This is a genomic window from Thermococcus sp. JCM 11816, assembly GCF_055396515.1.
The window spans coordinates 603,714-818,677 of record NZ_AP043741.1 but is presented as its reverse complement, the minus strand read 5'-3'; the positions used below and the strand labels follow the sequence as shown (position 1 = coordinate 818,677).

General features: G+C 52.2%; 246 protein-coding genes, 5 tRNA genes, 1 other RNA gene, 4 pseudogenes and 1 CRISPR repeat array (2 of these 257 cut by a window edge). Of the genes and pseudogenes, 117 read left to right on the top strand and 139 right to left on the bottom strand.

Annotated elements, in window-relative coordinates; translation table 11 throughout:
• The 7 genes in view from trpC to trpA are tightly spaced (at most 1 nt apart) and all read left to right on the top strand, a layout consistent with a single transcriptional unit that may run on beyond the window.
• Positions 1-337, top strand: partial view of an indole-3-glycerol phosphate synthase TrpC gene (trpC, locus tag ACZ5TN_RS04600; protein WP_464917287.1) — the 3' end only. Its footprint begins 350 nt before the window's first position; the window shows 337 of its 687 coding nt (coding positions 351-687); its start codon lies beyond the left edge, outside the window; the stop codon is at positions 335-337.
• Positions 334-1,311 (top strand): anthranilate phosphoribosyltransferase, encoded by a 978-nt coding sequence (gene trpD / locus ACZ5TN_RS04595; protein ID WP_464917286.1) that lies wholly within the window; start codon positions 334-336, stop codon positions 1,309-1,311. The genes trpC and trpD overlap by 4 nt, the downstream gene beginning before the upstream one ends.
• Positions 1,293-2,594 carry an anthranilate synthase component I gene (locus ACZ5TN_RS04590; RefSeq protein WP_464917285.1) on the top strand — a complete coding sequence of 434 codons (1,302 nt, stop codon included), beginning with the start codon at positions 1,293-1,295 and terminating at the stop codon, positions 2,592-2,594. The genes trpD and ACZ5TN_RS04590 overlap by 19 nt, the downstream gene beginning before the upstream one ends.
• On the top strand, positions 2,591-3,169 hold the full coding sequence (locus tag ACZ5TN_RS04585) for an aminodeoxychorismate/anthranilate synthase component II (RefSeq protein ID WP_464917284.1): 579 nt from the start codon (positions 2,591-2,593) through the stop codon (positions 3,167-3,169). The genes ACZ5TN_RS04590 and ACZ5TN_RS04585 overlap by 4 nt, the downstream gene beginning before the upstream one ends.
• On the top strand, positions 3,162-3,788 hold the full coding sequence (locus ACZ5TN_RS04580) for a phosphoribosylanthranilate isomerase (protein ID WP_464917283.1): 627 nt from the start codon (positions 3,162-3,164) through the stop codon (positions 3,786-3,788). Before ACZ5TN_RS04585 ends, ACZ5TN_RS04580 begins: the two co-directional genes overlap by 8 nt.
• Before the next feature lies 1 nt (position 3,789).
• Positions 3,790-4,950: a tryptophan synthase subunit beta gene (gene trpB, locus ACZ5TN_RS04575; protein WP_464917505.1), complete on the top strand. Its 1,161-nt coding sequence runs from the start codon at positions 3,790-3,792 to the stop codon at positions 4,948-4,950.
• Entirely contained in the window at positions 4,943-5,698 is a 756-nt protein-coding gene (trpA, locus tag ACZ5TN_RS04570; RefSeq protein WP_464917282.1) for a tryptophan synthase subunit alpha, read from the top strand. Before trpB ends, trpA begins: the two co-directional genes overlap by 8 nt.
• Here the strand turns inward: trpA and ACZ5TN_RS04565 are convergent.
• The 13 genes and pseudogenes from ACZ5TN_RS04565 to ACZ5TN_RS04505 all read right to left on the bottom strand — a co-directional run bounded on the left by ACZ5TN_RS04565 (position 5,680) and on the right by ACZ5TN_RS04505 (position 16,038).
• A complete protein-coding gene (locus tag ACZ5TN_RS04565; RefSeq protein ID WP_464917281.1) occupies positions 5,680-6,450 on the bottom strand; it encodes a prephenate dehydrogenase/arogenate dehydrogenase family protein in 771 nt (256 codons plus the stop codon). The genes trpA and ACZ5TN_RS04565 overlap by 19 nt on opposite strands.
• Entirely contained in the window at positions 6,375-7,469 is a 1,095-nt protein-coding gene (locus ACZ5TN_RS04560; protein ID WP_464917280.1) for a pyridoxal phosphate-dependent aminotransferase, read from the bottom strand. Before ACZ5TN_RS04560 ends, ACZ5TN_RS04565 begins: the two co-directional genes overlap by 76 nt.
• Positions 7,432-7,764: a chorismate mutase gene (locus ACZ5TN_RS04555; RefSeq protein ID WP_464917279.1), complete on the bottom strand. Its 333-nt coding sequence runs from the start codon at positions 7,762-7,764 to the stop codon at positions 7,432-7,434. Before ACZ5TN_RS04555 ends, ACZ5TN_RS04560 begins: the two co-directional genes overlap by 38 nt.
• On the bottom strand, positions 7,761-8,828 hold the full coding sequence (gene aroC, locus ACZ5TN_RS04550) for a chorismate synthase (protein ID WP_464917278.1): 1,068 nt from the start codon (positions 8,826-8,828) through the stop codon (positions 7,761-7,763). Before aroC ends, ACZ5TN_RS04555 begins: the two co-directional genes overlap by 4 nt.
• Entirely contained in the window at positions 8,825-10,024 is a 1,200-nt protein-coding gene (aroA, locus tag ACZ5TN_RS04545) for a 3-phosphoshikimate 1-carboxyvinyltransferase (protein WP_464917277.1), read from the bottom strand. The genes aroC and aroA overlap by 4 nt, the downstream gene beginning before the upstream one ends.
• 5 nt (positions 10,025-10,029) lie before the next feature.
• Positions 10,030-10,851 (bottom strand): shikimate kinase, encoded by an 822-nt coding sequence (locus ACZ5TN_RS04540; RefSeq protein ID WP_464917504.1) that lies wholly within the window; start codon positions 10,849-10,851, stop codon positions 10,030-10,032.
• A complete protein-coding gene (locus tag ACZ5TN_RS04535; protein WP_464917276.1) occupies positions 10,826-11,644 on the bottom strand; it encodes a shikimate dehydrogenase in 819 nt (272 codons plus the stop codon). The genes ACZ5TN_RS04540 and ACZ5TN_RS04535 overlap by 26 nt, the downstream gene beginning before the upstream one ends.
• On the bottom strand, positions 11,637-12,278 hold the full coding sequence (locus ACZ5TN_RS04530) for a 3-dehydroquinate dehydratase (protein WP_464917275.1): 642 nt from the start codon (positions 12,276-12,278) through the stop codon (positions 11,637-11,639). Before ACZ5TN_RS04530 ends, ACZ5TN_RS04535 begins: the two co-directional genes overlap by 8 nt.
• On the bottom strand, positions 12,232-13,257 hold the full coding sequence (gene aroB, locus ACZ5TN_RS04525; protein ID WP_464917274.1) for a 3-dehydroquinate synthase: 1,026 nt from the start codon (positions 13,255-13,257) through the stop codon (positions 12,232-12,234). The genes ACZ5TN_RS04530 and aroB overlap by 47 nt, the downstream gene beginning before the upstream one ends.
• 109 nt (positions 13,258-13,366) lie before the next feature.
• Positions 13,367-14,158, bottom strand: a pseudogene (gene aroF, locus ACZ5TN_RS04520) (3-deoxy-7-phosphoheptulonate synthase); the annotation flags it as partial.
• On the bottom strand, positions 14,155-15,075 hold the full coding sequence (locus ACZ5TN_RS04515; protein WP_464917273.1) for a transketolase family protein: 921 nt from the start codon (positions 15,073-15,075) through the stop codon (positions 14,155-14,157). The pseudogene aroF and the gene ACZ5TN_RS04515, both read right to left, overlap by 4 nt.
• A complete protein-coding gene (locus tag ACZ5TN_RS04510; protein WP_464917272.1) occupies positions 15,072-15,731 on the bottom strand; it encodes a thiamine pyrophosphate-dependent enzyme in 660 nt (219 codons plus the stop codon). Before ACZ5TN_RS04510 ends, ACZ5TN_RS04515 begins: the two co-directional genes overlap by 4 nt.
• Complete coding sequence (locus ACZ5TN_RS04505; RefSeq protein WP_464917503.1) at positions 15,724-16,038, bottom strand: hypothetical protein; 315 nt, start codon at positions 16,036-16,038, stop codon at positions 15,724-15,726. Before ACZ5TN_RS04505 ends, ACZ5TN_RS04510 begins: the two co-directional genes overlap by 8 nt.
• Before the next feature lie 246 nt (positions 16,039-16,284).
• Between ACZ5TN_RS04505 and proC the strand changes: the two genes are divergently transcribed.
• On the top strand, positions 16,285-17,073 hold the full coding sequence (gene proC, locus ACZ5TN_RS04500; RefSeq protein ID WP_464917271.1) for a pyrroline-5-carboxylate reductase: 789 nt from the start codon (positions 16,285-16,287) through the stop codon (positions 17,071-17,073).
• On the opposite strand, the gene ACZ5TN_RS04495 is transcribed toward proC, so the two are convergent.
• The 11 genes from ACZ5TN_RS04495 to ACZ5TN_RS04445 all read right to left on the bottom strand — a co-directional run bounded on the left by ACZ5TN_RS04495 (position 17,065) and on the right by ACZ5TN_RS04445 (position 26,570).
• Positions 17,065-18,099, bottom strand: coding sequence for a [LysW]-lysine hydrolase (locus ACZ5TN_RS04495; protein WP_011249229.1), 1,035 nt, complete (start codon positions 18,097-18,099; stop codon positions 17,065-17,067). The two genes, proC and ACZ5TN_RS04495, sit on opposite strands and share 9 nt — an antisense overlap.
• Positions 18,086-19,174 (bottom strand): acetylornithine/succinylornithine family transaminase, encoded by a 1,089-nt coding sequence (locus tag ACZ5TN_RS04490; RefSeq protein WP_464917502.1) that lies wholly within the window; start codon positions 19,172-19,174, stop codon positions 18,086-18,088. Before ACZ5TN_RS04490 ends, ACZ5TN_RS04495 begins: the two co-directional genes overlap by 14 nt.
• A gap of 5 nt (positions 19,175-19,179) precedes the next feature.
• Positions 19,180-19,935, bottom strand: coding sequence for a [LysW]-aminoadipate/[LysW]-glutamate kinase (locus ACZ5TN_RS04485; protein ID WP_464917270.1), 756 nt, complete (start codon positions 19,933-19,935; stop codon positions 19,180-19,182).
• A gap of 9 nt (positions 19,936-19,944) precedes the next feature.
• Entirely contained in the window at positions 19,945-20,937 is a 993-nt protein-coding gene (gene argC / locus ACZ5TN_RS04480; RefSeq protein WP_464917269.1) for an N-acetyl-gamma-glutamyl-phosphate reductase, read from the bottom strand.
• Complete coding sequence (gene lysX / locus ACZ5TN_RS04475) at positions 20,934-21,755, bottom strand: lysine biosynthesis protein LysX (protein ID WP_011249233.1); 822 nt, start codon at positions 21,753-21,755, stop codon at positions 20,934-20,936. Before lysX ends, argC begins: the two co-directional genes overlap by 4 nt.
• A gap of 26 nt (positions 21,756-21,781) precedes the next feature.
• The gene (gene lysW, locus ACZ5TN_RS04470) at positions 21,782-21,943 is read right to left on the bottom strand and encodes a lysine biosynthesis protein LysW (protein ID WP_011249234.1); all 162 of its coding nucleotides are present in this window, start codon (positions 21,941-21,943) and stop codon (positions 21,782-21,784) included.
• Between the two features lie 94 nt (positions 21,944-22,037).
• A complete protein-coding gene (locus tag ACZ5TN_RS04465; protein WP_011249235.1) occupies positions 22,038-23,081 on the bottom strand; it encodes an isocitrate/isopropylmalate family dehydrogenase in 1,044 nt (347 codons plus the stop codon).
• Positions 23,069-23,560, bottom strand: a complete 492-nt coding sequence (locus ACZ5TN_RS04460; protein WP_011249236.1) for a 3-isopropylmalate dehydratase small subunit — start codon at positions 23,558-23,560, stop codon at positions 23,069-23,071. Before ACZ5TN_RS04460 ends, ACZ5TN_RS04465 begins: the two co-directional genes overlap by 13 nt.
• Positions 23,557-24,699, bottom strand: coding sequence for a 3-isopropylmalate dehydratase large subunit (locus ACZ5TN_RS04455; RefSeq protein WP_011249237.1), 1,143 nt, complete (start codon positions 24,697-24,699; stop codon positions 23,557-23,559). The genes ACZ5TN_RS04460 and ACZ5TN_RS04455 overlap by 4 nt, the downstream gene beginning before the upstream one ends.
• Entirely contained in the window at positions 24,696-25,781 is a 1,086-nt protein-coding gene (gene lysS / locus ACZ5TN_RS04450; RefSeq protein WP_011249238.1) for a homocitrate synthase, read from the bottom strand. Before lysS ends, ACZ5TN_RS04455 begins: the two co-directional genes overlap by 4 nt.
• 225 nt (positions 25,782-26,006) lie before the next feature.
• Positions 26,007-26,570 (bottom strand): nitroreductase family protein, encoded by a 564-nt coding sequence (locus ACZ5TN_RS04445; RefSeq protein WP_011249239.1) that lies wholly within the window; start codon positions 26,568-26,570, stop codon positions 26,007-26,009.
• A gap of 100 nt (positions 26,571-26,670) precedes the next feature.
• On the opposite strand from ACZ5TN_RS04445, the gene ACZ5TN_RS04440 reads away from it, so the two are divergent.
• The 3 genes from ACZ5TN_RS04440 to ACZ5TN_RS04430 all read left to right on the top strand — a co-directional run bounded on the left by ACZ5TN_RS04440 (position 26,671) and on the right by ACZ5TN_RS04430 (position 28,040).
• Positions 26,671-26,787, top strand: coding sequence for an ATP-binding protein (locus ACZ5TN_RS04440; RefSeq protein ID WP_232500590.1), 117 nt, complete (start codon positions 26,671-26,673; stop codon positions 26,785-26,787).
• A gap of 75 nt (positions 26,788-26,862) precedes the next feature.
• Positions 26,863-27,882 (top strand): ATP-binding protein, encoded by a 1,020-nt coding sequence (locus tag ACZ5TN_RS04435; RefSeq protein WP_464917268.1) that lies wholly within the window; start codon positions 26,863-26,865, stop codon positions 27,880-27,882.
• Positions 27,843-28,040 (top strand): hypothetical protein, encoded by a 198-nt coding sequence (locus ACZ5TN_RS04430; protein WP_464917267.1) that lies wholly within the window; start codon positions 27,843-27,845, stop codon positions 28,038-28,040. The genes ACZ5TN_RS04435 and ACZ5TN_RS04430 overlap by 40 nt, the downstream gene beginning before the upstream one ends.
• Here ACZ5TN_RS04430 and ACZ5TN_RS04425 read toward each other — a convergent pair.
• The gene (locus tag ACZ5TN_RS04425; protein ID WP_011249243.1) at positions 28,031-28,780 is read right to left on the bottom strand and encodes an MBL fold metallo-hydrolase; all 750 of its coding nucleotides are present in this window, start codon (positions 28,778-28,780) and stop codon (positions 28,031-28,033) included. The two genes, ACZ5TN_RS04430 and ACZ5TN_RS04425, sit on opposite strands and share 10 nt — an antisense overlap.
• A 142-nt stretch (positions 28,781-28,922) precedes the next feature.
• Here ACZ5TN_RS04425 and hypD point away from each other — a divergent pair, with 142 nt between their 5' ends.
• The 5 genes from hypD to ACZ5TN_RS04400 all read left to right on the top strand — a co-directional run bounded on the left by hypD (position 28,923) and on the right by ACZ5TN_RS04400 (position 34,101).
• On the top strand, positions 28,923-31,382 hold the full coding sequence (hypD, locus tag ACZ5TN_RS04420; protein WP_464917266.1) for a trans-4-hydroxy-L-proline dehydratase: 2,460 nt from the start codon (positions 28,923-28,925) through the stop codon (positions 31,380-31,382).
• A gap of 35 nt (positions 31,383-31,417) precedes the next feature.
• Positions 31,418-32,338 carry a glycyl-radical enzyme activating protein gene (locus ACZ5TN_RS04415; protein WP_464917265.1) on the top strand — a complete coding sequence of 307 codons (921 nt, stop codon included), beginning with the start codon at positions 31,418-31,420 and terminating at the stop codon, positions 32,336-32,338.
• Positions 32,331-32,879 carry a DUF4125 family protein gene (locus ACZ5TN_RS04410; RefSeq protein WP_011249246.1) on the top strand — a complete coding sequence of 183 codons (549 nt, stop codon included), beginning with the start codon at positions 32,331-32,333 and terminating at the stop codon, positions 32,877-32,879. The genes ACZ5TN_RS04415 and ACZ5TN_RS04410 overlap by 8 nt, the downstream gene beginning before the upstream one ends.
• 65 nt (positions 32,880-32,944) lie before the next feature.
• On the top strand, positions 32,945-33,409 hold the full coding sequence (locus ACZ5TN_RS04405) for a Mut7-C RNAse domain-containing protein (protein WP_011249247.1): 465 nt from the start codon (positions 32,945-32,947) through the stop codon (positions 33,407-33,409).
• Positions 33,406-34,101, top strand: a complete 696-nt coding sequence (locus ACZ5TN_RS04400) for a 6-hydroxymethylpterin diphosphokinase MptE-like protein (protein ID WP_464917264.1) — start codon at positions 33,406-33,408, stop codon at positions 34,099-34,101. Before ACZ5TN_RS04405 ends, ACZ5TN_RS04400 begins: the two co-directional genes overlap by 4 nt.
• Here ACZ5TN_RS04400 and ACZ5TN_RS04395 read toward each other — a convergent pair.
• The 3 genes from ACZ5TN_RS04395 to ACZ5TN_RS04385 all read right to left on the bottom strand — a co-directional run bounded on the left by ACZ5TN_RS04395 (position 34,092) and on the right by ACZ5TN_RS04385 (position 37,949).
• The gene (locus ACZ5TN_RS04395) at positions 34,092-35,402 is read right to left on the bottom strand and encodes a sodium-dependent transporter (RefSeq protein ID WP_464917263.1); all 1,311 of its coding nucleotides are present in this window, start codon (positions 35,400-35,402) and stop codon (positions 34,092-34,094) included. The two genes, ACZ5TN_RS04400 and ACZ5TN_RS04395, sit on opposite strands and share 10 nt — an antisense overlap.
• A gap of 175 nt (positions 35,403-35,577) precedes the next feature.
• A complete protein-coding gene (gene nadA / locus ACZ5TN_RS04390) occupies positions 35,578-36,486 on the bottom strand; it encodes a quinolinate synthase NadA (RefSeq protein ID WP_054840060.1) in 909 nt (302 codons plus the stop codon).
• Between the two features lie 62 nt (positions 36,487-36,548).
• Entirely contained in the window at positions 36,549-37,949 is a 1,401-nt protein-coding gene (locus ACZ5TN_RS04385) for an L-aspartate oxidase (protein WP_464917501.1), read from the bottom strand.
• Between the two features lie 397 nt (positions 37,950-38,346).
• On the opposite strand from ACZ5TN_RS04385, the gene ACZ5TN_RS04380 reads away from it, so the two are divergent.
• Positions 38,347-38,661 carry a hypothetical protein gene (locus ACZ5TN_RS04380; protein ID WP_054840059.1) on the top strand — a complete coding sequence of 105 codons (315 nt, stop codon included), beginning with the start codon at positions 38,347-38,349 and terminating at the stop codon, positions 38,659-38,661.
• Positions 38,662-38,682: 21 nt separating this feature from the next.
• On the opposite strand, the gene ACZ5TN_RS04375 is transcribed toward ACZ5TN_RS04380, so the two are convergent.
• From ACZ5TN_RS04375 to pyrH, 9 genes are all read right to left on the bottom strand, one after another.
• Positions 38,683-40,011 (bottom strand): hypothetical protein, encoded by a 1,329-nt coding sequence (locus tag ACZ5TN_RS04375; RefSeq protein WP_464917262.1) that lies wholly within the window; start codon positions 40,009-40,011, stop codon positions 38,683-38,685.
• Between the two features lie 209 nt (positions 40,012-40,220).
• Positions 40,221-40,763: an RNA 2'-phosphotransferase gene (locus tag ACZ5TN_RS04370; RefSeq protein ID WP_464917261.1), complete on the bottom strand. Its 543-nt coding sequence runs from the start codon at positions 40,761-40,763 to the stop codon at positions 40,221-40,223.
• A 31-nt stretch (positions 40,764-40,794) separates the two neighbouring features.
• The gene (locus ACZ5TN_RS04365; protein ID WP_464917260.1) at positions 40,795-42,546 is read right to left on the bottom strand and encodes an endonuclease/exonuclease/phosphatase family protein; all 1,752 of its coding nucleotides are present in this window, start codon (positions 42,544-42,546) and stop codon (positions 40,795-40,797) included.
• Positions 42,547-42,691: 145 nt separating this feature from the next.
• Positions 42,692-44,011, bottom strand: coding sequence for an NAD(P)/FAD-dependent oxidoreductase (locus ACZ5TN_RS04360; protein ID WP_464917500.1), 1,320 nt, complete (start codon positions 44,009-44,011; stop codon positions 42,692-42,694).
• A 46-nt stretch (positions 44,012-44,057) separates the two neighbouring features.
• Positions 44,058-44,237 carry a type II toxin-antitoxin system RelE family toxin gene (locus ACZ5TN_RS04355; RefSeq protein ID WP_464917259.1) on the bottom strand — a complete coding sequence of 60 codons (180 nt, stop codon included), beginning with the start codon at positions 44,235-44,237 and terminating at the stop codon, positions 44,058-44,060.
• An 82-nt stretch (positions 44,238-44,319) separates the two neighbouring features.
• Positions 44,320-44,529: a hypothetical protein gene (locus tag ACZ5TN_RS04350; protein WP_464917258.1), complete on the bottom strand. Its 210-nt coding sequence runs from the start codon at positions 44,527-44,529 to the stop codon at positions 44,320-44,322.
• Between the two features lie 65 nt (positions 44,530-44,594).
• Positions 44,595-44,816 (bottom strand): pentapeptide repeat-containing protein, encoded by a 222-nt coding sequence (locus ACZ5TN_RS04345; RefSeq protein WP_367884982.1) that lies wholly within the window; start codon positions 44,814-44,816, stop codon positions 44,595-44,597.
• A complete protein-coding gene (locus ACZ5TN_RS04340; protein WP_464917257.1) occupies positions 44,785-44,955 on the bottom strand; it encodes a hypothetical protein in 171 nt (56 codons plus the stop codon). Before ACZ5TN_RS04340 ends, ACZ5TN_RS04345 begins: the two co-directional genes overlap by 32 nt.
• A gap of 84 nt (positions 44,956-45,039) precedes the next feature.
• Complete coding sequence (pyrH, locus tag ACZ5TN_RS04335) at positions 45,040-45,717, bottom strand: UMP kinase (protein ID WP_464917256.1); 678 nt, start codon at positions 45,715-45,717, stop codon at positions 45,040-45,042.
• Positions 45,718-45,839: 122 nt separating this feature from the next.
• On the opposite strand from pyrH, the gene ffs reads away from it, so the two are divergent.
• An RNA gene (gene ffs, locus ACZ5TN_RS04330) (signal recognition particle sRNA) lies at positions 45,840-46,153 on the top strand.
• 685 nt (positions 46,154-46,838) lie between these two features.
• Here ffs and ACZ5TN_RS04325 read toward each other — a convergent pair.
• Positions 46,839-46,926, bottom strand: a tRNA-Leu gene (locus ACZ5TN_RS04325).
• Positions 46,927-47,036: 110 nt separating this feature from the next.
• Between ACZ5TN_RS04325 and ACZ5TN_RS04320 the strand changes: the two genes are divergently transcribed.
• Together ACZ5TN_RS04320 and ACZ5TN_RS04315 are read left to right on the top strand one after the other, a co-directional pair.
• Positions 47,037-47,114 (top strand) — tRNA-Lys (locus tag ACZ5TN_RS04320).
• Positions 47,115-47,186: 72 nt separating this feature from the next.
• Positions 47,187-48,407 (top strand): DEAD/DEAH box helicase, encoded by a 1,221-nt coding sequence (locus tag ACZ5TN_RS04315; RefSeq protein WP_464917255.1) that lies wholly within the window; start codon positions 47,187-47,189, stop codon positions 48,405-48,407.
• A 141-nt stretch (positions 48,408-48,548) separates the two neighbouring features.
• On the opposite strand, the gene ACZ5TN_RS04310 is transcribed toward ACZ5TN_RS04315, so the two are convergent.
• The 8 genes from ACZ5TN_RS04310 to ACZ5TN_RS04275 form a co-directional block, all read right to left on the bottom strand.
• Positions 48,549-48,635 (bottom strand) — tRNA-Ser (locus ACZ5TN_RS04310).
• A 16-nt stretch (positions 48,636-48,651) separates the two neighbouring features.
• Entirely contained in the window at positions 48,652-48,960 is a 309-nt protein-coding gene (gene rpsJ / locus ACZ5TN_RS04305) for a 30S ribosomal protein S10 (protein WP_011249262.1), read from the bottom strand.
• A gap of 58 nt (positions 48,961-49,018) precedes the next feature.
• Positions 49,019-50,305: a translation elongation factor EF-1 subunit alpha gene (gene tuf, locus ACZ5TN_RS04300; RefSeq protein WP_011249263.1), complete on the bottom strand. Its 1,287-nt coding sequence runs from the start codon at positions 50,303-50,305 to the stop codon at positions 49,019-49,021.
• Positions 50,306-50,539: 234 nt separating this feature from the next.
• A complete protein-coding gene (locus ACZ5TN_RS04295) occupies positions 50,540-52,738 on the bottom strand; it encodes an elongation factor EF-2 (protein ID WP_464917254.1) in 2,199 nt (732 codons plus the stop codon).
• A gap of 108 nt (positions 52,739-52,846) precedes the next feature.
• Positions 52,847-53,197: a toxin-antitoxin system TumE family protein gene (locus ACZ5TN_RS04290; RefSeq protein WP_054840418.1), complete on the bottom strand. Its 351-nt coding sequence runs from the start codon at positions 53,195-53,197 to the stop codon at positions 52,847-52,849.
• Positions 53,172-53,444 carry a hypothetical protein gene (locus tag ACZ5TN_RS04285; RefSeq protein ID WP_054840419.1) on the bottom strand — a complete coding sequence of 91 codons (273 nt, stop codon included), beginning with the start codon at positions 53,442-53,444 and terminating at the stop codon, positions 53,172-53,174. The genes ACZ5TN_RS04290 and ACZ5TN_RS04285 overlap by 26 nt, the downstream gene beginning before the upstream one ends.
• 50 nt (positions 53,445-53,494) lie before the next feature.
• Positions 53,495-54,568, bottom strand: coding sequence for an HD domain-containing protein (locus ACZ5TN_RS04280; protein ID WP_464917253.1), 1,074 nt, complete (start codon positions 54,566-54,568; stop codon positions 53,495-53,497).
• 33 nt (positions 54,569-54,601) lie between these two features.
• The gene (locus tag ACZ5TN_RS04275; protein WP_464917252.1) at positions 54,602-55,681 is read right to left on the bottom strand and encodes a M20/M25/M40 family metallo-hydrolase; all 1,080 of its coding nucleotides are present in this window, start codon (positions 55,679-55,681) and stop codon (positions 54,602-54,604) included.
• 153 nt (positions 55,682-55,834) lie between these two features.
• Here ACZ5TN_RS04275 and ACZ5TN_RS04270 point away from each other — a divergent pair, with 153 nt between their 5' ends.
• Positions 55,835-56,557, top strand: a complete 723-nt coding sequence (locus ACZ5TN_RS04270) for an MBL fold metallo-hydrolase (RefSeq protein WP_464917251.1) — start codon at positions 55,835-55,837, stop codon at positions 56,555-56,557.
• Complete coding sequence (locus tag ACZ5TN_RS04265) at positions 56,554-56,799, top strand: DUF504 domain-containing protein (protein ID WP_011249270.1); 246 nt, start codon at positions 56,554-56,556, stop codon at positions 56,797-56,799. Before ACZ5TN_RS04270 ends, ACZ5TN_RS04265 begins: the two co-directional genes overlap by 4 nt.
• On the opposite strand, the gene ACZ5TN_RS04260 is transcribed toward ACZ5TN_RS04265, so the two are convergent.
• Positions 56,794-57,771: a DUF835 domain-containing protein gene (locus ACZ5TN_RS04260; RefSeq protein ID WP_011249271.1), complete on the bottom strand. Its 978-nt coding sequence runs from the start codon at positions 57,769-57,771 to the stop codon at positions 56,794-56,796. The genes ACZ5TN_RS04265 and ACZ5TN_RS04260 overlap by 6 nt on opposite strands.
• An 82-nt stretch (positions 57,772-57,853) precedes the next feature.
• Between ACZ5TN_RS04260 and ACZ5TN_RS04255 the strand changes: the two genes are divergently transcribed.
• Together ACZ5TN_RS04255 and ACZ5TN_RS04250 are read left to right on the top strand one after the other, a co-directional pair.
• A complete protein-coding gene (locus tag ACZ5TN_RS04255) occupies positions 57,854-58,612 on the top strand; it encodes a YchF/TatD family DNA exonuclease (RefSeq protein WP_011249272.1) in 759 nt (252 codons plus the stop codon).
• A 10-nt stretch (positions 58,613-58,622) separates the two neighbouring features.
• On the top strand, positions 58,623-58,922 hold the full coding sequence (locus tag ACZ5TN_RS04250; protein WP_464917250.1) for a DUF3216 domain-containing protein: 300 nt from the start codon (positions 58,623-58,625) through the stop codon (positions 58,920-58,922).
• A 95-nt stretch (positions 58,923-59,017) separates the two neighbouring features.
• Here the strand turns inward: ACZ5TN_RS04250 and ACZ5TN_RS04245 are convergent, their stop codons facing one another.
• Positions 59,018-60,550 carry a dihydropteroate synthase-like protein gene (locus ACZ5TN_RS04245; protein ID WP_464917249.1) on the bottom strand — a complete coding sequence of 511 codons (1,533 nt, stop codon included), beginning with the start codon at positions 60,548-60,550 and terminating at the stop codon, positions 59,018-59,020.
• Positions 60,551-60,737: 187 nt separating this feature from the next.
• Between ACZ5TN_RS04245 and ACZ5TN_RS04240 the strand changes: the two genes are divergently transcribed.
• The 9 genes from ACZ5TN_RS04240 (at position 60,738) to ACZ5TN_RS04200 (ending at position 68,184) form a co-directional block, all read left to right on the top strand.
• Positions 60,738-61,457: a DUF72 domain-containing protein gene (locus ACZ5TN_RS04240; RefSeq protein ID WP_464917248.1), complete on the top strand. Its 720-nt coding sequence runs from the start codon at positions 60,738-60,740 to the stop codon at positions 61,455-61,457.
• 330 nt (positions 61,458-61,787) lie between these two features.
• Positions 61,788-62,042 (top strand): hypothetical protein, encoded by a 255-nt coding sequence (locus tag ACZ5TN_RS04235; protein WP_464917247.1) that lies wholly within the window; start codon positions 61,788-61,790, stop codon positions 62,040-62,042.
• A 45-nt stretch (positions 62,043-62,087) separates the two neighbouring features.
• Entirely contained in the window at positions 62,088-63,119 is a 1,032-nt protein-coding gene (locus tag ACZ5TN_RS04230; protein ID WP_464917246.1) for a hypothetical protein, read from the top strand.
• Positions 63,116-64,069, top strand: coding sequence for a hypothetical protein (locus ACZ5TN_RS04225; protein WP_464917245.1), 954 nt, complete (start codon positions 63,116-63,118; stop codon positions 64,067-64,069). Before ACZ5TN_RS04230 ends, ACZ5TN_RS04225 begins: the two co-directional genes overlap by 4 nt.
• Positions 64,070-64,100: 31 nt before the next feature.
• Positions 64,101-65,138 (top strand): hypothetical protein, encoded by a 1,038-nt coding sequence (locus tag ACZ5TN_RS04220; RefSeq protein WP_464917244.1) that lies wholly within the window; start codon positions 64,101-64,103, stop codon positions 65,136-65,138.
• Complete coding sequence (locus ACZ5TN_RS04215; protein ID WP_464917243.1) at positions 65,135-66,202, top strand: hypothetical protein; 1,068 nt, start codon at positions 65,135-65,137, stop codon at positions 66,200-66,202. The genes ACZ5TN_RS04220 and ACZ5TN_RS04215 overlap by 4 nt, the downstream gene beginning before the upstream one ends.
• Positions 66,203-66,206: 4 nt before the next feature.
• Positions 66,207-66,974 carry a hypothetical protein gene (locus ACZ5TN_RS04210; protein ID WP_464917242.1) on the top strand — a complete coding sequence of 256 codons (768 nt, stop codon included), beginning with the start codon at positions 66,207-66,209 and terminating at the stop codon, positions 66,972-66,974.
• On the top strand, positions 66,971-67,429 hold the full coding sequence (locus tag ACZ5TN_RS04205; RefSeq protein WP_464917241.1) for a hypothetical protein: 459 nt from the start codon (positions 66,971-66,973) through the stop codon (positions 67,427-67,429). Before ACZ5TN_RS04210 ends, ACZ5TN_RS04205 begins: the two co-directional genes overlap by 4 nt.
• Positions 67,426-68,184 (top strand): ABC transporter ATP-binding protein, encoded by a 759-nt coding sequence (locus ACZ5TN_RS04200; RefSeq protein ID WP_011249281.1) that lies wholly within the window; start codon positions 67,426-67,428, stop codon positions 68,182-68,184. The genes ACZ5TN_RS04205 and ACZ5TN_RS04200 overlap by 4 nt, the downstream gene beginning before the upstream one ends.
• A 122-nt stretch (positions 68,185-68,306) precedes the next feature.
• Here ACZ5TN_RS04200 and ACZ5TN_RS04195 read toward each other — a convergent pair whose 3' ends face one another.
• Entirely contained in the window at positions 68,307-68,963 is a 657-nt protein-coding gene (locus tag ACZ5TN_RS04195; RefSeq protein WP_011249282.1) for a PHP domain-containing protein, read from the bottom strand.
• A gap of 122 nt (positions 68,964-69,085) precedes the next feature.
• Between ACZ5TN_RS04195 and ACZ5TN_RS04190 the strand changes: the two genes are divergently transcribed.
• Genes ACZ5TN_RS04190 through mce form a run of 3 tightly spaced genes read left to right on the top strand, consistent with a single transcriptional unit; the run spans position 69,086 to position 70,915 of the window.
• The gene (locus ACZ5TN_RS04190; RefSeq protein ID WP_011249283.1) at positions 69,086-69,520 is read left to right on the top strand and encodes a cobalamin B12-binding domain-containing protein; all 435 of its coding nucleotides are present in this window, start codon (positions 69,086-69,088) and stop codon (positions 69,518-69,520) included.
• A 40-nt stretch (positions 69,521-69,560) separates the two neighbouring features.
• Positions 69,561-70,520: a methylmalonyl Co-A mutase-associated GTPase MeaB gene (gene meaB, locus ACZ5TN_RS04185; RefSeq protein WP_011249284.1), complete on the top strand. Its 960-nt coding sequence runs from the start codon at positions 69,561-69,563 to the stop codon at positions 70,518-70,520.
• Positions 70,517-70,915 carry a methylmalonyl-CoA epimerase gene (mce, locus tag ACZ5TN_RS04180; protein ID WP_011249285.1) on the top strand — a complete coding sequence of 133 codons (399 nt, stop codon included), beginning with the start codon at positions 70,517-70,519 and terminating at the stop codon, positions 70,913-70,915. The genes meaB and mce overlap by 4 nt, the downstream gene beginning before the upstream one ends.
• 76 nt (positions 70,916-70,991) lie before the next feature.
• Here the strand turns inward: mce and ACZ5TN_RS04175 are convergent, their stop codons facing one another.
• Genes ACZ5TN_RS04175 through ACZ5TN_RS04150 form a run of 6 tightly spaced genes read right to left on the bottom strand, consistent with a single transcriptional unit; the run spans position 70,992 to position 74,931 of the window.
• Positions 70,992-71,843, bottom strand: coding sequence for a GNAT family N-acetyltransferase (locus tag ACZ5TN_RS04175; protein ID WP_011249286.1), 852 nt, complete (start codon positions 71,841-71,843; stop codon positions 70,992-70,994).
• 25 nt (positions 71,844-71,868) lie between these two features.
• On the bottom strand, positions 71,869-72,864 hold the full coding sequence (locus tag ACZ5TN_RS04170) for a 5-oxoprolinase subunit C family protein (protein ID WP_011249287.1): 996 nt from the start codon (positions 72,862-72,864) through the stop codon (positions 71,869-71,871).
• Positions 72,861-73,547: a 5-oxoprolinase subunit PxpB gene (gene pxpB, locus ACZ5TN_RS04165; protein WP_011249288.1), complete on the bottom strand. Its 687-nt coding sequence runs from the start codon at positions 73,545-73,547 to the stop codon at positions 72,861-72,863. The genes ACZ5TN_RS04170 and pxpB overlap by 4 nt, the downstream gene beginning before the upstream one ends.
• Before the next feature lie 4 nt (positions 73,548-73,551).
• Positions 73,552-73,941, bottom strand: a complete 390-nt coding sequence (locus ACZ5TN_RS04160) for a type II toxin-antitoxin system VapC family toxin (protein ID WP_011249289.1) — start codon at positions 73,939-73,941, stop codon at positions 73,552-73,554.
• Positions 73,922-74,125, bottom strand: a complete 204-nt coding sequence (locus ACZ5TN_RS04155; protein WP_011249290.1) for an antitoxin family protein — start codon at positions 74,123-74,125, stop codon at positions 73,922-73,924. The genes ACZ5TN_RS04160 and ACZ5TN_RS04155 overlap by 20 nt, the downstream gene beginning before the upstream one ends.
• Before the next feature lie 38 nt (positions 74,126-74,163).
• The gene (locus ACZ5TN_RS04150) at positions 74,164-74,931 is read right to left on the bottom strand and encodes a LamB/YcsF family protein (protein WP_464917499.1); all 768 of its coding nucleotides are present in this window, start codon (positions 74,929-74,931) and stop codon (positions 74,164-74,166) included.
• A 59-nt stretch (positions 74,932-74,990) separates the two neighbouring features.
• Between ACZ5TN_RS04150 and ACZ5TN_RS04145 the strand changes: the two genes are divergently transcribed.
• On the top strand, positions 74,991-75,527 hold the full coding sequence (locus ACZ5TN_RS04145; protein ID WP_464917240.1) for a type II toxin-antitoxin system VapC family toxin: 537 nt from the start codon (positions 74,991-74,993) through the stop codon (positions 75,525-75,527).
• Here ACZ5TN_RS04145 and ACZ5TN_RS04140 read toward each other — a convergent pair.
• The 9 genes from ACZ5TN_RS04140 to ACZ5TN_RS04100 form a co-directional block, all read right to left on the bottom strand.
• Positions 75,494-76,027, bottom strand: coding sequence for an adenylate kinase family protein (locus ACZ5TN_RS04140; protein WP_464917239.1), 534 nt, complete (start codon positions 76,025-76,027; stop codon positions 75,494-75,496). The two genes, ACZ5TN_RS04145 and ACZ5TN_RS04140, sit on opposite strands and share 34 nt — an antisense overlap.
• A 178-nt stretch (positions 76,028-76,205) precedes the next feature.
• Complete coding sequence (locus ACZ5TN_RS04135; protein ID WP_464917238.1) at positions 76,206-76,601, bottom strand: hypothetical protein; 396 nt, start codon at positions 76,599-76,601, stop codon at positions 76,206-76,208.
• A complete protein-coding gene (locus ACZ5TN_RS04130) occupies positions 76,598-76,966 on the bottom strand; it encodes a HEPN domain-containing protein (protein ID WP_011249295.1) in 369 nt (122 codons plus the stop codon). Before ACZ5TN_RS04130 ends, ACZ5TN_RS04135 begins: the two co-directional genes overlap by 4 nt.
• On the bottom strand, positions 76,953-77,561 hold the full coding sequence (locus ACZ5TN_RS04125) for a nucleotidyltransferase domain-containing protein (RefSeq protein WP_011249296.1): 609 nt from the start codon (positions 77,559-77,561) through the stop codon (positions 76,953-76,955). The genes ACZ5TN_RS04130 and ACZ5TN_RS04125 overlap by 14 nt, the downstream gene beginning before the upstream one ends.
• Positions 77,562-77,620: 59 nt before the next feature.
• Positions 77,621-77,941, bottom strand: coding sequence for a hypothetical protein (locus tag ACZ5TN_RS04120; protein WP_011249297.1), 321 nt, complete (start codon positions 77,939-77,941; stop codon positions 77,621-77,623).
• Entirely contained in the window at positions 77,938-78,396 is a 459-nt protein-coding gene (locus tag ACZ5TN_RS04115) for a type II toxin-antitoxin system VapC family toxin (protein ID WP_011249298.1), read from the bottom strand. The genes ACZ5TN_RS04120 and ACZ5TN_RS04115 overlap by 4 nt, the downstream gene beginning before the upstream one ends.
• Positions 78,389-78,553, bottom strand: a complete 165-nt coding sequence (locus ACZ5TN_RS04110) for a hypothetical protein (RefSeq protein WP_011249299.1) — start codon at positions 78,551-78,553, stop codon at positions 78,389-78,391. Before ACZ5TN_RS04110 ends, ACZ5TN_RS04115 begins: the two co-directional genes overlap by 8 nt.
• Before the next feature lie 30 nt (positions 78,554-78,583).
• A complete protein-coding gene (locus tag ACZ5TN_RS04105) occupies positions 78,584-79,426 on the bottom strand; it encodes a DNA-3-methyladenine glycosylase family protein (protein ID WP_011249300.1) in 843 nt (280 codons plus the stop codon).
• The gene (locus ACZ5TN_RS04100) at positions 79,387-79,704 is read right to left on the bottom strand and encodes a hypothetical protein (protein WP_011249301.1); all 318 of its coding nucleotides are present in this window, start codon (positions 79,702-79,704) and stop codon (positions 79,387-79,389) included. Before ACZ5TN_RS04100 ends, ACZ5TN_RS04105 begins: the two co-directional genes overlap by 40 nt.
• 96 nt (positions 79,705-79,800) lie before the next feature.
• Between ACZ5TN_RS04100 and ACZ5TN_RS04095 the strand changes: the two genes are divergently transcribed.
• From ACZ5TN_RS04095 to ACZ5TN_RS04070, 6 genes are all read left to right on the top strand, one after another.
• The gene (locus ACZ5TN_RS04095) at positions 79,801-81,144 is read left to right on the top strand and encodes an NfeD family protein (RefSeq protein WP_011249302.1); all 1,344 of its coding nucleotides are present in this window, start codon (positions 79,801-79,803) and stop codon (positions 81,142-81,144) included.
• Positions 81,145-81,150: 6 nt separating this feature from the next.
• Positions 81,151-81,957: a slipin family protein gene (locus ACZ5TN_RS04090; protein ID WP_011249303.1), complete on the top strand. Its 807-nt coding sequence runs from the start codon at positions 81,151-81,153 to the stop codon at positions 81,955-81,957.
• A 126-nt stretch (positions 81,958-82,083) separates the two neighbouring features.
• A complete protein-coding gene (gene minD, locus ACZ5TN_RS04085; RefSeq protein WP_011249304.1) occupies positions 82,084-82,863 on the top strand; it encodes a cell division ATPase MinD in 780 nt (259 codons plus the stop codon).
• A complete protein-coding gene (locus tag ACZ5TN_RS04080; protein WP_464917237.1) occupies positions 82,863-83,111 on the top strand; it encodes a hypothetical protein in 249 nt (82 codons plus the stop codon). Before minD ends, ACZ5TN_RS04080 begins: the two co-directional genes overlap by 1 nt.
• An 88-nt stretch (positions 83,112-83,199) precedes the next feature.
• Complete coding sequence (locus ACZ5TN_RS04075; protein WP_464917236.1) at positions 83,200-83,451, top strand: hypothetical protein; 252 nt, start codon at positions 83,200-83,202, stop codon at positions 83,449-83,451.
• Between the two features lie 112 nt (positions 83,452-83,563).
• Complete coding sequence (locus ACZ5TN_RS04070; protein WP_464917235.1) at positions 83,564-85,075, top strand: AMP phosphorylase; 1,512 nt, start codon at positions 83,564-83,566, stop codon at positions 85,073-85,075.
• Here ACZ5TN_RS04070 and ACZ5TN_RS04065 read toward each other — a convergent pair whose 3' ends face one another.
• Both ACZ5TN_RS04065 and moaC read right to left on the bottom strand, forming a co-directional pair.
• Positions 85,076-85,588, bottom strand: a complete 513-nt coding sequence (locus tag ACZ5TN_RS04065; RefSeq protein ID WP_464917498.1) for a hypothetical protein — start codon at positions 85,586-85,588, stop codon at positions 85,076-85,078. It abuts the gene before it with no gap.
• Between the two features lie 62 nt (positions 85,589-85,650).
• Positions 85,651-86,121: a cyclic pyranopterin monophosphate synthase MoaC gene (moaC, locus tag ACZ5TN_RS04060; RefSeq protein WP_464917497.1), complete on the bottom strand. Its 471-nt coding sequence runs from the start codon at positions 86,119-86,121 to the stop codon at positions 85,651-85,653.
• Positions 86,122-86,218: 97 nt separating this feature from the next.
• Here moaC and ACZ5TN_RS04055 point away from each other — a divergent pair, with 97 nt between their 5' ends.
• From ACZ5TN_RS04055 to ACZ5TN_RS04045, 3 genes are read left to right on the top strand one after another with little or no spacing between them, the layout of a single operon-like run.
• Entirely contained in the window at positions 86,219-87,148 is a 930-nt protein-coding gene (locus tag ACZ5TN_RS04055; protein WP_011249310.1) for an ABC transporter ATP-binding protein, read from the top strand.
• A complete protein-coding gene (locus ACZ5TN_RS04050) occupies positions 87,145-89,271 on the top strand; it encodes a COG1470 family protein (protein WP_464917234.1) in 2,127 nt (708 codons plus the stop codon). Before ACZ5TN_RS04055 ends, ACZ5TN_RS04050 begins: the two co-directional genes overlap by 4 nt.
• Positions 89,241-90,194, top strand: coding sequence for an ABC transporter permease (locus ACZ5TN_RS04045; protein ID WP_464917233.1), 954 nt, complete (start codon positions 89,241-89,243; stop codon positions 90,192-90,194). Before ACZ5TN_RS04050 ends, ACZ5TN_RS04045 begins: the two co-directional genes overlap by 31 nt.
• 54 nt (positions 90,195-90,248) lie before the next feature.
• On the opposite strand, the gene ACZ5TN_RS04040 is transcribed toward ACZ5TN_RS04045, so the two are convergent.
• From ACZ5TN_RS04040 to ACZ5TN_RS04020, 5 genes are all read right to left on the bottom strand, one after another.
• Positions 90,249-91,505 carry an RtcB family protein gene (locus ACZ5TN_RS04040; protein WP_464917496.1) on the bottom strand — a complete coding sequence of 419 codons (1,257 nt, stop codon included), beginning with the start codon at positions 91,503-91,505 and terminating at the stop codon, positions 90,249-90,251.
• A 244-nt stretch (positions 91,506-91,749) separates the two neighbouring features.
• On the bottom strand, positions 91,750-92,208 hold the full coding sequence (locus ACZ5TN_RS04035) for a methyltransferase RsmF C-terminal domain-like protein (protein WP_464917232.1): 459 nt from the start codon (positions 92,206-92,208) through the stop codon (positions 91,750-91,752).
• Positions 92,195-93,133 (bottom strand): tRNA (cytosine(49)-C(5))-methyltransferase, encoded by a 939-nt coding sequence (locus ACZ5TN_RS04030; protein WP_464917231.1) that lies wholly within the window; start codon positions 93,131-93,133, stop codon positions 92,195-92,197. The genes ACZ5TN_RS04035 and ACZ5TN_RS04030 overlap by 14 nt, the downstream gene beginning before the upstream one ends.
• Positions 93,134-93,142: 9 nt before the next feature.
• Positions 93,143-93,571 (bottom strand): archease, encoded by a 429-nt coding sequence (locus ACZ5TN_RS04025; protein ID WP_464917230.1) that lies wholly within the window; start codon positions 93,569-93,571, stop codon positions 93,143-93,145.
• On the bottom strand, positions 93,568-93,690 hold the full coding sequence (locus ACZ5TN_RS04020) for a hypothetical protein (protein WP_011249317.1): 123 nt from the start codon (positions 93,688-93,690) through the stop codon (positions 93,568-93,570). Before ACZ5TN_RS04020 ends, ACZ5TN_RS04025 begins: the two co-directional genes overlap by 4 nt.
• 93 nt (positions 93,691-93,783) lie before the next feature.
• Here ACZ5TN_RS04020 and panB point away from each other — a divergent pair, with 93 nt between their 5' ends.
• Both panB and ACZ5TN_RS04010 read left to right on the top strand, forming a co-directional pair.
• On the top strand, positions 93,784-94,638 hold the full coding sequence (panB, locus tag ACZ5TN_RS04015; RefSeq protein WP_464917229.1) for a 3-methyl-2-oxobutanoate hydroxymethyltransferase: 855 nt from the start codon (positions 93,784-93,786) through the stop codon (positions 94,636-94,638).
• On the top strand, positions 94,638-95,303 hold the full coding sequence (locus ACZ5TN_RS04010) for a glycosyltransferase family 2 protein (RefSeq protein ID WP_464917495.1): 666 nt from the start codon (positions 94,638-94,640) through the stop codon (positions 95,301-95,303). Before panB ends, ACZ5TN_RS04010 begins: the two co-directional genes overlap by 1 nt.
• 398 nt (positions 95,304-95,701) lie before the next feature.
• On the opposite strand, the gene ACZ5TN_RS04005 is transcribed toward ACZ5TN_RS04010, so the two are convergent.
• The 25 genes and pseudogenes from ACZ5TN_RS04005 to ACZ5TN_RS03885 all read right to left on the bottom strand — a co-directional run bounded on the left by ACZ5TN_RS04005 (position 95,702) and on the right by ACZ5TN_RS03885 (position 121,646).
• Positions 95,702-95,778: transfer RNA gene (locus ACZ5TN_RS04005), tRNA-Thr, on the bottom strand.
• Positions 95,779-95,819: 41 nt separating this feature from the next.
• Positions 95,820-96,551 (bottom strand): phosphatase PAP2 family protein, encoded by a 732-nt coding sequence (locus tag ACZ5TN_RS04000; RefSeq protein WP_464917228.1) that lies wholly within the window; start codon positions 96,549-96,551, stop codon positions 95,820-95,822.
• A 203-nt stretch (positions 96,552-96,754) separates the two neighbouring features.
• Positions 96,755-97,330: a 7-cyano-7-deazaguanine synthase gene (locus ACZ5TN_RS03995; protein WP_464917227.1), complete on the bottom strand. Its 576-nt coding sequence runs from the start codon at positions 97,328-97,330 to the stop codon at positions 96,755-96,757.
• Between the two features lie 43 nt (positions 97,331-97,373).
• Entirely contained in the window at positions 97,374-97,922 is a 549-nt protein-coding gene (locus tag ACZ5TN_RS03990; RefSeq protein ID WP_464917226.1) for a DUF998 domain-containing protein, read from the bottom strand.
• Positions 97,923-97,931: 9 nt separating this feature from the next.
• Positions 97,932-99,077 (bottom strand): tRNA uracil 4-sulfurtransferase ThiI, encoded by a 1,146-nt coding sequence (gene thiI, locus ACZ5TN_RS03985; protein ID WP_464917225.1) that lies wholly within the window; start codon positions 99,075-99,077, stop codon positions 97,932-97,934.
• 4 nt (positions 99,078-99,081) lie between these two features.
• Positions 99,082-99,402: a hypothetical protein gene (locus tag ACZ5TN_RS03980; RefSeq protein WP_048053654.1), complete on the bottom strand. Its 321-nt coding sequence runs from the start codon at positions 99,400-99,402 to the stop codon at positions 99,082-99,084.
• 94 nt (positions 99,403-99,496) lie between these two features.
• Complete coding sequence (locus tag ACZ5TN_RS03975) at positions 99,497-101,593, bottom strand: serine/threonine-protein kinase (protein WP_464917224.1); 2,097 nt, start codon at positions 101,591-101,593, stop codon at positions 99,497-99,499.
• A gap of 1 nt (position 101,594) precedes the next feature.
• The gene (locus ACZ5TN_RS03970) at positions 101,595-102,092 is read right to left on the bottom strand and encodes a hypothetical protein (protein ID WP_464917223.1); all 498 of its coding nucleotides are present in this window, start codon (positions 102,090-102,092) and stop codon (positions 101,595-101,597) included.
• 215 nt (positions 102,093-102,307) lie between these two features.
• Positions 102,308-103,447, bottom strand: a pseudogene (locus ACZ5TN_RS03965) (extracellular solute-binding protein); the annotation flags it as partial.
• A gap of 294 nt (positions 103,448-103,741) precedes the next feature.
• The gene (locus ACZ5TN_RS03960) at positions 103,742-104,899 is read right to left on the bottom strand and encodes an ATP-binding protein (RefSeq protein WP_464917222.1); all 1,158 of its coding nucleotides are present in this window, start codon (positions 104,897-104,899) and stop codon (positions 103,742-103,744) included.
• A gap of 2 nt (positions 104,900-104,901) precedes the next feature.
• Positions 104,902-105,468: a hypothetical protein gene (locus ACZ5TN_RS03955; protein ID WP_464917221.1), complete on the bottom strand. Its 567-nt coding sequence runs from the start codon at positions 105,466-105,468 to the stop codon at positions 104,902-104,904.
• Entirely contained in the window at positions 105,469-105,900 is a 432-nt protein-coding gene (locus ACZ5TN_RS03950) for a type II toxin-antitoxin system VapC family toxin (RefSeq protein WP_054839720.1), read from the bottom strand.
• Positions 105,887-106,102 (bottom strand): antitoxin family protein, encoded by a 216-nt coding sequence (locus tag ACZ5TN_RS03945; RefSeq protein ID WP_464917220.1) that lies wholly within the window; start codon positions 106,100-106,102, stop codon positions 105,887-105,889. The genes ACZ5TN_RS03950 and ACZ5TN_RS03945 overlap by 14 nt, the downstream gene beginning before the upstream one ends.
• 63 nt (positions 106,103-106,165) lie before the next feature.
• Positions 106,166-107,254 (bottom strand): annotated as a pseudogene (locus tag ACZ5TN_RS03940) (serine/threonine-protein kinase); the annotation flags it as partial.
• Positions 107,255-107,776: 522 nt separating this feature from the next.
• A pseudogene (locus tag ACZ5TN_RS03935) lies at positions 107,777-108,936 on the bottom strand (BMP family lipoprotein); the annotation flags it as partial.
• Between the two features lie 51 nt (positions 108,937-108,987).
• Entirely contained in the window at positions 108,988-109,722 is a 735-nt protein-coding gene (locus tag ACZ5TN_RS03930) for a PP2C family protein-serine/threonine phosphatase (protein ID WP_464917494.1), read from the bottom strand.
• An 83-nt stretch (positions 109,723-109,805) separates the two neighbouring features.
• Positions 109,806-113,129, bottom strand: a complete 3,324-nt coding sequence (locus ACZ5TN_RS03925; protein ID WP_464917219.1) for a PEGA domain-containing protein — start codon at positions 113,127-113,129, stop codon at positions 109,806-109,808.
• Positions 113,130-113,133: 4 nt separating this feature from the next.
• Positions 113,134-114,339, bottom strand: a complete 1,206-nt coding sequence (locus ACZ5TN_RS03920; protein ID WP_464917218.1) for an ATP-binding protein — start codon at positions 114,337-114,339, stop codon at positions 113,134-113,136.
• 13 nt (positions 114,340-114,352) lie between these two features.
• Positions 114,353-115,510, bottom strand: coding sequence for a pentapeptide repeat-containing protein (locus ACZ5TN_RS03915; protein ID WP_464917217.1), 1,158 nt, complete (start codon positions 115,508-115,510; stop codon positions 114,353-114,355).
• Positions 115,511-115,514: 4 nt separating this feature from the next.
• Positions 115,515-117,668 (bottom strand): serine/threonine-protein kinase, encoded by a 2,154-nt coding sequence (locus ACZ5TN_RS03910; protein ID WP_464917216.1) that lies wholly within the window; start codon positions 117,666-117,668, stop codon positions 115,515-115,517.
• A 49-nt stretch (positions 117,669-117,717) separates the two neighbouring features.
• Complete coding sequence (locus tag ACZ5TN_RS03905; protein WP_464917215.1) at positions 117,718-117,918, bottom strand: hypothetical protein; 201 nt, start codon at positions 117,916-117,918, stop codon at positions 117,718-117,720.
• A gap of 52 nt (positions 117,919-117,970) precedes the next feature.
• Positions 117,971-118,588: a hypothetical protein gene (locus tag ACZ5TN_RS03900; protein ID WP_054839714.1), complete on the bottom strand. Its 618-nt coding sequence runs from the start codon at positions 118,586-118,588 to the stop codon at positions 117,971-117,973.
• Complete coding sequence (locus tag ACZ5TN_RS03895) at positions 118,585-119,193, bottom strand: chromosome assembly protein (protein ID WP_464917214.1); 609 nt, start codon at positions 119,191-119,193, stop codon at positions 118,585-118,587. Before ACZ5TN_RS03895 ends, ACZ5TN_RS03900 begins: the two co-directional genes overlap by 4 nt.
• A gap of 49 nt (positions 119,194-119,242) precedes the next feature.
• A complete protein-coding gene (locus tag ACZ5TN_RS03890; protein WP_464917213.1) occupies positions 119,243-121,111 on the bottom strand; it encodes a hypothetical protein in 1,869 nt (622 codons plus the stop codon).
• 1 nt (position 121,112) lies between these two features.
• The gene (locus ACZ5TN_RS03885) at positions 121,113-121,646 is read right to left on the bottom strand and encodes a hypothetical protein (protein WP_464917212.1); all 534 of its coding nucleotides are present in this window, start codon (positions 121,644-121,646) and stop codon (positions 121,113-121,115) included.
• 423 nt (positions 121,647-122,069) lie between these two features.
• On the opposite strand from ACZ5TN_RS03885, the gene ACZ5TN_RS03880 reads away from it, so the two are divergent.
• Positions 122,070-124,184 (top strand): hypothetical protein, encoded by a 2,115-nt coding sequence (locus ACZ5TN_RS03880; protein WP_464917211.1) that lies wholly within the window; start codon positions 122,070-122,072, stop codon positions 124,182-124,184.
• 6 nt (positions 124,185-124,190) lie between these two features.
• Positions 124,191-125,372, top strand: a complete 1,182-nt coding sequence (locus ACZ5TN_RS03875) for a hypothetical protein (protein WP_464917210.1) — start codon at positions 124,191-124,193, stop codon at positions 125,370-125,372.
• A 101-nt stretch (positions 125,373-125,473) separates the two neighbouring features.
• Here the strand turns inward: ACZ5TN_RS03875 and ACZ5TN_RS03870 are convergent, their stop codons facing one another.
• From ACZ5TN_RS03870 to ACZ5TN_RS03860, 3 genes are all read right to left on the bottom strand, one after another.
• The gene (locus tag ACZ5TN_RS03870) at positions 125,474-126,082 is read right to left on the bottom strand and encodes a nitroreductase family protein (RefSeq protein ID WP_464917209.1); all 609 of its coding nucleotides are present in this window, start codon (positions 126,080-126,082) and stop codon (positions 125,474-125,476) included.
• 196 nt (positions 126,083-126,278) lie between these two features.
• A complete protein-coding gene (locus ACZ5TN_RS03865) occupies positions 126,279-126,560 on the bottom strand; it encodes a type II toxin-antitoxin system HicA family toxin (protein WP_011249326.1) in 282 nt (93 codons plus the stop codon).
• A 4-nt stretch (positions 126,561-126,564) separates the two neighbouring features.
• Positions 126,565-126,948 (bottom strand): hypothetical protein, encoded by a 384-nt coding sequence (locus ACZ5TN_RS03860; RefSeq protein ID WP_011249327.1) that lies wholly within the window; start codon positions 126,946-126,948, stop codon positions 126,565-126,567.
• A gap of 181 nt (positions 126,949-127,129) precedes the next feature.
• On the opposite strand from ACZ5TN_RS03860, the gene vapB reads away from it, so the two are divergent.
• From vapB to pfkC, 4 genes are all read left to right on the top strand, one after another.
• Positions 127,130-127,360 carry a type II toxin-antitoxin system VapB family antitoxin gene (vapB, locus tag ACZ5TN_RS03855; protein WP_011249328.1) on the top strand — a complete coding sequence of 77 codons (231 nt, stop codon included), beginning with the start codon at positions 127,130-127,132 and terminating at the stop codon, positions 127,358-127,360.
• Positions 127,347-127,763, top strand: a complete 417-nt coding sequence (locus ACZ5TN_RS03850; protein ID WP_011249329.1) for a type II toxin-antitoxin system VapC family toxin — start codon at positions 127,347-127,349, stop codon at positions 127,761-127,763. The genes vapB and ACZ5TN_RS03850 overlap by 14 nt, the downstream gene beginning before the upstream one ends.
• A gap of 100 nt (positions 127,764-127,863) precedes the next feature.
• Entirely contained in the window at positions 127,864-128,577 is a 714-nt protein-coding gene (locus ACZ5TN_RS03845; RefSeq protein WP_011249330.1) for a maleate cis-trans isomerase family protein, read from the top strand.
• An 84-nt stretch (positions 128,578-128,661) separates the two neighbouring features.
• The gene (pfkC, locus tag ACZ5TN_RS03840; protein ID WP_011249331.1) at positions 128,662-130,047 is read left to right on the top strand and encodes an ADP-specific phosphofructokinase; all 1,386 of its coding nucleotides are present in this window, start codon (positions 128,662-128,664) and stop codon (positions 130,045-130,047) included.
• Positions 130,048-130,075: 28 nt separating this feature from the next.
• Here the strand turns inward: pfkC and ACZ5TN_RS03835 are convergent, their stop codons facing one another.
• Positions 130,076-130,516, bottom strand: a complete 441-nt coding sequence (locus tag ACZ5TN_RS03835) for a DUF835 domain-containing protein (protein WP_464917208.1) — start codon at positions 130,514-130,516, stop codon at positions 130,076-130,078.
• Between the two features lie 186 nt (positions 130,517-130,702).
• Entirely contained in the window at positions 130,703-131,431 is a 729-nt protein-coding gene (gene serK, locus ACZ5TN_RS03830) for an L-serine kinase SerK (RefSeq protein WP_464917207.1), read from the bottom strand.
• A gap of 154 nt (positions 131,432-131,585) precedes the next feature.
• Between serK and ACZ5TN_RS03825 the strand changes: the two genes are divergently transcribed.
• Positions 131,586-132,731: a DUF763 domain-containing protein gene (locus ACZ5TN_RS03825; RefSeq protein ID WP_464917206.1), complete on the top strand. Its 1,146-nt coding sequence runs from the start codon at positions 131,586-131,588 to the stop codon at positions 132,729-132,731.
• Here ACZ5TN_RS03825 and ACZ5TN_RS03820 read toward each other — a convergent pair.
• A complete protein-coding gene (locus ACZ5TN_RS03820) occupies positions 132,724-133,575 on the bottom strand; it encodes a damage-control phosphatase (protein ID WP_464917205.1) in 852 nt (283 codons plus the stop codon). The two genes, ACZ5TN_RS03825 and ACZ5TN_RS03820, sit on opposite strands and share 8 nt — an antisense overlap.
• 1,121 nt (positions 133,576-134,696) lie before the next feature.
• Between ACZ5TN_RS03820 and ACZ5TN_RS03815 the strand changes: the two genes are divergently transcribed.
• The 17 genes from ACZ5TN_RS03815 (at position 134,697) to ACZ5TN_RS03735 (ending at position 147,144) form a co-directional block, all read left to right on the top strand.
• Positions 134,697-135,386, top strand: coding sequence for an integrase (locus tag ACZ5TN_RS03815; protein WP_464917204.1), 690 nt, complete (start codon positions 134,697-134,699; stop codon positions 135,384-135,386).
• 297 nt (positions 135,387-135,683) lie between these two features.
• Positions 135,684-135,872 (top strand): hypothetical protein, encoded by a 189-nt coding sequence (locus ACZ5TN_RS03810; protein ID WP_011249338.1) that lies wholly within the window; start codon positions 135,684-135,686, stop codon positions 135,870-135,872.
• Between the two features lie 137 nt (positions 135,873-136,009).
• Positions 136,010-136,189 carry a hypothetical protein gene (locus tag ACZ5TN_RS03805; RefSeq protein ID WP_464917203.1) on the top strand — a complete coding sequence of 60 codons (180 nt, stop codon included), beginning with the start codon at positions 136,010-136,012 and terminating at the stop codon, positions 136,187-136,189.
• On the top strand, positions 136,186-136,539 hold the full coding sequence (locus tag ACZ5TN_RS03800; RefSeq protein ID WP_464917202.1) for a hypothetical protein: 354 nt from the start codon (positions 136,186-136,188) through the stop codon (positions 136,537-136,539). The genes ACZ5TN_RS03805 and ACZ5TN_RS03800 overlap by 4 nt, the downstream gene beginning before the upstream one ends.
• The gene (locus tag ACZ5TN_RS03795; protein WP_464917201.1) at positions 136,536-138,611 is read left to right on the top strand and encodes a hypothetical protein; all 2,076 of its coding nucleotides are present in this window, start codon (positions 136,536-136,538) and stop codon (positions 138,609-138,611) included. The genes ACZ5TN_RS03800 and ACZ5TN_RS03795 overlap by 4 nt, the downstream gene beginning before the upstream one ends.
• 520 nt (positions 138,612-139,131) lie before the next feature.
• The gene (locus ACZ5TN_RS03790; RefSeq protein WP_464917200.1) at positions 139,132-140,754 is read left to right on the top strand and encodes a coiled-coil domain-containing protein; all 1,623 of its coding nucleotides are present in this window, start codon (positions 139,132-139,134) and stop codon (positions 140,752-140,754) included.
• A gap of 119 nt (positions 140,755-140,873) precedes the next feature.
• Positions 140,874-141,305 carry a hypothetical protein gene (locus ACZ5TN_RS03785; RefSeq protein WP_464917199.1) on the top strand — a complete coding sequence of 144 codons (432 nt, stop codon included), beginning with the start codon at positions 140,874-140,876 and terminating at the stop codon, positions 141,303-141,305.
• Complete coding sequence (locus tag ACZ5TN_RS03780; protein ID WP_464917198.1) at positions 141,298-141,825, top strand: hypothetical protein; 528 nt, start codon at positions 141,298-141,300, stop codon at positions 141,823-141,825. The genes ACZ5TN_RS03785 and ACZ5TN_RS03780 overlap by 8 nt, the downstream gene beginning before the upstream one ends.
• An 11-nt stretch (positions 141,826-141,836) precedes the next feature.
• A complete protein-coding gene (locus ACZ5TN_RS03775) occupies positions 141,837-142,172 on the top strand; it encodes a hypothetical protein (RefSeq protein WP_054839697.1) in 336 nt (111 codons plus the stop codon).
• Positions 142,172-142,402: a t26-9p gene (locus tag ACZ5TN_RS03770; RefSeq protein WP_464917197.1), complete on the top strand. Its 231-nt coding sequence runs from the start codon at positions 142,172-142,174 to the stop codon at positions 142,400-142,402. The genes ACZ5TN_RS03775 and ACZ5TN_RS03770 overlap by 1 nt, the downstream gene beginning before the upstream one ends.
• A gap of 3 nt (positions 142,403-142,405) precedes the next feature.
• On the top strand, positions 142,406-142,729 hold the full coding sequence (locus tag ACZ5TN_RS03765) for a hypothetical protein (RefSeq protein WP_054839696.1): 324 nt from the start codon (positions 142,406-142,408) through the stop codon (positions 142,727-142,729).
• Between the two features lie 50 nt (positions 142,730-142,779).
• Positions 142,780-143,223, top strand: coding sequence for a hypothetical protein (locus ACZ5TN_RS03760; protein WP_464917196.1), 444 nt, complete (start codon positions 142,780-142,782; stop codon positions 143,221-143,223).
• A gap of 5 nt (positions 143,224-143,228) precedes the next feature.
• Positions 143,229-143,696: a hypothetical protein gene (locus ACZ5TN_RS03755; RefSeq protein WP_464917195.1), complete on the top strand. Its 468-nt coding sequence runs from the start codon at positions 143,229-143,231 to the stop codon at positions 143,694-143,696.
• 1 nt (position 143,697) lies between these two features.
• Positions 143,698-144,498, top strand: coding sequence for an SH3 domain-containing protein (locus ACZ5TN_RS03750; RefSeq protein ID WP_464917194.1), 801 nt, complete (start codon positions 143,698-143,700; stop codon positions 144,496-144,498).
• 133 nt (positions 144,499-144,631) lie between these two features.
• Positions 144,632-146,095 (top strand): helicase HerA domain-containing protein, encoded by a 1,464-nt coding sequence (locus ACZ5TN_RS03745; protein ID WP_464917193.1) that lies wholly within the window; start codon positions 144,632-144,634, stop codon positions 146,093-146,095.
• Between the two features lie 6 nt (positions 146,096-146,101).
• Entirely contained in the window at positions 146,102-146,860 is a 759-nt protein-coding gene (locus ACZ5TN_RS03740) for a hypothetical protein (RefSeq protein WP_143598660.1), read from the top strand.
• On the top strand, positions 146,860-147,144 hold the full coding sequence (locus ACZ5TN_RS03735) for a hypothetical protein (RefSeq protein WP_011249351.1): 285 nt from the start codon (positions 146,860-146,862) through the stop codon (positions 147,142-147,144). Before ACZ5TN_RS03740 ends, ACZ5TN_RS03735 begins: the two co-directional genes overlap by 1 nt.
• An 8-nt stretch (positions 147,145-147,152) precedes the next feature.
• Here ACZ5TN_RS03735 and ACZ5TN_RS03730 read toward each other — a convergent pair whose 3' ends face one another.
• Positions 147,153-148,124: a hypothetical protein gene (locus ACZ5TN_RS03730; protein ID WP_011249352.1), complete on the bottom strand. Its 972-nt coding sequence runs from the start codon at positions 148,122-148,124 to the stop codon at positions 147,153-147,155.
• 86 nt (positions 148,125-148,210) lie between these two features.
• On the opposite strand from ACZ5TN_RS03730, the gene ACZ5TN_RS03725 reads away from it, so the two are divergent.
• From ACZ5TN_RS03725 to ACZ5TN_RS03635, 19 genes are all read left to right on the top strand, one after another.
• The gene (locus ACZ5TN_RS03725; RefSeq protein WP_464917192.1) at positions 148,211-149,353 is read left to right on the top strand and encodes a hypothetical protein; all 1,143 of its coding nucleotides are present in this window, start codon (positions 148,211-148,213) and stop codon (positions 149,351-149,353) included.
• Between the two features lie 134 nt (positions 149,354-149,487).
• On the top strand, positions 149,488-150,072 hold the full coding sequence (locus tag ACZ5TN_RS03720) for a hypothetical protein (RefSeq protein WP_048053657.1): 585 nt from the start codon (positions 149,488-149,490) through the stop codon (positions 150,070-150,072).
• Positions 150,041-150,520, top strand: coding sequence for a hypothetical protein (locus ACZ5TN_RS03715; protein WP_011249355.1), 480 nt, complete (start codon positions 150,041-150,043; stop codon positions 150,518-150,520). Before ACZ5TN_RS03720 ends, ACZ5TN_RS03715 begins: the two co-directional genes overlap by 32 nt.
• A gap of 21 nt (positions 150,521-150,541) precedes the next feature.
• Positions 150,542-151,120 carry a hypothetical protein gene (locus ACZ5TN_RS03710; RefSeq protein ID WP_011249356.1) on the top strand — a complete coding sequence of 193 codons (579 nt, stop codon included), beginning with the start codon at positions 150,542-150,544 and terminating at the stop codon, positions 151,118-151,120.
• A gap of 173 nt (positions 151,121-151,293) precedes the next feature.
• Positions 151,294-151,743 (top strand): AbrB family transcriptional regulator, encoded by a 450-nt coding sequence (locus ACZ5TN_RS03705; protein WP_464917191.1) that lies wholly within the window; start codon positions 151,294-151,296, stop codon positions 151,741-151,743.
• A gap of 392 nt (positions 151,744-152,135) precedes the next feature.
• Positions 152,136-152,306, top strand: coding sequence for a hypothetical protein (locus ACZ5TN_RS03700; RefSeq protein ID WP_367884199.1), 171 nt, complete (start codon positions 152,136-152,138; stop codon positions 152,304-152,306).
• Positions 152,307-152,322: 16 nt separating this feature from the next.
• Positions 152,323-152,901: an MbeD/MobD family mobilization/exclusion family protein gene (locus ACZ5TN_RS03695; protein ID WP_464917190.1), complete on the top strand. Its 579-nt coding sequence runs from the start codon at positions 152,323-152,325 to the stop codon at positions 152,899-152,901.
• Positions 152,894-153,196 carry a hypothetical protein gene (locus ACZ5TN_RS03690; protein WP_464917189.1) on the top strand — a complete coding sequence of 101 codons (303 nt, stop codon included), beginning with the start codon at positions 152,894-152,896 and terminating at the stop codon, positions 153,194-153,196. Before ACZ5TN_RS03695 ends, ACZ5TN_RS03690 begins: the two co-directional genes overlap by 8 nt.
• Positions 153,196-153,408, top strand: coding sequence for a hypothetical protein (locus ACZ5TN_RS03685; RefSeq protein WP_367884198.1), 213 nt, complete (start codon positions 153,196-153,198; stop codon positions 153,406-153,408). The genes ACZ5TN_RS03690 and ACZ5TN_RS03685 overlap by 1 nt, the downstream gene beginning before the upstream one ends.
• Positions 153,405-153,650, top strand: a complete 246-nt coding sequence (locus ACZ5TN_RS03680) for a hypothetical protein (protein WP_054839683.1) — start codon at positions 153,405-153,407, stop codon at positions 153,648-153,650. Before ACZ5TN_RS03685 ends, ACZ5TN_RS03680 begins: the two co-directional genes overlap by 4 nt.
• Positions 153,647-154,408 carry a DNA polymerase sliding clamp gene (locus ACZ5TN_RS03675; protein ID WP_464917188.1) on the top strand — a complete coding sequence of 254 codons (762 nt, stop codon included), beginning with the start codon at positions 153,647-153,649 and terminating at the stop codon, positions 154,406-154,408. The genes ACZ5TN_RS03680 and ACZ5TN_RS03675 overlap by 4 nt, the downstream gene beginning before the upstream one ends.
• Positions 154,409-154,446: 38 nt before the next feature.
• The gene (locus ACZ5TN_RS03670; RefSeq protein ID WP_464917187.1) at positions 154,447-154,596 is read left to right on the top strand and encodes a hypothetical protein; all 150 of its coding nucleotides are present in this window, start codon (positions 154,447-154,449) and stop codon (positions 154,594-154,596) included.
• Entirely contained in the window at positions 154,593-154,925 is a 333-nt protein-coding gene (locus ACZ5TN_RS03665; RefSeq protein WP_464917186.1) for a hypothetical protein, read from the top strand. The genes ACZ5TN_RS03670 and ACZ5TN_RS03665 overlap by 4 nt, the downstream gene beginning before the upstream one ends.
• Complete coding sequence (locus ACZ5TN_RS03660; protein ID WP_464917185.1) at positions 154,922-155,095, top strand: hypothetical protein; 174 nt, start codon at positions 154,922-154,924, stop codon at positions 155,093-155,095. Before ACZ5TN_RS03665 ends, ACZ5TN_RS03660 begins: the two co-directional genes overlap by 4 nt.
• Before the next feature lie 3 nt (positions 155,096-155,098).
• The gene (locus ACZ5TN_RS03655; protein ID WP_464917184.1) at positions 155,099-155,851 is read left to right on the top strand and encodes a deazapurine DNA modification protein DpdA family protein; all 753 of its coding nucleotides are present in this window, start codon (positions 155,099-155,101) and stop codon (positions 155,849-155,851) included.
• A complete protein-coding gene (locus ACZ5TN_RS03650; RefSeq protein WP_464917183.1) occupies positions 155,851-156,384 on the top strand; it encodes a hypothetical protein in 534 nt (177 codons plus the stop codon). Before ACZ5TN_RS03655 ends, ACZ5TN_RS03650 begins: the two co-directional genes overlap by 1 nt.
• Before the next feature lie 6 nt (positions 156,385-156,390).
• Positions 156,391-156,657, top strand: coding sequence for a hypothetical protein (locus tag ACZ5TN_RS03645; RefSeq protein ID WP_464917182.1), 267 nt, complete (start codon positions 156,391-156,393; stop codon positions 156,655-156,657).
• Entirely contained in the window at positions 156,657-156,992 is a 336-nt protein-coding gene (locus ACZ5TN_RS03640) for a hypothetical protein (RefSeq protein WP_464917181.1), read from the top strand. The genes ACZ5TN_RS03645 and ACZ5TN_RS03640 overlap by 1 nt, the downstream gene beginning before the upstream one ends.
• Before the next feature lie 202 nt (positions 156,993-157,194).
• Complete coding sequence (locus ACZ5TN_RS03635; protein WP_464917180.1) at positions 157,195-157,548, top strand: hypothetical protein; 354 nt, start codon at positions 157,195-157,197, stop codon at positions 157,546-157,548.
• Positions 157,549-157,812: 264 nt separating this feature from the next.
• Here ACZ5TN_RS03635 and ACZ5TN_RS03630 read toward each other — a convergent pair.
• From ACZ5TN_RS03630 to ACZ5TN_RS03600, 7 genes are all read right to left on the bottom strand, one after another.
• A tRNA-Arg gene (locus ACZ5TN_RS03630) sits at positions 157,813-157,889 on the bottom strand.
• A gap of 68 nt (positions 157,890-157,957) precedes the next feature.
• Positions 157,958-159,970 (bottom strand): CGP-CTERM sorting domain-containing protein, encoded by a 2,013-nt coding sequence (locus ACZ5TN_RS03625; RefSeq protein WP_011249529.1) that lies wholly within the window; start codon positions 159,968-159,970, stop codon positions 157,958-157,960.
• A 104-nt stretch (positions 159,971-160,074) separates the two neighbouring features.
• Positions 160,075-160,632: a DUF447 domain-containing protein gene (locus ACZ5TN_RS03620; protein WP_011249528.1), complete on the bottom strand. Its 558-nt coding sequence runs from the start codon at positions 160,630-160,632 to the stop codon at positions 160,075-160,077.
• A 31-nt stretch (positions 160,633-160,663) separates the two neighbouring features.
• Positions 160,664-161,725 (bottom strand): ABC transporter ATP-binding protein, encoded by a 1,062-nt coding sequence (locus ACZ5TN_RS03615; RefSeq protein ID WP_011249527.1) that lies wholly within the window; start codon positions 161,723-161,725, stop codon positions 160,664-160,666.
• 10 nt (positions 161,726-161,735) lie between these two features.
• Complete coding sequence (locus tag ACZ5TN_RS03610) at positions 161,736-163,583, bottom strand: ABC transporter permease (protein WP_011249526.1); 1,848 nt, start codon at positions 163,581-163,583, stop codon at positions 161,736-161,738.
• Positions 163,584-163,767: 184 nt separating this feature from the next.
• Positions 163,768-165,222: an ABC transporter substrate-binding protein gene (locus tag ACZ5TN_RS03605; RefSeq protein ID WP_464917179.1), complete on the bottom strand. Its 1,455-nt coding sequence runs from the start codon at positions 165,220-165,222 to the stop codon at positions 163,768-163,770.
• 77 nt (positions 165,223-165,299) lie between these two features.
• On the bottom strand, positions 165,300-166,376 hold the full coding sequence (locus ACZ5TN_RS03600; protein WP_011249524.1) for a CGP-CTERM sorting domain-containing protein: 1,077 nt from the start codon (positions 166,374-166,376) through the stop codon (positions 165,300-165,302).
• 123 nt (positions 166,377-166,499) lie between these two features.
• On the opposite strand from ACZ5TN_RS03600, the gene ACZ5TN_RS03595 reads away from it, so the two are divergent.
• From ACZ5TN_RS03595 to ACZ5TN_RS03585, 3 genes are read left to right on the top strand one after another with little or no spacing between them, the layout of a single operon-like run.
• The gene (locus ACZ5TN_RS03595) at positions 166,500-167,627 is read left to right on the top strand and encodes a tyrosine--tRNA ligase (protein WP_011249523.1); all 1,128 of its coding nucleotides are present in this window, start codon (positions 166,500-166,502) and stop codon (positions 167,625-167,627) included.
• A 33-nt stretch (positions 167,628-167,660) separates the two neighbouring features.
• A complete protein-coding gene (locus tag ACZ5TN_RS03590; protein WP_011249522.1) occupies positions 167,661-168,161 on the top strand; it encodes an Lrp/AsnC family transcriptional regulator in 501 nt (166 codons plus the stop codon).
• A 3-nt stretch (positions 168,162-168,164) separates the two neighbouring features.
• Positions 168,165-170,663 (top strand): DEAD/DEAH box helicase, encoded by a 2,499-nt coding sequence (locus ACZ5TN_RS03585; protein WP_464917178.1) that lies wholly within the window; start codon positions 168,165-168,167, stop codon positions 170,661-170,663.
• Here ACZ5TN_RS03585 and ACZ5TN_RS03580 read toward each other — a convergent pair.
• Positions 170,660-171,079: a PPC domain-containing DNA-binding protein gene (locus tag ACZ5TN_RS03580; RefSeq protein WP_464917177.1), complete on the bottom strand. Its 420-nt coding sequence runs from the start codon at positions 171,077-171,079 to the stop codon at positions 170,660-170,662. The two genes, ACZ5TN_RS03585 and ACZ5TN_RS03580, sit on opposite strands and share 4 nt — an antisense overlap.
• A 56-nt stretch (positions 171,080-171,135) precedes the next feature.
• Between ACZ5TN_RS03580 and ACZ5TN_RS03575 the strand changes: the two genes are divergently transcribed.
• A complete protein-coding gene (locus tag ACZ5TN_RS03575; RefSeq protein ID WP_464917176.1) occupies positions 171,136-171,702 on the top strand; it encodes a hypothetical protein in 567 nt (188 codons plus the stop codon).
• Here ACZ5TN_RS03575 and ACZ5TN_RS03570 read toward each other — a convergent pair.
• Entirely contained in the window at positions 171,699-172,163 is a 465-nt protein-coding gene (locus ACZ5TN_RS03570; protein WP_464917175.1) for a 6-carboxytetrahydropterin synthase, read from the bottom strand. The two genes, ACZ5TN_RS03575 and ACZ5TN_RS03570, sit on opposite strands and share 4 nt — an antisense overlap.
• Positions 172,164-172,233: 70 nt before the next feature.
• Here ACZ5TN_RS03570 and ACZ5TN_RS03565 point away from each other — a divergent pair, with 70 nt between their 5' ends.
• The 3 genes from ACZ5TN_RS03565 to ACZ5TN_RS03555 all read left to right on the top strand — a co-directional run bounded on the left by ACZ5TN_RS03565 (position 172,234) and on the right by ACZ5TN_RS03555 (position 174,683).
• A complete protein-coding gene (locus tag ACZ5TN_RS03565; RefSeq protein WP_011249517.1) occupies positions 172,234-172,575 on the top strand; it encodes a DUF134 domain-containing protein in 342 nt (113 codons plus the stop codon).
• A 1,026-nt stretch (positions 172,576-173,601) separates the two neighbouring features.
• Positions 173,602-174,327 (top strand): hypothetical protein, encoded by a 726-nt coding sequence (locus ACZ5TN_RS03560; RefSeq protein ID WP_464917174.1) that lies wholly within the window; start codon positions 173,602-173,604, stop codon positions 174,325-174,327.
• A complete protein-coding gene (locus ACZ5TN_RS03555; RefSeq protein ID WP_054839669.1) occupies positions 174,324-174,683 on the top strand; it encodes a hypothetical protein in 360 nt (119 codons plus the stop codon). The genes ACZ5TN_RS03560 and ACZ5TN_RS03555 overlap by 4 nt, the downstream gene beginning before the upstream one ends.
• A 424-nt stretch (positions 174,684-175,107) precedes the next feature.
• Here ACZ5TN_RS03555 and purB read toward each other — a convergent pair whose 3' ends face one another.
• Positions 175,108-176,472, bottom strand: a complete 1,365-nt coding sequence (purB, locus tag ACZ5TN_RS03550) for an adenylosuccinate lyase (RefSeq protein ID WP_464917173.1) — start codon at positions 176,470-176,472, stop codon at positions 175,108-175,110.
• A 196-nt stretch (positions 176,473-176,668) separates the two neighbouring features.
• Between purB and albA the strand changes: the two genes are divergently transcribed.
• The 3 genes from albA (at position 176,669) to ACZ5TN_RS03535 (ending at position 178,158) form a co-directional block, all read left to right on the top strand.
• The gene (gene albA / locus ACZ5TN_RS03545; RefSeq protein WP_011249515.1) at positions 176,669-176,944 is read left to right on the top strand and encodes a DNA-binding protein Alba; all 276 of its coding nucleotides are present in this window, start codon (positions 176,669-176,671) and stop codon (positions 176,942-176,944) included.
• Positions 176,945-177,031: 87 nt separating this feature from the next.
• Positions 177,032-177,589 (top strand): ArsR/SmtB family transcription factor, encoded by a 558-nt coding sequence (locus tag ACZ5TN_RS03540; RefSeq protein WP_332370037.1) that lies wholly within the window; start codon positions 177,032-177,034, stop codon positions 177,587-177,589.
• A 35-nt stretch (positions 177,590-177,624) separates the two neighbouring features.
• Complete coding sequence (locus tag ACZ5TN_RS03535; RefSeq protein WP_464917172.1) at positions 177,625-178,158, top strand: CBS domain-containing protein; 534 nt, start codon at positions 177,625-177,627, stop codon at positions 178,156-178,158.
• Here ACZ5TN_RS03535 and ACZ5TN_RS03530 read toward each other — a convergent pair.
• The gene (locus ACZ5TN_RS03530; RefSeq protein ID WP_464917493.1) at positions 178,148-178,690 is read right to left on the bottom strand and encodes an NTPase; all 543 of its coding nucleotides are present in this window, start codon (positions 178,688-178,690) and stop codon (positions 178,148-178,150) included. The genes ACZ5TN_RS03535 and ACZ5TN_RS03530 overlap by 11 nt on opposite strands.
• Positions 178,691-178,745: 55 nt before the next feature.
• Here ACZ5TN_RS03530 and mtnA point away from each other — a divergent pair, with 55 nt between their 5' ends.
• Entirely contained in the window at positions 178,746-179,816 is a 1,071-nt protein-coding gene (gene mtnA, locus ACZ5TN_RS03525) for an S-methyl-5-thioribose-1-phosphate isomerase (protein WP_464917171.1), read from the top strand.
• Here the strand turns inward: mtnA and ACZ5TN_RS03520 are convergent.
• The 5 genes from ACZ5TN_RS03520 to ACZ5TN_RS03500 form a co-directional block, all read right to left on the bottom strand.
• Positions 179,756-180,049 (bottom strand): hypothetical protein, encoded by a 294-nt coding sequence (locus ACZ5TN_RS03520; protein ID WP_011249510.1) that lies wholly within the window; start codon positions 180,047-180,049, stop codon positions 179,756-179,758. The two genes, mtnA and ACZ5TN_RS03520, sit on opposite strands and share 61 nt — an antisense overlap.
• A gap of 80 nt (positions 180,050-180,129) precedes the next feature.
• Complete coding sequence (gene trmY / locus ACZ5TN_RS03515) at positions 180,130-180,726, bottom strand: tRNA (pseudouridine(54)-N(1))-methyltransferase TrmY (protein ID WP_054839666.1); 597 nt, start codon at positions 180,724-180,726, stop codon at positions 180,130-180,132.
• An 18-nt stretch (positions 180,727-180,744) separates the two neighbouring features.
• Entirely contained in the window at positions 180,745-182,019 is a 1,275-nt protein-coding gene (tiaS, locus tag ACZ5TN_RS03510; protein WP_464917170.1) for a tRNA(Ile2) 2-agmatinylcytidine synthetase TiaS, read from the bottom strand.
• A 60-nt stretch (positions 182,020-182,079) separates the two neighbouring features.
• Complete coding sequence (locus ACZ5TN_RS03505) at positions 182,080-182,538, bottom strand: hypothetical protein (protein ID WP_464917169.1); 459 nt, start codon at positions 182,536-182,538, stop codon at positions 182,080-182,082.
• Positions 182,539-182,547: 9 nt separating this feature from the next.
• Complete coding sequence (locus tag ACZ5TN_RS03500) at positions 182,548-183,549, bottom strand: 2-hydroxyacid dehydrogenase (protein WP_464917168.1); 1,002 nt, start codon at positions 183,547-183,549, stop codon at positions 182,548-182,550.
• A gap of 100 nt (positions 183,550-183,649) precedes the next feature.
• On the opposite strand from ACZ5TN_RS03500, the gene proS reads away from it, so the two are divergent.
• From proS to ACZ5TN_RS03485, 3 genes are all read left to right on the top strand, one after another.
• Positions 183,650-185,095 carry a proline--tRNA ligase gene (gene proS, locus ACZ5TN_RS03495; protein ID WP_464917492.1) on the top strand — a complete coding sequence of 482 codons (1,446 nt, stop codon included), beginning with the start codon at positions 183,650-183,652 and terminating at the stop codon, positions 185,093-185,095.
• Positions 185,096-185,157: 62 nt separating this feature from the next.
• Positions 185,158-186,768 carry a carbamoyltransferase family protein gene (locus ACZ5TN_RS03490; RefSeq protein ID WP_464917167.1) on the top strand — a complete coding sequence of 537 codons (1,611 nt, stop codon included), beginning with the start codon at positions 185,158-185,160 and terminating at the stop codon, positions 186,766-186,768.
• A gap of 458 nt (positions 186,769-187,226) precedes the next feature.
• Positions 187,227-189,086: direct repeats of the CRISPR family, unit length 30 nt; unit sequence GTTGCAATAAGACTCTAAGAGAATTGAAAC.
• Positions 189,087-189,262: 176 nt separating this feature from the next.
• Positions 189,263-190,432 (top strand): pyridoxal phosphate-dependent aminotransferase, encoded by a 1,170-nt coding sequence (locus ACZ5TN_RS03485; protein ID WP_011249503.1) that lies wholly within the window; start codon positions 189,263-189,265, stop codon positions 190,430-190,432.
• On the opposite strand, the gene ACZ5TN_RS03480 is transcribed toward ACZ5TN_RS03485, so the two are convergent.
• Positions 190,429-191,085, bottom strand: coding sequence for a metallophosphoesterase (locus ACZ5TN_RS03480; protein ID WP_464917166.1), 657 nt, complete (start codon positions 191,083-191,085; stop codon positions 190,429-190,431). The two genes, ACZ5TN_RS03485 and ACZ5TN_RS03480, sit on opposite strands and share 4 nt — an antisense overlap.
• Positions 191,086-191,212: 127 nt before the next feature.
• Between ACZ5TN_RS03480 and ACZ5TN_RS03475 the strand changes: the two genes are divergently transcribed.
• Positions 191,213-191,428, top strand: coding sequence for a hypothetical protein (locus ACZ5TN_RS03475; protein ID WP_011249501.1), 216 nt, complete (start codon positions 191,213-191,215; stop codon positions 191,426-191,428).
• Between the two features lie 69 nt (positions 191,429-191,497).
• Here ACZ5TN_RS03475 and ACZ5TN_RS03470 read toward each other — a convergent pair whose 3' ends face one another.
• On the bottom strand, positions 191,498-192,715 hold the full coding sequence (locus ACZ5TN_RS03470; RefSeq protein WP_464917491.1) for a methionine adenosyltransferase: 1,218 nt from the start codon (positions 192,713-192,715) through the stop codon (positions 191,498-191,500).
• A 372-nt stretch (positions 192,716-193,087) separates the two neighbouring features.
• Here ACZ5TN_RS03470 and ACZ5TN_RS03465 point away from each other — a divergent pair, with 372 nt between their 5' ends.
• The 4 genes from ACZ5TN_RS03465 to ACZ5TN_RS03450 are packed head-to-tail and all read left to right on the top strand — an operon-like array spanning position 193,088 to position 195,442.
• Complete coding sequence (locus ACZ5TN_RS03465) at positions 193,088-193,600, top strand: MogA/MoaB family molybdenum cofactor biosynthesis protein (RefSeq protein WP_464917165.1); 513 nt, start codon at positions 193,088-193,090, stop codon at positions 193,598-193,600.
• Between the two features lie 38 nt (positions 193,601-193,638).
• Positions 193,639-193,794: a hypothetical protein gene (locus ACZ5TN_RS03460; RefSeq protein WP_158298050.1), complete on the top strand. Its 156-nt coding sequence runs from the start codon at positions 193,639-193,641 to the stop codon at positions 193,792-193,794.
• Positions 193,791-194,249, top strand: coding sequence for a PIN domain-containing protein (locus ACZ5TN_RS03455; protein WP_011249497.1), 459 nt, complete (start codon positions 193,791-193,793; stop codon positions 194,247-194,249). The genes ACZ5TN_RS03460 and ACZ5TN_RS03455 overlap by 4 nt, the downstream gene beginning before the upstream one ends.
• A gap of 2 nt (positions 194,250-194,251) precedes the next feature.
• Positions 194,252-195,442: a molybdopterin molybdotransferase MoeA gene (locus ACZ5TN_RS03450; RefSeq protein ID WP_464917164.1), complete on the top strand. Its 1,191-nt coding sequence runs from the start codon at positions 194,252-194,254 to the stop codon at positions 195,440-195,442.
• Positions 195,443-195,446: 4 nt separating this feature from the next.
• Here ACZ5TN_RS03450 and ACZ5TN_RS03445 read toward each other — a convergent pair whose 3' ends face one another.
• Positions 195,447-195,671, bottom strand: coding sequence for a hypothetical protein (locus tag ACZ5TN_RS03445; RefSeq protein ID WP_367884177.1), 225 nt, complete (start codon positions 195,669-195,671; stop codon positions 195,447-195,449).
• 467 nt (positions 195,672-196,138) lie between these two features.
• Between ACZ5TN_RS03445 and ACZ5TN_RS03440 the strand changes: the two genes are divergently transcribed.
• Positions 196,139-197,398: an HD domain-containing protein gene (locus tag ACZ5TN_RS03440; protein WP_464917490.1), complete on the top strand. Its 1,260-nt coding sequence runs from the start codon at positions 196,139-196,141 to the stop codon at positions 197,396-197,398.
• On the opposite strand, the gene ACZ5TN_RS03435 is transcribed toward ACZ5TN_RS03440, so the two are convergent.
• Positions 197,391-198,347, bottom strand: coding sequence for a transcriptional regulator (locus tag ACZ5TN_RS03435; protein ID WP_011249494.1), 957 nt, complete (start codon positions 198,345-198,347; stop codon positions 197,391-197,393). The two genes, ACZ5TN_RS03440 and ACZ5TN_RS03435, sit on opposite strands and share 8 nt — an antisense overlap.
• A 46-nt stretch (positions 198,348-198,393) precedes the next feature.
• On the opposite strand from ACZ5TN_RS03435, the gene ACZ5TN_RS03430 reads away from it, so the two are divergent.
• A complete protein-coding gene (locus tag ACZ5TN_RS03430) occupies positions 198,394-198,927 on the top strand; it encodes a GNAT family N-acetyltransferase (RefSeq protein WP_464917163.1) in 534 nt (177 codons plus the stop codon).
• Between the two features lie 11 nt (positions 198,928-198,938).
• Here ACZ5TN_RS03430 and ACZ5TN_RS03425 read toward each other — a convergent pair whose 3' ends face one another.
• The 10 genes from ACZ5TN_RS03425 to ACZ5TN_RS03380 all read right to left on the bottom strand — a co-directional run bounded on the left by ACZ5TN_RS03425 (position 198,939) and on the right by ACZ5TN_RS03380 (position 205,295).
• A complete protein-coding gene (locus ACZ5TN_RS03425; protein WP_464917162.1) occupies positions 198,939-199,589 on the bottom strand; it encodes a peroxiredoxin in 651 nt (216 codons plus the stop codon).
• 291 nt (positions 199,590-199,880) lie between these two features.
• Positions 199,881-200,447, bottom strand: a complete 567-nt coding sequence (locus ACZ5TN_RS03420) for a DNA replication complex subunit Gins51 (protein ID WP_464917161.1) — start codon at positions 200,445-200,447, stop codon at positions 199,881-199,883.
• A gap of 30 nt (positions 200,448-200,477) precedes the next feature.
• Entirely contained in the window at positions 200,478-201,227 is a 750-nt protein-coding gene (locus ACZ5TN_RS03415; RefSeq protein WP_464917160.1) for a DNA polymerase sliding clamp, read from the bottom strand.
• A gap of 2 nt (positions 201,228-201,229) precedes the next feature.
• On the bottom strand, positions 201,230-201,406 hold the full coding sequence (locus ACZ5TN_RS03410) for a hypothetical protein (RefSeq protein ID WP_464917159.1): 177 nt from the start codon (positions 201,404-201,406) through the stop codon (positions 201,230-201,232).
• Positions 201,403-201,735, bottom strand: coding sequence for a transcription factor S (locus ACZ5TN_RS03405; RefSeq protein WP_011249488.1), 333 nt, complete (start codon positions 201,733-201,735; stop codon positions 201,403-201,405). Before ACZ5TN_RS03405 ends, ACZ5TN_RS03410 begins: the two co-directional genes overlap by 4 nt.
• Positions 201,736-201,798: 63 nt before the next feature.
• Complete coding sequence (locus ACZ5TN_RS03400; RefSeq protein ID WP_464917158.1) at positions 201,799-202,227, bottom strand: immunoglobulin-like domain-containing protein; 429 nt, start codon at positions 202,225-202,227, stop codon at positions 201,799-201,801.
• 5 nt (positions 202,228-202,232) lie between these two features.
• Positions 202,233-202,718: an immunoglobulin-like domain-containing protein gene (locus tag ACZ5TN_RS03395; protein ID WP_464917157.1), complete on the bottom strand. Its 486-nt coding sequence runs from the start codon at positions 202,716-202,718 to the stop codon at positions 202,233-202,235.
• A 5-nt stretch (positions 202,719-202,723) separates the two neighbouring features.
• Positions 202,724-203,179, bottom strand: a complete 456-nt coding sequence (locus ACZ5TN_RS03390) for an immunoglobulin-like domain-containing protein (RefSeq protein WP_464917489.1) — start codon at positions 203,177-203,179, stop codon at positions 202,724-202,726.
• A gap of 284 nt (positions 203,180-203,463) precedes the next feature.
• Positions 203,464-204,759, bottom strand: a complete 1,296-nt coding sequence (gene glyA / locus ACZ5TN_RS03385) for a serine hydroxymethyltransferase (protein WP_464917156.1) — start codon at positions 204,757-204,759, stop codon at positions 203,464-203,466.
• A 182-nt stretch (positions 204,760-204,941) separates the two neighbouring features.
• Complete coding sequence (locus tag ACZ5TN_RS03380; RefSeq protein WP_011249482.1) at positions 204,942-205,295, bottom strand: iron-sulfur cluster assembly protein; 354 nt, start codon at positions 205,293-205,295, stop codon at positions 204,942-204,944.
• A gap of 158 nt (positions 205,296-205,453) precedes the next feature.
• On the opposite strand from ACZ5TN_RS03380, the gene ACZ5TN_RS03375 reads away from it, so the two are divergent.
• Positions 205,454-206,449 (top strand): hypothetical protein, encoded by a 996-nt coding sequence (locus tag ACZ5TN_RS03375; RefSeq protein ID WP_011249481.1) that lies wholly within the window; start codon positions 205,454-205,456, stop codon positions 206,447-206,449.
• A gap of 18 nt (positions 206,450-206,467) precedes the next feature.
• On the opposite strand, the gene ACZ5TN_RS03370 is transcribed toward ACZ5TN_RS03375, so the two are convergent.
• The 3 genes from ACZ5TN_RS03370 to ACZ5TN_RS03360 all read right to left on the bottom strand — a co-directional run bounded on the left by ACZ5TN_RS03370 (position 206,468) and on the right by ACZ5TN_RS03360 (position 207,584).
• Positions 206,468-206,815, bottom strand: a complete 348-nt coding sequence (locus tag ACZ5TN_RS03370) for a class II SORL domain-containing protein (RefSeq protein ID WP_011249480.1) — start codon at positions 206,813-206,815, stop codon at positions 206,468-206,470.
• Positions 206,816-206,826: 11 nt separating this feature from the next.
• A complete protein-coding gene (rd, locus tag ACZ5TN_RS03365) occupies positions 206,827-206,988 on the bottom strand; it encodes a rubredoxin (protein WP_011249479.1) in 162 nt (53 codons plus the stop codon).
• An 80-nt stretch (positions 206,989-207,068) separates the two neighbouring features.
• Positions 207,069-207,584 carry a rubrerythrin family protein gene (locus ACZ5TN_RS03360; RefSeq protein ID WP_464917155.1) on the bottom strand — a complete coding sequence of 172 codons (516 nt, stop codon included), beginning with the start codon at positions 207,582-207,584 and terminating at the stop codon, positions 207,069-207,071.
• A gap of 192 nt (positions 207,585-207,776) precedes the next feature.
• On the opposite strand from ACZ5TN_RS03360, the gene ACZ5TN_RS03355 reads away from it, so the two are divergent.
• The 4 genes from ACZ5TN_RS03355 (at position 207,777) to ACZ5TN_RS03340 (ending at position 212,766) form a co-directional block, all read left to right on the top strand.
• Positions 207,777-208,355, top strand: a complete 579-nt coding sequence (locus ACZ5TN_RS03355; RefSeq protein WP_464917154.1) for a CBM20 domain-containing protein — start codon at positions 207,777-207,779, stop codon at positions 208,353-208,355.
• 62 nt (positions 208,356-208,417) lie between these two features.
• The gene (locus ACZ5TN_RS03350) at positions 208,418-209,119 is read left to right on the top strand and encodes an alpha/beta hydrolase (RefSeq protein WP_464917153.1); all 702 of its coding nucleotides are present in this window, start codon (positions 208,418-208,420) and stop codon (positions 209,117-209,119) included.
• A gap of 45 nt (positions 209,120-209,164) precedes the next feature.
• Complete coding sequence (locus tag ACZ5TN_RS03345; RefSeq protein ID WP_464917152.1) at positions 209,165-211,867, top strand: DEAD/DEAH box helicase; 2,703 nt, start codon at positions 209,165-209,167, stop codon at positions 211,865-211,867.
• A gap of 188 nt (positions 211,868-212,055) precedes the next feature.
• Positions 212,056-212,766, top strand: coding sequence for a hypothetical protein (locus tag ACZ5TN_RS03340; RefSeq protein ID WP_464917151.1), 711 nt, complete (start codon positions 212,056-212,058; stop codon positions 212,764-212,766).
• Here the strand turns inward: ACZ5TN_RS03340 and ACZ5TN_RS03335 are convergent.
• The 3 genes from ACZ5TN_RS03335 to coaBC form a co-directional block, all read right to left on the bottom strand.
• Positions 212,750-213,367 carry a YigZ family protein gene (locus ACZ5TN_RS03335; RefSeq protein ID WP_464917150.1) on the bottom strand — a complete coding sequence of 206 codons (618 nt, stop codon included), beginning with the start codon at positions 213,365-213,367 and terminating at the stop codon, positions 212,750-212,752. The genes ACZ5TN_RS03340 and ACZ5TN_RS03335 overlap by 17 nt on opposite strands.
• 11 nt (positions 213,368-213,378) lie before the next feature.
• Positions 213,379-213,831, bottom strand: a complete 453-nt coding sequence (locus ACZ5TN_RS03330) for an HAD family hydrolase (RefSeq protein WP_464917149.1) — start codon at positions 213,829-213,831, stop codon at positions 213,379-213,381.
• An 87-nt stretch (positions 213,832-213,918) separates the two neighbouring features.
• Positions 213,919-214,964, bottom strand: the 3' portion of a protein-coding gene (coaBC, locus tag ACZ5TN_RS03325; RefSeq protein WP_464917488.1) for a bifunctional phosphopantothenoylcysteine decarboxylase/phosphopantothenate--cysteine ligase CoaBC. It continues 166 nt past the right edge of the window; 1,046 of the gene's 1,212 nt are visible here — the last part of the coding sequence; its start codon lies beyond the right edge, outside the window; its stop codon occupies positions 213,919-213,921.

The following is a 214,964-nucleotide window of genomic DNA, read 5'->3' as shown; positions in this document are numbered from 1 at the left end:
CGTGGACTTAGCGAAGGAGCACGGCTTGGACACCCTCGTGGAGGTGCACACCGAGGAGGAGCTGGCGATAGCACTCCAGACGGACTCAACGATGATAGGGATAAACAACCGCGACATAGGGAAGCTCGAGCTCGACGACGGCAACGTGAGCCTAACAGAAAAGCTAGCGCCGCTCATACCGAAAAGATACGTGAAGGTCAGCGAGAGCGGCATAGCGGGCACGGAAGACCTGAAGAGGGCTTTAAGACATGCGGATGCCGCTCTGATAGGCACCGCGCTCATGAAGGCCCCGGATCCTGAGGAGTTTCTCAGAAAGCTCGTGGAGGTGGAAGTATGAGCCTTCTTGCGAAGATCGTCGAGGGAAAGAACCTGAGCTTTGAGGAGGCCTACGAGCTCTTCAACGAGCTGAAGGAGAGCGGCGAGGCCCTGATAGGGGCCTACCTGGCTGCACTCCAGACCAAGGGCTACACCGGCGAAGAGCTCGCGGGCCTGGCGAGGGCAATGAGGGACAGCGCAGTCAAGCTCGACCTCGGGAGGGTGGCCGATACAGCCGGGACGGGGGGAGACGGCAGCTCGACCATAAACGTCAGCACGGCCTCGGCTTTGATACTCTCGGCCTTCACGAGGGTCGCTAAACACGGAAACGTTTCCATAACATCGAAGAGCGGTTCAGCCAACGTACTTGAGGCGCTTGGCGTAAACATACGGGTTCCCCCTGAGAGGGCCAGGGAGATGGTCGAAAGGACGAACTTCACGTTCATCTTCGCCCCCGCATATCACCCGGCACTCAAACCAATAATGCCCGTGAGAAAGGCCCTCGGAATAAAGACAGTCTTCAACGTCATCGGGCCGCTTGCGAATCCAGCGGATCCAGCATACCAGGTAGTCGGCGTTAACTCTCCAGAGCTTCTGGAGCCCGTGGCTGAGGCCCTGGAGTTCCTTGGGGTTGAAAGGGCCCTGGTCGTCCACGGTTCGGGCATGGATGAGGTGTCCCCACACAGAGAGACCCTCGTCCTGGAGGTAGGCAATGGAGTCGAGAGGTACGCGCTCTCGCCTGAAGACTTCGGAATCGAGCCTGTGAAGCCCCTGCCGTGCTCCTCCCCCAAGGAGAGCGCCGCGAGGATAAAGGCGGTTCTGGGGGGTTCTGGAAGGCGGGAGGACAGGGACTTCATCCTCGTCAACGCTTCAGCTGCTCTCTACGCCTCAGGGGTTGCGGGGGACTTCAGGGAGGGCCTTGAGATGGCCAGGGAAGCCCTTGGCCAAGGAATGCTTGAAAAACTGGAGGAGATAGCATGCCTCTCAAAAAGCTGAAGCCCGTTGATCCCATAAAGCTCTACAGCGCCATCAGAGACCTCAGAATGCCATTTATGCTCCGCTCTGCCGAGAAGGACTCCAGGAAGGCCAGATTCACCTACATATCGGCCGAGCCGGAGTTCGTCGTGGAGGTCGGCGAGGGGACTGAGATCGACGGGGAGCGAGTTTCCGACGAGAGGAACCCCCTCAGAGCTCTTAAAGGGCTCATGGGGGAGAGGGTCGAGGGCAGAAGGTTCATGGGTGGCTTCGTTGGCTACGTCTCCTACGATTCGGTACACTCCATCATCGGGGGGAAGATCGAAGAGCCCTCGGTCTTCGGCTACTACCCCTGGACCTTCATCTACGACCACTCTACCGGCGCTCTTTCCTTCTTTTACCTCAGAGAGGCTCCTTTCGACCCCGAGGCCTTAGTTGAAAGGGCCAGGAGGGAAGAGTCACGGCTTGAAGACGGCGGTTCGGAGGTCATATCCACCGACGCGGGCATGGAAGAGTTCGTTGAAATCGTCAGGGCTGGGAAGGAGTACATCTACTCGGGGGACGTCTTCCAGGTGGTTCTGTCGCGCGAGTACAGGGTTAGAACGGATCTCGATGCCCTCGAAATCTACAAGCGGCTCGTGGAGCTCAACCCCTCCCCGTACACCTTCATCCTGGAGTTCGAGAAGACCGTCGTAGGGGCCTCACCCGAAACCATGGGTTCCGTCGAGGGGAGAACCTTCAAGATAAACCCCATAGCAGGAACAGCGCCGAGGGGAAGGACGGAGGAGGAAGACCGGGAGCTGGAAAAGGCCCTACTCTCCGACGAGAAAGAGCGAGCTGAGCACGTCATGCTCGTTGACCTTGCTAGAAACGACGTCAGGAGGGTTTCAAAGCCCGGGAGCGTTAAGTTAACCCGCTTCTTCGACGTCCTGAAGTACAGCCACGTCCAGCACATAGAGAGCGAGGTGGTCGGTGAACTCGATAAGGGGAAAAACGCGTTCGACGCCATGGAGGCGGCTTTTCCGGCGGGAACACTAACCGGAGCCCCGAAGATAAGGGCGATGGAGATCATAGACGAGCTGGAGAGGAGCAGGAGAAAGGTCTACGGGGGAGCAGTGGGTTACTTCTCCCTCACCGGGGACGCCGACATGGCGATAGCGATAAGGATGGCCGAGATCGAGGGCAGGAAAGCGAGCGTTAGGGCCGGGGCAGGAATAGTGGCGGATTCAGTTCCAGAGAAGGAGTTCTTCGAGACCGAGAACAAAATGAGAGCAGTTCTGAAGGCGCTGGGGGTGAGGGAATGATAGTCCTCGTCAACAACAGGGACTCCTTCGTCTGGAATTTAGCCGAGTACGCCTCCCTCTTCGACAGAGTGAAGGTCGTTCCGAACACTATAACCGTTGGGGAGCTCAGAAAGCTTGATCCAGATGGAGTGATAATCTCCCCCGGCCCTGGGCACCCGCTCGAGAGGAGGGAAGTGGGAAACTCGCCGGAGATAGTCCTAGAGGCGGGGGTACCCATCCTCGGGGTCTGCCTCGGCCACCAGATAATAGCGACGGCCTTCGGCGGGAAGGTGGGGAGGGTAAAGCCGAGGCACGGGAGGGCCAGTCCCGTAAAGCACGACGGGAAGGGCGTTTTGAGGGGAATCAAGAACCCGCTGACCGCTGGAAGGTACCACTCCCTCGCCGTTCTGGAAGTCCCGAGGGAGTTCGAGGTGAGCGCCGTTTCCCTCGACGATAACGTGGTCATGGGGATAAGGCACAGGAAGCTCCCGATAGAGGGCCTTCAGTTCCACCCTGAAAGCGTTCTGACTGAATGGGAGAGAAAAGAAGGTTTGAGGATCATCAAAAACTTCGTGGAGATGAGCAGAAATGGTTGAGTTCGTTAAGATATGCGGCGTAAAAACAATGGATGAGCTCAGGCTTGTCGAGAGGTACGCCGATGCAACGGGAGTGGTGGTGAACTCAAGGTCGAAGAGGAAGGTGCCGCTGAAGACGGCCGCGGAGCTGATTGAGCTGGCTGAGATTCCAATATACCTGGTCTCGACCATGAAGACCTTCCCCGAGTGGGTCAACGCGGTAGAGAAGACCGGGGCCGAGTATATCCAGGTGCACTCGGACATGCACCCCAAGGCCGTCAACAGGCTGAAGGATGAGTACGGTGTGAGCGTTATGAAGGCCTTCATGGTCCCAAGGGAGAGCGACGACCCAGGAGAGGACGCGGAAAGGCTCCTCGAGCTCATAGGGCAGTACGAGGTTGACAGAATACTCCTCGACACAGGGGCGGGGAGCGGGAGGAGGCACGACTACAGGGTGAGCGCGATAATAGCCAAGGAGTACCCGATAGTCCTGGCCGGAGGTTTGACCCCGGAGAACGTTGGGGAAGCGATAAGGTGGGTTAAACCAGCTGGAGTCGACGTTTCGAGCGGCGTTGAGAGGGACGGCGTCAAAGACCGGGTTTTGATAGAGGCCTTCATGGCGGTGGTGAGGAATGGATGATATGTTCTTTGGAAGGTTTGGGGGCCAGTTCGTCCCCGAGACGCTTATAGAACCTTTGAAGAAGCTTGAAAGGGCTTACAAAAAGTTCAAGGACGACCCTGAGTTCAACGAAACCCTTGAATACTACCTGCGGAACTGGGCGGGAAGGCCGACACCCCTCTACTACGCGGAGAGGCTGAGCAAAAAGCTGGGAGGGGCGAAGATATACCTCAAGAGGGAAGACCTCCTCCACGGCGGGGCCCACAAGACGAACAACGGCATAGGCCAGGCCCTCCTCGCCAAGTTCATGGGCAAGGAGAGGCTCATAGCCGAGACCGGGGCGGGCCAGCACGGCGTCGCCACGGCCATGGCGGGGGCGCTCCTCGGGATGAAGGTAGACGTTTATATGGGCGCCGAAGACGTCGAGAGGCAGAAGATGAACGTCTTCCGCATGGGGCTGCTCGGCGCGAGGGTTATTCCCGTCGAAAGCGGCTCAAGAACCCTGAAGGATGCCATAAACGAGGCCCTCCGCGACTGGGTTGCCACCTTCGAGTACTCCCACTACCTAATAGGCTCGATTGTCGGGCCCTACCCCTACCCAGTCATCGTGAGGGACTTCCAGTCGGTAATAGGCAGGGAGGCCAGGGAGCAGATACTCGAAGCCGAGGGAACCCTACCTGATGCGGTAGTGGCATGTGTCGGAGGCGGGAGCAACGCAATGGGCATCTTCTACCCCTTCGTGAACGATAGGGTCAGGCTCATAGGCGTCGAAGCCGGGGGAAAGGGCCTCGAAACGGGCCTCCACGCGGCCTCGCTGAACGCCGGCGAGCTCGGCGTTTTCCACGGCATGCTCAGCTACTTCCTCCAGAACGAGGAGGGCCAGATAACTCCTACCCACAGCGTTTCGGCGGGGCTCGACTACCCGGGAGTTGGTCCCGAGCACGCCTACCTCAAGGATAGCAGAAGGGCCGAGTACGTCACGGTGACCGACGAGGAGGCTCTGAGAGCCTTCCACGAGCTTTCCAGGACGGAGGGAATATTGCCAGCGCTCGAATCGGCCCACGCGGTAGCCTACGCGATGAAAATAGCCCCCGAGATGGATAAAGACGAGATAATCATAGTCAACCTCTCTGGGAGGGGCGACAAGGACCTGGATATAGTCAGGAGGGTCGGGAATGTTTGAGAAGGGCTCGCTGATTCCCTACCTCACAGCCGGCGACCCGAGCGTCGAAAAGACCCTTGAGTTTCTGCTCGCTGTCGAAGAGTTCGCCGGTCTAATAGAGCTCGGAATCCCCTTCAGCGACCCGATGGCGGACGGGAAGACGATCCAGGAGTCCCACTACCGCGCCCTTAAAAATGGCTTCAAACTCGATGATACCTTCAGGATCCTCCGCGAGTTCAGGAGGCACTCCTCTACCCCAGTAATTCTGATGACCTACTACAACCTGGTTTTCAGGACGGGAGTTAAGAAGTTCCTCGGAGAGGCTAAGGCCAGCGGGGCCGACGGGATCCTCGTTGTTGACCTTCCGGTGAGCCACGCAGGTGAATTCCTCGATACGGCCAAGGAAGAGGGGATAAAGACCGTCTTTTTAGCGGCTCCGAACACTCCCGATGAAAGGCTCAGAGAGATAGATAAAGCCTCTACCGGCTTCGTGTACCTTATCTCCCTGTACGGAACCACTGGAGCCCGCGACAGACTTCCCGAGACGGCTTTCGACTTCGTGAGGCGCGCCAGAAAGATATGCAACAACAAGCTGGCAGTCGGCTTCGGTGTTTCGAGGAGGGAGCAGGTGGAGGAGCTTTTGAAGGCTGGAGCTGACGGGGTTGTCGTTGGAAGCGCGCTGATAGGGCTCATATCCCGCAGTGAGAACCCCGTGGAAGAGCTGAGGAAAAAAGTGAAGGAGCTAGCAGGCTACTCCAGAGCTTTGTAGAACCTCTCGTAGGCCTCTTCTATTTCTTCCCATTCCAGTTTTTCCCTGAGTCTCTCCGGGTCCGGCGGGTTTTTCCTCATGAAGTCTAGGAACTCCTCTATCTGCTCCCTGGACATGCTGAGGACCTCCCTTACGAAATCGGGAGAATCGTGGAGCACCGCCTTTCCGTAGGTCTCCATGAAGGCCCAGGAGGTTCCGCCGAACTCCTCCAGTCCGAGCTCCCTGGAGAGCGAGAGGTAGCTTAATCCGATGAAGTAGGGGACGCCTATGACGAAGCCCATGAGCCTGTCGTGGGTCTTCCAGTCGAGAAAAACCACCTTCCCCCCGATGGAGCGTATAAAGTCGGCGACTTCCTCTGCATCATCTTCCCTTCCAGGGATGGGAACCACTATGAACCTCTTCCCTTCGGTAGTCTTCGCTCCGGGCCCGAACATCGGGTGAACGCTCGCAACTCTTGTTTCCCCGTCAAAGCCCGCGTAGGTTCCAACAACGCGGGACTTGAAGGTGGCTATATCGAAGACGATCTTTTTTCCACCGTGCTCCCTTGATACCTCTGCGAGCTTTTTCAGCCTTTTCGGGACAGTGTCGAGGGATGAGGCTACCATTATCACGTCCAACTTCAGGTAGAGTTCCTCCAGCGATCCAACGTCGCTCCGCCCGTGTTCGGAGTAGAAGATCACCTCGAACCTTCCGCCGAGACACCTCTCGAAGAGCCTTCCCATCCTTCCGTAGCCCGCGATTCCAATGCGCATTCCAACTCCTCCCTAATGACCCTTAATCCCCTCTCAAGCCCCTTCCCTGAGAGGGATATCCTTATGAAGTTGGGGTAGTCGCCAAAGGCCATTCCTGGAAAAACGGCAACTCCCCTTGAGAGCAGCCTCTCGGCGAAGGCCATCCCGTCCTGGGGCGTTCTGAGGAAGATGTAGAAAGCTCCCTCCGGCTCAACGAAGTCGAAACCCCTGAGCATCTTTGAGGCCATCCTGACCCTCTCAAGGTATGCCCTCCTGACTTCTTTGATGAGTTCATCCCTGAGTTCGAGTGCCTTTACTCCAGCCCTCTGAACGAAGGGCGGGACACATGTTACCGTGCTCTCTATGAACCTCTGTATCCTCCTGATCTCGTTCCGCTCTCCTATTGCGTAGCCGAGCCTGAAGCCGGTCATGGAGTAGAGCTTTGAAAAGCCCTTAACTGTAACGACGTTTTCGTAGAGCTCTCTCGCCGGTGTAAAGCGGGTGAAGCTGAGCTCAGCGTAAACCTCGTCCGAGAGCACCTTAACACCGTTCTCCTCGGCGACATCGAGCAGTCCCCTGAGCTCCTTACCAGACAGAACCCTCCCCGTCGGGTTGTTGGGGTAGTTGATTATGATGAGGTCAGCTTTTATCTCCTCAACCCTCGGAATCCACCTCTCATCCAGGGTCGTTTTTATAACCTCTACCTCCCTCCCGAACTGGCGGGCTATCAGCGAATAGGCGTTCCAGTGGGGAGAAACGATGGCCACTTTTTTAGCAGACGCTATCTCCGCCGCTATGAGGATCTTCGCACCTGGGGCGACGATGACTTCATCGGCCGAAACCCCCTCGAACTCGGCTATCCTCTCCCTCAGCTCCCTTATTCCGCCGGTACTCGTGTAACCGGTTTCTCCCATCCTGAGCGACTCTACAGCCTCCTCGATTATCTCCCTCCTGACCGGTATGTCCGGCTGGCCGGCGTCGAGCCTCGACTCAGGCCTAACCTCATTTATCCTGTTGAAAAACTCGTAAACGTTGAACATCCCTGCTCACCTCAAGGATGGCTTCGAAAACCCTCCTAAATTCGCCTGCCCTGGATAGAACTTCTCTCTCCCTGTCCGGGTCGTAAACTGGCATTTCGAGCTTTAGCTTGGCTTCCCCTATGGCCCTTGCTACTTCCATCCTCCTCTGGAGAAGCTGGAGAATTTCCCAGTCAATCTCGTCTATCCTTCTCCTCAGAATGGCAAGTTCTACAAGATCAGGACTCGATATTGGCGGGACATCACCGTCACCGTTTTGGGCTTGAACCTCGGGATTTAACCTTTTGGACAGGTTCACCTAACCATCCCCTCCCAGGCCCTTCTCCTCAGGAGGTGGTCGGCTATTACGAAGGCAACAGAGCTTTCCACAACTGGGAGGGCCTTTGGGACTATGCAGGAATCGAAGCGCCCCCTCAGCCTGAGCGTGACTTCCTCCATCCTCCCCAGGTCAACCGTTCTCTGGGGGAGGTAGATGGATGGTGTCGGCTTGAAGGCAGCCCTCACCACGAGCGGCATTCCAGTCGTCATGCCCCCCAGAACACCGCCGTGGTTGTTGGTCTCGGTCACAACCTTTCCGTCCTTCAGGACGAAGGGGTCATTGGCCTGGCTCCCCCTGAGCTCCGCTAACCCGAAGCCCAGGCCGAACTCAACGCCTTTGACGGCCGGGATCCTGAAGAGGGCCGAGGCTATATCCGCCTCGATGTCCTCCTCCCAGGGCCCGCCTAGGCCCGGAGGAACGTTGAAGGCGACGGCCTCAACAATTCCTCCAACACTATCGCCGGCCTTTCTGGCTCTTTCCATCTCCTCAACCATGGCCTCGAAGGCCCCCTTGTCTGGACAGTAGGGGTTTTCAGAGCTCAACAGATCCTCGGGAGAAACATAAGCCTCCACGCGCCCTATCCGCTTGAGGTAAGCCCTCACCTTGATTCCTTCCCTTTCCAGGAGCTTCTTGGCGAAGTAGCCCGCTATAACGACCCCAACCGTCAGCCTCCCCGAGAAGTGGCCCCCGCCCCTGTAGTCGTTGTATCCGAAGTACTTTATCCCCGCTGGATAGTCCGCATGCCCCGGTCTCGGCGTGTTCCTTATCTCATTGTAGTACGAGGAATCCACGTCCCTGTTCTCCACGATGACGGCGACAGGTGTCCCAGTTGTCCTCCCCCTGAAGACTCCTGAGAGGATCTTCGGCTCGTCGGTTTCTTTCCTCTTGGTTGCAAACCTCTCTATGCCCTTCCTCCTCTCAAGCTCCCGCTTGAGCTCCTCAACGCTGACCTCTATTCCAGGGGGGAGCCCCTCTACAAGGACTCCAACAGCTTTTTCGTGGCTCTCGCCAAACAGGGAAAAGCTCAGCAGTTTCCCCCTCATTCCAGGAGCCTCCTCAGGTCGTCGAAAAACCCCGGGTGCGACTTGGAGACGCTCTCCGTGTCCTCGATGATGGATGGCCCAGTAGCGCCGAGAGCCGCTATGCTCATGGCCATGGCTATCCTGTGGTCGTTGAAGGTCTCTACCTTAGCTCCCCTCGGCCGTCCGCCCTCTATCTCAAGCCCGTCCTCAAGCTCCCTCACCTTAACCCCCATCCTCGACAGGTTGACCGCCATCGCCCTCACCCTGTCGCTCTCCTTGAACCTGAGCTGTCTCGCCCTTATCACGCTCCTGCCCTCTGCGTAGGCCGCAACAACGGCCAGTATGGGGAACGAATCCGGAAAATCGGAGCAGTCGAGTGCAACAGCTTTAAGCTCGCCCCCCTCGACCTCCACGTAGTCCCTTCCCCTCTTCACCCTCGCCCCGAACTCCTCAAGCGCATCCAGGAAGGCCATATCCGCCTGCACATCGTCCCTCAGGAGGTTGTTCACCCTAACTTTGCCGTACAGGGCCCCAGCTGCCAGGAAGAAGGAGGCAGTTGAGTAATCTCCCGGAACCTTATACCTTGTCCCCTTAACTCCAGGATATACCTCGAAGGAGAAGCCCTCCCTCTCAAATTCCACTCCAAAGGCCTCCATCGTCCTGAGCGTCATCTCGATGTAGGGCTTTGAAACGGGGTTCCTGGCCTCGACCTTCAGCCCGACCTCCGCCCCCAGGAGGAGCAGGCCGCTGACAAACTGGGAGGACTTGGATGCGTCGACCGAGACCCTCCCGGGCTTTATGGGGCCCTTCACGGTAAGCGGGAGGCTAAAACCATAAATCTCCGCCCCAAGGTCCTTCAGGGCTTTCACGAGCCCGTCCATCGGCCTCTCTCTCAACCTTCTCGCCCCGTCTATGAGGGTTCTCCCTCCAATACCTCCAGCGATAGCAATCGAAAACCTAGCCGTTGTCCCGGATTCCCTGGCGTAGACAAAGCCAGGAGAGGGCTCCTCTGGTGGCACAACGGTTTTTCCATCCACATCCGCACCGAAGGACCTGATGGCTTCTATAGTTGCGAGGGTGTCGTCGCAGACCAAGGGGTTCTCTATGGTGCTCCCCCCTTCAGCCAGCAGGGCCAGGAAGTAGGCCCTGTGGGTGTAGCTCTTCGAGGGAGGGGCATCGAGCTCTCCTCTGACTTCATCAACGGGCCTGATTATCAACGCGATCACCTCAGCTCTGTTGTCAGGACTTTCCCAAACTGCTCCCACTCCTCTGCAAGCTCCTCTGGCTCATTCGTGACGGCAAAAACCACCGGCCCTTTCCCGCTCAGCCCAACCACGGCCCCCTTCTCCAGGGCAATCCTGAAGGGCTCGATGGGGTGGCCGAGATACGTCGAGTAAACCAGACCGTTTATGAGGGCCGCTTTCCTCCACTCACCCTCAAGGGCCAGCCTCACGGCCTCCTCCACGTAAGGTCTGATTGGGAAGAAGTCCCTTCCGCCTAGGCTCTCTGTTAGGAGGGTTTTTCCGGGGAGTAAGAGCACAACGGGAAGGGACTCGACTTTGGAACTGTGGAGAACCCTCATCCCGAGGTTGTCGGTGACCCAGAGCGAACCGAAGTAGGAGGCGCAGGCGTCGTCAAAGGCCCCTGTTAGGGTAACGCCAGCCCTCTTAGCGGCCTCGACCCCGGCTTTAACCACTTCCATTTCGCTCATATCAAGCCCGAGGGCATTAGCCAGGGCCTTTGAGAGGGCGTTAGCCGCTGCGGAGCTGCTCTTGAGGCCCATCGCAATTGGTATCTCCGACTCTATCCTGAACTTGATCCCGAAGTCCTCGCCTGTTTTCTCCCTGAAAACATCAGCGACCGCTTTAACGAGTCTGAAATCCCTAACCTGCTCCCCTCTAACCCTGATCTCGCCCTCTATTCCATCACCCTTTAGCTTGACCTCAGCCCTCGTCCACAGCTTTATCCCGATCGCTGAACCCACTCCCGTTGCGAAGGCGTTGACAACGGTAACGGCGCTACTCGCTGATGCCCTCAAGCGCAGCCCCCCTCATAAGCCCTTCATCTGGCTTAAATCCCGTCCAAAGCCTGAAGCTCTCGATGCCCTGATAGACGAGCATCCAGAGGCCGTCAACTGTTTTACAACCCCTTAACTCGGCCTCGATGAGGAGGCGCGTCTTCAGGGGCTTGTAAACTATGTCCATGACGACGAGGTCTTTCCTCAGCAGCTCGGTGGGAACAGGAGTTTCCCAGGAGTTCATTCCGACGGAGGTGGCGTTTATCAAAACCTCGGCCCATTCAAGGTACTTCCCAAGGTTCTCTCTGTTCAGAGCGTCCCCCGTTATTCCAAAGCGCTCCAGGGCCTTCGCCTTTTCAGGGGTTCTATTGAGGACGACCACTTCGTTGTCCTTGGAAAGTTCGTAGGCTATTGCCTTCCCCGCACCGCCCGCACCTATGATGAGTATCCTCCTTCCCCCCAGTTCGATGGCCCTTTCGAGGGCCCTCCTCGCGCCCAAGCCGTCAGTTGTGTGGCCTTCCAGCTTCCCTTCCCTGTTAACGACCGTGTTGACGCTCCCGATTTCTCCCGAGTCCTCGGAGAGTAAGTCGAGGAAATTAATCACCGCCTCCTTATGAGGCATTGTTACGTTCAGGCCCGAGATTCCGAGGGCCCTGACGCCTTCCATGGCATCTCCGAGCCTCTCTGGAGGAACCTCAAAGGCAAGGTAGACGGCGTTAATCCCCAGGGTCTTGAAGGCCGCGTTGTGCATCGCCGGGCTGAGCGAGTGTCTCGCCGGAAAGCCGATCACACCGTAGAGCCTCGTTTCCGCGTCAGCCAAAGAGCATCACCCTCAGCCTTTCCAGTTCCTCCGCCGGGAGCTGTCCTGGAGCTACTTCCCCATCAACGGGGGCGTATGTGAACGGCGCCAGCTGGGCCGAAAAGACCCTGGAGATTCTCCCGAGGGGCCCCATGCAGAAGGCGATGAGGTTCTCAGCATGCTCGTAAAGCCTCAGAACCCTCAGGTTGTCGAGGGGGGAGTTTGCTGTGGTGACTATCTTTATTATCTCAGGCTCCAGCTCCTCCATCTCCTCAAGGAGCGTCAGGAGCTTCCCAAAATCCGGGGTTCCATTGAAGTTGTGGTGTGAGAGGACAACCCCGACACCGTTCTCTCTGGCGAGCTCAATGACTTCCTGGGCTATATCCGAGGCGAATTCCACGTCAACGTAGGCCGGTTTGAGCTCCATAACCCTTCTGTAGAGGCTCAGTCTTGTCCCGTCATCGAGGGGTTTAATACCTCCCTCCTCCTTCCGCCTCGGCGTGAAGATGAGCCTTCTGGCGTGCTCACCAAGCGCCTCCAGTCCCTCAAAGCCCTCGAAGGAGTCGAGCCTGATCTCGTAGAGGTCGAAATTTGAGGTTTTTATCTTCTCAAGCGCTTCCCCCGGGTTTCTGGCAGTCACCACTCCCGCTATCATCCCTCGTTGCCTCCAGGGCCCTTTTCAAAACCGCATCATCGACTTCCTCAACAACGACATCGCCTATTTCAACCGGGATGACGAAGGTTATCCTCCCGTACCAGGCCTTCTTGTCGAGCCTCATCTCCCCTAGTATCTCCTCCGCCCTAAAGGGGTGCCCCGTGGGGAGCCCGAGCTTCTTCAGGAGCTCCTCGGTCTTTCCAGAATCGAAGCCGTAGAGCTCTTCCCCGACCTTCGAGGCCACCATGAGTCCCATCGAAACCGCAAGCCCGTGCTTTATCCCGTAGTTAGACAGCTTCTCGATTGCGTGTCCGGCTGTATGCCCGAGGTTGAGTATCCTCCTCAACCCGCCCTCCCTCAGGTCCTTCTCAACTACCTCCACCTTGAAGAGGGCACACTGCTTGATGAGGGTCTCGTTTATCCCTTCAAAGTTCCTGGCGAGGGTGTAGACCTTCCTGTCGAGCAGGGCGTACTTTGCAACTTCCCCGAGCCCGTTCCTGATCTCTTCCTCTGGGAGCGTGGAGAGGGTTTCATGGGCTATCAGGACGAAGTTTGGAAGGTAAAACGTCCCGATCATGTTCTTCCCGTTGAAGTTCACCCCTGTCTTGCCCCCTATGGCCGCGTCCACCTGGGCCAAAAGCGTCGTTGGAACGAGGCCGAGGAGGGTCCCCCTCATGTATGTCGAGGCCACGAAGCCCGCTATGTCTGTCACGACTCCCCCGCCGAGGCCTATAAGGAGGGACTTCCTCGTGAAGCCCTCCTCCTGGAGTCTCTTCCAGATGGCTACGGCAGTTTCGAGGCTCTTGTACTCCTCGCCGTCCGGGATCACTATCCTTATCGGCTCCTCTATCCCTTCGGCGGCCTTTTCAAGCCAGAGCCTCTCCACCGTCGTGTTCGTCAGAAAGGCGACCCTGTGGGGGTTCAGCTCCTCCACGAGGGAGGGAAGGGCGGAGAGGGGGCCGAAGCTCAGGCCCTCCATCCGAGCCCCCCAGCTCCATGAGGAAGACCTCGGTGTACCAGTCGTTCTCCTCGACCCTCTCCGAGAGCACGTACCTCGGAACGCCCTCGGCAGCCTCTCTCGATGTTGTCCCTTTCCATCCGAGCCCTTCAAGCTCCCCCAAAAGCCTCTCGAAGTCCTCGAAGGCCAGCTGCTGGGCAGAGTCCGAGAGGGCCTTATCCGGCTCGGGGTGAACCTCGACCATTATCCCGTCGGCCCCGACTGCATAAGCCGCTTTTGCCAGGGGTATCACGAGCTCCCTCCTGCCCGCTGGATGCGAGGGGTCTACTATTATCGGCAGGTGGGAGAGCTCCTTGACGACGGGGACGGCCGAGATGTCCAGGGTGAACCTTGTGGAGGTTTCGAAGGTTCTTATGCCCCTCTCGCAGAGGATAACGTTCTCGTTGCCCTCGCTTAGTATGTACTCGGCCGAGTAGAGAAGCTCCTGGACGGTGTTTGCCATGCCCCTCTTCAGCACCACAGGGTTGTCGACCTTTCCCACTGCCTTAAGCAGCTCGAAGTTCTGGGAGTTCCTGGCGCCGATCTGGAGCATGTCGGAGTACTTCGCAACCAGCTCCACCTGCGAAACGTCCATGACCTCCGTAACGGTTACGAGGCCGTATTCATCAGCTGCTCTCCTCATCCACTTCAGGGCCTCCTCCCCGTGCCCCTGGAATGAGTATGGACTCGTCCTCGGCTTGAAGGCCCCTCCGCGGAGAACTTTAACGCCCTTCTCGGCCAGGAACTCCGCGACCTTCATTATTTGCCCCTGGCTCTCTACCGCGCAGGGACCTGCTATTACCGTGAATCCGTCGCCGATTTTAACCCCTCCGACCTTAACGACAGTTTTCGGCTTGGAGCCCTTCTCGAATTTGAACCTCATGTCAGCATCACCTCAACCTTCTTCACGACGCTTTCCGCAGTCAGACCATAGCGCTCCAGGAGTGAGAAGTAGTCCCTGCTCGACCTGCCGAACTCCGTCGTCCCGATCCTGATGAGCCTCTTCGGCATCTTTTCCGAGAGAACCTCCGCTACCGCTCCCCCGAGGCCGCCGTGAATGCTGTGCTCCTCAAGGGTAACGACCAGGTCTACCTTAGCGGCCAATCTCAGCAGCGTTTCCTCGTCGAGGGGCTTTATCGTGTGCATGTCAACGACCCCAGCGCTTATTCCCCTCTCCTCAAGCTTCCTCGCCGTTTCGAGGGCCACCGACACCATAACGCCAGCGGCCACAAGGAGAACGTCGCTTCCCTTTCTGAGGACACTTGCCTTTCCCAGCTTCAGCTTTGGACTATCATAGACCCTTGGAGCGTGGTCCCTGCCGAGGCGCATGTAGACGGGCCCCTCGAGCTCGATGACCTGTTTGAGGAGGACGGGAACTGAGGGGGCGTCCGCCGGAACAACTACCGTCATGTTCGGGAGGACGCGCATGAGGGCTATGTCCTCAAGGCACTGGTGTGATGAGCCGTCCATGTGGTCTGAAAAGCCAGAGTGCGTTGGAATGAGCTTGACGTTGAGGTTGTCCCTGGCTATCGTGTTCCTTATCTGCTCCCAGGCCCGCATCAGGAAAGCCGCAAAGGCCGAAACAACCGGGATTTTTCCTGCTATTGCCAGACCCCCAGCCATCGAGACCATGTCCTGCTCGCTTATACCCACCTGGATGAACCTCTCGGGAAAGGCCCTCTCGAAGTAGGCCGTTTTCGTCGAGCTCTTGACGTCCGCATCTAGGACGACGATGTTCGGGTTCTCCTCCCCTAGCTCGACTAAAGCTCTCCCGAAGGCTTCCCTGAAGCTTTCTATCACACTTCCCACCTCGCTATGATGACCTTCGGCCTTCCTCCGAGTTTTTTGGCAGTTTCGAGGGCCCTCTTGAGCTCCTCCTTCCTGTTGGGAACCCCCATAACCTCCCAGCCGAAGGCCCTCCACTTGTCTGCCAGCGGTTCCTTGCTCAGTATCTCCTCGGTTCCTCCCGTGAGCTGGAAGTAGTTCCTGTCGACTATCGCTATCACTCTATCGAGCCTGTGGTGCGATGCTGTCATAGCAGCTTCCCAGACCTGGCCCTCGTCCAGCTCGCCGTCGCCTAGGATGACGTAGACGTACCCATCTTCCCCGTCGATGCGCTTGGCCATCGCTATTCCGTTGCCCACCGAGAGTCCCTGGCCGAGGGAGCCGCTGGAGACCTCTATGAAGGGTAGCCCCCTGATTACGTGGCTCGGGAGGCCGTCTATGTCCGCGAAGCTGTAGAGCTCCTCGTCGCTGAGAAGACCCATCTCGTGGAGCATCACGTAGAAAGCTGGAGCCGAGTGGCCTTTGCTGAGTATTACGACGTCTTTCTCTCCTTTCTCCTCGAGCACTGCCGAGAGAATTTCGAGGCAGGTCTCCGAGGACTCGAGGTGGAAGTTGTTGACGGGCTGGAGCATGCTCTGGAGCTTTATCCTCGGATCGAGGGCCTCACTCATGGCCGTCCACCTCCAGAAGGCTGAGAATCATTCTCCCGTGCTCGGTAAGCCTAACGGGCCTGGGGTTTTCCTTAGTGCCGTAGTCTATGAGCCCGAGTTCCTTCAGAATTCTGGCGTTCAGCTTAAGGGTTGAGAGGGCTTTTCTTTCCTTTCTGCTGAGCTCCTCAAGGAGAGAATTCAGGGAGCGGTGTCTGCCGTTTATGCTCCTCAGTATCAGTCTCTGGTTCTCGTTCAAAGCCCTCAGAACGAGCTTCCTGATTACCTCTTCCCCGCCGGGGGTTACTAATATTGGCGGGACATCACCCATTGGCGGGACATCACCTGGTTTGAAGACTTCATAAACTGGCGGGACATCACCGATCACCGGAGACGGATGAATCAGCAACCCTATTTAAACTATTCGCCAGGTTTGCCTGTCCAACTCCCAAAAAAAGACCCCCATCTCATCAATCTGTTAAAAATCAGTGTGGAAACTGGTGTATTTTTGTCGATTTGACAAACAGGCGTCCAAAAATGTTATCATACGGTTCAAAAATTGGCACGCGGTGGTTAAATGAGGATAGCGGTCATTGGGGCGGGAATGATTGGGGGGGCCGTTGCGAAGGCCCTCGCCGAGAAGGGCCACGAGGTTATCGCCACGAGGAGGAACGTTGAGAAGGCAAAATGGCTTGGGGAATACGGGGTTAAGGTCATCAGGAACAACCTGGAGGCAGCGGATTGGGCCGAGGTTGTTTTTCTGGCGGTGAAGCCCAACAAGGTAGCGAAGGTGCTGGGAGAGATAAGAGAGGCACTTAACGGCAAGATACTCGTATCTTTGGCCGCTGGAGTTCCAATAAAGGTCCTAAAGGGGCTCGCCCCGGGGGCAAAGGTCGTTAGGGCGATGCCCAACATAGCCATACTCGTGGGGGAGGCTTTCACAGGCTACGCCACGATCGATCTTGAGCCCGATGAGAGGGAGAAGGTCGAATCCCTTCTCAGGGCCTTCGGCGAGTGTCTTCTCGTCGATGAGGAGCACATGGACGCGATAACCGGACTCAGCGGCTCGGGGCCGGCCTACGTTTCGGTGTTCGTTGAGTCGATGATATACGGGGGTTTAAGGGTCGGCCTTCCGAGGGAAGTGGCAAAAATAGCCGCCCTCCAGACCCTCCTCGGCACCGCAAAGCTCCTGTTGAACTACGAGGGCCATCCAGCTGAGATAAGGGACATGGTGACGACCCCGGGAGGGACTACGATAGACGGCATCTTCGAGCTCGAGGAGGGCAAGATAAGAACGGCGATAATGAAGGCCATAGATGCTGCAACTAAGAAGTCCAGGATCCTCTCAACGAGAACTTTACCCTGAGAGGGCCTTTCCCGCTTCCCTCTCCCCGCTTTCTTCAGCGGCCCTTTCCTTGGCTCCTTTGAGTTCCTCGATGACGTCCACCAGAACGTCTATTGCCAGGAGGTATTCGCTGAGGCTGATGCGCTCGTGGGGTGTGTGGTCCAGCCTGGAATCGCCCGGACCGTAGGCGACGGCATCAACGCCGAACCTCGGGCCCAGGATGTTCATGTCGGCCGTTCCCGTCTTTTTCTTCAGTCTCGGCCTCATGCCGTTCCTCCTTATGCCCCTGACGAAGGCCCTGACGAGTGGACTCCTCCTGTCGACCTGGTAGGCGGGAACGAAGTCGAGGATCTCCCAACCCTTGGGCGGATTGTAGCCTGGGGGAGTGCGGAGGTTTATCACCATCTCGCCGTAGAAGTCGAAGTCCCTCTCGTAGGCGTGGAGCTCCACTATCCTGCCGCTCAAGGCGTCGAAGCCCTCTCCAAAGGAGGACTTTATCTCGAGCCATCTGTTTATCAGCCTCTCAGCGGCGTCAACCCCTAAACTCCCGTGAACTTTCTCGACGCTCTCAACGAATTTTGCAGTCAAACTGCCCTTGTATCCTATCGTGACGCCGTCGACGCCGCTCGGCTCGCCGATGATGATGTAGTCAGGTCTGGGAACGTCGAGGTTCTTGGCGCCCTTGGAAAAGCCCTCCTCGTCTACCAAACCGGCGAAGATTATGTTTGCGTTGCTCTCCAGCGTGGCGAAGAAGAAAGTCGCAAGCGGGCCCTTGGCATCGACGCTCCCCCTGCCCCAGAGGACCCCGTCCTCTATCCTGACCGGGATTATCCCCGGGACGGTATCGACGTGGCCGGCGAGTAGTATCCTCGGACCCTTCCCTTCCCTTATCGCTATCGCGTTTCCCACCTCATCGACGTAAGCATCAACCCCAAAGCTCTCAAAGGACTCGACGATGAACTTTACTGCCTCACTCTCCCTTCCGGTGGGGGAGTAAATCTCCACGAGCTTCCTCAGGAATTCAACCTTCTCCTCAGAGGATATCATTCAGAACACCCTCTATCTCTTTCCTTGCTTCCTCCAGCGTGTCCCCCTCGATTATCAGCGGCGGGAGGAGTCTTATCACCCTGTTTCCTGCCGTGTTGACGAGGATTCCCCTCTCCTGGAGGGCCTTAACGTAGTTCCCCGCGGGCCTTCTGAGGACTATCCCGATCATGAGCCCCCTTCCCCTGGTCTTGACCACCCTCTCGCCCGAGAACTCCATGAACTTTTCACCGGCCTTCTCAACGAGCCTGTCTCTCCTTAGTATCCTCAGCGTTGTCGCCACGGCCCTGCAGGCGAGCGGGTTGCCTCCAAAGGTGGAGCCGTGCTTTCCCCTCGGTATCTCCAGGTCGGTTAGAGTAAGGCTCACGGGGAAGCCGTTGCCTATTCCCTTTCCCATCGTCACTATGTCCGGCCTCACCCCGTAGTGCTCTATTGCAAGGAACTTTCCCGTTCTGAGGCCGCTCTGGACTTCATCCGCTATCAAAAGGGCCCCAACATCCTCCGTGAGGTCCCTGAGCGTTTTGACGAACTCCTCCTCTGCAGGAACTATTCCCCCCTCACCCTGGATCGGCTCGAAGATAACGGCTGCAGTTTCCCTCGTTATGGCCTCTTTTGCCGCTTCGACGTTGTTGAAGGGGATATGTTTGAATCCCGGAACTAGGGGTTCGAAGCCCTCGCGGTACTTCTTCTTCCAGGTGGCGCTGAGGGAACCGAGTGTTCTTCCGTGGAAGGCGTTGGTCATGGCCACTATCTCCGAACGCCCAGTTGCGAGGCGGGCGAACTTTATGGCGGCTTCAACGGCTTCGGTTCCCGAGTTGCCCATGTAGACGTACTCGTAGTCTACCCAGTGGGAGAGCTCCTCGAGCATCTCCTCCCTCTCGTCGTGCTCGAACATTGGACCAGCAACGACTATCTTCTCCAGCTGGCGGCTCATATCGAGTACCCACTCCGGGTGGGCATGGCCAAGGACGTTCACGCCTATTCCGGCTATGAGATCCAGGTAGCGTCTTCCCTTCTCGTCCCAGACGTAGACACCTTCGCCCCTTACGAGCCTGAGCCTCTTCCTGTAGAGCGGCATCTCCCTCAAGTTATCACCGTCCTGCCGTTGAGTCCCTGGATGACCACCCTTTCAACGCCGCTCTCAACGGCCTTTGCGGCCATCATGAGCTTCTTCCTCATCCCCCCTTTAGCGTATCCGAGGAGCTCTGGGAGCTCGTTCAGGTTCACTCTTTCTACGACGCTCCCACCTGCCATAAAGGCCGAATCCGAGACGAAGACGAGCTCCCTCGCCTTGGTGACTAGGGCCATGTGGTAGGCCACTTTATCCCCGTCGACGTTCAGTGGGACGTTCTCAACGGGATCGTAGGCCACCGAGGCTATAACTGGCAGCCCGAGCTTCCTGAGCTCCATCAAAGCCCCAACGTTTATCCTCTCCACGGTTCCCGAGTAGTCGTCTCTTATTGCAACCGTTTTTCCGTTGATTACTGCCTTTACGAGCTTCTTCCTCCTCCCAATCACCAGCTCGTGCTCAATTCCCATAACGCCCACCGCGTTTATTCCCCTGACCTGAAGGAACTCCACGAGCTCCCTGTTCGCCCTCATCATAGCTGCCAGATAAACGTCGAGGACTTCCTTAGTTGTCCTCCTGAAGGTCACTCCGGAGGGGCTGGTGAGCCTTTTGATCTTCACCCCGAGCTTCCTTGAGAGCTCGTCGACGTGCCTCGAGCCACCGTGCACAACGACCGTGTCAGGGCTCCTCAGCGAGCTTGAGAGGCCGTCGCTTGCCCAGACCTCCTCAAACCTCACCAGTGCGGCCCCACCTATCTTAACGACCCTCATGGTACCACCTCACACGGGGTAGACCGGGTAGTAGTTCAGACCGGTCCTCTCGTTGAGTCCAAACATCAGGTTCATGTTCTGAACCGCCTGCCCGGAACCGCCTTTGATGAGGTTGTCTATGGCCGAGAATATTATCGCCCTGGAGTTCTCCTCGTCGTAGGCAAAGCCTATGTCCGCGAAGTTGCTCCCTATAACGTACTTCGGATCTGGGAAGCGCTGGAAGCCGCCTTTGTCGGTAACGAGCCTCACGAAGGGTTCATCCTTGTACACCAAAAGCTTCCTCAAGAGCTCCCTCGTGCTCCCCTCGAAGCGGAAGTAGATGGTGGCAAGAAGTCCCCTGATGATGTCAACGGAGTGGACGGTGAAGGCCGCCTTAACCCCGGTCTCCTGGATCACCTCGCCCTCGTGCCTGTGGTGGTAGGGCTTGTATACCCTGACGACGTGGCTCCTCTCCGGATGTATGCTCGCCACGTTCTCCCTCCTTCCCCCCGCAGATGAGCTAACCTTGAGATCGACTATCGCCTCATCCGTGAGCTCCCTGAAGGGGTAGAGCGCGAGGATCGTGGCGGTCGCGTTGCAGCCTGGGTTTGCGACCAGCTCGGCCTTCCTTATCTCCTTCCTGTGGAGCTCGGGGAGACCGTAGACGAACTCTTTTATGAGCTCCGGCCTCTTGTGCTCGCCGTAGTACTCCCTGTATAGATCTTCCCTCAGCCTGAAGTCCGCGCTCATGTCTATGATCTTCGCGCTCCCGAGGTAGTCGTCTATTATCTCCATCGAGGTCCCGTGGGGGACCGCTAAGAAGATAACGTCGGCATCGAACTCCTTGGTGTTGGTGAAGCGTAAGTCGAGTCCCCTGAGGTTGGGATGAACCTTGTGTACCTTCTGGCCGGCGAAGCGCCTCGATGTTATAGCCGTGATCTCGACCTCGGGGTGCATGGCCAAAAGCCTGACTAGTTCCCCACCAATGTAGCCGCTGGCACCGACAACCGCGGCCTTTATCATGTCTTAGCCACCTCCACAGCGTATTCCACCAGCTTTCCGGCCATGTCAGCGCCGGTGACCCTGGCGGCGTTCTTGAACTCCATGTTGGGGTTGACCTCGTTCACAAGGAGACCTTTTTCGCTCTCGAAGATGTCTATAGCCAAAGCTCCCTCGCCGAAGGCCTCCCAGGCCTTAACCGAGAGCTCCTCGACCTCGGGATCGCTGCAGGGCTCCGCTTTGCCGCCCCTCGCTGTGTTCGTTATCCAGTGGTTGGAATAGCGATAAATCGCCCCGACGAACTCCCCTCCTATGACGTAGCTCCTTATGTCCCTTCCGGGCTTCTCCACGAACTCCTGGAAGTAGTGGATTCCGTAGAGAGGGTTCTTCATCCACTTCCTGTGCTCCAGGACGGCCTCCAGCGAGTCCCTGTCGTTCACCTTCGCGAGGAGCCTTCCCCAGCTTCCAAAAACCGGCTTTGAAACGAGCGGATAGCCGAGGGAATCCGGAACTCTCAGGGCTCCTCCCTCGCTCAAAGCGGCCTTCCACTCGGGAACGGGAACCTTCCCGGCCAGCCTCAGAGTGGCGAACAGTTTATCACCTGCCTCGAAGATGAGCCTGGAGGAGTTAACTGTCGGAATCCCCTCGCTCTCGAAGAGCCTGGCTGTGTAGAGGGCCTTGAAGTGGCTTACGTTCCTTATTATGACGACGTCGAGGTCGTAGTTCCCGGGGAAGAGCAGGTCGTCCTCGTGGAGCATAACCACTTCCCCAAACTCGCCGGCCCTCTCCTTTATGGCCATTTCCTCCCTTCTGAGAACCGTGTAGGTGATCCCTATCCTCATCACCACCACCAAAAAAATTGAAGGGGTTACTCCCCCCAGTCCTCCTCGACCTCGGGGAGCTCCTCTAATGTTAGGGGCTCGAGGCTCACAACCTCAAGCTCCGCTCCGCAAACCGGGCATTCGACTATCTGGTGCAGTTCGACCTCTCCGATCTCTATTTCACTTCCGCATACAGGGCATTCCACCATTCTTCCCCACCTCCATTCTTCGCCGCATATCGGGAACTTAAAGGCTTCGTAACAAATGAAATCCGCTTTAAAGCTCAAGTTACGGATGCAACACTCACCCCGCCATTCGGCTTATGTCGCTCTCCAGTCTGCTCAGCCTGATCTCATCCCGCCAGACCTCATCCATAGACAGAAGGTCCTCTATCTCGCCGATTATTCCCCTGACGACGTCCTCAGTCCTCGCCCTTCCGCCCATGTCCGGCGTTAGCTCTCCGTTCACAACGTAGCCCCTCACAGCCGCCCTGATGAGCGAGCCGTCAAGTCCGAGGTAGTCGAGGAGCATCGCACCGCTCAGTATGGCCCCTATGGGGTTGGCTATCCCCTTTCCAGCTATGTCGGGGGCAGAACCGTGGACCGGCTCGAAGAGCGCTATTCCGTCCCCATAGTTCCCGCTGGGAACGATACCTATACTGCCCGCGTGAACTGTGGCGAGGTCGCTCAGTATGTCGCCAAAGAGGTTCTCGCTGAGAATTACTCCGTGCTCCCAGGGGTTCCTGACGAGCTTTATAGTGAAGGAGTCGATTATGGCATCCCTGACTTCAACGCCCTCCTCCCCCGCCACTTCCCTGACTATCCTCCTGAAGAACTTGTCGCCTGTGAGGACGTTGGCCTTGTGGACGAAGGTTATGAAGCTCCCCCTGGCCTTGGCCTGCTCCACGGCAAAGCGGGCTATTCTTTCGGCACCTTCCCTCGTGATGAGCCTGACGTCTACAGCTCTCCCGTTCACAACCGCGCCTATTCCGAAGTAGAGGCCCTCGCTGTTCTCCCTGACTATGACGATTTCCCTTCCCGTTCTAAGGTCGGGGATTATTCTCAGGTTGGCGTAGAGGCCGAGCTCCTTCCTGAGGGTGAGTATTAAACTCCTGTATCCAGGAAGGTCGAAGGGAGTCGTGGTAGCTCCAAATAGAACCGCGTCGCTCCTCCTTATCTCCTCAAGGTCCTCCTCCCTGATTGGGCTCCCGCACTCCTGGAAAACATCCACGCCGCCCTCGTAGTACTCGAACCTTACCCTGCCCGTTACGGCTTTCAAGACCCTCACCGCACCATCTATGACCTCTGGCCCTATTCCATCGCCGGGGATCACGGCTACTCTATACACAGGTCACCCCTCCTCGCTATGAAGCTCAGTATTCCTCCCTCCTCGACGATCCTGAGCAGGAAGCCGTCGAGCGGTTTGAAGTGGAAAACTCCGTTCTCGGTTCTCACCTCACCGGTCCGCCAGTTCACCTCGACTACCTCTCCGTCCCTGAGCCCGCTCGTGTCGCCGACGAGCAGGGGAAGGCCGAGGTTCACGGCGTTGCGGTAGAATATCCTTCCGAATGACTCCGCTATAACCCCCGCAACTCCCGCCGCTTTGAGCGAGAGGGCAGCGGATTCCCTGGAGGAGCCTATCCCGAAGTTCCTCCCGCCTACAACAACGTCCCCCGGCTTTACCTCCCTTGAAAACTCGGGGCGGGCCTCTATGAAGGCTATCCTTGCCAGCTCCTCCGGATCCTTCGTGAGGTTGTACCTCCCGGGGGTTATCGTGTCGGTCGAAACGTTGTCCCCGAAGCGCCACACTCTTCCCCTCGTTATCATGCCCCTCCCTCCGGGGTTGTTATCTCTCCATAGAGGGCGCTGAGGGCAGCGGTTACCGGACTGGCAAGATAGATCTCGGAGTTGGGCGAGCCCATCCTTCCCCTGAAGTTCCTGTTTGTAGTGCTCAGAATAACGTCGCCATCACCTGCAACACCCATGTGCCTTCCGAGGCACGGGCCGCAGCCCGGTGGGAGTATGACCGCCCCAGCATCTATCAGAACCTTTGCAATGCCTGTCTCGATCATCCTGCGGTAGACGTTGGCCGATGCTGGCCCTATTATCGTCCTGACCGCGACTTCCTCCCCGGCGAGTATCTCTGCTGCCCTCTCAATCTGCTCGAAGCGGCCGTTGGTGCACGAGCCGATGAAAACCTGGTCTATCTTCGTCCCCTCGACCTCTTCAACGGGAACGCCGTTCGAGGGATGGTGTGGTTTCGCCACCATCGGCGGGAGGGATGAGAGGTCTATCCCGAGCTCCAGGACGTAGCCGTCCCCGCTGTACTCCTCCCCGATGATTCCGGTCTTGGCGTTGGCCTCGACGCTGAAGTTGGTGAGAGTTAGTCTCTCGTCAAAGCTGAAGGGGACGTTGAAGAACTCGATAGCTTTGTAGTTCATCTCGAAGTCCCTCAAAGCGGTGATGATGTGTATCATCGCATCGGCCGCCATGACGTTTTTTCCGGGCCTTCCCTCGAAGACCACCGAAACGCTCTCGGGAACGCGGAACCAGGTTTTTCCGAGCCCCATGACGACGGCTGTATCCGTGGCCCCTATCCCAACGGCGAAAACCCCAAGGGCCCCCAATGTGGGCGTGTGGCTGTCAGCGCCTACAACTATCCTGGCGTTATCTGCCAGGCCCATCTCGACGGCAAGCTGGTGCGATATCCCCTGACCTTGAATCACCGGAATCCCCTGCTCCCCCGCGAACTCCAGGATTTCCTTCTGGAGGTTGGCTATCTTGACCGTTGGGGCTGGAAATACGTGGTCGAAGAAAACGTACGTTCTCGGCACAACCCTTGTGAAGTTCCTCCTGAAGGCCTCTATTATGAGGGGCATCGTGCCGTCGTGCGCGTAAACGAGGTCAACTTCCCTGACGACGACCTCACCGGTTTTGGCTCCGAGAAGTTCCTCAACGAGCGTCATGTCATCATCCTCCTCGCTTCTTCGGCCAGCATCTCGGGTGTGAAGGGCCTCCTTGAGGCCTTTACCCTCCTGAGGAGCTCTTCGATTATCTCCTCGTCGTGGATTCCGAATCTGGATAGATGGAAGCGTATCGTCTCCCTGCCTGCGAAGCGGTCGACGTAGATGGTCCTCTCCCTGCCGAATGTTTCAGCCGGAAGGAACTCGTAGAAAGACGGATCCCTGACGACCGCCGAAACGTGCAGGCCGGCCTTGTGTGTGAAGGCGTTCTGGCCGACTATGGGGTAGTTGACCTGGACCTGAAGGCCGGTTATCTCGCTCACGAGTCTGCTCAGCGAGTAGAGCTTCTCCAGCCTGTACTTTTTGACCCCGTAGTGGTAGTAGAGCGCCGCCAGAAGATGGGACAGGTCGACTATCCCTGCCCTCTCCCCAATTCCGTTAACGGTGGCATCCACCAGCGTAGCCCCGGCCTCGATTCCCATTATCGCGTTTGCCAGGGCCAATCCCAGGTCGTTGTGGCAGTGCACATTTACGGGAATCCCGAACTCGACGACGCGCTTGACGAGGTCGTAGAACTCGAGGGGATGAGCGGCTCCGGTTGTGTCCGCTATGCTCACCCTGTCGACCTTGAGCTCCCTGGCGAGGTTCAGAGCTGCTGTGAGGTTCTTCCACTCCGTCCTCGTGGTGTCCTCCGGTGTGAAGCGGATCTTCAGCCCGTGGTCCTTGGCGTATAGAATAGCATCCTCGACCCTGGTGAGGGCTCCGCTGAGATCCGTCCTGAACCTCCTTTCCAGGCACCTCTGAGAGAGGCACATGAAGATACCTATCCATTCTGCTTCGGCCTTCAGAACGAGGTCGATATCGCTCCTCAGGGCCCTTGAGTGCGCCAGAATGTTCGCGTTGAGGCCATGGGAAGCGAGAAGGCGTATCCCCTCAAGGATCTCCCCGCTTACTGCCGGATGGCCGGCCTCTATAAAATCGACTCCGACCTCATCGAGGGCGATTCCTATTCTAAGCCTGTCCTCCGGGCTGAAGTTTACCCCGGGTGTCTGCTCCCCTTCCCTGAGCGTTGAATCCAGCACCATTATTCCACCGCTTAATATGCATCACCCACTCAGCCGTGTGAGGGAGGGTATATAAATCTTTCGGCAATTTTGAAGTTTTGTCGAACAAATTTTTCAAAAATCGAAAAAATAGAAAAATTTTTCTCTAAAAACTTGTTTTAGTCGATTAAATTTCGGCAAAATTCAGAAATGTTGGCATTGTGCAAATTGCTAACTTTACAAATATCAAGGAGAAAAGAGAAAGACTCAGAACCCGTTGAAGCTCACTACATCTTCCAGCTTTTTCCTCTCGTACTTTGGCTTTGGATCGGCGGGATAACCTACCGGGAGTATAGTCTGGAGCTTGTAGTCCTTTGGGACATTTAGAAGCTCCTCCACCGGCTTGGGGTTCGGTGGTGTATAAGTCACCGTTCCCAGGCCGAGCTCCTCAAGCGCTAAAAGGAGGTATCCAATGGCTGTCCACGTCGACTGGAGCCAGTAGGGAGCTTTAGTGTGTCCGAAGACGAGTATCAGATACGGTGCCTCGCTCAGGAAAGGTTTTTCGGGAGTAAACCCTTTCTCTTTTAGCCACTCTCCCAGCTCACCGGAGACTTTCTCGTGGAACTTCTTCTCTACCTCCTCACAGACCTCGCGGATTTTAGCCTTCAGCCAGTGGTCGTCTATGATTACGAACTTCCAGGGCTGGGCGTTCATTCCCGAAGGGGCTTCCTTGGCAGCTTCTATGGCCTTGAGGATGTCTTCCTTTGGCGGTTTATCGGGTAGGAACTTTCTTACGGTTTTTCTATTTTTAGCCAGCTCGAGGACGCGCATTTGATCACCATACCATCTTAAGTGTTCTGCAAAAAAGCTTTGCGGGGTAGTGTGAGGGCTCTTAAAACCTTTAAATTTTATGCCAACAAAGATTATCCTGATGAGGATAATGTTTGTCAACCGCAGGGAAGAGCTGGCTTTTCTGGAGAGACTCCCTCGCTCCGGCAAAAAAGAAGTGCTGATAATTTACGGGCGCATGCGCGTTGGAAAGACCTAACTGATAAAGCGGTTTATTGCCGGGAAGAAGGCAGTCTATTTTTTAGCGGACAGGGGAGGGCTCGAAACTAACGCGATGCGATTCTACAGAGAGGCTGCCGAGATGCTCGGTCTCCCCGATGTTGAGGTGGGGGGCTTCAGAAGGGCCTTTGAGTTGATAAAGCTGAAGGCGCCCCGAAGGCTGGTGGTCGTCATAGACGAGTTTTCATACCTGCTACTGGCAGACAAAAACACTCCTGCCGTTTTTCAAGCGATAATAGATGAGAAACTCGATGACAGGTTCTTTCTGATACTGGGCGGCTCCCTCCTGGGTCTGATGGAGGGTCTGATGGGGTACACCAATCCGCTCTACGGGAGAAGAACGGCCCAGCTAAAGCTGAAACCCCTCGGCTTCTTCCACGTGGCAGAATACTTCAGGGATAAGCCCGTTGAGACAGTTGTTAAGATTTACTCCGTCACAGGCGGCGTTCCAATGTACTTCAGACTCTTCCGAGGCGATGACTTTGGGAGGGAGCTTTTAGAGACTGCGTTTTCGTCGACTTCCATCTTGTATGAAGAGCCTGAATTCATTCTCCGGGAGGAGCTTAGGGAAGTACACCGCTACTACATAATCCTTGAAGCAATGGCGAGCGGGAAGCACAGGTTGAGCGAGATCGCCCATTGGGCTGGGATAGAAGCAAAGGACATGCCCAAGTACCTGAGGACTCTCATTTCTCTTGACCTTGTGAGGCGGGAAGTTCCAGTAACTGAGAGCAAGAGGAGCAGAAAAGCGCGCTACTACCTCAAAGACCGCTTCTTTGAGTTCTGGTTCCGCTTTGTAAAACCAAACAGGGGAAGGGTAGAGATTGGAACTTTTGAAATGGACTGGGAGGCTTTCAACACCTACGTTGGGAAGGCCTTTGAAGAGATATCAAGGCAGTTTTTGCTCGAGCTGAACAAAACCAACGGGCTCCCGTTCAGATTCACCAAAATCGGCCGCTGGTGGCACAAGAAAGAGGAGATTGACCTCGTTGCCCTCAACGAAAGGGAGAAGAAGGCGCTTTTCATCGAGGTGAAGTGGAAGGAACTGGGAAAGGGAAGCGGAAGGGAATTCTGAAAGACCTTGTGAGAAAGTCAACACTGGTGGGTCTGGACGGCTGGGAGACGGACTACGGGCTTATCGCCAGGAAGGTAGCTGGAAAGGAGGAACTAAGGAAAGAGGGATATCCAACCTGGGATCTTGGAGATTTCAAAAACCTCCGCTCTCAGACGTAGAACACCATCCCGTCGTACGCTACCAGAACCTTGTTCCCCCACCTTTTTCTCACATATTCAACGAGCTCAAGGAAAGGCAGGTTCTTATGGGAGATGTGGCTCAGAACGGTTCTCTCCGCCAGCTGAAGGCCTATTTCTGCTGCTTCATCCACGTTGTTGTGGTAGGGGTCATTAAAGCCCGGCGGATAGGTGGCGTCCACAACTACTCCCCTCAAGGGGGCTTTCTTCCTCAAAACCTGCCAGGTCTCTTCCGGAAGGCCTTTAGTATCATAGAGCAGGGCAAAACTCTTTCCGTCCTCTTCTATTAGGTAACCGAGGGTTTCTACCTGGTGGTTGAGCTTCAAGGCGGTGATTTTTAGAGTGTCGATTTTTATCCTGTCCATGGGCTTCAGAGTCTTTGGTTTCAGGTTCTTTGGCTCGTTGAGAATCAGCGCGTCGGCCTGCCCCTCAGGCGCGTAGAGTTCGGTCTCCATCGCCATCCAGCGGAGCTTGTAGAGGCCGTAGATGTGATCGTGGTGCCAGTGGGTCAGGAAAATAGCCTCAAGGGGGACGTTGAGGAAGTCTCTTATGTCCGTCCCAACGTCGAAGAGAACTGTTTTTCGATTTTCAGTGACTACGGCGAGCGTTGAGGGCCTTCTCTGGGCGAAGCCGAACTTTCGAGCTTCGTTGCAGGAGGAGCAGGTGCAGAGATGGGCAGGAATTCCCTCGCTACCGCCGGTGCCGATGAAGTAGACTAGCATCTCCCATCACCCATATTTTATGGCTATAAAACTTTGCCCCTCCTTATAAACATTGCTTACATCTTTGTGCACTAAAGTACCACTTCAGGTGAATCACTACTTTTATTAACACTGAGCATCAGTTTTGTTCGAGGTGTTGTTAATGAGTGAGGCTATTGAGACATGTTGTACAAACAGCCATGGCAAAATAGAGAAGGAGCTCGAGAGGAGGCGCTCCTCCATAAGGCCCATAAACGAGAGGGTCGCTAAACTCAGAGAAGAAAGCGTGAACACTGAGGTGAGAATCTCTTCTGAGAGGGCGAGGCTGATAACCGAGTTCTACAAGAGCGACCTGGCGAAGGGAAAATCGATCCCAGTTCAGAGGGCGCTTGCCTTCAAGTACCTCCTCGAGCACTGTAGCCTACCTGTTGAAGACGGGCAGCTCATCGTCGGGATTAGGGGCACTGGCGTTAAAGAGGTTCCAACTTATCCTGAAATCACCGTTCACAGCATAGAGGACCTTGAAATTTTGAACTCAAGGGAGAACATGCCATACAGGGTTGATGAGGAGACTAAAGAACTCTACGAGAGGGAGATAATCCCCTTCTGGAAAGGAAGGGCGATGAGGGACATAATTTTCGAGAACCTGCCCCAGGAGTGGATTGATGCTTACGAAGCCGGCGTCTGGACGGAGTTCATGGAGCAGAGGGCTCCGGGACACACTGCGGGTGGCGAGAGAATTTTCAAGATGGGCGTTCTCGACATCAAAGAGGAGATCAGGAGGAAGATGGAGGAACTCGACCCGAGCGACCCTGAGTATTACGAGAAGATGGAAGAGCTTAAGGCAATGGACATCGTTGCAGATGCGATTTTAATCTACGCCCGGAGATACGCTGAAAAGCTGGAGAAAATGGCGGAGGAGGAGACCGACCCCAAGAGAAAAGAAGAGCTGAAGCAGATGGCCGAGATATGCAGGTGGGTGCCCGCTCATCCCCCCAGAACCTTCTGGGAGGCCTTACAGCACTACTGGTTCATACACGTGGGAGTCACCTATGAGACCAACCCGTGGGACTCATTCAACCCCGGCAGGATGGACCAGCACCTCTACCCCTTCTACAAGAAGGACATAGAGGAGGGAAGGCTTACGAGGGAGAAAGCGAAAGAGCTCCTCCAGTGCTTCTGGCTCAAGTTCAACAACCAGCCTGCCGTTCCGAAGGTTGGGGTGACTGCGGAGGAGAGCTTCACATACAACGACTTCTCAAAGCTCAACGTTGGCGGACTGAAGGAGGACGGCTCCGATGGAGTTAATGAGCTCTCCTATCTGATTCTTGAAGTCCTCGGCGAGATGAGGACTTTGCAGCCAAACACTGCCGTGCTGGTGAGCGAGAAGAACCCTGACCGCCTCCTCATTGAAGCCCTGAAGGTGGTTGGGCCGGGATTCGGCGAGCCGCCGTTCTTCAACTTCGACGGCGTCATAGTGAAGATGCTCAGGCAGGGTAAGAGCCTTGAGGATGCGAGGACTTCGGGAGTGAGCGGCTGCGTGGAGAGCGGAGCCTTCGGGAAGGAAGCCTACATACTCACCGGCTACTTCAACCTGCCAAAAATCCTCGAGATAACCCTCAACAACGGCGTTGATCCAAGAACTGGCAAGAAGATTGGCCTTGAAACCGGCGACCCGAGGGACTTCAAGAGCTTTGAGGAGCTCTGGGAGGCCTTCATGAAGCAGGTCAAGCACTTCCTCGACATAAAGATGAAGGGCAACGACATAATAGAGGCCCTCTATGCCAAGTACCTTCCGGTCCCGTTCCTATCTCTGTGGATAGAGGACTGCGTTGAGAAGGCTAAGGACTACAACTGTGGGGGAGCGAGGTACAACACCCAGTACATCCAGGTGGTTGGTCTGGGAACTATCGCGGACAGCCTCGCTGCAATAAAGTACCACGTATTTGACAAGAAGACTTTCACAATGGACGCGCTTCTCAAGGCGCTGAAGAACAACTGGAAGGGCTATGAGATTATGAGGGAAATACTCCGCAACCCCGATAAAACTCCCAAGTTTGGAAACGACGATGACTACGTCGACGAGATAGCCAAGAGAGTCGTGGATGAGGTTGTTGACCTCATCGAGAGCTATCCACCTTCTCCGGTTAGGAAAGCATCAAAGAGGGCTTACTTCCTCCCGACGACTGTTCACGTTTACTTTGGGAAGGTCACGGGAGCAACGCCCGATGGCAGGGAGGCGGGGTTCCCGGTTTCAGAGGGAGTCTCACCGGTCCAGGGGATGGACAGGAAGGGTATAGCTGCAGTGTTCAGGAGCGTTGCCAAGTGCGACTGGGACAAGACAGGGGGAGCGTTGCTCAACCAGAAGCTGACGCCCGACATCTTTGACAGTGAGGAGAACATCAAGAAGCTGGCGCAGCTGATAAGGACGTTCTTTAGGCTTGGTGGCCACCATGTGCAGTTCAACGTTGTGAGTGCTGAGCTCCTCAGGGAGGCCCAGAGGAAGCCTCAGGACTTCCAGGATTTGATGGTGAGGGTGGCGGGCTACAGTGATTACTTCGTCAACCTTCCGGAGGGGCTGCAGGAGGAGATAGTTCAGAGAACCGAGCAGGAGCTCCTTTGATCCTTTAACTTTTTGAGTGTAACAGCTCATTAGGGGTGTTCAAATTGGTAAAGGGGATTATATTCGACATAAAGCGTTATGCAATCCACGACGGCCCTGGAATCAGGACGACGGTTTTCATGAAGGGCTGTCCATTGAGGTGCTGGTGGTGCCATAACCCCGAGGGGATATCGCCGAGGCCCCAGCTTATGTACCTTGAGTACAAATGCATCCACTGCCACACTTGCGTTAACGTCTGCCCCCTCAAAGCCATCACCTTCGACGAGAACGAGGTTCAGCACATAGACCGGGAAAAATGCGACGTATGCGGTGTGTGTGCGGAGTTCTGTCCAACGAGTGCTTTGAAGCTCGTAGGAAGGACAATCACTGTCGATGAACTCATGAAGGAAGTTGAGAGGGATGTCAACCTCTACGACAGTTCTGGTGGGGGGGTTACATTCTCGGGAGGAGAGCCGCTTTTCCAGCCAAAGTTCCTGGTGGAGGCCTTGAAGGCATCTAAGGAGCGTCACATCAACACCGCACTGGATACTTCGGGATATGCACCTTTGGACGTTTTAAAGAAAGTTGAGCCACTTGTGGATGTGTTTCTCTACGACCTCAAGCTCTTTGATGAGGAAGAGCACATAAAGTATACTGGCGTAAGCAACAAAATCATCAAGAGGAACCTCGAATTTCTCGTTAAAATCGGGCGAGCCAAAGATGTGCTTCTGCGCTTCCCAGTGATTCCTGGAATCACTGACACGGAGAGGAACGTCAGCGGCTGGGCCCGTTTCGTCTCCTCCCTTGGCGGATTCGAGCGGATTCACCTTCTCCCATTCCATGATGTAAGTGAGAAATACAGACGACTGGGGATGGAATACAGGATGCCCACCCGTGAGAAGCCTTCGGAGGAGACCATGAAACGCATCGCCGAAGAGTTTGAGGAAATAGGCCTGGAGGTGGTGAGGGGTGGATGATAAAATGGAAGTTCTCAAGGAGATAGCGGAGAGGGAGTACCGGTTTTTTGAAAGGCTGCAGCCCACGAACCCCGAGTGCAAGAGGGAGAAGACGTTCAAGTTCATGCGCATATCCCGCTTTTACCCGTATTCCCTGGAGACCCTGCTTTCCTATCTGGACGATCTAATAGAGGCGGAAAAAGAGGGGAGGAATCCGCTATACGAGAAATACGCGTGCATGGAGGGCAGGATGGGAATCCCCGAGGATAAGAGGGGGTTGATAGAGAGGATAGTCCAGATAGAAAAGTCCTGGATTGAAGAGCTGCATGGGAAATATCCCCATGCTATAGAAAACAAGCCGGAGTTTCAGAGGTATCTCGCCTGTGAGCTCTCCACGTTTTCAGTTCAAACCCTGGAGCGATACCTTGAGGATGTGGAGAGGGCGAAGGAAGCTGGAAGAAACCTCGCTCTGGAGAGCTATCTTTACACCTTCTCAAGGCTGGGCTACTCCTCACTGGAGGAGGTTGAGGAGAAATTCAAAAAGCGCGCTCTTCAGAAGTGATTTTTAAAGGGGGTCCCGATCGAAAACTCCTTATTTTTCCTTTCTAACATTTCAGGGGAAGGTGAATGAAGTTCATCGCCGACATGATGCTCGGTCGCCTGGCGAGATGGCTCCGCCTCTACGGCTATGACACCCTCTACGGGATAGTTGAGGATGAGGTAATCATTAGGAAAGCGCTTGAAGATGACAGGATAATACTCACCCGCGACTCTGGCCTTGCCGAGAGGGCGAGGACTGCTGGGGCGAGGGTCTTTCTACTCTCCTCGAACTCTCTTGAGGGTCAGGTTGAGGAGCTGAAAAAGCTTGGAGTCGAGTTTAGAGAGCTCTTTCCAGCCAATGCTCGATGCCCCAAGTGTAACGGCCTGATAGTGAGGATTCCAAAGGAAGAGGTAAAGGGCAAAGTTCCGGAGAGCGTTTATGAGCGGTACGAGGAGTTCTACGTCTGCAAAAACTGCGGGCAGATTTACTGGCCCGGGAGGCAGTGGAGGGAGATGCTTAGAATTGACAGGAAGCTGAGGGGATTGAAATGAGGTGGGAAGACTGGAAGCCGTTCTATTTTCGGATTGTTCGCGAGATGGGCTACTCAATCGAGGAGGACAGAAAAGCCGCCCAAATACTCCGTGCTCTGCTCCTTGAAGGTGATGAATACATCCTTCGGGATGAGCTTGAAGCCGTCGTTGAAAAAAAGGCCTACGTCTTCGGGGCTGGCCCGAGCCTTGAAAAAGCTTTGAAAGAGTTCGATTTCTCGGATGGAACTCTGATAGCGGCCGACGGGGCTACCTCCGCACTCCTTGAAAACGACCTCGTGCCCGATATTATAGTTACCGACCTCGACGGCAGAATTCCGGACCTAAGAATAGCTAACGACAGGGGTTCCTTCATGGTCGTCCATGCCCATGGAGACAACGTTGATAAGATGACGTCATACGTTCCGCTCTTTTCCAGAGTGCTCGGCACGACCCAGACCGAGCCGCTCGACATAGTTTACAACTTTGGCGGCTTCACCGACGGGGACAGGGCCGCGTTTTTAGCTGAAGAACTTGGGGCTAGGGAGGTTGTGCTTGTTGGCTTTGACTTTGGGAACGTTGTCGGAAGATGGAGCAAGCCGCACCTCAAAGAGCACTCCCCAGTCTGGGAGAGCAAGAGGAAAAAGTTCGAGTTCGCGAAGGAACTCCTCGAGTGGCTGGAAAAAAATGGAAGAGCCAGGCTGGTTTATCTGTAGTTAAAATACTGCCGCCTCCTAGCTATTCTCATCCTGTTTTTGATGGGCTTATTGCTTGCTATGACCAGCAGGAATATGCCCAGAACAACAATGATAGAGACGTAGTTATGCTCCTTTATTGATACTGCAAGATAATAGACTCCAAACAATCCTACAATCCAAGAAACGATGTATCCACTGTATTTCCAGATCGGGGACACGTTGCTCTGCATAATTCCAAACGCTTCTATCACTGTCCCGAAGAACAGGAGTATTGCAATGGTTTTGTCAAGAATCCGAACAGCGTCTATGTTGTAGCTCAAGAGGAGTACGTTCAGGGTACCAAAGAATATCATCATGATAGAAACTGCTATCATCCCATCGATTCTGTGCAACCCGGTTATTTTTGCGTAAACCGTTCCCGCTACTTCTCCCAGGGGCACCATGCTGGTTATCGCCACCAAAAGCACCGTCAAATTGAACCCGATCTTCAGGAGGGGCATCTGGAGGTACTTGCTCAGGATTAAGGGAGTTAGTTCAAATATTATGCCCGTGCTTGTGATGAGGGCGGTTGGAAGAATGGCCGAAACCAGAAGAAACAGGGCAAGCCCCATAAAGGAGGCTAAGGTGTCAATAACAGCACCAGCAACCGCTATTAAGCCTGGAGATGCTTTTTTGGGTAGGAAAGACCCGAAAATGAGGTAAAAACCCAGGCCAACTCCCAGCGAGTAGGCGGCCTGAGCCATTATGTCCGTGATCATCTCAATTGTAAACCCTTTCCATGTGAACAGACTCTTAAGTGGGCCAAGGATTTCGCCCCCACTTCCGAGGTATGAGTACATCTCGAATATGACAAAACCCACAAGGGCAAGAAATACGAGGAGTGAAATCGCCATGATGTCGAATACCCTTTTCTTCCCGGCTATCAGGATGACAAAGACTATGAGGATAAATGCCAACGAGCTTAGAAGCTTCCACAGGATGTTTTCTGGAGCGCTGTTGGTGATGAGACCGGATAGTGCTAATCCTCCCACTGTGGAGTAGTAGCTCATAAACAGTACGTTGAGCACGAGGAAGAAAAGGGTAAACGCCGGGAAGTTGAGTCTCTCGTAGTGCTCCAGGATACCTCCGACTTCGACGTGGGCCACTTTCAATACTGATGCTATCAAGATCGTCAAGAGTGCCACGGAAATCAAATATGTGATGAGTCCGCTTCCACCGTATTTCATGAGAAGAGCTGGAAATCTCCATATATTCCCGAGGCCCACCATGTAGGCGCCAACGACTATGGCTAAGTAAGCTGTGGTTAGTCTTACCCCCATCGTTAATCCCCGATATGTTGTTATAAATTAACCTCTCTAAAAGGGTATTTTTAAAACAATCGGTTGCTCGTTGTTCGAGAATACTCCCCTCAGTCTCCCGATTATTAAAACATTGTGGTTTAATTACATGGATACTGTTCCACTTTGGTAAATGTAGAATCAAAAAGAAGTGAGATTAGCTCATCTCCAGCATCCTCTCTATTGCCTTTCTCGCCTTCTCTGCGATCTCCGCCGGGACTTCTACCCTGTATTTCATGTCTCTCAGTGATTCGTAAATGTGGTTGAGGGTTATCGCCTTCATCCCAATGCATGTGGCGTCTTCCCTTGCGGGATAGAACTTCTTGCTCGGATAGAGCTTCTGGAGACGGTAAACCATCTCCCTCTCCGTGAAGACAACCCACTCGTCGTGCTCGCAGGCCCTCTTTATCATCCCGCCGGTTGAGACGATTATATCCGCCTGTTCTTGCACTTCCGGCTCACACTCCGGGTGAACCATGAGCTTGGCGTTTGGGTAAAGTTTTCTCGCACGTTCAACGTCCTCCAGCGTGAACTTCCTGTGAACGTAGCAGTGGCCGTTGGGAGGGACGGGGATGACTTTCTTTCCAGTGACCTTAGCGACGTAGTGGGCGAGGTTCTTGTCCGGGCCGAAGATTATGACATCCGAATCAAGCTTTTCGATCACCTTCACGGCGTTTGCGGAGGTAACGGTAACGTCGGCGTAGGCCTTCGCCTCCGCTGAACTGTTCACGTAGAGGACGACGGGAGCATCTGGATACTTTTTCTTGGCCTCAATGATGTGTTTTATGGTGAGCATGTTGGCCATCGCGCAGGTCGCCCTTGGGGTGGGCAGGAGAACCGTCTTTTCGGGGTTGAGTATCTTCGCGGTTTCAGCCATGAAGTCAACGCCCGCGAAGACTATCACGTCAGCGTCAATGTTTACCGCCTTCCTCGCGAGCTCAAGGCTGTCTCCGAGGAAGTCCGCTATGTCCTGTATCTCCGGCAGCTGGTAGTTGTGGGCCATAATTATCGCGTTCCGTTCCTCCTTCAGCCGGTTTATCTCCTCGATGAGCTTTTCCTTCTCCATTTTCTCACCCCTACAGTGGGGGCATGGAAAAGGACATTAAAAGGGTTTTTGGACACCCTTGGTTATAGCCTGCACTTGCCGTCGAAGAAGCTCGGCCTCTCGAACTCCTTTCTCATAGCCGGAAAGTCCTCACGGTAGTGGGCACCACGGCTCTCTTCTCTGGCCAGAGCGCACTCAAGGACACCCCTAACCAGGAGCTTGAGCCTCGGGTCGGCTTCAACATCTCTCAGTTTTTTCAAGCCCTCCTTGAGTGTCCTCTCGTTCCTAACTATGCCCGCGTGCTCCCAGAGGATTTCCCTCAGTGATTCAATGTCTCCAGTCTCGTATCCGTGATAAGGGGGTTCTTTCACTTCTCTGCCCTTCGGTTTGTCCCTCACTATCGTCCTGGCTACTTCAAGGCCTGAAACAATGCACTCAAGCAGGGAGTTGCTCGCGAGCCTGTTGGCCCCGTGAAAACCGTTACTTGCCGCTTCACCGATTGCATAGAGATTTTTGATTCCAGTTCTGTACCATGTGTCAACTGCTATCCCGCCTATCGTGTAGTGGGCTATCGGCGCAATGGGTATCAAATCCCTTGAAGGGTCGATTCCTTCCTTTCTGAGAAAGGCATAAATCTGGGGAAACTTCTTTTTGAAGTCCGCTATTCCAGTAGCATCGAGGAATACTCTCTCTCCTTCCTGCATTTTCAGGTAGATCGCCCTCGCCACGATGTCCCTCGTGGAAAGCTCGTTTACGAAGCGCTTCCCATCTTCGGTTACGAGCCGGGCACCCGCTCCCCTAACAGCCTCGCTGATAAGCTTAACTCCATTTTCTCCAATGAACCCAGTTGGATGGAACTGGATGAACTCAAGGTCTCTTGCAAAAGCGCCTTTCATTACGGCGTCTCCGATGAGCGTTCCGAGGTTCGTCGGCGAACCTGCTGTGTACTTAAAAAGCCCTGTGAACCCGCCAGAGGCAATAATCGTCGCGTCAAACTTTAGGAACTCTCCGTTCACGAAGACCCCGTAGGCTTTTCCGTGCTTAACTGCCAGCTCTTCGGCTTCGCCTTTGATGAAGTTAACTCCCCCCTCCTTTGCGTGGAGGTAGAGTATCTTGGTGAGGTGCTTTCCGGTCTCGTTTTTTATCGTGAAAACCCTCGGAAAAGAGTGTCCGCCTTCCGTCTCGTTGGTCTCGAACTTCACGCCCAGGGAGAGGAGGAAGTCGTAAGCCTCGCTGGCTTTTGATATCACGTTCCAGACTGTCTCCTTATCGTTGATGTATTTTCCTCCTCTCATTGTGTCTATCACGTGAGCAGTTATTGAATCCCCTTCGAGGAGGGGGAAGGCAATACCTGCCTGAGCCAGGTAGGAATTGGTCGTGTTTATACCCGTGTGGATGAGCGTTACCTCGTAACCCAGTTTCGCCAAGGAAAGCGCGGCCGTAAGCCCCGCGATACCGCCGCCGATGATTCCAACCGAGGTCATTGATCCCACCTGAATCGAGTTTGAGTGTTAGCTTAAAAACATCTTGGAAGGGCAGAAATCAAACCATCTGGCTTGAGGTCATTGGGTTTACAAACGTAAAGCTTTCAAACAGATGCATACATCCGTGCACGGTGATACTATGAAGAAGAAGCTCCTGATAGCCCTCTCCTACGCCGCCCCAATCCTGGCGGTGATGGGCATCCTGCTGATCGCATGATAGAGTGTCAGGATTTAGGCTTACATCGGGCATATGTTCAAAAAGTCTGCCCATTTTTTACCCAATTTTGCCATATCCTCAGGTTTTCTTCCGAAAAAGTCAAATACTCCAAGGCTTATTTTGGCGCGGTGATATCCATGGCTGGTGCAGGCGAAGTCGTAAGGAACGTCCCCAGAAAGCTTGGAAGGGGGGAGGGAGAAACCGTCCGTTAGGGCAGGTTCCGAGGAACTCCTGTTCGAGGTTCTTAAGGAAGGTCTCTTCTGGGCCGCACTCGGCCGTCCGTCGGAAGTCATGCCGTTTCTGAGGGGCAAGCTTTTGGGCAACGGCTTCAGTCCAAAGGCGAAGGAAGAGCTCCAGTGGCTCCTCGACCAGCTTGAGAAGTACTACAGCCACGTTGCCGCGTCGGGCAGAGTTGAAGAGAGGCACCTCCGGGCAATAAAGTCCTTCTACCGCGACATCGTCGTTGTCCTGTCGGTGGATAGGGCTGAATTTTGATTCTTTTCATTTAGTTTTGGCTTAATCTCTAGCCCATTTTGCGGCAAGTACAATCAGCATGGCCGCGAAAACCAGTCCGAAGACCACAATAAAGCCCGTTCCAATGGTGTTCTTTTTGGGAAATTCAACGAGTTGAACGCCGCTGCCATTAAAATACACCAGTTCTCTCCCGTCCGAGAAAAGGCAGCCGTTGCCACAATCACCCATTTTCGGGCTGAAAGGAAGCTCAAAGCTCCTCCCCTGGTATGTCAGGATGCTCTCGTTTATGTTGACTTCACGGCCGTTTAGGAGTGGGGTGTTATCAACGGGATTCCTTCCCCTGAAGACCAGGAGAGGCCAGTTCTGCTCGCAGATGGGAGTCACGTTGAGTGATTTGCTTACCTCAATACCACCGCTAGGCGAGACGATTAAATAGCCAAGCGTTTCCTCTCCACTGTTTCTTCCCGTGGTGGAGTTCCACGAGTACCAGTATCTATACTTTCGAACGATCCATCTTCCATCGTAGCTCCCTAGGAGGGACAGGGAGATGTTCTTCCCTTTTGGTACTGAATCTAGGGGGATCAGGGTGTAGTTCCCAGTGGTGTTGATGATTCCCAGGTAGAATCTCCAGACGGTTTCGTTATGAAAGGCAATATCTGCGTAGTTGTCAACCAAAACGCCAAAATGGGTTCCGTTGAAACAGCTTCCACCCCATTCCGCGGACAGGTTTCCGAAGGTTATGTTCTCAATCTTAATTCCCGAAGGAGTGAAAACAACGGCGCGGAGATTCGTTATTTCGGTGTAGAAATTGGTGTAGCCAACGAGATAACCGTTGGGGATCATCTGGATGTTCCCGACGTAGCATTTTGAGCCCGTGCAAACTGTGGAGCGACCCCTGTCGTCATCCAGAAGGGGATAAACGGTTGTGTTCACGAGGGCGTACCAGTTGTATCCTGTCATCTGGCAGGCTTCCCAGGGCTGGAATATCATGTAGAACTTCCCGTTCCAGTACATCGAGAGCTCATCCCAGCAGTCGGTCACCCCATTGAAACCTCCCGCGAAATGAAGCGCGCCGTCATAGACGTAGAACTGGATGTCCGGAGCTGAGTAAACATCGGATACGTTCCGGTATAGGAGCACTCTCTCCCCGCTTGAATGGACGAAGGTGAGGTTTGGAAAGGTTTCGTTCAGGAGCTTGAAACCTTTTCCTGGCCAGTAGAGCCAGAGCTGGGTAGTGTTGCTTGAGGAACCAGCTGTTAAAACGAGAAAACCGTCTCGATAGTGCGCTATTCCCCTGACCTGAAGGGGGCTTGCCAGGAGGTACGGAGAGAAGAGGAGTGAAAGAACGAGAAGCCCCACGAGCCTCTTCATTGAGTCACCATCCTGAGGATTAATTAACACTCATAGTTGTTGCTAAGTTATATAAAACTTTCGTTTTTGAAAAAATCTTAATACTAGTAAAACGGTGCTCTGATTAGCGCACCCTATCTCAGGGCTACCTTTTTAACCCTGTTCTCACACTCACCCCGGGATGATGAGGGAAGTTTCGTCCGAGTGATGAGGAAACTCGCATGGGCTGACTAGACCGCCAGGGTTATACAATCCGGCGGCACCCTCTCAACTATTCTTACGTTCTTCCCGGCCTTGTATATCTTGAGATCTCTTTTCCTCAGGCATTCGGCGTCTATCACCAGGAGGACTACTTCTCTTCCGTGCCGCCTTCCCGTTTCCAGGGCCTCGATCTTGTCGGTGCTTACGTGAACGTACTGGCGTTTCATTGGCTTCAGGCCTTCTTTTAGAATCGAGGGCAGGTTCCTCCGGGGAGTACCGTGGTACAGAAAGCGGCTCTCGGTGTCCTCTTCGTGGTCGAGACTGACTGGAAAGCTGTGGCCGTAGCGGGCCCTTATTCTATCTCCCCGGATTTCGTAGCGGCCCTTCGGATCATTCTCGACGATTTCCCTAACGAATTCCTCTGTGACCTCGGGATAAACCGTCTTTAGTGCATTGACGAGCTCGTTGAGAGAAACGAACCCTTCAACGTCCGGCCGGAGGCCGAACTCCTCTGGCGAGTGTCGCAGGATGTACGCCATAAGCTTGCTTACTCGCTTCCGCTCTGGCTTCATGTGGAAAAATTATGAAGAAAAGCTAAAAACCTCACGGGAGCTCTATCAGCGCCCACACCGGTCTGTGGTCGGAAACCTCAACCTCGCAGAGACATCCGTAGTCTTTTACCTTCGCTGGCAAGTCCTTCTTCAGGAGGATGTAGTCTATGTTCTCGATGTCGATGTCGCCCCAGTTGAAGGTGTAGGGCGGCCTCTCTTCAAAAGCATCCTTGTACTCCTGGGTTATTATCTGGATGGCCTTCTCATCGGGCTCTGCGTTCGTGTCCCCCAAAATTACGTGCGCTGCTGGTTCGCTTTCGGCGAAGCTCAGGAGCTCCTCCGCCTGCATAGCGCGTTCTTCTTCGCTCAGCCCCATGTGGACGTTCACAAGCGTTATTCCAAGCTCTTCAATCCTTACCTTCTGCGCGGGCCTCGCCTGGCCGACGCTCTTGAGGTTGAGCTCTCCCTCGGTATTCATGTGCCAGTGGGAGAAAATTGCTATTCCGTACGTACCCTCAACTGCGGGCTTGTACTCGTAGGCGTAGCCGAGATATGCAGAGAGCATAAGTGGAACGTCCTGGTAACCGTTAGCTATCATTCCTCCAACGACTTCTTGAGAGGCGATGATGTCAGGTTCATGCTCCCTCAGGAGTTTCACAAGTTCATGCCCATTGAAAGTTCCCCGATACGGGCCGAAGCCCTGATGGATGTTGTAGCTCCAGATGAGAATGTCCTTCTTGCTCTCCACATAGCTCGGCTCCGCGCTGAAGAGCGCTAGAACGATCACTGAAACGAGAGCGAGACCAGCGAGCACACTCACTACCTCTTTCCTGTTTGGAGTACTGATAGGGGCATTCTTGCCATAAGTTACGACTGCATAAACTATAGAGGCAACAACTATTAGGGCCTCCAGCTTGTCCTCCATGAAGGCCAATCCAATGTCCCTGCCGATGTAGGCGCCCAAGGCGAGGGTCACCACCAAGAAGAGATAAATAGCCCCCAGCTCCCCTTTGCGGATGGTCTTGGCACTCTCAACGAGAGCAACGGCAGATGCGAGGGCCAGTGGAAGACCTATCAAACTCAGTGGTTTAACGAAGAGGGTCGCCGTGCCCAGGATCAGAAGAACCGGGGCAATCTTAGGCTTCCTGGCGAGGTAAGGCCCCCCGAGGAGTGCAAGGGCTATTATGAAAGAGTAGCCGACGAAGGTAGGAAGATAATAAGAGTTAATTCCGGAGTACCTCAAGACTGCGTTTGGATACATGAGACCGAGTTCCAGGAGGGCGGCAAAAGCGTAGAGGCCGAAGCCAGGCTTTGGCAGTTTCCCTTCCTCTTTCCAGAGGGCGTAAGCTCCGAAGAGAACGACGAGGCTCAGGATAATCCTGGTGTGTGGGAAGTCGAGCGGCTCCCCGCCAACGGCGAGAACCCTCAGCCCCAAATCCGCCACAAGCCCCATCGTCACGTACTTTATGTCGAGTTCACTGAGGAGTGCCAGTGCAACTGGGATGGCAAGGGCCGCTATCAGGTGAGTGTATTCAGTCGCATCCGTGAGGAGAGAAACCAGCGCGTAGGCCGCCACTATTGCAGCTCCTATCCTCCTGTTGAGTTTGCCCACAACAGCGGATGCAATTATGAACAGCACCACGCCGAGCACGGAGGGGAACATGACGTTGTAAAAGAACGTCTTCTCGACGCTTGAATATGCCCCCGCGACGAAAACCCTCATGGAAGAAGCTAGGAGAACACCCGTACTTATCCCGATTAAGAGTTCTCTATTAGCAATAGGTCCTTTCAATCTGTCTTTCATTGGATTCACCTCTCACAGGGTTGTTAGTTGGTATTTAGCTGGTTGTGGAGGATTATTTAAATTTTCGTGAATTCTGATGTGCAGAAATTCAGTGTACATCTATGTTGATTCAGGAGTGGGAAGAAAAGTGAAAGGGGATAGAGGTTCAGCGGAGCTTTCTCTGGGCCATCTCTGCCGCGACCGTTATCGGGTCTATGGTCGGACTTATCGGCGGGGCGTAGGCCGTTTCCAGGTAGGCAACGTCCTCAACCGTTGCGCCTTTTTGAGCGAGGGCAGAAAGCGTCATTATCCTGCCCCAGACCCTCTCGCCGCCGACTATCTGGCCGCCGATAAGCTTTCTGTCTGACTTTCTGAAGATGAGCTTTACGGTTATGGGCTTGCCTCCGGGATAGTACTCTGGCTTGGTCGAGCCTTTGAACTTTCCGACCGCTACCTCGATGTCCTCTTTCTTTGCCCTCTCCTCGGTGATTCCGAAGGTGCCGATTTCAAGGCCAAACAGCTCGGTTATAGCGGTGTTGAAGACTGGTCTGAAGGAGACGTCCTTACCTGCTATGTGCTCCGCGGCCACCTTGGCCATCCTAACGGCGGAAGTTCCGAGCTGACTGAGAGTTCTTTTTCCAGTTACGGCGTCTATAACTTCAGCACAGTCACCTATTGCGTAGACCTCCGGGTCGCTCGTCTGGAGGTGCTCATTAACCACTATGCCCCTGTTCACTTCAAGCCCGGCCTGTTTGGCTAGGTCGGTGTTGGCTCTCACCCCGGTTGCAACCAAGACGAGGTCTGCCGGAACTTCTTCGTCGCCTATTTTGACCGCCTTGACGGGGCTTCCGATGATCTCACTCACGCCGACGCCGAAGCGGAATGAAACGCCGTACTTCTCCATCTCAGCCTGGACGAGCTTTGCCGTGTCCTTGTCGAGCATTGTGGGCATAAGCCTGTCCATTAGCTCTACAATCAGAACTTCCATTCCAAGTTTTGCAAAGGCCTCGGCGCCCTCAAGACCGATGAGACCAGCTCCGATAACGACGGCCTTCTTCGGCTTTCTCTCGGCTATGTAGGCTTTTATCCTCCTAACGTCGTCGAGGCTCTTTAGTGTGAAGACTCCCTCATTCTCAACTCCCTTAATCGGCGGAATGAAAGCCTTTGAACCAACGGCCAAAACAAGCTTGTCGTACGGGACTTCGCCCTTATCCGTGATTACAACCTTCCTTTCTCTGTCTATCGCCTTTGCTTCCGTGTTCAGCATAAGGTTTATCTTCTGCTTCTCGTAGAACTCGTTGGGGAAGACAATAACGTCCTCAGGCTTCTCGATAGTGCCGCTTACCACGTGCGGCAGGGCGCAGGGGGAGTACTGCATCGTTGGATCTTTCCCTATGACGGTTATCTCGGCCTTTCTGTCGAGCTTGCGCATGAAGAGGGCGAAGTTGCTTCCGGCTGTTCCAGAACCGATGACGACGATTTTCATGGGGCTCACCGGAGAGAGAAGGGGGAGGGGGTATAAAAGGGTTGGGTCAGCGGTATGCCCTCTCACGAGGCTCAACCTTCAGGATGATAACGATATCGTCGTCCCAATGAACTGTGTAGAGAATTCTATAGTCGCCAAGCCTAACGCGGTACGCTTTCTCAGAGCCCCGTATCTTCTTGACGTCAAAACGTTCTATCGGGACGGGGTTGATTTTTAATGTCTCCATGAGCTCGGCAAAGCGTTTCAGGTTGGCAGGGGGAAGTTCCTTATTCCTTTTTCTGCTCTCCTGCTGACTATGACCTTGAACGTCACAGTCCCAGCCCCTTCTTGAGCTCGTCCCAATCCTTTCCGTTTTCGAGGGCTTCTTTTTCAAGGGCCTCAATCTCCTCTGGACTTTCTCCCTCCTCTTCCTCAAGGAGCCTTGCCTTGAGCTTTAGTAGCTCTTTCTCCATCTCATTGAGGCGCTTCTTCATCTCCCTAATGTCATAAAGGAGAACGCTAATTGGATCGGCTTCCATCATCTCACCACTTGATAACTTGGAACGGGGGGTTAATTACTTTTTCCTTCCGAAAGTCTCGCCCTTCAGAGACGAGAATAATCCTTGAAGATGGCTTTCCCAAAATTGCATTTTTTATAAAAAGTCGCTCTAGAAAAATTTGCGTATTCTTCAAAAGTCGAAAATCTAAAATCTACTAACTCTTTAAAACATGAAAATCCAAAAGTACTTATATACCTTTTAGGAAACACAAAACCTCTAGCATCTACGGGTTTTTCAAAAATAAGTCTCTCTAATCTTCTCTCCATCAGCTTCAATCTCCTCAACCCTCGGTTTAAACCGCTCTAAGAACTTCCTGTAGAACTCAACGGCTTCTTCCTCCGTCTTGTTCGGCTTATTAAAAATAACAGTATTCCTGATCTGAGGTATCGGGATCACAGTTCCCATAGTGCGCCATCTTGCACATGGGGGCACTTTACGTTCCAAGACTATAAAAACCTTTGTCTGAGTGAAACAAAATGAGAGAAGACATCAGGGCTCCACAACCGTTCCGCTGTGCTTGCCCTTTATCAAGTCAAAGAGGTGGTAAGCGTCCTTCTTGCCGACGATGTAAGTCTTTATCTTCCCCCTCTGGATAAACTTTGCTGCGAGGGCATCAACGACGCCGCTTCCTCCTGCCTTGCTCTCCTCCTGCATCGCTATCTCAACGAGTTGGTCAACGGTAATCCTGTCGAGCTTCTTCGCGTTGGGGTTCTTCTTCGGGTCTGAATCATAGACTCCGTCAACGTTGGTTACAACAACTAGAAGATCCGCCTGCAGGTATTCGGCGAGAAGAGCAGCTACCGCGTCGGTCGTGTGGCCGGGGTGGGTTCCACCCATTATCGGAATCTTCTTGAGCTGGATGACCTCCCAGGCCTTACGGAAGTCCTGGACGACGAATGGGTATGCCTTTTCGCCGAGGGCAGCGATGAGAAGCATTGCGTTTGCCCTCGTGATGTGGATTCCTATGTAGTCCTTGAAGGTCTCGTTAGGCGTGAATGTCTTAGCCGCGTGGATGTACTTCCTGGCGACCTTTCCGCCGCCGACGACAACCGCTACCTCATGGTCCTCGCTTATCTTGACGAGCTCGTATGCTATCGCCTTGATAAAGTCGATGTCAGGATCTTCGGGAACGAGAACAGAGCCGCCTATATCAAAGACTATCCTCATGATGACCCTCCTTCTGCTAATCGGAGGGCCTTTATAACCTTTTCTTAACTGGAAAATGGCAAACTTCAGGGCTTTTGTACCTACCAAACCTTTATATATCCAGCTCTGCTAACTATTCCTGGCGGCGGGCTAGGCCGGGGGGTTCGGCGTCCCCTGTAACCCGAAACCGTCGATATGCGGGGGCCGAAGCCCGGGGGGCGGTTCCCAAAACCGCGCCCGGAAGCCGGGGCACAACGGTGATCCCTCGTCCCGGGGGGCCGGCGGTGGGCGAGGTCCGGCTGGAGGGCCGGGCTAACGCCCTTTGCCCGCCGAACCCCGCCAGGCCCGGAAGGGAGCAGCGGTAGGCGGGACGTGCGGCGCTCCCGGGGTAGCGGGGGTGAGCGAGCCCCGGTGGAAGGGCGCGGCGGAGGGTTCCCACCCCCGGGCGCGCCCGCCGCCACTAGACTTTGAAGCTTTTTGGGAGAGGCTACACTAATGAAACTTTTCTAGCAAGCTTTTGGGAAAAGCTTGACCAAAGAAACTTTGCAAGCAAAGTTTCATCAAAGTTCGTGGTTCTTGATTAGAAGGTTGTTCTGGGGAGATTTTTCATTCAGGAGCTCGCTGTATGAGTGCGAATTCGATTTTAGTAAGAGTTCTCGGTGTGAGTTTGCTTTTAATCGACACCCGTAGGGCGTCGGGATGTTGGAAACTTCTTTTAGAGGGCTGAAATTGGGGAATTCACTAATGCTAGCTTGTGTATCTTGAAAATCCTTGTAGTGGGGCAATTCTAAGAAGAACCACGAGCCTCGATCAAACTCAACGGGGCTATCGTCCCGTGCGTTGAAGCGAAGCTTCAACGTCGCGCAGCAAGCTTTTAGAAAACGCTTGACCAAAAGTGCGCCCTTTCTTTTGACTTTGCTGTTAGAGAGGGTATGCTTGCTCAGAAAGCAAGTTCACGCGGGTTTAACCTCAAAATATCACACTAATTGTGATTTCAAACTTTCTTTTTAGCGCTCGACGAGCGCTATACGGTGAGGAAATCCTGTAAGTCTGGCTACTCGATAAGTAAACCCACTCAAAAGCTAGCTCGTTAAGAACGCATACTTTTCTTCCGCCAGCGCTTTCGTGAGAAAGGGCTGCTGTGGTGCGGGGGCGGGGATTTGAACCCCGGAACCCCTGCGGGACGGGACCCTCAATCCCGCGCCTTTGACCAGGCTCGGCAACCCCCGCGTTGCCAAATATAGGGCAGTGCAGTGCTTTATAAACTTTACGGTGCTTCTCGGCACTCCAGAAGACCGAAAAATTTATAAAGGCAATCCATCTCTATGGTTTCGGGTCGTGGGCCGGTAGCTTAGCCTGGTTAGAGCGGCGGACTCTTAATCCGCAGGTCGGGGGTTCGAATCCCCCCCGGCCCGCCAAAGCGCGTTTCTCCTCAGCGCGTTCTGAGCAGGAGCGCGTTGGAATTACTAGACATTAAGGAGTAATGAAAAATGAGTTTTAGAGAACTTGGACTATCCAGTGCTTCAGTTGAAGCAGTTGAAAGAAAGGGTTTTTCAATCCCAACAGACATTCAGAGGGAGGTCATCCCCCTTCTACTGTCCGCTGAGAGCGATATTGTGGGTCAATCAAAAACGGGAAGCGGAAAAACAGCAGCTTTTGGACTTCCGATTCTGGATTCGATAGATGAATCCATAAGGGAAGTTCAAGCGTTGATTCTAACCCCCACAAGGGAGCTTGCCATACAGGTCACTGATGAGCTCAGGTCGCTCAGGGGCAAAAGGAGGATTTACGTTTACTCCGTTTACGGCGGACAGCCGATCGGACCTCAAATAAGGGCCCTTGAGAGGGGCGTCCACATAGTAGTTGGAACTCCTGGACGGGTTCTCGACCACATAAACAGAGGTACTCTGAACCTCGATGGGGTCAGGTTCTTCGTCCTCGATGAGGCCGACAGGATGCTGGACATGGGCTTCCAGGAGGACATCGAAGCAATCTTCAGGGCAACCCCCAAGGAGAAGAGGGTCCTGATGTTCTCAGCCACGATGCCGATGGATGTCCTCCTGCTGGCAAAGAAGTACATGAGAAACCCCGAGGTAGTCATCGTCAGCAGGGACGAGCTTGTCCCAGGAGAGGTTGAGCAGGAGTACATCGAAGCTGTTCCCCACAGAAGGTTCGACCTTCTCACCAAGATACTCTCAGATGAGTCTAATGAGTTTTACGGCATAGTGTTCTGTCAGACTAAAGCCGAGACGAGGGAACTCTCTATGAGGCTTAGGGCGGCTGGATTCAGGGCAGAGGCCCTCAACGGCGATATGAGCCAGCCGGCTAGAGAGAAGACGTTCAATCGCTTTAAGGCCAGGAAAACTAAGATACTCGTTGCGACCGATGTAGCAGCGAGGGGACTTGACGTTCCAGAGATAACCCACGTTATCAACTACTCAATTCCAATGAACCCTGAACAGTACATCCACAGGATTGGAAGGACAGGGAGAATGGGTAAGAAAGGAAAGGCCATAACTTTCATCGCCCCAGGAGAACTGAGGCGCTTTAGGTACATCACAAAGCAGGCCGGCGTTGAGGTCAAGAAGTCCGAACTCAGCGAGGGTATTCCCAAAGAATACCGGGAGAGGTTGAGGCAGGAGGAGCTTGAAGGTGAGTACCGCGGCAGGTGGGGGTCAATGAAGCCCCGCCAGAGAAGGAGGAGATATTGAGGATTTTTCTTTTCCCCCTCTTGTTGATTTCTGATTGCTCTTATATCTGAGTATGAATTCTGAAAAATTCTCTAAAGTCGCTTCTGTGGTGCTTAATCAAAACAAGCAGTTAAGAAGGAAGCAATTAAGAAGGTTAAGAGCTGGCGCCGGGGCAGGGATTTGAACCCTGGCGGGCTAACGCCCACGGACTCTCCAGGCCCGCGCCTTCCCAGGCTAGGCTACCCCGGCGCATAAATGAGAGGAATCAAGAGATGAGCTCGATCTCGATGGTAACATCCTCGGGAACGCGGATGCGCATGATCTGGCGCATGGCCCTTTCGTCGGCCTCGATGTCAACGAGCCTCTTGTGAACGCGGAGCTCGAACCTGTCAAAGGTGGCGGAACCCTCTCCATCTGGGCTCTTCCTGGTGGTGATCCTGATCCTCTTTGTCGGAAGCGGTATCGGACCGCTCATCCTGACGCCGGTTCTCTCTGCTATCTGCTTGATCTGGTCGGTGACCTCATTGAGGGCCTTAATGTTGGTGCTCGCAAGCTTAATCCTCGCCTTCTGCATTTCCGTCCCTCCTAAAGGTTTGGAAAGAGGTCAAAGGAAGGAAAGATTGAGAAGGCCTTCAGTCGGCCTTCTGGATTGAGATGACCATACCGGCAGCGACGGTCTGGCCCATGTCACGGATGGCGAACCTGCCCATCTGCGGGATCTCCTTGACCGGCTCGATGACCATGGCCTTGGTCGGCCTGAGGATGACGATGGCCGAGTCACCGGTCTTGATGAACTGCGGGTTCTCCTCGACGATGTTACCAGTCCTCGGGTCGAGCTTAGCGAGGAGCTGCTCGAACCTAACTGCGACCTGGGTGGTGTGGGCGTGGAGGACTGGGGTGTAGCCGACGGTGATAGCGGTCGGGTGGTTGAGGACGATGATCTGGGCCTTGAAGGTGTCCTTCGGCCTGACGACGGTCGGCGGGTTGGTGGTGTGTCCGGCAACGTCACCGCGCTTTATGTCGTTCTTACCGACACCACGGACGTTGAAACCGATGTTGTCACCTGGGTAGGCTTCCTGGAGCGGCTCGTGATGCATCTCGATGCTCTTGACTTCACCCTGGATCGGCTTGTGGAAGATGGTGCTGGCCGGCTCGAAGATGACAACGTCACCGACGCGGAGGACACCGGTCTCAACACGGCCGACTGGAACGGTACCGACACCCTTGATTGAGTAGACGTCCTGGATCGGGATGCGGAGCGGCTTGTCAACCGGCTTCGGCGGCTCGGGTATCTGGTCGAGGGCCTCGAGGAGGGTCGGGCCGTTGTACCAGGGCATCTTGTCGCTCTTCTTAACGACGTTGTCGCCCTCCCAAGCGCTGATCGGGATGATCGGGAAGTCCTTGTAGCCGAGCATCTGAAGGAGCTTCTTAACCTGCTCGGCGACCTGCTTGAACTTCTTCTCGTCGTAGTTGACCATGTCCATCTTGTTGATGGCAACTATGATGTGGTTGATACCGAGGGTCCTGGCAAGGAAGGCGTGCTCCTTGGTCTGCGGCATGACACCGTCGGTAGCGGCGACGACGAGGACAGCCGCGTCGGCCTGGCTGGCACCGGTGATCATGTTCTTAACGAAGTCCCTGTGGCCCGGAGCGTCGATGATGGTGATGTACCTGTGCGGGGTCTCGAACTTGGTGTGGGCGACGTCGATGGTGATACCGCGCTCCCTCTCCTCCTTGAGCCTGTCCATGACCCAAGCGAACTTGAAGGACTTACCCTTCTCACCCATCTCCTCGAACTTCTTGATGATGTTCTCCGGGATGTTCGCTGTGTCGAAGAGCAGCCTACCGATGGTAGTGCTCTTTCCGTGGTCTACGTGGCCTATAAACACAATGTTAACGTGTGGCTTCTCCTTAGCCATTTTCAAACACCTCCATATTTTGGTCTAGTCTCGTTGACTAGGATGGCTTTTTAAATCTTTCGAACCTCGGCCCCCTCGGGCGGGAAACCCGCCGTTTTCGGGGGGACCTCATGAGTTCTGGGTTTAACTCAAGAACGGGGTTTAAAAAGTTAACTAATGACGGATTTAGACTTTCACGTGATAAAACAGAGTTCTTGAGAAAAGGTCAAAGAGAGAACAAGAAGAAAGCCCGCATCACTGCTGCGGGCAGACGTCCTGCTCCTTCGGCGGGTTGGGGTCGAGACCCTTCCTCTGGCGTATCTGTCTGATTATCTGCTGGGCAAGCTCGTTTGGAACGCGCTTGAAGCCAGCGTGCTCCGTTGTCCAGAGGGCCTTACCGCTGGTGGCTCCACGGATGGCTCCAGCGAATCCGAACATCTCCGCAACTGGAGCCTCGCCGATGATGATCATGACCTCGCCCTCCTGCCTCATGTCAATGAGCTGACCGCGCCTCTGGTTGAGCTCCCTGCTGACGGCACCCATGTACTCGTAGGGCACGTTGATGATGACCTTCTGGTACGGCTCGTAGAGGACAGGTCCAGCCTTCATCATGGCGCAGTGGATAGCGCTTCTGATGGCCGGGTAGATCTGAGCCGGACCGCGGTGGACGTTGTCCTCGTGGATCTTGGCGTCGTGGAGCCTGACGATGACCTTCATGACGGGCTCCTTGGCGAGCGGTCCCTCATCCATGGCCTGGTGGAAACCGTCGACGAGGAGGTCCATGACCTCGTTGAGGTACTGGATACCCTTGGTGTTGTCAAGGAACATGTTGCCGTTGTAAATGTCGACGATACCCTTGGCAATCTCATAGTCCATACCGAGCTCGGCGAGCTTCTTGGCGACTGCCTTCGGGTCCTTCGGCCTGCCCTCGGGAATCTCGCCCTCCCTGATCGCCTGGTAGATTTCATCCGGCATCGGCTCGACTGTGATGTAGAACCTGTTGTGCTTGTTCGGGGACTTGCCCTCGACGATCGGGCTCTGCTTGGTGACGCTCTCGCGGTAGACGACGATCGGCGGTGAAACTTCTACATCGAGCTTCCATTCGGTCTTGAGCCTGTGGAGCTTGACCTCGAGGTGGAGCTCACCCATACCGCTGAGGAGGTGCTGGCCGGTCTCCTCGTCAATCTTGACGTGAAGGGTTGGGTCTTCCTTGGCGAGCTGCCTGAGGGCCTCAACGAGCTTCGGAAGGTCCTTAACGTTCTTGGCCTCGATAGCTACCGTAACAACCGGCTCGCTGGTGTAGTGGAGGGCCTCGAATGGCTCGATCTGCTGGACTGAGACGGTCTCACCGGCCATAGCATCGCGGAGGCCAGTAACGGCAACGATGTTTCCAGCGGGAACGGCCTCCATGTTGATCCTCTCGGGACCCATGTAGATACCGACCTGCTGGATCCTGGCCTTCCTCTTGCTGTTGATGAGGTAGACCTCCTGACCGGTCTTGACGGTACCGCTCCAGACACGGCCGGTAGCGACCTCACCGGCGTGCTTGTCAAGGATGATCTTGGTAACGACCATGGTCATCGGTCCCTTCGGGTCGCAGTTCATCATTGCCTGACCGACCTCGCTGTTGATGTCGCCCCTCCAGAGGTGCGGGATCCTGTACTTCTGGGCCTCGAGCGGGTTCGGGAGGTGCTTAACGACCATATCCAGGACGACGACGTGGAGCGGGGCCTTCTTCCTGAGGGTCTTGAGGTCACCGGCGTTGGTGAGGTCGATGATGTCCTTGAAAGAAACACCTGTCTTCTTCATGTAGGGAACGCTGAGGGCCCAGTTGTAGTAAGCGCTACCGAAGGCGACACTACCGTCCTCGACCTTAACGAGCCACTTGTCCTTGAACTCTGGCGGAGCGTACCTCCTGATAAGCCTGTTCACGTCGGTGATGACCTTGACGAAGCGCTCCTGCATCTGCTGGGGAGTAAGCTTGAGCTCCTTGATGAGTCTGTCAACCTTGTTGATGAAGAGAACCGGCTTGACGTACTCCCTGAGGGCCTGCCTGAGAACGGTCTCGGTCTGGGGCATGACACCCTCAACGGCGTCAACGACGATGATAGCACCGTCTATGGCACGCATGGCCCTGGTAACGTCACCACCAAAGTCGACGTGACCCGGAGTGTCGATGAGGTTGATGAGGTAGTCGTTGCCCTCGTAGTTGTGGACCATCGAAACGTTTGCCGCGTTGATGGTAATACCCCTCGCCTGCTCCTGCTCGTCGAAGTCGAGGACGAGCTGCTTTCCGGCGAGCTCCTCGCTGATCATTCCAGCACCGGCGAGCAGGTTGTCGCTCAGAGTGGTCTTACCGTGGTCAATGTGAGCGGCGATACCCATGTTCCTGATCCTCTCAGGCTGGGTCATCAATTCCTTAATCTTCGCAATCATCTCTTCCCTTCTTCCCATAATACACCACCTACTCTCTTGAATGAGCTTGTCGGCTTAACTTAAAAGGCCCAGTTATAAAGCTTTTCCCAGTTGAGAATTGAGAGTGACGTGGTGATTTTGGATCACTTAAGGGTTTTGGATGTAAGAAGAGATGACTCCCAGTACTTCCTCTAAAGTGATTTCTGATGATGGAAGCACGTTCTTCTCACTACCGACGTGTTTATGGTGTGGGAACGTAGGTAGATTCTTGTGGTGCGGTGCATTGTCCCACCTTATTATCAGCTCACTGTCCCTCTGCCATTGAAAGGAGTAGTTGTACTCCTCGTTGGATACGAACTCTCGAATATGGAGAACACTTCCATCAATTAGCTCCGTGCGTATCTTCAGAAAATAGAAATCTGAACCTTCTTTGTAGTCGAGTATATCATAAGACCTGACTATCTCGCTTTTCTCAAGCAATTCTAACTCTCTGAGCATTCTCAATCTCCCGCAGCTTCTTTTGAAGCTCTCTGAACTTTCTAACGTAAGCCTTCCACTCTATGTAATCGTCCCACGCTTCAAAACTCTCATCCTTTTCTCTTATCCTTTTTTCGAACTCTTCAAAACTCACACCGTACTTTCTCTCAAACTCGGCTATTCTTTCCCGTATTGGCGCCAGTTCAGATATTAGCTTGAGCTTTTCATACATGATTACCTCGTCCTTGGTAACTACTACCTCACTCACACTTCTCACCTGAACTAGTATTAAGATACTGGTCTAATTAAGGTACTGGTCTAAAAAAGCTTTTTCAGGAACACTTCCACGTCCTCTCTCACATCCCCCCTGGCGTAGACACACCATCTCCAGTACACGTCCTTCATTTCCACGAGGGATCTGACGAGGGGCGAAACCTCACTGAGCCTCTTCGTCTCGCTTCCAATCTTCACGAAGGCGTTCCTTTCCTCGTACTTGGGTTTTGGCGGGTAGTCTAAGAGAGCAGAATGGCCAAACTCCTCTTGAAGCTCTCTTTTCAGGGTTGAAATTGTCTTTTCATCAAGCTCTTTGTTCGAGCAGTAAACCCTCTTGTAGAGCTTCCTGTCGTCTATGGCCCTTATAAGCTCCCTAACTTCCGGCTTTTCGCTACTTCTGAGCCTCGAAACTAGGTCTATCTCATCCATGATACGGATCTCCTCTAAGGATATCCCTTCAATCTCGACGGCCTTTCTCAGCATGGCCTCCGCTATCTTCGCCGTATGGTGGAAGTAAACGGTCGGGTACATCATGGCCCTCGAAAGCAGGAGGTTCTGGGCCGCCATTATTCCTTTTTCCTCAACCACGAGCATTTTCCCATCGAACTTCAGGTTCCTCACGAGCCGTTCGAGGTCAACGACGCCGTAGGCTGCCCCTGTGTAGTAAGCGTCCCTAACGAGGTAATCCATCCTGTCTGCGTCTATGTCGCCGCTGACGATTGGATGCTTTAAGAGCTTCTTAAACTCCTGGGTCGAATAGTTCTCCTTGATTACGTCTCCGACGCTTCCATGTTCTATAACCCAGAGCGTGTTTTCCTCGTGCCTCGGGTAGAGGCCCTCAAGGGTGTGCGAGAACGGGTAGTGGCCTATATCGTGAAGGAGCGCCGCGTATAAGGCTCCTTCCCCTATTTCAGGGTTGTGAGCGCGAATCTTCTTTGCGAGGTGGAAGGTTCCAAGTGAATGCTCAAAACGGGTGTGCCTCGCTGAGGGGTACGCCAAAAAAGCGAAGCCGAGCTGGGTTATCCTCCTAAGCCTCTGAAACTCTGGGGTGTCCACGAGCTTCCTCGCGAACTCATCGAGCTCGATGTAGCCGTGAGCCGGGTCGTGGACAAGCTTCATCTCTAGACCTCCAGGAAAATAAGGGAAAAGAGGTCAACTCAGCTCTTTTTCAACTTTCTCCAGTCCTTCAGCGTAAACGTCGTTGAGCACTTTCAGGAACTCGCTCGCGGTAACGACGTCCCTAACGTCTATCCTCTCGTACTTTGTGTGGGAGATGTCGAGGTTGCCGGGACCGAAGACTATTGTTCTGGTTCCGTTGTACATGAAGTTGATCGCATCGGTCCAGCTCCTCATACCGCCGAACTCATCGAGGCCGACCTCCCTCATCGCGGCTTTGGCCAGCTGGACTATCTCCTCATCTGGATCAAGCTCGTAGCCGTCCCATATCTCCGTGTACTCATACTTCAGCGTGTACTCGTCGAGGATTGGATCCATGAGGTCGAGAACGTCCTCGACTTCCTGATCCGGTAAAAGCCTCGCCTCAAGGCGGCCTTTGCAGAGGGCTGGAATGAGATAGACGGGGTTCTCGCAGAGGAGCTCCTGAATGCCTATGTGTGGGTCGAAGTACTTGCCCTTCTGCTTGAAGGGTTCAAGGTTCTTCAGCTCGTTGAGCATCTTGTAGGTCTCTTCAATAGCGTTGACACCGCTCTCTGGACAGGCACCGTGGGCTTCCTTGCCGTCCACCTCAAAGTAGGCCTCGATGTTGCCTGCGTGGGCTATATGGACTTCAAGGTCGGTGGGCTCAAGGACAACCGCCATCTTCGGCCTATACCTCTCCATGAAGAGGGCACTTCCGCGTCCGCCAAGTTCTTCGTCGCTGACGAAGACGACGCCGACGTTCAGGTCTTTGCCCTCTTTCTTCAGGCTCTCCATCATGAGGAGTATTGCAGCCGCTCCACCCTTGATGTCGCTCGCGCCGGTTCCGTAGATGATGTTACCCCTCACGAAGGGCTCAGCTCTTATCGGGATCGTGTCGACGTGAACCTCGTAGAAAAGCTCAGCATCTGGATTCACGACGAGGTCAATTATCTCGCCGTCGCTCTCGATGTGAACGTCGTAGTCAAGCCTGTGGAGGAACTCCATGATGTGGAGCATTATCCTGTCTTCCTGCCCGGATGGGGAGGGTATCTTCAAGAGCTGAAGGAGGATCTCCTTCGCGCGTTCAGTCTTCATTTGGGTCACCTAATCAGATTGGGGGGCTGGGTTTATAAACGTCTCTTTGTAACATCTTAGGGCGATGAAGAGATTCATCCCTCCTGACGGGGACTCGCTCCCCCCGAGATGAAGACGCGGTCCCCCCTTGAGCCCCTTTCTGGAGGTGAAATAATGGGTGTAAGTCCCGGCGAGGGCTTTCCCAGCAAGCTCATCCCGATTGAGGTTCCGCCCCACGTTGTTATGCTCCGTGGGATAGGGTGGGACTCCAACATCTACCTCGTCAGAGACGGAGAGGAAGCCCTTATAATTGACACCGGGACTGGAATAAACTGGCACGTTTACACTGAAATCTGGGAGAGAGAGGGCTACCTTACCGATGTTGAGCACGTAACGATTTTCAACACGCACGAGCACTTTGACCACGTTGGGGGAAACAAGGTTCTGCAACGCTGGCTGGAAGAGCGTGGAATTGAGGTGTCTTTTGCCACACACAAGATAACCGCAAACGTGCTCGAACGCGGTGACGAAGGTGTGATCCTGTCGTACTTTTACGGCAGGCGGTTTGAGCCACATCAAGTAGACTTCAAGCTTGAAGATGGAGACAAACTGAATGTCAGCTCGCTTGAGCTTTTGGTTGTCCACACTCCCGGCCACACCGCTGGAAGCTCCTGCCTTTACCTCGACGACGGAAAGCACAGGGTCATGTTCACGGGCGACACGGTCTTCAAGGGGACAGTCGGCAGGACGGATCTCCCGACTGGAGATGGCTGGGCGCTCAGGGAGAGCCTGGAGAGATTGGCTGAGTTTGACGTTGACTTCGGCTTCCCAGGGCACGGCGACTACATAAGGGACTGGAAAGAGAACTTAAGGGAAGTCTTGAGGTGGCTCCCATGAGAAAGGGCTCCGTTAAGGAAGTGCTGGCGAAGATAAAGTACGACCCGCGGGAGAAGGAGGAGGACTACTACGTTGTCATCGAGCACAGGGGGGCTTATGGTGGGGAAAAGAAAATACCGGTCGAGCTTATCGAGCTCGGACACGGCTACTTCTTCGTTGGAGAAGCCCAGATACCCTACCACAGAATCCTGCGCGTCGTTAGAAAGGATGGAAAAGTCATCTGGGAGACGAAGAAGCTATAGTATAACTTCAAACTCAGACGTGAGCAGGCCCCACTCCTTCTTCTCAAAGGCATCCGGATTGGCGCTTACTATGATGTACCCATTGTAGACCATGGCAGCGTCCTTTACGTAGAGCAGAAAATCCATTGCATCCTTGAAGCCAAGTTCAACAACCAGGTAACCAACATTCTGGACAAACACAACTCCCTGCTTTCCGTTTTCTTTTGCAGATTTGAGGAACTTAAGGAGCTCGCCTTTGAGTTCGGGGACGAACTTTGGGGGCACTACCTTCCCGGGGTATTCCTCTGAGATTTTTGAGACCCATATCACGTTGTCTATCTCAGTGAGCTCTCTAAACTTGTCCGGGTGCTCCCTTATAACTGCTATCACTTCCCTGTTTTCCGTCAGCATATCTAAGAGAATGTACTTTGCTTTCTCGTCGTCGGTTACCAGATAAGCACCCGATCCTAGCCTCTCTATAAAGACGTGCCTGCGCTCAAAGGAGATAACGATATCGTAGACCTTCTTTATCTCTTCGTAGTGTTTCTGCTCAATCTGTGAAAGCTCGAAGGCTATTCCCCGGACATCTTCGTTCTCGGCAACGCCAGCCAATATTTCATAAGTCCTCTTTGCGAAGAGCTCGCTCTCCATGCAGTACTCCAGCGCCCTTATGTAGTCCTCAACCTTTTCAAACTCAGGATAGAATGGATAGACCTCCACTGGGGGAACATCTACCTTAACGGGCTCCTCTCCTGGAAAGAGCCGCTCAAACGTCCTTCTGAGGAGGAGTTCATGCCCCTTGCTCTCCCTGCTCATCTTTTTAAACAGGGCTCTCACACTCTTTCTTTTCGCCTTCTCGGCAAGTTCGGCATAGTATTTTGCCTCGTCCTCCTCATTGAAGATAGCATAGCTCAGAAGCTCCTTTGGGCTGAGTCTCTTTAACCTCTCAATTATCTCGTTCATGATAACCTGGGGGTTGGGGTGAGAAGTCATTGATCACACCTACCATTCTTAATATTCACAAACTAACAGAAAAGCTTTTCTGTGGAGGGCGATTCTGGGAACGGGAGAGAAGATGATAGACGCCCACTGCCACATTGAGATGTTCAAGGGGAGAGCAGGCGAGGTGGTCGAGGAGAGCAAAAAGCACCTTAAGGCGGTCGTGGACTCGATAACTGAATACAGGAAGTTCCACGTCTGGAAGAGCTGGGAACTGCTGGAGCCATACTTTGGCTTCGTCTTCCCAACGCTCGGCTACGCGCCCAACGAAGCTAGGAGGGGCAACTGGGAGAAAGTTAAAAGGGTCGAGGAGTTCATACGTGAGCACGCCGATGAGATAGTGGCCGTTGGGGAGATAGGCCTCGACTTCTACTACGCTAAAACCGAGGAAGAAAGGAAGAACCAGCGGGAGATATTCCACCACTTCCTGAATCTTGCCGTCGAACTCGACAAACCCGTCGTCCTGCACGCGAGGGATGCTGAGAGGGAGGTTTTTGAAGCGATCCAGAGGGCTGGAGTTAAAGCCTACTTCCACTCCTACAGCGGGCCTGCGGAGCTTGCCCTGGAGATAGTTGGGAACGGCCACATCATCGGGATAAACACGGGGATAGACTTCATTCCAGAGGTGAGAAAGGCCGCCGAAGTGCTCCCTCTTGAAAGCATCGTCGTTGAAACGGACGCTCCTTACATGAGCCCCTACAAGGGTGAGAAGAACTACCCTTGGAACGTGGAGTACGCGGTGAGAAGGATAGCGGAGATAAAGGGTCTGGAGTTTGAAGAGGTTGAGAAGGTGACCGAGAAGAACACTATCCAGTTCTTCGACTTAAAGCTCTGAGGTGAGGGGAATGGTTGAGATTCCAGAGGTTGAGGAGCTTAAGGCGCTTTTGAATGAACTCGGTGAGGAGGGACTTCTGGAAAGGCTTGATGCCTTCGTGAGGATGAACGGGGGGCTCGAGAGCAAGCGCGGGGAGGACTTCATCAAAGTCTCCATCCTTGGCTTTGCCGAGGGCCTCCTCACTGTTTTGAAAGAGAAGTACGATGAACCGAGGGTGAAGGAGCTCTACGAGAAGATAAAGGCGAAGAGGGCCGAGCTGGACGAGCAGTTCAGGAAGCCGGGGATACCCTACCTTGAGGAAGAAGGTTAGAATTTGAAGTTTTTTCAATCGTACCAAACCTTTGTCTTTGCCCTGAACTGGGGGATATAGGGGACTTTGTTAGAGTTCGGAGGTTTGGGCTATTTTCATTCCGTATAGAACTCTCGAAACAGCTTAACCTCCTGGACGTAGCTCCTCCTCAGCTTTAAAGCCGTGTAAGCCCTCTCAAGCTCCCTGCCGAGATAGAAGGCGTGTCTTGGACTTATCTCGAAGTGCTCAAGAACTGTGTCGATTATTGCGTTCGGCTCATCGCCGACTATTGTAAGAACAGCTTCGGTTCCCTTATGGGCGTTCACCCATATCTTGCCTCTCTCCACCCAAATACGGAAGTAAACTGGCTCAAGCTCGACAGGCCTATTCTGTGCCTCCACAACCTCATTGGCAGGCTCGAAGCGCCACTCCGCTTCCCTCTTCTCCTTGAGGATTAGCAGGTCGAAGCCGAGGTCTTTGGGCATGTCAAAGAGGTTCATATCGACAGCCCTTCTCAGCTCCCTAACCGAACCCTTCGCCTTCGCGCTTACCTCCGTTGTCAGGAGGAGGTTTATGGAAAGCTCCTTTGCAATCCCCGCGAGAAGGGCGTTCATTCCAACGCTGTCGGCGTCGTAGAGTTCTACCACGTTCCCAACTCCCGCGAGGAGGACATCGTCCGGGTTTCTCTCGCGGTAGAGCTGGAAGGCCGTAACCGAGCGCGCTAGGTGGGGAACGTGTTCGAGAATCAGGTCGGGGATGATAGTTTTGTAGCCGAGGTCTAGGGCTTTCTCCTTGAGCTTTTCGAGGTACTTAACCCTTTCAGCAGGCTTGGTGGGGAAGTAGCCCTCCCTTTGGTTTGTTGGTATTAAAACGACGGGCTTTTCCGTTACAAGGGCCTCAAGGTTGCTCTCATCGACGCTCAAAAAGAGGTCGGCGTAGTCAAGCGCCCTCTCGATTTCAGGAGTGTTTAGAGAGTCAAAGCTGATGGGAGCTTCAAAACCAGCCTCTTTTAGCTTTTCTCGGATTTCAGGTATCGCGTCTACAAACTCGAGGTTCCTCTCCCCTGCAACCATGCCGATGTCAATTATGTCCGCACCTTCACGGAGGTAGTAGAGAGCCCTCTCGACGGTTTTCTCAACGCCGAGCTTGGGGGCATCGACTACCTCAGCGAGAATCCTCGCGGGAAAGTCCCTTCCTGCCGGAAGGTTGCCGATGATAACGTTCCAGGGCTTTTTCAGGGCCTCTTCAATATAGTTCTTGTTCTTCGCCCTGTTTCTGATGTCCTCAACTCTCTTAAGCGCATCGAAGGAAAAGAGGTCATCTGCAGGAACTTCCTTGCTGAGCTTGAAGCCCTCTTCAAGAGCCTTCAGAACCTGTGGCAGATCCATCGCATTCCTCGGCCCTTTGAAGGCCGGAATCCCAAGTTCGTCCTCGATGATTCGAGCAGAACCCCTTACAAGGCCAGGGATGATGATAAAATCGTAGTCTTCGCTTTTTATCCCGGCTTTTTTCAGGTATCTAACGATCAGCTCAGGGGTGAGGAAGGCGGCGACGCTCACAGGGGCTACGAAAACATCACATCCTCTCCCGTACTTCCTCACGAGCGGCTCTGCCAGCTTCCCAGTCACGAGGAGGATTCTCTTAGGCATGAAGAAAAGTTGGATGCTGTGGTTAAAAGCCCTCCGCCGGTAGGTGGCTCATCACCCTTCAGGCGGGAGTAGTTCTTCATCGGGCCTCGGAATCCTCCCCCCAGGCCTCACCGGTCGGGGAGTGCCCACCCTCCTCATCGGCCCGATAGTATTTTAGACCTTTCCGCTAAAAGCTTTCGGTGGTGGCATGATAAAGGTTGGAACCTGCGGCTTCTGTGAGGCTCGGAGTAAGTACTTTAGAGACTTTGACGCAGTCGAGGTGCAGCAGACTTTCTACCGGATTCTCCAGGAGAAGACGCTGGAGCGCTGGAGGAAAGAAGCTCCCGAGGGCTTCACATTCTCGATAAAGGCCTTCCAGGGAGTAACCCACCCAGCCAACAGCCCGACCTGGAGGAGGAGCAACGTAAAACCCGGAAAAGACGTGGGTCTGCTCAGGCCAACGAGCGACGTCCTTCACTTCTGGAGGGTAACGCTGAAGGAGGCAAAAACCCTCGGCGCGAGGTTCATTCTCATCCAGCTACCGAAGAGCTTCAGGGAGAGTGATGAGAGCTTTGCCAACGCGGAGAAGTTCTTCGAGATGATAGACAGGGGAAACTTTGAGATAGCCGTCGAGCTGAGGGGCTGGAGCGAGAAGGGAATTAAGCGCTTCGTGAGGGAGTTCGACGTCATAGATGTCACAGACCCGCTCGTCAGGATTCCACTTCACACGGGGGATGTCAGCTACTACCGCCTGCACGGTCGCTATGAAAACGGGAGAATAATCTACAGCCACTCCTACAGCGAGGAAGAGCTTCAGAAGGTTAAGGAGAGAGTGATAGGCTGGAATAGGGGTGAAAGCTTCGTATTCTTCAACAACTCGGACATGTGCAAAGACGCGAAGAGGTTCAAGACTCTGCTAGCCGGTTAACCATTTGGGGTCTGATAGCATTCTTTCACTATTATTGATTTTGAAAAATTAAAGTTCTTACAACTGGATTATATAACTTTGCGAATGTCTAGTTATCTGTAAAGGATATTTTATCCATCCAGTTATAGATCGATTTATTTTTCATTTTTTTAACTAAGAGTCCAAGCAATACTTAAATATGGGTTTAGTATTCATGATACTGCCTGATAGAATGTACAATCTCTCCCGGGCAGGAGGGTCGGCGCCATGAAGAAGCTTGTTGCCGTGCTGTTCGGTCTCTTGGTAGTGACAGCAGGGTTCGCAGCAGCGACTCAGTGGAGAGTCACTTCAGTGCATCAGAGACATGCTGGAAGATATGGCTGGGCCTATGCAGAAGTCGGGGTCAAGTATGATGTCCAGCATCCATACACCAACTACGAGATAACCTACAGGTATGGAGATGGTGGCCTGATTAACAAGCTTGATCCATACTCTTATGGGGTCTACAAGTATCCAGACAACACAGGAATCACCGTGAAGACAGTAGTCCTTGCTCCAGATGCCCCAGAGACCGTAGTGGCGTCTGCCCACTGGCCAGCATATTGAGAGTGCCGTCCTCTTTTTCTTTATGAACTACTTGGAGGTGATGTCTTGAAGGGCAAAAACCTGAAATTACTTTTCATTCTTTTGATTGTACTAATTGGTTCATATCCAGTTGAAGCCACGCCATACTGGGTCAAACCGGGAGTTTATGTTAAGTATGCCGCATTAAGACACGAAAAAATTGCTCAAAAGTACAAATCAGGGAACGTGTTCCTCTCAACGGGTGATGTTATTCTTGAGACCAATGGAACTTATATCCAGATGTCTGCTCGGGGAGACACATATTTGACATTCACAATCATGGGCGATGAAGGGGACTACCTGCTCATGAATCTGAGTTTGGAAATGTTTAACGTAACAATAAAGCAGTTTGGAGACAAGACGGTTATATTATGGCCAAAATCTGCTCTGATCTCAAAGAAGAATCTTAACAATGAGACGTTATTCAACGTCACAGAGGCAGGATACTCGTGCACTTACAAGATTAGAAAGGAGGACGGCATGGTCTTTGACACCACAGGCACAAACTACGGCCACACAATCCTCTGGGATGATCTAGGCAATGCTCCTATAATGGTTGGTCAACCGTTTCAGCTTGTTGGCTTCGCAGGCAATTCCGTTTCAAAGGTGGTGAACGTTACTCCTCTGGACGTGACTGTAATCACTAAAACTTCCAATTTCAAGAAGCCAGTGATCTACGTCAGAACCGCGGGAGGTGGGAGTATACAGACCCCTGTTGGGGGGGTTTCGTTCTCAGGAACCGATGCAATCCTGTATTTCGATGGATCTACCGGCATGTTCGTTACGGGCTTTTTCCCAACAGCTCCTGATCTCGCGGCATGCAGAATTAAGATGGTATACTTTATGGATCAGTGGGGCATGTACATGAGTGAGAACCACAAAGAGAAAGGAAAGCTCTACACATACGGAATAGGGTTTTACGATACCAATGCGGAGTTTGGGGTCGCTGAGACGGCACAGTTTTCAAAACCAGAAACAAGCACTAAGTATCTATACATTGTACCTATGGCCTTTCTTGTGTTACTTGTCGTGTTCGCACTGTGGAGGAATAAGCGATGAAAGCATTCCCCGGCTTGGTGTGTATAATGTTTCTTTTTGTTTCTCCTGTATATGCACTACCGTACTGGGTCAAACCGGGAGTTTATGTTGAGTACGCAGCCCCGAGGTATGATCCTTATCTAGTGGAACACGCGGACAAGAGTACCGCTGCCCTTCTATATTCCGTCGGCAATGGGATATACGCCCAGATCATAGCACGTAATGACACCTTCATCAAATTTGAAATTCTCAACGAAACAAATGAGTTCTTCACAGTCAGGGCAGTTGTTAAAATGAGGAACGTGAGTATCGCGTACACTAGTAAGAGTGTCGGGAAGGAGGGAAAGGTTGGAATACCTTACTATGTGATATCCGGTCTTTACCTTATACGGAAGAATGATAGCTCAGTTTTTGACCTTAACGGAACATTCTACGGACACACGATTCTCTGGGTAGACCCAGGGGATTCACCTCGTGAAAATCAAACGTTTATGATCCTTCCTGGAGCCAATAACTGGAAGGCGCACGTTAAATCCTTGGGAAGTATGGACGTCAGACTCAATACGTATTTTGGCCCGTTTGGACCTCCAGTATCCACCATTCGTCTCGTAGGGGATCCACAGCTCCCAGGAGGTGTCGAAATGACTCCAGCATTTAGAACTTCCATAGTGTACGACCCTTCAACGGGCCTCGTCTTTGTCCCCTCCACCCTGCCCGTTGCAATGTTTCCAGATCTGGCTGCCATTGGAATCCATTTCGCCCTATTTACCGATCAGAAGGGCATGTATACGAGAGAACATGATAAGGCAACTAACTGGCCCTCTGGTATCCTCCTCTATGATACCAATGCCCAGTTTCAGGAGGTCGAGACGGTCCCATTCTCTGAGGCAGGAACTCCTACCAAGTATGTGTTCTATGCCTCTTTGCTCTTGTTGGAGCAGTCCTTGGAATTAAAAGCTCACGGAGGATGAAAAAGTGAAAAAAGGCTTTTTAGCCTTCCCTTTGATTCTAGTACTCACGCTTCCACTCGTCTCAGCGATCCCATACTGGGTCAAGCCTGGAGTTTACATAGAGTACGCGGCCATGCGGTACGACCCGTACATCCAGTACAAGATTTCCCAGGGGACTTCTCCAAAGTTAATTAGAACCGCATACATTACTTACATCCACAACGGCACGTTATACCGAATCAGGGTCTACGATGATGTCCACGTCAGGTTCAGGGTACTGGAAGAAAAGAACGGCTACTTAACGGTAGGGGTTCGTATCGAGATGAGAAACGTAACCCTGGGAGTCAGCGTCCCCAAGGGAAAAAATCTGACTCCGATATGGGGCGATGGGGCGGTTATAAAGATTGAGACCTCTCCAAGCTCAATAGACTCGGAGACAGATTATTACAAAGTGTACCTTCGCAGTCTTAGGATCATCAGAGTTTACAGGATAAGGGAAATCGACGGTGCCGTCTTTGACATGAACGGAACTTATTACGGCCACACCTTCCTGTGGGTGGACATCGACCCGAGCACAGCTCCCCAGGAAAACGAGACCTTCTTTGTTCTCCCAGACTTGAACTGGACGATGAGAGTAAACAGAATCTCCTCCATGGACAAAGCTTTAAAAACGTACTACGGAGAATTCGGGCCTCCCGTGGACACTCTCTCCCTGGTGGGCCCCCCGCTTGTAATAAAAGGCATTGTAGAATTCACAAGTCCAACAGGGGGAGGTATACGTTACGATCCTGCCACTGGACTCGTGCTTGCTCCGACAACTCTCTCAGTAATGATTTCTCCCGATCTTTCGGCAATAGGAATACCCTTTGCAATGTTCATGGACGAGCATGTGGCTTACGACCAGTTTGTAAAGAACAGTTTCACATGGGCAGGCACATTGCTACTTTACGATACTAACGCCCAGTTTCAAAAGGCCGAAGAAGTTCCTTTCCCTAAACCAGGGACGCCTGCCAAGTATGTTTTCTACGGTTCCCTAATCTTAGTTGGGGCAGTTCTGGGAATTAAAAGCTCACGGAGAGTGAAAAAGTGAAAAGAGACTTCTTAGCCTTCCCTTTGGTTTTAATACTTACACTTCCGGCAGTCTCCGCAGCACCCTACTGGACCAAACCGGGAGTTTACATCGAGTATGCCGCTATGAGATATGAGCCGTACATCCAGTACCGGCTTTCACAGGGAGATAGGCCGGAGTGGATTCAGACCTCGCTGATGGTTTACAATTATTCAGGGGTTCTATACATACTGAGGACGTTCAACGACACGATTGTAGAGTTCCGCCTCAAAAAGGAGAGGGATTACATACGCTCAAACGTACAGGTAACCCTTTACAACGTCAGCATAAGCACGACCCTCCCAAAGGATATATCGCCACCCGTATTCTGGAACGAGTCAGAGGTAATAGAGACCGAGGTCGAAAACAGCCACGATTTGGGGTTTGAAGACTGGAAATGGTACCGATTCCATGTGAAGAAAGTTGTCATCAGTGGAGAGTACCTAATCCGCGTGAAGGATTACCATGTCATAAAGGGAAATATGGACTACGGGCACACGATGCTTTTTGATGACCCTGCGAACCCGTTAAACAAGGGGGACAGCTTCAGCTTATACCCGATAAGCATAAAGATTCAAGACGCCAGAATTGACAACGAGAGAGTCCTAAAAGGAAGATACACCCAGTTCTATCCTCCCACAAAAACCGTAGTGACAGAGGCCTATGCTCTCAACATCACCCAGCCGTTTGGGAAGGGCTACAACATCCTCTCAATTCTGATGGGGACACTAATATACACCTTCGACGCATCCGACGGAAAGCTAATCGCCACTTACAACGATGGACCCGATCTATGGGCAGTCGGTATCTTGGATGCTCACTTCACGGACGAATACGGTCAGTATAAGGTGGAGGTCGAGCATAAAGAATCATACGCCAGTGGTCTCGTCCTTAGATCGTTCAAAATTGCTGGAGAAAATGTCAAAGGAGAGGTCTCATTCAACAAGCCAATAGCAAAAGCCGCCTATCTCTTTTACGCTTCCCTCGTACTACTGGGCCTAGGCCTCGTGCTAAATATCAAGGCGAGTGACAAGAGAGGGGGGTGATTGAATGGGAAGGCTCTACACCCTTTTTAGATGGGAAATGAACGACCTGATAAAGGTCGTTCTGCTGTTTTTTGGAATACTGCTTGTTGGAATGTCAATGAAGCAGTCAATCATGTACGTAGGAAGTGCAGTGGGTTCAATATCTGGGGCAGACTTCCTGTTCTTTGGAGCTTCCCAGGCCAGTGGAGTATCAACGTCCATTCAAGGCATGCTCAGTCTCGAAGACGTCTGGACCCTCGCAGGTTTTCTGATACTGTTGCTCGGCGCGCTGACCTTCCGCTATGACCGTGACAGCGGCGTTGCAAAGTCTGTCTACTCCCTCCCGTACTCCAACGACGAAATATTCGGCATCAAGCTCATCTCGTTGTTAATCTACGGGTTCCTGATGCTCCTTCTGCCCTTCGCTTACGTTGCCATAACAACATACGCCAGCATAGCCGGCTACCTCCCAGAGATAACCTCAAGATTCCTCAGCGATGCACTGCTCCTCGTTGCTTTCCTCGTGCTCTACCTAATAGCGGTCGCCACTCTGGTTTCCCTTGCCTCCCCCAACGCCTTCCTCGCCTTCATGGCAGGGTTTGCAGTCATATACGCGCCCAAAATACTCGGAAACTCGAGCATGCCACCAGCGCTCTTCATAAACGCTTTACACCTCTGTGGAAGTACCGACTTCAATGTGTTCAAGGCCGCCTACCTTGAGTGGGGGATTGTCGTCCCAATAGTGATCTTCCTCCTCTCGTGGGTTCTCATCAGAAGGAGGGATGTCGTATGAGGTTCTGGGCGGCCCTCCTTGCGGCCATGCTGATGCTCACCGTCGGCTCACTATGGGTCTACAGCTCCTACGAGGACAGGATAGGCTCCGCTGGGCCGGCCTTCCTCACGACATCAAAGGAGGGAAACCGCACCGACATGAGCCAGGTTACGATCTACACCCCCACGAGTTCGCTCGTAAATGTCTCCTGCAACGGCAACGGAATAGTTGAGGTCTACGACATCATCACAGGGAAGTTGGTGGACAGGCACACCGTCTACGGCCATGCGAGGTACCAGATCGTTCTTCCAAGGGAAGGGGACTACCTGGTCATCAACAACCACACCGACGAGGTCTCATGTTCATTCCGCTTCGTCAAAAACTATCCGACCAGAGAAGTCCAGAACGCCCTCTACGTTAGCGGGTCAATTTTTGCGCTACTCCTTGCCCTTATCATCTGGAGGTGGGGGAGATGAAGACCATAATAGAGGCCAGAGACCTTAAAAAGCACTTCAGGAGCATCAAGGCCCTTGACGGGATTACCGTTGAGATTCTTGAAGGTGTAACGCTCATTCTCGGTCCCAACGGTGGCGGAAAGAGCACGTTCCTCAAGCTCGCCACAGGCGTTTACAGGCCGACCTCGGGAGAAATCCTCGTGTTCGGAGAGAGACCGTGGAACAACAGGAGTGTCAAGGAGCGTTTCAGCGTTGCCTATGACCCTCCTGCGTTTCCGCAGTTCGTGACGGGAAGGGAGTGGCTGAAGTTCTTCGCAGAGAGCAGGGGAGTTGGTGAGGAGTCCATAATTAAAGCTGCAGAGCTCTTCGATGCGACCTCCTTCCTGGACAAAAGGATAAGCGAGTACTCGTCTGGGATGCTGAAGAGGATTTCACTCGCTCAGGCCTTTGTGGGGGAGCCAGAGCTGGTTTTTCTCGACGAGCCGCTGGCCAACATTGACTTCGACAGCATGGAGAAAGTCGTCGAAGTCATCGAGGGCATGAAAGGCAAGAGAAGCTTCGTGATAATCAGCCACATCTGGGAGCCATTGATGCCTGTAGTGGACTGGGTCGTCGTGATTGGGAACGGGAAGCTCGTGTTGAGCGGAAGGGCCGAAGAAGTGCAGGAAGATGTCGAGAAGCTCTTTAAACCGCGCATAAGACGTTCAAAAGAGGGAGGAGCCAAGGAAAGCCCCTCCCCCGGGCAGGAGGGTCGGCAAACTCCCACCAGCGTTTGAAAAATCATATTTTGGATTTATTAATTTTTTGCCGTATGAAGATATGAAGATTGTTATGTCTGCTCAGGCACGGGTCCAGGTCATCACGTTTCAGCCGGGGAGACCTGAACTCATCATCGCCCTCAGAGGAACTCCTCGAAGAGGAGGTCTTCTTTCTTTCCGCCAGCCTTCTTAAAGACCTTTTCGCTCCAGCCCACGTTTCCAACTCCCTCGGGAAAGTGAGCGTCGCTCGCGAAGGTAAGCTTTATCCCCCTCTTTATGCACTCCCGGATAAAATCCAGCTCGGGAACGCGATAGCGGGAGCTTATCTCGAAAGCCTTTCCTTTGGCTTCAGCTAGCTCGAGGACTTCATTAAGTTCCTCCACCGAGGGAAATCCGACGTAGGGGAAGTTTGCCCCAAAGTGGCCTATCACGTCCACGTTCTCATCCATCAGGGCGAGCTTCACAAGGTCGAGGTACTCATTTGGAGTATCAACCCACTCGTGGACGCTAGCTATAACGTAATCGAGCTTTTCAGCAACGAAATCAGGAACGTCGACGCCGTTGGGGGTTATGTTCCCCTCTATGCCAGTGAGAACCGTTATCTCGGACTCATTTCCCCACCGCCTTATCTCCCTGATGTAGCGGTTGAACGTTTTGCCAACTACGTAGTGGCTGTGGTCGGTTATTCCAAGAAGTTTGAGACCTTTTTCCTCGGCTGAGGCTATGTTGTCAGCTATCGAGCCAATCCCGTCCGAATATACGGTGTGCGTGTGGGTATCGTGCGGGAATTCGAGCATGTTCATGGTAAATGCACTCGGGCTTTAAAACGCTTCTGGACAAAATATCCAAAGTAAAGGAAGACCTTGAAGTTTGACAAAGGTTTAAATAGGCCTGCGCCTAAGTTAGGACGGTGGTGCTCATGGTCGAACGCTCAAAGGTTAGGGTTCTCATCGCCAAGCCGGGTCTGGACGGCCACGACAGGGGCGCAAAGGTCATAGCCAGAGCCCTCAGGGATGCGGGTTTTGAGGTCATCTACACCGGCATCAGGCAGACTCCGGAGCAGATAGTCGAGAGCGTTATCCAGGAAGACGTTGATGTCCTTGGTATAAGCATCCTTTCTGGGGCCCACATGGTCCTGATACCGAAGATACTCAAGCTTCTTGAGGAGAGGGGAATAAAGCCCAACGAGGACATTCTCGTGCTCGCTGGGGGTATAATCCCGCCCGACGACGCCGAGCAGCTCGAGAAGATGGGTGTCGCCAAGGTCTTCGGCCCGGGAAGCCCGATAAGCGAGATAATCAAGTTCATAGACGAGAACGTGCCAAAGCTCAAGAAGTTCAGGGAGAACGCATAACTTTTTATCTTTTCTGGATGATTAATCCAGCGTGGTGAAGATGATAGACGGGCTTATTGAGAGGATGCTCAAGGGAGACAAGAGGGCCGCCGCGAGGCTTATAACCCTCGTCGAGAACGACGAGGAAAAGGCCCGGGAGATCGTCTCGAAGATTTATCCATACACCGGAAAAGCCTACATAGTCGGAATAACCGGGCCACCGGGGGCAGGAAAGTCAACACTACTCGACAAGCTGATCAGGGTGGCCAGGGAAGAGGGTAAAGTCGTAGGCGTTATAGCGATAGACCCGACTTCTCCCTTCACAGGCGGTGCCCTCCTTGGGGACAGGATACGGATGCAGAGGCACTCAACTGATCCGGGAGTCTTCATAAGGAGCATGGCAACGAGGGGTTCTCTGGGTGGACTGGCCAAGGCCACCAACGACGCGATAAAGGTCCTCGACGCCTACGGCTGTGACGTGATCTTCGTTGAAACCGTCGGAGTCGGACAGATAGAAGTTGACATCGTAAAAACAGCAGATACGGTTGTCCTTGTCACCGTTCCCGGCCTCGGGGATGACATCCAGGCAATAAAGGCCGGTCTCATGGAGATAGCAGACATCTTCGTCATCAACAAGGCCGACAAGGAGGGGGCCGACGCCACCTACTTCGAGCTTAACCTGATGCTCGACCTCGAAAAGGAACGCTGGGAGAAGCGTGGCTGGCGGCCGCCGATAGTCGAGACCGTCGCTACCACGATGAGGGGCATCCGCGACCTCTGGAAGGCAATAAACGACCACAAGGCTTTTCTTGAGAAGAGCGGCGAGCTTGAGAAGAAGAGGCGCTTCAGGGCAGAAGAGGAGATAAAAACAATTGTGTCGGACAGGATAGCGAGAACCGTTGGCAAAAAGCTCTCCGAGGATGAAATCTCCACACTGATTGAACGGGTTGTTAAGAGAGAGATTGACCCGTACTCTGCCGCGGATCAGGTTATTGAAAAGGCACTGGGGGTGAAGGTATGATAAAGAAGATTGACCATGTTGGTATTGCCGTTAAGAACCTTGAGGAGGCCATAAAAGTCTGGGAGGGCCTTGGGCTTAAGGTTGATGAGATCGAGGAAGTTCCCGACCAGAAGGTCAGGACGGCCATAATCCACGTTGGGGAGAGCAGGATTGAGCTTCTTGAGGCCACTTCGGAGGACTCTCCGATAGCCAAGTTCATTGAGAAGCGCGGTGAAGGGATACACCACATAGCCCTCGGCGTTGACAACATCGAGGAGCACCTCGAAAAGCTGAAGGAAGCCGGCTACCGCCTCATAGACGAGAAGCCGAGGATCGGAGCTGGCGGGGCCAAGATAGCCTTCGTCCACCCGAAGTCCGTCACCGGTGTCCTCCTGGAGCTCTGCCAGAGGGACTGAACTTCTTTTTAATTTCTCTAGGCTTCTGGAAGTTTTTTGCGGTTTTTAACTCAAATGGTTTTAGAGGCTGAAAAAACTAAAGCCGCTTCGCTATTATCGGTACCTTTCCTTTCTTTTCCGTGCTTAAAGCGTTGGCTGTCTTCTCGTCTAGCACCGTCAGGACACTCTTAAACCCTATCTCTCCAGCCCGTCCTATCGCTCCGGGGATGTCTTTCTCATCTCCCCAGAGGAAGAGGCTTGCCTTTCTAGGCCTACCTGGCAAAGGCTTCAGGACGTAGTAGGAGTTGCCTACCTTCCCAGCTTCCGCGAGCTCGTGTACTCCAGCGAAGATGTCTTTAAAGCTTGAGAACCACATGTCATAGGAACTCTGAAATCTGCCGGCGACCAGTTCAAGGCCTTTCACCTTCTCCCAGGGAAAAAACTTAAGGGGCCGAACATTGTCCCCGCTGGATTTGGCAGTGGGGACTTCCACAAGCCAGTTCTCGTAGAGAACTTCGTGGAAGCCTAGCTTCCTGTAAAATCCAATTGCTTCCTCGTCCGGCTGGGTTGTTAGGAGCTCCGCTTTTCCTGCGAAGCTGCCCTCAATGTACTCGATAATCGCCCTGCCGATTCCTTTTCCTCTAAAGTCGGGGTGAACCTCTATGACATCCAGGTGGGCTATTCTCATCATCTCCCCGTTTATCTGCTCTTCCGAGAGAAAGACCTCCGCCTCACCAACGATCCTCCCGTCCAGCTCGGCTACTATGGGGTACTGACCCTCAAGAAGGAGGGCATTGATGTGGACGGCGCACGTTTCTACGCTCATCCAGGGGCCGCCGCGGAGGTATCTTTCACGAACGGAAAATCCCGAGAGCTCTTCCCCAGCAGTGTGAACATCAACTATTCCCTTAACATCATCCAGGGTTGCGACTCTTATTTCGAGGTTCAATTTAACACCCCCTAGCAACTCCTTCTCAGATCTTCCCGGCGAACAGGAGAAATTCTTTTCCGAGCGCCCTCACCGAGTAAGCCCTCATCTCTCCATCAAGAAACTTCCGAATCGCTTCAAGGGTTTTCTCACGCCTTTTTAGTATCTCCCGTGCTTCCTCCGGAGCTACTCTCTTGAACATGATTTCAGTACCGGGCCTGCTCTGGGCCAGAAACGGAAGGTCGGCCGTTATCACGGTCGCTATCTTCGCGTAGCCGCCAGTAGTCTGAGCATCGCGCATCATAACTATCGGCCTTCCGCTTCCCGGAACCTGGATGCTTCCGGGGACTAAAGGACTGGTAACGATGTCGGGCCCTTTTTCGGAGTGCTCAATAACCGGCCCCTCCAGCCGGTAGCCCATCCTGTCGCTCTCTGGCGTTATTACGTAGGCAGAGCTCAGAAAGGTCTCGATACCGTTCTCGGTGAAGTGTTCCAAATCTGGGCCGAGGACGACCCGGATTTCCACGCTATCGCCCGAATAGTCCGGCTTCAGCTTTCGAGGCAGAGAGCAACCTTCCCTGCCCGTTAAGAGAGCGTAGCCAACACTAAGCCTATCGCCCGCTTTAAGCGGCCTCCCGAGGCCGGCCCTTGGATAGGCCGAACAGCTCCCCAAAAGTTTCTCGCACTTTACTCCGCCCGCAAAGGCAATATAGCCGTAGAGGCCGCTCCTCAAAGTCCCAACTTCGAGGATATCCCCCCTCTTCGCCCAGTAGCTCGTCCAGGGTTCGATTGGTGTTCCGTTGATCCTTACATCAACGTCCCCAGCCACCGCAAAAACCACCGAGGCGTTGAACCTCATCTTTGGCCCCGCTAGAAGGAACTCAAGGAGCGGAAAATCGCCGGGGTTTCCGACGAGGTAGTTGGCTACCCTGGCCGAGAAGTCGTCCATGAAGCCCGAGACCGGAACGCCGAGCTTTCGGTAGCCAGTTCTTCCCGCATCCTGAACGGTTAAGAGTGATGGGACGCTGAGGAGCTCAATCATTGCTTACTCCTCCATTCGCCCCTGTAAAGCTCCACGAACTCCTCCTCGCTGATTGGTACAAACCTCACTTCATCGCCTGGCTGGAGCAGGGTCGGCGGTTCTCTGCTTGGATCGAAGAGCCTCAGCGGAGTCCTCCCTATGAGCCGCCAGCCGCCGGGGCTTTCGATTGGATAGATGCCGGTCTGCCTTCCAGCTATCCCAACCGAACCTGCAGGAACTTTTAGACGCGGTCTCTCCAGCCTTGGGGTTGCTATCCTTTCATCGACGGGACTTAAGTATGCAAATCCCGGCAGGAAGCCGAGGAAATGGACGCGGTAGGTCTTTCCGGAGTGTATCTCGATGACATCGTCAACGCCCAGCCCGTTGTATTCCGCTACGAACTCAATATCAGGGCCGTATTCACCGCCGTAGAGGACGGGTATCTCGATTTTCCGACCCTTGAAGGCTCCAGTGCTTACATCAAGCAACGGCTCAACGGCCTTCTTAACGTCCTCAAAGGTAACCTTCAGCGGGTCGAAGATCACCGCCAGAGAAGAGTAAGCAGGAACGACTTCAACCAGCCACCCGAAGTCTTTTCCCTCAATTGCCCTCGCAACGGCGTGGACTCTCGCGTTCACTTCGTCGTCTATGACCTCGCCGAAGGAAATGAGAAGGGCGGAGTCTCCGAGGGGCTTTATATTCACAGTATCACCCTTTGGAATTCCTGTACGGTGGGACCAAAACTGGAAGGTCTTTAATCCTACCAAAGTGTTTTACATTTCCCGTAGCGACCGTGAGACCGTAAACTGTTGCAGTAGCCGCTATTATCGCATCTCCGAGGGAAAGTCCGTAGTCCCTCCTAAGTTCTCCGGCTAGAACCGCGATTTCAGTTGTCACCGATAAAGCTTCAAAATGAGACAAAAAGCGAAGGAGTTTTTCACGTTTTATAGGGTCTCTTGTGTCTCTACCAGAAAACAGCTCTGCAATCGTTACTGTTGAAATAAAAGCCCCCTCCTTGACCAGTTCGAGGATGAACTCCCTTGAGCCCTCGACCTTTCGAAGAACGTCGATTATTACGTCAGTGTCTATTAGATACATCCCTGTCCCACTCCTTCCGGAGCTTCTCAAGGTCGATGTCTTCTTCAAACAGCCCAAATACGTCGTTTAAGTCCCGTATGAATTCGTCGAGTATTATTATCTTGACCCTTTTCTTTTCTGGAAGTGTCAGTTTCTTCAGAGGCTTCAACACGCCATTTTCATAAACAGCCTCAATGACACCCATTTTCTCACCATGTATACTTTCGCTACATATCCATAAATCTAACGGATTATCTCCTTCATCGGCACTATCTTAACACCTTCTTCCTCCAGCACTTTCCTGATGTGCGCGGCTATCTCTACAGCTTTCGGGTTGTCTCCGTGGAGGCAGATGGTATCTACCTTCAGCTCGACCCACTCACCGTTGATTGCCCTAACGCCGCCGTCCTTGACCATCGAAATCACGCGCTCGGCTATTTCTTCTTTGTCTTCTATCACCGCTCCGGGCTTCGAGCGCGGGACGAGGGTTCCATCAGGGTTGTAGGCCCTGTCTGCGAAAACCTCGTGGGCAACCTTAACGCCCATCTCCTCAGCAATCTCCGCAGGTCTCGACCCGGAGAGGGTCACGAAGATCAGGTTTTTGTCGAAGTCCGCTATTCCCTCGATTACCCCGCGGGCGAGCTCTTCTTCCTTCACGAGGGCGTTGTAGAGAGCACCGTGAGGTTTAACGTGCTGGAGCTCTATGCCTTCTGCTCTTACAAAGGCGTAGAGCGCCCCCACCTGGTAGAGGATGTAGTTCCTTGCTTCATCGTAAGTGAGCTTCATATATCTCCTGCCGAAGCCGAGAAGGTCTGGGTAGCCCGGATGAGCGCCAACGGCTACACCATTCTCCTTCGCGAGCTTTACCGTCTTCCTCATGACGAGGGGGTCTCCCGCATGCCAGCCCGTCGCGACGTTCGCCGAGGTGATGTACTTCATAACTTCCTCGTCGAGGCCGAGCTTATACCTCCCAAAGCTCTCGCCGAGGTCAGCGTTGAGGTCGACCTTCACATTCCTCACCGACTTCGTTTCGACGCAAATCTAAAAAAGCCTTTCTCCAAGGTTTCATTATGGACGATGAAAAGGAAGGGAGGAAAAAAGCGGTCATAGACTCTGCCTTCTTCATCCAGGGGGCAGATGTGGAAGGTTTAACCACCCCTGGTGTCGTTGAGGAAGTCAAAGACCCAGAGTCGAGGCTCTTTATTGAGGGACTCATCAGCGCGGGCAAGGTTAAGGTGGTTCTTCCGTCGAGGGAGAGCATAGAAGCCGTTAGGGAAGCGGCAAAGAGGACGGGAGAGCTCGGAGAGCTGAGCGAGGCCGACATAGAGGTCCTCGCGCTGGCCTACGAGGTGAACGGAGTGCTCCTCACCGACGACTACAACCTCCAGAACATCGCGAGAACGCTGAGAATCGAGTTCAGAACCCTAAAGCGCGGGATAAAAAAGGTCATCCGCTGGAACTACGTCTGCATCGGCTGTGGGAAAAAGTTCGAGGAGATGCCGCCGGGAGGGATATGCCCCGACTGCGGGAGTCCAGTAAGGCTAATACCAAAGAGAAAGCGGAAGAGAAGACCTCAAAGGCGCAGGTATGGAAGAACTTCGTCGTAGACCTCGCTCCAGTCCACGATGCCAACCCTTCTCTTAACGCCCCTTCGTATGAGGTTAAGTATCTCCTCAACGACTTCCTCTGGCGTTTTTCCTGTTGTGTCCACCTCAATCACGTTCTCGTTCTCCTCAAGCGCCTCGACGAGGATAACATCAACGAGCTCGGCCTCGACGTTCTCCCCGAGCTTCTCCCTGCCGTAGCCCCTCTCCTTCAGCCTTTCCGCTATCAGCTTCGGGTTCGCCCTGAGGACTATCACAAGGTCAGCCTTGAGGAAGTGGCTCAGATGGCTGTCCGCGACAACGTTTTTACCTTGGAAGTCCCTTTCAAAGGTCTCCCTGAGTTCATCAACGTCTATCTCAAGTTCTTCTCCCTTCATCTCACCTATACCCTTCTCAAGGGCGTAGTCTCTCAGGTTGACGTACTCGTAGCCTAGTTTCTCAGCCAAGAGCTTTGATATAGTCGTTTTTCCAACACCTGGTGTTCCGGTTACCGCTATTATCATTATCACACCCCCATATGAATTTAAAATCACGCCCCGGACGGGCTCGGCGCTCATAGGGTACGTCATCGCCCCTGCTCAGCCCGTCTTGGATTCTTCACTGCCCGCCCGGGACGGCGTCAGGGCCAGTCCTCGTCATCACAAACGCTCGGTGCAATTCGCTGTCATCATCCGCATAGGCTCATCTCATATAGTAGGATATAAGCTTTCTCAGCTCCGGGTCTCGCCTCAGCGGGAGCTTGAGGAAGCGCCTAAGCTGGTTGTTCTCGGCCATCAAGCCGGTGAGTTCAATGGCAAGGATCTTGTTGTCCTCACTCAGCCCGTAGGCTTTGAAGCGAAGCGGTGCGTACTCCTTCTCCAACTCCCAGACTTTTTCTTCGAGTTCCTTAACCTTTCCCCCAAGCTCTTCAAGGTCTCCCCTCGGCTTCCTGAACTCGCTGGTGAGGGTAATCTCGATAACTCTCTCCGGAGGAACTCCATAGCGCTCACTCAGCCTCTTTATCTCTCCCCAAACCTCTTCAGAAAGCTCAACCTCTATCTTCCCAAGGCCTTTTTCGGGTTTGATTATGAGCTTCATTGTTCCTCACCAATGAGAGACTTTATGACTTCAATAAACTTCTCAGCGACTTTCAGGGCATCTTTAACTTCATCGGGCTCGGGAGTGTACGAGACGTCGTATTGATCTTCATGCCTGAGTTCTCTCATCCTGTCGAGGAGCTCTACCCAGTACCCCTCAAGCTTTCCAGTTTTAACGTAGAACTCCTCAAGGTACCTTGCGACGCAGTAGTGGCTTTTCTCCCGCCACCCGTCGCGGAAAAGCACTGCTCTGGCAGCATGAAACATCGCGAGGTAGGAGGCCATTAGGGAAGTCCTGTATGAGCCGAACTCTCTGTTCCTCTTGGCCTCTTCCAGCCACTCTTCGGCCCTCTTAATGCTCAGCAACGCTTTCTCTCTGGAAGGCGGAACTCTTCTCAGCAGACCCCGCTCTAAGCAAAGACTGAATCCTGTCAAGTCTCTCACCCCATATAACAATCGAGCCGTAGACGAGGGAATAGTAAAAGATAGGGTCTTCTTTTTGGAGCCTTGATAGCCTCGACGGCGTTAAAACTATCAGATCAACTTCTCTGTCCGTCAGCTCGGAGATTTTTCTCTTTAGCCTCGCGGACTTTAATAGTTCCTCCTTCCTAGCGAACACCCAAACGTCAATATCACTGTCTTCCCTGTTCTCTCCGGAGGCAAAGCTTCCGTAAACACCAAGACCGAGCATCCAGTCTTCTTTGAGTCCTTTGAGCCTTTCCGAAAGCACAATGAAGTTCAGAAACCTCTTAAGCTCCCGAGTTTTAGGAGTGTCAAGGATGTGGAACTTTCTCCCTTTTTTCGCGGCGATCCCGTGCTTTACGAGAAGGTGAAGGGTCTTTGAGACCAGACCCTTGCTGACGTCGAGTTTTCTCGCGACTTCTTCTACCCCCACCGTACTCTTCGGCAGAACTTCTTCGAGGATCCTCACACGTTCGGGTGTTGAGAGCAGCTCGTGCATGATAGTGCCTCTCGTTCATGATTTATGAACTTTTCGTTCACGCTCCATGAACGATTCGTTCACGTTTTGTGAACTTTCTTTTCCTCCAGCTCCCTTCTCAGCCTCTCGTTCTCCTCTCTAAGCTCGTTTCTCACGGTCAGGAACTTCTCCTTATCTGCTTTTGCCTTTTCGTAGAACTCTCTCAGTTCATCCAGCTGGCCCTCTATCTCGGACAGCTTCTCTTCGAGCTTTTTGATCTTCTCACGCAGATGCTCTTCCCTCTCCGCCTTGAGAGTTTCCTCGGCCTTCGGGAGGTTTTCTCTGATAAGTTCCTCTATATCTCGCCCTTTTAGGGCTTTGAACTTTCCTTTCGGAAGGGAGATCACTATTTCTTCACTCACAGAAGCCCACGCTCCTCGAGATAAGAGAGAAATTCCTCGGGACTCACTATTTTGATCACACCCTTTCCCCTCTTTTTAAATTCTTCGTCTCTGGCAATCAGAACGTCACAGTTGGAATTAACTGCCGAGGAAAGAGCAACGGCATCGTAAGGGTCAACCCCGAGCTCAAGCTGGTATGTAAGGGCGTCTAGCAATGCAGGAATTTCAGGGATGTACACCTCAAGACCAAGGTCTTGAATATCGCTCTGGGCTATTTTTGGGTCTGCACCTTTCCTCCTAAAAACGTGCACCGACTCCATGATTGTAAAGATGGAAACTATACCCTTAATGTTACCTTCCTCGACGAGTTTAAGAACCCGAAGTGAGGCCTTCCAGAGTGGTCTTGATGTTCTAGGATCGATTTCCTTGAACCACACATTGAGGAGAACGTTGGTGTCTATAAACGCTCTAATCATAACCCTCCTCCCGCAGTCTTTTGAGTAAGGAAACGCTGTCTTCCCCCTTCAACAGACCCTCAAGACGGCCGAGCATCCTCTCAGCTGTTCCAGGAACGGATTTTCTCTTTCCCTTCATCCCGATTAGGGTGTTTAACGTCCGCATGTCAACAAGCATTCTCCCACCACCAACGAGTAACTTTGAACACTATTTAATCCTTCTCCTCTCCAGCTCGGTCTTCCTGTCGTAGCAGGTGATGTAAAAGGCCAGCAGACCCTTCCACTTCCCGTACGGCTCAAGGATTTCCCTGACGTCTTTCTCTTTAACCTCTTTCACGCTCTTCCCGAATATCTTAGCTATACCTCTCCTCAGTCCAAGATCTCCCGCTGGATAGGTATTTTTCCTCAGCCCATAGGCAAGGAAGAGCTCTGCAGTCCACTTTCCTATCCCTCGGAAGGCCGTAAGATACTTTATGGCCTCTTTCTCGTCCATCTCCCACAGGTCAAGCTTCAGCTCGCCCTTCAGGTAAAGCTCCGTAACGTGTTTTATATATTCTGCGCGGTAGCCGAGCTTCGCTCTTTTAAGCTCGTCAGGAGATAGAGAGGCTATTTTCTCGGCCGTAGGAAAGACGTATATGTTCCCAGCTTTTTCTCCGGCCATTTCTACGAGGTTTCTTATCGTCCTCTGAGCGAACTCGAAGTTAACCTGCTGTTGTGCTATCACCTCAACGAGGGCTTGATAGGGTGAGGGTGCGGCGGGAACGGTCAAGCCTTTGAACTCCTCCACAAGGAAAGAGAACGGCGAATCACTTATCTCTGAATAGAAAGAGTCGAGGTCAGTGTCGAGGCCGAGAATGAAGGAGAGCTTTTCCCTAGCCTCTTTTTTCTCCTTCCTTCCCCATGTCTCTGGAAAGAGGAAGTCCCCGTTGTAGGCCACAATTCCGACTACGCCGCTTTTCAGTCGGAGTGCCTGGTAGAAAGTATCCCCTTTGAGCTTCCAGGTGCCGTTCTTTACCATTTCGTGGGCGGTCTTTCTGATGTCGACAGCCATCGGTCGAGCTTTACTGGGTTCCTCTTTATATCCCTTAGGGTCATTACCCACAGTCTCTTTCCGTCTGCGGAGCGCTTTATCTCGAGCTCTCCAATCTCTTCGAGGAACCTCATGGCATCTTTGATGTGGCTGGGATTTACCCCGAATTCACCGCGAATGAATTCCCAGTATGGTTCCACCGTTGAGAAGCGTGCCGCCTCCCTTACGATTGTCCAGGCAACCTTTCTTTTCTTCTCTCCGCGGGCAACCTTGTACTTCTTCACGAGCTCTCCCAGCATGGGCTAGGATACCACCAAGTTATATATAGACATTTCCCGTCCCTTAACCAACGTCCGAGCAAAAGGTTTAAACCATGAAAGTTGTAGCACTAATTGATGAAGCCTATGAAGCGACCGATGGTCTTGACAATACTCCTAGTTGTTCTCATCCTTCTCCCTTCGGTAAGCGCGGAGAAGAGAGTCGTCTACGTTGGAACTATCGAGGGCACTATCACTCAGTATACGGTCGACCAGTTTGAGAGCTATATCCGGACTGCAGAAAAGAACAGCGCGGAAGCGCTTATCATCGAACTGAACACGCCCGGCGGTCAGGGAGACGCGATGATGGAGATAGTTTCATTAATTCAGAACTCCACTGTACCGGTTATAATCTATGTATATCCAAGAGGCGCCATAGCGGCTTCTGCTGGTACCTACATAGCGATGGCCTCCCACCTGATAGCTATGGCTCCCGGAACTAGCATCGGCGCCTGTGAGCCGATCTTGGGTTATTCTGCCAACGGGAGCATAGTAAGAGCACCCGACAAGATTCGAAACTTCTACGCCGCCTACATGCGCTCCCTGGCTGAGGCGAGCGGAAGAAACGAGACGGCGGCCGTTAAGTTTGTCCTCGAAGACCTCAGCCTCACCCCAGAAGAGGCCCTGAAGGCCAACGTTATTGAGGTCATCGCGAATGACCTTCCAGATCTGCTCAAAAAGGCCAACGGGATGAGGACGAAAGTTCCTGTGGCTGGAAAGGGTTACGTTACGTTCAACTTTACCAATGTGGAGGTGAAAAGGCTCAGTCCATCCCTGAGCTACCAGATAGTAACGTTCCTTGCAAATCCGGGGATAGCGTACATTCTCTTAACTGTTGGGATGCTCGGGCTGGTCTTCGGTTTCCTCACCCCAGGCTGGCACGTTCCGGAGACCTTGGGGGCTATACTGCTCGTCCTTGGGGTTATAGGCATGGGCTACTTCGGCTACGACGCTGCTGGGCTCGTGCTCATGATACTTGGCGTGATATTCTTCATAGCGGAGGCTCTGACCCCGACGTTCGGCCTCTTCACGATAGCCGGACTGGTCAGCTTCATACTGGGAGGTCTGATAATGTTCGGAAAGGGTGGGGAGGTATACCTCGTTAACAGCGAAACTTTCTCTACCTTGAGGGTCATCATAATAGTAACAGGAGTCCTGCTGGCACTGTTCTTCCTCTTCGGGATGGCCGCTGTGATACGGGCGCACCGCAGAAGGCCAGAAACTGGTAAAGAGGAGATGATCGGTGCCGTTGGTAAAGTTGTTGAAGACCTTGATCCCGAGGGCCTCATAAAAGTCCGCGGAGAGCTCTGGAAAGCCGTCTCCAAGGACGGAAGTCTGATTAAGGTCGGAGAAAAAGTAAGGGTAGTTGGAATGGACGGGCTGACGCTCATAGTTGAAAAAGTCGATGAAAAGGAGGTATGATATCCGATGGCAGGTTTTGGCACCTTAGTCTTGGGAATCGTTTTGCTTTTTGTTTTGATTCTGCTGGCAAGTGCCATAAAGATAGTGAAGGAGTACGAAAGGGCAGTGATCTTCAGGCTTGGTAGGGTCGTTGGAGCTAGAGGTCCCGGACTGTTCTTCATAATCCCGATATTCGAAAAGGCCGTTATCGTTGACCTCCGTACGAGGGTTCTTGACGTTCCAGTTCAGGAGACCATAACGAAGGACAACGTTCCAGTTAAGGTCAACGCCGTTGTTTACTTCCGCGTCGTTGACCCTGTAAAGGCTGTTACTCAGGTCGCCAACTACATAGTGGCCACGAGCCAGATAGCCCAGACCACGCTGAGGAGCGTCATCGGTCAGGCTCATCTCGACGAGCTCTTGAGCGAGAGGGAGAAGCTCAACAGGGAGCTCCAGAAGATAATTGACGAAGCAACAGACCCATGGGGAATAAAGGTCACTACCGTCGAGATAAAGGACGTCGAACTCCCAGCTGGTATGCAGAGGGCGATGGCCAAGCAGGCAGAGGCCGAGCGTGAGAGAAGGGCTAGGATTACCCTGGCGGAGGCGGAGAGGCAGGCTGCTGAGAAGCTCAGGGAGGCCGCGGAGATCATAAGCGAGCACCCGATGGCGCTCCAGCTCAGAACCCTTCAGACCATAAGCGACGTCGCCAGCGACAAGAGCAACGTCATCGTCCTCCCGCTCCCGATGGAGATGCTCAAGCTTTTCAAGAGCTTCGCTGAAGCGGGTCAAGCAGTAAAGAAGAAACTTGAAGCAGAGGAACAATCAGAATGATTAGATGTGTCCTTGGACACATTTTATTTTTTTGGATATCACCACAAAGGCTAAAAAGACTTTTATGTAGGTTCCGCTAGGCATAATCAAATTCAGATGCCATAGTTTTGATCGGGGGTGCTGAGTTTGGAAGGCAGATCAATAGTCTTTGCATCTGGAAAGGGTGGAACCGGTAAGACCACCACAGTCGCCAACCTGGGTGTGGCCCTAGCACAGTTTGGCAAAGAAGTGATTCTGCTGGACGCAGACCTGACGATGGCAAACCTGAGTCTTGTTCTCGGAATGGAAGACATCCCAGTTACACTGCACGATGTACTTGCGAGGGAAGCAGACCTTAAGGATGCAATATACGAAGGTCCCGCTGGCGTTAAAGTAATACCCGGTGGGCTCAGCCTGGAGAAGGTCAAGAAGGCCAAGCCCGAGAGGCTCAGGGAGCTCATGAGGGAGATAAGCCAGCTCGCAGATTTCATTCTCATCGACGCTCCGGCGGGCCTTGAGATGACGTCCGTTACGGCGCTCCTCATTGGAAAGGAGCTCATAGTCGTCACCAACCCTGAGATTTCAGCTATCACTGACTCCCTGAAGACAAAGCTCATAGCGGAGAAGCTCGGAACGCTCCCGCTCGGTGTCATCCTCAACAGAGTCACCAATGAAAAGACAGAACTCACCCAGGATGAGATTGAGGCCATCCTTGAGGTTCCAGTTCTGGCTATGATCCCAGAAGATCCCGAGGTCAAGCGTGCAAGCGCATACGGCGTTCCACTCGTCATTAAGAACCCAACCAGCCCCGCCGCTATAGCTATCAAGCAATTAGCTGCCAAACTTGCGGGAATCAAGTGGCAGCCGCCCGAGCCGGAGAGCCCGATAAAGAGGGTCTTCAAAGCGATCTTCGGAGGGAAGAGGTAATGGCGGCGGCAGTGTTGTACGTCCTGCTGGTGATTCTCCTCATCCTAGTGATAGTCCTTACAATGCTCTACCTCTCAGCTAAGAACAACCCCTACTACGTTGTTTACGACGAGGAAACGAAGACCGCACTCAAGCGCCGTGTCCTCAACCTCAAGGAGGAGTTGGAGGGCGAGCTTGAGCAGTTCGACGTTGAAGACTGGGAGAAAGCCCTGGAAGAGTCAATAGACGAGGAAGTCAGGAGCCTGTGAACGTTTTTCTTTCATTCTTGTTATTAAACATTTCTGTGGCGTTAAATTTTAAAATCTCTTTTTGGATACTTTAGTTGGGTGGGGCGCCATGGTGGCCAGGTTGGGATACAAAAACAAGCTTGTTGAGGTTAGGAATGGCGTTGTATACCTGTTCGATGGAAAGCTCTGGAGCGCCCCACTCGAGAGGGTTGTTGAATACTACCTGGAGGGCCAGGGGGCTATCCCGGGGCCAATTCGGGAAATCGCCAGCGACCTTTATCGCGTTCTTCTTGGAGAAAACCTCGTTAGGGAAATGTTGACCAATTCAGGTGGGCGGTACGGCGAGACGACAGCCAGCTGATATACAGGAACGAGCCTCAATCCTAGCTTTTTTAAGTGGATTTTTCCAGGGGAATATTCAAAAATCTTAAGAACTGTTTTTCTTTAATATACCAATCCCAGGGGGTGGTAGAGTGAAAGCCAAGATCCGCATACTCGATATGTTCAGTGGGAGGTACACTGTTCTAATAAACGAGGAAGATGCCAAGGAGGCAAAGCTTCACCCGGACGACCTCGTTAAGATAGAGGCAGGTAAGAAGGCTGTCTACGGTAGCGTCGCCCTCAGCAACCTCGTCGGAAAGGGTGAGGTCGGTATAAGCAGGGACATCCTTGATCTTCACAACTTCTCTGAGGGTGAAACCGTCAGCGTTATCCCTGCCGGGACTCCAGAGAGCGTCCGCTACATCAAGAAGAAGATGCACGGCGAGAAGCTCAGGAAGGTCGAGATAGAGGCCATCGTGAGGGACATCGTTGACAGGAAGCTCAGGGACATCGAGATAAGCTCCTTCGTGACAGCCCTTGAGATAAACGGCCTCGACATGGACGAGATAGCGGCTCTGACCATAGCGATGGCAGAGACTGGGGACATGCTCGATATTGATCGGAAGCCGATAATGGACGTCCACAGCATCGGCGGCGTCCCGGGAAACAAAACCAACATTCTCGTCGTCCCGATAGTGGCGGCGGCAGGTTTAACTATTCCAAAGACCAGCTCAAGGGCTATCACCAGCGCCGCGGGAACTGCCGACGTTGTCGAGGTTTTTGCGGACGTCAGCTTCTCCCTCGACGAGATAAAGCGCATCGTCGAGAAGGTCGGGGCATGTCTGGTCTGGGGCGGTGCGCTCAACCTGGCACCCGCGGATGACATAACGATAAAGGCCGAGCGTGCGCTGAGCATCGACCCCACTGGCCTGATGCTGGCCAGCATAATGTCAAAGAAGTACGCTATGGGCAGTCAGTACGTTCTCATTGACATCCCGACTGGAAAGGGTGTTAAGGTGGAGACTGTCGAGGAGGCCAGGAGCCTTGCCAGGGACTTCATAGAGCTTGGAAAGAGGCTCGGCCAGTACGTTGAGGTTGCAATAACCTACGGTGGTCAGCCAATAGGACACACCGTCGGCCCTGCCCTCGAAGCCAGGGAGGCCCTCTCCGCTCTCATGACTGGCAAAGGCCCTGGAAGCCTAATAGAAAAGGCCACAGGACTGGCCGGAATACTCCTTGAGATGGGTGGCGTTGCACCCGCCGGAACTGGCAAGAAAATGGCCAAAGAAATCCTCGAGAGCGGCAAGGCCTGGGAAAAGATGAAGGAAATCATCGAGGCCCAGGGCGGAGACCCGAACATCAAGCCCGAGGAGATACCCATCGGCGACAAGACCTACACCTTCACCGCCGCCACGAGCGGTTACGTTACCGCCATAGACAACAGGGCGATAACTGCCATAGCGAGGGCCGCTGGAGCGCCTGAGGACAAGGGAGCTGGAATCGAGCTCTACGTCAAGGTCGGGGAAAAGGTCAAGGAGGGCGACCCGCTCTTCACGATACACGCCGAGCACGAGGCGAGGCTCGACCAGGCTATAGTCCTCGCCAGAAGGACCGAACCGATAAGAATAGAAGGAATGGTTCTCCAGCGAATCGGCAACATCTGATCACTTTCTGCATTCTTCTACCTTTTTCAGGAATTCTTCCCTGGTAAGGCACGGTTCATTCCTCTTCAGCTTGACCGCCGCCACCTTGTAGTTTCCTTTCCCTGCGAAGCGGCAGACCTTCCCGGGTTCGTCTATCAGCCTCGCAACCGCTAAAGTTTCACCGTTGCACTCCACGTAGTCTATCACCGTATCCTGGAAACCTGTAAAGATTATCACGCACTTTCTGTTTGGATTCAGTTGGGCAAGGTCCCTATCAATGGGGGGCAGTTCTTTGACGACGCAGTTTTCAGGATATTTCCCAGCCTTCACTCTCTTGATGAGCTCCGGAGGTTCTCCCGTTCTTTCGAACTCCTCAAGTTCCTCTCTCGATACATCAACGGGTTTCAGTGAGTAGCAGAGAATTCTCTCATCGTGGTACATGAAGTAGGTGCCGTCCTTCAGGAACATGAAGGCAATCCTCTCCCGCGGCTTATCGAAGATGTAGCCTGCGCGACTCTTTTTAACCTGATACATTTGCTCCACCGTGGTGAGTCTTTGAGGGCACTTATAACCCTTCCTGGACAGATTTGCCCAATTCATCTGTCCTCCTTGACTTTCTCCACGACTCTTATGTCCTCAATCCTTGTGAAGGGGTACTGTCCGTTCTCATCCTTCTCGACGGCCTTCACCATGTCCCATATCGTCAGGAGGGCGACGCTGACGCCCGTGAGGGCCTCCATCTCAACGCCGGTCTTATAGTAGGCCCTGACCTCGCAGGTGGCCTCTATGTAGTCGTCTCCAAACTCAAAGGTTATGTCAACACCCGTGAGTGGTATTGGGTGGCAGAGCGGGATCAGCTCGGGGGTCTTTTTCACGGCCAGGATGCCAGCTATCTGGGCCGCTGCTATAACGTTGCCCTTTTTGGTCTTCCCGGCTTTAATCAGCTCTATCGTCTCGGGCTTCAGCCTTATCCTGCCTTTGGCAACGGCCTTTCTGAAAACGACGTCTTTGTGACCAACCTCCACCATCTTAACTCCCTTTTCGTCAACGTGGGTCAAATCCTTCATCTCAATCCCCATACGAGTGAGGGAGCAAAGTTTAAAACCCTGACCCTTAGCCACACTTAGGAGCGGCAAGATTTTTACTATTAAATGGGGTGTTATTATGTCATCACAGGCTATCCTGATCGAAAACCTTACAAAATCATACGGTACGTTCAGGGCCGTGGACGGCCTTACTTTCGACGTGAAAGTGGGGGAAGTTTTTGGATTTCTGGGACCGAATGGAGCTGGAAAGACCACAACGATTCTCAGCATGCTCGGCATCATCATCCCTGACGATGGAAGAATAGAGATACTGGGAATGGACATGTCGAGGGAGCCGATAAAAATCAAGGAGCGCATCGGCTACCTCCCTGAAAACGCCACTATCTACGGCGAACTTACCGCCTGGAAAAACCTGGAGTTCTTTGCCAACTTTTACAGGATGAGCAATTCCGAGAGGGAAAAGCGGATAACTGAACTTCTCAAGAGGGTTGGTCTCTGGGATGCCCGCTATCGGAAGGCCAAGACGTTTTCAAAGGGCATGAAGCAGCGCCTTCTCCTTGCACAGGCTCTTATCAACGACCCGGAGCTGTTGATACTCGACGAACCAACGAGCGGGCTCGATCCAGAGGGAGCGCATTTGGTTAAGGAAGTAATTCGGGAGGCGAAGGCTGAGGGAAGGACCGTCTTCTTCTCAAGCCACATCCTCAGCGAGGTCGAGGAGCTGAGCGACCGCGTCGGCATAATCGTCCGCGGAAGGCTAAAAGCAGTTGGCCCCATACGGGAAATAAAGCGTCAGTTCATGGAGCTTGAGGGCTACGAGATAAAGGTGGAGACGAAAGAGCCCATACCTGAGCTTCGGCATGAGGAAATCACCAGGGTTGAGCGCCTCGCCCCAAATAGGATTATCCTTTTTGCCCGCTCGGATATAAGGGAGTGGCTCTCCCAATACCTCACTTCGAAGGGAGTCACTATCTTGAGCCTTGAGGTTGAAGAACCAAGCCTTGAGGATGTTTTCATGAAGACGATCTACGGGAGGGATGAGGAATGAGGAAAGCCTTTCTCCTTTTGCTGTCCATGCTCCTTCTTTTGCCCCTAGCGAGCGCCCAGCCGTACGTGACGGTCTTTGAAGGACGGATTGCACCGGAACATGCGATAACCGTGGGCGACTACACCGTTACGGTGGTCAAATCAGCAGTGGGGACACCGTATCTCATGCTGAAGAAAGGAGCTGAAATTCTTGAACTCGTGCCCTTTGACTTCGGGGGCGAAATAGAGCGCGATGGCATCAGAGTGGTTATGGGAAGCTACACCCCACAGGGTGGTTTTGTGGTGGTCTCCGTTAAGCCAAAGTTAGTAGCTTCCCTTAAACCGAAGGTTGGGGAGAGGGTCTCGTTCAACGGCACAACGGTCGAAGTTACCTCGGTTGGCGCTGAAACCGTTGATGTTTCAGTAAACGGGGTGACCAAAACGCTTGAAGTCAACGGAAGCGCTGTGGTTGATCTAGTGGCACTCGAATACAATGGAAAGGAGATAAGGGTTTACGTCGCTGACCCCGCCTCGGAGATCGTGAACCTGGAGTACGCGGTCTTCTACCCGTATCGGAAGGTTAGAGCTTCTGGACCCGTTGACGTGCCGATCACTATCACCAGCTCCAGCGACGTTGAGCTGAACCTGAAGCTCGGCATTCTCTCCCTGCCCTCTGGCTGGAAGGCTAACTTCATCTACGGGGGCGTTGAGGTGGGTGAAATATCGGTTCCACCGAAGGGAACGGTCAGCTTGACCCTCCACATTGAGCCGACTGGAAGCGGGGTGGTGAAGTTCACCGTTGGGAACTTCACAGGCAGCCTGGAAGTTGAGAGTGCTGGAATCGAAGTTTCAATTCCCTATCTAAGCTTGGAAGCGGAAGCGGGAACCAGCCTGAGCGTGCCGGTTGCCTTCGCAGGGACGGGAAGGGTTGAGTTCACCCCTGGAAGCGTTCCACCGGGGTGGGGGGTATATCTAACAGACGGCAGGTACAGGCTGAGGAGCTTCGATGTCGATGGAAGCTTCACCGCGGAGCTGGTGGTGGAGATACCGAGAAACGCGACCCTTGGAGACCACATGATAGAGTTCGAGGTTAACGGGCAGAGCTATGCTCTGAACGTTTACGTGTACAAGACGTACCTCGGAGAGCCTGCAAAGCTCACTGTAATCCTCACTGATGAGAGCGGAAACCCCATTCGGGGATGGGTTTCGGTCGGCGGTGAGAACGTTACAGTCTCCCCCGCGGGATCCGCAAACTTTGAGCTCAAGCCAGGGGAGTACACCGTGCTGGCTGGCGCAGAGGGCTGTTCCCCAGTCGAAGAGGACGTTAAGCTCTCCGATGGGGAGGAGAGAACCCTGACCATAAAGCTCAGGCGCGCGGAGTACTACTTCAAGGCTTCCCTAGAGAGGGATGTCCTAACCGTAACATCAGGAAGTGGGGGGAGCGTCGCGATAACTATCAAGAACCTCGGATCCAAGGACGACGATTACAGGGTCACTGTTGAAGGGCTCCCCGAGGGCTGGAGTTACATCCTCAGCCAGGACCCCAAAGGCACCGTTCCAATAGCGAGCATTAAAGTCCCGAGCGGAGAAAGTGGAAGCGCCTATCTAGTCATCATTCCGCCGTTCAACGCAGAATCTGGGGACTTAAACGCCACGGTGGTCGTTTCAGGCTCAAACTCAAGAGTTGAGCTTCCCCTCAAGATTCATGTCGAGAACCCTGCGTCCCTTCGCGTAAACGCGGACAATCCAACCCTGACGGTTAAAGCGGGTGGAAGCACTGCCACTGCACTCTGGCTGGATGCGATGGGAACAGTTACCAACGTCAAGTTCACCGTACAGGCCCCGAGCGGCTGGGACGTTGAAGTTGTCCCATCAACGATTCCCCGCGTTGGGATGGGGGGAAGAGGCGGTGTTTACTGGTCAACGGGGCCGGCCCAGGCCGAACTCAGGATCCGCGTTCCAAAATCAGCTCCCGCAGGTACGTACACTATAACCGTGACGGCTGCGGGTGATCAGGCAAAGGCCGAGACCGTGGTAACCGTCAGGGTTGCTCAGAGCTCAAGCGGTACCTGGATCGGCATCCTCCTCCTTGTGGTGGCGTTCGGCGTGGTGATATGGCTTATGAGGAGGGTAGGCAGGAGATGAACCCCATCTGGAACCTGGCTCTCAAGGAGCTCTACGTCTCTGTAAAGAGCAGAAGGTTCATCGTTATCGTTGCCCTCTACTTTATCATTTTTGGACTGGCCGTCTACTCTATCAAGGATTACCTTGTGCAGATGGGCGTTCCGAGCGTCGACTCCAACGAGCTTGGCCTCTGGGGTGTCAGCGCCGAGATTTACACAACACCCCTCGCGATGCTTTTCACCGTCAACATGACGATAATAACCGTCCTCGGTGCCGTCTTAGGTGTTGCCCTCGGCGCGGACGCGATAAACAGGGAAGTCGAGAGCGGTACAGTGAGGGTACTGCTCGGCCACCCCGTCTACCGCGACGAGATCATAAACGGAAAGTTCCTCGGCATGGGTTTGCTGATAGCCGTGACTTACATGGTCTCTTACATAGTCATGATAGCCGTAATGCTCATCCTCGGAATACCCCTCGACGGAGAATCACTTTTTAGGAGCTTCCTGGCGATTCTGGTGACAATGCTCTACACGATGGTCTTCTTATCCCTGGGAATCCTCCTCTCTACGCTCTCAAAGAAGCCCGAAACCTCAATGCTGGCGGGAGTCGGTCTTGCCATCTTCCTGACGGTGTTCTATGGCATAGTAGTAGGCATAGTCGCTCCAAAGCTCGCTGGCCCCGAACCTCCAATAGGCACAAGTGCCTACCAGATATGGGCAGATGAGCTCCACGTCTGGATGAACAGGCTTCACTCCATAAACCCCGCCCACCACTATGTTCAGCTGGTCAGCTACATCTTCGCAGGCGACAGGTTCTTCAACTACTACATCCCGCTGAGCGATTCACTCATCTACGGCTTCAACAACCTCGCAGCCCTGCTTGTAATGCTGCTCCTGCCCTTTGCCCTGGCTTATGCCAGGTTCCTCACAAGCGATCTGAACTGACTCCTCTCTTTTTAATGTCGAAGAATCAGAAGAACAAAAAACAGAGAAGTTACATCATCCCTTCGCAACGCCCATCGGCCTCATTCTCGCAACGAGGTTCGCTATTCCGGCCTCATGGACGACCTGGACGACGTTGTCCACGCTCTTGTACGCACCTGGGGCCTCCTCGGCAACGACGCGGAGGGAAGCGGCCCTCACGTAGATGCCCCTCTGGAGGAGTTCGTTCCTGAGTCTGTCGCCGCGGTACTGTCTGGTGGCAGCTTTCCTGCTCAGGAGCCTTCCAGCGCCGTGGCAGGAGCTTCCGAAGGTCTCTCTCATCGAGCCCTCCGCTCCAGCGAGGACGTAGCTGGCGGTACCCATCGAGCCTGGAATTAGAACCGGCTGGCCGACGTCCCTGTATGCCCTCGGAACATCCGGGTGGCCAGCGGGGAAGGCCCTCGTAGCGCCCTTCCTGTGCACGACGACCTTCACCTTCTTCCCGTCAACCTCGTGCTCCTCAAGCTTAGCTATGTTGTGGGCGACGTCATAGACGATCTCCATCTCCATGTCTTCTGCTTTCCTCTTGAAGACTTCCTCAAAGCTCTCCCTGACCCAGTGGGTTATCATCTGCCTGTTGGCCCAGGCGAAGTTGGCGGCCGCTTTCATCGCGCTGAAATACTGCTGTCCTTCCTCGCTCTGGAACGGAACGCTCACAAGCTCCCTGTCTGGCCACGGAATTCCGTACTTCCTGTTGGCCTTCTCCATTATTCTCAGGTAGTCGCTCGCAACCTGGTGGCCGAGTCCCCTGCTTCCCGTGTGAACCATGACCACAACTTGGCCCTCGAAGAGGCCGTAGGCCTTGGCTATCTCCTCGTTGTATACCTTGTCAACGTACTGAACCTCAAGGAAGTGGTTTCCGGAGCCAAGGGAACCGAGCTGTGGTGCACCCCTCTGCTTCGCCTTCTGGCTGACGGCATCTGGATCCGCCCCTTCCATCCTTCCGCCTTCTTCGAGATGCTCCAGGTCTCTCTCCCAGCCGTAGCCGTTGTCAACCGCCCACTTGGCACCGTCAGCCAATACATCGTCAAGCTGTGTCCAGTGGAGCCTCACACGCCCCTTGCTTCCGAGTCCGCTCGGGACGTTCTTGAAGAGGGTGTCAACGAGCTCCTTGATTTTCGGTCTAACTTCATCCTTTGTCAAGTTAGTTCTGATGAGCCTGACACCACAGTTAATGTCGTATCCAACACCCCCTGGACTTATTACGCCCTCCTTTGCGTCAAAGGCAGCCACTCCACCGATTGGGAAGCCGTAGCCCTGGTGTCCATCCGGCATTACGATGGAGTACTTGTAGATGCCCGGGAGCATGGCAACGTTCGCGGCCTGCTCAAGCGTCCTGTCCTGCTTCATCTTCTCGATGAGCTGGTCATCAGCGTAGACCCTGCCCGGTACTCTCATCCTCTTGTCAAACTTCGGTATCTCCCAGCGAATCTTGTCTATCCTCTTCAGCGGCACCATCTCTCTCACCCACCCCTTAGGTAGCCCTAAAGTTATTTTAAGGTTTCGAGGAACAAAACCGTTACTCCACCCTAAGCCTCCTCTCCTTCGGGACGTAGTTTAGGAGTCTCCCGTCTTTAGCCTTCGCTGAACCGAGGTAGTAGGAACGCCACTTCAGGATGAACCAGCCGTAGAGATTTTCATCGACCTCGATGCTCTCACCGGCCAGATACCTTCTCGCCCGTTCGTCGTCCAGCTCTACCACGTTCTTCGTCGCCTTCGGCCCGACAAGAAAGCTTCCCTCGATGGTCAGCCTTATCCCGTCGCTCTCGATCCTTCCGAAGTAGAGCCAGCCGTCGTTCCTGCCGACGTCTAGGGGGCAGGGCTTCCTCGCATAGACCTTCTGGTGGTTGCCCCTGATGAGGTATATCAGGTCTGGAGCGTAGCCGTAGTTCTCAATGAGAAGTCTCTTTACAAGCTCTGCATCGTTCGTCTTCCCTATCTCATTCCTCGGGTTCGCCTTCTCCTCACTCACCGCCATCACCCGGCTTGACTATCTTAGCTATGAAGAACGCCTCGGTGTCGTTGTCGTTCGGGTGGATCCTCAAAGCTTTCTTCAGCTCCTCCGAGTACTTCTTCCCCTCCCATTCAAGCACCGGCTCGCTGGTCTTAACTGTAAGGTCTATCCTCTCAAGCCTCGCGTCTGTCTTCCTGAGGAGATAATCCACGACCTCCTCGTTTTCTAGGGGGTCTATCGTGCAGGTTGAGTACACCATAACTCCACCGGGCTTTAAGGCCCTGTAGCCGGCCAAGATGAGCCTCTTCTGAACGTTCATGTACTTAACCACGGCTTTCTCGCGCCACTCCCTCAGGAAGCGCCAGCTCTTCCTTATCATCCCCACCGAGGAGCAGGGAGCATCGAGGAGAACCCTGTCAAAGGTGTTTTCGAAGCGGGCAAAGCTTGCCCCGTCTCTGGTTGTTACCCTCGCTATGAGAACTCCCATCCTGTTGAGGTTGGCTATCAGAACGTTCGCTCTGTCCCTGTTTGGGTCGTTTGCTATTATGCAACCCTCGTTCTGCATGTATTGCGCTATCTGTCCAGTTTTTGACCCCGGTGCCGCAGCCATGTCTAGAACGAGTTCTCCCGGCTTCGGGTCGAGAACGACCGGAGGTATCATCGAGCTGGCCTCCTGGCCGAAGACCAGGCCGAGGCCGTGCTCCGGAACCCTAGCGAGGTTGTCCACGTTTATGAAGAAGCCCTCGCGAACCCAGGGGATCGGCTCAAGCTCAAACTCCTCTTTAAGCCTCTCAACGATGACCTCTAGAGGTGCCTTTAGGGTATTTACCCTGATGCTCTGCCTGAGCGGCCTTATCAGGAACTCCCAGAACTCGTCGCTGTCCTCTAACTTCGAATACCTCTCGTAAAAGGCTGGATTCGCCTCCTTAACAACGTCCCTCGCGCTCATGGTGATCCCTCACAGGTCTGGAACGAACTGCGCCATCCATCTTCCATCGGGGAGCTTTTCAATCTTCATGTCGTGGTACGTTATTGCCTTGACTTCTTCCTTCGGCTCGTGCTTTTCTGGGTCGAGGACTTCTCCACAGGCCTTGGCCTTGAGTTTGTAGCCGTTCTCAGTCTTCTCTATCTGAACCTTAACGTCCCCGAAAACCAGCCCTTCCATGTCGTGAAGAACCAAAAGCTCCTCAAGGAAGCTGTATAGAAGTGCCTCAAGGTCTTCCTCCTCAACTTCAACTTCCCTGCACTCCTTAGGCTCGACTTTCTTAACGTTCACCATGACGTCGAAGAGACCGAGTGCAACGGCCTCAAAGGCCTCCTCCAGCGTTGAGCCGTAACCGCGAACGCCTATATCAGCAGTGTGCTCGTAGTGTTCCCATTTCCTCATACTCTCACCCCCTCACCCATTATTCTCTTTTCTCTATCGTCTCGCATCTCCCTCACGAGCTTTCCGCTGTCCTCTCTTGGAACATCCAGAGGTTTAAAGAACTCCCATTCCTCTTCCACGTTTCCACCTGAAGAGAATTCGAGTGAGTTTTTATAAATCCCACTAATCGAAACCGTTAATTAGACCGCCGTCTAAATGGTAGGGGTGGTGACATGAGGGAGATAACGCCGAGGAAGATAATCGAGATGAAGGGGAAGGAAAAGATAGCGATGGTAACGGCTTACGATTATCCCTCCGCTCTTCTCGCCGACAAGGCTGGCATGGACATAGTCTTCGTCGGAGACTCGCTCGGGATGGTTGTCTACGGCGAGCCTAACACTCTCAACGTCAGCATGGAACAGATGGTCTTCCACACGCGGGCAGTTGCCAAGGCCGTAAAGAGGGCTCTAGTTCTCGCGGACATGCCCTTCGGAAGCTACGAGGTCAGCGTCGAAGAAGGCGTTAAGAACGCGATGAGGCTAATTCGGGCTGGAGCTGATGCGGTAAAGATAGAAGGCGGCTACGATCACAAAAAGCTCGTTAAAAAGCTCGTCCGCATGGGAATCCCAGTCATGGGCCATACGGGGCTTACTCCACAGCGCTACCTCCGCCTTGGGGGCTACAGACTGATGGGTGAGACTGAGGAAGAGATCGAGGAGATTCTGCGCGATGCCAAGGCCCTTGAAAAGGCCGGCGCCTTCGCTGTGGTTCTTGAGTTCGTTCTTGCAGATGTGGCAAAGCTCGTGACGGAGGAGGTTTCAATCCCGACCATAGGCATCGGGGCGGGGCCTCACGTTGACGGCCAGGTCTTGGTGTGGCACGACCTCCTCGGAATCTACGAGAACGTTCCCCCATTTGTCAAGAAGTATGCCGATTTAGCCAGCATAATTCAGCTCGCCCTCGAGAACTACCGCGAGGAAGTCAAAGAGGGTAGATTCCCGGCTAAAGAGCACTACTGGGAGTTCCTCGACAAGGACGACTTCGAGAGAAAGAAGATGAAGGCCCTTGAACGCCTGGAGGACGAATGATGCTCGGTGGTATGAGGATAAGCGTGGTAATTCCTGCATACAACGAGGAGAAGCGGCTTCCAAAAGTCCTTGAGCGGATTCCTGAGATCGTTGACGAAGTTATTGTGGTTGATGACGGTTCGTCCGACGGCACTTACTCCTCTGCTCTCTCCTTTTCCGAAAAAGATCCTCGGGTTAAGGCCTTCAGGCTTGAGAAGAACTGCGGCAAGGGCTGTGCTATGAGAGAGGGCATAAAGCACGCCACCGGAGACATCGTGGTCTTCATGGACGCCGACGGCCAACACCTCCCAGAAGAGATTGGAAAGCTTGTGGGGCCAATAGTTGAGGGGAGGGCAGACCTCGTAATCGGTGCAAGGAAGGTCGAGGTGCAGGGTAAGAGACCACTCCACAGGAGGCTGAGCAACATAATAACGACGAGGCTCATCAGACTGAAGCTTGGGACTTACGTCTACGACACCCAGAGCGGCTTTAGAGCTTACAGGCGGGGGTTTCTACCCGAGATAGAGAGCGACCGCTACGAGGTAGAAACCGAGATGCTGATAAAAGCTGCAAAAATGGGGGCGAAAATAGTCGAGGTTCCTGTCAGTATGATATACGGTGTGGAGACAGGACATTTTAGGGCTGGGGATGTATTTAGATTCCTGCTGGCCCTGTTGAGAGGGTGATTGCCTTTTTAGGGGCTCTTGAATTAGCGTTTGTTGTGTCTCTTATTGTTCAGCAGTGGTCCATCAAACTCTTCAGCTCTTTTGAGAACTCATTGGATTTTCTACCCAAAATCCAAAGGTTTATAAGAAGTTTTTGCAATTCCTATAATAAGGGTTGCATAATACTCAACGGATTCATTGGTGCAAGGGGATACGAGCGGCTTGTTGCAGTTGTGCTCTCGGGCGACAGGGATTGTATCAGTGTTTGCAGTGGCTTTTCTACTAAATTTTGACCCTTTTAGCGTTAGGGCACACATTGTAGATAACTGGTGAGAAATAGTCCAGACATCAAAAGGGAGCTACTCAGCGGCAATGATGAGCAGGTGTTGGAAGTGAGAATGGCTTTCCGAATAATATAATGGAGCCGGGACCGGGATTTGAACCCGGGACCTGCGGATTACGAGTCCGCCGCCCTGCCGAGCTAGGCTACCCCGGCACGTTTAAAAGTGGGGGGAGAGCGATTTATAAGCTTTTTCCTCATGGCTGGTTCAGTAGCGCCCTGAACAGCAGTATCCACTTCTGGGGTTCTAGCGAAAACAGCAGCAAAAGAGCCGCCAGCAGAAAGTTCAGTAAGGTGATGGCACTCAGGGATCTAATCTCCAGCTGGTACAGGGTTCTTGGTATTTTTGCCATCCACCCATCGGTCAGCGATGAAATTGCCCACGCAAGGAGGAACCCAGTCAGGACATCGTATATCCAGTGGTGTATCAGCAAGACCGTTGCAAAGGGGATCAGGGTGTTGATAGTCAAAAGCACCTTTCCACCAAGCCTTTTCCGGTATTTCCATATGGTAATTATGTGAATCGCCGCAAACGTGTTGTGGAGTGAAGGGAGTACGAACTCCTGCCTCGTAAAAAGGTTGTCAGTGTCGTATCCTGGAACGTTGTAAACGTAGTGCGGCGCATAAATGTGGAACGTTAAATATATCGCTCCCGCCGTGGCATAGGCGATGAAGTATCTGGCGAGCAGTTCATCCGACGTTTGGAAGTCCTTGAGGTAGATAAGGACGTAGAGAACCATGAACGCTATGGATCCAGCGAATCCAATGTAATAAACTGCGTTTAGGAGATGATATACGGGAGGAATGCTTTTAGTTGTGTTTAACAGTGTTAGAATGAAATCACGAGAGTTGAACGGGAGCTTGATAAATTGCTCCGTTACGTCAACACTCCACCGCCCGATGTATATGTACAGAATACTGAAAAACATCCACCCAAAGTAACTCAAAAGAAACGCGTTTAGTCTAACTAGGACGTCTTTTGCGATCCTTGATTTGATGTCATCACAAAGATGGCCGTTCACTTCTCATCACCAGGAGTCAATGATTTAACTTTCAGTAGTATCATCCCCAGATTTTGGACATTGGCTTATAAAATTTTTTGGTAGTATCCACGTCAAAAGTTGAAACTAACTCAGATCAAGTCCTGGAGGATCTTTTGGAACTCTCCCAAAGAGGCACGGACAACCGGGTATTTGGGTGTAAACGGACATGGGGGCTCTTTCCTTGAACTTATCTCGAACGTCCCTATTTCTTTTGCTATTCTCACTATCTCCTCCTTGTCCAGTCCTATGAGTGGCCTTAAGATTGGCAGGTCGCTGGCAGTGCTCACAACCATCAGGTTGTCGAGGGTCTGGGAAGCGACCTGTCCGAGGGAATCGCCCGTTATTATTGCACTCGCCCCGATTTCGTGGCCGATCCTGCAGGCTTTTCTCAGCATCAGCCACTTGCACAGGACGCAGGTGTATCTGCCTTTTCCTAGTTCTCTCAGTTTTTCAAAGGCTGGAACGTGTTCCTCGGAGAAGTCCACGAAGATTGGGTCGCTGAGCTTCCCGTAGCGCTTCAGGATCTCGACTATCTCCGAGGCCTTTTCTTCCTTGATGGAGTCCTGCCTGAAGTGGATGGGCGTTATCTCTACGCCCCTCCTCAGCATTAGGTAAATGGCCACGGGCGAATCAATGCCAGAGCTGAGCAGGGCGACGGCTTTCATGGTCTATCCTCTCTAGAGGCCCCTTTAAGGCTCTTTCCAGAACCTAAAGTTTGAAACCTTTAAGGAGTAAGAGGCCAATGTAAGCGAACCACGCTAATATCGTGGCAGCCCCCACCAGCTCGGGGATTGCGAGTCCCTTGAAGACCCTCGTGAGGTAGAGCATCGCGAAGAAAGTTACGACCGCCAAAACGCTCCACAGGTAGCCAAACTTCACTCCGGAGCGCCAGAGCTTGATGCCGATTATTGCTATGTCAGTCAGCGCCAGCAGGTAGAAGAGAACCGCCGATGGCGCGTGGAGCGCCTTTTCCTCGGGAAAGACGCCGACGAGGAACAGGAAAATCGCCGCCGCTGGCATCAAGTAGCTGAGCCCGTTTCTAAAGGCCGCTATCGATGGAACCAGTGTTATCAGCGCGTAAACCATCAGGAAGCCGTTGAACCACCAGCGAGCGGGATTTTTAAGGGAACCCATGTCGCTGAGGGCGTTGTCGGTGAAGGAGAACCAGGGGTTCTGATGTATCACTATTGAAAGTCCGACTATAAAAATGAGGGGAAGGGCGAGCGCAATGTAACCGCCGAGCCTTGTTATGTTCATACTATCACCTCAGCACTCCCTTTTTCTCGGCTCCTCCCCGAATATCGCCATGTAAATCTTCCTGAACTCTTCCCATGAACCTCTAATCACGGGATGCTTGGGGATAAACGGTATCTCGTCCTCAGGGAGAGTTGAAAGCTCAAACGTGCCTATCTTCTTCGCTATATCGACTATTTCCTCCTTGTCAAGCCCTATGAGCGGACGGTAGATGGGCAGGTCGCTTGCCTGGCTGACGATGTACATGTTCTCGAGGGTTTGGCTTGCCACCTGTCCAAGCGAGTCGCCCATGACTATTCCCTTTGCTCCGAACTCCTTCGCTATCCTATCCGCGTGCTTAACCATCATGAACTTGCACAGTACGCAGGTGTACTTCTCCTTCCCGAGCTCTTTGACCTTCTTCAGCATCTCCTCTCTGTTCTGCGGTTTTACGACAATAAGCTCAGCCTTTCCGCCATAGTGGTACTTCTTGAGCTGGTTCCATATCTTGCGCACCTTTTCAAGGGTCTTTTCGCCCATGTATATGTGAACAGGGATGACCTCGACCCCGCGCTTCATCATCAGGAACGCTGCAACTGGCGAATCTATGCCACCGCTGAGCAGTGCAACGACCTTGCCCTGCGTCCCTATCGGGAGTCCTCCCCAGGCCCTGATTTTGTCAACAAAGATGTAGGCCTTCCCCTCCATCAGCTCAACGCCGACCTCGATGTCGTATTCGTGCAGATTGACCTCGCTCTCCTCGTTTTCGAGGATGTACTCACCTACCTTGGCCTGGATTTCGGGGCTCTTCAGCGGGAACTCCTTGGTTATCCTCCTCGCGGTAACCCTGAACTTCGGTTTTTCAAGGTTGAGCTCTCTCTTTTTCTTCCTGAAGAGTTTGAGGGCGGTCTTGTTGATCTTCTCAAGCTCTGCATCGACTTCCATTGCAGGTGAGAGCGATACTATTCCAAAGACCCTCGTGAGGACTTCCGTTGCTTCCCTGGCCCTGTTTGTCCTCACCAGGACTCTGCCGTGCTTTGCCTCCACTTTCTTGAAGTCGATCCCCTCGCTCACGAGAGCCTCCCTGATGTTGTTCATGAGTATGTTCTCAAACCACCTTCTCGTCTGCCGGGACTTCGTTCCAATCTCGCCGTACCTAACTATGACCACGTTGAACATAACCTCACCCCACTGGAGCCTTTATCACTATCTCAACGTACTTCTGGATGACCTCATAGAGGACGAGGCCGAGGACGTAGGATGAGAGCAGTATCAGCTCGTTCATCTCGAATATGTGCCTGGCGAGCTCCTTGGCCCTCGGCGTGGCATTAACTATCGTCTGCATGTACTTTCTCTTCAGTTTTTGATTGATCAGGATGAAGCCCACGAGAATCAGAACACCAGCTAACCCCCACATCTTCCCAAATCCGAGCATCAGGAAGAGCGTTGATGTCATCGTCAGCCAGCCGCCGACGAGACCGAGGGCTATGACGAACTCTATCATCCTTTCACCTAAACGAGTAGGGGAAAAGGGAATAAAAAAAGTTTGTGGAGCTTGGAAAGGCGGTTCTTAGTTTTTGTATTCGGTCTTGAAGTTGTTATGATCTGTTCTCGACCTCTATGTTGTGAATCAAAACCTTTAGCCTCTCGATGAAGTCTTCGCTTATGGGCATGTTTTCCCTAATTAGTGTCTTAACGGCTTCTATTGCCCTCCCAAGGTCTTCGAGGTTCTGAGTGGTGTAGAACTTGAGGTCGTTGAGCGTATTTAGTAGCTCTGCCCTATTGTTGAGCTGTGCATAAGCCAATGCGAGCTTGCCCAGGGTTTCAACTACGATCAACCTGTTTCTCATTATTTCTTCTGGCGTTGTGCTCTTCTTTAGGGCCGAAATACTCTGACTGAGAGTCTTTTTGAGTTCTTGGACTTCACTCTCCAGCTCTGCTTTCCTCTTCTCAGCCTCTTCTAGTTTTTCAAGATCTCTCATGAATTCATCAACGCTCTGGTAGCGGTCTTCCTTTCTCTTTGCTAGAAGCCTCTCAAAGATTCCATCGTACTTTGCCAGCTCAGGGTTTATCTCCGACGGCTTCTTCGACTTGTAGTTCTCGTCGGTTATCTTTCCGAAGACTTCCTCGTAGGTGTAGCCCTCAAAGGGGAGCTCTCCAGTTAACAGCTCGTAGAACATAACCCCGAGCTGGTATATGTCCGTCCTTGCATCAGTGTGCCCGTACTTGCTTGGCATCAGGTGTTCTGGAGCCGCGTAGAGGGGGGTATAGCCAAGCACACTCCTGCTTGAACTCATGGTTCCAATCTTCGCTAGCCCCCAATCAGTTATTTTTGGTGTTAGGTCGCTCTTCAGGAGAACGTTCTGAGGCTTGAGATCGCGGTGGTAAATACCCTTAGAGTGGGCATGCTTAAGCCCTTCAGCGATTCCTCTGATGATTTTTAAAGCAGTTTCCTCGTCAACAGGCTTTGGATATTTGTCAAGGTCTCTAATGGTCTTTCCGTTCAGTTCGAATCCTTCAACGTACTCCATCTCCAGGTGTGGGACGGGGAAGATGTCCGCGTCGTGGAGCTTTACAATGTTGGGATGGTTGAGCTGGAGCCAGGTTGAAACCTCCCTGAGGAAGGTCTTGCTCGTCTTCTCATCTATGCGCGGGATTTTCACTGCGACGATTTTGCCGTCCGACTTGCGCTTAACCTTATATACTCTAGCGAAGCCGCCTTCTCCAATGAATTCGAGGGGTTCATAGCGGGGCAGGAGAGCGGAGGGGAAGCCTGGGGGGGTCTCTTCTTCTTGGGGTGGAAGATGGGCTGGCTGTGGAGTATGTTTGAGTGTGGGCTCTTCCTCTTTTTCAGCAGGTTTTGGAGTTTCTGAGAACTTTGATCTGGGTTTTTCCCCTGGTGATTTGGCATTTTTACCTTTTCTAGATCGGAGTTTAACAACTACTCCCCCGATCACCGCTAGGATAATGAGTGCCCCAAAGGCGTAGGGAAGCTTTGATAAAGTTTTTGAGAGAGCAGAGTTTACTGGGGTAAATGGAGACTGCGAAGGTGCTCCTGTAGTTGATGTTTTGGTAATCGTTGTGGTATACGTTGTTGTTGCAGTGTTATGAACAGATGCCGTGGTAGTCATGTCGGAACCTGATGAAGTTGAGATCAGTGTTTGAGCTTTCGTTTTTGTTAGATTTAATGCCCAGTGTAGTATATTTGCTATGGCAGTTGGCCCGTCGAGGGGTTTCTGGTAGTACAAGCTATTCCACATCGGCTCGTAGCTGCCTATGGGGCTCTCACCGCTGATGATGATCACGCTGGGCTTCTTGTCCTCAAGCTCTATGATCTGAGCAGCAACAATCGGGAACTCGCCCTGATCACCGGCAGTGTAAGCTTTGGCAGGAGGGCCGTTGTTCTCGGTTATGTGAGAACTACTGTTGCTGCGGATGAGGATGTAGGCGTTTTGGGGCTTCTCCTCTGATGTGAGAGGGTGCCAGTTACCGCTTCCATCGACACCGTCAACCCAGGCGACAACACCCGGACCGTGGGTGAGAACAGAACCACCGTGCTGGAATCCTCTAACAAGGATGTCCCTATTTGGGGTGGCCTTATCCGGGTCGGCGTAAGCAACGACACGGTAGGGCTTTCCACCCGCGTTGCTGACCGGGTCTTCTACTGAGGCTTGGTCGAGCCTGAGGTTGGTCAAACTAAAGCTGGTCGAGGAAGCTATTAACGAAGTTAATGATATTAACACCGTTGCCATAGTCGGAGTCGCCGGCAATCCAGAGGACGTGGCCGCCCTCCTCAAGCCATATCTTAACGGCATTGGCTTCATCCGGGTAGAGTGAACTTGTGGGCTGACCAATGATCAAAATTTTGACATTGTTCTCTTTGAGGGCTTCGTAGGTTATTTTGTCGCCGATGTTTTTGATGCCGAGGTCTGCCTCGTATTTCGCATCGCCAAAGTAGACGAAGGTGTAGTCTGTCAGAACCTTGAGCATACCCTCGGTCAGGGTCTCGTTCTTGTAGGTAACGTCCGTTAGTCCCTTCGGGTTCTCACCGTGGGCGAGGTCAACAGCTATAACGGTCTTCCCCTCGCTGTTCGTTTCTCCCCCTGAGGTGCTTGTTTGGGAGTTCCAAGATTCAGTACTCGTAGTGTCTGATGAAGAGGAAACGGTGGTGTCCCTCTGGGGAGTTAAGGACACGATTAACGCCTTGCTATCACCCGGGTTCAGTATTATTTTTGCAGTGTAATCTCGGTACCCCTGTTTTTTTATTTCAATGTCATACACGCTTGAGGGCAGGTGATTGCAAGCGGCGTAGTTCCACGAAGAATACCATTTATGAACACGTTGGCTCCCCGCGGGGTTGTGGAGATATAGAGATCCGCAAAGTCATTCGGGGATTTGTATGTTTGGAAATCCCCTATGTCTTGGAGTATTTTCTCCTGGTATTTTTTGAGGATGGTTTCGAAGTCGGCGTTGGCTGGGTCTTTGAGTATCTCGGTTATGGCTCCATCAACGCCGCCCCAGACCGCGCCCATCTTCGGGCTCTTGGGCATTAGATAAGCGTGCTGGACCGCCTGGCCAAAGCCGTAAATGACTGGGTCAGCCTTGATGTCCGGGTCTTCAAGGACTGGCTTGAGGACTGGAATGTAACCGAGCTGGAGTGAGAGCTCCTTGATGACTTCTGGGCTGGTGGTGAACCACTTGACGAACTTCCAGGCGGCGTCCTTGTTCTTCAGGCCTGCCGCAAAGTAGATGTCCTTCACACCACCGTAGGGCCTCGGCCAGTACTCCTTGCCGTCCTTGGTGATCGGCGGGAGTGGAACAACACCGAAGTCGATTCCAGCTTTCTTGACGTCGTTAATGCTCCACGGGCCGTTAACCATCATCGGCGCCCTGCCCTCAAGGAAGATGCTCTGCTGGGTGTTGTAGTCGGCAGTCGGGGCCATGTACGGCCATATCTGGGTGAAGAAGAACTTGAAACCCTCTATGGTCTCGGGCTTGTCAAGGCCGGGCTGTTCTGTGGCATCGTCGAAGTAGTATCCTCCGAAGGCTTGGGCGATACCTGAGATGAAGTAGGCGTTGATTGGCCAGGCGATTCCGTACTTTTCGTTGTCTGGGTCGTAGTACTTCTCCATTATGGCTTTCATTTCGTCGAAGGTCTTTGGTGGGTCCTGGGCCATCTTCTTGTTGTAGATTATTGCCACGGTCTCAGCCGCGAAGGGCATTGCGTAGTAGTGCCCCTTGTACTGCATGGCATCGACCGCCATCGGGGCGAAGTCCTTCAGGATGTCGTCGGTTACGTAATCATCAATCGGCTCGAGAAGGCCTGCGTCGGCGAACTTTCCAATCCAGTCGTGTGCCCAGATGAAGAGGTCGGGACCCTGTCCGCTTGGGATAGCTGCCTTAAGAGCGTCTTCGAGGTTTGGCTTCTGCTCGAAGACGATTTCAACGTTTGGGCACTCTGCCATGTATTCTTCCGCTATGCTTTGGAAGACCTCAAGCTCGTTCGGCTGCATGTTGTGCCAGATAACAACCTTGCCACTTCCACATTCCGGTGGTGTGTAACTCCCTGCTGCTTTCCCCACGGGGGCTATGAGGATGTATACAAATAACAGAGCCAAAAGAAAAATGCTCCTCCGTTTTACTTTTCGCATTGTATTGCGCTTCTCCATTTTGTCATCACCACATTGTTATTAATATCAAATTGTTAATGAGAGACCTTCAACCGCAGTGTTCTTCGGGCTTTTCCTTTTGAAGATTATTTCCGAAGATAACGCCGGATAAAGCCTAACATGTAGCCACGATTGGAACTCACGAAGAGGCCATCAATGGAGAATTTCTCTCTTTTATCCTCCGAACTCCTCGGCCCATTTTTCATAGTGCTCGAGTTCCTTTCTCGTCAGCGGGCTCTTGATCTTCTTAAAGGCCTCCTCAAAGTCCCTCATTTCAAGCGGCCTCACCTTGAGCTTCAGCCTCTCTCCCCTTGAGATTGCGTCGAGGTCTGAAAGTTCCGGGTTCATTTCGTCGAGCATGTTGTGGATGGCAAGGTTACATAGGCCTGCGATTTCCCTGCCTGAGTAGAGTCTCCTCACGCTCTCTTCGGCTATTGCATCCAAGTCCAAGCGGGAAACGTCCAGCCCACGGGTGTTGATCTTTATTATCTCCTTTACGGCCTCTTTGTCCGGGAGCGGGACGTACACCCTGAGCGGGAACCTTGATAGGATTGCCTCGTCCAGATCCCAAGGGGTGTTTGTGGAAGCCAGCGTCAGAACCGGAACGTCTTCCTGCTCCTTGAATCCGTCGAGTTCGCTTAGAAGGGTTGCAAGGGTCCTCCTTGTGGCTTCGTGAGACTCCTCCCGCTTAACGGTCAGGGCATCGATCTCGTCCATGAAGACGATGCTCGGAGCCCTCTCCCTAGCCAGCGCGTACAGCGCCGAGATTATCTTGGAGCTCTCACCATAGTACTTGCTGAGGACGTCCGAGGCCTTCACGTTGAAGAAGGTGGCGTTTAGGCTTCCCGCGGCGGCAGAGGCGAGAAGGGTTTTACCCGTTCCCGGTGGGCCAAAGAGGAGGATACCCTTCCAAGGCTTTATGGGCGCAGGCTTTTCGGCCAGGGCCAGCGCAACGTTCTTCGCTATCAGCTTCTTTACCTCCTCAAGCCCGCCGATGTCCTTCCAGGTCACCGTTGAGCGCGCTATAAGCCCCTCGACGTATTCCCTGTACGGGTCGGCTGAGGTGGGAGTGCTTCCCTTTCCCGCAGGTAAAGTCTCCCTCTTCTCAACTTCTGGTTTCTTCTCAAGGATCTCGGCCTTCCTCTCCCACTCCTCCGCTTTCTCCATGTAGAGCTCCGCCATCCTTGGGTTCTTCTCCGCCAGCTTGAGGAGTATCGAGGCGCAGCGGAGGGCGAGGGCCTTCGCGTCGTCCCGCCTCCCTGCCCTCATGGCCTTCTCGTATTCTCTCCGGCACTCCTCGAAGAGGCTCATATAGAGCTCCACAGTCTTCATACTCAGCCCCTCATGGCATCCTCGATGGCTTTGAGCCTGTCTTTGGGGGCCAAGTCAGATGAGGCCGACTCCTCGAAGATCGAAGCAGCTTCCTCTATCGTCTCGGCGTCGAAATCTCCGGTTAAGATGCTCTCGCTGGTGAGGTCAAGCATCGAGGCGAGGGCCTCATCGAGCTCTTCCACCCTGCCCATAGCCTTCTCGAACTCCACCTGCATCTTGGCTATGTCCTGGGCTCCAGGCCCTTCGGCTATGCTCTCAACGATGTCCTTGCTGAACTGGATGAAGTTCGCCGAGACCTTCACGAGCTCCCTCTGTATCTCAGCTTCTTCCATAAGGAGGAGCAGTCTCTTCGCCTGCTTTATCCTCTGCTCGATGGCGAGGTACTTCACCGCGCTCCTCTTCAGAAGGGCCTCGTCCCCGAGCTTGGCAGCTTCCTTACCTTGAAGGAATATCTTTCTCTTCAGGTTCTCAAGGTTGTTTATGTACTGCTTCAGGGCCATCTTGGCCTTCCTCATCCTTATCTTGCGCTCTATCTCCTTATCTTCTTTGGATTTCCAGAGCTTGACCATTCAGACCGCCTCCACAACTTTAAGGGCCTCTTCAAGCTCTTCCAGCACGTAGTATGCCTCCACACCATACTTCTTGGCATTTATACACATTCTTCTGTCAGAAGAGAGCAGAACGGAGTTCGTGACCTTCGCGGTCGCTATGAAGTATGAATCTATGGCTCTGGGATGAACGCTTGCCGCAACGTCAAGGGCCTCCCTCAGTATGGCATCTTCAGAGATGAACGTGAAATCAGCCGTTAATTCCTCTAAATCACTCGTTGAAATATTGATGCCAAGCCTCTTTGAAACCGCCATCATCTCGACGAGAAACACCTTCGGTTCAAATACTGTCAGTCCTTCAATGGACTCGAGAATCTTTGATGCCTTCTGGTACCTCTCCTCGTTCCCTTCAAAGAGATAGTCAACAAAAAGGGAGGTATCAACGACTATCATCCCTCATCTCCTCAAGGATTCTGTGGGCGTTCTCCACTCTCCTTGCCCTATCACGGAGCTCCCGGAGTTTTGCCTGAAACTTCTTGGTGACAACTTTCGGTTTTATAATCTCAACATAGACTACCTCCCCCTCCTTTAGTGGAACTTTTCTGAGGGGTATGAAAACTCCATTTTTGTACTTAAGCTCGATTATCTCGGACACAAGCTCACCTCCAGGCACCTTCAAAGAAATAAAAAGGTGTTGAGGGGCTTAAGTATTTTGCTTTCACGTCCCGTTCTCCCTCTCTATGTTGTGAACTAGAACCTTTAACCTTTCGATGAAGTCATCCTTCACGGGGAGGTTCTCCTTGAGCAGAATTTCGACAGTGTTTATCGCGTTGAGGAGGTCGTTCAAGTTCTGTACCGTGTAGAACTTGAGATCGTTGAGCGTGTTCAAGAGCTCAGCTTTCCTGTTGAGTTCGGCATAAGCTAAAGCCAGCTTACCAAGGGTTTCAACTACCATTCTCCTGTTCTTGATAGCTTCCTCTGCACTCTTACTCCTCTTTAAGGCCTCAACGCTCATTGATAACGACTTCTTCAGCTCCTCAACTTCTTTTTCCAGCTCCGCCTTTCTTTTCTCAGTTTCTCCGAGCTTTTCAAGATCCTTAAGGAACTCATCAACCGACTGATAGCGGTCTTCCTTCCTTTTGGCTAAGAGCCTCTCGAAGATTCCATCGTACTTCGCCAGTTCTGGATTGATTTCTGATGGCGGCGTGAATCTGTAAGTCTCGTCCGTTATCTTTCCAAAGACCTCCTCATAGGTGTAACCCTCGAAGGGGAGCCTTCCAGTTAAGAGCTCGTAGAAGATTACTCCCAACTGCCAGATGTCGGTTCTCGCGTCCGTATGCCCGTATTTTCCTGGTAAGAGGTGCTCTGGGGCGGCATAGAGAGGAGTGTAGCCCATTACGCTCCTGCTCGAACTCATGGTGCCGATTTTTGCCAAGCCCCAGTCGGTTATCTTCGGCGTTAGGTCGCTCTTGAGGAGGATGTTGAGGGGCTTGAGATCGCGGTGGTAAATCCCCTTAGAGTGAGCGTGCTTAAGCCCTTCAGCAATGCCCTTGATGAGCCGTAGGGCTGTTTCCTCGTCAACCGGTTTTGGATAGCCGTCAAGGTCTCTAACGGTCTCCCCGTCAATCTTGACGCCTTCAACATACTCCATCTCAAGGTGTGGGACTGGAAGGATGTCAACGTCGTAGAGCTTTACAATGTTGGGATGGTTAAGCTGGAGCCACGTGGAGACCTCTCTTATGAACGTCCTGCTGGTTTTTCTGTCAATGCGCGGGATTTTTACGGCAACTATTTTCCCGTCGGACTTGCGCTTAACCTTGAAGACCTTGGCGAAACCGCCTTCCCCGAGGAACTCAAGGGGTTCGTACTTTTCGAGGAGCTCTGGCGGGAAGCCGGGGAGGGTTTTCTCCTCGGACGGAGTGGATGCTGGTTGCGGAAGGGGCTTGGTTGGTGGTGCTTCCTTTCTCTCGGCAGGTCTTGGAGTTTCTGGGAGCTTTGATCCGGGTTTTCCCTCAATTTCTGATTGTTTTGGCTTTTTCTCCTTTCCAGATTTGAGCTTAACGGCGGCCCCTCCGATCACCGCGAGGAGGATGAGCGCTCCGAGAGCGTAGGGTAGTTTCGATGAGGTTGTTGATGGGGCGGAGTTTTCGGGTAGAGTTGAGGATGATGACGTTGCTGCAGGTGATGAGGATGTTGGAGTTGGAGATTGAATAGGGTTCGATGCTGTTGTAGTCGTAGTGGTCGTTGTCGCGGTCACTCCACTATCGCCCCCATTGGAAGCAGTCGTAGTCGTACTGCTCGTGGAACTATGTGAGGTGGACTTCGGTGGTTCCATCTCTTGCCAGGTTTGGGCTTTCCTTATTTGCTCAATAGCGTCTCTCGTGGTCGGTGCTGGAACTCTGATCTCACCTTTGATTATCTTCTGCTTGAGCAGATCAACAGCTTGCCATATCCAGTCTGGAACTTGCCTCCTAGTGTTCTCGAGATACTGCCTAAGCTCGTCAGTGCTGTCAAACCCAAGCTCTTGGAGCTTTTTTTGTTTGATATCCTCTGGAAGAGCATTAAACACTGTCATAACATCGTCAACGGTGCTCAACCCAACACCGCCCTCTTTGAGACCGAGCTCAACGGCACCGCCTTTGAAAGTACCATCGAGGGCGGCCTTGACGGCGTTGTAAACACCGACATCAACGCGCTTCATCATGCTGGCTATGATGACGCCCGGCTTGATCCAGTCCTGGGCTGAGTCAACACCGATAGCGAAGGGCGGCCCTATCTTCTTGTTGTTCGCCTTGAGGTAATCGTTTATGGCTTCAAAAACACCGAGACCGGTTCCACCGGCGACCTGGTAGGTGACCCACGCTCCGTCCTGGAGCTGAGCCTCGGCCGCGGCTTTACCCTTGGTCTCATCTCCGAATGAGCCGGTGTATGTGTAGAGAATGTCGATGTTGATGTTCTTCCCGGTCTTCTGCTTGTAGTAGTCCTCGGCCCACTTGACACCGAAGCGGTAGCCTGCCTCGAACTTGTAGAGAACGGGTATCTCCATGCCTAGAACGATCCCAACCTTGTCCTTGTTATCGTTGGCCGCTATGAGAGCCGCGAGGGCACCTGCAAGGGCGGAACCCTCGTTCTCCTTGAACAATATCATCTGTACGTTGTGGGCATTTCTGGATCGTAGCCATCGATGATCACGAATCTTTGGTTTGGGTACTCTTGAGCGACCCGCTTTACGGCGTCGGTCATCATGAAGCCCGCAATTATAACAAGATACTGCCTCTGCTTGGCGAGGGTCTCGAGGTTCTGGTAGTAGTCGTCCTCGCTGTTGCTCTGGAGCTCAACGAGTTCGAGGTTGAAGTCCTTCGCAGCCTTTAAGGCTCCGAGATAGACCATATCGTTGAAGCTCAGGTCTCCCCTACCACCAACGTCATAGACAATAGCAATTTTTCCTGAACTGCTTCCTTCTACATTGGGCAAAGAACCGAGAATCATAAGGGCTATTATAAACAGTCCTATCGTTTTTTCATTCATCTCAACCTCCTTTCACCGCCACACAACCACCGTCACGTTGTCCTTAGTAACGGGTAGAGCCTCTTCGATGAGCGCCTTTACAATCTCCTCGGAGTTTCTTCCTTTTGAAGCTATCTCAACGATTCTCCTCTCATCAACGTAGTCGTGCAACCCGTCGGAGCTGAGCAGTAAAACGTCGCCCCCCTTAATGCTCCACTCGTATATGTCAATGCCAAAGTCTATGCCGAGGGCCTTCGTGATTATGTTCCTCATCGGGTGTCTCTTGGCTTCCTCCTCGGTTATCTCTCCCTTGTCCAAAAGCTCCTGAACAAAGGAGTGGTCTTTAGTTCTCGCAATAATCTTATCTCCCCTTATGTGGTAGGCCCTGCTGTCGCCGCTGTTCGCTATTATCGTCCTTCCGTTTCTGACGAACGCCGTAACCAGGGTTGTTCCCATACCCTCCCGCGGTCCTGTTGCCTGTTCCTTGATCTTCTCGTGGGCGAGGACGTAAGCGCTCTCTAGCAATTTCTTAACGTTGTCATCTCTCTTCCCCGCCTTGTAGCTCCCAACGAAGACCTCCCTTAGGGTATCCACTGCTATCTTAGAAGCCACCTCGCCCGCGTTGTGCCCTCCGAGGCCGTCAGCTACAGCTAAAATGTAAGCATCGGGGAGTTTAAGAACGAGAAAATTGTCCTCGTTGTTGTCTCTCGCACCCACATGGCTCATTCCAAAGGCTTTTTCTTCCTTTACCTCGATGGCTTTTTCCATCGTCACCTCGCCAGCGGATTTCTCCTTGTTTGATCTCTCCAGGATGTTTTTGAGTCTGTCCGAAATAATTTTGAGGGGTGGGGTCATTGTTCGGCCTCCTTCTCAACCTTATGCATGAGAATCCTCAGCTCGTCGATGGTTGATTCACTTATCGGAACGCTTTCCCGCATCATGACCTCAAGCTGACTTATCGCGTTCTCAAGCTCATCCCTATGCTCCTTAGAGAAGGCCTTCAAATCTTCCAGGGCGTTGATGAGGCCAGCCTTGTCGTTGAGCTGGGCGTGGAGAATGGCGTTTCTGCTCAGCTGTTCGACCAGCTGTCTTTTGAGCTTCTTGAGCTCTCTGCTGTTAGTTGTCAGGCTCATCGTCGTCTTAGTCTTCTCGATTTCCTCGGCGAGCTTTCTCCTCTCCTCTTCAAGCTTCTTCAGGAGTTCAAGGTCGTTCAGGAACTCTTCAACGCTCTGGTAGCGGTCTTCCTTCCTCTTTGCCAAGAGCTTCTCGAAGATTCCATCGTACTTGGAGAGCTCCTTGTTGTGATAGCTTGGAAGCTTCGGCTTGACCTCCGGATTGATGACCTTCGCCATGACGACGGCATGGGAAGTGCCTGTGTAGGGTAGCTCCCCCGTTAGGAGTTCGTAGAAGATGAGGCCGAGCTGGTAGATGTCCGTCCTCGCGTCTGTGTGGCCGTAGGTCTCCTCGTCGAGCTGTTCAGGAGCCGCGTAGAGGAGGGTTAGTCCCTTCGTTGTGGTTGCAGTGGTTGATACGGCGCCGACTTTGGCCAGTCCCCAATCGGTTATCTTCGGTGTTAGGTTTGAGGTTATGAGGACGTTCTGAGGCTTGAGGTCGCGGTGGAAGACCTGCTTTGAGTGGGCGTGCTTAAGCCCCTCGGCAATGTCCTTGATGAGTTTTAATGCCGTGTTTTCATCAACGGGCTTCGGATACTTGCTGAGGTCTCTAATGGTCTTTCCGTTGAGCTTTACTCCATCAATGAACTCTATCTCAAGGTGAGGAACTGGCTCGTCGAAGGCGTTGTAGAGCTTGACGATGTTTGGATGATCGAGAAGGCGCCAGGCTTTAACTTCCTTGAGGAAGAACTTTCTGGCCTTTTCATCGAGGGGAGAAACCTTTAGGGCTATGATTTTGCCGTCGGACTTACGTCTCACTTTGAAAACTTTGGCAAAGCCGCCCTCGCCGAGGAATTCGAGGGGTTCGTACTTGCTGAGGAGTTCGGGCGGGAAACCTGGGATAATCTTCGGGGGCTTTGGCATTCCTGCTGGCTTCATTAGTGATGATGAGGGTCTAGTGCCGCGGGCTTTTGCTGCTACCCCTCCAATTACTGCGAGAAGGATGAGTGCTCCAAGGGCGTAGGGGAGCTTCGAAGAGAGAGGAGAAGAGAGCTGGCCAGAGGCGGATGTGCTCGTTGTGGAGTTGGTGGTCGTGCTGGTTGTAAGCAGTGGGATTAACTCCGGGTTTAGAGTAAGTGTTTTTCCAACCGTTATCGTGATGCTTGTTGAGTACTCCTGGTACCCCTCCTTGATGAGTTTTAACTCATGAGCCCCCTTCGGTAGTCTGTAACCGGTGATCGGGGTCGTGCCGATGAACGAACCGTCCACGTAAACTCTAGCTCCCTCTGGCGAGGTTATTGATAGGTATCCGAAGAGGGGGGATAGAGATGGAGAAAGCGTCTTGCTTTCACCCGAGCTAAGGGTTATTGTTGTCGTGTAATCCTCATAATCCTCTTTGGAGAGCTTTACCCGATACGTTCCGGGGCTGAGGGTCAGATTTAATGGGGTTATTCCCTCGTAAGTTCCGTTAATGTACACCTTGGCGCCGGCTGGATCTGAATTAATCGAAAGTACCGCAGGTTTGGGGATCAGCTGGGCCGTTATCGTTCTGCTCTCCATCGGGCTGAGGGTTACGGTGGTTGTGTAATCCCAATAACCCCCTTTGAAGAGCTCCACCCGATAGGTTCCTGGGCTGAGGGTTAAAGTCAACGGAGTTCTTCCTTTGTAGGTTCCGTTAATGTACACTCCAACACCGCTTGGTTGGGAGCTGATTGAAAGGGTCGAGGGCCCGTACTGGGTCTCCACATGAGGATACCATGAATGGGGATAGGCGGTTGAGTCTTCAATTTTGGCGCTGGTCACGTAAATTTCGGTGTTTGAGTTTTCAACGACCGGATACGGCTCGCTAACCTGCGCGTTTGTGTCCTTGCAGAAGTCGCAACCGGGAAGGTTCCCGTCCGGTGGAAGGCGGAGGATCCAGGCATCATGTAGGATAGTTAGGATAGTTCCAGGTTTCTCAGTAGTCCCTGCGACAATAATGTCTCCGTTGGGAGCTATGACAACTGCATGAGCCTCATCACAATCGCTATCTTTTCCGTAAAGTTTCTGCCACTTTACATTGCCATTCTCATCAAGCCTGAGAACCAAAAAATCACAACCGCTACCCCATTCTCCAGCGACGAGGATGTCCCCGTTGTCAGCGATAGCAACTGCGTTGGCTTTATCCCCATTGCTTCCTCCGTAGGTCTTCTGCCATTTTACATTACCATTCTCATCAAGCCTCAGAACCCACATATCTCCATTTGTGCCGAAACTGTTGGTGACTCCAGCAACGATAACGTCCCCGTTTGGAGCAATGGCAACCGAATTAGCCCAATCCTGATCGCTTCCTCCGTAGGTCTTCTGCCATTTTACATTACCATTCTCATCAAGCCTGAGAACCCAAACATCGATCTCACCAATGCCAAAGCTCCAAGTCTCTCCGGTGACTATAATGTCTCCGTTGTCAGTTAAGGCAATCGCGTTAGCTTCATCATAATTGCTTCCCCCGTAAGTCTTTTGCCATACTATATTCCCGTTCTCGTCGAGCCTGAGAACCCAAACATCCCAATCACCAGCACCGAAGCTTCCAGTGTAGCCTGCGACGATTATGTCTCCGTTTGGAGCGACGGCAACCGCTTTGGCCCAATCATTCCATTTTCCCCCATATGTCTTCTGCCACTTAATGTTTCCATCTTCGTCGAGCCCGAGAATCCACACATCGCCTTTACCAGCGCCGAAGCTCTCGGTCCATCCCGCCACTATAATGTCCCCGTTAGGGCCTATAGCAACTGAAGATGCCGAGTCATCCTTGCTTCCGCCGTAAGTCTTTGCCCAAGCGAGGCTTCCATCTGGATTGAGCTTCATCACAAAGGCATCGTATCCCCCTACTCCACTTGAGTTGGTGTAGCCAACCGCTATGATGCTTCCGTCCGATAGAACCTTGACGTCGTTGATGACATCGTCACCGCTTCCCCCGTAGCTCTTGGCCCAGTAGTTCCTGGAGTTGGCCCTGACCTGGGGACTGGCCGTCAGCAGGGAGAAGACCAGAAGGAAAACCAGGACGATGGAAAGCTTCCTCATCCCTCTACCCTCCGAACTCCTCCGCCCATTTTTCATAGCGCTCGATGTCCTTCCTAGTCAGCGGGCTCTTGATCTTCTTAAAGGCCTCCTCAAAGTCTCTCATCTCAAGCGGCCTCGTCCTCAAGGAGCGCTTCCTCAGCTCCTCGAAGGGCAGACTGGCGAGCTTGTGCAGATCCCTGTTCTCTTCCCTTATCATGTTCCAGATCGCTTCCTGGCAGAGATTCCTAAGATCCCTTCCAGAGTAGAGTCTCCTTACGCTCTCCTCGGCTATCGCGTCAAGGTCAAGCCTTGAAATGTCCAGCCCGCGCGTGTTTATTTTGATTATTTCCTTTGTGGCCTTCTCATCTGGCAATGGAACGTAAATCCTGCGCGGGAACCTTGAGAGAACTGCCTCGTCCAGATCCCAAGGCGTGTTGGTGGCCGCGAGCGTTAGGATAAGTCTGTCGCTCTTCTTGTCCTGGAAGCCGTCGAGTTCAGTTAAGAGCGTCGCCAGCATCCTCCTGCTGGCCTCGCTCTGCTCCCCGCTCCTCTTCGTTGTCAGGGAATCAATCTCGTCAAGGAAGACTATGCTCGGTGCTTCCTCTCGAGCGACCTCGTAGAGGGCTGTTATTATCTTCGCCGATTCGCCGAAGTACTTGCTGAGGACGTTCGAGGCCTTGACGCTGAAGAAGGTAGCGTTCAGGCTTCCAGCGGCGGCTGAGGCGAGTAAAGTTTTACCCGTTCCGGGCGGCCCAAAGAGAAGGATGCCCTTCCACGGCTGGATTGACTCCGGCCTCTGGAGGGCCGCGATTACAACGGTTTCCATCATGAGTCTCTTGACTTCATCAAGTCCGCCTATGTCGTCCCACTTGACCTTGGACTTGGCTATGAGATTGTTCCTGACGTAAGCCTTGAACTTCTCCTCCTCGCTTTCGACTTCGCTCTCCCCCCTGTCGGGTCTTGAAGAACCCTCGCGCATAGGCTTTGATTGGGTTCTACTGGATATCCTCCCGCTCTCAATGTCCCTGGCGAGATTTTCCCACTTCTTGGCCTTCCTCAAGTAGCTCTCACGGTTGAACTCATCGTATCTGGAGAGCTGTTTCAGAATGTTGGAGCACTCGAGAGCCTTCTTCTTGGCAATCTCTAGGTCACCTCTCTTCATAGCTTCCTCGTATTCTTTCTTCGCCTTCTTGAAGGCGGCCATCAGGGGTCCGGAAAGATCAACTGGCATCTTTCACACCTCCTTACACCGTTTTGGGATAAGCTAAATTCTCATCCCATCTAATAAGTTTTCTGCTTATCACAACAACGAAAAACGCCATCAGGAACGCGCCGATAAAGGCCTCACTGGCCGCGAGCAGGCGGTAGCTTTCTTTGGGTACCACGTCACCGTAGCCTACCGTTGTAAACGTAACGAGGCTAAAGTAGAAGCTCTCGGAGAGGGAAGAGTCTCCCAGAGCACCTGCGAGCCAGTAGATAAAGGCATAGAGGAACACAATTGCTATCGTTGTGATTAGCACCCTGGATGCGCTCTCCCCGTAGCTCGAAGTTAAGCGATAGGTGAGGTTCAGGAGCCACCGCGTTTTTCCTTCGAATACTACGAGCCACCTCCTCCCGCTCCTGGCCGTGAGGGGCACGAATTCTTCAAGCTCAGCCGGACTTTCGGCCCTGTGGGCGATGTTTTGTATCTTTCCCCTTACGCGCCACTCTCCTATCGTGTAGGTGCTTGCCCTGTCGTAGAGCCCCCGCGAGCGGAATGTCTCCTTAAGTTCAAGATAGACCGAGAGGGCCTTGAGGTAGGACTCGATGGCCCTTTGGGGGTCTTCTTTTCTCAGCCGGTCTCCTTCGGCCTCTTCGATAATCTTGGTGTCGAGGCGGGCATGCTCGATGTTCTTAGCGCCTTTGAAAGAGACGCCGTGGAGCCTCGCCCCGCGGAGGTCGGCACCAAGAAGGTTTGCACCCTCAAGCTCTGCCCCGTATAGCTCTACCCCCCTCAGATCTGCCCTCGTGAGGTTTACCCCCCTTAGGTTGGCGAGAGGGAGTGTAGCTCCTATCAGCGAAGTCCCACTCAGGTCGGCCTCCTCCAGGTTCGCCCTTGTGAAATCCGTCTTTCTGGCGCTCGCGCCGCTGAGGTCAGCGCCCATAAGGATAGCCCAGCTTAAATCAGCCCCATCCAGGTTAGAGTCGCTTAAATCTGCGTGGCGGAGGTTAGCCTCGCTTAGGTTAGCGTTGTTCAGATTGGCCTCGCTCAAGTAGGCCTCCTCAAGGTCTTCACCGCTTAAGTTCTCCCCGCTGAAGTCTTTACCTCCATCAGGCAGGTGAAACAGGCAGTAGGGGAGTCCCTCAATAGCCTCACGTGGACATTCCTTGAGCGAATGGCGGTATTCATAGGTGCACCTCATGGAATCACCTCACCACCTCCCCCTCTATCCTCAGGAGGAGCGCCCTGAGCATCTCGAATGTCTCGTTGCCTATTGGTATCCCCTCCCTCAGGAGGAGTTCAACCTGTTCGATGGCACTGACCAAGTCGTCAAAGTTCTCCCGCGTCTCGAACCTGAGGTCATCGAGCGCCCTTAGGAGCTCGGCCTTGTCGTTGAGCCTCGCGCTCAGGAGGGCTATCTTGATGGTCTTCCTCACGCTCTCGACCTTCAGCCGCTCAAATTCTTCCCGCGAGCGGCTCTTCCTCATCGCTACGGTGGTCTTCTTCAGCTCCTCCTTCTCCCGCTCGAGCTCCCCGAGGGATTTTAGGGCCTCAAGGAACTCCTCAACGTTGGAAAAGCGGTCTTCTTTCTTCTTTGCCAGGAGCTTCTCAAAGATGCCGTCGTACTTCGCCAGAGCAGGGTTGATCTCGGACGGCTTCTTCGGCGTTCCGTGCAGTATCTTCCCTATGAGCGCCCCCGGCGTCGTGGCGGAATAGGGAAGCTCCCCGGTCAGGAGTTCGTAGAGGATGAGACCGAGATGGTAAATGTCAGTCCTGTGGTCTGGAGAGCCATAAGTCGCTTCGTCAAGCTGTTCTGGGGATGCATAGAGCGGCGAGTAGCCGTAGTGCTGGCTCAGGGAGTTCCTCGCGCTTATCTTTGCTAATCCCCAGTCTGTTATCTTTGGGGTTAGGTCGCTTTTGAGGAGAACGTTGAGGGGTTTGAGGTCGAGGTGGTAGATGCCCTTCGAGTGAGCGTGCTTAAGCCCCTCGGCGATGCCAGTGATGATTTTGAGCGCAGTCCCCTCATCAACGGGCTTCGGATACTTGTCAAGGTCTCTGATTATTTTTCCGTCCAGCTCAACGCCCTCAATGAACTCCATCTCAAGGTACGGGACGGGCAGAATGTCCGCTTTATATAGACGCACGATGTTCTCGTGGTTGAGGTTGTACCATGCTGCCGCCTCTTTGATAAAGAGGCTGCTCGTCTTCTCGTCTATGCGCGGGATTTTGAGGGCGACGATTTCTCCATCGGACTTTCTCCTTGCCTTGAAAACCTTGGCGAAACCGCCCTCACCGAGGAACTCAAGAGGTTCGTAGCGGGAGAGGAGCTCCCGTGGGAAACCGAGTACCCTGAAATCCCTGGGGGTATTGGGCACATCACTAAAGGGACTTTGGAACGCTAAGGGTGGGTTGGGGCCGGGTGAGAGTTTTAACTTTATTGCCACGCGCTCTTTTGGCACGGAAACTGGCATATCGATGTCAATCCTATGTTTCTGCTCTTTTGATCTGTTTCCGGCCACCTTAATTGTCCTGTAGAGCTGGGGTTGCCACCTGGCGATTGGCGTTTCGGCCTTGTACTTCTCGGAGGTGGTTCTGACGTGGACCCAGGCAAGCGTCCGCGTTATCTCGGCCCTTATCTCCTCTATTTCGGTGTCTTCATCCAGCACCTCAAGAAGGACGTTGAGGAACAGAGAAAAGATCTCCTCCGCCCTTTTGATGCCGTCTTTCAGATTTGGACTTATCTTTTTCATTCCGTCAATATCAATTGTGATTTGAACTGGAACTCCGCCTATCCTAGAGCTTCCCGCAAGTTGTTGGTACTGCCCACTCCTCCTTTGTCGAAGATATACCTCGAGGGTTCCCCTTATTCCACTGGCTTTTCTGGAACCCCCAATAGGCCCGAGCTGGGGGTAGTGAAAACTGCTGGGAGTCTTCTTTTGAGTTCCTATTCTTGTATTTTTTATGTCATTGATGGTAGGTCCGCTCAGTTTGTATTGGTCCTCTTTAAATATCGGTACTTCCGCCAACGGGATGTCATTGTAAACTTCGACGATCCTGCTGTTTCTCATCAGTTGCCAAAAACCGCCGGCGCTGGTGTTGAAGACCTCTCTGAGTTCGACTCGCCCATCTGCGAGCTTATGAAGCCGAAATCTCAGGCCTCTATTTTCACTGATTACATCAACTGCGCACACCACGTCTTTATGGCAGTTTACCACTATCCTGGTGACGTCGCTTTTAGGGATTTCGGCCTTTCTCCGCACGTACTCTGCCATCTTGAAGATTCTGTCAATAAATTTCCTGGCATTTTGGTAAGCCTCTCTCACGACCCCAGGATTCACGGCCCCGCCTTCAACCGTCACCCACCCGATTTTTCCTTTTATGAGGATACTTGGTTGGTCCTGGTAACTGCTAGGTTTTATTTCCACCCAACCCTTTGGCTTGAGGTGTGTTGCACTTTCCATATTTCACCCCCGCCGGGATTTCTTTGAGTTTGGATTTGATGAAGAGGAAGGTGTTAATTACGAAACTTATTATCGCTCCATTCATATCTCGCGACTTGAAATTGTCAGTAGGGATGGCAACTTTTCTTATTTCCCACTCCATCAGCATGATACCCAGTCCAACTTTCACAGGGCCGATTTGACCAGAAAAATCGGAAAAATCAAAGCTCCTCCAGCCACTCCTTCTCTTCCTTCTTCTCCCTCTCCTCGCCGGTTACCTTGCCAGCGGCTTCCTCCGGCTCAAGCTCGCCCTCTTTGACCGCGTGGATCGCCTGCATTATCTCTGCCAGCTCTTCATCCTCCTCGAACTCTACTCCAGCTCCTATCGTCTGGTCGGTCATGCCGAGCATTCTGTTGAGGTTCTCATTGAAGTTTTGAGCATCCAACTGCATCTCGGTTAGGTTCCTCTCAAGCTCTTCCGGGGACATGTTTCTGAGAAGCTCCCAGGTGGGCGTTCCCTTCAGAATTGCCTCGTTCTCTTTGATTATCGTGAGGTTGCTGATGAGCATGAGCTGCTTGTTTAGCTGGGCGTGCGTTTTTTGGAGGTTCTTCTTCCTCTGGTTGAGGGTCTTTATTTTGGTCGCTATCGTAAGTTCTTCGCTCTTGCTTCTGGCCCTCTTAGCTCTCTCAAAAAGGGCCGCTATCTCGGCGTCTATGCTGGCTATCTCATTCTCAATCTTTTGAATCTGATATTCAAGCTTTATCCTGCTCTCGTTGAGCTTTGGAAGAGGAATATCGAGCGGGTTTTTCTTTCCAAAAAACTTGGAGAAGAGGCTCATAGCTCCTCGTCCTCCAGCTTCTTGTCAATGGAGACTACTTTGTCGGCGACCTCCTCGACGTCGGCTTCGCCGGCTTCGACCTGGCTCCAGGCCTGCATGAGCTCTCTCTCGGTCTCGTCCTCGCTCTCCTCAAACTCAGCGACCTCCATCTCGAAGACCTTGTTGAGGCCCTCGACCATCTCGTCGAACTCCTTGCCGTCGAGGTTTATCTTGATGAGCGCCTGTTCGAGCTGTTCCGGCTCGACGCTGGAGAGCTTCTCCCAGATTCCGGTCTTCCTCAGTTCCTTCTCGTACTTCTTGATGATTATCATGTTGGTGACGAGGGTGTACTGCTTCTGGGCCATCGTGAAGTCCTTGAGCTTGAGCTTCTGCTCCAGGTCGAGGCTCTTAATTTCCTGCGCGAGCATCTTCTTCTTGAGCTTGTCCGCTCCGATCCCCTCCTGGAAGAGCTGCTTTTTCTTCTTCTCTATCTGGTTGAGCTCCTTTTTCAGCCTGTCCAGCCTGTTCTTCAGCCTTATCTGCTCCGCCTGGAGCTCCCTCAGGGAGAGCTTCTCAAGGGTGTTCTTTTTCCCGAGCATTCCTCCGACCTTATCCATCAGTCCCATTTCAAACACCTCCATGAGAGTGATATTCAAACAACGAAAGCTTATCACCTCAGATGAACCCCTCCCTCGCTATGACAAAGCCGACTCCATCGATGAACTTGGTGATGTAGCCTTTCTCTTTCGAGAGCTCGTGGAAGGCCCTCTTTATCGCATCCTCTGCTCCGTGTTTGAGCATCTCCTCGAGGACGACGTAGCCCTTCGTCATGATTCCTTCTTCGATAAGGTTCTTTAGCCTGTTCATAAGTTCCTCGTCCCTCTCGAGCTTGAGGTATGGTTCGAAGGCTTTAGCGTACTCGTCGTTGGGGTTTATCGTTAGTTCTCCACTCTCGAGATCGAGGAGTGCTAGTGAGATCTTCTCTGAGATAAAGTTCCTGTGGAAGTTCTCGGAGTTTATGTAGTTCTTTATTCTCCTTTCAAAGCCAGTTGGAGATGCCACGAGGAGAACGAGGCGACCTTTAACGGCATCTTCTCTTGCATCGGTGAGGAGCGCGTTTATGTCTGCCAGCTCAACAGGATCGGTGTCGAATCCCACATCTGCGTAGCGCTCAGGCCTTGAATAGAAGAGCGCCTTTACCCTGAATTCCTCCTTCTTTCCGAAGAGCTTCTTCTCCTTCAGCGTTACCTCCAGCACCATGTTGTCGGGAACGTTCTTAATGTCCCTGTCGCTGAGCTTTCCCAAATAGGGGGACTTGTCGAAGGTGGGTTTCTCCTCGACTGCTTCTACCTTGAATGTCTTTCCAAGGAGCTCCACCTCGCCCTTCAGCTTGCTCCTCAGCCTGCCGATGAAGTTCATTTCCATTATCCTGGCCTCGTCTCTCTTCACGAAGCGCGAGCCCTTCTCGACTTTCCCTGTTAGTTCCATGACCTCCTTGATGCGCTTGGCGACTTCGTCCTCCTTCTTCGAGAGCTCCATCTCCCTCCTCTTCAGCTCCATCTCCTTCTGCCTGAGCTCGAGCTCCTTCCTCCTTATCTCCTCCTCCATGGCCCTGAGGCTGGAGAGCATTTCCTCCCTGGCCTTCTGGAGCTGTTCCTCGAGAGTTTTCCTGGCCTCTTCGTCCTTCATTCTGCTTATCTCTTCAATGAGCCTCTGCCGCTCCTCTTCGAACCTCCGCTGGAGCTCCTCCTTCTCGCGCTTGAGCCTCTCTATTTCTTCCTCGTTTGCCCGCGACATCTCCTCCATCAGGCGCTGTTTCTCAAGCTCAAACCCTTGAATCAGCTCGGCGATCCCTTCCTTTAATGCCTCTATCTCCTTCTCCTTCTCCGCGAGCTCTCTGTCCTTTTCGGAAATCTTCTTCTGATATGTCTTTTCGATGGCCTCTATCTCCTCTCTGGTCATCGTTAGGAGGTCCCTGAGCCAATCAAAGCGGGTTATCGCCTCGTTTAAGGCATCGTTCACCTTGCCCTTGTATGAGTCCCATTTTCTCTTGATGAATAATCTCAGCGGTAGCTTTATCTCCGGGTCGTTGAGGGCTTCTTCTATCCACTTGTCTATTCCGTGGTAATAATCCCTTAAGAGCAAGAGAACGTTGACGTCCCTATGCATTATTTTCTTCATGATGTCCTCTTTTGTGTATATCTCAAAGACGTTGTAGCTGAGAACTCTTTCGAGTACAGCCAGTTCCTTCTCCTTAAAGCGCCTGCTGGCTGGCAGATAGGTTTCTCCGTTGCTCCAGAAGCTCCAGGCTAGGATAGCCAGCGCTCCCTCAAACTTGCTCCTGAAAAGCTGGTCGAGGTCGCGGAGGAAGTCCCCGCACTTTCCGTCCAGGTAGCGATCGTAGTTCTCAAGCACCTGGTTCCAGAGTCTTTCTCTTCTTTCGTAGCTCTCCACGCTGATGTCGAGACCCTGCTTCAGGACCCTCTCTGCAGGCTTCAAGAGGGACTTAACGCAATCCGTCCTTCCTTCCTCGAAGATCCCCATCTCAACCACCCGAAAACAGCCTTAGCTCCTCGTCAATTCTATCGGCCAAAAAATCAACGGCCTCCCCAAAGCCTTCAACCTCTATGGAAACGTGGGTTTTTTCTCCTTCCCTTATGACGACCTTCAGCGTCGCTCTCCCCTTCCTTGTGTAGGCGTTGTAAACCTTAGCGAGAGCGTCGGAGTGGGAGTAGCTGGCATTCAGCTTTGAGAAAAGGTATTCCAGAAAGCGTTCGACGATCTTCTTGTCCTCACTGATTTCGTACTCGAGGGTCTTCCTCTTTGTCTCGATGGTCTTCTTCAGGGGCAGAATGGAGTACACTTTCACCTTTTCTTTTGGATTTCCCTCAACCTTGGAGAAAAGCTCCTCTAGGAACTCCTGGGGGGCCTCGGACTCAACGAGAAGCACTGTACCCCTGAGCTTTTTCAGGGGGATCCTGGTGGCCCACTTGTCTACGAGGTAGTCAACACGCTTCCTCTCCGCGTCGCTCTCGTAGCTCACCACTATGATGTATCCCATAGACACCACTTCACTCATTATTTGGCGTTCATCCTATATAAAGTTTTCTCCATTTTGGAGATAAATGTTATAAGCGTAATAGGAGATTTGCGGGAGTTTCCACTTAGGTGCCCCCTGAGATTATGGAAGTCGCCTTAATAATTGCCACATCTTGGGATAAATGTCTTTCGCTTTTCTCAATGATAATACGAGAACCGGCCGTTTTCTTTTGAAAGTCTTATGTCTCAAGGTTCTAGGAGAGTAGTTTTCTAGGGGTTATCTTTACTTAAATACTCAAAGCAGGTAATTATAGTTAAAACACACATATCCTCCAACATCGGTGCCATGGGAGACAAAACATGCAAAGTAAAAAAGTAAATGTTATAAAAGAGCACTTGGAGATAAATATATGTGCGAATAGTAGTTTGAGGTGTAATATTACTTTAACGAGGAGGGTCTTTCATGGATGGAAATGATAACATACTTCACATAACTCCTGTATCCAGTGTCATGTTCAGGGACAAGAATGGAAACATAAAACTCGTACGCGATGACATAGAACTCGCACTGGTAACTGTCGAGGCGTATAGGTTCTCCATAGGAAATCCAATGAAACGCAGGAGGATTGTAACTCTCATAGGTGCGGGCATTGCAGCGGCGGGTCTGGGTACTCTACCCATAGTGGGTAATCCATTAATAAGCGGGGGTCTTGTAGGCCTTGGGGCGGCAATCTCGGGTCTCGCGTATTTACTCATAAAACCCAAGCCCGTAAAAATCCTTGCAAAAATGCATGTGCCTATTTTGGTTGCACCCTATAGCAACGGTAGCATTATTGCTCTTCCCGAAAAATTCAAGTCGTTTAGCGGCAGTTCCTTAGATGTAAAAAAGGTCTTTGTATCGTTTCCTGTGGCAAATGTTGAAGGGGCAAAGAAAATAGCGGATGAGATTCCCATGGACAGTGAGTCTTTTAACGCTGAGATCATGGCAGTAGAGCTTATGAATAAAATCACTGAAATTATTACTCCTGCAAGGGGGGTCCCTTATTCAGTTATTGCATCCACGGATCCTGAGTTGGTCTCCATGGTATCGCTACTTTTGGATATTTCCAAGGAGGACAAACCATCCAACACTCTGAATTTTGAGGATCTTTCAAAAGTACTGGGTAGCATTAAGGGGATTGAGACCTCGACTGAAAAGGCCAGAACAGAGCTTGAGATTCTTGAAACGATTAAGAGCAAAACGGAGCTGGCGTTCGAGTTTTTTGAGGGAGAATTGGAGGGAGTATTGAAGAAAATCGACTGGTACTTCTCGGAGATTAGAAAAATCATAATGGACTCGCTCATTGGAAACGTGAACATTTATGCCATCCCAACAAAGGACGAACTTGAGAATCACGGGTACAAATATGTTACTCATAGATATCACATAAACCTCGACTCAAAGTACCCAAGAACGTCGCTAGTTGCGGTCTTCCAGAAGTACATAACGGAGATGGAGAAAGAGATACGAGATAAAGTTTCGGAGTACAATTTTGAAATGAAAAACGAAATTGATAGCATACAAAAAGAGACACAGAGACGCATAGATAATGTAAAAGAATACTATGGAAGAGAAATACGGAGAGCACAAAAAGAGCTTGGAAAGCTAAGGTCAAAAGCCCTAGAACAGGAGAGAAAGCTGGAAAACCTCGAAAGGGAACTTAGAAATATTGCCAATCAGATCAGGAGGCTAGAACGTGAGGCTGAGGAATACGAGGAAAAGGCTGACCAATCTCAGAGTGCCAGTGAAAGAAGGAGCTATTTAAGCCGGGCAAAAGAAGCCTGGAAGGCGGCCAACAAACTGAGAAACGACGCATCAAAACTTCAGGTTGAAATCTCCAGACTCGAGGCCAGCTATCAGGCAAATCTAGATAGGATATCGGAGCTTGAGGCAGAAATAGAAAACCTCCAGACTGAAATGGAGCATAAGATACTGGAACTCAAAACAAAAGCCGAATTCCAGATCGAGGAAACAAAAAGAAAGTACTCCGATAGGATCAGAGAAGTACGAAAAAAGGTTGATGAGCTCATCGAGATCAGAGATGATAATCTTGAAATCGTCGAAAGCTTCTATGAAACAGTCCTACGGAAGGAGCAGGAATACCAGGAAGCCCCTATTAAAAGCAGGCTTGAAAGACTACGCAGAACATATGGAAGTCTGGTTAACGCAATCATGAATCTAAAAACCCAATATCTGCAGTTTATCAGAACTGCCACTTCGCTCGTTATTCGGGATGTAAAAGTTGCCAGGCCTACGGTGCTCTACGTTCCCATTTGGGTAATCGTTTCAGAGAAGGGCGATAAAAAACTTATACCCTTCTCCAAACTGAATTCACGTAAGAAAGGAGAATTACTCACGCCAGCGTCAATAGTTCTGTCGGAAATTGCATCTCACGTTGAATCCGAGCTTCTAAAAGTTGCGGAGAACATAAACTCGAAAAGCCTCCTGGAAAAAGGAAAGAAAAACTTGGACATCTTGGTCAGGATGGGAATCATAACCAAAAAGGAGGCTGAGAAAATTAAAAAGGCCCTAGGGTGATCTGAAATGAAGGTGATTAGGGGTCTTCAGGAGGAAGGGATAGGTCCTGAGCGGGGAGAGCTCATAGATTTAGTTAGGGTCAAGCGCCCGGCTATCGTCATCGATTTCATTGTCGCGAAAAAAATTGAAGTCGATGATGGGACTCCCGATGAGAGGATCATCCTGTCCACGCTCTTTGGAAGAGACTACGTGGACATTGGGAGAGGGGTCTCCGTTGTGGGAAACGTCCAGAGTAATGGGACAATAATAATAAGAGACAACACGGAAGTCTTTGGGAACGTGGTTGGTAAAAAAGTTGAGATAGGTTCAAATGTCAACATCCTTGGAAACGTTATAGCGGAGTCCGATATCACTGTGGGTGAGGGATCAAAAATAGGCGGTTACGTTTCTTCTCTAAAGGGCATGGTCAAGCTCTCAAGGAATGTGGAGGTTTTTGATGTCTTTGGGGGCTCTGGAACGGTCCTTGGATCGGGCGTTAACATTGTGGACTATACAGTGTACTCCAAAGGCAGCACAGTGGTGGAGGATAAGGTGTACATCGCAAATTACGAAATAGACGCACCTGAGATTATCGAGTTGGGAGCTGGATTAAACCTTCTTCAGGTTCTCCCAACATCCAGGTACTCTCCTGAGGCTGCATTGAAATACTTGAGGGAGAATATAAGGTCGATAGTGGACATAAAAACTTATCTTAGAGAAAACAACATAAAGCCTGACGAAATAGAGGTCAAGATGAGAACCGCCCAGATGGAGAGCATTATCGAGTCGGCGATGAAGGTGGTTAGGGATCAGCTTCTCCAGAATATAACCTCCGTTGGGGGACACCAAATCAATCTCAGCAACGTTACTGGCCCCGTAACGATCACCATAGGGAACAACAACTCAGTTTCGGTTGGGAGTGCCAACGATAGTGGTGAAAACAAATATCGTGTAACTAATCTCGTCGAACTCTTCAATCATGCCAGAAAATCCATAACTGAGGGGGATCTTTACGAGGCTTACTCCTCACTTCAACCCATACTGGAAGCCTCCAAAAAGGAAGGCAACACTCCTCCCGAGCTTGAGGAGCTGATTAGAATGATAGAGACGAGACTTAAAGTCAGAGAAAGCGTTATATCAAGCGAAGAAACAAGAAAGACTTTTTTATCACTGCTTGACAGTGCGTACAAGAAGATGATGAAAGTTTGAGATTATTCCTGACTTTAATTTTAGTATTGAGCGTTTTGGACCAGAATCTTTGAGTTGTCTGTCAGGCATATCTACCACAAAGCAAGAGATGTAAAAGGCCATCATAGTACTCTCGTGGCATTCTCCACGCCCTTCTTTCTTCTCCGCGGTTTCACCTCATCCCTCGGCCTTCCAACGGGAATGAGGCCCACGAGGTAGTAGTTCTCATCCAGACCGGCGAGCTCTCTGACCTTCTCCTCGATCCCTCTGAAGTTCGTCACGCCGATGTACACCGTCCCGAGGCCGAGCGCCACTGCCTTAAGCATGAGGTTCTGGATGGCCATCGCCGCGCTCTCCACGCTCCAGATGAACTCGACCTCATCGAACTCCCGCCCCTTGAGGAAGCGAACCCTCCTGTCTATGAAGACCGCGATGTAGGCCGGCGCCCGGTACATTCCCTCCTCATAAATTCTCTTCATAAGCTTCTTAATCTTCTCCTCCGGCAAGTTCACTGCGCGGTAGTACTCTACCATGCCCTCTCCGATAAGGTCGTAGATTTCCTTCCGCGCTTCCTCGCTCTTGAATACAACGAAAAGCCAGTTCTCGAGTCCGCTGGCCGTGGGCGCCCTTATAGCGGCCTCTATGAGCGCCCTTATCTCATCGTCGCTTACTGGGTCATCTTTGAAGTACCTCACGGATGCACGCTTCATAATAGCTTCGTCGAGCTTCATTGTTCTTCCCCTAAGGAGAAATGGGTGGGGGGCTTATTTGTTTTTGCCTAAATTTTTCACTCTCATGAGACTCCTTTATGGGGTCGATTGGAATAAAAAGGTTATCTACACTAACTAAAATAGAGCCAAGAGAGCGACCTATAAGCGTTAATCCTCCAGTATCTTTGAGAGGATTTTGCTTTGGAAATCAAGGGGATTATATAACCCCTTTCTGCCTCAGAACACTCAAGTAGTCCTCATAGGTCAATGGACACTCAACGAAGTCTTGAAACATATCATCCTCTTCAAGATGCAGCTGTTTCTTTATTCTCCTTAAAAGGTCGTTCCCGAGCTCTTTCTTATCCCTACCTCTGCTGAACACCGTTATTACCCTGGTCTTCTTCCCTTCAACGTAAAGAATGTACTTCGTGTGCCTCCCACCCTCCTTTTTCTGGAAGCCCTTCTTTTCCAGTGCCCGCTGGACATCTCTTGCCTTCATGTCCCTAAACCTCCACGAGCTGAAGGAGAGCTTTTCTCAGTTCTTTGGCGCTCTCGTCGAGAATTTCTTCGTCTTCCAAGACGTATTCCTCGATCAGGGCTTCGAAAACTTTCTCGGCATCATGAAGGGCATCGTTCAGCGTGGGGCCGCATCCGTAAACTTCAAGCTCCCTGTTCTCGACACACCAGGTTCCAGCCTCTCTCTCCACGTTCAGCGTGAGGGGTTTTCTAAGCTTATAACCCCCAAACTCGCCCCTTATCTCAATGACTCTGGGAATGAAATGGATTAGCTTCTTGGGATTCTGAAGTTCAAGCTTTATCTCCTTCAGTTCTCTCTCGATCTCCTCTATTTTCTTGAGGAAGTAGGTGTAATCTACGGCCTCAGCCATCCATAAACCTCCTTGCTCTCTGAATGGATATCGTCCTAAAAACATTAAAACATTTTGGAATCATCCCTGATACTTCAACCACTTGAAAGCCGTTGCTTTTAGCCCGCTTTCTACGAATTGGAGGGGGTGTATACAAAATGTTTATATGTTTGTACTACAAATTTTTCCCTGGGTGAATTACGTGGGAAGCGTTGTTAGTGTCCGCGTCCCGCCAGATGTCAAGCGGGAAATGGACGAGTTAAAAGGCGAGATCAACTGGAGCGAGGAGATTCGGGAGTTCATAAAGAAGAAAATCAAAGAGTACAGAAAGAAAAAAGCCCTTCAGGAGGTTGTTTCCTACATCCAAACCCTTCCAGAGGCTCCAAAGGGGACGGCACAAAAGCTCGTGAGGGATGACCGTGATAGTCATTGACTCCTCAGCATTCTCAAAGTTTCTTCTAAAGGAGGAGGGCTGGGAGAACGTGATTCCTTACTTGGAGCCAGACCTTGAGCCTCACGCCGTTGACATGCTGGCCCTTGAGACTGCGAACGTGATATGGAAGTACGCCAGAAAGTACGGGTTGATAACAGAGGAGCAGGCTTTTGGGCTCTACGAAGGCATGATGAAGCTCGTAAGGGAGGAAGTGATAATCCTGGAGTCTAGCGGAAAATACCTGGGGGAAGCGTTGGAAATCGCGATGAGATACGACATTCCTATTTACGACAGCCTTTTCATAGCCCAAGCAAAAAGCCTCAGGGCGAAACTCGCCACGAGTGATAAAAGGCAAGCTGAAGTCGCAAAGGTACTTGGACTGGAAGCTGTCTATATTGGCTGATTAGAAATGTGGAAGAGATTGTGCCTTGTATGGATTTATGTATTTCTTTTTATCCCAAAGGTTTAATAGCTCCATTTCTGAACTCCCTAAGGTGAAAGACATGTACGGATGGCGCGGAAGGCTTGGTCTTATAGTTCCATCATCCAACACGACGATGGAGATGGAGCTTCATAATTACCTGCCTGAGGGTGTTTCACTTCACACATCGAGGATGCCCTTGAGGAACGTCACGGAAGAGGAGCTCGTCAAGATGAGCTCCCTCGCCGTGGAGAGCGCGAAGCTGTTAAGGGATGCAGACGTTGAGCTCATCCTATACGGGTGCACGAGCGGCTCGTTCATCGGCGGAAAGGACTACGAGAAGGAGCTTGAAGCGAAGATAGAGGATGAAGTCAAGGTTCCAGTCATAAGCACGAGCACCGCGGTGATCGAGGCGCTTAAAATCCTCGATGCGCAGTCAATACTCGTCATAACCCCCTACACCGACGAGATAAACGCCAGAGAAAAGGAGTTCCTGGAGGCCAACGAGTTTGAGGTTCTGGACATCAGAGGTCTCGGCATAGAGGACAACCTAAAAATCGGCAGGCTTGAGCCCTACGAGGCATACCGCCTGGCTAAGGCGAGCTTCATAGACGAGGCCGATGCAATCTTCATCAGCTGCACCAACTGGAGAACCTTCGAAATAATTGAGGCCCTTGAGGAAGACCTCGGCGTCCCAGTTGTGACCAGCAACCAGGCATCCCTCTGGCTCGCCCTGAGAGAGATGGACATCATGGAGAAGATTCCAGAGCTGGGAAGGCTTTTCACGGAGTACTGACTTTTCCATTTCTCCCCATACTTCCCGAAATCCTTTTAAGACCTACCACCATTTCAACAACGTTAGTCACTGAGGGTGATACACATGGTCAGGGAGCTCCTGGAGAAGGCAAGGGGACTTTCGATGTTCACAGCTTACAACACAAACGTTGACGCGATAGTTTATCTGAACGGCGAGACAGTCCAGAGGCTAATAGACGAGTTCGGCGCCGAAGCCGTGAAGAGAAGGATGGAAGAGTATCCGAGGGAGATAAACGAGCCCCTGGACTTCGTTGCTAGGCTCGTCCACGCACTTAAGACAGGAAAACCGATGGCAGTGCCCCTCGTAAACGAGGAGCTCCAGGCGTGGTTTGATTCTCACTTTAAGTACGACGTTGAGAGGATGGGCGGCCAGGCGGGAATTATAGCCAACCTTCTGGCCAACCTCGACTTCAGGGAGGTTCTCGTCTATACTCCCCACCTGGCCAAGAGGCAGGCCGAGATGTTTGTTAAGAAGCCAAACCTTTTCTACCCCGTCGTTGAGGGTGGAAAGCTGGTTCTTAAGCACCCGTGGGAGGCCTACCGCGAGAACGACCCTGTTAAGGTAAACAGAATTTTTGAGTTCAGGGCCGGGACGACTTTCAGGCTCGGAAACGAGACGATAACCGTCCCCTTCTCGGGCAGGTTCATTGTTTCGGCCCGCTTCGAGAGCATAAGGATATACACTGAGCCCGAGCTGAAGCCATTCCTCCCCGAGATCGGCCAGCGCGTTGACGGTGCGATTCTGTCGGGCTATCAGGGTATAAAGCTCCGCTATTCGGACGGGAAAGACGCCAACTACTACCTCAGGGAAGCGAAAAAGGACATACTCCTGCTCAAGCGCGAGAAGGACGTCAAAGTTCACCTTGAGTTCGCATCGATTCAAAACCGCGAGCTGAGAAAGAAGGTAATATACAATCTCTTCCCGCTCGTGGACAGCGTTGGAATGGACGAGGCAGAGATAGCATACGTCCTCAGCGCTTTGGGCTACGACAAGCTTGCGGAGAGGATATTCACTTACAACCGCATTGAGGACACGGTCCTTGGAGGAAAGATACTCATCGATGAGATGAACCTAGAGCTCCTCCAGATACACACGATATACTACATCATGTACATCGCCCACGCCAACAACCCGCTGAGCGAGGCGGAGCTCAGACAGAGCCTTGAGCTTGCGACAACTCTCGCCGCTTCGAGGGCTTCTCTTGGCGACATAGCGTCCCCAGACCAGATAAGCGTTGGAATGAACGTTCCTTACAACGAGCGTGGTGAATACGTAAAGCTCCGCTTCGAAGAGGCCAAGAGGAGGCTGAGGACGAAGGAGTACAAGCTCGTCATCATTCCGACGAGGCTCGTTCAGAACCCTGTCTCAACCGTTGGCCTCGGCGACACAATCTCAACAGGAGCGTTCACGAGCTACCTGGCGATGCTTAAGGAAAAAGGTGAGCTCTGATTTTCTTTTCAGGTTTTTGTTTGTTCGTTTAGGCTTCTAGCCCGCGGAGGAGGGCCATTTGCTTGGGATCCCATGCCATTGGATCTGTTACCAGATAAACCCGTCCGCTGGTTAGTATGGCATAATCCCTAACAAGATGGAGGAACTTGAGGACACTCTCAAAACCATTGTAAACGGTAAGGTATTCAAGGCAGTCGATTATCACGGGCACGTCTGGGTTGTGTTTGAGGTGCTCGACTATTCCTTCAAGGATTCTGTGCAGTTCCCTCGGCCCAAAATAGCCCTTAACCGAGCTAACGGGTATCAGCTTCCATCTTCTTGGGACCTCTGTGCCCGCCCTGCCTATTATCACGGCCCTCTTTTCAGGGATATCCCTAATCGATTGGACTATCCTGAAGTGGTACTTTTCTCCGGGGGAAGACGCGTCCTCATTCGAGAGCAATGCTCTGTGTTTAAACACACTGAACATCCCTATCCCCTATCACAGTCTTTGCGGCGGGCTTTAAATCCCTTTTTTGTAAGTACCTGTGTAGGTGTCCCTCAGACAAGACCGATGTCGTCACCGTTCGGCCGGTTGATCCGTCATCATCGGACGGCATATACCTAAGGGTGTGGGTTTATAGACTTTCTGTTAATAAGATGGAAGAAAGAGACATCAGAACAGCTCTTCGAGCTTCACGTCGATCTTGTCGGGGTTGAACGGAAGGACGTGTCTGGTTGTCTTCGGTGAATAAACCTCACCGCGCTTGACGAGCTCCATGACTTCCTCCTTCGTCGGGGCCTTCCTGATGAATACGTAGTCTATCTCACCTTTGGCCATGTCCTCTCTCGCGTCCTCTTTGAGGCCGTAGTAAATGAGCTCTATCTTCCCCTCAACGCTCATCTCGTCGAGAACCTTGCTGACCTTCTTCTGCTCCTCAAGGCCACCAGGAATGGCGAAGCTCTTCTCGCCGACGAGGGCAAAGGCTATCTCGCCCCTCTCGGCCTTCTCTTCAGCCTCCGGATCCTCGATGATCTCAAGGCCTTCCTTCTTGAGCCTCTCAACCACCTCGTTGAGGTCGCCCTTGAAGGCCGGGTACCATGTGTAGACCTTGACGTCGTCACTGAAGTAGTCGAGGATAACCGAGGGAGCCCTCTTCGCGCCGAGCTTCTGGAGGCCGGCCCAGCGGTGGTGGCCGTCAACGATGAGGTACATGTCCTCACCGGGAACCTTCGCGAGGAGCATCGGCTTCCAGAAGATTCCGGAGCCAGTGACGCTCTCAATAAAAGCTTCAAGCTCCTTCTGAACGAGCTGTTCGTGGGGCTTCATCTTGTCCAGCTCGATAAAAACGTAGTCAACCTTCTTGGTCGGTATGTCGTACTTCGGAACCTTCTCAACTCCCATTTTGAACCCTCCGTAATCTTAAACCTGCAGACGGGAATCGAAACGAGGGGATAAAAGGCTTTCCATCGAGAACATGGGGAAATTTACGGCCATTGGTGAACACTTCAGCTCATCCTAGCAAAGGTTAAAACACCAAACGTACAAAGCGGAGGTGATGAGGAACGTTGCTGATTTGCCCCTCCACGGCGGGCACGTCCCTCAATGGCTCGCACGAAGAATGGGGAAGCTAACAAGGCTAGTTCTCAAGCTCGCTGTTGAAGAGTACGGAACAAGAGGTCTCCTCGAGAGGCTCTCCGATCCAGTGTGGTTTCAAGCCTTCAACAACGTCATCGGTATGGACTGGGACTCCTCCGGTTCGACGACGGTAACTGCGGGAATGATAAAAGAAGCCCTCTGGAAGGAGGAACTCGGAGTTAAAGTGGCTGGGGGAAAGGGGAAGAAAAGCAGGGCAACACCGGAGGAGCTGAAGAGGATAGCCTCTCTTTACGACCTTGATCCAGAGCCATACGTGAGGACTTCCCGTCTGGTGGCCAAGGTCGACACCGTTGCCCTCCAAACGGGCTACCAGCTCTATCACCACGTCTTCCTCCTCGACGAGGAGGGCAACTGGGCGGTCATCCAGCAGGGAATGAACAAGAGGGAGAGAATGGCAAGGCGCTTCCACTGGTTCAACAGCGAAACCTTCACCCTCAACCCCCATAAGGCCATCGCCGGTCTGGAGAAGGAGTTCGCACTTAACACCGTCTCAAGGGAGGCGAAGGAGTACCAGAAGACGCTCCTCGACGTTGTTCAGGAGAGTCCCATGAAAATCGAGAGAGAGCTTGAAAGCCTGAAGGCAATAGCGAATGGCTACCGTCCGCTCGTCTACTACAGGCCGAGGGAGCCGTGGGAGAAGGACGTTATAAAGCGCTACGAGAGCCTTGGAAAGTTTGAGCTTAACAAGAGAGCCCTTGAATTTGCAAGGGAGCTGAGCATCAGCAACTATGAGGAGTTTCTGCTTTTGAAGGGTCTCGGGCCGAGCACTTTAAGGGCGCTCTCGCTGGTTCTTGAGCTCGTCTACGACGTCCATCCGAGCTGGAAGGATCCGGTAACCCATCCACCTGATCCGTTCAAGTTCACCTACGCTGTCGGTGGCAAAGATAAGATTCCATTTCCAATAGACAAGCCCGCCTACGACGAGCTGATTTCATTCCTCGAGGAGCTCGTGTCAAAGCATCCCAAAGAAAAGGCCCTTGTGAGGAACGTGACGAAGATAACGAAGAACTGGAAGTTCCCGAAGTGGGAGAAGAGACCTACCTAGCCCGCAGACAAACCATAGCTCCCTGCGGCACCTCCAGCTCCCTCGCTATCGGCCTGCACTTCGCCTTGAGCAGGTAGAAGACCCTTTCATCGTTTATCTCGCTCAGGGTTTCAAAGTTGCCCTGACCCTTAGCGATTATCACGTCGACTTTCTCAAAGATTGCCCTGAACTCATCCGAAACTCTATCAAAAGGAACCCCCACGATCCTCGTGCCCGTTGAGACAACCCTTCCAAGCATCTCAAAGCCAGCATTCTGTAGATCTTCAACGGTTGCGTCGTTTATTATTGGACCTTCCTTACCCGCTATGTAGATTTCAAGGCGCGGGAAGGCCTCCTTAAGCTTTTTCAGGAACAGCCTGTCAAAGTAAATCTCCCCGCAGTTGTCGGTTAGATAGAGAAGGGTCTTTGCGCTTTTGAGGACCTTGAAAAGCTCTTCCGAATGGTCGATGTAGAGCTCCTCCCCGAGCATCTCCCTAACGTCCTCCTCTATTTTCTCTGGAGAGTAGCCGACCGCGAAGTCTATCACGTTCCCAATGATGGCGAGCTTTAGGGCCGTTCTGAGGTCTATCTCCTCCTTTTCAAGATCACTAACTACTCTCTCCGCGAGCCTGTTGGAGAGCTCCTTGTACTCTCTAAACGGGTCGTCATTGCCTATAACCCTATAAACCCCGAGGAAGACCTCGCTCCCGAAGATTGCTGGAATAGAGTCTTCACTGATGGTTGCCATCAGCCTGGCCGCCTCGACCACGCCCTTCTTTCTGAGTTCGAGGTCATCGGTCCCCATCTCGACTATCCTCTGGCACTGGTTGGCGGCGCAGGCAAAGCACTCGTAGTGGATCTTCATTTTCCCACCCCCCGCATTTTGTCCAGGAGGATTAAATTTTTTGTGTATATCGGAACTGTCATCCCTACTGGGAAAGAGCCTCTTTCGGGAAAAGCTTCCCAGAGAAACCCATTTTTATTCACTCGTTATCCATGAGTTTGCTTTGTAATCGACGTCCGAAGTGTGTCAAGGTAAGAGAAACTACTTTCCAATTGAGCAATTGCAAGGAATTCATCAACTTTTTAACTCGTGATACGTGGAATCCTTGTAGATTGGGTTTCTCCTTTTTTAACGCCCGAAGGGCGTTATACTACGAATAAACCCTCTAAAACCGCTAATTGGGCATTGAGAATCATTGAAAAGCAAGATGCTCAAAAGGACATTCCCTCTTTGATGAAACTTTGCCCTTCAAGCTTTTGGAAAAAGCTTGACCAAAAGGGTTCCCTTCTCCTCGAGCTTGCCTGTTAGGGAAGTATATGCTCCTATAGAAGGCAAGCTCGCACGGGTTTAACTCCAAGATTTCCTCGCTAATTGAGATTTTAACTTCCTTTTTTAGTGTCCTTTGGACACTATACGGTGAGAAAATCCCGTAAGTTTGGCAGATTGGCGAGTAAACCCGCTTAAAAGCTAGCTTGTTAGAATTGCATACTTTTCTTCCGCCAGCGCTGAAACTTTGCGAGCAAAGTTTCATCAAAGTTTGTGGTTCTTGATTAGAGGGCTGTTTTGATTAGGATTTTCTTTTTGAATACTGTCATGGTTGTGAATTCTATTTTTAATTTGCCCGATCTGTGTGAGTTTGCTTTTTAATCGACGCCCGTAGGGCGTCAAGGGGAAGAAACTCCTTTTTACAGGTCGAAACTTAGGGGATTCACTAAATTGTGGCTAATTTATCATGAAAATCCTCTTAGAAGAGCAATTTTAGAAGGAACCACGAGCCTTGATCAAACTTCGCGCAGGAGAAGTTTGTATTGCTGGCGGGCCCGGCGGGATTCGAACCCGCGACCTCCGGCTTAGAAGGCCGCTCTCTGAATGAATTGTGGGCCTCTGAAAGGGCCAATTTTACAGAATGGCTCTCTGGCGAAGTTAGCGAAGAAACAAGGAAAGACTACGTTAGAGCGCTCGACAGGTTGTTTGGTCGGCATGTGATAAAAACGCTCGGAGACTTGGAGAAGGCCCTCCGCGCTGAAGGGTACAAGCGGAATGTTTCCAAAGCGATCAGAAGGCTCGCAAAATACCTCGTTGAGCGCGACATCATCGACTCCAACAGTTATGAGAAGATCAAGAAGATCGCGAAGCTCAAGGCGACAGGTGTGAGAGAAGTCTTCGTCAGCGACGATGACATCAGAAAAGCTTATGCTGAGGTTCAAAAGCGCGGAAAGCCTGCCGAGACTCTTTTCCTTCTCTTGGTTTACTCTGGCATCAGGCTCAAGCAGGCTGTTGAGTTGCTGAGAACCTACGATCCGACAAAGCTTTACCCCATTGATGACAAAGCGGCGCGGTATCCAATTTTTTCAACTAGCAAAGGCAAGAAGAAGGCCTTTTGGGCCTACGGGCCGCGAGACTTTTTCGAGAGACTCAAACCCCTGGAGGTAAAGTACAACACTGCAAAGGATCTCGTCGCTTTTGGAAAAGTCTCGGCTAACAGTATCAGGAAGTGGCATTATACGTTCCTCATCCAACAAGGCATGCCAGCTGACATCGCCGACTTCATCCAAGGCCGCGTTAGCGGGAGCGTTGGAGCGACACACTACCTAAACAAGGCTGTTTTGGCCGACGAGTGGTATTCCACAGTCGTGGACGATTTAAAGAGGGTTCTGGAGGGTGGAGAATGAACCCGATTCAACTTATCTGGCTGTTTTTCGGCGGAGCGTTCGTGGTAGTGCTCTCCGCGCTCGCGTATGAGATGTTTTCGACCTGGTGGGAGGCCCGCAAGTGGGCCGAGCGGTACAGCAAAGTCATGAAGAAATGAAAGGAGGATGAGGTAGTGATTGACCTCGCACCCGCCCTCGACAAAGCCCTCTGTCAGACCAGCTGGTACGTGATTTGCCTTACTTTGACTTTCATTTTCGTGCTGACACTTGTTATGATTGCCCTCATCTTTGCTCTAGTCTACTTGAAAAATGTAGGAGGTGAGCGGAGGAATGGCCCAATCTAAGTTTGTTCGTGGAATATATATTGATTCGGAGGTTGAGAAAAGGGCAAAAGCCCTTGCCAAGGCCAAGGGAACGAGCATCAACCAAGTATTCAGGGAAGCGGTTCTGAAACTCTATCGGCTGGAACTAGGTAACACAAGGCCGGAAGAGATTCTTGAGGGCTGACTTCTTTTTTACGCTTAATTTAAGCTTAAAATGTTCTTATTTGCTTATAAACTCTCTTTTCGCACTTTCCAGTTAGAGTGGGCCTTCCTCCGCTTAAATCAGTTCTTGAATTGGCAAAGTCCTCCGGAGGCGGTAGTATGGAGTCGGATCTTGAGGGGATTTCTCGGGAGATTGAGCTACTTGACCGATACGAGGAGCGTCTTCGCCGGACAATTGATGCGGCCTATCACGAGCTTGCTCGGGTTACGAGGAAGAAACAACAGCTCATTGCGGAAGCTGCACGGCTCAAAAAGGCGCGCAAGGTGGTCGCGGTATGAAGGCGAAGAGCCTCATCCAGCTCCTCATCTTCTTCGTGCTCGCGGGAGCTTGGTACTACATCGCTTGGCCCTTGATGACGAAGGAAGCGCTCTTGGTGGGCGCGGTCGGCGGCGTGCTCATGCATTGGGCGCTCACGAACAAAGGGAACAAGGCTCTAGTAATCATCGAGCCCTTCACGAGCAGCTGGCGCGTTCTTCTCTATGACATGATGCTCCTGGCCTTCCTGGCGGCGCTATGGCAGGCGAACGGTGCAGCTCTTCTCGACGCGTTCAAGAACTCCGTTCAGAACCTCGCGTTTCTGCTCGGGCTTGTGGGTGCAATTGGTGTTGACTACGGAGTGGAGGGATGAGAATGAAGCGGTTCGGTGTTTTGCTCGCTCTGTTGGTGCTGTTCGGAACGCTGGCGGTAGGGACGGGCACGGTGTCAGCAACGGGAGGGGACATTAGGGACTTAAAGTTTGATGTTGTATTCTACTTCACTTCTAACACTCTAAGCTTTGATGTCGTGCAGAGCAAGATCAGTGGTACTCTTGTTGGAAATGTGTTCACGTTTTCGAAGAGCTATGATAATGTAGAGTATGTGCATAAGTTGATAGATCTTGGAAATGGCGAGTGGAAGCTAGTAATTTGTAATATGACACTTGACCCGATCATGGTATTCACTAGCGACAACACACACTTTTTCGCTCCGAACAACTTTCCAGATGAAGGAGCTTTTGAAAAAATTCCATATCAGCGTGCTTTTGACTCGTTTGTTTCTCAGCTCGACATTTCTGCAGAACTAAAGAATATGTATTTACTAACAAACGATAGCAGAATTCCAGGGGGAGCTTTCAGAATCCTGTGGGCGGACGGATATTCATATGACAATAATGACATTATTACGTTTTCAGTCAGTAAGGATGCTGTGAATAGTACGTATATTGTCCTTGGCTTCAATGATTGGGGCACTGGTGGGGCAAAGGTTCTGAGTTTGATATACACTGATGGTTCGAACACGACTCTAACTAGTGATGGTGTGAAAGTTGAGGCATATAAGATACCTACAACACTGCATATAGAGACTGGAGGGCATAGCAAGCTGTTTTATGTGGTTGTTGTAACAACAGACTTCTCTGCTGGTATTAGTCCAACTAGTCAGAATGGTAGGTGGTGGTACGGGGCTGCTGGCGATGTTGTAACATATCATCTGACAGTATATGCAAAGGACGGCTTGACGGGTCAGGCCTTAACGGGCGTTACGGTGAAGGACGGGAGCGGTAACGTTTGGACTGTAAATGATGGGACGAGTATTGAAATTCCTGCTGGTTCGCACACGCTCACTTTCGAGAAAACGGGCTATTGGAGCACTACGGCGACGGTGGACGTTCAGAACGACACTTCACTCTTCGTCGTCATGTATCCTTCTTCAGCCGCCTTCAAGTTCGAAAACTTCCCGTCTGACATCAGCATTCCAGAAAACACCATCTACACGCTCACTTTCACCTTCTCACCAATCACAACCGACGCGACCTACAACACCTACCTGTCCATAAGCGGCCTCTCTGATCTCATAGAAGTCCAGAAAGACGGTTCTGTCATCAGCCCCGAATCGGGCAAGTACTACCTCGGCGACGTTTCCTCACCAGTCCAGGTCAGCATCAAGTTCAAGGCGGGCGCGGTCGGCCAGCACGGGTTCACTCTGAGCGTTGAGAGTCACGACGCCATCATGTCAAAGACCTACACGACAACGAAAAGCGTCACCTACACCGTCGAGCCGCTTCCATTCTCGGTGCAGATGCCCTCTGAATGGCAGGTCGGCACGAACACGCTCCGCATCTCGGAAAGCAGCGGCCAGAGCTACCTCATCACCGCAGTCCTCAAGGACTCAAGCGGAAACGAGGTCTGGAGTGATTCCCACGCCTTCAGCCCGTATGAAGCGTACTCCTTCAGCGTCAATGTGCCGAGCGAGGGAAGCTATACGCTCGAACTGCAGTGGAACGGTCAGGTCGCGGTTTATGACGTCACCGTGAACCCGGCCATCGCACTCACCACGAAGACCCTCACGGTCGAGAAGGGCGGTGAGGGCACGATTGTCCTGCACTTCAAGAACCCGAGCTCTGACGTGCAGTACTACACGATCAAGGTGAGCGGCGGCTTCCTGCCGAGCGAGATCAACCAGAGCATCAGCGTCGGCCCGCTCACTGAGAAGGATGTTAGCATAGCCTTCGCCGTGCCAGAGGAGCTGACTTACGACGCCTACGAGCTGAATGTTCAGGTTCTCCAGGGCAACGCGACGGTCTTCCAGGATAAGGTTGCAGTCAGCATCGGAGATTCTGGAGGGTTCACGCTCTTCGGCGGCTCAAGTGGGAACACCTGGCTCTGGCTCGGTGTTGGCGGGCTTGGGCTTCTCGCTTTAGTTGGACTTGCCAGGAGGAGGTGAGGTAATGAGGCTCTTCTTTTCTCATTTTGAAAGGTCTAAAGATGAAGAGGAAGACCAGGAAAAGAAAACCTGCAATAGAAAAAAGCGCCTGTCAGGATTACTGTTACTCCTCATTTTTACCACAAGCATCTATGCACAACCAGCCCTAGCGTTTGACTTCGGCAGCTGGTGGAATGGTGTCAAGGAGAGGGCGAGCAACACCGGCAAAATGGTCGTCTCGACAGTAGTTGGTGTTGTCGTTGGCGGAGCATGCATGGCGGGGACTATGGGTCTCGGTACTGGTGCATGCGTTGCAATGGGAATGGCGGCCGCAGGTTTGACATATTCAGCGCTAGAACTAGCGTTTGGAGGGTCTAATGGTGGGAGTAGCGACAGTGGTGCAACAATAACTTATGAGCGCCAAGCAAATGGAACTACCGTCAAAAATGACGACGATGAACTTAATAAGATCATAGACGACGCGAACCAGCAGGCATATGAAAGGATTGCAGAGCTTACTGCGAAGCTCCGCTCTGATCTGGTGAGGTACGACACGAAAGAAGATGGAGCGACAGGCGACCTCTGGATTGAGATCTATGCTCCCTCAAAGATCTATGGCTTTTCAGCTTTCCCTGTCCAGGCCAAACTCTACACAAAAGAGAGCAACATACCATTTAACGTCATACACCTCCGCAGTGTTGAGATATATCTTCAGAAGGAGAACAGCAGCGTCCCGCTCTGGAAGCGCGTTTGGGATTACGGGACTGGTAGCGAGGGCCTAAACGGCCAAAGTGTTGTTTATTCAACAATTCTCAAGGTTCCGGACGATTGGGTCTATCAGGTGCAGAACGCTATTCAAACCGGACAGGTCACTAGAGACTTGATCGAACAGATATTCAGCGCGAACACTTCCACGTGGGAGATCTTCGTTAAGGTTGACGCTTACCGCGAGGTCTGGCAGAACGACCCGCAGTACACCGATCAGTCATCCTGTACTGCTCAACCTAACCATAAGTGGGACTCAAACACCTCTACGTGCTACGTCTTCGTTAGGAACGACGACATCAACTATACTGCTTACACCACCAGCGCCTGGCGGCACGTGAGTATGGCTCATGACATCGCCGATCTGGCGGATGGCTTCTATGCATCCTTGCCAGTTAAGTTCCTCAACACTGAAGCGGCTACAAAGTGGACCCTTTACCAGGAAAAATATGCTGGAGCACTCTCAAACTTCATTATACTAACATTTGCGACGCCAGTTCATGTCATTGGTTCAACAGCAGACTACAAGTTCTATATTGTGCCTAATCCGGGCTATTTTGAACCTCTTAATCCGTCCTTCAATGACGACTTCAGGTTCGTAGCAGTGAGAGAGTACAAAGATCTGAGCTGGACAGTTGCAGATTCAATATTTGGAAACCTCGGCACGATGAGTCCGGACACTCCAACTCAAAAGCTCCTGACAGCCCACTACACTGAAGACCTGAGCACGTTAACCTATAAGGTCTATGGACTGGCTTACTTCACGATCACGAGAGATGACAATATCACAATACCGCTCTGGCTTGTTGTCAATCCGAAGGTCTCTGTTATCCCGAACACAAGGACAGTGTTGGCGGATAATCAGATAGACCAGCTCGTTCAGTTTACTGACGATGGCAAGCTCGAAGCGAGTGAGATCAATCAGACTAAAGCGATCGCAGCCAGCCTCATTAACGGTCTCCAGGAGAAGATCACTGCCGCCGAGGATCTCAAGAAGAAGGCAGACGCCGAGGGCAATGAAAAGGCTTCCCTCTACGCTGAGAAAGCGATACAGGCATACCAGGATGCCATTGAGGCTCTCAACAAAATTACACAGACCGATGCTGTCCAAGAGTACCTCAACTGGCTAAACGTTGCCAAAAAGCTTGAGCAGGCCGGAGACTTCTACATGAGCGCGGCTGAGAAGGCGCTCTACGGCGAGTACGAACAGGCCGAACTTGACGCACAGAAGGGTGATGAGCTGAGTCAGCTTGCCGATGAGTACAAGCCACACATTGACATCCTAACAACTGCAAAGAGCATGCTGAGTAAGAAGATTCTCGGAATTCCACTTTGGGCGCTTCTCGCAATAGTGTTCGTGTTAGTTGGCGCTTTCGTGGTTTGGAGAAAACTGCTTTGAGGTGGTGAAAGGTGGGGAATGGGAATGCAAACAAAGATGAAAACCGGCCCGGCTTTGGCGAACGGGCCGGGAATTTCTTTTTCAACAAGATAGGGTTCAGGCTACTAGCCACAGCGATGATGACAGCAATAGCTTGGTACGCGCAGGAAAAGAGCGTCACAATCGCAGAGTTCAACGCCGCCTACGCCAGCATACCTCTCGCAGGCATTATTCTCGCAATGCTCTTTGACTATGGCCTTGACACTGGAAAACTCTACAACAAAATGCTCGGCAGGGGCAAGAGCGGACTTTCAAAGCTCGTCTTCGCGTTTGGGGCAGTGTTCGTCTTCTTCATTGTGTTCACCTGGCTCTTGGCAGGGACAATTACGCTGAACCTTGCAGCAGTCACACCTGCAACTCTCGTCGCATCGGCCCTCGTGGCCCTCATTGTCCTCCTTCCGAACACAGGGACATCGGAGTGGCTTCTCTGGCTCTGGATTGCAGAGACGATCGTGACCGGGGGTACGCACCTGACAATATTCCCGACTATTTCGCTCCTCGGGGGTGTTTGAAGTGGCCAGCCCTTTGGAGAAGAAAGTACGTACTGCAAACTGGCTGATCAAGGTCTTTGTAGTTGCCCTCGCGGGTGGACTACTACTGAAGTATGGTGCGGATCACAGCGTCACAGTGGAGCAGTTCACACAGGCAGTCGCCGCGACACCGCTTATACTCATAATAGGGATAGAAGTACTCGACAAGTTCTCCGATAGACTGGATTACAAGAAAGTCTACTGGAATTTTGCACAGCCGAAAGAATACAACTTTTCAGTTGCAATGCAGTCAACGCTCACAGCATTTGCAATCGCAGGGGCAGCATTCATTGCAGTGCTGTACATCATGGCAGGGACAATCACGTTCAGTCTAGGCGCATATAACCCTGGAATTCTTCTCGCAGCAGCACTCTACGCGTTATACATCATCGCGCCAGAAACGGGTGATGACGAGCTCATCCTATTCCTTTGGATTGCGGCAAGCGTTGCAACGAAGTTCCAGTACTTCACACTCATTCCAGCAATGATAACTCAAGTCTGAGGTGATCAGCAATGCTCGGCAGGATTGCAGCAGCTCTCACCGCTTACCTCCTTTGCATTTTCCACTTCAGCGATTCAATGACGACAGTGGGTCAGCTCGTTGGCCTCAGTGGCTTTTGGGCGCTATTCATTCCCTCGGCCCTCATAGGGCTCGCAGTGTACAGAATCGCAGATCTCGACAATTGGGGCGTTTGGGATGCAGCCAGCTTCCTCATCATTGGCGGTATTGCGATGCTTGCGATGACTTCAGATCCCAAAGCGACGATGTTTGAACTTGTGAAGGGTGTCGTAAGCTTCAGCGTTGCCGCGATACTCGGTGCTCTAGCCCTCCGCGGAGGTGGGCGCTGATGGACGCTAATTCGGTTATCAACACCGTTCAGGAACTCGCAAAGAGCCACCCATACCTTGCTTTAGGCATGATCCTGATCTTCATCGGCGTCCTGGCAAAAGGCAAGGTGAGCTTGGTGTTCTACGCTCTCGGGGCCCTGGCACTCTTAAAGTCATTCGGCTTAGTTGACACTTTCTTTTCTTTCCTGAAACAGATTCCAGAACTTGTTAAGTCGTTTGGAGGTGTTTGAAAGATGAGAAAGGCGGAAAGACAGATCATAACCGTTGGCCTGATACTACTCTTCGCCGCCATCGGCTGGTGGGCCTATCACGGCGGCGGAGGCGGCTTTGTTGACATAACCAATGCCCTGAGCGACAACAGTACTGAGAACACCACTTATGAACTCGCCGTCAGCAACCTTTTGGCTATAGTTGACCAGAGCACTGGCCACGTTCTCGTGAGCTTCCAACTGGCCAACGAGGAGCAGGTCTATGACCTGAGCGGCAACATGGCCAGAGTGCCGGTCAACGGTACCATACAGCTCTACGCGAACGAGACTAAGAGCGTAAGCGGTTGAGGTGGGCTGAAATGTACGCCCACCGCTCTTCACCTTCTTTTTCAAAAGTGATGTTCCGGCTCTTTGCGGTGGTTAGCTTAATTTTTTTGGCTTATTTCAGCTATTCGACGTTCGCCGAGCACGACCCACTAAAAGAAAGACTGTATAAGCTAGGTTATCCGACTGAGGGATTCATCTTCAGCAACAACACAATACGGTGGGCTGACGGACACCTCACGATAGTCCAGGGGGCCTATGTCGAGGACTATCCAATCACAGCCGAGCAAGCGTATGAAATAGCGAGGAACTACCTCGCCAGCTACAACAAGAAACTGGAGAAGTACAACTACAAACTCTACCCTGACAAGAAGACGCTGACAGAGAAGGAAAAGAACGGTCAAAAATATTGGGTTTTCGAGCTGAAGCTCGATACTGGTGGTTCTAAGCTCTTTGCTGGCTTCATTTGGGTGAACCGGAAGACGGGAGCGGTTTCAGTGAAGGGCCTCTTGGGGTGAGAAGAATGAAGTTCATGGGTATGAAGTCATATATTCATATATTATATATGATAGTAGTCCTCGCGGCGGTTGTGAGTACCGCAGGGTGCATTGGTTGGGGTGGCGGTGGAATCATAATCTGCTTTGGCAACGAGACCTACACAATCCCACTTAACACCTCTAACAGCACAAACTCCACAATCCCAACTTCGGAACTCACCATACACAGGTACGAGGAGCTGGTTTACGTTGGCGGAAACCTGACGATCCAGGAGCTGAACCTGACAATTAGGCCCGACTACGACCCCAACAAGGGCAAGTTCTTCTTCATATTCCCGGATACGATCTATTGGGAGCCGATGAACGTCACTATCAACAACATAACAATAATTGGGACTGGCTACTTCACGGGCACGACGTACTACATCGCCAACATCACGATTCTGAGTCCTGAAAAGTTGACGGTCATCGTAAACAACCCGGAGGGACAGTGATATGAAGCGGCTGGTTTTCGCCTTTATCCTGTTCCTGCTGACTGCCAGCCTCGCGTCAGCAGGGACTCTCTACGACTGGAGCGGGAGCCTCGAAGTTGGCCAGGCCGTTTACGTCAATGACCTCACCCTGTTCGTTGACCAACACGCCAAGACGAACGAGATCGTTCTCGTTGTTAAACAGGCCCGTCAGATACTGAAGGTTCTCCACAATGGTGAGAACTATACCGCTGAGGGCCTGGAGGTTATTTTTACGACCTTCAACGACAGGGCATACATTCAGGTTCAGGGGAGTGATCCCTTCTCGGTGAGTTTCAACGGACCGGATAAGGCCGCTGAACTGAGGAAAGAGAATATAGAATTGAGAGAAAAGCTGGCGAACCTTACCGTTCAGAACAACAAGCTCGCGAAAGAAAACGAACAGCTCAAGCAGCAGGTTTCAGAGCTTCAGAGCAAGCTCAAGAACCAGCCCAACACAGCCGAGCTGAACGCAAAGATTCTGAACCTGACGAGGGAAAATCGCGAGCTCAAGGCACAGTTAGCGAACCTGACAAATCAATACAACACCGTAAAGGCCAGGGCTGATTTTCTCGAACAGCAGAACGACGAGTACAGGAAGATGATTCAGACCCTTCTTGAGGAGGCCTCGCAGAAGAGCGAGCAGAGCTACATAGAGAAGGCGAAAAAAGAGAAGCTAATCGGTTCAGTTCTCTTGAAAACGCTCCTCTTCGGCGGGATAATCGTCGGGCTGGTGGGGTATGGCCTGTACAGGGCAAAGAGGAGGCATGACTTTGCAGGCCTCTAACTCACTCAATTGTAAAAGGAAGTATGGGGGGCTGATGGAAAAATAAAGCTCGCTGAGTTGAGCTTTTACGGGAGATAGTAGTTTTTTGTTGTAATCAAAGAAAATCGGGAACAAAAAAGGAGGTTCGGGATAGATGGCAGTCTCGACGCGAGCCGCGTCCCCTGCAGAGGTGAACATTCCCCACTTCAACCCAGCCAGCGGGCCGTACCTCGGCAGGCTCATGAGCACGAACAGGAAAGAGAAGCTCTACCTGCCGCTCAAGGTCGGTGAGGCAAACCACATCTTCATCCTCGGAAAGACAGGCTACGGGAAGACCAGCTTCATGAAAGCCCTCGCCGAGGCCCTGTGGGAGTACTACACCAGCAGGGGACAGGAAGTCCTCATTGTGATCTTTGAGAGAAAATATGACTACTCAAAGTTCCAGCGCCTGAAGGCGTTTTGGAACAAGCGCGTTGAAGAGCTCGGGAAAGAAGAAGCCACCAGAGTGCACCCGTACCTCGCGGCATACTTCGGAACCCTTGAGAAGTACCCACAGCTCAAAAGCCAGCTCGGCTTTCCCGGCGACTTTGCAATGAGCATTCCCAACTACATCCTCGCCGAGACGTACGTGACTAGAAAGCCGTATCCAATTGACGTCTTTACCTGGCACGGCCTACAACCCGACAGCTTCCCGACCAGGAGGATAGTCTTCAGGCCGACCAGGGCACCAGAAGCAATCAAGCTCGACAACGGTGGTGGAAAGGTCGAGGTTGCAATCGGCAGGATTCACCTGAGAGACATCAGCTTTGAGATGCTCGCGCGGAAGTTTGACATCCCAAAGGGCACGGCCTACGGCAGGATCCTGAGGAAGTACTGGAAAGTGTACAAGATCCACGACCCTGACGAGATTCTGAGGAGAGTCAAAGCTGAAGAGCCCTCAATGCGCGAGAGCACTTACGAGAGCCTCAAGAGCATCCTCGACGAGATCAGAGCTGACCCGCTCTACCTGAAAGGCTCAGTCCTCAAGCCGAAGGCTGAGCAGGTCACTAGAAGCGGAAATGGCATCTATGATGAGCCTAAGCCCTTCACGGACTACCTCACGACCAAAGCCATCAACATCATTGATTTTTCAGATAACTCCGATCTCGACCTCGAGGAGCAGAGGCTTATTATGTACCTGCTCTGGCAGAAGATTAAGCTCATCGCTGGCAGGAAGCGCGTTGATGTGTGGCTCTTCTTCGACGAGATTCAGGACCTCATAGGCACGGCAGGCGAGGCCAGCCGCCACAACCTTGCCTGGAAGGCAATGGAGGAAATCTATAGGAAGGGCCGCTCCCTCTCGGTGAACGTCGTCGCGGGCACACAGTACCTCTACAAGCTGCCAATGAGCCTCATAATGGGTGCCGCCCACATTGCGGTAATCGGAGCCCTAGCCAGTCCAAAGGATCTCGACATTCTTCGCGTTGCGATAATGGACGGCGAGCGGCTGAGGATTCCAGTCGAGCACGACAGCTTTGAGGAGTTTCTGAAGCGCCGCAAGAAGAAAGGCCGCGGCTGGTTCTCGTTTGACCGCGAGTTTACCGTCAAGATGTATTTTCGCCCTAATCAAAGCTTTTGAGAGGTGATGAAGATGGTGTGGCCGTTTGGAAGGAAAAAGAAGAAGGCCGAACCGAGGCCCGGGATAGTAATGACAGATGACCAGTTCGCCGAACTCGTCCGCCTGGACGACTTCAGCCTTGAGGAGAAAGTAGAGCAGAGAGTCGAGGAGCGCCTGAGGCAACAGAGAATACTCGCGCAGAGAATGAGCCAGATTAAGGAAACCTATCAGAAACTCCTTGTCGCAGTCACGCCCGAGGAGGGGAGCATTATACTTGGCTTCCCCGAGGCTTACCTCATAAACTACGATGAGTACTGGATTTACTATCAGGAGCGCCCGCCGAGCTGGCTTGATTCAGTCTGGTGGAGTCTCGCCAGGTTCTTCGGCAAGAGGCCACCACACAAAGTCCTCAAGGCAAACAAGAAGATCGTCCAGTTCAACAACGAAACAATAACCGTGTACTGCAAGACGATTGAAGAGATCGTCGGCACCGGCCAGCAAGAAGCCATCCCTATGGTCGTTCATCCAGCGATCTCCCGCGGTTGGGAGGCCTACGAGGCCGTCAAGGCCGAGCGGGACAAGTACCGCCAGAAATACTTTGACCTGCTCCACGAGGCCAAAAGAGAAGTCGAGCTCGCCCTACAGATCAACCCGCGCGTCAAGGTATACTGGAAGGAGAAAGAACAGCAGGGCAAGAAGCAGGAAGAGCGCTTCGGCGGCACAGAGATGGCTTTCGAAGAGAATCCCGTAAAGCGGGAGCTGAAGAGCGTCCTCGGTGAGGGATGATGGAAGTGGTCGAAGACGTGGGGATTCCAGAGGACATTCTAAAGGACCTCGCCAGCAAGGACATTGCAGAGGAACCGCAGGCGAAGCCAAAGCAGAAGAAGGAAGAGAAGTCTTCAGCATGGGGACTGAAGAAAAAGAAGGAACTGAACGAAGAGATACTGAAGGAGATCCAGAAGAAGCTCGCAGAAGCGTGGGAGCTCATGGGAACTGAATACGGGAGAAAATTAATAGAAGACGTGGCGGTCGAGGTGAAGAAGCTGTGCATAATCAATGATCTGCCTTAACTACCCCTTCATAGCTCCAATAGTTTTTTCTCTAATTTTTCTTCGTCTTGAAAGAGTTCATCTTCTATCCTTTTAATCTTCTCTAATAACTCTCTTGTCAGTGTTTTTAATTCCTTTAGCTTCTTTTCCCTTTCTACGAGTTTATTGTATATCTCCGGCTTTTTCTCAAGGAGAAACTCGTAGAATACTTTTTTTGCCTTATTCCACACTTCTAGTCCATAAAGGCGTTTTTGCTCTGTATTCAGTCCTAATCTACCATAAGGGGGGGCAGACAATTGGTTAGATTCTCTAGTTTCTGTATTGGATAGTGTAACGAGCTCCTCTAAAAGAGTATCGGCTTTAATAATATGTGCTTCTTTTATGTAGAATCTCTCAGCCTCTTCTTGGGATATCCGCTGTAGAGATTCTACGAGCTTAAATTCTCCCTTTAGTGCGTCTATGACCTCTCTTCTCAACCTATTCGTATCCGTAACAAGTGAGTTATATTTCTCCAAATTAATATCATACTCCTTCAACAGCCTTTTGATTTTTCTTTTGAGCCTCTCTTCCAAACCTCGTTCTTGGTAACTCTTCGCCCATCCTGGAGTCTCCGGAGTCTCGGGAGTTAAGTTAGAATATTGAGGAAGCTCATAATAAATAGGCACCTCGTTATGTAGAGCATCATTAAGCATATCTTCAAGTTTCTTAATGTATCCAATCACTTCATTTTTCATATATTCAATGTTCATACGTTCTTTTTTCATTTCTATCAGGCTCTTGTTCATAAGTTCAGCTTGCTTTTTAGTTTGCTCAGCTGCCTCTGCAGTAGTAATTGCTTGGACTGCTATAATACCGGCCATAACAATATTCGCTAGAACCTCTGTAAATTGTAGGAGTATAGAATTTTGTGTATTAGCTCCAACTAAGGCACCAAATCCGGCAATTAAAACAAAAGCCATTATAATAACCATTACAATCATTACTTTTCTATTGCTCTCCAATCTTATTCCCTCCTACAAGGGGCAGTCTCAGTATCTGTCAAATTAAACTTTATATTGCTGTACTTTTTACTTTTTCTGGTGATTACATGCGGAGGAAGGCCCTAGTCCTAAGCCTAGTAGTGATCTTCCTAGCCGCATTTATCAGCGGATGTATCAACAACGGAGAACCAAAGACAGTGACAGTCACTAAAACAGTCAGGCCAGAAAAGGAAAGTAATGCTCCAGCGACTACAAGTGCCTCACCGAACACGGCATCACAGTTCACACAAACTACATCCTCACAGAAAACACCCAAGATAAACTGCAATGACGACTCTTGGAGAGATAACTTTAGCCAAGCCTTGACCTGCGCACTTGATCCCAAGATCAACCACAATTTTGATCCAGTATATTCCCTCTCCCTAACGGGCAACAAGACCAAAGACGCTCTCATCATTACAGACTTCCTCGTTAACTATGTGCATCTAGATGAGTTTGTAGAGAACCTGAGCATGAAGAAAGGCCATTATTACAACATTAAAACGCCCTACGAGCTTTTCCAGACGAGACAAGGAACTTATGCAGATATGGCTCTGTTCGGGGCTTATGCTCTAGCCAAGAACGGCTTTGAGACGTACCTCTTTGAAATAGCAACAACAAACGGCTTTGGAGTACTACCTGGCTTTAAGCTTATAGTTAATCATCCATGGGTGCCGAACAACGACCCGCTAGTAATATTCTGGCCATTTAGAATACCAATGCGCCTCTCAGCGGCTTTAAAGCTCTTAAACCTCTCTGGAGAGACCCCTAAAAATGTAACTGTATACACAGTATCCTATAACTCAGGCAAATATAAAGTTGAGAAAGTTGGGACATATCCAGCCAGTGAATTCAAGTTCTGGATTATGGAATGGGTCACATTTGGATTTCCAGACTCAAAAACAATGAACCAACTACTCAGTAGAGACTTCCCCGGCTGTAGATTCACTGGAAACCTCGCAGCAGTATCATCAAACCCCGAGGATGTAAAAGATATCAAAGTAACATTCCCCTATGGAATCTTGTTCTACAACGTTCCATTCAAACAGAGGTACACAGAAATCTTATACACTCTAATGATCTCAAACCAGGAAATCGCCAAAGATCTTCAGAATTGTAGAGTACTGCTCCTCGGTCCGGAGACTGACTTTGACTTCAACAACCCACCAGCAAACTACACAGCAACATACAGCGGTTGGGTGAGCAGATAACCCTTTCCTTTTCCCTAATAAGTCCAGTCGTTACCTTTAATATTTAGATGAGCAATAATAACCGTACCGTAATATATTTAAGGGCCCCTGACATGTTCCATATTAGAGCCAAGAAATAGATCATGGTGACTAGGATGTCCTATGAGAGCTTTGCTGAAAAAATAAAGTTTAGATCTGGAGAATTCGACAAAGAACTCTTCAAAAGGATCGTTGAATACATTATAGAAAAGGAATTAGTAACTCCTAAAAGCATAGAAGTATATAGGAGCGGTGTCGAAGTCAAGATACGAGCAATTGCAGAGATGATGTTAGTCGATGAATTTGATCTAGATATAGTCCAAGCAGTTGATTATCTAAGTATTGCTTCATTTGTAATCTCAATGACCATACTTTCAAAAATAGAGGGGAACGAACCATCTGATGAGCTAGAAAAGTACATTATCGAAAAATTATATACCCCACAGATTAAGGAAATGTTCCTTACCAGAAAATTCATGACGAACCCTATCTTGGAAGAATTTGAAGTCATTAAATTTGTTAAAGATACTCCTGAAGGGCCCCTTGAAAGCTATGGGGTAAGAATACTAATAGATAAATCAGGAGACAGAGATTTTGACGAGGTATTCCTCGAAACGACAAAAGGCACTCTCCAAGAGATTGTTAATTACATCAGCGAGGTGATCTCTGATGATGCCCGCAAGAATAGTGAAAAAGAATAAAACCTTTTACCATCCCTTTGAAAAGGTATTCTCTTACAGTAACGTTCGTGAGGTACGCTCTGACCTCATCATAGCTGAAAAGGAAACCTTATTAGATGACATTATCAATGAACTCAGAGAACATTATGGACACGTATTCCATGAATCAGTATACACAGAGGATATCTCTGAGAATAAAGCAAAACGTGAAGACAAAATCAAGGCCATTGCTGAGGGTATATTAAAAACAATAAAAGAAGTTCCTCACTTAAAGAGACTAGTGCCTATGATTAAAGTTGCTATAGACTTAAACGAAGATTACAACACGAACTTCTTCTATATTATCGTATCTCTACGGAAGGACAAGATAGAAGAAGCCGCTGATGCTTTTGATAAGCTAGAGGAGAACATCCTTTCTAAGTACCCTGATAAAGATATACGCATTCTCTATACACTCCAAAGTGCTTAAATCCTGGAGGGATCCCCCGCAATGGAACCCGAAGAATTCAAGGAACTTGCAAGATATTTAGAGGGACTCCTTAACGAACGCAATATTACAAAAGAGATCTCAAATGAGGCCATCGTAAGAACTACAATTGGAAGATACTATTATTACATTTTTCTGAAACTCAGAAATGAGATTATTGATGCAATAGACAATACAATAGACGTGTATAAAAAGGAAAATCCCAAATATGTAGTTTCACTCACTCAGCTGAAAAAAGCTATAGAGCCTGTTTTACCTGGCACTAGCAAGTCATCAAAAACCAGTGTCCACCAAGTTATCCAACTGTTCCTGGATGAATTCGCAGACTTAACCGTAGCGGATGCCTTGTATAGACTCAGATGGCGTCGCAATTTTGCAGATTATCACTTAAAAACACCAATAGAAACCAAACTCCGTGGAGAAGAAATAACTATAAAATTCCAACGTGAAGAACTTGTAATGATACGGCGCGATATCGCAAAGATAGAGAAATGGTTGCAAGAAAAAAGATTTCCAATACATAGCGCACTAAACTCAGAAGAAGCTCCAGAAAAAATTGAAAGCATACTAAAAACCAAATGAAAATAATTTTTCATATCCTACTCATCTGTCAACACCTCTCAATGAGACGACCGTTTAATGGTAAACCCATAGGCATTAATTCTCGAAAAATAAACAAGGTCGGACAACGTCCGACATAGTTATAAAATATATGACCTCAATAATTACGATAATTATACTAGGAGTTGAGGCCAATGCCCGACCAGGACGCCAGCGAAGCGCGAGTGATCGAGCCGCTAGCCAAGTTTCATGCTCAAGTCTACCGCAACGGCAGAATAGCCGTGCCAAAAAACGAGAGAGACTACTTCGGCTTAGATCAACACGACATTGTAGAGCTAATAATTAGGAAATGGGAAGGGGATAAAATCCTCGGCAGGGGCTGGTTTCTCGCACAACTGACTGTAAGAGGAGTTTTAACAATTCCTTTAGGCCTCAGGAGAGAGTTAAAAATCTCAGACGGGGATTTTGTAGAAGTTCTCCTCATAGGCTTTATTAGGATTGAAGATGTGATCGGTGAGCAGGGATTAAAAATCATGAAGTCTCTACGCTCAAATGAATATAAACTCATAAGTGAAGAGGACGAGAAAAGACTCATCTCGATGATCTCAAAAGGTATATACCATATATCTTATTTTAGCGAATAAATTATTTATTAGATAATTTATTTTTCTGCTGAGAGTTCTTTATTTGGCTTGTTTTCTCCTCAGAGAGCTTGTTTATTTATAAATACCAATGCTAACAGAAAATAATGTTCATTACTCAACGGTCGAATAATGTTCATAATTTTCTAACAGCATTACCATTTATAAATAAAGCAGTCCTGCGAGCAGAGAATAAGCCAAAAGAAGAAAGAAGAGAAGAGAATTAAAATATCTAATAAATAATTTATCGCTCAATATACTACATATTACTATGCCTTTTTTCGTTCTATGTTCTGTTCTCTAATCTGTGTAATGGTGAACTTTTTAGCTCGCGAAAAGTTTATTAAGAAATAACAACAATTACGTTATGACGAAAATATAGTTAGGTGATAAACATGGCCCGTCCGAAGAAGTATGAGCACGGCCCAACAATCCTGTCGATCTCCGCCGCTCCTGAGGTGGCGGAGGAGTTCGAGCGCAGGAGAGAAGCGAGGAAGATGACCCGCGGCGATTACCTCGCCTGGCTTCTGGAGGTAACCCGTGAGCTGGAGCAGACCACAGCTTAATCCTCGGTGAGCGGCTATGGCAAGGAAACCAGAGTACAGAAATCCAAGGGTTGTCACTGCAATTCTGGAAGCAGAGGTCAAGGAGGAGATCGACCAGTTCAGGGGCAGGATGAGCTACGGCAAGGTTTTCACTATTCTCTGGCAGGCCCACAAGGGGGAGGTTGCCGACTTTTTAGAGCTTGAAAATCTCCGCAGAGAGAATGCCGAACTAAAGGCACAGGTTGAGGAATTAACAAAGCTCGTTCAAAAGCTCCAGGAGCAGTTGGAGAGAGTCGGCGCAATTTCAGAGCGCGAGCGCAGGGCCTCCAGTTTGAAGCATGATATTCACGAGATCCTTTCCCGTTACAGCACGGGTGGCAGGATGAAGATGCTTGAGCTTCTCAAGAGGCTCGGCTATTCTTCGGACTTCAGGAGGCACGCACGGGAGCTTCTTGAGGAGTGGTTCAGGGACGAGGGCAAGATTCTCGTCTCGGAAGAGCTCGGCCTTGTGGTCGAGAAGGACCCGCACTACGGTGAACCTGCTTGGGTGGTGAAGCCTCTCGACTCCTTTCGTTTCTCCTCAGGAAAAGTGATGGAGGTGAAGGCCGATGTCTGAGCCTGTACCTATTGAAGACTTCGTCCAGGCCTTGCTGGATGAGATGCCCGAGAGCGTTAGGCCACAAGTGGATGTAGAGATAGTCGAGGGCGCGAACGTCGCGTGGTTGCACTTCGAGAACGGGATGAAGACGCACCTGATGTCATCTCAGAAAGGAGTCAGAGCCCTCGCCATGTGGGAGCAGGGGATTGCCGAGGTGAAGCTAACCGCCAGGGGGCTTCAGAGCATTGATGAGGTTCTCGCTTTCCTTGTTCTGGCCGGGAAAGTTCGCAAGTGTTTGAGAGGTGGCTCGTGATGGCGGCCGAGTTCTCTGAGAAGGTCAGTATCACCAAACCCTCTGAAGTCCCTGGTGCCGTAGTGCTGAGCCTGACGACGCCAGCCTCGTGGGAGGATTTTCAGGGCTTCCTCAAGGCGGTTGAGTCACTGCAAGGTGATGGTTTCGTTGTTCGCTCGGTCGAGTCGAGCTACAAGCTGTTCCGCGTATGGCTAAGGAGGGAGGAGGAATGAGTGAGGCCGACTTCTGGAGTTGGGTCGCTTCGGAGAAGCGCAAGCTGGATGCGGTGCTTGAGCAGGTCGAGGAAGTGCCGACCCTGCTGGAGTACATCGAGCGCGAGGCCAGCATTGCCAGAGAAACGGCGTTCTCCCTCTCCGCTCGCGGCGAGAAGGAGAACGCGGCCTACTGGACGGGCTACGCCGATGCCTTGGAGGATCTGAAGAAAGCCATCGAGAGAAGGGAGGTGAGGGCATGACTTTTGAGATTGTGTTTGATTCGGCTAGAGAGTTTGAGAGCCTGATAGCCACGCTTGAGAAGTTCTTTGATGAGGCAGTATTCCAGGTTAACATGGAAGGAATTCAGATGCGTGCTATGGACCCGAGCAGGGTCGTCCTCGTTGACCTCAACCTTCCAGAAATGCTCTTCTCCAAGTACTCCGTCGAGAGTGAGGAAGCGATAGCCTTTGATCTAAAGCGTTTCCTGAAGGTTCTTAAGCTTGCAAGGAGCAGGGATACGCTTGTTCTCCGCAAGGGTGGAGAGAATTTCCTCGAGGTCGGCTTGCTCGGTGATGAGAACACGTGGTTCAAGCTCCCTCTAATAGACGCCAATACTCCTGAGATTGAAATTCCGAGCCTGCCATGGACTGTCAAGGCCGTCGTGCTCGCTGGAGCTCTGAAAAGAGCCGTTAAGGCCGCAAAGCTTGTCTCCGACTCAATCTACTTCATGGCTACCCCTGAGAAATTGACTTTCAAGGCGGAGGGCAACGACTCCGAGGTTAGAACCGTTCTCACTATGGAGGATCCAGGTCTCCTTGACTTGGAGCACAAGATGACAAAGGCGAAGAGTGCGTACGGGGTTGCATATCTCGAGGACATCCTAAGGAGTCTCGCTGATGCTGATGAAGTCATCATTCGGTTTGGCTTTGACATACCACTGCTTCTGAAGTACATGGTTCGGGATGCCGGTGAGGTCAGCTTCCTGATCGCACCAAGAGTCGAGGAGGGTCGCTCATGATCGCGCGCATCCCGTCAGCCTTCCTGGTCCAGCAGGCTTTGGAGGACGGCCCGGCTACTTTCAGTGAGCTGGTCAGGCGGACTGGCCTTCCAGCCAAGGAGGTCGCTTCAGCCCTGGACGAGCTCGGGCGCAAGGGCGCGGTTGTGAAGGACGAGTACTGCTTCACGCTCAGGGAGGGACGGCTATGAAGTTCTACGCGTACTTCACGAACACGGGTGAGGAGTACCTCGTCCTTGCGGACAGTCTCGAGGACGCGGCAAAAGCAGCCCTCGCCCACTTCATCTACAAGCACAAGGATGAGCTCGACGACCTTCCTGAAGGCCGTTGGGAAGTCATGCACCTGACCGACGCGTACAGGCGCGGGCTCCTTGTGAATGCTGAGGTCGCTTTCCTCGAAGAGGTGACCTACGAGCAAGCCTTCCAAGAGTTCAAGGAGTTCCTTGAAGCCGAAGCACGGCGCTATGCTATGGAGAAGCCAGTCCAGCCGACGCTCGAAGCCTTTGGGGTGAGAGCATGAGGCTGGAGACCTTTGTCCGCGCCGACCAGCTCTACGTTCGCGTGCGCTGCCCGCGCTGTGGTGCCGTCCTGGAAGGGAAGCGCGGCTCGCCGCTCTATTGCAACAAGTGCGGAGCTCTGCTCGACGATGGCGGGCACGTGATAACGGTTCTGCACGTGACGGAGGGATGAGTAATGGTCCAGAAGGTCTTTTTCGCCTTGGAGGGTTCAGGAACTGACAAAAAGGTGGACTGGCCATACGTCCTCATCTCAGCTGCGACGCTGTGGACAGGAAGAAGGTTCAAGCAGTTCAAGCCTCACCCAAGCGTCAGGGAAGTGTTCTTGGACTCAGGAGGTTTCTCTTTCTTCTCCCGCTACGGTGAGTACCCGTACACCTGCCTTCAGCTCTATCGTCTGGCAAAGAGAGTCGGCGCGGACTATGTAGCCATTATGGACTATCCCTGTGAACCCGGGGTCAACAGAGAAGTCCACAGGACGAACAAGGAGCGCATAGAGGCAACGATCTCCAACGCGATAAAGTGTCTAGACCTCGATGGTGTGAATTGGGTTATGGTGGTTCAGGGCTACACTATAGATGAGTACCTCTACGCGATTGACAGGATTAAGGAGCAGGGCCTTCTGACTGAGGTCATGGCGATAGGCACCCTCTGCACACGCAGGAGCATCTCAGCAGCCAGGGAAGCAATACTTGCGATCAGGAAAGCCCTTCCAAGATGGGTCAAGCTCCACGGCTTCGGCGTTGATCTTCGCTTCCTCCGAGATCCCACGATTTTCCATGCTTTATACTCCACTGACACGGGTGCGTGGAAGGGCTTTATGCCGATGAGGGAAGTCGAGAAACTACGGTACCTAGAACAGTACAAGGTGAAGCTGAGCGCAGTGATTGAGTTTCATTCTCGACAGAAGAGCCTCGTGGAGGTGATCTGATGGCTTCCAGAACTGAGCTTGTTTACAACTCTCATTTTTCGCTTGACACTGTTGAGACGTTCATGTACCGGCACAGCAGGGACGTGATGAACAGGCTCAGGCTCAGCAGGATTCTCGAAGAAGCCCGCCGGATGGCGGGGAAGAGGGTTCCAGTATACATCTCAGATGTGGACTCGCTCATGATGCAGTACAGGCGAGCAAACGGCGTCGAGGGAAGGCGTTTCATTGGTTTCGAGTTCAAGAACATGAGGGCTGATGTCGGTCTCAGGGGTTCTTACGTGAAGGTGAATGGGAAGCAGTATGAGCTACACTACTATATGAGCGACAAGGCGATGATGGACTTCTACTACCTGATCCGCGTCGGGAAGAAGTACTACCTGTGGAACGTCAGGAAGGCTCCGGTTGAGTTCAAGTGGCTCGGCGACCGGACGCGCGGGACTTATGACTACTATGCTCTTGTTCACAAGGATTACGTAGCTGAGCTTGACGAGGACGAGCTGATACTGTTCCTGGCCGAGAACGTGTTCGGGTGAGGGGCGATGAGCGAGGGTTTTGATCTTGTCATCAAACTGAACGTGAACGACAGGGGCGAGCCTGGAAGCCTCATCTGCTTTGAGCACGAGGGAAAGCGGTGGTGCGCGTACTATATCGAGCCTTGGGAGTTCATGGAAAAGGAGCTGAGGGGGGTGGGCTTTCCCGACAACATCATCGAGTTCATCTACCGCTTCCTCTTGAAGTACGACAGGGTTGACCTGCCCGAGGATGATGAGGAAGAAGAGATTGACGAGGAGGCTTGGATAATATGATGCTCACAACAGAGCTTGAGTTTGAGATATGTATCAACAAGATTCCACCAGAAGATCCCGTTAACAACTTGGGTCGTGAATTTGTGCAGGTCTGGTTTACTATTGCAGAGAAAGGGTCTGTGCTAGGTTCTGACGCGATATGGGGTCTCATTAACGGCTTCAAAGATGAGCTAGTCGAGCGTCTGGAGAAGGGGGGCTTCAAAATACACGAGGTGTCAGTTGATGATTTCAGCGATGGCTACTTTGTCGTCTTGGACACGAACGATGTTAATGCTGTGATTGAAAGCCTCCGCGATGGATTCTTCATAAAGGAGCGTGATGGCAGTGAGTCTTAACTTTTATACGAAAGTTAACAGCGATAATAACAGCATCGCGTTATTATCATTCTTTCCAAACTATCTTTCCCGTACAACCAAGATGAAACAGTACAAAACCGAAATACTTGCACTCCTGTGCAGTATTTTCCCCCAACTTGCTCACTACACCTTCAAGGATAATTTTAAGCCCGTCGCAGTTAATAACTGAGGTGGTGTGAGTATGCCGAGGAAAAGACGCCTACCAGATGTTGTGACCATCAAAATGCCCGTCCTAGTCCAGCCTCGCGATGTCTTCGAAGTTGTTTTCGAGAGCGAAGAGGCCAGAAAGATGGCAGAGGAGATTGTAGAGTACATCAAGAAGAACGGCCGCATGGGGTGGGATGAGTACAAGGAACTCTTCCCACCTGAGAAGCATTACCTCTACTTCCGCGTTATCAAGAGACTTGAGGCTCTTGGCTTCATCAGCAGGGGTGCCTATCACACCTATATTCTCTCGAAGAAGTTTGCCGACAGGATGGAGTACCTCGGAAAACTCTGGCTCTTCAAGATGGGCAAGGTCGAGGAAATCTGGTGATGCTGCATGCATATATATTATTATAACTACACATTGCTCGGTGATAAAGAGTGGGACAAAAGCCCAACATGGCCCACAAAAATCGGGGCTCTCAAACCGCCCAAAAAGCCCGAAAAAGGCGAAAGACGCGCGTTCATTTGTACCTTGATGCGGAAGTGGTCGGCGGTCTCAGAGAAGCCGGTTATAGTCTGTCGGCCCTCACAAATAAGCTCCTCTCAGAACATTTGGAGAAGGTGAAGCGCATGGAAGCGGTTATTTCGAGAATGGCGGGCCCGGCGGGATTCGAACCCGCGACCTCCGGCTTAGAAGGCCGGCGCCCTATCCTGCTAGGCTACGGGCCCTCTGGAGAGAACTTGAGGGGTGCTCTTATAAAAGTTACGGTAGGCGGGAATAAAAGAAGGGAAGGAAGTCACTTCCTCCTCCTGAGGAGGAGCGGCACAACTGCGAGGCCAACGAGGGCCGCTGGCCCGCAGGTGCTCTTGCCCTCTGATGACGTCTGCTTGGCCGTGGTGGTCTTAGCGGCCTTTGAGGTGCTGGTTATGGTTATCTCCTTGGTGGCGGTCGCCCTGTTTCCATGGAAGTCCTCTGCAACTATCTCAATCTTGTACTTGCCCTCCTCAAGACCTGGGAGCTGGACGATGTAGAAGGTGTCTCCAGGCTTTCCACTGGAGGGCTCTCCAGGGAACTTGTCGACCTTGCCGTACTTAACGCGGTTTCCGTTCTCGTCGTATATGACGGCGTAGAGATCTCTTATACCAAGGTTGTCCTGAGCTGTGAAGTATGCCATGAAGTTGGCGTTCGGCTTGGGGTGGCTCGGCTGAAGGTAGGCTATCTGAACCACTGGCTTCTCGGTGTCTGCACCAGTGTCAATAACGAGCTGGGAGACACCCTGCGGAATCGTGACGTTCAGCATTATGTAGTACTGGTCGGCTATCTGCCTCTCACCGAGGACTGTGTAGGTTATGTTCGTGGCCTCTGGATCAACCTTTGCCCCCTCCGGTATCGGGAGAACTATCGGGCCGCTGACGCTCTCATCAAGCTGGTTTATGAACTTGACAGCGGTTCCCGCTTCGGAAACGTGCCTGAAGGCCATGAACCTCTGCGGAACGGGAACGCTCATGAAGTCGCTCTGAACCTTGTCGTCCTTGATCTCGACGTTGACATAGGGCATTTCAACGCTTCCGTCCTCCTTGATGACAACCAGGTTGCTTCCATACCATGTCGGACTGTGCTTCGGGTTTGCAGGTGGGTTGGGCTCCTTGTCAGGGGCACCGGTTGATGTTAGGGTTAGGAAGTAGTGCTTGTTGCCGTTCTTGTCAATGTAGAGCCAGTACATATCGTGGTGGATGTGACCGCTCATGGTGAGTGGCACGTTGTACTTGACTATGTCCTCAAGGAAGCGCTTGGAGATTTCTTCCTGTGATGACCAGCTCCTGCGGAGGTGTCCCTTAATCTGATCCCAGTCGGCATCTGGGTCAAGGCCCTTGAGAACTCCACCGAGGTAGTTCCAGCGCGGATCGAAGAAGTACGGGTGGTGGTACAGGATTATCGGCGTGTAGTCCTTGTGCTCTTCGAGAACCTTCTCCATCCAATCGAGCTGATCCTCCGTCGGGTATCCCTGGTCACCGCCGGTGTCGAGGCCAATTATGATGAACTTGCCGATGGTTACGTAGAAGTACTTCGGACCGAGGAGCTGGGTGTAAACCGTCGGCGGGTCATCGTGGTTTCCCTTGATTCCGACAACGGGCATGTCGGCGGCGGAAGTGTCCTTGGTTATGTCAAACATAATCTTGTAACCGACCATGTCGCCGCTGGTGTCAACTTCATCTCCAGTGTTTATCATCAGGGTCGCTCCATTCATTCCCCAGTAAAGGTAGGCGCTGTAGGTAGCGACGACGCTGTGAAGTGGAATCGGGTTTGAGCACATCTCCTCAAGCTTGTAGATGTTGCTCTGGAAGTAGTCGCCGCAGACGTAGCCGATTTTTGCACCCGTGGTGACGTGGGTGTCGCTCGTCCAGGCTAGCTTAAGCTCCTTCGGCCACTCCTTGAACACCTTCAGGCCGTTGGGGAGGACGAGAGTGCCCTTGTCGGTCTTTATGAGCAGGAAGTATGTGTCAGGAGCTATGTCGTCCGGTGTCTTGACCTTCACTACAGTCATTCCGTCTTCTCCCGGCGATGTTCCCTGGATTTCCAGCTGGTACGGGCCGTGAAGGACTGAGACGGCCTCTATTGAGCTTACTGAGACTCCCTCCTTAACGTAGAGCTCGAAGCTCTCTCCTGGGAGTGCAAACGCTGGAACAACGGGAGCCGGCTGGTAGAGGTAGTCGCTGTAGGTGTAGGAGTACTCTTCCGCCGAGACGTAGCCGGCGGCAGCCAAAACGGCAGTTATAGCAAGCAGCATGGAGAGGACTTTCCTCAGCATGGTATCACCGGGTAATAAGAAATCCACACCGCTTAAAACGTTTCCTCTGGATGCTATTTTCGAACCAGGGGAGAAGAAAAACACGGCAGTCGCAGAATTCAGGTTCAATCGAGATGTCCAACGATGTATTCTGCCGCCTCAGAGTTTCCACCGAGATGCCTGTAGAGGGCGTAAAGGTCAAGGATTCTGTTCTTAAGCTCCAAGGTAGGTTTGACAAGGTATCTTGTGAAGAGAACCGCCATCTCCACAAGAACGCAGTCTGCCCTGCTAAAGGGAATTGGCCGGGCATTTCCTACCAGCCTCTTCTCGGGGAAGAATTCACATTTAAGAACCTCTGTAGTCCCGAGCCCGTCCGTCCAGACATCTCTTCTGCACCGGGCTTCTCCCAGCCAGCCAGGGAGTCCTTGTATCCATCGATACTGATCATGAGACTCAAAGGAAAGCTCCACGTCGAGGTTAAGGGCTGTCTTCACGAGGAGCTCGGCGTCCCAGGTCATCTGAAGGGCGATCCGGTTGTTTTCCAGCAAATCTCTAAAGCTTTTTCCAGGGAAGAGCTTGAAATGGAGCGTCGCTCCCCTTCTTACGACGCCAACGGGGGTGACGTTGGACTTTGAGACTAGAAGGAGCTCGTAAACCTGACCTTCCCTCATCAGCTCTAACATCGTGTTCACCTCAAAAAGAAGAGAGAAGAGCTCAAAGCTGCTTGGGCAGGACGATTATGTCCTCACGGTTGATGTAGAAGGTAACGGGCTGGGTCGGGCGAAGTCCCTGGACTTCCCTGTCGCTTATCGTCCTCGCGATGATCCTAGTATCTCCAAAGAGACCGACGACCTCCGTGAAGAAGCCGTAGTACTCAACGAGGTCAACGGTACCCTCGATGGAGACCGCGTTCTCAACCGGGTGAAGTTTTATTCTCTCCGGTCTTATGACGAGGACGACGTCATCTTTGTCGCCGTCGTAGTAAAGGCCGTCGAGGCGGAAGCTCTCGAACTCGACCGTAACCTTGTTCCCATCCCTTTCAACGACTTTGGCCGGAATGACGTTGGTCTTGCCCATGAAGCTTGCCACGAACTCGCTCTGGGGCCTCTCGTAGATGTCCCTCGGCGTTCCCACCTGCTCTACCGTTCCGACGTTCATGACCGCTATCCTGTCGCTTATCGCCATGGCCTCTTCCTGGTCGTGGGTGACGTAGATAACGGTTATTCCGAGCTCGCGCTGGATTCTCCTTATCTCGGAGCGCATCTCGAGCCTGAGCTTAGCGTCAAGGTTGCTGAGGGGCTCGTCAAGGAGGAGAACCTTTGGCTCAACCACTAAAGCCCTAGCTATTGCGACACGCTGCTGCTGGCCACCCGAGAGCTGGGTCGGATAGCGGTTCTCAAAGCCCTTGAGCTTGACCAGCTCAAGCGCCCATTCGACCTTCTTCTTTATCTCCTCTTTCGGCACTTTTTTCAGTTTGAGGCCGTATGCGACGTTGTCAAAGACCGTCATGTGTGGCCAGAGGGCGTAGTTCTGGAAGACAAGGACCGCACCACGCTCGTAGGAGGGAAGGTAAGTGACCTCTTGGTCGCCGAAGTATATCTTCCCGCTCGTCGGATAGTCCAGGCCGGCGATCATTCTCAGTGTTGTGGTCTTTCCACAGCCGCTCGGGCCGAGCAGTGTAAACAGCTCACCGTGCTTTATGTGGAGGTTTATCCCCTTGACGGCCTGAACGCCGTCAAACTCCTTAACCACGTTTTCAAGCCTGACATCGACCATTATCATCACCTCAGGTTAGGCCTATGAAGGAGTACCTCTGTTTGGTTATCAGGTTGGCTATGACTATGGCCGTTATCTGGACGGCCATAAGGAAGACACCAAGGGCCGCGGCAAGGTTTGCGCTTCCAACTGCACCGATGATGAGTTCCTTCATCTTTGCAGTTATCGGGTACCAGGTCGAGTTTATCGAACCGAGGGTGATGCCAACGCTTGTCTCGCTCATACAGTAGACGAAGCTGAGCATTGCACCTCCGAAGAGGTTGAGGTATATCATCGGTATTATGACGCTGGTGAGGGCCTTCCACCTTCCAGCTCCCAAGTTCATTGCCGCTTCCTCAAGGGAGACGTGAACCTGCTGTAAGCCAGCGGAGATTGAACGTGCGGCGAAGGGCAGACGCCTGATCGAGTAGGCCAGTATCAGCGCCGCTCCAGGGAAGAACTCCAGCAGGTTGGTGGGGTCGAGGCTGCTTCCCTTAAACGGCGGCACCGTCGAGAAGAAGAAGAAATAGCTCATCGCTATGACGATACCAGGGACCGCTATCGGTATCGTGGCGAGGCTGTCTATTATCGGGGCGAGCCTGGCCTTCTTGAACCTGTTGGAGGCATAAGCTGAGGTAAGGGAGAGCAGGATTATGATGAAGACTGCGGCGGTTGAGTACATAAGGCTGTTTATGATAACCCTCTCAATGTCCGGCTGTGTTATTATCGCTTTCATATTGTCAAGCGTGAAGCCGCTTGGCCAGGTTCCGTACCAGCTCTTGGAGAACGCCAGGAGGAGAACGCCTATCTGCGGGAACACCGTAATGAGGAGCACCGGAACTGCAACAAAGGCTATAAGGAGTGCCTGCCACCACTTGGGCTTTGCAACCCTCGGGTTCCACCTTCCGCCCTTGCTGAGCATGGCGTACTGCCTGAGGCCGACGTACCACCTGACCGCGAGGAACATTATAACTGCCAGGACGAGCATCACCAGGGCCAAAGCCGCCATCTGCGGGTTGCCTATGGCGAACCCCGAAACGAAGGAGCTGTAAATCTGGTAGGACATGAGCTTCTTCGCTATCGGGCTTCCCTGGAAGACTATCGGCGCGGCGAGGTCTTCAAGGCTGAATATTCCAACGAGTATTGCACCGCTCATAATTCCCGGAAGGGCGAGCGGGAAGGTAACCGTCCTGAAGAGGTGGAACCCCTTGCTTCCGAGGTTTTCAGCCTGCTCCTCGAGAGAAGGGTCAATGTTGATGAAGCTCGCGTAGGCGTTGAGGTAAACTATCGGGTAGTAAGTTATGGTCTGGGCGATGATGACACCGACCAGCCCGTCTATCCAGATGGGCTTCGGGAAGATGTGGAGGTGCTCGTAGAATATCCAGTTTATGATTCCGTCGGGGAGGAACATCTTCTTGACGACGACCACGTTGACGAAGGGTGTAACCAGGAGCGGGATGAAGAGGAGAACCCTCATTATGTTCTTGCCTGGAAAGTCGTAGCGCGCCATTATGAACGCGAAGACCGTTCCGAGGATCGTCGTCAGTATCATCACTGCTATTGATACCAGTATGGAGTTAATGACAACGCCGAAGTCCCAGCCGTAGAAGTGATAGACCTCCTTCCCGCCGTAAGTCAGCGTCTTTACGAGGTACCCATCAGGATGCAGCGGGTTGAAGTAATAGGCAGACCTGAAGATGCTGCTGAACCAGTGGGCAGAGATATGGCCGTTGTACTCAAACGCCGTCGCTAGCATCACGAACGTGGGTATGATGAGAAACGCCACGAGGTAGAGCAGAGGGAATAGGAACGACGTTATGACGACGCCATCTGGTAGCGGCGTCCCGAACAGCCTTTCGCTCCACTTATTGACCTTCATCGGACAACCACCTCTCGCTGAGTTACAGTATGTTCCAACAGAGAGGGGTCTATAAGCGTGTTTTAAATGTTTCTGGTCGTGATTCCAGGAACATTCTGTACTTCAAGCGACAAAATTAGACGTCCAAGTGGAAACAAGTGTGGGCCAACTCCTCAAAACATAAGGAGAAAAGAAATAAAAGACTTCAACCCGTAATCTTTTTCAGCTCCTCAAGAACCTTGTTGTACTTCTCCTGGGCGGCACTGCGCCACTCGTCCATGAGCTGGCTCTGGAAGCCCGCGTCGGTTGCGATCCTGTCGTTAATCTTGGCGGCATACTCCTCGGTGAAGGTGACCATCTGTCCGGTCTCAGGGTCCTTGAACTCTATCGGTGCGGTAAGCTCGTCTTTGAGCTTCTCAAACTGCTCCTGAGTAATCTTTCCTTCCTTGTAAGCGTTGACCAGGGCCATCCAGGCCTGGTGGAGCGGGCCGTTCACATCGACGAGGGTCGCCTTGAAGTAGTACTGGAGGGAGTTGACGGTCTTGAGGGCCCTGGCATCGTCGAAGGAAATACCCTCACTGGATATCGTGAGCTCGTACGCCTTTACCAGCGCCGGCACCGCCTCAGAGTAGGTCTTCCCCGCGTTTTCGCCCTTGAAGAGTATCTTAGCCTCGTCCTCAGTTATGGTCTTGTTGAACACCTCTGCGTTGATCGGGAGCCTGTTTATCTCGGGGCTCATCCATACGGCTTGTCCCTCGGTGAGAACCCAGTAGATGAAGGCCTGAGCAGCCTCCGGATGCTTGCTGTACTTGAGCAGGGCTATCGGGTCGCCGTTGATTATACTCTCTCCGGCTGGGATGACATAGACACAGTTCGGGTTCTGCTTCATCGCCGTGTAGCCGTAGAAGTCGATCGTGTTTCCAGCCGCTATCTCACCGTTGATGACCGCATCCCTGACGGCGTCGCTGGCCTCATAGACCTTGGAGTTGGCCGCTATGAGCGTCATTATCCTCCATCCCTCGTCCCAGCCAAAGGCCTGGAGGATAATCTGGTATATCCTCGTGTTGGAGGTGCTCCTCGTCGGGTCAGCTATGCCGTACATCTGCGGATCCCTGGCCCAGTCAGGAGAAGCTATGTCCTCCCACTTATTTGGGAAAGGAAGTCCCTGCTTGTTGAGAACCTCCTTGTTCACTGTGAAACCGAACGATGAAAGCGCCGCCGCTATCCAGTAAACCTGGCTCCCGTTTTTCCTGACCATCGGCATTCCCGCAAGCTCCTCCGGAATCTGATTGCCTATGAGGTCGAGTATCTTCTGGTCTGTTATCGGGGCGAGGTAGCCCATCCTGTACATGTTGTCGAAGAGCGTTGGCCCTCCGCCCCAGCCGACATCGGCACCCTTCTCGATGTAGCTCGGCCAGAGGGATTCGGGAACGCCTATGAACTTGATGTCCTCGATATTATACTGCTTAGCGATGTCGCTCTGTAGGAAGAGCTGCTTCACCTTATACTGGATCGTTGCATCATGCCTTGTGACGATGGTCAGTGTTATTCCCTTGCCCGAAGATCCGGCGCTGCTGCCTTCGTTTCCCCCTATACAGCCGCTGGCGACTACGCTTAAGCCAAGAACGATTATCAAGAGAATCCCAATAAAGCGCCTCATGGTACCATCCCCGTTAGAACTTTAGTGAACCAAATAAAAGGATGTCGGTTGAATGAAACAAAAAGAAGGGAAGGAAGTCACTTCCTCCTCCTGAGGAGGAGCGGCACGACGGCAAGGCCGACGAGGAACGCCGGACCGCAAGTGCTCTTTCCGCTTTCACCCTTGGTGATCTCAACGCTCCACTTGAATATGTTGGAGACGACCTTTGGCCCGTCGAGCGGCTTCTGGTAGTAAACGCTGGTCCACATGGGCTCGTAGCCGCCGATTGGGGTCTCGCCGCTGACGATGATCACGCTTGGGTTCTTGCCCTCAAGCTCGATAATCTGGGCAGCCGCAATGGGGAACTCACCCTGCTCACCGGCAGTGTAAGCGTTCGCGGCGGGATCCTCGTTCTCTTTTATGACAGAGTCACCGGTACTGCGAATCAGCACGTAAGTGTTCTCGGGCTTCTCCTCCGGTGTAAGCTTGTGCCAGTCACCACTACCATCGACACCGTCAACCCAGGCAACGACACCAGGACCGTGGGCGAGGACTGCTCCATCGTGTTCGAAGCCCTGGACGATGATGTCCCTCTTGGGTGTGTCCCCCCACGGGTCGGCGTAGGCAACGACACGGTAGGGAGCTCCGGCGTTGCTGACGGGGTCTTCAACTGAAGCCTGGTCCAGTCTGAGGTTAGTCATGTTGAGCTGGTTGAGGACGCTGTCAACGAAGTTGATGGTGTTAACACCACTGGTTCCATAGTCAGAATCGCCGGCAATCCAGAGGGCGTGGCCGCCCTCCTCAAGCCACTTCTTGATGGCCTCAACCTCCTCCGGGTAGAACGGGCTCCTAGGCTGGCCAATGATCAATATTGTAACGTTGTTCTCTTTGAGGGCCTCGTAGGTTATCTTGTCGCCAATGTTCTTAATGCCGAGGTCTGCCTCGTACTTAGAGTCGCCGAAGTAGACAAAGGTGTAGTCAGTCAGAACCTTGAGCATTCCTTCGGTCAGGGTCTCGTTCTCGTAAGTAACGTCAGTCAGCCCCTTCGGGTTCTCGCCGTGGGCGAGGTCGACCGCTATAACGACCTCCCCAGCGGCGCTGACCTTCGGCATTCCAACAACTCCAAAAACAGACAGCAACACAACAGCCGCCAGTATTATTGCAGCCTTCTTCATGGTATCACCGTTTGATTTAATCATGATTAAGTTATAAATCTTATCGCCTGAACTTTAACAGGCCTGAAAAACTTCCGCAAAGTCCTTAAAGGACCCCACCTTTTTCCAAGCGGTGGTGATAGAATGGACATAGAAAGGAAGATAGAGCTCATCAAGAAAAAACCCACGGAGGAGCTTTTAACGGAGGAAAACCTGAGACACCTGCTTGAGGTCGGCGCTCCGCTTCAGCACTACATAGGCTTCGAGATAAGCGGTTACATTCACCTCGGAACCGGACTGATGGCCGGCGCCAAGATAGCAGATCTCCAGAAGGCCGGCGTGAAGACGAGAATTTTCCTCGCCGACTGGCATAGCTGGATAAACGACAAGCTCGGTGGAGACCTTGAAGTTATCCAGAAGGTTGCGCTTACGTACTTCAAGGAGGGGATGAAGCAGAGCATAAAGGTCATGGGCGGCGACCCGGACAAGGTCGAGTTCGTCTTAGCGAGCGAGATACTTGATAAGGGCGACTACTGGCAGACGGTCATAGACATCTCCAAGAACGTTACGCTTGCCAGAATGCTCCGCTCCATAACCATCATGGGACGCCAGATGGGGGAGGCCATAGACTTCGCCAAGCTCATATACCCAGCCATGCAGGTGGCGGATATATTCTACCAGGGCGTCACTATTGCCCACGCCGGAATGGATCAGAGGAAGGCCCACGTTATTGCCATAGAGGTCGCCCAGAAGCTCAAGTACCACCCGCTTGAGTGGAAGGGCGAGAAGCTAAAGCCGGTAGCCCTCCACCACCACCTTCTCCTCGGCCTGCAGGAGCCGCCTGTCTGGCCGATAGAGAGCGAGGAGCAGTTCAAGGAGCTCAAGACCCAGATGAAGATGAGCAAGAGCAAGCCCTACTCCGCTGTCTTCATCCACGACAGCCCGGAGGAGATAAAGCAGAAGCTCAGGAAAGCCTTCTGCCCGGCTAGGGAGGTCAAGTACAACCCCGTCCTTGACTGGGCCGAGTACATAATCTTCAGGGAAGAACCGACTGAGTTCACCATCCACAGGCCGGCTAAGTTCGGCGGCGACGTCACATACACCACCTTCGAGGAGCTAAAGAAGGACTTCGCGGAAGGAAAGCTCCACCCGCTTGACCTCAAGAACGCGGTCGCCGAATACCTCATCGAGCTCCTCAAGCCGGTCAGGGAGTACTTCGAGAAACACCCCGAGCCCCTTGAACTGATGAGGGAGATAAAGATAACCCGGTGATTTTTCCTCTCTTTTCTGTTCCCGGTGAAGAAGATGGCAGGCGTAGATGAAAAGGACAGAGAAATCCTCAGGATACTCCGCAAAGAGGGCAGGATTACTCTTACCGAGCTTGGGAGGAGGGTAGGCCTCTCCCCTGCGAGCGTCAAGAACCGACTGGATAAACTGGAGAGGCTCGGCGCGATAAAGGGATATTCGGCCGTTGTTGATCATGCGTTTCTTGATGAGTTCGTGTCAGCAATCTTAGAGCTACACTTCAAAGAGTTCGATGATTCCTTGAGACCGTACCTTTCAAGACTTTCCAAGATGGAGAACATCGAATTCTTGTATGTGAGAACAGGGGAGAGTCAGGTCATCATGAAGGTAAACGTCGCCGATACCGATGAACTCAGACGTTTTATTGAAAGGCTGAAGGCCATTTTTGGATTGAACCTGACGTTCGTGGAGGCGACGCTCGTTCTGGAAGAACTTAAAAACTGCTGGGTGTCTCTCACTGGCGAGAGAAGAAGGAGCGAAAACTTCCCTTCGAGGCGGTGAAAGATGCTCTTCGTCGTGAGACCGGGAAGGAAGAAGAACGAGCTTGAGGCGTTCTTCATCGAGAACGAGCCCGAAAAGCTATCCCAAATGCAGAACCTTAAAGCTGACCGGATTTACCGCTTCATAATGAGAGAGGGGAGGCTTTTCAAAGTACTTGAGGGAAGTCAGTACCGGAATCCGAAGGAGATAGAGAAGCTTCTCCGCCAATCCAGAATCGTGCTCGTCAACGCCGACGAGTGGGAGGACTACTTCAAGAGGAGGCTCCAGAACAAGCGAGTCGAGAAAGCCGAGCTGTGCCGCCTCTGTTTGCTGGAGGGCAGGATAACCGTCCTGACTGAGGGCAACCGCATAAAGTACCACAACGAGTACATCTGCGAACGCTGTGCCGAGGACGAGCTGAAGAGAGAGCTCCGCTTCCGCTTCAAAAGCATAGCCATGTTTGACCAGGCCAAAAAGCTTCTTGAACGTTTTCGCGACCTTGATAAAGTCCTCTACGCCTTCGACCCGCGCTTTGACCCGACTAAACACCCGGAGATAACCAAGTGGGACGAGCTCAAGGCTAAGCACGTTAAAGTCGAGAAGATCAAGGTGGATGAGCTTCCAGTCCCCGAGAAGTTCAAGGAAGTTCTGAAGTCTGAGGGCGTAAGAGAACTTCTCCCAGTCCAAAGCCTCGCCGTCAAAAACGGTCTCCTCGATGGAGAGAACCTCCTGGTTGTTTCCGCGACGGCCAGCGGGAAGACCCTAATAGGCGAACTGGCGGGAGTACCGAAGGCCATGCAGGGTAAGAAGCTCCTCTTCCTAGTCCCGCTGGTAGCTTTGGCCAACCAGAAGTACGAGGACTTCAAGAGAAGGTATTCCAAGCTTGGCCTCAGAGTGGCGATAAGGGTCGGCATGAGCAGGATAAAGACTAAGGACGAGCTGGTTGTCGTTGATACGGGCATAGATGCTGACATCATCGTCGGAACATACGAAGGCATAGATTACCTCCTCCGCGCCGGGAGAAAGATAGGAAACGTCGGAACCATAGTGATAGACGAGATACACACGCTCGACGACGAGGAACGCGGACCAAGGCTGGACGGCCTTATAGCGAGGCTGAGGAAGCTCTACCCAAAGGCTCAGTTCATAGGGCTCTCTGCAACTGTCGGCAACCCGGACGAGCTGGCTAAGGAGCTCGGGCTAAAACTGGTGCTCTACGACGAGAGGCCCGTTGACCTGGAGAGGCACATAATCATAGTGAGGAACGAGAGCGAGAAGTGGAAGCACATAGCGAACCTGTGCAGGGCCGAGGCCATGAGGAAGTCTAAGCAGGGCTACAAGGGGCAGAGCATAGTCTTTACATTCTCCAGAAAGAGGACGCACGAGCTGGCCGCTTATCTGACGAGCAAGGGGCTGAAGGCGAAGCCCTACCATTCCGGCCTTCCCTACAAGCAGAGGAAGCTCACGGAAATGGAGTTTTTGGCTCAAAGGCTCGACGTCGTGGTTACGACGGCGGCGCTCGGAGCAGGAGTGGACTTTCCCGCTTCCCAGGTAATCTTTGAGAGTCTCGCGATGGGCAACAAGTGGCTCAGCGTTAGGGAGTTCCACCAGATGCTGGGAAGGGCCGGAAGGCCGCTCTACCACGAGAAGGGTAAAGTCTACCTTCTCGTCGAACCCGGAAGGAAGTATTCAGCCCAGATGGAAGGAACTGAAGATGAGGTCGCCTTCAAGCTTCTGACTGCACCCATCGAGCCAGTCCAGGTGGAGTGGAGTGACGAGCTTGAGCAGGACAACGTCTTAGCTCACTCCTGCGTCTTCAATAGACTGGACGTCATCGAAGAAGTCCAATCTATGTGCTTAGGAGCGAACCAGAGCGCAGAAAAAGTCCTTGAAAAGCTTGAGGAGTTCGACTTCGTGAAGATGAAGCGGCAGATCGTTGAGGTTACCCCCTACGGAAGGGCAGTCAGCATGAGCTTTCTCCTGCCGAAGGAAGCAACTTTCATCAGGGAAAACCTCGGGAAGAAGGAAGCCAGGTGGATAGCAGTCAAGCTCCTTCCGTTCGAGAACCTCTACCTCAGCGGAACTCTCCAGAGAGAGCTTGAGGGGGCAGTTAGAGGAAGACTGAGCGCCAACGTTTTCTCACCGAGCTTCGCCTCGATCCTTGAAGAACTCGATAAGGTTATCCCCGAGCTGAGCCCAAATGCCGCTGAGAGGCTGTTCACCATCTATCAGGAGTTCTTTATGTGCCCTGAGGAGGACTGCACCGAATATGCCATGGAGAGGGTGAGCAACCTGATAATTGAGCTCAGGAGGAGCGGAAAGCACCCGACCCAGATAGCGGAGCACTTCAGGAAGGTCTATGGGCTGATAGTCTATCCGGGCGACGTCTTCACGTGGCTCGACGGCATAGTTAGGAAGCTCGAAGCCATCGAGAGGATAGCGAGGGTCTTCCGCGTGAGAAAGACCGAGGAGGGGGCGAAGATACTGAAGAGGGAGATAGAAGAAGGGAGGATGATACGCTAACGCTCAGTCTCCCAGAGCCAGAGGTTGTTTCCCATATCTTTTCTTTCAAGTGGTTTCCCAATTAGCTCCCCTATGTAGACTTCCGCAACGAAGACTTCTCCTCTGATAAGATGGCCGCCAAAAACTCTCCCCTCTTCATCGCCGAGGGTCACGTGAAGGTGTGCGAAGGGCTTTCCTTCTTTAAGGCTTATGTTGCCGTTCAAGGAGAGGAGCTCAAAAGTTCCGCTGAGCTCGATGCTCCTGTACCTCTTCTCTTCCTCAGAGTAGTACCCCACCACAGGATTCCTTAGGGAGCCGATACCCATGACGACTCCGGTCTTAATGTCCCTACTCTCAGCAAAGCGGTTTATGGCCTCCAGAAGGTCTTCCCCCGAGTGAACCCTGAAGAGGAAGGTCCGTCCAGCTTTAAATTCCATGCTCTCACCTCAACCCTAATAAACCTGGGAAGCTTTAACGCTTTGGGTGTAAGGAAATGAAAGCTGAAACCGTCATGAAAATCCTGCCGCAGATCGAGGAGATCGGAGATGTTGACTTCTCCCAGTTCAACCCGCCTTATCCCGGAGTTATAGACGCCTTTGAGAAATCTGGAAGGGAAGGCTTAGTCGAATTCCAGAAGTTCGTTGAGGAAAACGACCTTGGGAAGGAGGTTGTCAGGAGCTTTCTGGTGTCGCTCCTTCAGTACCTCCTCATCCGCTACCGCCGCTTCAACGAGTACGCGGTTGTCAAGCCGGTGGTCAAGGTCTTCATAACCCTGAAGGGATGGCTCAACGAAAACGGCTTTGAAAGGGACTGGGAAAAGCTCCTGGCGTCATTCGTTGGCTACCTAGTGAGCATGATGCCGATGATCGTGGAGAACGAGGACTGCGAGACCACTGGAGCCTACGCAGTTGTCATAGCAAAGCTGGCCAGGGAGGCCATGGAGAAGTTCAACGATGAGTACTACGATGAACTGTTCAAAGCGGCCAATGGAATACTTGATGAACTGAGAGAAAAATGCGGAACAGATGTCGCAATGGTGGAAAAAGGAAGGGGCTGTTAACGTTCGAGGGTTACCTCAGCATAGCTTCTCGGGTCCTCCCATATTCTTATCCTTATCTTCCTCACGTTGTCTCCTGCCTTTTCCGCAACCCTCTCTGCGAACCATTCGGCGATGTATTCGGCCGTCACGTTGGGCTTGTTGAGGATTACCGCCTCGCTTTCGGGCAGTTCAAGCCGCTTGTCGTTCTTCTCAATTATGACAGCTCCATCTCTGCGCTCTTTTACCCAGTTTTCGCTTACGAGGATTCGGTGGTCGAGGAGCTTGACAAGGTTGCTCAGGTGGTTGAAGTCAAAGATCATGCCGCTCTCATTTAGCTCGCCCCATATCTCGACATCAACGTGATAAGTGTGGCCGTGAATTCTGAGGCACTTGCTCTCGTACGGCAGTGCAAGGAAGTGGGAGCTGTCGAAGTCTTTGTTCCAGCTTATCTTTCTCTCAACTACCCTGAAGTTTCCACTCATTTTCTCACCGTAAGCTAAAGGAGGCAATAAAGTTATAACCCTTGCTGGCCAAAACTGGGAAGGTGTTGGAATGCCGAGGGGTATGGGCTGGGGCAGAGGAAGGGGAAGAAGACGAAAGATGAGGATGATAGGGTTTATACCACAGGTCAGGCATTTCTATCCTGCTCAGCCACCAGTGTTTCAGCCAAAACCCCCGATTTTCATGACTTATGAGGAGTTTGAGGCATTGAGGCTGGTTGATTATGAAGGCTTAACTCAGGAAGAGGCCGGTCAGAGGATGGGTGTCTCAAGGGGCACAGTATGGAGGGCGTTGACATCTGCAAGGAAAAAGGTTGCACAGATGCTCGTCGAGGGCAGGGAGCTTATAATTCTCCCTGGGGGAAATGAGGTTCCAAGGGGAGCAGACGAGTGAAGCCTTAACAAGTTTTTATTCGCCAGATTTGGCATCTTGTGTCTTTTCTTAGGTGTTCTCGGCATCTAAAGTCCTTTTGAATTTTGTTAGGGCAGCCTAAAATTTCCCTGCAGAGTTATCTCTCAGATTTTTGGGTGAGTTGTTACTTTAATATAGCGTAAATGAACTGATAAATATCAATTTCATAAAATTTATATAAAAAGCTCGTGATATAAATACAAAACAAAGAAATTTGAATATGTTTTAAACAAAAGGGGCAATAAAATTACGTTTTAATTATGTGGAAAACCACAAGTTTTTACGATACCAAGTTGTTAAAAGGGCAAAACTATAGTCAATAGAGGGCCAGCAGAAAAGGCTGGGCTACCAGCGACAAGGAGCAATGAATGAATTAGCAGGTCCGCTCAAAACATGCACTCAAAACAAGGAAAAGTTGCATAGATAAGCCAGTATCACACAACCAACTTCCAGTTACAATTAAAGGTGGTTATGGGTCAACGTGAAGAGGAAGCTGGAAAGAGATAGAAGCTGAACCCACAGTCACCTATACTACCCCTCCCAGTGGAGAAGACCCACTCACAAACTACTCGAAAGCCATGAATTCACAAAAAGTACCTGCCTAGGCCCTTTCCAAGATATGAGAAGTAGGCTTAAGGGTTTCCATAGGCCAGATAATCCTCATAAACCACGAAGAGTATACTACCTTTTCCAGAAGGCCAAAAAAGAGCGGGCTCTCGAACGACGCAAATACGAGTCTGCGAAAAATAGAACAGGGGGGGCAACAGGCAATAGCTCTGGACTAATCCGAATCCCAGTATGATAGGGGTGACATGCACCACAAGTGGAGAGTTGGGCCCCTCTTTATTCCCCACCAAGATGTAAGCATAATCCCCCAATTTTTCTCTTTTCTATGCTCGCTATTGTTCATTAGTTTGTCATATAAGGTACATTATATGATAATTCTGTATAGTGGTGTGAACAACAACATTTAAGAAAGACCCCGAATACGGTGTAAAGGTGGATTGAATGAAAGCAAAGAATTTGATCAGAAACAGAGACCTCTTCCTAAAACTGACTCCATGGGAAAAAGACGACATTTTAAGACCGTTTAGGAGATATTACTCAAGATATCTAAGCATAGACGGCCTAAATCCCAGAAGAGCCGCAGTATTGTTGACAAGGGCAGAAACTGGCGCAGACACATATACTACAGCATTATACCTCAGCCAAACGCTGAGATCCAAAATAACCAGTTTGCAGACTGTCTCTTCCTGGAAAAAGGACGTTGCCGTTGAAACCCTAATTAAAAATCTTCGATTTACACCATCTCCTGGGCGTTCTAGAGAACTATTCGGAGCTATCTTTGAAGGGCTCGAAAAAGCGCTCCCTAAACTTAGCTGGCTTCAAATAGAGAACACGAGATCAAAGCTCCCTCACTGGTTAATCAAGACACACGTTTCAAAAATGCTCTCAAAGTACACTATAACTCTGACAGAATGGAGCTCGGGAAATAAACGATACGACATATACTTACCTCTAAACGACCTGAAAATCGAAGTGAAGTACGTCTGGGGTTATTCTGTGAACTATAGGGACTACACCGCGAACAACAAAGATCTCTACGTGATAGTCGGTGAGAACGTTTCTTGGAAAAAGCTCGCCTCTCTCAGCAAGAAAGACGGACCAAGATATATATTGTATCGTACCGACCTCGGTGAAGTATTCTCAAACATAGGGGAAGAACTACAATGAAGCCAGAAAGGAGCGCTATTCTGCCTGAAATCACGGCTAAATATCCCTCACTTATCTCGCTTGCATCAGAAATACTGCGGGTTAAGGCAGAAGAGGCTTGCATAACCCGTGACGACTCACGCCCATTTATCCGGGTGAACCAGAAGACAAAGATGCTTGAGTTAGTGATTCCTGTTCTATCTCTCTGCAAACTCGAAAAGTGCGTGTTAGAATCAATGGGATTTCCAAAAAAGCCCGTTCGTACAAGGAACGGTATGATCATAGCCATCGTTGTAACTCAGGCTGAAATTCAGCGAATTAACAGCCAGCTTTCAGAAAGGCTTAGTGCGTTTTATTATTCTACATCCCAATGCTGAGCATCCCGTGTTTCGTCATCACTACCTTTCATCGTAATGAGAAACTGGTCTTGTGATAGCGGGCTTCTCAAGTGAATAATTAGCATTCTTGACATTCGACCATTTCTAGGAATTAAATGCTCGTCTTTGTCTATTTAACGCCAGAGTGTAGTACAAATTTGTCATTTTTCACTATTAATAATAGTTATTAGAAACTCTAAGTCTTTATTGATTATATTTGAAGAGCTTTGATATTAGCTAAAATAAAAAGTTAAATAAAAATATACAAGCGTCTTATTTAAATAAATGAAATTAAACGCAAACAAATTTCTAGATTTAAGAGTATAAAACGTAACAATTCACCGAAAAATCCGAGAGATACATTGAGACGATGATCATAAGAGAACATGCAAAGAAAAAGGTATTAAAAGGCTCAAAAAAGAATTTAGCGACCCATAAAAGCTTCTTCCCTCTCTTTTTCCCCTATAAACGCTATTACATTGTCCACAATCTGTGGTGCAAGCCCGATGTAGTTCTCCGGCTTAAGGGACTCAAGGTCTTCCTCTGTAAGGTACTTCATGGCCTCTTCGCTCTCCCTAACGACCTCAAGAAGGTCTCTCTTTTCGTGGAACGCCTTCATGGCCAGCTGCCTAACGAGTTCGTGGGCCTCCTGTCTCCCCATACCCTTCTCCGTCAGCTTCAACATCAGCGGCTCGGCCATTATGAGGTTGTTGGTAAGGTAAAGGTTTCTCTTAATGTTCTCGGGGAAGAACTCAAGGCCCGAAAGCACCTTTATCGTAGTCTTCAGCATCTCATCGAGGAGGACAAAGCTCTCCGGGAGAATAACGCGCTCGACAGAGGAGTTCGTGAGGTCTCTCTCATGCCAGAGAGGATTGTTCAACAACGCGGGAATCACGTTTGAGTAGAGAACCCTGGCTAAACCGCTCACCTTCTCGCTCCTTATCGGGTTCCTCTTGTGCGGCATGGTTGACGAGCCCACCTGCTTCTTCCCAAAGGGCTCGCTTACCTCAAGTATTTCCGTCCGCTGGAGGTTTCTGATTTCTAGGGCTATCTTGTCGAGGGTTGAGGCTATTAAGGCGAGAACCATCATGAGTTCTGCATAAACGTCCCTCTGGATTATCTGGTTGGTTATTCTAGCGGGCTTGAGGCCGAGGTCTTCCATGACTAACCTCTGTATTTCAAGGCCTCTCTCCCCGAAGCTGGCCATTGTTCCAACCGCGCCGCTCATCTGACCAACGAGAACTCTCTCCTTGAGCTGGTTGATCCTGTCTATATGCCTCTGTACCTCGTCCAGCCATATCGCGAACTTCATGCCGTAGGTTGTGGGTACCGCGTGCTGACCGTGAGTTCTTCCGATGCAAACGGTGTACTTGTGCTCCATCGCGAGACGCTTGAGAACGGAGCGGAGCTCTTTCAGATCCCTCTCAACTATCGCGAGGCTTTCCTTTATGAGGAGCGCGTTTGCGGTGTCTATTATATCGTTTGAAGTCGCTCCAAGGTGAACGTACTTCCCGTGCTCGCCGCACACCTCGCTTAACGCCTTGACAACTGCCATTATGTCGTGGTGTATCTCCGCTTCAATCTCCTTGACCCTTTCAAGCTTCACCCACTTCGTGTTCGCTCTCTCGGATATTACGCGCGCGCTCTCTTCCGGAATGTTGCCGACCTTTGCGTGCGCCCTTGCAAGCGCCGCTTCAACGTCGAGGAGCTTCTGCAACTTGTTCTCCTCGTCCCAGATTCTCCTCATCTCCTCGCTCCCGTAGCGGTAGTCAATCGGGTGAACGGCCATTTTATCACCACGTTTAAGTCAATTTTTGCGCCTTAAAATGTTTATGTTGCCATAATTTTGTAAGAACTTAATCTCGTGAAGCTCGCAAAGCCCCTTGGAGGTGTCAAATTTGTTTCCCGCTTGGTGAAGACGACCGAAAAGTATTTAACCCCATCTCGGCGATAGCCTAACGACAAAACTTCCGGAGGTGCCAGAAATGGCTGAGGAGCACGTTGTCTACATTGGAAAGAAGCCGGTTATGAACTACGTCCTCGCTGTGATAACCCAGTTCAACGAGGGCGCCAAGGAGGTCAGCATCAGGGCTCGCGGTAGGGCTATCAGCAGGGCCGTTGACGTCGCCGAGATCGTCAGGAACAGGTTCCTCCCAGAGGTCAGGGTTAAGGAGATCAAGATCGGTACCGAGGAGCTCCCGACTGCCGACGGCAGGACTGCCAACACCTCAACCATCGAGATCATCCTTGAGAAGCCGTGAATTTGATTCCTTTCCTTTTCCTTCAAACGCTTCAGTTTTTCTTGAAGCTCTGGAAATTCTTATAACCTTCCCTTCGGATTCTCCACGGTGGACCTTTTGGATTACGAGGTCATCGACATTCACGACGAGCGCGCTAAGGAGCTTGCCCAGATACTTTCAAACGAGAAGGCACTCTCGATACTCAAGTTAATAGAGGAGAGACCCCGTTCAATAAGCGAGATTTCTCGGGAGCTTGGGATTCCTATATCGACAGTCTCATACCACATAGACCGCATGCTCAAAGTCGGGCTCGTGGAAGTCGCTGGAAAGAAGTACGGAAAGCGCCTCCAGGAGGTAAAGCTGTACAGGGCTTCAAGCAAGCCGATACTGATTCTTCCGGGAGGTAAGAAGAAGCATAGGACGTGGGAAAAGCTTCGCGTCATAAACCTCGCTGTGAGTGCCGTGGCTTCTACTGGGATGTACTTTGCGGTTAAGCTTTTGATGGGAGGGAGCGAAGAACAGTCCGAAACCGTTAGGACTCTAACCGTTAAAACTGCCAAGGAAGCTTCCAAAAGCTCCCTCGACTGGATTGCCGTTATTATTGCAATCTTAACGTTTATTCTTGTATTTGGTGTTTTAGAGTATCGTTTCCGGAAACGTTTTTAAGATACCGTGAGGATTTCCGCTTGAGAGGTGGTAACATGGCAGAGATTACCGTAGGACAGGTTGTCAAGAGGAAGGCAGTGCTCGTTAGGCCGGACGATACCATACACAAGGTCGCTAGAATACTGGCCCGCAACAAGGTGGGCAGTGCTGTGGTCGTTGATGAGAACGAGGAGATAGTTGGAATAATAACCGACCGCGACATCCTCGACAAGGTCGTTGCCAAGGGGAAGGATCCCAAGAAGGTTCTCGTCAAAGATGTCATGACCACGAAGCCTGTCACCATAGAGGACGACTATACTATCCGGGATGCCATAGACAAGATGATGGACAAGGGAATCAGAAGGCTCCTAGTCACGAGGGTGGGGAAGCCGATAGGCTTCGTTACTGCCGCCGACCTCCTGGCCGCGCTCAACAGCATGAACAGCGAGGAAGAGGAAGAAGTCGAGGAGGAGACCGAGGTCTACGGCATCTGCGAGGTCTGCGGCCAGTACGGTCCACTCTACAAAGTCTACATTGAAGGCGGCGAAAAGTGGGTCTGCGAGAGCTGTAAGGACTCGCTTAACCTCTGATCCCCTTCAGCTCTTTCATTACCCTGTCCAGGATTATTCCGAACTCCGCGTTCCTGTTCTCGAAGCTTAGGGTATGGACTTCTCCAAGGGGTCTGAACCTGTCGATGAACTTTCTGTGAACCACCGCCAGGAGCGGTTTCTCTGACTTCAGGACTTCCCCAACTGCCCTGATGAACTCGTCGCTTTTGTATTCCATCGGACCGATCTCGTCTATGACTATCAGGTCTGCTTCGACGATCGCTCTCCTTATCGCCGGAACGGCCACCCTTTCTATCTCATCTACGTGGACGACGTACTTTCCAAAGGGAACCCCCGGGAGGTGTGAGGTTCCCCTTAGGCTTGCGAGGGTTCCCTCCTCGCCCGTGTCAAGGGCAGTTATCTTAAACCCGATGCGCCTTCCTCCCCTGCGCACTTCTCTGGTTATCACTCCACCAACTATGTAGCCCCAGCGGTCAACTTCCCTGGCTACTCTCTCCACGAGCGTTGTCTTGCCGACCCCAGCCGGCCCTGTCACGAATATCCTCAAGGCCATTTCACTCACCGAAGGAGCTTTAAGTTCCTCCCTTAAACCCTTTGGGGTGGTTCTCATGGAGATAAGGTACAAGCCCGAGGAACTCACGAGACTTCCTAGGAGCGTTAGGTACGAGCCGGGAAGGGTAATCATGATAGACCAGACCCTCCTCCCGAGGGAGTTCAGGGAGATAGAGCTAAGGACTGTTGACGAAGTGGCTGAGGCCATCATCACCATGAAGGTGCGCGGTGCTCCCGCGATAGGGGCCGCTGCCGCCTTTGGTTTAGCTCTCTACGCTGACACCTCCAATGCCAGAACCAAGGAGGAGTTCATGGATGGCTTTGAGAGGGCCTACGAGAGGCTCAAAAACACCCGCCCAACGGCCGTTAACCTCTTCTGGGCGCTCAACAGGGTGAAGAGCCTGGTTGAGGAGCACCTCGAAGACCCCCTCGACGAGATAAAGAGGCTCATCGTTGCCGAGGCGCAGAAGATAGCGGACGAGGATGTAGAGGCCAACCTGAGAATGGGGCACTACGGTGCCGAGGTTCTTCCAGAGGGGAACGTCCTAACCCACTGCAACGCTGGGAGCTTAGCCACCGTCCAGCTCGGAACGGTTGGTGCCGTTTTGAGGGTCATGCACAGGGACGGAACCCTCAAGCTCCTGTGGGTGGATGAGACGAGGCCCGTCCTTCAGGGCGCGAGGCTTTCCGCCTGGGAGTACCACTACGACGGTATTCCGCTCAAGCTCATAACCGACAACATGGCGGGCTTCGTGATGCAGCAGGGGAAGGTTGACGCCATAATAGTCGGTGCAGACAGGATAGTTGCCAACGGAGACTTCGCCAACAAGATAGGAACCTACACCCTTGCAGTCCTCGCAAAGGAGCACGGGATACCCTTCTTCACGGTCGCGCCGCTCTCGACGATAGACATGAGCCTGAAGAGCGGAAAGGAGATACCCATAGAGGAGCGCAAGCCGGAGGAAGTCCTCACCTGCGGCGGCTGTAAGATAGCGCCGGACGTTGACGTCTACAACCCGGCCTTCGATGTGACGCCCCACAAGTACCTGACCGGAATAATCACGGATCAGGGCGTCGTGTGGCCGCCTTTCGAGAGGAACCTCAAGAAGCTCTTCAAGAGGGAGTGATGCTTTTCTTTCTCAACTTTTTCCACGAAAACACCCTTAACCTCGCCGAGCTCCTCCTCGAGCGCCGGGAGAAGAAGTCCGAGAAACTCAAGGGGTTCAAGGCAGGGGCAGTCTATTGAGTGCTCAAAAAGTTTGTCCGGAAGCTCCACCCTAACATAAAGCCCTCTTTCGTCTTTTCTGACCTCAAAGGGAGCAACAACTCCAGCCCCGAGGATTCTGCCCCTCACGATCATCAATAGCCCAAAAGCTGGCAGGAATTAAAGGGTTTCTTAAACGGAAGGTTGGGAACGGTTGGTTATAATTTCAGGATTTTTCACATCCCGTCCAGCCAGATGTTCACGAAGGCAACAACGTGAGAAGCAAGGTAGCTCCTCCTTCCAATCCTGACCTTCTCCGCTATGCCCTCCAGAAAGCGCTCATCCTCTTTGCTGAGGCCAAGATGGTCTCCGAGGACGAAGGCTGGATTCTGAGGGAACTCGATTTCGGTTATCGGCTTCCCGTCCTCGACGAGGTAGTAGAGCGTCGAGTCCTTCATGACCCTTCTCACGACGTCCTCAAACGTCATGTTGCTGACGTAAACACCCGGAAAGACCTCAACTTCCTTCGTGGGCTCCCTGAGGTCTTCTCCGATCTTAAGGGCCTTCTTCAGGATTAAGGCAGTGCTCCTCTCGTCCGGGTTGAGCCTGACCTTCAGCTTAGGACCCTCGAAGTGAATCGTCTTCGGAGGGTTGGGCCTGCCGTAGAGCGTCATGAAGACTCTCACATCCTTCCTTATCCCGTGCGAGAGGAGGAAGGCGCTGTTGAGGAACCTGCATAGCAGGTCAATTCGTCCCCCAGTTCCAGGCAGGTCTTTGAGCGAGAAGTCCGGAGAAGTCACGGCGGTGTTCGCCTTGAGGATGAACGTCCTCATTTTGCCCACCACGGTCTTTTACAGTAGTTCCATCAGCCGCTCTTCCCCACCGGGAAGGACGAGCGGCCTTGAAAGGTGTTTCCTGGCATCCGGCGGAACCTCGTAGATTTTCCTCTCCAGGTCGCGGGGAACTTCAACGGGGATTAGCTTTTTTGGCATTTTGTAGCCACAGCGCTTGCACTTCAGGTAGTCGCCCTTGCTCTTCATGGTCCCTCCGCAGACCGGGCATTTTGGTTTCCTGTACTCAACCTTTGGAACCAGCTCGACCGGGTAGAACTTTTCGAGGTTAAGGGTTAGGATGCCCTCGTGCTCCTTGACGCCGCCAGCGGCTATGATTTCATCGCCGGGGAGGAGCTTGCGCACCCAGTTGCGGAACTTCTTGGTCGGCTCGAACGCCGCCACGCGAATCTTCCCTGTCTCGTCCTCAAGCTCGAAGAACACGTGCCTTCCACGCTCCCAGTATGGCGAAGCAACCCATCCCCTAACGACCGCGCTGTCGTAGAGCTTTAGCTCGCCGATCTTCTTGGGAGTGAGGTGGTCGTCGGTGTTCTGGTTCGTCTTGTAGAGCTGGTAGAAAGCCACTGGCTCCTCGAACTCCACCATTTCAAAGACCTGGAGAACTTTGCCCTTGTCAATCCCGCGGATTCCCACAAGGACAGGGTCTTTTCCGTGGGGTGTTATCAGAACAACACGTTTGTAGGGGTCCACGTTGTCGTAGCTGAAGGGATAGGCCCATTTATCCGCCAGAAAGACGCTCTCCTCGTTTACCCTTCTCGGCGTCCCCCAGTACTCCCGCTCCCGGTAGGCCAGAAGCTCATAGGTAAACCTCTCCAGGGGGTAGCCAATTGCCGCGAGGGACCCGATTACTCCCCTCCCGAGCTTGAACTTGAAATATTCGGCCCCAACTTTTCTCGCAACTTCCTCGGCTTCCCCTATGGTCACGTGCTCCCTCAGTGCTCTCAGCGAGAACTTTCTCAGCTCGTTAGGAACTTCCCCCTCAAGGAAGACAACGCCGGGGTTTGTGTTCTCGTGTTCAAAATCCGCCAGCTGTGAGACGTAGAAAAGAACCGTGTCCTTGATTTCGGGGATAACGTCTTCATCGGCCTCGAAGGTCATTGCGACTGCGCCGTTTCCGCGCGTCTTGTAGGGGATGTTCGGGTTCAGGCGGATCAGCCTGGGCAGGTCCAAGGGCTCGGCTAACCTTGAGAGCTCGCGGTAGAGGATGGCACCGAGATAAGTGGTGCACATACCATTTGGAGAGTCCGTATCGTCAATTCCAATGTGGATTATCATCGGAGGGGGGATAGTGAGGGAGTTTAAAAATCAACCGCTTGCGATGAGTTTTAAAGTTCGTCACCACTCAAAGGTTACCGCCTCCACGAGCTTGACGAGGGCCTCAAAGTCCTCCCCTGTGTATTCTCTTGGAAGGCCAATGCCATCTCCCCCTGCCCGCGATATCGGGATGGCGTTCTTCTCGGCTATCTCCAAGACCCTCCCGGGAACTTCTCCAATGACGGCCCCCTTGCCAGCTTCAGCATCAAAGAAGGACAGCTTGATCACAATTCCACCGAAATCGGGTCTAAATCCGAAAGCAAAAACATTCCTCCCCGGAATGTCGTGGTCGGTTAAGTCCGCTATCGCCTCGACGAGGGCCTTTACAAGGGGCCACTCTTCCTCGGGGTTCTCGACGTAGAATGCCAGCCGGTCGTAGACTTCTCCTTCGTCGTCAATCAGTTCGATGTACACTCCCCTTTCCGTATTAACTGGAAGACCGTAGGGTTCGAGGAGTTTCTTAATCTCTTCCCGCCACATGCTCCCACCTCACAGCATCTTAACTTCTTCCGGCGGGCGAACCTTCACGACTTCCCGGTTCACGAGATCTTTCGGTATCTCTCCTCTAAGGACGGCGAGGAGGTTCCTTACCGCCTGAAAGCCCATGTCTTCCATAGCTTCCTTCGAAAGGCCCGCGTGGTGCGGGGTTAAGACGGTCTCCCACTCGTACCTGAAGAGCGGGTGTTCCGTTACAGGCTCCTTCTCAAAGACATCCGTCGCGTAGCCCTTCAGCCTGCCATCTTCAATGGCCTTAACGACGGCTTCCTCGTCCACGAGGGTCCCCCTGCCTATGTTGACGAGGTACTTGCCCTCAAGGAGCTTTAAGCGCTCTTCGTTGATGATGTGGTAGGTTTCTGGAGTTGCGGGAAGGGCTAAGATAACGATGTCGCTCTCCTTCATGACTTCGTCGAGCGGGAGGTACTTCGCCCCGACCTCAGCTTCGATGTCTTCCTTTCTTGAGCGCGACCAGTAGAGTATCTCGGTTCCCATCGCCCTCATTCTCCTCGCTATGGCCTTTCCGATGGCACCCATGCCGAGGATTCCGACCTTCTTACCGTAGACGGTCTCGATGTCCTTGAAGGTGCTCCAAATCTTGGCGTGGCTGTCCCACTCACCCTTCCTGATTAGCTTGTCGGTGTAGACGAACTTCCTGAGAAGGGCTATCGTCAGGCCGACGGCGAACTCTGCCACAGCCTCGCTCAGAACCCCTGAAACTTTGGTAACGTAAATTCCCCTCTCGGTGGCAGCTTCCACGTCAACGTGGTCGTAACCTGCTGAATGACAGCTTATGACCTTGAGCCGCTCGGCTCTCTCAATCACCTCTCTCGGAACCCTGTTCAGAGGAGAGACAATAAGCCCGTCGTAGTCCTTGATCTTTTCCGCCAGCTCTTCAACGCTTGGATATAGCAGAAAATCAACGTCGGCATACTTCTTCAGCTCCTCGACGGGCTTGCTCTTCATCTTAAAGGTAACGAGAACCTTTGGCCTCATGATATCACCTTAAGATATACATCGAAACGAACCTAATAAGGTTTTTGGCAACTGGGAAAACTTAAAAATAAAACGGCACTCTCACGTTTAGGTGGTTGAGATGGCGGTTGAGAGGAAGAAGTGGAGCGAGAACTTCAGCGAGTGGTACAACGAGCTGATTGAAACTGCTGGAATCCAGGACAAGCGCTACCCGGTCAAGGGAATGAACGTCTGGCTCCCCTACGGCCTCAAGATCATGCGCAACATAGAGCGCTTCATACACGCCGAGATGGAGAGAACGGGCCACGATGAAGTTCTCTTCCCTGCGCTCATTCCTGAAACCGAGTTCCAGAAGGAGGCAGAGCACATAAAGGGCTTTGAGGGAGAAGTCTACTGGGTGACCCACGCTGGCCTAGATCCTCTCGATGTAAGGCTCATTCTCCGTCCAACGAGCGAGACTGCCATGTACTCGATGTTCTCACTCTGGATAAGGTCTCACGCTGATTTACCGTTCAAGATATATCAGATCGTCAACGTCTACCGCTACGAGACCAAGCACACGAGGCCGCTCATCAGGGTTAGGGAGATCAGCAGGTTCTTCGAGGCCCACACCGCCCACGACAGCTACGAGGATGCTGAAAGGCAGATAAAGGAAGACCTTGAGATATTTGACAACCTCGCGAAGTTCCTCGCGCTCCCGTACATAATCTCAAAGCGCCCGGAGTGGGACAAGTTCCCTGGGGCTTATTACTCCCTCGGCGCCGAGGTCATGATGCCCGACGGAAGGACGCTCCAGATAGGCACGATGCACAACTACCGGCAGAACTTCGCAAAGGCCTACAACATCCAGTACGAGACCGAGACGGGTGACCACGAGTACGTCCACCAGACAACCTTTGGAATGAGCGAGAGGCTGCTGGCTGCTGTCATAGCGATCCACGGCGACGACAGGGGACTGGTGCTTCCGCCGACGATAGCGCCGATACAGGTCGTCATCGTCCCGATACCCAAGAAGGACAGCGAGGCTGACGTTTTCGCCTATGCTCGTGAGATAGCCGAGGAGCTCAGAACGGCCGGAATCAGGGTTCACGTTGACGAGCGCGACATAAGGCCCGGAAGGAAGTACTACAACTGGGAGCTCAAGGGCGTTCCGCTCAGGATAGAGGTCGGCCCGAGGGACGTGGAAGGAAAGAAGGCTGTCTTAGCTAGAAGAGACACCCTCGAAAAGATAACCGTTGAGAGGGAAAACATTGTCGAGGAGGTCAGGAAGACCCTCGATGCAATCCATGAGAACCTCTATCAGAGGGCCAAGGAGTTCCTTGAGAGCCACATCAAGCGCGTTGACACGATCGAGGAGGCAAAAGCTGTCTTCGAGGACAGGCGCGGAATAGTTGAGATCCCCTGGTGTGGTGAGGAGGAGTGCGGCCTCAAGATGGAGGAAGAGCTCGACGCCAAGATGCTCGGAATCCCGTATCCCGAGGAGAAGGCGAAGGCTCCAGAGGGCAAGAAGTGCCCGGTCTGCGGCAGGGAAGCTAAGTTCATCGCAAGGTTCGCGAGGACTTACTGACTTCTCTCATTTTTGAATCACGATAATATTATTTCGTTTCAAAATTTTTCACGGTGGAAGGAATGATACTCGGAGTCCACGACGGCCACGACGCTGGAGCTGTCCTAATAGACGGCGAGAGAATATTCGCGGTGAACGAGGAGAGGCTGAACCGCGTTAAAAAGTACCGCGGTTTTCCAGAGCTTAGTATTAGGAAAGTCCTTGAGATAGCCGGCGCCAGTCCAGGAGACGTTGAGGTAATAGCCGTTGCCGGAATATTCCGGAAGCAGAGCCGCTTAATTGAGCTTGAGGAGAACCTGAAGGCAATCTTTGGTAAAGACTTCAAGAGGAAAGTCCTCTTCGTCGAGCACCATCTAGCTCACTCTGCCTCGGCTTACTACACTTCCGGCTGGAGAGACGCGGTGGCCCTGAGCATAGACGCGGCTGGCGACGGGTTGAGCTCTTCAATTTACGTCGCGAGAGACGGCGAGATGATAAGGATAGCCCAGAGCACGTATCTCGACTCACTCGGCGACTTCTATGCATCCGTCACTGAACTGCTCGGATTTAAGCCGATGAGGCACGAGGGTAAGGTGATGAGCCTAGCGGCCTACGGGAAGCCCACCTACGATCTAAGCTCAATAATCGAGCTCAACGGCCTAACCTTTGAGAACCACCTCAAGGTTGTTGGCATCGAGGCGACGAGAAGGCTCGCGGAGCTGTTCAAGTACCCGCTGAAGCACGCGAAGGAGATAGCGATGCAGATGAAGCGCGGGAAGCTCGACGGCAAGCTCCAGAAGAAGGCAATAGAAATAGCGGCCAGCGCCCAGGCTCACCTTGAGAAGCTCGTTGAGGAGCTCGGCCTCAGGCTCAAAGGCTACTCCCTTCCGGTGGCCTACGCTGGAGGAGTTGCTCAGAACGTCAAGGCCAACGCTGTTTTAAGGCACGTTTTTGGAGACGAAAACATCTGGGTCTTTCCAGCTATGGACGACGGCGGCCTGGCCTTTGGGGCTGCTATTTTCGTCAAGGCCCAACTGGAGAGGCTCGATGGAAAGTGGAGGCCGTTCAGGCTGAAGCACGTCTATCTCGGGCCTGAGTACTCTGATGAAGACATCAAGAACACCCTCGGGGAAGAAGGCGTCCAATACGAGGAGATAAGCGACGTCCCGGGTTTCGTCGCCGATGCCCTCTTTGATGGCAAGCTCGTCGGACTTTTCCAGGGGAGGATGGAGTACGGCCCGAGGGCTTTGGGCAACCGCTCAATCTTAGCGGACCCGAGGGATGAAAGCGTGAAGGAAAAGCTTAACGTCGCCCTGAAGAGGGACGTCTTCCAGCCATTCGCGCCTTCAATGCTCTGGGAGAAGGCAGAGGAATATCTCGAAGACCTGAACGGAAGGCCCAACGAGTTCATGACGATGAGCTACACCGCGAGCGAGGAGTTTAGAAAAGCGGCTCCTGCCGTCATCCACGTTGATGGAACCACGAGGCCGCAGGCTGTAAGGAAAGAAATCAACGAATTGTACTATTCAACAATTGCTGAATTCCATAAAAAAGCGGGAATCGGTGCGGTGCTCAACACGAGCTTCAACATGCACGGGGAGCCGATAGTCTGCTCGCCTGCCGATGCTGTGAAGACGTTTAGAGAGGCCAAGCTTGACGTCCTCGTCATCGGCAAATTCGTCGTATCACGCTGAGAAGCTTTGTTTTTGATCGTTCTCCTTTTTCGTGGGTTTTTATTGAAAATAGGCCTGTGTCGAAGGTTGGAAAGTCTTTAGTAACGTTTGGTTATTATCAAACAAAAAGTTACATTTTATCCCGATTTATATGACGAAATTTTTTCGAAGTTTTGAACGATGATACTTGAGAAGTCCTTTTATATATTATCCCAATGGCAATTGAGTGTTTTATCGTAAGAAGGCGTTAGAGTGGAATAATTCGAGTTTAATGCCCTTAAAATGCCCGGGAGGTCTTCTGAACATTGTTGTGCATGCTTTCAACGGAAGGAGGAGAAACCTTTTCTGCTTGAAAAATCCGCCCACAACTCCTAGATTGGGGGCTTTTGAGGGCTTTTCAAAGTACCCTTTGCGGAAAAGCTTATAAGATTGGAGCGTTCTTAGTAGTTTGTAGGGCGAAAGGAGGAAAAAACCGCCCTGTTGCAATAAGACTCTAAGAGAATTGAAACCGAAAGAGTTTGCAGACTTGATGGGAACCCTGAAGAAGTTGCAATAAGACTCTAAGAGAATTGAAACTCGTCAAGCCCATCGCTGATGAGGCCTTCGAGCAAGAAGGTTGCAATAAGACTCTAAGAGAATTGAAACGTTGAGCGCCCACTTCTCATCCTTGCCCTTCTTGACGTTGCAATAAGACTCTAAGAGAATTGAAACATGGCTCTCCGTAGCGGGCATGCTTATGGACGCCGTGGTTGCAATAAGACTCTAAGAGAATTGAAACCCGTCCCGAGGCTCAAGATGGTGGATAAGCACCTACGGTTGCAATAAGACTCTAAGAGAATTGAAACATTCGAGTACGATGCGGCGACGGGTATGGGGAGCGCGGTTGCAATAAGACTCTAAGAGAATTGAAACGGTTGTAGAATGTCTTAATAATCCTCTGTCCCTTCTTGTTGCAATAAGACTCTAAGAGAATTGAAACTGTTGTATTCCGCCTGAAAGGCCCCCCTAGCGAAGTCGAGAGGTTGCAATAAGACTCTAAGAGAATTGAAACTGAGTCAAAGGTCAGCTCGTTTTACCATAAGATCGAGGTTGCAATAAGACTCTAAGAGAATTGAAACGAAAACTGAGGGGTGTGCCGCCCAAGAAGGGGTTTGATGTTGCAATAAGACTCTAAGAGAATTGAAACGCATTTTAAGCACCGCGTTACGCAGGGCTTTTTCAAGCGAGTTGCAATAAGACTCTAAGAGAATTGAAACACGAAAGGCCGCCTGGAAAAGCTCTTCCTCGTTGAGCGGGTGTTGCAATAAGACTCTAAGAGAATTGAAACATTGGGGTGGGTTGTGTCGGGGGTTGCGCAAAATCCTCATGTTGCAATAAGACTCTAAGAGAATTGAAACTGTACTTCTCCACGTCGGGCGGGAGGAACTCAAGCACGAAGTTGCAATAAGACTCTAAGAGAATTGAAACGGGAGAACCACCCGCCTTGACCTTCTTTTGATCTCTAACGTTGCAATAAGACTCTAAGAGAATTGAAACTCCACGCGCGCCGTGCTGGATGTTATCAAGGAGAGGGTTGCAATAAGACTCTAAGAGAATTGAAACGGTCTTCGCCCAGTTCTTTAATGGCTGTCCCCACGTCGTTGCAATAAGACTCTAAGAGAATTGAAACCTCACGAGGCGGCCGCACTACCCAACTATGCTACGCGTTGCAATAAGACTCTAAGAGAATTGAAACGAAGACGTAACCGACGATGCCGAGCTTCGCTAGGATGAAGTTGCAATAAGACTCTAAGAGAATTGAAACTAGGACGGTGGAGTTGAACTTAGCGAGCTTTTCTTTGGTTGCAATAAGACTCTAAGAGAATTGAAACGGTCGCGACCTATGACGTTCAGGTGAACCAGGCCATGTTGCAATAAGACTCTAAGAGAATTGAAACAGTTTTCCATGAATGCCCTCTTTCCTGAAGACTTCAAAGTTGCAATAAGACTCTAAGAGAATTGAAATAGGATTTCTGCAATTTTCTGGAGGGCCTTCCAGCGCGTTGCAATAAGACTCTAAGAGAATTGAAATTCCGCAGAGCCATTGGCATGGGCTTCCTCGACGAGGAGTTGCAATAAGACTCTAAGAGAATTGAAATACCGACGTCGACGTGAAAGTCAAGGTGTGGAAAGTTTGTTGCAATAAGACTCTAAGAGAATTGAAATAGAGCCGGCTCTCTGAACGCCTTTACGATTTTCTCACCGTTGCAATAAGACTCTAAGAGAATTGAAACTTGGCCGCGTCAACTTCGAGGCTCTCGACCTGGCTTGTTGCAATAAGACTTTAGGAGAATTAAAATGAACCAGATCCCAACTAAATACTATTTAGTTGTGAGTTTTAGTTGCGAATTGAGACCAAACCGCTCAAAGGATGTGGGTGTTCTTGAATTTTAATGAGCATTTTAATACTTTGATGTCTATTTTTTCATTGAGGTAACGTTATAAACATCGCTGAGAAGGGAGAGCGGTGATGGTAATGGCGCTGAGCGACAGGCTTGACCTCGTTAACCCTTCTGAGATTAGGAAGCTTTTCGACCTCGCCGCTGGGATGCAGGATGTTATCTCACTCGGCATCGGTGAGCCCGATTTTGACACCCCTGAGCATATCAAAGGATACGCAAAAGAGGCCCTCGACAAAGGGTATACCCACTACGGTCCGAACGCGGGCCTTCCAATGCTAAGGGAGGCCGTTGCCAAAAAACTCAAGGAGCAGAACGGCATAGAGGCCGATCCAAAAACTGAAGTTATGATCCTAACCGGAGCCAACCAGGCGTTCCTCATGGGTCTGGCAACGTTTCTTAAGGATGGTGAGGAAGTCCTCATTCCCTCTCCAATGTTCGTGAGCTACGCCCCTGCGGTCATTCTGGCAGGAGGAAAGCCCGTTGAGGTTCCAACCTACGAGGAAAACGAGTTCAGGCTTTCAGTTGACGACCTTGAGAAGCACGTCACCGACAAAACGAGGGCGCTCATCATAAACACCCCCAGCAACCCGACCGGCTCCGTTCTGACCAAGAAGGACATCGAGGAGATAGCCGACTTCGCCGTTGAGCACGACCTTATGGTAATTAGCGATGAAGTTTACGAGCACTTCGTCTACGATGGTGTCAAGAACCACAGCATCGCTTCGCTCGACGGCATGTTCGAGAGAACCATCACGGTAAACGGCTTCTCCAAGACATTCGCCATGACCGGCTGGCGGCTCGGCTTCGTCGCCGCTCCAGCTTGGGTAATCGAGAAGATGACGCGCTTCCAGATGTACAACTCCACCTGTCCGGTCACCTTCGCCCAGTACGCGGCCGCTAAGGCCCTTGAAGACCCGAGGAGCTGGAAGGCCGTGGAGGAGATGAGGAAGGAGTACGACAGGAGGAGGAACCTCGTCTGGAAGCGCTTAAATGAGATGGGCCTTCCGACTGTAAAACCGAAGGGAGCGTTCTACATCTTCCCGCGCATCAGGGATACAGGTCTCACAGATCACCAGTTCAGCGAGCTTATGCTCAAGGAGGCCAGGGTTGCAGTGGTTCCCGGCTCTGCCTTCGGGAAAGCCGGAGAAGGCTACATCAGGATAAGCTACGCCACGGCCTACGAGAAGCTTGAAGAAGCGATGGACAGGATGGAAAAAGTCCTGAAGGAGAAAAAGCTCGTTTAAAGCTCCCTTAGCTCAATGTTTTTCACAACTTTTTCCTTTTCGTCCCAGTCTATAACAGCATAATACCCCCTGAAGAGCGGGCCGGGGTTCACTATTATCGTTTCTCCAAGCTCGTCAACGCTTCTCGCCTCGTGGATATGCCCCGTAACAACGAGCGGCGGCTGGTTCTTCTCTATGAATTCCCTGAGAGCTGTGCTCCCGACGTGGAGGCCTGAGTGGACTCTGTCAGCTTTAGTGTCCTTCGGAGGAGCGTGGGAGAGGATTATGTCCCCTGGCCTGTAATTCTTCCTCAAGATTTCCATTATCTCGTCCTCCGTGAGCTCCCAGATGGTGTTGAAGGGTGTTATGTTCGAGCCGCCTACTCCTACAAAGCCGGTGCCGTTCACTTCCTTTCTCTTGTTGTGGAGTGATATCCCGAGTTCCTCCAGCAGTTCTGGAACATCCCTGCCGTCGCAGTTTCCGTGGACGGCCAAGATGGGAACGTCGAGAGCCATGAGCGGCTCAAGGACTGTTCTGGCAACTTCCGCTCCGCTGAAGTTCGTTATGTCCCCGGCTATGAGGATAAGGTCTGGCCTTTCTTCCTCGAGAACCCCCGCGAGCCTCTTCACCTTTTCGAGCTTTCCGTGAATGTCAGTGACCGCTACTATTCTCATTCTGTCACCTCCGAGGGAATTCAGCGTTTGCCCTTAAGAAGTTTTTTCGACAAAAAGCGATATTGACTTAAGCGTTCACCGAAAATCTTATAAGGATCGGGGGCCCTCATTTATCAGGTGATACAATATGGAGAAGGTTAAGTCCGTGCTCGAGAGGCGCCTTGAGGTTGTGAGGAGGAGAAAGGAAGCCGTTCTCCGCGAGGAGGCCAGGCTCATAAGGCTTGCCCGCCAGAAGAGGGACGTTGCAATGGTTCTTGCCAAGGTTAAGAAGGAAAAGCTCGCCCTTATGGCAGAAGAAGCAAAAGTCCTCAGGGCGCTCAAGCAGAGCGCTCCCGCAGTCTGATCTCTAACTTTTCTGTTCCCTACTAATGCAAGGAAGCCATCAAAAGGGTAGAAGAGAAAAGCGAGGACTTCAGAAGACGTTTACCTTGTCCTCGAGGATCATCTTCTGTATCTTCGTTATGTTGGCCAGCCACTCGTCGGCTATCTCGTAGGCCGGCTTCTGGAGGACGTCGATTGAGTAGCCCTTCTTCGGGATTATCTGCACGCTGGCAACGAGAGGCTCGTCTATCGGCTTTCCAATCTGGCTGAGGATTCTTACGTAGACCTCCTCAACGCCCTCGACCTGCTCGGCTATGTCGTTCGCTATGAGCATTGAGAGGATGTTGTAGATCTTACCGACGTGGCTCACCGGGTTCTTACCCGCCGCTGCCTCCATGCTCATGTGCCTGTTGGGGGTGATGAGGCCGTTAACCCTGTTGCCCCTTCCGACGGACCCGTCGTCGCCGGCCTCGGCGCTGGTTCCTGTGACGGTTATGTAGTAGATGCCCTCCTTCGGATCGTCTGCGGTGTTCACGTAGATGTTGGTCGGCCTCTCGGTGTGGGACTCGACGATCTCCTTGGCGGCCTCGTAGATGGCCTCCTTTACGGCCATGTAATCGTCGGGGTTGTCAACCTCGCTGTCAACGATGGCAGCGGCGATGGTGAGGTCTATCTCGTCTCCCTTCCTGAGACCCATAACCTTGATGTCCTCACCGACGGCAGGGTACTTCTTCTTGAACTCGTCGCTGTTGAGGTACTTCTCGGTCTCAAGGACTATCTTCTCGGTCTCGCTGAGCGGGGCGTAGCCAACACCAAAGGAGGTGTCGTTGGCGAGCGGGATTGGGTTCTTTTTAGCCTTGTTGAAGACTCCAACGAGGTCAACGCTTCCCTGTCCGATGCGGGAGTCTATGATGACGTGGTGCTCGAGGTCGAGGTGCCTGACGGCCTTCCTGAGGTAGTCCTTGGCGGCCTTAAGTGCTATCTCATGGACGGGGAAGAACTCCCTGTCAACCATCTCGACGGCCCTTCCGGAGAGGAGGATGTATATCGGCTTAATTATCTCACCGCCGCCGAACTGCGGGTAGGCCCTTCCGCCGACAACCTCGACCTGGTCGGTGTTGTGGTGGAGAATGATGCCGTACCTCTTCACGTACTCCCTGGAGAGCGCCCTGCTGACGGCCTCGGCTATACCGTCGGCTATGCTGTCGGGGTGACCGATACCCTTCCTCTCGACGAGCTCAACCTGCTGCATCTCAACTGGGGTCCTGACGAGCTCCTCAACGACTATGTTCCTGACCTTTCCAGCCATGAGCATCACCTTCTTTTCGACTTAATCAGCGCAGTGGTCGGGTCTGTGCATCGTCTTATATACTTTTCGGCATGAATCCAAAATGTCCCTATTCCTGCAGGTTATATAATTCGAAAACGTTAAAATGCCTTCCGAAGAATTTTCTACGACGGTCCCGCCCGGTGGCCCGTGTCCCGGAGGGGGCCGAGGCCCGCGATGAAGGGATGAGACGATGCCGGGCGGACAGGGCCCGGTCTCCGGACCGCTGGAGGGGGTCTCTGGCCGTCAATGAGAGCGGGGGATCAGCCGGGCCCACACCGATTGGCTTCTGTTAAGCAGTACTGTTTTCTGAAAGGTTATTAAGACCAAAGAGCAGTTTAACTGGGTGGTATCATGGGCGTTAAGGATCACAAGGAGAAGGCCCCGCGGAAGTTTAAGTTTGCAGTCATAACGGTCAGCGATACGGCGAGCAGGGGAGAGAAAGAGGATAAGAGCGGGAAATTTCTGGTTGAGGAGCTTGAGAAGGCCGGCCACGAGAAGGTTCTCTACAGGATAGTGCCAGATGAGAAAATGGAGATCATCGGGGCGGTTGTTGATGCGTTCCGCGCGGGAGCGGATGTCGTGGTAACATCAGGAGGAACTGGGATAGCGAGCAGGGATGTGACAATAGAGAGCCTCAGACCGCTCTTTGACAAGGAGCTTTCGTTTGGGGATATATTCAGGCTAGTCAGCTACGAGGAAATAGGAACCGCCGCGATAATGACGAGAGCAACAGGGGGGATAATAAGGAGCTCTGGCAGAGCAATGGCAGTCTTCTGCCTTCCGGGAAGCCTTGGTGCCGCCAAAACTGGGGTAAAGCTCATACTGGCCGAGGCTGGTCACGTGCTAAAGCACGGTCGTGAATAGTTTTAAGGGAAAGCACACAAGACATAATGGGTGAAAACATGGAGAAAGTCGGGAGTTCAAACATCACCACGGCTGAGGAGGGCAGTAAGCTCACTTTAGCCAAAAAACAGAAAATAAGGAAATTCAGGGGAATACTCGGTAAGGCAAGTGAGGAGACTATACTATGGGCGATTAAGGAGGCTGAAGAGCTTTGAGCGACTTCCTGTTTCTCGACACCAGCGTCCTCGTTGAGTACCTCGTGGACGGTGAAAAGGCAGGAATTGCCGAGGAAATACTGTTGGGACCCTGGGCATTTCTAACGTCTCCCACAGTCTATAGAGAAGCCATTGGTGCTCTAGCTCTTATCATTGGGAGAGAAAAATTCGGAATAAAGGGAAAATACAGCCTGAGGAAGTTCGTGGCTCGAAAGGGATGGGGGCCATTTTCCGATGTGGTGACCTCTCTTAACGGGCTTCTTGATGAGCTTGGGGTCATCATAGTCCCCGATTCGTTCAGGCGGGAAGAACTCTATGATACCATGAAAGAGTACAACCTGATGCCCTCCGATGCCCAAATAGTGCTTGCCTGCCGGAATCATAACGTTAAGCACATTGCTACCTTTGACTCGGACTTTAAAAGAGTGAAGTGGCTTAAAACTCTGGGGGTGTAAAAATGAGGGAGTTCAAGAAGCTCACGCCCTATAAAGAGGCCCTGGGCCTTCTCCTCAACGATCTGAGCGAGATCCAAGAAGTTGAGGAAGTTCCTCTCGATGAGGCTCTTGGGAGAGTCCTGGCCGAGGACGTCGTATCGCCCATAGACAGTCCACCCTTTGACAGGTCTGCCGTTGATGGCTATGCACTCCGCGCCGAGGACACTTTTCAGGCGAGGGAGTACAGCCCGGTGGAGCTCAGGGTAATAGACGAAATTCCCGCCGGCGGAGAGAGTAAAAAGACCGTTGAGCCCGGAACTGCAGTTAAGCTCCTGACCGGGGCCAAGATTCCGGAGGGAGCAAACGCCGTTCTGATGCAGGAGATGGCCGAGCGCGAGGGGGACGTTATAAGAGTCCTACGCCCCGTTGCTCCCGGTCAGAACGTTGCAATGAAGGGTGAGGACGTCAGAAAGGGACAGGTTGTCCTCAAAAAGGGCCAGATTCTAAGGCCTCAGGACCTGGCAATCTTCAAAAGCATAGGCTTCAGGACGGTTCGAGTCAGGAGAAAGCCCAGAGTCGGCATAATCGTTACAGGAAGCGAGCTCATCGAGGAGTTTGATGAAGAAGCCCTGAACCACGGAAAGATACTGGAGAGCAACTCCGTCATGCTGAAAGGTCTCGTCAGGCAGTACTTTGGGGAGCCGAGGTTCTATGGGGTAATTCCGGATGACGAGGAGAAAATCGGAGAGGCAATAAGGAAAGCACGCTCCGAGAACGACCTCGTCCTTGTCACGGGCGGTTCAGCTTTCGGCGATATGGACTTTGCCCACCGCTTTGTGAACCTACTCTTCCACGGGACGACGATAAAACCGGGGAGACCAATAGGATACGGAGAGAGAGTCTTTGTAATGAGTGGCTATCCGGTTGCGGTCTTCACTCAGTTCCACCTCTACGTCAAGCATGCACTTGCGAAGCTTGTGGGGGCAAGAAACTACGAAACCCGGGTCAGGGCAAGGCTCACCGAAAGGGTTCCGAGCCAGCTCGGCCGCTACGAGTTCGTCAAGGTCTGGTACGAAAACGGTACGGCAAGACCGATAAAGAAGAAGGGCAGTGGCATAATAAGTTCGCTTGTGGAGAGCAACGGATACATAACGATTCCAGAGGACAGCGAGGGTTACCTGGAGGGAGAAGAGGTGGAGGTTGTGCTGTACTGAGCTTTTATTCTTCTCTCCAGTCACCAAAAGGGACGACATCAGCAAGCTCCTCGGGCAAAAGCTTTAGTGCACTTGCGTTTAATTCCTTTAAGTACCTGAGAATTTCTTTGCGCTCTCTTTCCTTTTCTTCGAGTATTCTCCTTAAATAGGTCTGATAATCATCAACAAGCCATGGGATCTCGGAAAGCACCTTGTTTTCTACCCTCATGAGATTTTCTCGCGAGCTCATGTTTTGTAGGTGCCCTTTTGTATTAATAATCTTTTCTCTTCATAATTTGCTTACTATCAAAAATAGTCTCTAAAATCTGAAGATTACATACTCTTCAAAGTTTAGAACTCCGAAATCCATGTGAAAATATGGCCCGCCGGTAACTCCCGCCCTCATCGAAGGCGTGCGCCACCCTTGGGCGGGCTAACCCTGGCGGGCCAGAACTGTGCCCGGCCTGGGTTTCCCGCGGTCATCGTGCTCCGGGACGCGGAAGGCCCTCCCGCGGGGACCTCGCTGAGGCCGGGCTGTTGCCCCCGCATCGCCCCCCGGTTCATTCTCCCCGGGGTCCTCGCGCAGGGGCATTTTATTCTTCACTGTCAGGTTTATAAATTGATGGTCTGCAACTATTTTCCTCAAATCGGCCGTTCTTTGTCATATCGCCGAAAACTTATTTAAGGAACTTCTCAAATCTTCAGCCGGTGATAGGAATGGATGACAAAGCTGGAAGCTACAAGATCATCCATGACGGCGTTCACGGTAGCATGAAGGTCTCTGGAGTCATCCTCGACCTCGTAAAAACACCCGAGTTCCAGAGGTTAAGGCAGATAAAGCAGCTCGGGCTTGCGTACCTCGTTTATCCAGGTGCCAATCACTCGCGCTTTGAACACTCGCTCGGAGCCTGGCACCTGGCCAAACGCCTTTCTGAGGAAGTTGGTCTTCCAAAAGAGGAGTCTGAACTACTTCAGGTTGGTGCGCTCCTCCACGACATCGGCCACGGGCCGCTCAGCCATACCTTCGAGGGCATCTACAAGCACTACGTAAAGGAACGCGACCACATGCGCCTCGGCCAGGACATAATCCTCGGCAACATCAACATAACGGGCGACGAAGATGGTGGAAAAATACCTGAAGTACTTGAGAAACACGGAATAGACCCAAAGGCCGTCGCCGACATAATTCTCGGCCGCTCCGAGAAGCCCTACCTCGGCCAGATGCTCCACGGGGGCGTCGATGTTGACCAGCTCGACTACCTGGTGAGAGATGCTCACTACACCGGCGTCGCCCATGGTATAATAGACCTGGAAAGGCTCCTCAAGGTCATGAAGATTCACGATGGGCAACTCGTTGTTGACGAGAAGGGCATTGAGGCAGTTGAGGGAATGATGGTTGCCAGGGCGCTCATGTACTCAAGGGTCTACTTCCACCACACGGTTAAGATAGCCGAGGGAATGCTTACGAGAGCCCTGGAGTTTGCTCTCGACGAGGGGCATTTGTGGGACTTCTGGCGGATGACCGACTGCAGGGTTCTGGTGGAACTTGAAGACCTTGAGGGCCTTCCTGCGGAGCTCACAAAACGTGTTCTCCACAGAAAGCTCTACAAGGCGGCCGTTTTGATAACGGCCGAGGAACTCAGCACTGAAGAGAAGCGGGAGCTTCTCAACGCCTACAGAAACGTCAAGAAGAGGCAGGAGATCGAAAGGAACCTGGCGGATGCCGTCGGAGCGAGTGAGGGCGAGGTTATCCTGGAGTTCAGCATCGCAGACCTCATGCTGAGCGAGCCGAGGCTCAAGGAAACTGGGATAAACGTTCTCCTTGATAACGGCGAAATTCAGCCCCTGACGAAGGTAACGCCTCTGGCGAATGCACTCAAGAGGAGGCAGACCCCCAGGTGGGCGGTCATGATAGCCTCACCCGAGAAGTACGTGGACAGACTGAGGGAAGTCTGGAGAAGGGTTATCTTCAGCTGAAGAGCTTTTCCTTTATCTCCTTCTTCAGCTTGTCGATGAGTTCTATAAGCTCATCTGCGTCTTTAACTTCCTCAAGGCTCTCCTTGGGGATGAGCGGGACTTCCGAAACGACTTCAGCCTTAGTCTTCTCCAGTATGAAGACACCGCCGCTGTTAACTATTCTGCCGACCTCCGCCACCATCTCGGCGCGTTTTATGGTGGAGCGTGTTTTCCTTTCATCTATACCCGTGAGAAGGCGTATGTCGTCTTCAGTTGAAATCGCGTTGAAGGGCGCTTTCTTCACCTTCACAAGGCCCAGGCCGAGTTTCTTGAGCCTCTCAAAGACCTCCCGCTCGAGCGGCGTTTCAGGCTTAACGTTGAGGTCGGCTTCAACTTTGGCCCTCAGGATGTCTATCGGCTCCGCGAGCGCCTCATCAAATATCTCTTCAAGCTGGATGGCAACATCAAGCGAAACTGCCTGTTCGCCGCGCTCGTAGTTGAGCAGGCTCTTTCTAGACACGCCGAGCAGCTGTGCCAGCTCATTTACAGAATAGCCGTGCTTCTCCCTGAGTTCCCTCAACAGCTCTCCGTTTATCCTGACGTACAGACCTCCGCGCTCCGCGAAAACAGCGGGCAGTTCGTTGTTTAGGAGGGCATCGTAGAGGGTCTCGGGGCGGAGGGCATAAATTCCAAAGCGCTCGTACACCACACCCTCTTCAAGCTCGCCGCTCTTGCTCCTTAACCCAACAATAAGCGGAGAAGCCTTGAAGAACTTGGCGAGGCGCTTCAAGTCCTCCGCCTGCTCTTCTGTTATCGTGTCGATGTTCACGGTAGCCTTTATAAAAAGCAGGAGAAAGAGCCTGCTCGCCACTAGGTCAAAGCACGACCCTTTAAGGTCTAACCTGGCAACGCGGTACCCTGCGCCTCTAAGTATCGCTTCAACGGTCTTTATGAGCCTCTCCCTTTCCATCGTTTTTAAATACCCATAACACCTTAATAAATTTAAGGTGTGGTCGATGCGTCCCGTGGTGGTAAAGGGAAAACTGGTCTCGCTGGCTGTTCCAACCAAAGACGATGTGAGGAGGGCCTGGCTCTGGTACAACGACCGCGATGTGAGGAGGTTTTTAAGCGATCCGGATGGGCTGTTCTTTTTTGAGGACGAGCTTGAGTGGTACGAGGCTATGCGGAGAGGAAAGCGCGAAAACAGGGTCTTTACTGTTTTAGAGAACTCGTCCAAAAGCCCAGTTGGCTTTGTAGGCCTGCACAGGATAAACCACAAAGACGGCCACGCCGAGCTGGGATACTTCATAGCGAAAGAGTACTGGAACAGGGGCTATGCCACCGAGGCCGTTGAGCTGGCCTTGAAATACGCCTTTGAATGGCTTAACTTGAGAAAAGTCTACGCTAGGGTCTATGAACCAAACACCGCATCAATCCGCGTCCTGAAAAAGAACGGCTTCGAGCTTGCGGGCAGACTCAAGAAACACTCCCACATACCCGGCTACGGGTTCGTGGATGAGCTGATATTCGAGAAGTTCAGAGAAGAATAAGGGAAAGAAGCTCACTCGAGCTTCTTGTAGCAGAACCACCAGTCGTAGCACTCGATCTCGCCCCTGGCCTTGGCCTCCTCGCGCTGCTTGACCTCGTCGATGGTGCTGGCGGGCGGAACGATGACCTTGTCGCCGATAAGCTCGTTGTTCGGCCACTTGTGCGGCAGGGCAACTCCCTTCTCGTCGCTGACCTTGAGGGCCTTGACGAGTCTGAGGATCTCGTCCCAGTCCCTGCCGACCTCGGCCGGGTAGTAGACGATGGCCCTTATGATGCCCTTGTCGTCGACGATGAAGACAGCCCTAGCGGTTATGGTGGCGCCGCTGGGTATCATGCCGAGCTTGTCGGCGAGCTCACCGCGGTCGTCGGCTATGACCGGGAAGGTTATCTCCTCGCCGAGGTTCTCCTTGATCCACTCCATCCACTTGATGTGGCTGAAGACCTGGTCAACGCTGAGTCCGATGGGCTCGACGCCGAGCTCCCTGAACTGGTCAACCCTCTTCTGCATGGCGTAGAACTCGGTCGTACAGACCGGGGTGAAGTCAGCCGGGTGGCTGAACAGCACGAACCACTTGCCCTGCTCGGCGAAGTAGTCCGGGAGCTTTATCACGCCGTGGGTGGTCTTGACCTCAACCTCTGGGAACTTTTCTCCTATGACGACCATCTTTCATCACCTCTTCATTTTTGTGTGTCGTCTTCACTATAAACCTGGTTGGTTCGAATATATAAAGCTTTCGGTTTGGTTTCGGGAACAAATTTGACGGAAAGACAAATCAACGTGAACATCTGTTTTATAAACGTCTAAATCTGAATTCTTAGATTGTCATAATTGGTCAATTCTACCTAGATTGTGGGCATAATTTCAAAAAATGTGGCCATTGATAGACCTCAACATCCATTCATTTGGAGGATTGCTTTAGAGAATAAAAACTGGAGCAACTTAAAAGGACTTACTTTAGAGGAATATCCTTACTCTTCGTGCGGCCTCTCTCTCAACGAGGGCTCGCCCAATAACGGTGGGGATAATGGCCATATCTCCGGCCATAAACGGCCCATACTCTTTCATGTCCGGGCCAAGAACGGCTGGGAGGTCCATCTGGATAATGTAAGCTTCCTTTGGAACCTCCTTGGACCTGTACTCTGCCTCGGCTTCGCTCTCTTCCTGCGGTTGGACTTCCTCTGAAATTTCCGGGAGCTCTTCCCTCTCGATAAATGCTCTTATGACGTTGAAGAGCCTCTTTTCCTCGGCTGTCATCTCCGCGATTTTACCCTCGACTGCGAGATCAACTATCTTATGGAGTCTGAGCTTGATGATCTCTTTCATGAGGGACTCCGCTATTTTGAGCTGGGCGAGATAAAGCCTTTCCTCGACGTCTTCTCCGCGTTCCCTGGAGCTCTCTGCGCTCAGCTTTAGGGCCTTTATCAGGCTGTCGAACTCAACGTAGAAGTCTTCGTCAAGTTCGTTTAAATCCGTACTTGAGAGCTCTGCCTCCAGGAGTTCCCTGAGCTTCACTATGTCCACGTTCCCACCTCAAAAAAGAGTTGAGGGAGGTCACTCCTCAACGCGCGGAGCGAGCAGGAAGGTCAGTCTGCCCTCGTCTCTGATCATGTACTCCATCTGGAGCGGCATCTCGTTGCCGAAGCGGAGTATAACTTCGTCGGCCTTCCCGATGCCCTTGACCATGTCGCTGAGGTAGCTTATGCCGTAGGCGCTCTTGGTCTCTTCCTCGACTTCAAGGTCGAGAAGGCCCTCGTCCTCAAGGGTAAGCCTTATCTCGACCTCGTTGGTCTCGCCCTCGGCCTTCATTGTGAACTCGTTCTCCTTTGCTATGAACTTGATGGCGTCGCTGACGAGGGAAGCGTCCTTTATGCCCTCCTTGAGAACCTCACCGAGGAGGACTACCTTAGCCGTGAACGGGAGCTCGGGAAGCTCCAGCTCAAGCTCTTCCACATCTATCAGAGGAAGCCTGAATGTCCTCTTGGCGGTTCCCTCAAAGGTTATCTCAAGGAAGTTCTCGTCGCCCTTCTTGAGTATGAGGGTGTCTTTGGCCTTACCGCGCTTGAGGATTTTCTTGAACTGGTCCATGTTGATGCCGATTGTCTCGGGCTCTTCGACCTCGTACTTGGAGAAGATGCTTTCGGGCAGGTTGAGGTCTATGAGGACGACCCTGCTCGGGTCCATTGCACGCATGCTTATGCCTTCCTCAGTGAACTTAAAGGCGGCCTCGTCGATGAGGTTGCTTGCGGTCGCTATCAGGTCTGCAAACTCCTTGGCCCCGTCAAAAACAACTTCGAACGGCATTTCTACCCCTCCTTTTTAGCTGACTCCAATATCTGAAGCATGAGCCTAACCCTTTCTTTTCCACGGAATAAATAAGTCTTTCCATTGTCCGTGTCGGGTAAGCGGAGGTAGGCCTCCTCAAGCTCCTTGAGGGCCTTCTGGGCGAGCTTTCTCAGGGTTTCAAGCTCGGCCTCGTTCACTCGTAGGCCCTCCAGGTATAGCCGCACTTGGTACACTTGTAGAAGATCGTGCTCGGCTCGTCTCCAGCCCTCGTCTGCATTTCCCACCAGTAAGCTGTGTCGTTGCCGCACTTGGGGCATGTGACCTTTGTCGTGGGCAGGGTCTTGAGGTCCTGCTCCACCACTATGATCTCCTCGTCCGGCTTGTGCTCGACTTTCTTGGTGATCTTCGTTTTCTCTCTGTCTTTCTCCTCGTCGAAGGGCTCTTCATAGCCACATGAGCGGCAGACCCAGACCTTCCTCTTCCTGTCTGGGAGCATCAGGTTCCCGCATTTCGGACAGAACTTCATCTCTCACCACCCCTTTAGCCGAGGGTTCGGTATGTTGAAAGAGGATAAAAAGTTTTGCTCCGATTATGACAGCAGATCAAACTCCAAGCTGGCGTTTACACAGCCCCTTGGCCAGCCGCAGATCTCCTTAACAATCCTGTATCTTCCCGGTGGCAGGTCCCGGAGTGAAGGGGCCCCTCCGACGGATTCATTTTCCAGCAGATACTTCAAACTGACTTTCTGCTCCCAGGACTGAAAGGGCATGAGCCAGTGGAGTACCGCAGGAAAGATAAGGCCAGTTCTAACCGGGGCCAACGTTCCGTTTTCTAAGCGGTAGAGATGGTAGCCCTCTCCGAATGAGATTGGCGTCAACCCAATGTTGCATGTCCTTAAAACTGGCTCTTCTCCGGGATGATAGCCACTCTTGTCAAGCCCCACGTAGAAGTGAGGTCCGGTAAGGCCCCAGACAAGGAGTATTATGAGGGTGCAGGCCGTCCCTGTCTTCCCCCTCATTGGGATCACCTGACAATCTCAAACTCGGCCGATAGGGCTATTTCGTTACTCCTGCTTTCACATTTGTCTCGATCAATGAGAACTGTTTTCTCTATTTTGTATCTACCTGGAGGAAGTGGTTTGAGCTTTCCGAAGGCTCCGTCAGGGACGCGTATGACCAAGGGCACGGTTTGCGTCCAGTTGCCGCCCGGCGGTATCTGCCACCCGATACTTGTGAACGTGAAACCAGTTTCTATCTCTTTCCAGCTTCCGTTTTCCAGCAGGTATAATCTGTAAGGTGCGCCCACTATTATCGTCTCGCTCCCCGTGTTGGTTATGGTCAGGGTAAGGTTGTCTCCAACTTTGTATGCCTCCTTTTCGAGGTCCATAACGGCAGTCCCGGACGTACAGGCTGCATTGTTCTCGGTTATCTCGCGGTTTTTGCAAAGTTCCATATAAAAAACGCCGGAAAGGAGAAGAAAAACAACGATGAACGCTAGGGGCCACTTCATCGGACTCATCCCTTTACGTCGAACTCCGCACTGACCTCGTAGCTGGCAGCGTTTTCACTCCCCGGTGAAGTTAGAATGACTTTCTTGACGATCTTGTAGTGTCCCGGGGAAAGCTTCAGATCCGCGAGATTGACCTTCTGCTCCCAGCTCTTTCCAGGTTCTATCGAAACGGCGATCTCTATGAACATGAGGTTAACGGGAACTTCCTCCCACTCTCCGTTTTCTTCTCGGTAGAGTCTGAAGTGGTAGCTGGTGGTAACTTTTGTCTCGCCCTCGTTGATAAGCCTGATAATCATGGTATCGGAAGGACTGTAGGTGGACTTGTCAAGCTCCATTTTGACGAACTTCGCGTGGCTGTCCTGCGGCGAACCGCTGGCCTCTTTCCCATCCCAGCTGAGGGCTCCGTATCCTGCTACAACCAAAACAACAACTGCTATCCCTATCACAAGCGCCTTCCTCATTGATTTCACCAGAGGTTTTTGAACTTCCAGAATAATAATCCTTTCGTTCACTTCAAGGAGTTTCGAAACGTTTGGTAATTTGAACCACTGGATTTGAGCCCCTTATTTTATCCCGTTTCGGGGGAAGTTAGCGGTACCGGGGGCGCGTGGCTAATGAAGGTGTGGTACCGCTGGAAAGGGCTAGAAAAGGTTGTTTATAACGTTTTCTTCAAAAAAATCCAGCGAGAAGGCTTTCCACCTGGATACGATTGAAATTAGAAATAAAAATGTGGAAAAGTTCCAATTTACTCCCTGAGCCTGAGCGGGAGCCCGTGGTCGAAGGAGTAGTAAACCTTCTGGTACTCGGCGCGGAAGCCGTAGACGTCTCTCCTGACCTTGGCAGGGTCTTCCTTGTCTATGAGGACGCGCCTGATGAACCTTGCTATCTCCTTCATCTCATCCTCCATCATTCCAACCCTGGTCATCTCCTGGACTCCAATCCTAAGGCCGCTCGGCTCGTTGACCTTCTCAAGCGGGTCCCACGGGAGGAGGTTCTTGTTGAGGATTATGCCGGCCTCTTCAAGCAGCGGGGCCGCCCATCCTCCAGCTGCAGGGTGGAGGTCTGAAACGTCAACGATGACCTGGTGGCTCTCGGTGTAGCCCTTGTCCTCGCCGATGACCTTGAAGCCTTCCTCCGCCAGGGCTTCGGCAAGGGCCTTGGCGTTCTTGACTATCTGGGCCGCGTACTTCTCACCGTACTCGAGCATCTCGGCGGCGGTGATTACCTTACCCGCCATGTGGTGGAGGTGGTGGTTGCTGAGGACACCCGGGAAGATGGCCCACTGGAGCTTGGCTATCTCTTCCGTCTCGCCGAAGCGCTTGTAAATGATGACACCGCCCTGCGGCCCAGGGAAGGTCTTGTGAGTTGAGGCCGTGATTATGTCGGCTCCCTCGCGGAGCGGGTCCTGGAACTGCTTTCCAGCTATGAGACCGAGGACGTGGGCACCGTCGTACATGACGTAGGCGCCAACCTCTTTGGCGACCGGAGCGAGCTCCTTGACAGGGTGCGGGAACGGGAAGAGCGAACCGCCGAAGACGACTATCTTGGGTTCGACCTCGCGGATGAGCTTCTCGGCCTTGTCGACATCGATGTTGAACTCCTCGTTGTCGAAGGGCCAGGTGTGGACTTCAAGACCCCTCATTCCGGCGGCACCGAAGGGCATGTGGCTTATGTGTCCGCCGTGGCTGGTGTGAAGAACTATCGCCTTGTCGCCCGGCTGGGTGAGCCCGAAGAAGACCGCCTGGTTGGCGTTTGTTCCAGAAATCGGTCTCAGGTCGGCGAAGTCGCTTCCGAAGAGCTTGGTGAAGAGCTCAACACCGATGAGCTCAACCTCGTCAACGTACTTGCAGCCCTGATAGTACCTCTGCTTCGGCCAGCCCTCGGCGTACTTGTGCATAAAACCTGAGGCAACGGCCCTGGTAACGCTCGGAGAAGTCACGTTTTCGCTCGCGATGAGGTTTATCGTGTGCTTCCTCCAGTTCTCGTGGTCTTCAATAAAGCCAAGAACCTTGTCTCTGTACTCTTTATATCCTTCAGCCATTGGGAACACCTCGATGGTTGTTTGAACGGGGGGGATATAAATTTTACCTAAAGTGTGCATGTGTCCTGAGATGTACATTAGGGTTCGCAGAAATTTTTGAGGTGTAAGGGCCGTTTTCATCATTTTTCTTCATAGTATATGGCACACTATACCCAAGCCTTTGAAAACTCTAAGGAGCTTATTCAATCGCCCTCAAGGTCTTCGGCCCTGTACCTTCCCCTGTTCTCGAAGACCCCAACGGGGTTGTTCTTGAGGTCATAGACGTAGACGTTCTCAAACTTGACTAGGGCAAAGCGCTCCATTATGTCGCCGATTATCTTAGAATACGCTATGGCGCTCTCGCCTGTTATATTGTACTCGGCGTGGCTCTCGAAGTTGAGCCAGACCTTGAGAGTATCTTCCGTGACCTCCAAGCCGGCGACGACACCCGAGTCGAGGATGTCTCCCCCGGTTATTGGGTCAGTTATCTTTGCAAGCTCCTCCAGAACGGCCCTGTAGTGTTCGGGCCACTCACGGTCGGGCATGTAAACTTTCATTTTCCTCCCACCTAAGTGGGATTTTGTTTGAACAGTTATAAGCCTTCCTGGGCAGTTCTGGTCAATTCTCTTAAAGAACTAAGCTTTTTCATTTGATAGCTCTGTAGTTTTCGACATAAATTTAAAAAAAGCTTAAATACTTGGCGTTAAAATATGCCATGGGTGTTGAAGTGGGCGAGGGTCGAACAGTTCTATTAAACGGAAAGGAGTTCATGCTTATCGGGACTGTTATAACAATGATAAGCGGTCTTTTTGGGGTAATAGGCCTCCCGATTTTTATCGTTGGAGGGCTCCTGTACGCCGCTGGGCTGTACTTCTGGAGCATTGATGTTGACTCAAGACCATTGCTACTCTTCGTGGGGGAGACTGCTTTGATAGCCGCAGGTGCCTTGGTGCTCAATATGCTGGTGTATCGTATGGAACTCTCGCCGGTCTTGGGGTTCAAAACTCTCGTCTTATCACTCTTGGTGCTTTACCCCTTCATAGTAGCCTCCGCCGTTCTCTATCGGATCAGAATGGGCCTTTTTGCCGAAGAAACTGGGGAACTCAATTTCAACCTTGCGGGTAACTTGGCTCTCATCGGCGCTCTTCTGCTCCCCCTACTTATCGGAATCCCCCTATACAACATAGGGAAGCTCGTTGAGTTCTTCAGCCTCTGGAAAGTTCCCCTGGTAGGCACTAGAACCGAGGGTTTACCCTTTGTCTCACTGAAAAAAATAGCAGGAATAGCCCTCGTCACGCTGGTGCTTGGAGGAACGCTCTATTATTTCATCAAGCCCGATTACGACTTTGAGATCATAAAGAAAGATCAAAAAGTTGCACTCTATGGAAACTTTTATGACCATGGCATAGAACTTGAGCTTGTGTATGTCCCTAGAACGTGTGGAGACGTGAAATACAAACCTAGACCAGACGGAAGCCTTCTTCTCGTGGATTCAAGACATCCATGCAACGTTAAAATCTACGTTGATGGACGAGAAATATATTCCCCAGATTATCAGATTCAGGAGATAAAGGGAGTACTAGAAAACCTGTTTTACACTCACGGTGTTGTTTCGATAAAGAAGACGTTTTTGGCACCGAAAAATGCCAGTACTGTCGTTGTATCCTTTGAAGGTGAGAACGTAACCTTCCAGATTCCAAGACATGGATAAAGATAAAAACGGAAAAGATCACTCAAGTGTGACCTCGTTCTCCCAGAGGCCGTGGATGTTGCAGTAGCTGAGCGCGTAGAGCTTGCCCTTCTTCTGTGTCCTGAAGAAGAATACCGCCCTCGGCTCGGTGAGCGGGTCGGTGTGGTTGCTGAACTCAACCTTACCGACGAGTATCGGGAAGGCTCCATCCTCCGGGTGGAACCAGAGCTGTATCCAAGCTATGTGGTGCTCAGGGGTGTTCGGGTGCGGTATCTCCTTTCCAACAGAGACCTCGACCTTGACGAGGTCGCCCTCCTTCTCGTACTCTATAACGGGGACGTGCTTCTCACCCTTCCAGTCTCCACTCTTTATGGTCTGGCTAAGCATCTTCCATCACCTCACTCAATCTTCTCAAACATATCCTTGGGAGCGCCACAGAGCGGGCAGACCCAGTCATCCGGAAGGTCTTCGAACTTGGTTCCCGGGGCTATCCCGCTGTCGGGGTCGCCCTCATCCTCATCGTAGATGTATCCACAGACTATGCACTTCCACTTCGCCATTTTCTTTCACCGCTTTAATGTTATTAGTCATACCTTATAAGGTTTGCGTCTCAAACCTGTGAAAAGGAAAATCGAAAGATTCACTCGAACACCACGAACTTGTCCCTCGGGGCGCCGCAGACGGGGCAGTACTCGGGGGCCTCATCAACGGCCGTGTAGCCGCAGACCGGGCAGATGTAGACCCTCTTTATCTCGATGTCCTCTCCCTTCTCGGCCTTCTCCTTGGCCTTCTTGTAGAGCTCTGCGTGTATCTTCTCAGCCTCAAGGGCGTAGTGGGTCGTCCTCACCGCGTCCTTCTCCTCCTGGAACTCGGCGGAGTTCTTGTAAACAGGGTACATCTCCTCTACCTCGAAGGTCTCGCCCTCTATTCCCATCTGCAGGTTCTCGGGAGTCTTCCCAAGCTTGCCGAGGGCTATGAAGTGGTTCTTAGCGTGGACGAACTCGGCATGGGCTATAGCCCTGAAGAGCTTCGCTATATTGTGAAGTCCTTCCTTCTCAGCCTGCTCGGCGAAGATAAGGTACTTCATGTGGGCCATGCTTTCGCCCGCGAAAGCATCCTCCAAAAACTTCCGGGTCATTTCCCTCTTCACTACCATTGGCAGACACCTGAAAAAGTCGTCACAACAAATTTGTACTTTGATGTATAAAAATATTGCGTAATTGTCGAGTTTAGTTTTATTGACGCTCTGTTTTTACACTGCCTCAAAACTTCCCGAACCGCCGTTAGAGGGGAGCAGTGGAAAAAGATAAAACCTACGCAGGCAACCCTTTCAGGTGATCAAATAAGCATGAAAGTTGCAGGCTTCCTTCTGATTTTTCTACTCATGGTGGCTTCAGCCGGATGCGTAGGTCAGAACTCAAGTACAGCACAAACAGGCTCTCAGGGCCCACCAACCTCTTCCGCCGAAAAAGGGGCTGGATCTGACATAACTCAGGGTGACCAAACCAGTCAAACATCCTCAACACAATCTCAAACTACCAGTTCTTCCTCTTCCGAAACATCTACCACACCCAGGGGCACATCAACAAAAACAGAATCCAGGGAGATAACAGTTACCTTCATCGTCTCGGTTCCAGGTTACACCCCCGAAGACGATGCAGTTTACATAGCGGGCGACTTCAACGGCTGGAACCCAGGAGACGAAAACTACAGGCTCACGAAGCTCCCCGACGGCAGGTGGGCAATAAACCTGACGTTCCCCTACGGAAAGGTCATCGAGTTTAAGTTCACCCGTGGCTCGTGGGAGACCGTTGAAAAGGCCCAAACGGGGAGGAAATCCCCAACAGGCAGTTTGTATTCAAAGATAGCGGGACTTACGAGTTCACCGTTTACCACTGGCGCGACTACGTCGAGGAGGTTGGAGTAGGAGAGCACACGATAACGGGCAACGTGACGACCTTCAAGATGTTCATCCCCCAGCTTAACCGGATGAGGAGGATATGGGTTTACCTGCCCCCGGACTACGGGACTACCAACAGGAGCTATCCAGTCCTCTACATGTTCGACGGGCAGAACCTCTTCGACAGCGCAACTTCCTTCGCGGGCGAGTGGGGTGTTGACGAGGCCCTTGAAAAGCTCTACACCGAGAGGGGATTCTCGATAATAGTGGTTGGAATCGACAACGGTGGGGACAAAAGGATAGACGAGTATGCCCCCTGGGTGAACGAGGAGTACGGAAGGGGCGGCGAGGGCGACGCCATGGTGCGCTTCATAGTCGAGACGCTAAAGCCCTACATAGACTCCCACTACCGCACAGTTCCCAACGAAACGGGAATAATGGGCTCTTCCCTCGGCGGGCTGATGGCAGTCTATGCAGGCTTTGCATATCCGGAGGTCTTCCGCTACGTTGGAGCCATGAGCTCGGCGTTCTGGTTCAATCCTGAGATATACGACTTCGTCAGGAACGCAGAGAAAGGGCCCGAGAAAATCTACATCGACTGGGGCACTATGGAGGGGAGCGATCCAGGAGCGTTCTCCAGGAGCAACGAGGAGATGGTGAGCATCCTGAAGGAGAAGGGCTATGTTGAAGGAGTGAACCTCAAGGTCGTGATAGACGAGGGCGCCCAGCACAACGAGTACTACTGGGGCAAGAGGTTCCCGGATGCCGTCCTGTGGCTCTTTGAGGGGTGACTTCCCGACCGCTTTATTTTTTAACCGCGGCTCCAATTCTAATCCATGTCCCTCTTCGAAGCCCTCAAACCCCTGAAGTCAGAGATCGCGAGAGTCCACGTTTTTCCTCCGAGAGAAGGTGAGTTTGGAGAATTCACGTTCAAAAACCCAGAAATAAACGCCCTAGTTGAGGAGCTGGGCTTCTCCCTCTATCATCATCAGGTTGAGGCCCTGGAAAAGCTCTACGCTGGAAAAAATATCGTCGTTACAACGCCAACGGCCAGCGGGAAGAGCGAAATCTTCCGCCTGGCCATCTTCGACTCCTACCTCTCAGATCCGCGGAAGACCTACCTCCTCGTTTACCCCACGCGGGCGCTCATAAACAACCAGCTCGAGAAGTTCCAGAGGGCGAACCTTACCTTCTACCGCATAACTGGAAAGCTCGTACCTGCGAAGATTCTAACGGGGGACGTCCCTTGGGAAGAGAGAAGAAGGCTCCTCCGCGAGAGGCCGAGGGTTGTCTTCACCACCCCGGACATGCTCCACTACAACATCCTACGAAGATGGAGAGAGTACGAGTGGCTCCTGAGAAGCCTCCGCTACCTCGTCGTTGATGAGCTCCACGTCTACCGCGGGGTCTTTGGGAGCAATGCCGCATGGCTCTTCAGGCGTCTGCTCTTCAGGCTCAGACGCCTTGGGGTGAAGCCGCAGATAATAGCCCTCTCCGCCACGCTGAGGAACCCAAAGGAGTTCGCGGAGAAGCTCTTTAGAACGGAGTTTGAGCCAATAACCCATGCAACCAATCCGTTCCCGCGGAGGTATCTCGTCCTCTTCGAGCCGAAGAACCTTGGCGATAAACAGCTCCTAAGGGCCGTAATCGAGAGGCTCGTGAGTAAGAGGATAAAGACCCTCGTCTTTTTCGACAGCAGGAAAGGCACCGAGAAGACCCTACGCTTCCTCCTCAACTCCCCCGTCTTCCCGAAGGTGACCACCTACAAGGGCACCCTGCCGAAGAACGTCCGCTGGGACATCGAGAAGGACTTCCGGGATGGAAAATTGCTCGCTCTCCTAACTACGAACGCCCTCGAACTCGGGATAGACATAGGCGATCTCGATGCCGTGATAAACTACGGCATTCCCCCTGACGGGCTGTTCTCCCTCATCCAGCGCTTTGGGAGGGCTGGAAGGAGCGCCGACAGGGAAGCCCTGAACGGCGTTGTTTTGAGGAAGAACGGCCTCGATTACTACTACCGCGAGCACTTCAATGAGCTCGTCGAGAGGCTTGAGAAGGGCATCATCGAGTACATGCCGGTCAAGACCGACAACGAGCGCATAGCGGAGAAGCACCTCCACTACCTCCTCACCGAGCTTGGAATAGTTGACTGGGACGAGCTGGACGGGTTTGAGAAGAGAATAGCCGAAAAGCTCGTGGTCGAGAGGAAGGCAGACCTCAAGAAGAACCCGCTGACAGGGAAGCTTGAGGTCAGGGTTAGAAGACCGGCCTTCGAGTACTCCTCGCTGAGAACTGCCAGCGACGAGAGCTTCTTCCTCGTGAAGGACGAGCCGTGGATAAGGGCGAAGCTGATGGAAAAGTCCTCCCTCAGAGAGCTCCTAAACTTCATAAACTGGCTCAAGATGAAGGGCCACATCATTGAAGAAGTCGATGAGGACGAATACCACCGCTCGCTCTTACCCGGAATGGCCTACTTCTCAAGGGGAGAGCTCTACATGGCGATGGAGCGGCTCAGCATCGGAAAGTTCCACTTCGTATTTGCGAAGCAGCTAAACCGCCTCTGGGACGTTGAGACCTTCGCGAGGAAGCTGGAAGAAGTCGAGATACTGGAAGAGAGGGCAAAGAAGGCCTACAAAGGCGTGGAGATAGGTCTCGGAAGGCTCCGCGTCAGGCACGTCTACACCGGCTTCGCCGTGAAGGGGCTCGATACTGGAAACTACGTGGAGGAACTGGTACGGCTGAAGGAAGCTGGCATACTCAAAGGCGAAATCTCCTCCCCCTCGACGGGCGAGAGGGTTGAGACGGAGGAAGACTTCTCGATACTCAACTGGGAGAAGTTCGCGAAGGTGGAGTTCGAGGAGCCCTACGTCAGGGAGTTCGAGACCGAAGGAATATGGCTCGTCTTCCCGGAGGAGATACGAGAACTAACGGAAGAGGAGTTCAGGGAGTTCTTTGGCAGGGCGACCGAGAAGGGGTTTGAGGATTTGGCGTTCCAGATATACGAGAGCCTTGATAGAAGAAAGCTCTTCCCGCTCTACCTCGGTGCCACGAGCTTCATAATAAGGAAGGCAATAGGTGATGCCCTCCAGAAGGCTGGGATTCAGGATGAGGAACTCGCCTTCGCCGTGAAGAAGATGGTGGACAGCAAGGACGGAATTGGGAGCGCGCTCCACGCGATAGAGCACAACATGATAAAGATAGCGCCGATATTCACCTACGTGGACAGCAGGGAGCTCGGCGGCTACAGCTACGAGAGCTTTCCGGGGACGCCCTATTTTGGAAAGCCGGTCGTTTTCATCTACGACGGCAACGAGGGCGGCGCTGGTCTAGCCGGGATAATCTACGAGAACGCCGAGAAGCTGATGGAGAAGAGCCTCGAACACCTCAGGGGCTGCCCCTGCAAGGACGGCTGCCCCGTCTGCGTTCTCTCGCCGAAGTGCGGAACCTTCAACGAGTTCCTCGACAAGTGGGCCGCGATAAAGGTTTGGGAGAGGATGTTGAAGGGAAATAAAGCGGATGCACAAAACCAGTCTTGACCTTACTCTTCATGCGGTAAATTTTTAAACTTGCCTCTGGAGAAGGACTCCATGCAGCCAGAGAGCCCCGTAGAATCAGCCGAGCGCTTCGTCGGGTCAGGGATGTTCGATAAGGCCCCCATGAGTTCTTCAAAACCCTGCCGGAGGATACGCTGAACGGAGAGCTGAAATGGTATGTGGTCAAAACCGTGGAGCACTTCGCCAAGGAAGGCAACCTTGAGAAGGCACTCAAGGTGGCGTACCTTCTCGATGGTAAAGGCTTCGAATGGGCGGTTTACAGGGCGTTTTGGGTTTACCTCTGGGAGGATGAGAGCATTGAGAGGGCAAAGATGGCCTTCAAGTTTCATTACCTCATTCCCGATCCCGATGATAAGGCTGAAATCCTGGGGCGGATCGCTGGAATTCTGAAGCGGGAGGAGCCTGAACTGGCAAGAATAGCTCTCAGACTCGGGATCGAGTGGACAAGGAGGATCAACAAACGGGCCTACCGCTACGATGCCTTCGAGTGGCTTTACTGGAAGGCGGAGGATTTAGAGGGCTGGGACTCGGTCAGGAGGATATGCGAACTCCTCGACGACAGGGGAAGGCGCGAGCTCGTAGCTGATGTGCTTAGCCTGAAAGAAGGGGAGCCGGTTCCCGACTGCGAGGAGTTCATTGAGATCAGGAAAAACAGAGCTAATGATGGTGAAGACGCTCTAGATATCCTGATACAGGCGTACAAGGAGCACGAGAGGGAACTTCTGCGCTCCAGGGGCGTTAACCCATACCTCTACAAGCTAAAAGCCCGGAAGACCGAGAAAGGTGTCCAGTTCTACGCTGTGAGGATGCCAATAACTTTGGCCCTTCTTCTCTACCTCTGGGACCGGGTGAAGGGAATGGTGGCTAAACGCTCCTCATGAAGAGAGGCTTTAATCTTACCCTCCCCCTCGCCCTCTCAGTTAACAGCTCCATCAGAGGTTCTGCTTCCCCCTTCTTCGTCTCGACCGTGAACCTCACGAGCTCCCCGTACTCCTCTCCCACAACCCTGCCGCCGTTCTCCTCTATCGTGCTCCTGACTGTGTGAAAGAGGTTGTAGGGAAAAGTCACCTCGAAGCGCTCCGTTTCATGCACCTCAACGATTCCTGCGTTCTCTATTGCCAAGCTCGCCGCATCGCTGTAGGCCTTCACCAGACCGCCGTAGCCGAGCTTTATCCCGCCGAAGTAGCGCGTAACCACAACCACAACGTTGCTGAGGTTTTTGTTCTGGATGACTTTGAGGACTGGCTTTCCCGCCGAGCCTTTTGGCTCGCCGTCGTCGTCATATCTGACCGCGAAGTTCTTCCCGTCGTTGATGAGATAGGCAGAGACGTTGTGGGTCGCGTCGCTGTGGTGAGCTTTTATCCTCAATATGAAGTTCTTTGCCTCCTCTTCTGTGTTCGCTGGAGAGGCATAGCCTATGAAGACGGACTTCTTGATTATTAGCTGGGCAGTGCCGAGGCCCTTCAGCGTCCTGTACTCCAAACGCTATCACCTCACCCTCTCAGCGTCGCGATGAGCTTCTTCTCATCGAGGAGCATCGCTATGGCGTCTCTCACGTCGGTGACAACGACGTCGCTCGCCAGGAGGGCATCAACGGTTGCCCCCTCCTTTCCGATGACGCAGAACGCCAGCTCAGCCTCTTCAAGCATCGCCACGTCGTTGTTGCCGTTGCCAACCGCCGCATATGGGGCGTAGCCCCTAGCTATCTCGACCTTTTCAGAGGCGTTTGAGGCCCTCTCGATTCGTACTGGAAGACCTCCAAGCTCTTCTTCCAGCGTGCCAAAGGTGTCAGAGCTTATCACGACGACGGTGTACTTATCCGCCAGCCTCTCAAGGAGGTGCTTAACTTCCTCATCGACTCCCCCGCTCTCCCCTAGGGTGCCGTTGAGGTCGAAAATAACAGAGTCTATCTGGACTTCTCCGTAGTTAGGTATTTCCACTTTCATTTTACACACCGATGGAAGTTCAAGAAGTGTCGCTAAAAAACTTCCCGTTCACGTTTTGAGAATAAATCGATAAAAGATAAAACCTGGCTAAAGCATCTTCTCTATCTCGTCCCAGAGCCTCTCCGCCAGCTCGCGCTTGGTCATTCTGGGGAGTTTCTTTGAGAAGTCCCTTCCGACCAGGACAACCTCGTTCTCCTCGCTTCCAAAGGCCTTGAGGGTGTTTGCCACCACGAGATCACTTCCAGCGCGCTCAATCTGCTTCCTGGCAGCGGCTACCAGCTCTTCTTTGCTGAGACCTGTCTCGGCCTTGAAGCCCACGAGGAAAACCCCGGGCTGGAGTTCCTTAACGCGGTCTATTATCTTCGGCGTCGGCTCAAGCTCGAGAACGAGCGGTTGCCCGCTCTTTATCTTCACATCCGCCCTGTTCTTCACCCGGAAGTCGCTGACTGCAGCGGCCAGGACAACGACGTCGTACTTTTTGCCCTTCAGCTCACTCTCTATCGCCTCAAGCATCTCCTCGACGGTCTCTACCTCTATCTGGTTCTCCACGAAGCTCGGAACACTGCCCTTGGTACGTATGAGCGTTATCTCGGCGCCCCTGAACTCCGCCTCTTCCGCAATCGCCACTCCCATTTTTCCGCTGCTCGCGTTGGTTATGTAGCGGATCGGGTCAATGTACTCCCTTGTCGCACCTGCAGTGACGAGGACGCGCTTTCCTTCGAGGCTCTTGGGATGAAGCTTCCTGATTACACGGTAAACTATTTCCTCTATTGAAGCGACTTTTGCCTTGCCCTCCTCAAAGCGCGGCTCTATGAACTCTACTCCAAGCTTCTTCAGCTTCTCTATGTTTTCCTTAACTATCGGGTGGTCGTACATCGTCGAGTGCATGGCTGGAGCTATCATTATGGGTGTGTGGGCAAAAGCCGTCGTCACGACCGTTGTAACGGGAGTATCGTCAATTCCGCAGGCTATCTTTGATATGGTGTTAGCTGTCGCAGGGCAGACGAGAACGAGATCGGCTTTGTTCTCGTGCTCTCCAGCAAGTTCAACGTGCTCGATGAAGCCCGTTATATCAGTAACTACCGGGTTTCCCGTGGCGAACTCCATGGCATAAGGATGGATTATCTTCGTGG

What these genes read in the sequence shown, in the direction of transcription:
- ACZ5TN_RS04155 (WP_011249290.1), bottom strand. Translation starts at nt 74,125, where the DNA reads ATGGGTGTCATTGAGGCTGTTTATGAAAATGGCGTGTTGAAGCCTCTG.
- ACZ5TN_RS04375 (WP_464917262.1), bottom strand. Translation starts at nt 40,011, where the DNA reads ATGAAGAGGCTCGTGGGGCTTCTCGTTCTTTCACTCCTCTTCTCTCCG.
- ACZ5TN_RS04250 (WP_464917250.1), top strand. Translation starts at nt 58,623, where the DNA reads ATGGTTGAGATTCCAGAGGTTGAGGAGCTTAAGGCGCTTTTGAATGAA.
- ACZ5TN_RS04210 (WP_464917242.1), top strand. Translation starts at nt 66,207, where the DNA reads ATGGGAAGGCTCTACACCCTTTTTAGATGGGAAATGAACGACCTGATA.
- serK (WP_464917207.1), bottom strand. Translation starts at nt 131,431, where the DNA reads ATGGGAGTTGAGAAGGTTCCGAAGTACGACATACCGACCAAGAAGGTT.
- ACZ5TN_RS03795 (WP_464917201.1), top strand. Translation starts at nt 136,536, where the DNA reads ATGAGAATGAAGCGGTTCGGTGTTTTGCTCGCTCTGTTGGTGCTGTTC.
- ACZ5TN_RS03415 (WP_464917160.1), bottom strand. Translation starts at nt 201,227, where the DNA reads ATGCCGTTCGAAGTTGTTTTTGACGGGGCCAAGGAGTTTGCAGACCTG.
- ACZ5TN_RS03755 (WP_464917195.1), top strand. Translation starts at nt 143,229, where the DNA reads ATGAAGTTCATGGGTATGAAGTCATATATTCATATATTATATATGATA.
- ACZ5TN_RS04315 (WP_464917255.1), top strand. Translation starts at nt 47,187, where the DNA reads ATGAGTTTTAGAGAACTTGGACTATCCAGTGCTTCAGTTGAAGCAGTT.
- ACZ5TN_RS03675 (WP_464917188.1), top strand. Translation starts at nt 153,647, where the DNA reads ATGACTTTTGAGATTGTGTTTGATTCGGCTAGAGAGTTTGAGAGCCTG.
- trpA (WP_464917282.1), top strand. Translation starts at nt 4,943, where the DNA reads ATGTTTGAGAAGGGCTCGCTGATTCCCTACCTCACAGCCGGCGACCCG.
- ACZ5TN_RS03695 (WP_464917190.1), top strand. Translation starts at nt 152,323, where the DNA reads ATGGCAAGGAAACCAGAGTACAGAAATCCAAGGGTTGTCACTGCAATT.
- ACZ5TN_RS04505 (WP_464917503.1), bottom strand. Translation starts at nt 16,038, where the DNA reads ATGGGTGATGTCCCGCCAATATTAGTAACCCCCGGCGGGGAAGAGGTA.
- hypD (WP_464917266.1), top strand. Translation starts at nt 28,923, where the DNA reads ATGAGTGAGGCTATTGAGACATGTTGTACAAACAGCCATGGCAAAATA.
- ACZ5TN_RS04425 (WP_011249243.1), bottom strand. Translation starts at nt 28,780, where the DNA reads ATGCTAGTCTACTTCATCGGCACCGGCGGTAGCGAGGGAATTCCTGCC.
- ACZ5TN_RS03865 (WP_011249326.1), bottom strand. Translation starts at nt 126,560, where the DNA reads ATGAAGGCAAGAGATGTCCAGCGGGCACTGGAAAAGAAGGGCTTCCAG.
- ACZ5TN_RS04140 (WP_464917239.1), bottom strand. Translation starts at nt 76,027, where the DNA reads ATGATAATAGCGGTAACCGGAACACCAGGTGTTGGAAAAACGACTATA.
- ACZ5TN_RS04075 (WP_464917236.1), top strand. Translation starts at nt 83,200, where the DNA reads ATGGTGGCCAGGTTGGGATACAAAAACAAGCTTGTTGAGGTTAGGAAT.
- ACZ5TN_RS04035 (WP_464917232.1), bottom strand. Translation starts at nt 92,208, where the DNA reads ATGGCGGTGAGTGAGGAGAAGGCGAACCCGAGGAATGAGATAGGGAAG.
- ACZ5TN_RS04200 (WP_011249281.1), top strand. Translation starts at nt 67,426, where the DNA reads ATGAAGACCATAATAGAGGCCAGAGACCTTAAAAAGCACTTCAGGAGC.
- mtnA (WP_464917171.1), top strand. Translation starts at nt 178,746, where the DNA reads ATGGAGATAAGGTACAAGCCCGAGGAACTCACGAGACTTCCTAGGAGC.
- ACZ5TN_RS03740 (WP_143598660.1), top strand. Translation starts at nt 146,102, where the DNA reads ATGAAGATGGTGTGGCCGTTTGGAAGGAAAAAGAAGAAGGCCGAACCG.
- ACZ5TN_RS03895 (WP_464917214.1), bottom strand. Translation starts at nt 119,193, where the DNA reads ATGGGACTGATGGATAAGGTCGGAGGAATGCTCGGGAAAAAGAACACC.
- ACZ5TN_RS03860 (WP_011249327.1), bottom strand. Translation starts at nt 126,948, where the DNA reads ATGGCTGAGGCCGTAGATTACACCTACTTCCTCAAGAAAATAGAGGAG.
- ACZ5TN_RS03625 (WP_011249529.1), bottom strand. Translation starts at nt 159,970, where the DNA reads ATGCTGAGGAAAGTCCTCTCCATGCTGCTTGCTATAACTGCCGTTTTG.
- ACZ5TN_RS04245 (WP_464917249.1), bottom strand. Translation starts at nt 60,550, where the DNA reads ATGCCTAAGAGAATCCTCCTCGTGACTGGGAAGCTGGCAGAGCCGCTC.
- ACZ5TN_RS03600 (WP_011249524.1), bottom strand. Translation starts at nt 166,376, where the DNA reads ATGAAGAAGGCTGCAATAATACTGGCGGCTGTTGTGTTGCTGTCTGTT.
- ACZ5TN_RS03845 (WP_011249330.1), top strand. Translation starts at nt 127,864, where the DNA reads ATGTACGGATGGCGCGGAAGGCTTGGTCTTATAGTTCCATCATCCAAC.
- ACZ5TN_RS03640 (WP_464917181.1), top strand. Translation starts at nt 156,657, where the DNA reads ATGCTCACAACAGAGCTTGAGTTTGAGATATGTATCAACAAGATTCCA.
- ACZ5TN_RS04295 (WP_464917254.1), bottom strand. Translation starts at nt 52,738, where the DNA reads ATGGGAAGAAGGGAAGAGATGATTGCGAAGATTAAGGAATTGATGACC.
- ACZ5TN_RS04135 (WP_464917238.1), bottom strand. Translation starts at nt 76,601, where the DNA reads ATGAAGCTCATAATCAAACCCGAAAAAGGCCTTGGGAAGATAGAGGTT.
- ACZ5TN_RS03390 (WP_464917489.1), bottom strand. Translation starts at nt 203,179, where the DNA reads ATGAGGAAGGCGCTTGTGATAGGGATAGCAGTTGTTGTTTTGGTTGTA.
- ACZ5TN_RS04290 (WP_054840418.1), bottom strand. Translation starts at nt 53,197, where the DNA reads ATGCTCAGAGAGTTAGAATTGCTTGAGAAAAGCGAGATAGTCAGGTCT.
- ACZ5TN_RS04100 (WP_011249301.1), bottom strand. Translation starts at nt 79,704, where the DNA reads ATGCTGGGAGAGCTCGTGAAGAAGTACAAGGTTGCCCGCGGAGAGAAG.
- ACZ5TN_RS03635 (WP_464917180.1), top strand. Translation starts at nt 157,195, where the DNA reads ATGCCGAGGAAAAGACGCCTACCAGATGTTGTGACCATCAAAATGCCC.
- ACZ5TN_RS04580 (WP_464917283.1), top strand. Translation starts at nt 3,162, where the DNA reads ATGGTTGAGTTCGTTAAGATATGCGGCGTAAAAACAATGGATGAGCTC.
- ACZ5TN_RS03485 (WP_011249503.1), top strand. Translation starts at nt 189,263, where the DNA reads ATGGCGCTGAGCGACAGGCTTGACCTCGTTAACCCTTCTGAGATTAGG.
- ACZ5TN_RS03665 (WP_464917186.1), top strand. Translation starts at nt 154,593, where the DNA reads ATGAAGTTCTACGCGTACTTCACGAACACGGGTGAGGAGTACCTCGTC.
- ACZ5TN_RS04565 (WP_464917281.1), bottom strand. Translation starts at nt 6,450, where the DNA reads ATGCGCATTGGAATCGCGGGCTACGGAAGGATGGGAAGGCTCTTCGAG.
- rpsJ (WP_011249262.1), bottom strand. Translation starts at nt 48,960, where the DNA reads ATGCAGAAGGCGAGGATTAAGCTTGCGAGCACCAACATTAAGGCCCTC.
- ACZ5TN_RS03475 (WP_011249501.1), top strand. Translation starts at nt 191,213, where the DNA reads ATGGAGAAGGTTAAGTCCGTGCTCGAGAGGCGCCTTGAGGTTGTGAGG.
- trpB (WP_464917505.1), top strand. Translation starts at nt 3,790, where the DNA reads ATGTTCTTTGGAAGGTTTGGGGGCCAGTTCGTCCCCGAGACGCTTATA.
- ACZ5TN_RS04000 (WP_464917228.1), bottom strand. Translation starts at nt 96,551, where the DNA reads ATGTTTTTCAGTATTCTGTACATATACATCGGGCGGTGGAGTGTTGAC.
- ACZ5TN_RS03980 (WP_048053654.1), bottom strand. Translation starts at nt 99,402, where the DNA reads ATGATAGAGTTCGTCATAGCCCTCGGTCTCGTCGGCGGCTGGCTGACG.
- ACZ5TN_RS03765 (WP_054839696.1), top strand. Translation starts at nt 142,406, where the DNA reads ATGAGAAAGGCGGAAAGACAGATCATAACCGTTGGCCTGATACTACTC.
- ACZ5TN_RS03610 (WP_011249526.1), bottom strand. Translation starts at nt 163,583, where the DNA reads ATGAAGGTCAATAAGTGGAGCGAAAGGCTGTTCGGGACGCCGCTACCA.
- aroB (WP_464917274.1), bottom strand. Translation starts at nt 13,257, where the DNA reads ATGGAGGGCCTGAGCTTCGGCCCCCTCTCCGCCCTTCCCTCCCTCGTG.
- ACZ5TN_RS04490 (WP_464917502.1), bottom strand. Translation starts at nt 19,174, where the DNA reads ATGCCGCTCTACAGGAAGAGGCTCAGGCTCGTAAGGGGCGAAGGTGTC.
- ACZ5TN_RS03900 (WP_054839714.1), bottom strand. Translation starts at nt 118,588, where the DNA reads ATGAGCCTCTTCTCCAAGTTTTTTGGAAAGAAAAACCCGCTCGATATT.
- ACZ5TN_RS04190 (WP_011249283.1), top strand. Translation starts at nt 69,086, where the DNA reads ATGGTCGAACGCTCAAAGGTTAGGGTTCTCATCGCCAAGCCGGGTCTG.
- tiaS (WP_464917170.1), bottom strand. Translation starts at nt 182,019, where the DNA reads ATGATAATCCACATTGGAATTGACGATACGGACTCTCCAAATGGTATG.
- ACZ5TN_RS03580 (WP_464917177.1), bottom strand. Translation starts at nt 171,079, where the DNA reads ATGGAATTTAAAGCTGGACGGACCTTCCTCTTCAGGGTTCACTCGGGG.
- ACZ5TN_RS03905 (WP_464917215.1), bottom strand. Translation starts at nt 117,918, where the DNA reads ATGCTGATGGAGTGGGAAATAAGAAAAGTTGCCATCCCTACTGACAAT.
- ACZ5TN_RS04495 (WP_011249229.1), bottom strand. Translation starts at nt 18,099, where the DNA reads ATGATATCCTCTGAGGAGAAGGTTGAATTCCTGAGGAAGCTCGTGGAG.
- ACZ5TN_RS04050 (WP_464917234.1), top strand. Translation starts at nt 87,145, where the DNA reads ATGAGGAAAGCCTTTCTCCTTTTGCTGTCCATGCTCCTTCTTTTGCCC.
- ACZ5TN_RS03440 (WP_464917490.1), top strand. Translation starts at nt 196,139, where the DNA reads ATGGATGACAAAGCTGGAAGCTACAAGATCATCCATGACGGCGTTCAC.
- ACZ5TN_RS03330 (WP_464917149.1), bottom strand. Translation starts at nt 213,831, where the DNA reads ATGAAAGTGGAAATACCTAACTACGGAGAAGTCCAGATAGACTCTGTT.
- ACZ5TN_RS03725 (WP_464917192.1), top strand. Translation starts at nt 148,211, where the DNA reads ATGCGGAGGAAGGCCCTAGTCCTAAGCCTAGTAGTGATCTTCCTAGCC.
- ACZ5TN_RS04205 (WP_464917241.1), top strand. Translation starts at nt 66,971, where the DNA reads ATGAGGTTCTGGGCGGCCCTCCTTGCGGCCATGCTGATGCTCACCGTC.
- ACZ5TN_RS03595 (WP_011249523.1), top strand. Translation starts at nt 166,500, where the DNA reads ATGGACATAGAAAGGAAGATAGAGCTCATCAAGAAAAAACCCACGGAG.
- ACZ5TN_RS04355 (WP_464917259.1), bottom strand. Translation starts at nt 44,237, where the DNA reads ATGGAGACATTAAAAATCAACCCCGTCCCGATAGAACGTTTTGACGTC.
- ACZ5TN_RS03425 (WP_464917162.1), bottom strand. Translation starts at nt 199,589, where the DNA reads ATGGTCGTCATAGGAGAAAAGTTCCCAGAGGTTGAGGTCAAGACCACC.
- ACZ5TN_RS03445 (WP_367884177.1), bottom strand. Translation starts at nt 195,671, where the DNA reads ATGAGCTCGCGAGAAAATCTCATGAGGGTAGAAAACAAGGTGCTTTCC.
- pyrH (WP_464917256.1), bottom strand. Translation starts at nt 45,717, where the DNA reads ATGAGGATAGTCTTTGATATAGGCGGCTCTGTTCTCGTTCCCGAAGAT.
- ACZ5TN_RS04010 (WP_464917495.1), top strand. Translation starts at nt 94,638, where the DNA reads ATGCTCGGTGGTATGAGGATAAGCGTGGTAATTCCTGCATACAACGAG.
- ACZ5TN_RS03435 (WP_011249494.1), bottom strand. Translation starts at nt 198,347, where the DNA reads ATGGAAAGGGAGAGGCTCATAAAGACCGTTGAAGCGATACTTAGAGGC.
- ACZ5TN_RS04170 (WP_011249287.1), bottom strand. Translation starts at nt 72,864, where the DNA reads ATGATTGAGCTCCTCAGCGTCCCATCACTCTTAACCGTTCAGGATGCG.
- trmY (WP_054839666.1), bottom strand. Translation starts at nt 180,726, where the DNA reads ATGAGGACGTTCATCCTCAAGGCGAACACCGCCGTGACTTCTCCGGAC.
- ACZ5TN_RS04590 (WP_464917285.1), top strand. Translation starts at nt 1,293, where the DNA reads ATGCCTCTCAAAAAGCTGAAGCCCGTTGATCCCATAAAGCTCTACAGC.
- ACZ5TN_RS03890 (WP_464917213.1), bottom strand. Translation starts at nt 121,111, where the DNA reads ATGGGGATCTTCGAGGAAGGAAGGACGGATTGCGTTAAGTCCCTCTTG.
- ACZ5TN_RS04110 (WP_011249299.1), bottom strand. Translation starts at nt 78,553, where the DNA reads ATGCTTGTTGACATGCGGACGTTAAACACCCTAATCGGGATGAAGGGA.
- ACZ5TN_RS04510 (WP_464917272.1), bottom strand. Translation starts at nt 15,731, where the DNA reads ATGAGTGAGGCCCTCGATCCGAGGATAAAGCTCCAGAGCATGCTCCAG.
- ACZ5TN_RS04360 (WP_464917500.1), bottom strand. Translation starts at nt 44,011, where the DNA reads ATGAAAATCGTCGTCATCGGTTCTGGAACAGCCGGAAGCAACTTCGCC.
- ACZ5TN_RS03345 (WP_464917152.1), top strand. Translation starts at nt 209,165, where the DNA reads ATGTCCCTCTTCGAAGCCCTCAAACCCCTGAAGTCAGAGATCGCGAGA.
- ACZ5TN_RS04260 (WP_011249271.1), bottom strand. Translation starts at nt 57,771, where the DNA reads ATGACTTCTCACCCCAACCCCCAGGTTATCATGAACGAGATAATTGAG.
- ACZ5TN_RS03590 (WP_011249522.1), top strand. Translation starts at nt 167,661, where the DNA reads ATGGCAGGCGTAGATGAAAAGGACAGAGAAATCCTCAGGATACTCCGC.
- ACZ5TN_RS04560 (WP_464917280.1), bottom strand. Translation starts at nt 7,469, where the DNA reads ATGTTCAACGTTTACGAGTTTTTCAACAGGATAAATGAGGTTAGGCCT.
- ACZ5TN_RS03885 (WP_464917212.1), bottom strand. Translation starts at nt 121,646, where the DNA reads ATGAGTGAAGTGGTGTCTATGGGATACATCATAGTGGTGAGCTACGAG.
- ACZ5TN_RS04025 (WP_464917230.1), bottom strand. Translation starts at nt 93,571, where the DNA reads ATGAGGAAATGGGAACACTACGAGCACACTGCTGATATAGGCGTTCGC.
- ACZ5TN_RS03430 (WP_464917163.1), top strand. Translation starts at nt 198,394, where the DNA reads ATGCGTCCCGTGGTGGTAAAGGGAAAACTGGTCTCGCTGGCTGTTCCA.
- ACZ5TN_RS03585 (WP_464917178.1), top strand. Translation starts at nt 168,165, where the DNA reads ATGCTCTTCGTCGTGAGACCGGGAAGGAAGAAGAACGAGCTTGAGGCG.
- ACZ5TN_RS03520 (WP_011249510.1), bottom strand. Translation starts at nt 180,049, where the DNA reads ATGATCGTGAGGGGCAGAATCCTCGGGGCTGGAGTTGTTGCTCCCTTT.
- ACZ5TN_RS04370 (WP_464917261.1), bottom strand. Translation starts at nt 40,763, where the DNA reads ATGAAGCCAGAGCGGAAGCGAGTAAGCAAGCTTATGGCGTACATCCTG.
- ACZ5TN_RS03620 (WP_011249528.1), bottom strand. Translation starts at nt 160,632, where the DNA reads ATGTTAGAGCTGATGAGGGAAGGTCAGGTTTACGAGCTCCTTCTAGTC.
- ACZ5TN_RS04395 (WP_464917263.1), bottom strand. Translation starts at nt 35,402, where the DNA reads ATGGGGGTAAGACTAACCACAGCTTACTTAGCCATAGTCGTTGGCGCC.
- ACZ5TN_RS03380 (WP_011249482.1), bottom strand. Translation starts at nt 205,295, where the DNA reads ATGAAAGTTTACATGCCCGACCGTGAGTGGCCCGAACACTACAGGGCC.
- ACZ5TN_RS03880 (WP_464917211.1), top strand. Translation starts at nt 122,070, where the DNA reads ATGGATGGAAATGATAACATACTTCACATAACTCCTGTATCCAGTGTC.
- ACZ5TN_RS04445 (WP_011249239.1), bottom strand. Translation starts at nt 26,570, where the DNA reads ATGCGCGTCCTCGAGCTGGCTAAAAATAGAAAAACCGTAAGAAAGTTC.
- meaB (WP_011249284.1), top strand. Translation starts at nt 69,561, where the DNA reads ATGATAGACGGGCTTATTGAGAGGATGCTCAAGGGAGACAAGAGGGCC.
- ACZ5TN_RS03805 (WP_464917203.1), top strand. Translation starts at nt 136,010, where the DNA reads ATGGAGTCGGATCTTGAGGGGATTTCTCGGGAGATTGAGCTACTTGAC.
- panB (WP_464917229.1), top strand. Translation starts at nt 93,784, where the DNA reads ATGAGGGAGATAACGCCGAGGAAGATAATCGAGATGAAGGGGAAGGAA.
- ACZ5TN_RS03480 (WP_464917166.1), bottom strand. Translation starts at nt 191,085, where the DNA reads ATGAGAATAGTAGCGGTCACTGACATTCACGGAAAGCTCGAAAAGGTG.
- ACZ5TN_RS03700 (WP_367884199.1), top strand. Translation starts at nt 152,136, where the DNA reads ATGGCCCGTCCGAAGAAGTATGAGCACGGCCCAACAATCCTGTCGATC.
- ACZ5TN_RS03450 (WP_464917164.1), top strand. Translation starts at nt 194,252, where the DNA reads ATGAGGGAGTTCAAGAAGCTCACGCCCTATAAAGAGGCCCTGGGCCTT.
- tuf (WP_011249263.1), bottom strand. Translation starts at nt 50,305, where the DNA reads ATGGCTAAGGAGAAGCCACACGTTAACATTGTGTTTATAGGCCACGTA.
- proS (WP_464917492.1), top strand. Translation starts at nt 183,650, where the DNA reads ATGGCGGTTGAGAGGAAGAAGTGGAGCGAGAACTTCAGCGAGTGGTAC.
- ACZ5TN_RS03660 (WP_464917185.1), top strand. Translation starts at nt 154,922, where the DNA reads ATGAGGCTGGAGACCTTTGTCCGCGCCGACCAGCTCTACGTTCGCGTG.
- nadA (WP_054840060.1), bottom strand. Translation starts at nt 36,486, where the DNA reads ATGGAGAAGGAAAAGCTCATCGAGGAGATAAACCGGCTGAAGGAGGAA.
- ACZ5TN_RS03915 (WP_464917217.1), bottom strand. Translation starts at nt 115,510, where the DNA reads ATGAGGTGCACCTATGAATACCGCCATTCGCTCAAGGAATGTCCACGT.
- ACZ5TN_RS03615 (WP_011249527.1), bottom strand. Translation starts at nt 161,725, where the DNA reads ATGGTCGATGTCAGGCTTGAAAACGTGGTTAAGGAGTTTGACGGCGTT.
- ACZ5TN_RS03645 (WP_464917182.1), top strand. Translation starts at nt 156,391, where the DNA reads ATGAGCGAGGGTTTTGATCTTGTCATCAAACTGAACGTGAACGACAGG.
- ACZ5TN_RS04530 (WP_464917275.1), bottom strand. Translation starts at nt 12,278, where the DNA reads ATGATAGCGGGAGTGGTGACTGCCAGAAACCCGGGGGAAGCGCTTGAG.
- ACZ5TN_RS04385 (WP_464917501.1), bottom strand. Translation starts at nt 37,949, where the DNA reads ATGACCTCGGTTGGAATCATCGGCGGCGGTATCGCGGGGCTTACGGCC.
- ACZ5TN_RS04240 (WP_464917248.1), top strand. Translation starts at nt 60,738, where the DNA reads ATGATAAAGGTTGGAACCTGCGGCTTCTGTGAGGCTCGGAGTAAGTAC.
- argC (WP_464917269.1), bottom strand. Translation starts at nt 20,937, where the DNA reads ATGATAAAGGCCGCGGTTGTCGGTGCCAGCGGCTACATTGGTGGGGAA.
- ACZ5TN_RS03875 (WP_464917210.1), top strand. Translation starts at nt 124,191, where the DNA reads ATGAAGGTGATTAGGGGTCTTCAGGAGGAAGGGATAGGTCCTGAGCGG.
- ACZ5TN_RS04405 (WP_011249247.1), top strand. Translation starts at nt 32,945, where the DNA reads ATGAAGTTCATCGCCGACATGATGCTCGGTCGCCTGGCGAGATGGCTC.
- ACZ5TN_RS03750 (WP_464917194.1), top strand. Translation starts at nt 143,698, where the DNA reads ATGAAGCGGCTGGTTTTCGCCTTTATCCTGTTCCTGCTGACTGCCAGC.
- ACZ5TN_RS03785 (WP_464917199.1), top strand. Translation starts at nt 140,874, where the DNA reads ATGACAGCAATAGCTTGGTACGCGCAGGAAAAGAGCGTCACAATCGCA.
- ACZ5TN_RS03705 (WP_464917191.1), top strand. Translation starts at nt 151,294, where the DNA reads ATGCCCGACCAGGACGCCAGCGAAGCGCGAGTGATCGAGCCGCTAGCC.
- ACZ5TN_RS04455 (WP_011249237.1), bottom strand. Translation starts at nt 24,699, where the DNA reads ATGACGCTCGTTGAGGAACTTCTCGGAGCCAAAACCGGTGAGGTCGTC.
- mce (WP_011249285.1), top strand. Translation starts at nt 70,517, where the DNA reads ATGATAAAGAAGATTGACCATGTTGGTATTGCCGTTAAGAACCTTGAG.
- ACZ5TN_RS03870 (WP_464917209.1), bottom strand. Translation starts at nt 126,082, where the DNA reads ATGAAGCTCGACGAAGCTATTATGAAGCGTGCATCCGTGAGGTACTTC.
- ACZ5TN_RS04145 (WP_464917240.1), top strand. Translation starts at nt 74,991, where the DNA reads ATGGACGATGAAAAGGAAGGGAGGAAAAAAGCGGTCATAGACTCTGCC.
- ACZ5TN_RS03990 (WP_464917226.1), bottom strand. Translation starts at nt 97,922, where the DNA reads ATGAACATAACAAGGCTCGGCGGTTACATTGCGCTCGCCCTTCCCCTC.
- glyA (WP_464917156.1), bottom strand. Translation starts at nt 204,759, where the DNA reads ATGGCTGAAGGATATAAAGAGTACAGAGACAAGGTTCTTGGCTTTATT.
- ACZ5TN_RS04125 (WP_011249296.1), bottom strand. Translation starts at nt 77,561, where the DNA reads ATGCACGAGCTGCTCTCAACACCCGAACGTGTGAGGATCCTCGAAGAA.
- ACZ5TN_RS03505 (WP_464917169.1), bottom strand. Translation starts at nt 182,538, where the DNA reads ATGTGGCGGGAAGAGATTAAGAAACTCCTCGAACCCTACGGTCTTCCA.
- moaC (WP_464917497.1), bottom strand. Translation starts at nt 86,121, where the DNA reads ATGAAGGATTTGACCCACGTTGACGAAAAGGGAGTTAAGATGGTGGAG.
- ACZ5TN_RS04105 (WP_011249300.1), bottom strand. Translation starts at nt 79,426, where the DNA reads ATGGCTGTCGACATCAGAAAGACCGCCCACGAAATGGTAAAGAACGGC.
- ACZ5TN_RS04340 (WP_464917257.1), bottom strand. Translation starts at nt 44,955, where the DNA reads ATGGGAACTGTGATCCCGATACCTCAGATCAGGAATACTGTTATTTTT.
- ACZ5TN_RS03465 (WP_464917165.1), top strand. Translation starts at nt 193,088, where the DNA reads ATGGGCGTTAAGGATCACAAGGAGAAGGCCCCGCGGAAGTTTAAGTTT.
- ACZ5TN_RS03680 (WP_054839683.1), top strand. Translation starts at nt 153,405, where the DNA reads ATGAGTGAGGCCGACTTCTGGAGTTGGGTCGCTTCGGAGAAGCGCAAG.
- ACZ5TN_RS04280 (WP_464917253.1), bottom strand. Translation starts at nt 54,568, where the DNA reads ATGAAGCTTGTCCACGACCCGGCTCACGGCTACATCGAGCTCGATGAG.
- ACZ5TN_RS03920 (WP_464917218.1), bottom strand. Translation starts at nt 114,339, where the DNA reads ATGCCAGTTGATCTTTCCGGACCCCTGATGGCCGCCTTCAAGAAGGCG.
- ACZ5TN_RS03955 (WP_464917221.1), bottom strand. Translation starts at nt 105,468, where the DNA reads ATGGTCAAGCTCTGGAAATCCAAAGAAGATAAGGAGATAGAGCGCAAG.
- ACZ5TN_RS03360 (WP_464917155.1), bottom strand. Translation starts at nt 207,584, where the DNA reads ATGGTAGTGAAGAGGGAAATGACCCGGAAGTTTTTGGAGGATGCTTTC.
- ACZ5TN_RS03570 (WP_464917175.1), bottom strand. Translation starts at nt 172,163, where the DNA reads ATGAGTGGAAACTTCAGGGTAGTTGAGAGAAAGATAAGCTGGAACAAA.
- ACZ5TN_RS03405 (WP_011249488.1), bottom strand. Translation starts at nt 201,735, where the DNA reads ATGAAGTTCTGTCCGAAATGCGGGAACCTGATGCTCCCAGACAGGAAG.
- ACZ5TN_RS03825 (WP_464917206.1), top strand. Translation starts at nt 131,586, where the DNA reads ATGAGGAACGTTGCTGATTTGCCCCTCCACGGCGGGCACGTCCCTCAA.
- purB (WP_464917173.1), bottom strand. Translation starts at nt 176,472, where the DNA reads ATGGCCGTTCACCCGATTGACTACCGCTACGGGAGCGAGGAGATGAGG.
- ACZ5TN_RS03575 (WP_464917176.1), top strand. Translation starts at nt 171,136, where the DNA reads ATGAAAGCTGAAACCGTCATGAAAATCCTGCCGCAGATCGAGGAGATC.
- trpD (WP_464917286.1), top strand. Translation starts at nt 334, where the DNA reads ATGAGCCTTCTTGCGAAGATCGTCGAGGGAAAGAACCTGAGCTTTGAG.
- ACZ5TN_RS03530 (WP_464917493.1), bottom strand. Translation starts at nt 178,690, where the DNA reads ATGGCCTTGAGGATATTCGTGACAGGGCCGGCTGGGGTCGGCAAGACA.
- ACZ5TN_RS03770 (WP_464917197.1), top strand. Translation starts at nt 142,172, where the DNA reads ATGGACGCTAATTCGGTTATCAACACCGTTCAGGAACTCGCAAAGAGC.
- aroC (WP_464917278.1), bottom strand. Translation starts at nt 8,828, where the DNA reads ATGAGGGGGAAACTGCTGAGCTTTTCCCTGTTTGGCGAGAGCCACGAA.
- ACZ5TN_RS04435 (WP_464917268.1), top strand. Translation starts at nt 26,863, where the DNA reads ATGCGATTCTACAGAGAGGCTGCCGAGATGCTCGGTCTCCCCGATGTT.
- ACZ5TN_RS04265 (WP_011249270.1), top strand. Translation starts at nt 56,554, where the DNA reads ATGAGAAAGGGCTCCGTTAAGGAAGTGCTGGCGAAGATAAAGTACGAC.
- ACZ5TN_RS04255 (WP_011249272.1), top strand. Translation starts at nt 57,854, where the DNA reads ATGATAGACGCCCACTGCCACATTGAGATGTTCAAGGGGAGAGCAGGC.
- ACZ5TN_RS04055 (WP_011249310.1), top strand. Translation starts at nt 86,219, where the DNA reads ATGTCATCACAGGCTATCCTGATCGAAAACCTTACAAAATCATACGGT.
- ACZ5TN_RS03690 (WP_464917189.1), top strand. Translation starts at nt 152,894, where the DNA reads ATGTCTGAGCCTGTACCTATTGAAGACTTCGTCCAGGCCTTGCTGGAT.
- ACZ5TN_RS03720 (WP_048053657.1), top strand. Translation starts at nt 149,488, where the DNA reads ATGTCCTATGAGAGCTTTGCTGAAAAAATAAAGTTTAGATCTGGAGAA.
- proC (WP_464917271.1), top strand. Translation starts at nt 16,285, where the DNA reads ATGAGGATAGCGGTCATTGGGGCGGGAATGATTGGGGGGGCCGTTGCG.
- ACZ5TN_RS03555 (WP_054839669.1), top strand. Translation starts at nt 174,324, where the DNA reads ATGAAGCCAGAAAGGAGCGCTATTCTGCCTGAAATCACGGCTAAATAT.
- ACZ5TN_RS03370 (WP_011249480.1), bottom strand. Translation starts at nt 206,815, where the DNA reads ATGCTTAGCCAGACCATAAAGAGTGGAGACTGGAAGGGTGAGAAGCAC.
- ACZ5TN_RS03775 (WP_054839697.1), top strand. Translation starts at nt 141,837, where the DNA reads ATGCTCGGCAGGATTGCAGCAGCTCTCACCGCTTACCTCCTTTGCATT.
- ACZ5TN_RS04195 (WP_011249282.1), bottom strand. Translation starts at nt 68,963, where the DNA reads ATGCTCGAATTCCCGCACGATACCCACACGCACACCGTATATTCGGAC.
- ACZ5TN_RS03470 (WP_464917491.1), bottom strand. Translation starts at nt 192,715, where the DNA reads ATGGCTGGAAAGGTCAGGAACATAGTCGTTGAGGAGCTCGTCAGGACC.
- ACZ5TN_RS04275 (WP_464917252.1), bottom strand. Translation starts at nt 55,681, where the DNA reads ATGAAGACTGAACGCGCGAAGGAGATCCTCCTTCAGCTCTTGAAGATA.
- ACZ5TN_RS03950 (WP_054839720.1), bottom strand. Translation starts at nt 105,900, where the DNA reads ATGATAGTCGTTGATACCTCCCTTTTTGTTGACTATCTCTTTGAAGGG.
- ACZ5TN_RS04485 (WP_464917270.1), bottom strand. Translation starts at nt 19,935, where the DNA reads ATGAGGGTCGTTAAGATAGGTGGGGCCGCACTGGTGAGGTTTGAGGAG.
- thiI (WP_464917225.1), bottom strand. Translation starts at nt 99,077, where the DNA reads ATGTTCAACGTGGTCATAGTTAGGTACGGCGAGATTGGAACGAAGTCC.
- ACZ5TN_RS04345 (WP_367884982.1), bottom strand. Translation starts at nt 44,816, where the DNA reads ATGGAGAGAAGATTAGAGAGACTTATTTTTGAAAAACCCGTAGATGCT.
- ACZ5TN_RS03960 (WP_464917222.1), bottom strand. Translation starts at nt 104,899, where the DNA reads ATGAAGACTGTGGAGCTCTATATGAGCCTCTTCGAGGAGTGCCGGAGA.
- ACZ5TN_RS03820 (WP_464917205.1), bottom strand. Translation starts at nt 133,575, where the DNA reads ATGAAGATCCACTACGAGTGCTTTGCCTGCGCCGCCAACCAGTGCCAG.
- ACZ5TN_RS04460 (WP_011249236.1), bottom strand. Translation starts at nt 23,560, where the DNA reads ATGATAACGAGGGGAAGAGTGTGGCGCTTCGGGGACAACGTTTCGACC.
- ACZ5TN_RS03375 (WP_011249481.1), top strand. Translation starts at nt 205,454, where the DNA reads ATGGGTGTTGAAGTGGGCGAGGGTCGAACAGTTCTATTAAACGGAAAG.
- ACZ5TN_RS04090 (WP_011249303.1), top strand. Translation starts at nt 81,151, where the DNA reads ATGGCAGGTTTTGGCACCTTAGTCTTGGGAATCGTTTTGCTTTTTGTT.
- ACZ5TN_RS03500 (WP_464917168.1), bottom strand. Translation starts at nt 183,549, where the DNA reads ATGAGGCCAAAGGTTCTCGTTACCTTTAAGATGAAGAGCAAGCCCGTC.
- ACZ5TN_RS03400 (WP_464917158.1), bottom strand. Translation starts at nt 202,227, where the DNA reads ATGAGGGGGAAGACAGGGACGGCCTGCACCCTCATAATACTCCTTGTC.
- lysS (WP_011249238.1), bottom strand. Translation starts at nt 25,781, where the DNA reads ATGGTGCTGGATTCAACGCTCAGGGAAGGGGAGCAGACACCCGGGGTA.
- ACZ5TN_RS03560 (WP_464917174.1), top strand. Translation starts at nt 173,602, where the DNA reads ATGAAAGCAAAGAATTTGATCAGAAACAGAGACCTCTTCCTAAAACTG.
- ACZ5TN_RS04350 (WP_464917258.1), bottom strand. Translation starts at nt 44,529, where the DNA reads ATGGAAGCCGATCCAATTAGCGTTCTCCTTTATGACATTAGGGAGATG.
- ACZ5TN_RS04440 (WP_232500590.1), top strand. Translation starts at nt 26,671, where the DNA reads ATGAGGATAATGTTTGTCAACCGCAGGGAAGAGCTGGCTTTTCTGGAG.
- ACZ5TN_RS04045 (WP_464917233.1), top strand. Translation starts at nt 89,241, where the DNA reads ATGGCTTATGAGGAGGGTAGGCAGGAGATGAACCCCATCTGGAACCTG.
- pfkC (WP_011249331.1), top strand. Translation starts at nt 128,662, where the DNA reads ATGGTCAGGGAGCTCCTGGAGAAGGCAAGGGGACTTTCGATGTTCACA.
- ACZ5TN_RS03395 (WP_464917157.1), bottom strand. Translation starts at nt 202,718, where the DNA reads ATGAAGTGGCCCCTAGCGTTCATCGTTGTTTTTCTTCTCCTTTCCGGC.
- ACZ5TN_RS03710 (WP_011249356.1), top strand. Translation starts at nt 150,542, where the DNA reads ATGGAACCCGAAGAATTCAAGGAACTTGCAAGATATTTAGAGGGACTC.
- ACZ5TN_RS04040 (WP_464917496.1), bottom strand. Translation starts at nt 91,505, where the DNA reads ATGCCGGATGGACACCAGGGCTACGGCTTCCCAATCGGTGGAGTGGCT.
- ACZ5TN_RS03685 (WP_367884198.1), top strand. Translation starts at nt 153,196, where the DNA reads ATGGCGGCCGAGTTCTCTGAGAAGGTCAGTATCACCAAACCCTCTGAA.
- ACZ5TN_RS04095 (WP_011249302.1), top strand. Translation starts at nt 79,801, where the DNA reads ATGAAGCCTATGAAGCGACCGATGGTCTTGACAATACTCCTAGTTGTT.
- ACZ5TN_RS03355 (WP_464917154.1), top strand. Translation starts at nt 207,777, where the DNA reads ATGAAAGTTGCAGGCTTCCTTCTGATTTTTCTACTCATGGTGGCTTCA.
- ACZ5TN_RS03835 (WP_464917208.1), bottom strand. Translation starts at nt 130,516, where the DNA reads ATGTTCAGTGTGTTTAAACACAGAGCATTGCTCTCGAATGAGGACGCG.
- ACZ5TN_RS03650 (WP_464917183.1), top strand. Translation starts at nt 155,851, where the DNA reads ATGGCTTCCAGAACTGAGCTTGTTTACAACTCTCATTTTTCGCTTGAC.
- ACZ5TN_RS04585 (WP_464917284.1), top strand. Translation starts at nt 2,591, where the DNA reads ATGATAGTCCTCGTCAACAACAGGGACTCCTTCGTCTGGAATTTAGCC.
- ACZ5TN_RS04065 (WP_464917498.1), bottom strand. Translation starts at nt 85,588, where the DNA reads ATGTATCAGGTTAAAAAGAGTCGCGCAGGCTACATCTTCGATAAGCCG.
- ACZ5TN_RS04365 (WP_464917260.1), bottom strand. Translation starts at nt 42,546, where the DNA reads ATGAAAGACAGATTGAAAGGACCTATTGCTAATAGAGAACTCTTAATC.
- ACZ5TN_RS03460 (WP_158298050.1), top strand. Translation starts at nt 193,639, where the DNA reads ATGGAGAAAGTCGGGAGTTCAAACATCACCACGGCTGAGGAGGGCAGT.
- ACZ5TN_RS03760 (WP_464917196.1), top strand. Translation starts at nt 142,780, where the DNA reads ATGTTCCGGCTCTTTGCGGTGGTTAGCTTAATTTTTTTGGCTTATTTC.
- ACZ5TN_RS04270 (WP_464917251.1), top strand. Translation starts at nt 55,835, where the DNA reads ATGGGTGTAAGTCCCGGCGAGGGCTTTCCCAGCAAGCTCATCCCGATT.
- ACZ5TN_RS03800 (WP_464917202.1), top strand. Translation starts at nt 136,186, where the DNA reads ATGAAGGCGAAGAGCCTCATCCAGCTCCTCATCTTCTTCGTGCTCGCG.
- ACZ5TN_RS04030 (WP_464917231.1), bottom strand. Translation starts at nt 93,133, where the DNA reads ATGAGCGCGAGGGACGTTGTTAAGGAGGCGAATCCAGCCTTTTACGAG.
- ACZ5TN_RS04115 (WP_011249298.1), bottom strand. Translation starts at nt 78,396, where the DNA reads ATGATTAGAGCGTTTATAGACACCAACGTTCTCCTCAATGTGTGGTTC.
- lysW (WP_011249234.1), bottom strand. Translation starts at nt 21,943, where the DNA reads ATGGTGGAATGCCCTGTATGCGGAAGTGAAATAGAGATCGGAGAGGTC.
- ACZ5TN_RS04160 (WP_011249289.1), bottom strand. Translation starts at nt 73,941, where the DNA reads ATGTATCTAATAGACACTGACGTAATAATCGACGTTCTTCGAAAGGTC.
- ACZ5TN_RS03925 (WP_464917219.1), bottom strand. Translation starts at nt 113,129, where the DNA reads ATGAGGAAGCTTTCCATCGTCCTGGTTTTCCTTCTGGTCTTCTCCCTG.
- ACZ5TN_RS03995 (WP_464917227.1), bottom strand. Translation starts at nt 97,330, where the DNA reads ATGAAAGCCGTCGCCCTGCTCAGCTCTGGCATTGATTCGCCCGTGGCC.
- ACZ5TN_RS03350 (WP_464917153.1), top strand. Translation starts at nt 208,418, where the DNA reads ATGAGGAGGATATGGGTTTACCTGCCCCCGGACTACGGGACTACCAAC.
- ACZ5TN_RS03715 (WP_011249355.1), top strand. Translation starts at nt 150,041, where the DNA reads ATGATGCCCGCAAGAATAGTGAAAAAGAATAAAACCTTTTACCATCCC.
- ACZ5TN_RS03565 (WP_011249517.1), top strand. Translation starts at nt 172,234, where the DNA reads ATGCCGAGGGGTATGGGCTGGGGCAGAGGAAGGGGAAGAAGACGAAAG.
- ACZ5TN_RS03535 (WP_464917172.1), top strand. Translation starts at nt 177,625, where the DNA reads ATGGCAGAGATTACCGTAGGACAGGTTGTCAAGAGGAAGGCAGTGCTC.
- ACZ5TN_RS03605 (WP_464917179.1), bottom strand. Translation starts at nt 165,222, where the DNA reads ATGAGGCGCTTTATTGGGATTCTCTTGATAATCGTTCTTGGCTTAAGC.
- ACZ5TN_RS04080 (WP_464917237.1), top strand. Translation starts at nt 82,863, where the DNA reads ATGGCGGCGGCAGTGTTGTACGTCCTGCTGGTGATTCTCCTCATCCTA.
- ACZ5TN_RS03655 (WP_464917184.1), top strand. Translation starts at nt 155,099, where the DNA reads ATGGTCCAGAAGGTCTTTTTCGCCTTGGAGGGTTCAGGAACTGACAAA.
- ACZ5TN_RS03490 (WP_464917167.1), top strand. Translation starts at nt 185,158, where the DNA reads ATGATACTCGGAGTCCACGACGGCCACGACGCTGGAGCTGTCCTAATA.
- ACZ5TN_RS04400 (WP_464917264.1), top strand. Translation starts at nt 33,406, where the DNA reads ATGAGGTGGGAAGACTGGAAGCCGTTCTATTTTCGGATTGTTCGCGAG.
- albA (WP_011249515.1), top strand. Translation starts at nt 176,669, where the DNA reads ATGGCTGAGGAGCACGTTGTCTACATTGGAAAGAAGCCGGTTATGAAC.
- rd (WP_011249479.1), bottom strand. Translation starts at nt 206,988, where the DNA reads ATGGCGAAGTGGAAGTGCATAGTCTGTGGATACATCTACGATGAGGAT.
- ACZ5TN_RS04225 (WP_464917245.1), top strand. Translation starts at nt 63,116, where the DNA reads ATGAAAGCATTCCCCGGCTTGGTGTGTATAATGTTTCTTTTTGTTTCT.
- ACZ5TN_RS03745 (WP_464917193.1), top strand. Translation starts at nt 144,632, where the DNA reads ATGGCAGTCTCGACGCGAGCCGCGTCCCCTGCAGAGGTGAACATTCCC.
- ACZ5TN_RS03735 (WP_011249351.1), top strand. Translation starts at nt 146,860, where the DNA reads ATGGAAGTGGTCGAAGACGTGGGGATTCCAGAGGACATTCTAAAGGAC.
- ACZ5TN_RS03930 (WP_464917494.1), bottom strand. Translation starts at nt 109,722, where the DNA reads ATGGAAAAAGCCATCGAGGTAAAGGAAGAAAAAGCCTTTGGAATGAGC.
- lysX (WP_011249233.1), bottom strand. Translation starts at nt 21,755, where the DNA reads ATGAGGATAGGGATCACCTACACGGTTCTCAGAAGGGAGGAAATGGCC.